This is a genomic window from Bacteroidota bacterium, from assembly GCA_016706255.1.
Classification (GTDB): Bacteria; Bacteroidota; Bacteroidia; order Chitinophagales; family BACL12; genus UBA7236.
Map to the genome: position 1 here is coordinate 1 of JADJJZ010000029.1, position 230,686 is coordinate 230,686.

At 37.0% G+C, this 230,686-nt stretch carries 204 protein-coding genes and 4 pseudogenes (1 of these 208 cut by a window edge); 119 read left to right on the top strand and 89 right to left on the bottom strand.

Annotated elements, in window-relative coordinates:
• The first annotated feature begins 1,484 nt into the window (after positions 1–1,484).
• The 12 genes and pseudogenes from IPI65_17870 to IPI65_17925 all read left to right on the top strand — a co-directional run bounded on the left by IPI65_17870 (position 1,485) and on the right by IPI65_17925 (position 4,611).
• On the top strand, positions 1,485–1,706 hold the full coding sequence (locus tag IPI65_17870) for an FG-GAP repeat protein (GenBank protein ID MBK7443294.1): 222 nt from the start codon (positions 1,485–1,487) through the stop codon (positions 1,704–1,706).
• Positions 1,703–1,945, top strand: coding sequence for an FG-GAP repeat protein (locus tag IPI65_17875; GenBank protein ID MBK7443295.1), 243 nt, complete (start codon positions 1,703–1,705; stop codon positions 1,943–1,945). The genes IPI65_17870 and IPI65_17875 overlap by 4 nt, the downstream gene beginning before the upstream one ends.
• Complete coding sequence (locus IPI65_17880; GenBank protein ID MBK7443296.1) at positions 1,890–2,318, top strand: FG-GAP repeat protein; 429 nt, start codon at positions 1,890–1,892, stop codon at positions 2,316–2,318. The genes IPI65_17875 and IPI65_17880 overlap by 56 nt, the downstream gene beginning before the upstream one ends.
• Positions 2,266–2,502, top strand: coding sequence for an FG-GAP repeat protein (locus IPI65_17885; protein ID MBK7443297.1), 237 nt, complete (start codon positions 2,266–2,268; stop codon positions 2,500–2,502). The genes IPI65_17880 and IPI65_17885 overlap by 53 nt, the downstream gene beginning before the upstream one ends.
• Positions 2,436–2,660 (top strand): FG-GAP repeat protein, encoded by a 225-nt coding sequence (locus IPI65_17890; protein MBK7443298.1) that lies wholly within the window; start codon positions 2,436–2,438, stop codon positions 2,658–2,660. The genes IPI65_17885 and IPI65_17890 overlap by 67 nt, the downstream gene beginning before the upstream one ends.
• A gap of 45 nt (positions 2,661–2,705) precedes the next feature.
• Positions 2,706–2,852: a hypothetical protein gene (locus tag IPI65_17895; protein MBK7443299.1), complete on the top strand. Its 147-nt coding sequence runs from the start codon at positions 2,706–2,708 to the stop codon at positions 2,850–2,852.
• Complete coding sequence (locus tag IPI65_17900; GenBank protein ID MBK7443300.1) at positions 2,825–3,166, top strand: FG-GAP repeat protein; 342 nt, start codon at positions 2,825–2,827, stop codon at positions 3,164–3,166. Before IPI65_17895 ends, IPI65_17900 begins: the two co-directional genes overlap by 28 nt.
• A gap of 33 nt (positions 3,167–3,199) precedes the next feature.
• Positions 3,200–3,328 (top strand): annotated as a pseudogene (locus tag IPI65_17905) (FG-GAP repeat protein).
• Positions 3,306–3,716: an FG-GAP repeat protein gene (locus IPI65_17910; protein ID MBK7443301.1), complete on the top strand. Its 411-nt coding sequence runs from the start codon at positions 3,306–3,308 to the stop codon at positions 3,714–3,716. Before IPI65_17905 ends, IPI65_17910 begins: the two are co-directional and overlap by 23 nt.
• 60 nt (positions 3,717–3,776) lie before the next feature.
• Positions 3,777–3,935, top strand: coding sequence for an FG-GAP repeat protein (locus IPI65_17915; protein MBK7443302.1), 159 nt, complete (start codon positions 3,777–3,779; stop codon positions 3,933–3,935).
• Positions 3,914–4,243, top strand: coding sequence for an FG-GAP repeat protein (locus tag IPI65_17920; GenBank protein MBK7443303.1), 330 nt, complete (start codon positions 3,914–3,916; stop codon positions 4,241–4,243). Before IPI65_17915 ends, IPI65_17920 begins: the two co-directional genes overlap by 22 nt.
• Positions 4,244–4,290: 47 nt before the next feature.
• Entirely contained in the window at positions 4,291–4,611 is a 321-nt protein-coding gene (locus tag IPI65_17925) for a putative metal-binding motif-containing protein (GenBank protein MBK7443304.1), read from the top strand.
• A gap of 914 nt (positions 4,612–5,525) precedes the next feature.
• Here IPI65_17925 and IPI65_17930 read toward each other — a convergent pair.
• A complete protein-coding gene (locus IPI65_17930; GenBank protein ID MBK7443305.1) occupies positions 5,526–5,795 on the bottom strand; it encodes a hypothetical protein in 270 nt (89 codons plus the stop codon).
• Between the two features lie 568 nt (positions 5,796–6,363).
• Between IPI65_17930 and IPI65_17935 the strand changes: the two genes are divergently transcribed.
• From IPI65_17935 to IPI65_17970, 8 genes are all read left to right on the top strand, one after another.
• Entirely contained in the window at positions 6,364–6,732 is a 369-nt protein-coding gene (locus IPI65_17935) for a hypothetical protein (protein MBK7443306.1), read from the top strand.
• 40 nt (positions 6,733–6,772) lie between these two features.
• Complete coding sequence (locus IPI65_17940) at positions 6,773–6,955, top strand: hypothetical protein (protein MBK7443307.1); 183 nt, start codon at positions 6,773–6,775, stop codon at positions 6,953–6,955.
• A gap of 6 nt (positions 6,956–6,961) precedes the next feature.
• Positions 6,962–7,693 (top strand): hypothetical protein, encoded by a 732-nt coding sequence (locus tag IPI65_17945; protein ID MBK7443308.1) that lies wholly within the window; start codon positions 6,962–6,964, stop codon positions 7,691–7,693.
• A 65-nt stretch (positions 7,694–7,758) separates the two neighbouring features.
• Positions 7,759–8,313 carry an immunoglobulin domain-containing protein gene (locus tag IPI65_17950; protein MBK7443309.1) on the top strand — a complete coding sequence of 185 codons (555 nt, stop codon included), beginning with the start codon at positions 7,759–7,761 and terminating at the stop codon, positions 8,311–8,313.
• A gap of 51 nt (positions 8,314–8,364) precedes the next feature.
• A complete protein-coding gene (locus tag IPI65_17955) occupies positions 8,365–8,514 on the top strand; it encodes a T9SS type A sorting domain-containing protein (protein ID MBK7443310.1) in 150 nt (49 codons plus the stop codon).
• A 2-nt stretch (positions 8,515–8,516) separates the two neighbouring features.
• The gene (locus tag IPI65_17960) at positions 8,517–10,697 is read left to right on the top strand and encodes a T9SS type A sorting domain-containing protein (GenBank protein ID MBK7443311.1); all 2,181 of its coding nucleotides are present in this window, start codon (positions 8,517–8,519) and stop codon (positions 10,695–10,697) included.
• 19 nt (positions 10,698–10,716) lie between these two features.
• The gene (locus IPI65_17965) at positions 10,717–12,879 is read left to right on the top strand and encodes a T9SS type A sorting domain-containing protein (GenBank protein MBK7443312.1); all 2,163 of its coding nucleotides are present in this window, start codon (positions 10,717–10,719) and stop codon (positions 12,877–12,879) included.
• Between the two features lie 239 nt (positions 12,880–13,118).
• Positions 13,119–15,758, top strand: coding sequence for a hypothetical protein (locus IPI65_17970; protein ID MBK7443313.1), 2,640 nt, complete (start codon positions 13,119–13,121; stop codon positions 15,756–15,758).
• Between the two features lie 131 nt (positions 15,759–15,889).
• Here the strand turns inward: IPI65_17970 and IPI65_17975 are convergent, their stop codons facing one another.
• From IPI65_17975 to IPI65_17990, 4 genes are all read right to left on the bottom strand, one after another.
• Positions 15,890–16,378 (bottom strand): hypothetical protein, encoded by a 489-nt coding sequence (locus IPI65_17975; protein ID MBK7443314.1) that lies wholly within the window; start codon positions 16,376–16,378, stop codon positions 15,890–15,892.
• A 277-nt stretch (positions 16,379–16,655) separates the two neighbouring features.
• Positions 16,656–17,192, bottom strand: a complete 537-nt coding sequence (locus IPI65_17980; GenBank protein MBK7443315.1) for a dCTP deaminase — start codon at positions 17,190–17,192, stop codon at positions 16,656–16,658.
• A gap of 53 nt (positions 17,193–17,245) precedes the next feature.
• On the bottom strand, positions 17,246–18,220 hold the full coding sequence (locus IPI65_17985; protein ID MBK7443316.1) for a WD40 repeat domain-containing protein: 975 nt from the start codon (positions 18,218–18,220) through the stop codon (positions 17,246–17,248).
• Between the two features lie 56 nt (positions 18,221–18,276).
• Positions 18,277–18,498: a hypothetical protein gene (locus IPI65_17990; protein MBK7443317.1), complete on the bottom strand. Its 222-nt coding sequence runs from the start codon at positions 18,496–18,498 to the stop codon at positions 18,277–18,279.
• 108 nt (positions 18,499–18,606) lie between these two features.
• On the opposite strand from IPI65_17990, the gene IPI65_17995 reads away from it, so the two are divergent.
• Positions 18,607–19,275, top strand: a complete 669-nt coding sequence (locus IPI65_17995; GenBank protein MBK7443318.1) for a 4'-phosphopantetheinyl transferase superfamily protein — start codon at positions 18,607–18,609, stop codon at positions 19,273–19,275.
• A gap of 66 nt (positions 19,276–19,341) precedes the next feature.
• On the opposite strand, the gene IPI65_18000 is transcribed toward IPI65_17995, so the two are convergent.
• Positions 19,342–21,456, bottom strand: coding sequence for a choice-of-anchor J domain-containing protein (locus IPI65_18000; GenBank protein MBK7443319.1), 2,115 nt, complete (start codon positions 21,454–21,456; stop codon positions 19,342–19,344).
• A gap of 313 nt (positions 21,457–21,769) precedes the next feature.
• On the opposite strand from IPI65_18000, the gene IPI65_18005 reads away from it, so the two are divergent.
• Together IPI65_18005 and glgP are read left to right on the top strand one after the other, a co-directional pair.
• Positions 21,770–23,446 carry a DEAD/DEAH box helicase gene (locus IPI65_18005; protein MBK7443320.1) on the top strand — a complete coding sequence of 559 codons (1,677 nt, stop codon included), beginning with the start codon at positions 21,770–21,772 and terminating at the stop codon, positions 23,444–23,446.
• Between the two features lie 419 nt (positions 23,447–23,865).
• On the top strand, positions 23,866–25,575 hold the full coding sequence (gene glgP / locus IPI65_18010) for an alpha-glucan family phosphorylase (GenBank protein ID MBK7443321.1): 1,710 nt from the start codon (positions 23,866–23,868) through the stop codon (positions 25,573–25,575).
• A 46-nt stretch (positions 25,576–25,621) separates the two neighbouring features.
• Here the strand turns inward: glgP and IPI65_18015 are convergent, their stop codons facing one another.
• Genes IPI65_18015 through IPI65_18025 form a run of 3 tightly spaced genes read right to left on the bottom strand, consistent with a single transcriptional unit; the run spans position 25,622 to position 26,756 of the window.
• A complete protein-coding gene (locus tag IPI65_18015; protein ID MBK7443322.1) occupies positions 25,622–25,882 on the bottom strand; it encodes a hypothetical protein in 261 nt (86 codons plus the stop codon).
• On the bottom strand, positions 25,879–26,364 hold the full coding sequence (locus IPI65_18020) for a YkgJ family cysteine cluster protein (GenBank protein MBK7443323.1): 486 nt from the start codon (positions 26,362–26,364) through the stop codon (positions 25,879–25,881). Before IPI65_18020 ends, IPI65_18015 begins: the two co-directional genes overlap by 4 nt.
• Positions 26,365–26,372: 8 nt before the next feature.
• On the bottom strand, positions 26,373–26,756 hold the full coding sequence (locus IPI65_18025; GenBank protein ID MBK7443324.1) for a DUF3127 domain-containing protein: 384 nt from the start codon (positions 26,754–26,756) through the stop codon (positions 26,373–26,375).
• A gap of 164 nt (positions 26,757–26,920) precedes the next feature.
• Between IPI65_18025 and IPI65_18030 the strand changes: the two genes are divergently transcribed.
• The 3 genes from IPI65_18030 (at position 26,921) to IPI65_18040 (ending at position 28,841) form a co-directional block, all read left to right on the top strand.
• Positions 26,921–27,298 (top strand): hypothetical protein, encoded by a 378-nt coding sequence (locus IPI65_18030; GenBank protein ID MBK7443325.1) that lies wholly within the window; start codon positions 26,921–26,923, stop codon positions 27,296–27,298.
• Positions 27,299–27,392: 94 nt separating this feature from the next.
• A complete protein-coding gene (locus IPI65_18035) occupies positions 27,393–28,265 on the top strand; it encodes a PD40 domain-containing protein (GenBank protein MBK7443326.1) in 873 nt (290 codons plus the stop codon).
• A 12-nt stretch (positions 28,266–28,277) separates the two neighbouring features.
• Positions 28,278–28,841 (top strand): hypothetical protein, encoded by a 564-nt coding sequence (locus IPI65_18040; GenBank protein MBK7443327.1) that lies wholly within the window; start codon positions 28,278–28,280, stop codon positions 28,839–28,841.
• A gap of 57 nt (positions 28,842–28,898) precedes the next feature.
• On the opposite strand, the gene IPI65_18045 is transcribed toward IPI65_18040, so the two are convergent.
• Positions 28,899–30,140 carry a T9SS type A sorting domain-containing protein gene (locus IPI65_18045; protein MBK7443328.1) on the bottom strand — a complete coding sequence of 414 codons (1,242 nt, stop codon included), beginning with the start codon at positions 30,138–30,140 and terminating at the stop codon, positions 28,899–28,901.
• Between the two features lie 278 nt (positions 30,141–30,418).
• Between IPI65_18045 and IPI65_18050 the strand changes: the two genes are divergently transcribed.
• The 7 genes and pseudogenes from IPI65_18050 (at position 30,419) to IPI65_18080 (ending at position 38,376) form a co-directional block, all read left to right on the top strand.
• Positions 30,419–31,843, top strand: coding sequence for a hypothetical protein (locus IPI65_18050; protein ID MBK7443329.1), 1,425 nt, complete (start codon positions 30,419–30,421; stop codon positions 31,841–31,843).
• Between the two features lie 91 nt (positions 31,844–31,934).
• Positions 31,935–32,633: pseudogene (locus tag IPI65_18055) on the top strand ((Fe-S)-binding protein).
• 42 nt (positions 32,634–32,675) lie between these two features.
• Positions 32,676–33,347 (top strand): phosphoadenylyl-sulfate reductase, encoded by a 672-nt coding sequence (locus tag IPI65_18060; protein MBK7443330.1) that lies wholly within the window; start codon positions 32,676–32,678, stop codon positions 33,345–33,347.
• The gene (locus IPI65_18065; GenBank protein MBK7443331.1) at positions 33,344–34,270 is read left to right on the top strand and encodes an SDR family oxidoreductase; all 927 of its coding nucleotides are present in this window, start codon (positions 33,344–33,346) and stop codon (positions 34,268–34,270) included. The genes IPI65_18060 and IPI65_18065 overlap by 4 nt, the downstream gene beginning before the upstream one ends.
• Before the next feature lie 8 nt (positions 34,271–34,278).
• Positions 34,279–36,189, top strand: a complete 1,911-nt coding sequence (locus tag IPI65_18070; protein ID MBK7443332.1) for a RecQ family ATP-dependent DNA helicase — start codon at positions 34,279–34,281, stop codon at positions 36,187–36,189.
• Complete coding sequence (locus tag IPI65_18075) at positions 36,186–37,271, top strand: glycosyltransferase (GenBank protein ID MBK7443333.1); 1,086 nt, start codon at positions 36,186–36,188, stop codon at positions 37,269–37,271. The genes IPI65_18070 and IPI65_18075 overlap by 4 nt, the downstream gene beginning before the upstream one ends.
• Positions 37,264–38,376, top strand: a complete 1,113-nt coding sequence (locus IPI65_18080) for a glycosyltransferase (protein MBK7443334.1) — start codon at positions 37,264–37,266, stop codon at positions 38,374–38,376. The genes IPI65_18075 and IPI65_18080 overlap by 8 nt, the downstream gene beginning before the upstream one ends.
• Here IPI65_18080 and IPI65_18085 read toward each other — a convergent pair.
• Positions 38,360–39,049: an ATP-binding cassette domain-containing protein gene (locus IPI65_18085; protein MBK7443335.1), complete on the bottom strand. Its 690-nt coding sequence runs from the start codon at positions 39,047–39,049 to the stop codon at positions 38,360–38,362. The two genes, IPI65_18080 and IPI65_18085, sit on opposite strands and share 17 nt — an antisense overlap.
• Before the next feature lie 99 nt (positions 39,050–39,148).
• On the opposite strand from IPI65_18085, the gene hemE reads away from it, so the two are divergent.
• The 4 genes from hemE (at position 39,149) to pgi (ending at position 44,042) form a co-directional block, all read left to right on the top strand.
• Positions 39,149–40,171: a uroporphyrinogen decarboxylase gene (gene hemE, locus IPI65_18090; GenBank protein MBK7443336.1), complete on the top strand. Its 1,023-nt coding sequence runs from the start codon at positions 39,149–39,151 to the stop codon at positions 40,169–40,171.
• 82 nt (positions 40,172–40,253) lie between these two features.
• On the top strand, positions 40,254–41,540 hold the full coding sequence (locus tag IPI65_18095) for an HlyC/CorC family transporter (protein ID MBK7443337.1): 1,287 nt from the start codon (positions 40,254–40,256) through the stop codon (positions 41,538–41,540).
• 10 nt (positions 41,541–41,550) lie between these two features.
• Complete coding sequence (locus IPI65_18100) at positions 41,551–42,384, top strand: hypothetical protein (GenBank protein ID MBK7443338.1); 834 nt, start codon at positions 41,551–41,553, stop codon at positions 42,382–42,384.
• A 5-nt stretch (positions 42,385–42,389) separates the two neighbouring features.
• Positions 42,390–44,042 carry a glucose-6-phosphate isomerase gene (gene pgi, locus IPI65_18105; protein MBK7443339.1) on the top strand — a complete coding sequence of 551 codons (1,653 nt, stop codon included), beginning with the start codon at positions 42,390–42,392 and terminating at the stop codon, positions 44,040–44,042.
• Here the strand turns inward: pgi and IPI65_18110 are convergent.
• A complete protein-coding gene (locus IPI65_18110; GenBank protein ID MBK7443340.1) occupies positions 44,039–45,028 on the bottom strand; it encodes an acyl transferase in 990 nt (329 codons plus the stop codon). The genes pgi and IPI65_18110 overlap by 4 nt on opposite strands.
• A 42-nt stretch (positions 45,029–45,070) precedes the next feature.
• On the opposite strand from IPI65_18110, the gene IPI65_18115 reads away from it, so the two are divergent.
• Positions 45,071–45,517 carry a hypothetical protein gene (locus IPI65_18115; GenBank protein ID MBK7443341.1) on the top strand — a complete coding sequence of 149 codons (447 nt, stop codon included), beginning with the start codon at positions 45,071–45,073 and terminating at the stop codon, positions 45,515–45,517.
• Positions 45,518–45,519: 2 nt separating this feature from the next.
• Here IPI65_18115 and hemF read toward each other — a convergent pair whose 3' ends face one another.
• The 7 genes from hemF to IPI65_18150 form a co-directional block, all read right to left on the bottom strand.
• A complete protein-coding gene (hemF, locus tag IPI65_18120; protein MBK7443342.1) occupies positions 45,520–46,434 on the bottom strand; it encodes an oxygen-dependent coproporphyrinogen oxidase in 915 nt (304 codons plus the stop codon).
• 113 nt (positions 46,435–46,547) lie between these two features.
• Complete coding sequence (locus IPI65_18125; GenBank protein ID MBK7443343.1) at positions 46,548–46,892, bottom strand: hypothetical protein; 345 nt, start codon at positions 46,890–46,892, stop codon at positions 46,548–46,550.
• Positions 46,892–47,290, bottom strand: coding sequence for a DUF2490 domain-containing protein (locus IPI65_18130; protein ID MBK7443344.1), 399 nt, complete (start codon positions 47,288–47,290; stop codon positions 46,892–46,894). The genes IPI65_18125 and IPI65_18130 overlap by 1 nt, the downstream gene beginning before the upstream one ends.
• Positions 47,212–47,535 (bottom strand): hypothetical protein, encoded by a 324-nt coding sequence (locus tag IPI65_18135; protein MBK7443345.1) that lies wholly within the window; start codon positions 47,533–47,535, stop codon positions 47,212–47,214. Before IPI65_18135 ends, IPI65_18130 begins: the two co-directional genes overlap by 79 nt.
• The gene (locus IPI65_18140; protein ID MBK7443346.1) at positions 47,522–48,208 is read right to left on the bottom strand and encodes a DUF4956 domain-containing protein; all 687 of its coding nucleotides are present in this window, start codon (positions 48,206–48,208) and stop codon (positions 47,522–47,524) included. The genes IPI65_18135 and IPI65_18140 overlap by 14 nt, the downstream gene beginning before the upstream one ends.
• A complete protein-coding gene (locus IPI65_18145) occupies positions 48,201–48,953 on the bottom strand; it encodes a polyphosphate polymerase domain-containing protein (GenBank protein ID MBK7443347.1) in 753 nt (250 codons plus the stop codon). The genes IPI65_18140 and IPI65_18145 overlap by 8 nt, the downstream gene beginning before the upstream one ends.
• Positions 48,954–49,382 (bottom strand): hypothetical protein, encoded by a 429-nt coding sequence (locus IPI65_18150; protein ID MBK7443348.1) that lies wholly within the window; start codon positions 49,380–49,382, stop codon positions 48,954–48,956. It lies immediately after the preceding gene.
• Positions 49,383–49,721: 339 nt separating this feature from the next.
• Here IPI65_18150 and IPI65_18155 point away from each other — a divergent pair, with 339 nt between their 5' ends.
• Together IPI65_18155 and IPI65_18160 are read left to right on the top strand one after the other, a co-directional pair.
• Complete coding sequence (locus tag IPI65_18155; protein ID MBK7443349.1) at positions 49,722–51,392, top strand: M1 family metallopeptidase; 1,671 nt, start codon at positions 49,722–49,724, stop codon at positions 51,390–51,392.
• Between the two features lie 102 nt (positions 51,393–51,494).
• Positions 51,495–51,986 (top strand): hypothetical protein, encoded by a 492-nt coding sequence (locus tag IPI65_18160; GenBank protein MBK7443350.1) that lies wholly within the window; start codon positions 51,495–51,497, stop codon positions 51,984–51,986.
• Between the two features lie 50 nt (positions 51,987–52,036).
• Here the strand turns inward: IPI65_18160 and IPI65_18165 are convergent, their stop codons facing one another.
• The 6 genes from IPI65_18165 to IPI65_18190 form a co-directional block, all read right to left on the bottom strand.
• The gene (locus tag IPI65_18165; GenBank protein MBK7443351.1) at positions 52,037–53,053 is read right to left on the bottom strand and encodes an aminotransferase class I/II-fold pyridoxal phosphate-dependent enzyme; all 1,017 of its coding nucleotides are present in this window, start codon (positions 53,051–53,053) and stop codon (positions 52,037–52,039) included.
• Positions 53,050–53,688, bottom strand: coding sequence for a rhomboid family intramembrane serine protease (locus IPI65_18170; protein ID MBK7443352.1), 639 nt, complete (start codon positions 53,686–53,688; stop codon positions 53,050–53,052). The genes IPI65_18165 and IPI65_18170 overlap by 4 nt, the downstream gene beginning before the upstream one ends.
• Positions 53,689–54,150 (bottom strand): 23S rRNA (pseudouridine(1915)-N(3))-methyltransferase RlmH, encoded by a 462-nt coding sequence (locus tag IPI65_18175; GenBank protein ID MBK7443353.1) that lies wholly within the window; start codon positions 54,148–54,150, stop codon positions 53,689–53,691. It abuts the gene before it with no gap.
• Between the two features lie 44 nt (positions 54,151–54,194).
• Complete coding sequence (locus IPI65_18180; protein MBK7443354.1) at positions 54,195–54,782, bottom strand: hypothetical protein; 588 nt, start codon at positions 54,780–54,782, stop codon at positions 54,195–54,197.
• 5 nt (positions 54,783–54,787) lie between these two features.
• Positions 54,788–56,401 (bottom strand): S26 family signal peptidase, encoded by a 1,614-nt coding sequence (locus tag IPI65_18185; protein ID MBK7443355.1) that lies wholly within the window; start codon positions 56,399–56,401, stop codon positions 54,788–54,790.
• Between the two features lie 100 nt (positions 56,402–56,501).
• Positions 56,502–57,977: a hypothetical protein gene (locus tag IPI65_18190; GenBank protein ID MBK7443356.1), complete on the bottom strand. Its 1,476-nt coding sequence runs from the start codon at positions 57,975–57,977 to the stop codon at positions 56,502–56,504.
• 66 nt (positions 57,978–58,043) lie between these two features.
• On the opposite strand from IPI65_18190, the gene miaB reads away from it, so the two are divergent.
• The 7 genes from miaB (at position 58,044) to IPI65_18225 (ending at position 64,232) form a co-directional block, all read left to right on the top strand.
• A complete protein-coding gene (gene miaB / locus IPI65_18195; protein ID MBK7443357.1) occupies positions 58,044–59,477 on the top strand; it encodes a tRNA (N6-isopentenyl adenosine(37)-C2)-methylthiotransferase MiaB in 1,434 nt (477 codons plus the stop codon).
• Between the two features lie 20 nt (positions 59,478–59,497).
• On the top strand, positions 59,498–60,727 hold the full coding sequence (locus IPI65_18200; protein ID MBK7443358.1) for a sigma-54-dependent Fis family transcriptional regulator: 1,230 nt from the start codon (positions 59,498–59,500) through the stop codon (positions 60,725–60,727).
• Entirely contained in the window at positions 60,720–61,232 is a 513-nt protein-coding gene (locus tag IPI65_18205) for an LptE family protein (protein MBK7443359.1), read from the top strand. Before IPI65_18200 ends, IPI65_18205 begins: the two co-directional genes overlap by 8 nt.
• A complete protein-coding gene (locus IPI65_18210) occupies positions 61,232–62,050 on the top strand; it encodes a hypothetical protein (GenBank protein ID MBK7443360.1) in 819 nt (272 codons plus the stop codon). Before IPI65_18205 ends, IPI65_18210 begins: the two co-directional genes overlap by 1 nt.
• Positions 62,051–62,156: 106 nt before the next feature.
• Positions 62,157–62,453, top strand: a complete 297-nt coding sequence (locus IPI65_18215) for a hypothetical protein (protein MBK7443361.1) — start codon at positions 62,157–62,159, stop codon at positions 62,451–62,453.
• 1 nt (position 62,454) lies between these two features.
• A complete protein-coding gene (gene secG, locus IPI65_18220; protein MBK7443362.1) occupies positions 62,455–62,841 on the top strand; it encodes a preprotein translocase subunit SecG in 387 nt (128 codons plus the stop codon).
• Positions 62,842–62,966: 125 nt separating this feature from the next.
• A complete protein-coding gene (locus IPI65_18225) occupies positions 62,967–64,232 on the top strand; it encodes a PKD domain-containing protein (GenBank protein ID MBK7443363.1) in 1,266 nt (421 codons plus the stop codon).
• Positions 64,233–64,238: 6 nt separating this feature from the next.
• Here IPI65_18225 and IPI65_18230 read toward each other — a convergent pair whose 3' ends face one another.
• From IPI65_18230 to IPI65_18255, 6 genes are all read right to left on the bottom strand, one after another.
• On the bottom strand, positions 64,239–64,787 hold the full coding sequence (locus IPI65_18230) for a DUF4294 domain-containing protein (protein MBK7443364.1): 549 nt from the start codon (positions 64,785–64,787) through the stop codon (positions 64,239–64,241).
• Between the two features lie 28 nt (positions 64,788–64,815).
• A complete protein-coding gene (locus IPI65_18235; protein MBK7443365.1) occupies positions 64,816–65,985 on the bottom strand; it encodes a CapA family protein in 1,170 nt (389 codons plus the stop codon).
• A 32-nt stretch (positions 65,986–66,017) separates the two neighbouring features.
• Positions 66,018–66,218, bottom strand: a complete 201-nt coding sequence (locus IPI65_18240; GenBank protein ID MBK7443366.1) for a hypothetical protein — start codon at positions 66,216–66,218, stop codon at positions 66,018–66,020.
• A gap of 151 nt (positions 66,219–66,369) precedes the next feature.
• A complete protein-coding gene (locus IPI65_18245; protein MBK7443367.1) occupies positions 66,370–67,893 on the bottom strand; it encodes a multicopper oxidase family protein in 1,524 nt (507 codons plus the stop codon).
• 181 nt (positions 67,894–68,074) lie between these two features.
• Entirely contained in the window at positions 68,075–69,007 is a 933-nt protein-coding gene (locus IPI65_18250) for a hypothetical protein (GenBank protein ID MBK7443368.1), read from the bottom strand.
• A 68-nt stretch (positions 69,008–69,075) separates the two neighbouring features.
• Positions 69,076–71,307, bottom strand: a complete 2,232-nt coding sequence (locus IPI65_18255) for an MMPL family transporter (GenBank protein MBK7443369.1) — start codon at positions 71,305–71,307, stop codon at positions 69,076–69,078.
• A 526-nt stretch (positions 71,308–71,833) separates the two neighbouring features.
• Between IPI65_18255 and IPI65_18260 the strand changes: the two genes are divergently transcribed.
• The 4 genes and pseudogenes from IPI65_18260 to IPI65_18275 all read left to right on the top strand — a co-directional run bounded on the left by IPI65_18260 (position 71,834) and on the right by IPI65_18275 (position 76,455).
• Entirely contained in the window at positions 71,834–72,223 is a 390-nt protein-coding gene (locus IPI65_18260; protein MBK7443370.1) for a hypothetical protein, read from the top strand.
• A gap of 126 nt (positions 72,224–72,349) precedes the next feature.
• Positions 72,350–74,419, top strand: coding sequence for a gliding motility-associated C-terminal domain-containing protein (locus IPI65_18265; protein ID MBK7443371.1), 2,070 nt, complete (start codon positions 72,350–72,352; stop codon positions 74,417–74,419).
• 117 nt (positions 74,420–74,536) lie between these two features.
• Positions 74,537–74,968 carry a hypothetical protein gene (locus IPI65_18270; protein MBK7443372.1) on the top strand — a complete coding sequence of 144 codons (432 nt, stop codon included), beginning with the start codon at positions 74,537–74,539 and terminating at the stop codon, positions 74,966–74,968.
• Between the two features lie 225 nt (positions 74,969–75,193).
• Positions 75,194–76,455, top strand: a pseudogene (locus tag IPI65_18275) (gliding motility-associated C-terminal domain-containing protein).
• An 81-nt stretch (positions 76,456–76,536) separates the two neighbouring features.
• Here IPI65_18275 and IPI65_18280 read toward each other — a convergent pair.
• The 5 genes from IPI65_18280 to IPI65_18300 all read right to left on the bottom strand — a co-directional run bounded on the left by IPI65_18280 (position 76,537) and on the right by IPI65_18300 (position 80,831).
• The gene (locus IPI65_18280; GenBank protein ID MBK7443373.1) at positions 76,537–77,451 is read right to left on the bottom strand and encodes a ChaN family lipoprotein; all 915 of its coding nucleotides are present in this window, start codon (positions 77,449–77,451) and stop codon (positions 76,537–76,539) included.
• 20 nt (positions 77,452–77,471) lie between these two features.
• Positions 77,472–78,224 carry a hypothetical protein gene (locus IPI65_18285; GenBank protein ID MBK7443374.1) on the bottom strand — a complete coding sequence of 251 codons (753 nt, stop codon included), beginning with the start codon at positions 78,222–78,224 and terminating at the stop codon, positions 77,472–77,474.
• Between the two features lie 95 nt (positions 78,225–78,319).
• Positions 78,320–78,892, bottom strand: a complete 573-nt coding sequence (locus IPI65_18290) for a pentapeptide repeat-containing protein (GenBank protein ID MBK7443375.1) — start codon at positions 78,890–78,892, stop codon at positions 78,320–78,322.
• Positions 78,893–78,982: 90 nt separating this feature from the next.
• Positions 78,983–79,306 carry a T9SS type A sorting domain-containing protein gene (locus IPI65_18295; protein ID MBK7443376.1) on the bottom strand — a complete coding sequence of 108 codons (324 nt, stop codon included), beginning with the start codon at positions 79,304–79,306 and terminating at the stop codon, positions 78,983–78,985.
• Positions 79,269–80,831: a putative metal-binding motif-containing protein gene (locus IPI65_18300; GenBank protein ID MBK7443377.1), complete on the bottom strand. Its 1,563-nt coding sequence runs from the start codon at positions 80,829–80,831 to the stop codon at positions 79,269–79,271. The genes IPI65_18295 and IPI65_18300 overlap by 38 nt, the downstream gene beginning before the upstream one ends.
• Before the next feature lie 433 nt (positions 80,832–81,264).
• Here IPI65_18300 and IPI65_18305 point away from each other — a divergent pair, with 433 nt between their 5' ends.
• The gene (locus tag IPI65_18305; GenBank protein ID MBK7443378.1) at positions 81,265–83,355 is read left to right on the top strand and encodes a T9SS type A sorting domain-containing protein; all 2,091 of its coding nucleotides are present in this window, start codon (positions 81,265–81,267) and stop codon (positions 83,353–83,355) included.
• A 58-nt stretch (positions 83,356–83,413) separates the two neighbouring features.
• Here IPI65_18305 and IPI65_18310 read toward each other — a convergent pair whose 3' ends face one another.
• The 3 genes from IPI65_18310 to mdh form a co-directional block, all read right to left on the bottom strand.
• Positions 83,414–84,796 carry a hypothetical protein gene (locus tag IPI65_18310; protein MBK7443379.1) on the bottom strand — a complete coding sequence of 461 codons (1,383 nt, stop codon included), beginning with the start codon at positions 84,794–84,796 and terminating at the stop codon, positions 83,414–83,416.
• Positions 84,797–84,839: 43 nt separating this feature from the next.
• Positions 84,840–85,271, bottom strand: a complete 432-nt coding sequence (locus tag IPI65_18315; protein ID MBK7443380.1) for a clan AA aspartic protease — start codon at positions 85,269–85,271, stop codon at positions 84,840–84,842.
• Positions 85,272–85,337: 66 nt separating this feature from the next.
• Positions 85,338–86,282, bottom strand: a complete 945-nt coding sequence (mdh, locus tag IPI65_18320) for a malate dehydrogenase (GenBank protein MBK7443381.1) — start codon at positions 86,280–86,282, stop codon at positions 85,338–85,340.
• Between the two features lie 139 nt (positions 86,283–86,421).
• Here mdh and IPI65_18325 point away from each other — a divergent pair, with 139 nt between their 5' ends.
• Positions 86,422–87,852: a T9SS type A sorting domain-containing protein gene (locus IPI65_18325; protein ID MBK7443382.1), complete on the top strand. Its 1,431-nt coding sequence runs from the start codon at positions 86,422–86,424 to the stop codon at positions 87,850–87,852.
• 19 nt (positions 87,853–87,871) lie between these two features.
• Here IPI65_18325 and tilS read toward each other — a convergent pair whose 3' ends face one another.
• Positions 87,872–89,239: a tRNA lysidine(34) synthetase TilS gene (tilS, locus tag IPI65_18330; GenBank protein MBK7443383.1), complete on the bottom strand. Its 1,368-nt coding sequence runs from the start codon at positions 89,237–89,239 to the stop codon at positions 87,872–87,874.
• A 17-nt stretch (positions 89,240–89,256) separates the two neighbouring features.
• Positions 89,257–89,586, bottom strand: a complete 330-nt coding sequence (locus IPI65_18335) for a tetratricopeptide repeat protein (protein ID MBK7443384.1) — start codon at positions 89,584–89,586, stop codon at positions 89,257–89,259.
• Positions 89,587–89,749: 163 nt separating this feature from the next.
• Between IPI65_18335 and IPI65_18340 the strand changes: the two genes are divergently transcribed.
• The 6 genes from IPI65_18340 (at position 89,750) to IPI65_18365 (ending at position 94,235) form a co-directional block, all read left to right on the top strand.
• The gene (locus tag IPI65_18340) at positions 89,750–90,490 is read left to right on the top strand and encodes an electron transfer flavoprotein subunit beta/FixA family protein (GenBank protein ID MBK7443385.1); all 741 of its coding nucleotides are present in this window, start codon (positions 89,750–89,752) and stop codon (positions 90,488–90,490) included.
• A 39-nt stretch (positions 90,491–90,529) separates the two neighbouring features.
• Positions 90,530–91,477, top strand: a complete 948-nt coding sequence (locus IPI65_18345) for an electron transfer flavoprotein subunit alpha/FixB family protein (protein ID MBK7443386.1) — start codon at positions 90,530–90,532, stop codon at positions 91,475–91,477.
• Between the two features lie 87 nt (positions 91,478–91,564).
• Positions 91,565–92,185 (top strand): bifunctional nuclease family protein, encoded by a 621-nt coding sequence (locus tag IPI65_18350; protein ID MBK7443387.1) that lies wholly within the window; start codon positions 91,565–91,567, stop codon positions 92,183–92,185.
• 9 nt (positions 92,186–92,194) lie between these two features.
• Positions 92,195–92,569: a fluoride efflux transporter CrcB gene (gene crcB / locus IPI65_18355; GenBank protein ID MBK7443388.1), complete on the top strand. Its 375-nt coding sequence runs from the start codon at positions 92,195–92,197 to the stop codon at positions 92,567–92,569.
• A 52-nt stretch (positions 92,570–92,621) separates the two neighbouring features.
• Positions 92,622–93,971, top strand: coding sequence for a Na+ dependent nucleoside transporter (locus IPI65_18360; protein MBK7443389.1), 1,350 nt, complete (start codon positions 92,622–92,624; stop codon positions 93,969–93,971).
• A gap of 6 nt (positions 93,972–93,977) precedes the next feature.
• Positions 93,978–94,235: a hypothetical protein gene (locus IPI65_18365; protein MBK7443390.1), complete on the top strand. Its 258-nt coding sequence runs from the start codon at positions 93,978–93,980 to the stop codon at positions 94,233–94,235.
• On the opposite strand, the gene IPI65_18370 is transcribed toward IPI65_18365, so the two are convergent.
• The 6 genes from IPI65_18370 to IPI65_18395 are packed head-to-tail and all read right to left on the bottom strand — an operon-like array spanning position 94,232 to position 100,651.
• Positions 94,232–95,179: a hypothetical protein gene (locus IPI65_18370; protein ID MBK7443391.1), complete on the bottom strand. Its 948-nt coding sequence runs from the start codon at positions 95,177–95,179 to the stop codon at positions 94,232–94,234. The two genes, IPI65_18365 and IPI65_18370, sit on opposite strands and share 4 nt — an antisense overlap.
• Before the next feature lies 1 nt (position 95,180).
• Positions 95,181–97,640 carry a carboxypeptidase-like regulatory domain-containing protein gene (locus IPI65_18375; protein ID MBK7443392.1) on the bottom strand — a complete coding sequence of 820 codons (2,460 nt, stop codon included), beginning with the start codon at positions 97,638–97,640 and terminating at the stop codon, positions 95,181–95,183.
• 51 nt (positions 97,641–97,691) lie between these two features.
• Complete coding sequence (locus IPI65_18380) at positions 97,692–98,915, bottom strand: outer membrane beta-barrel protein (protein ID MBK7443393.1); 1,224 nt, start codon at positions 98,913–98,915, stop codon at positions 97,692–97,694.
• Positions 98,905–99,483, bottom strand: a complete 579-nt coding sequence (locus tag IPI65_18385) for an RNA polymerase sigma factor (protein ID MBK7443394.1) — start codon at positions 99,481–99,483, stop codon at positions 98,905–98,907. The genes IPI65_18380 and IPI65_18385 overlap by 11 nt, the downstream gene beginning before the upstream one ends.
• Positions 99,484–99,539: 56 nt before the next feature.
• Positions 99,540–100,124 carry an RdgB/HAM1 family non-canonical purine NTP pyrophosphatase gene (gene rdgB, locus IPI65_18390; protein ID MBK7443395.1) on the bottom strand — a complete coding sequence of 195 codons (585 nt, stop codon included), beginning with the start codon at positions 100,122–100,124 and terminating at the stop codon, positions 99,540–99,542.
• Positions 100,121–100,651, bottom strand: a complete 531-nt coding sequence (locus tag IPI65_18395) for a hypothetical protein (GenBank protein ID MBK7443396.1) — start codon at positions 100,649–100,651, stop codon at positions 100,121–100,123. The genes rdgB and IPI65_18395 overlap by 4 nt, the downstream gene beginning before the upstream one ends.
• 20 nt (positions 100,652–100,671) lie before the next feature.
• On the opposite strand from IPI65_18395, the gene IPI65_18400 reads away from it, so the two are divergent.
• The gene (locus tag IPI65_18400; GenBank protein ID MBK7443397.1) at positions 100,672–101,751 is read left to right on the top strand and encodes a branched-chain amino acid aminotransferase; all 1,080 of its coding nucleotides are present in this window, start codon (positions 100,672–100,674) and stop codon (positions 101,749–101,751) included.
• A gap of 6 nt (positions 101,752–101,757) precedes the next feature.
• Here the strand turns inward: IPI65_18400 and IPI65_18405 are convergent, their stop codons facing one another.
• Together IPI65_18405 and IPI65_18410 are read right to left on the bottom strand one after the other, a co-directional pair.
• On the bottom strand, positions 101,758–103,842 hold the full coding sequence (locus IPI65_18405; protein MBK7443398.1) for a PD40 domain-containing protein: 2,085 nt from the start codon (positions 103,840–103,842) through the stop codon (positions 101,758–101,760).
• The gene (locus IPI65_18410; GenBank protein ID MBK7443399.1) at positions 103,778–105,934 is read right to left on the bottom strand and encodes an OmpA family protein; all 2,157 of its coding nucleotides are present in this window, start codon (positions 105,932–105,934) and stop codon (positions 103,778–103,780) included. The genes IPI65_18405 and IPI65_18410 overlap by 65 nt, the downstream gene beginning before the upstream one ends.
• 128 nt (positions 105,935–106,062) lie before the next feature.
• Here IPI65_18410 and nth point away from each other — a divergent pair, with 128 nt between their 5' ends.
• Positions 106,063–106,692: an endonuclease III gene (nth, locus tag IPI65_18415; GenBank protein MBK7443400.1), complete on the top strand. Its 630-nt coding sequence runs from the start codon at positions 106,063–106,065 to the stop codon at positions 106,690–106,692.
• A 50-nt stretch (positions 106,693–106,742) separates the two neighbouring features.
• Here nth and IPI65_18420 read toward each other — a convergent pair whose 3' ends face one another.
• The 4 genes from IPI65_18420 to IPI65_18435 form a co-directional block, all read right to left on the bottom strand.
• Positions 106,743–110,819 carry a PKD domain-containing protein gene (locus tag IPI65_18420; protein ID MBK7443401.1) on the bottom strand — a complete coding sequence of 1,359 codons (4,077 nt, stop codon included), beginning with the start codon at positions 110,817–110,819 and terminating at the stop codon, positions 106,743–106,745.
• Entirely contained in the window at positions 110,729–112,246 is a 1,518-nt protein-coding gene (locus IPI65_18425; protein ID MBK7443402.1) for a hypothetical protein, read from the bottom strand. The genes IPI65_18420 and IPI65_18425 overlap by 91 nt, the downstream gene beginning before the upstream one ends.
• A gap of 270 nt (positions 112,247–112,516) precedes the next feature.
• Positions 112,517–114,604, bottom strand: a complete 2,088-nt coding sequence (locus tag IPI65_18430) for a PKD domain-containing protein (protein ID MBK7443403.1) — start codon at positions 114,602–114,604, stop codon at positions 112,517–112,519.
• Positions 114,601–117,822: a hypothetical protein gene (locus IPI65_18435; protein MBK7443404.1), complete on the bottom strand. Its 3,222-nt coding sequence runs from the start codon at positions 117,820–117,822 to the stop codon at positions 114,601–114,603. Before IPI65_18435 ends, IPI65_18430 begins: the two co-directional genes overlap by 4 nt.
• 158 nt (positions 117,823–117,980) lie before the next feature.
• On the opposite strand from IPI65_18435, the gene IPI65_18440 reads away from it, so the two are divergent.
• Entirely contained in the window at positions 117,981–119,435 is a 1,455-nt protein-coding gene (locus tag IPI65_18440) for a sigma-54-dependent Fis family transcriptional regulator (protein ID MBK7443405.1), read from the top strand.
• A 2-nt stretch (positions 119,436–119,437) separates the two neighbouring features.
• On the opposite strand, the gene IPI65_18445 is transcribed toward IPI65_18440, so the two are convergent.
• Complete coding sequence (locus IPI65_18445) at positions 119,438–122,059, bottom strand: response regulator (protein ID MBK7443406.1); 2,622 nt, start codon at positions 122,057–122,059, stop codon at positions 119,438–119,440.
• A 144-nt stretch (positions 122,060–122,203) separates the two neighbouring features.
• On the opposite strand from IPI65_18445, the gene IPI65_18450 reads away from it, so the two are divergent.
• From IPI65_18450 to IPI65_18460, 3 genes are read left to right on the top strand one after another with little or no spacing between them, the layout of a single operon-like run.
• Positions 122,204–122,887: a response regulator transcription factor gene (locus IPI65_18450; GenBank protein ID MBK7443407.1), complete on the top strand. Its 684-nt coding sequence runs from the start codon at positions 122,204–122,206 to the stop codon at positions 122,885–122,887.
• 3 nt (positions 122,888–122,890) lie between these two features.
• Complete coding sequence (locus IPI65_18455; protein ID MBK7443408.1) at positions 122,891–123,157, top strand: hypothetical protein; 267 nt, start codon at positions 122,891–122,893, stop codon at positions 123,155–123,157.
• On the top strand, positions 123,154–123,939 hold the full coding sequence (locus tag IPI65_18460; protein MBK7443409.1) for a sensor histidine kinase: 786 nt from the start codon (positions 123,154–123,156) through the stop codon (positions 123,937–123,939). The genes IPI65_18455 and IPI65_18460 overlap by 4 nt, the downstream gene beginning before the upstream one ends.
• Before the next feature lie 6 nt (positions 123,940–123,945).
• Here the strand turns inward: IPI65_18460 and msrB are convergent, their stop codons facing one another.
• From msrB to IPI65_18480, 4 genes are all read right to left on the bottom strand, one after another.
• A complete protein-coding gene (msrB, locus tag IPI65_18465; protein ID MBK7443410.1) occupies positions 123,946–124,350 on the bottom strand; it encodes a peptide-methionine (R)-S-oxide reductase MsrB in 405 nt (134 codons plus the stop codon).
• Between the two features lie 209 nt (positions 124,351–124,559).
• On the bottom strand, positions 124,560–125,987 hold the full coding sequence (locus tag IPI65_18470) for a DUF5106 domain-containing protein (GenBank protein MBK7443411.1): 1,428 nt from the start codon (positions 125,985–125,987) through the stop codon (positions 124,560–124,562).
• 13 nt (positions 125,988–126,000) lie between these two features.
• Complete coding sequence (locus IPI65_18475; protein ID MBK7443412.1) at positions 126,001–127,311, bottom strand: bifunctional folylpolyglutamate synthase/dihydrofolate synthase; 1,311 nt, start codon at positions 127,309–127,311, stop codon at positions 126,001–126,003.
• Positions 127,312–127,447: 136 nt separating this feature from the next.
• The gene (locus tag IPI65_18480; GenBank protein ID MBK7443413.1) at positions 127,448–128,233 is read right to left on the bottom strand and encodes a hypothetical protein; all 786 of its coding nucleotides are present in this window, start codon (positions 128,231–128,233) and stop codon (positions 127,448–127,450) included.
• A 358-nt stretch (positions 128,234–128,591) separates the two neighbouring features.
• Between IPI65_18480 and IPI65_18485 the strand changes: the two genes are divergently transcribed.
• The 4 genes from IPI65_18485 (at position 128,592) to IPI65_18500 (ending at position 133,769) form a co-directional block, all read left to right on the top strand.
• Entirely contained in the window at positions 128,592–129,860 is a 1,269-nt protein-coding gene (locus IPI65_18485; protein ID MBK7443414.1) for an MFS transporter, read from the top strand.
• Between the two features lie 36 nt (positions 129,861–129,896).
• On the top strand, positions 129,897–130,238 hold the full coding sequence (locus IPI65_18490; protein MBK7443415.1) for a cytochrome c: 342 nt from the start codon (positions 129,897–129,899) through the stop codon (positions 130,236–130,238).
• 78 nt (positions 130,239–130,316) lie between these two features.
• Positions 130,317–131,876 (top strand): SulP family inorganic anion transporter, encoded by a 1,560-nt coding sequence (locus IPI65_18495; protein ID MBK7443416.1) that lies wholly within the window; start codon positions 130,317–130,319, stop codon positions 131,874–131,876.
• 96 nt (positions 131,877–131,972) lie between these two features.
• Positions 131,973–133,769: an ABC transporter ATP-binding protein gene (locus IPI65_18500; GenBank protein ID MBK7443417.1), complete on the top strand. Its 1,797-nt coding sequence runs from the start codon at positions 131,973–131,975 to the stop codon at positions 133,767–133,769.
• 249 nt (positions 133,770–134,018) lie between these two features.
• On the opposite strand, the gene IPI65_18505 is transcribed toward IPI65_18500, so the two are convergent.
• Positions 134,019–134,393 carry a GxxExxY protein gene (locus tag IPI65_18505; protein ID MBK7443418.1) on the bottom strand — a complete coding sequence of 125 codons (375 nt, stop codon included), beginning with the start codon at positions 134,391–134,393 and terminating at the stop codon, positions 134,019–134,021.
• 407 nt (positions 134,394–134,800) lie between these two features.
• On the bottom strand, positions 134,801–135,346 hold the full coding sequence (locus IPI65_18510) for a hypothetical protein (GenBank protein ID MBK7443419.1): 546 nt from the start codon (positions 135,344–135,346) through the stop codon (positions 134,801–134,803).
• Positions 135,347–135,513: 167 nt separating this feature from the next.
• Here IPI65_18510 and IPI65_18515 point away from each other — a divergent pair, with 167 nt between their 5' ends.
• Positions 135,514–137,031, top strand: a complete 1,518-nt coding sequence (locus tag IPI65_18515; protein MBK7443420.1) for a hypothetical protein — start codon at positions 135,514–135,516, stop codon at positions 137,029–137,031.
• A 55-nt stretch (positions 137,032–137,086) separates the two neighbouring features.
• Here the strand turns inward: IPI65_18515 and IPI65_18520 are convergent, their stop codons facing one another.
• Together IPI65_18520 and IPI65_18525 are read right to left on the bottom strand one after the other, a co-directional pair.
• Complete coding sequence (locus IPI65_18520) at positions 137,087–139,285, bottom strand: hypothetical protein (protein MBK7443421.1); 2,199 nt, start codon at positions 139,283–139,285, stop codon at positions 137,087–137,089.
• Positions 139,286–139,544: 259 nt separating this feature from the next.
• Entirely contained in the window at positions 139,545–140,495 is a 951-nt protein-coding gene (locus IPI65_18525) for a hypothetical protein (protein MBK7443422.1), read from the bottom strand.
• Between the two features lie 485 nt (positions 140,496–140,980).
• Between IPI65_18525 and gyrA the strand changes: the two genes are divergently transcribed.
• From gyrA to IPI65_18540, 3 genes are all read left to right on the top strand, one after another.
• On the top strand, positions 140,981–143,542 hold the full coding sequence (gene gyrA / locus IPI65_18530; protein ID MBK7443423.1) for a DNA gyrase subunit A: 2,562 nt from the start codon (positions 140,981–140,983) through the stop codon (positions 143,540–143,542).
• Between the two features lie 42 nt (positions 143,543–143,584).
• The gene (locus tag IPI65_18535) at positions 143,585–144,769 is read left to right on the top strand and encodes a tetratricopeptide repeat protein (protein ID MBK7443424.1); all 1,185 of its coding nucleotides are present in this window, start codon (positions 143,585–143,587) and stop codon (positions 144,767–144,769) included.
• 1,790 nt (positions 144,770–146,559) lie between these two features.
• Positions 146,560–146,745: a hypothetical protein gene (locus IPI65_18540; GenBank protein MBK7443425.1), complete on the top strand. Its 186-nt coding sequence runs from the start codon at positions 146,560–146,562 to the stop codon at positions 146,743–146,745.
• Between the two features lie 1,055 nt (positions 146,746–147,800).
• On the opposite strand, the gene IPI65_18545 is transcribed toward IPI65_18540, so the two are convergent.
• Entirely contained in the window at positions 147,801–149,546 is a 1,746-nt protein-coding gene (locus IPI65_18545; GenBank protein MBK7443426.1) for a peptidoglycan DD-metalloendopeptidase family protein, read from the bottom strand.
• 332 nt (positions 149,547–149,878) lie between these two features.
• On the opposite strand from IPI65_18545, the gene IPI65_18550 reads away from it, so the two are divergent.
• Positions 149,879–151,402 carry a hypothetical protein gene (locus IPI65_18550; protein MBK7443427.1) on the top strand — a complete coding sequence of 508 codons (1,524 nt, stop codon included), beginning with the start codon at positions 149,879–149,881 and terminating at the stop codon, positions 151,400–151,402.
• Here IPI65_18550 and IPI65_18555 read toward each other — a convergent pair.
• Both IPI65_18555 and IPI65_18560 read right to left on the bottom strand, forming a co-directional pair.
• Entirely contained in the window at positions 151,375–153,426 is a 2,052-nt protein-coding gene (locus IPI65_18555; protein MBK7443428.1) for a S9 family peptidase, read from the bottom strand. The two genes, IPI65_18550 and IPI65_18555, sit on opposite strands and share 28 nt — an antisense overlap.
• A gap of 68 nt (positions 153,427–153,494) precedes the next feature.
• On the bottom strand, positions 153,495–153,860 hold the full coding sequence (locus IPI65_18560; protein ID MBK7443429.1) for a hypothetical protein: 366 nt from the start codon (positions 153,858–153,860) through the stop codon (positions 153,495–153,497).
• Between the two features lie 72 nt (positions 153,861–153,932).
• Here IPI65_18560 and IPI65_18565 point away from each other — a divergent pair, with 72 nt between their 5' ends.
• Positions 153,933–154,532, top strand: a complete 600-nt coding sequence (locus IPI65_18565) for a DNA-3-methyladenine glycosylase 2 family protein (protein MBK7443430.1) — start codon at positions 153,933–153,935, stop codon at positions 154,530–154,532.
• Between the two features lie 213 nt (positions 154,533–154,745).
• Here IPI65_18565 and IPI65_18570 read toward each other — a convergent pair whose 3' ends face one another.
• On the bottom strand, positions 154,746–155,051 hold the full coding sequence (locus tag IPI65_18570) for a hypothetical protein (protein MBK7443431.1): 306 nt from the start codon (positions 155,049–155,051) through the stop codon (positions 154,746–154,748).
• Between the two features lie 196 nt (positions 155,052–155,247).
• Between IPI65_18570 and IPI65_18575 the strand changes: the two genes are divergently transcribed.
• Positions 155,248–157,269: a dihydrofolate reductase gene (locus IPI65_18575; protein ID MBK7443432.1), complete on the top strand. Its 2,022-nt coding sequence runs from the start codon at positions 155,248–155,250 to the stop codon at positions 157,267–157,269.
• A gap of 136 nt (positions 157,270–157,405) precedes the next feature.
• Positions 157,406–157,834: a CBS domain-containing protein gene (locus IPI65_18580; protein MBK7443433.1), complete on the top strand. Its 429-nt coding sequence runs from the start codon at positions 157,406–157,408 to the stop codon at positions 157,832–157,834.
• 166 nt (positions 157,835–158,000) lie between these two features.
• On the opposite strand, the gene nhaA is transcribed toward IPI65_18580, so the two are convergent.
• The 6 genes from nhaA to IPI65_18610 all read right to left on the bottom strand — a co-directional run bounded on the left by nhaA (position 158,001) and on the right by IPI65_18610 (position 164,318).
• On the bottom strand, positions 158,001–159,152 hold the full coding sequence (gene nhaA, locus IPI65_18585) for a Na+/H+ antiporter NhaA (protein MBK7443434.1): 1,152 nt from the start codon (positions 159,150–159,152) through the stop codon (positions 158,001–158,003).
• A 64-nt stretch (positions 159,153–159,216) separates the two neighbouring features.
• A complete protein-coding gene (locus tag IPI65_18590) occupies positions 159,217–159,837 on the bottom strand; it encodes an ABC transporter ATP-binding protein (protein ID MBK7443435.1) in 621 nt (206 codons plus the stop codon).
• Positions 159,834–160,622: an acyl-ACP--UDP-N-acetylglucosamine O-acyltransferase gene (gene lpxA, locus IPI65_18595; protein ID MBK7443436.1), complete on the bottom strand. Its 789-nt coding sequence runs from the start codon at positions 160,620–160,622 to the stop codon at positions 159,834–159,836. Before lpxA ends, IPI65_18590 begins: the two co-directional genes overlap by 4 nt.
• Complete coding sequence (locus tag IPI65_18600) at positions 160,619–162,025, bottom strand: bifunctional UDP-3-O-[3-hydroxymyristoyl] N-acetylglucosamine deacetylase/3-hydroxyacyl-ACP dehydratase (GenBank protein ID MBK7443437.1); 1,407 nt, start codon at positions 162,023–162,025, stop codon at positions 160,619–160,621. Before IPI65_18600 ends, lpxA begins: the two co-directional genes overlap by 4 nt.
• A 15-nt stretch (positions 162,026–162,040) precedes the next feature.
• Positions 162,041–163,087 (bottom strand): UDP-3-O-(3-hydroxymyristoyl)glucosamine N-acyltransferase, encoded by a 1,047-nt coding sequence (lpxD, locus tag IPI65_18605; GenBank protein ID MBK7443438.1) that lies wholly within the window; start codon positions 163,085–163,087, stop codon positions 162,041–162,043.
• 4 nt (positions 163,088–163,091) lie between these two features.
• Complete coding sequence (locus IPI65_18610) at positions 163,092–164,318, bottom strand: HD domain-containing protein (GenBank protein ID MBK7443439.1); 1,227 nt, start codon at positions 164,316–164,318, stop codon at positions 163,092–163,094.
• A 102-nt stretch (positions 164,319–164,420) separates the two neighbouring features.
• Here IPI65_18610 and IPI65_18615 point away from each other — a divergent pair, with 102 nt between their 5' ends.
• The 6 genes and pseudogenes from IPI65_18615 to IPI65_18640 all read left to right on the top strand — a co-directional run bounded on the left by IPI65_18615 (position 164,421) and on the right by IPI65_18640 (position 173,369).
• The gene (locus tag IPI65_18615) at positions 164,421–165,974 is read left to right on the top strand and encodes a PglZ domain-containing protein (protein ID MBK7443440.1); all 1,554 of its coding nucleotides are present in this window, start codon (positions 164,421–164,423) and stop codon (positions 165,972–165,974) included.
• A 99-nt stretch (positions 165,975–166,073) separates the two neighbouring features.
• Complete coding sequence (gene tsaE, locus IPI65_18620; protein ID MBK7443441.1) at positions 166,074–166,478, top strand: tRNA (adenosine(37)-N6)-threonylcarbamoyltransferase complex ATPase subunit type 1 TsaE; 405 nt, start codon at positions 166,074–166,076, stop codon at positions 166,476–166,478.
• Positions 166,479–166,491: 13 nt separating this feature from the next.
• Positions 166,492–166,980, top strand: coding sequence for a hypothetical protein (locus IPI65_18625; protein ID MBK7443442.1), 489 nt, complete (start codon positions 166,492–166,494; stop codon positions 166,978–166,980).
• Between the two features lie 20 nt (positions 166,981–167,000).
• Complete coding sequence (locus IPI65_18630) at positions 167,001–168,230, top strand: alanine dehydrogenase (GenBank protein MBK7443443.1); 1,230 nt, start codon at positions 167,001–167,003, stop codon at positions 168,228–168,230.
• Between the two features lie 191 nt (positions 168,231–168,421).
• Positions 168,422–169,561 (top strand): DNA polymerase IV, encoded by a 1,140-nt coding sequence (gene dinB, locus IPI65_18635; GenBank protein MBK7443444.1) that lies wholly within the window; start codon positions 168,422–168,424, stop codon positions 169,559–169,561.
• Between the two features lie 845 nt (positions 169,562–170,406).
• Positions 170,407–173,369: pseudogene (locus IPI65_18640) on the top strand (DNA polymerase III subunit alpha).
• Here IPI65_18640 and IPI65_18645 read toward each other — a convergent pair.
• Complete coding sequence (locus IPI65_18645; GenBank protein ID MBK7443445.1) at positions 173,366–174,055, bottom strand: SOS response-associated peptidase; 690 nt, start codon at positions 174,053–174,055, stop codon at positions 173,366–173,368. The pseudogene IPI65_18640 and the gene IPI65_18645 sit on opposite strands and share 4 nt — an antisense overlap.
• A gap of 10 nt (positions 174,056–174,065) precedes the next feature.
• The gene (locus IPI65_18650) at positions 174,066–174,572 is read right to left on the bottom strand and encodes a hypothetical protein (GenBank protein MBK7443446.1); all 507 of its coding nucleotides are present in this window, start codon (positions 174,570–174,572) and stop codon (positions 174,066–174,068) included.
• A gap of 172 nt (positions 174,573–174,744) precedes the next feature.
• Here IPI65_18650 and IPI65_18655 point away from each other — a divergent pair, with 172 nt between their 5' ends.
• From IPI65_18655 to IPI65_18685, 7 genes are all read left to right on the top strand, one after another.
• Positions 174,745–177,249 carry a carbohydrate binding family 9 domain-containing protein gene (locus tag IPI65_18655; protein MBK7443447.1) on the top strand — a complete coding sequence of 835 codons (2,505 nt, stop codon included), beginning with the start codon at positions 174,745–174,747 and terminating at the stop codon, positions 177,247–177,249.
• Positions 177,250–177,355: 106 nt separating this feature from the next.
• Positions 177,356–177,757, top strand: a complete 402-nt coding sequence (locus tag IPI65_18660) for a hypothetical protein (GenBank protein ID MBK7443448.1) — start codon at positions 177,356–177,358, stop codon at positions 177,755–177,757.
• 58 nt (positions 177,758–177,815) lie between these two features.
• Positions 177,816–179,150 (top strand): chromate efflux transporter, encoded by a 1,335-nt coding sequence (chrA, locus tag IPI65_18665; protein MBK7443449.1) that lies wholly within the window; start codon positions 177,816–177,818, stop codon positions 179,148–179,150.
• 36 nt (positions 179,151–179,186) lie between these two features.
• Entirely contained in the window at positions 179,187–181,655 is a 2,469-nt protein-coding gene (locus IPI65_18670; GenBank protein ID MBK7443450.1) for a penicillin acylase family protein, read from the top strand.
• A gap of 1 nt (position 181,656) precedes the next feature.
• Positions 181,657–182,001 (top strand): hypothetical protein, encoded by a 345-nt coding sequence (locus IPI65_18675; GenBank protein MBK7443451.1) that lies wholly within the window; start codon positions 181,657–181,659, stop codon positions 181,999–182,001.
• Between the two features lie 5 nt (positions 182,002–182,006).
• Complete coding sequence (locus tag IPI65_18680; GenBank protein ID MBK7443452.1) at positions 182,007–182,912, top strand: hypothetical protein; 906 nt, start codon at positions 182,007–182,009, stop codon at positions 182,910–182,912.
• Positions 182,909–184,849 carry a T9SS type A sorting domain-containing protein gene (locus IPI65_18685; GenBank protein MBK7443453.1) on the top strand — a complete coding sequence of 647 codons (1,941 nt, stop codon included), beginning with the start codon at positions 182,909–182,911 and terminating at the stop codon, positions 184,847–184,849. Before IPI65_18680 ends, IPI65_18685 begins: the two co-directional genes overlap by 4 nt.
• Positions 184,850–184,851: 2 nt before the next feature.
• Here the strand turns inward: IPI65_18685 and IPI65_18690 are convergent, their stop codons facing one another.
• Entirely contained in the window at positions 184,852–185,724 is an 873-nt protein-coding gene (locus tag IPI65_18690) for a pirin family protein (GenBank protein ID MBK7443454.1), read from the bottom strand.
• 65 nt (positions 185,725–185,789) lie between these two features.
• Here IPI65_18690 and IPI65_18695 point away from each other — a divergent pair, with 65 nt between their 5' ends.
• Complete coding sequence (locus tag IPI65_18695; protein ID MBK7443455.1) at positions 185,790–186,701, top strand: lysophospholipid acyltransferase family protein; 912 nt, start codon at positions 185,790–185,792, stop codon at positions 186,699–186,701.
• Here the strand turns inward: IPI65_18695 and IPI65_18700 are convergent.
• Positions 186,694–187,314 (bottom strand): outer membrane beta-barrel protein, encoded by a 621-nt coding sequence (locus IPI65_18700; protein MBK7443456.1) that lies wholly within the window; start codon positions 187,312–187,314, stop codon positions 186,694–186,696. The genes IPI65_18695 and IPI65_18700 overlap by 8 nt on opposite strands.
• A gap of 100 nt (positions 187,315–187,414) precedes the next feature.
• Between IPI65_18700 and IPI65_18705 the strand changes: the two genes are divergently transcribed.
• From IPI65_18705 to IPI65_18730, 6 genes are all read left to right on the top strand, one after another.
• Complete coding sequence (locus IPI65_18705; GenBank protein ID MBK7443457.1) at positions 187,415–188,158, top strand: TIGR00730 family Rossman fold protein; 744 nt, start codon at positions 187,415–187,417, stop codon at positions 188,156–188,158.
• A gap of 247 nt (positions 188,159–188,405) precedes the next feature.
• A complete protein-coding gene (locus tag IPI65_18710; GenBank protein MBK7443458.1) occupies positions 188,406–190,790 on the top strand; it encodes a TonB-dependent receptor in 2,385 nt (794 codons plus the stop codon).
• Positions 190,790–191,866, top strand: coding sequence for a histidine kinase (locus IPI65_18715; GenBank protein MBK7443459.1), 1,077 nt, complete (start codon positions 190,790–190,792; stop codon positions 191,864–191,866). Before IPI65_18710 ends, IPI65_18715 begins: the two co-directional genes overlap by 1 nt.
• The gene (locus IPI65_18720; GenBank protein MBK7443460.1) at positions 191,866–192,615 is read left to right on the top strand and encodes a response regulator transcription factor; all 750 of its coding nucleotides are present in this window, start codon (positions 191,866–191,868) and stop codon (positions 192,613–192,615) included. Before IPI65_18715 ends, IPI65_18720 begins: the two co-directional genes overlap by 1 nt.
• Positions 192,616–192,700: 85 nt before the next feature.
• Positions 192,701–194,623: a hypothetical protein gene (locus tag IPI65_18725; GenBank protein ID MBK7443461.1), complete on the top strand. Its 1,923-nt coding sequence runs from the start codon at positions 192,701–192,703 to the stop codon at positions 194,621–194,623.
• A complete protein-coding gene (locus IPI65_18730; GenBank protein MBK7443462.1) occupies positions 194,587–194,991 on the top strand; it encodes a hypothetical protein in 405 nt (134 codons plus the stop codon). The genes IPI65_18725 and IPI65_18730 overlap by 37 nt, the downstream gene beginning before the upstream one ends.
• Here IPI65_18730 and IPI65_18735 read toward each other — a convergent pair whose 3' ends face one another.
• Positions 194,992–195,609: a hypothetical protein gene (locus tag IPI65_18735; protein ID MBK7443463.1), complete on the bottom strand. Its 618-nt coding sequence runs from the start codon at positions 195,607–195,609 to the stop codon at positions 194,992–194,994.
• Complete coding sequence (locus IPI65_18740; GenBank protein MBK7443464.1) at positions 195,606–196,250, bottom strand: hypothetical protein; 645 nt, start codon at positions 196,248–196,250, stop codon at positions 195,606–195,608. The genes IPI65_18735 and IPI65_18740 overlap by 4 nt, the downstream gene beginning before the upstream one ends.
• Positions 196,251–196,284: 34 nt before the next feature.
• On the opposite strand from IPI65_18740, the gene IPI65_18745 reads away from it, so the two are divergent.
• From IPI65_18745 to IPI65_18760, 4 genes are read left to right on the top strand one after another with little or no spacing between them, the layout of a single operon-like run.
• Entirely contained in the window at positions 196,285–197,148 is an 864-nt protein-coding gene (locus IPI65_18745) for a hypothetical protein (protein MBK7443465.1), read from the top strand.
• A 32-nt stretch (positions 197,149–197,180) separates the two neighbouring features.
• On the top strand, positions 197,181–197,687 hold the full coding sequence (locus tag IPI65_18750; GenBank protein MBK7443466.1) for a hypothetical protein: 507 nt from the start codon (positions 197,181–197,183) through the stop codon (positions 197,685–197,687).
• 41 nt (positions 197,688–197,728) lie between these two features.
• A complete protein-coding gene (locus IPI65_18755) occupies positions 197,729–198,466 on the top strand; it encodes a hypothetical protein (protein MBK7443467.1) in 738 nt (245 codons plus the stop codon).
• Entirely contained in the window at positions 198,463–199,473 is a 1,011-nt protein-coding gene (locus tag IPI65_18760; protein MBK7443468.1) for a hypothetical protein, read from the top strand. The genes IPI65_18755 and IPI65_18760 overlap by 4 nt, the downstream gene beginning before the upstream one ends.
• On the opposite strand, the gene IPI65_18765 is transcribed toward IPI65_18760, so the two are convergent.
• Both IPI65_18765 and IPI65_18770 read right to left on the bottom strand, forming a co-directional pair.
• On the bottom strand, positions 199,474–199,764 hold the full coding sequence (locus IPI65_18765; protein ID MBK7443469.1) for a hypothetical protein: 291 nt from the start codon (positions 199,762–199,764) through the stop codon (positions 199,474–199,476).
• A gap of 6 nt (positions 199,765–199,770) precedes the next feature.
• Entirely contained in the window at positions 199,771–202,029 is a 2,259-nt protein-coding gene (locus IPI65_18770) for a TonB-dependent receptor (GenBank protein ID MBK7443470.1), read from the bottom strand.
• A gap of 158 nt (positions 202,030–202,187) precedes the next feature.
• Between IPI65_18770 and IPI65_18775 the strand changes: the two genes are divergently transcribed.
• The 4 genes from IPI65_18775 (at position 202,188) to IPI65_18790 (ending at position 205,320) form a co-directional block, all read left to right on the top strand.
• On the top strand, positions 202,188–202,982 hold the full coding sequence (locus IPI65_18775; protein ID MBK7443471.1) for a M48 family metallopeptidase: 795 nt from the start codon (positions 202,188–202,190) through the stop codon (positions 202,980–202,982).
• A 19-nt stretch (positions 202,983–203,001) separates the two neighbouring features.
• Positions 203,002–203,679: a methyltransferase domain-containing protein gene (locus IPI65_18780; protein MBK7443472.1), complete on the top strand. Its 678-nt coding sequence runs from the start codon at positions 203,002–203,004 to the stop codon at positions 203,677–203,679.
• Positions 203,676–204,626: a threonylcarbamoyl-AMP synthase gene (locus IPI65_18785; GenBank protein ID MBK7443473.1), complete on the top strand. Its 951-nt coding sequence runs from the start codon at positions 203,676–203,678 to the stop codon at positions 204,624–204,626. The genes IPI65_18780 and IPI65_18785 overlap by 4 nt, the downstream gene beginning before the upstream one ends.
• A gap of 115 nt (positions 204,627–204,741) precedes the next feature.
• On the top strand, positions 204,742–205,320 hold the full coding sequence (locus tag IPI65_18790) for a hypothetical protein (protein MBK7443474.1): 579 nt from the start codon (positions 204,742–204,744) through the stop codon (positions 205,318–205,320).
• A gap of 205 nt (positions 205,321–205,525) precedes the next feature.
• On the opposite strand, the gene IPI65_18795 is transcribed toward IPI65_18790, so the two are convergent.
• From IPI65_18795 to IPI65_18810, 4 genes are all read right to left on the bottom strand, one after another.
• Complete coding sequence (locus IPI65_18795) at positions 205,526–206,563, bottom strand: hypothetical protein (protein MBK7443475.1); 1,038 nt, start codon at positions 206,561–206,563, stop codon at positions 205,526–205,528.
• 50 nt (positions 206,564–206,613) lie between these two features.
• On the bottom strand, positions 206,614–208,242 hold the full coding sequence (locus IPI65_18800; protein ID MBK7443476.1) for a TonB-dependent receptor: 1,629 nt from the start codon (positions 208,240–208,242) through the stop codon (positions 206,614–206,616).
• Between the two features lie 11 nt (positions 208,243–208,253).
• On the bottom strand, positions 208,254–211,346 hold the full coding sequence (locus tag IPI65_18805; GenBank protein MBK7443477.1) for a tetratricopeptide repeat protein: 3,093 nt from the start codon (positions 211,344–211,346) through the stop codon (positions 208,254–208,256).
• 235 nt (positions 211,347–211,581) lie between these two features.
• Positions 211,582–212,055, bottom strand: coding sequence for a hypothetical protein (locus tag IPI65_18810; GenBank protein MBK7443478.1), 474 nt, complete (start codon positions 212,053–212,055; stop codon positions 211,582–211,584).
• A 97-nt stretch (positions 212,056–212,152) separates the two neighbouring features.
• Between IPI65_18810 and rnhA the strand changes: the two genes are divergently transcribed.
• A complete protein-coding gene (gene rnhA, locus IPI65_18815; GenBank protein ID MBK7443479.1) occupies positions 212,153–212,608 on the top strand; it encodes a ribonuclease HI in 456 nt (151 codons plus the stop codon).
• 52 nt (positions 212,609–212,660) lie between these two features.
• On the opposite strand, the gene fbp is transcribed toward rnhA, so the two are convergent.
• A complete protein-coding gene (gene fbp / locus IPI65_18820; protein ID MBK7443480.1) occupies positions 212,661–213,671 on the bottom strand; it encodes a class 1 fructose-bisphosphatase in 1,011 nt (336 codons plus the stop codon).
• 80 nt (positions 213,672–213,751) lie between these two features.
• On the opposite strand from fbp, the gene IPI65_18825 reads away from it, so the two are divergent.
• Positions 213,752–214,195 carry a GNAT family N-acetyltransferase gene (locus IPI65_18825; protein ID MBK7443481.1) on the top strand — a complete coding sequence of 148 codons (444 nt, stop codon included), beginning with the start codon at positions 213,752–213,754 and terminating at the stop codon, positions 214,193–214,195.
• Between the two features lie 116 nt (positions 214,196–214,311).
• Positions 214,312–215,559 carry an aspartate kinase gene (locus IPI65_18830; GenBank protein MBK7443482.1) on the top strand — a complete coding sequence of 416 codons (1,248 nt, stop codon included), beginning with the start codon at positions 214,312–214,314 and terminating at the stop codon, positions 215,557–215,559.
• On the opposite strand, the gene IPI65_18835 is transcribed toward IPI65_18830, so the two are convergent.
• Complete coding sequence (locus tag IPI65_18835; protein ID MBK7443483.1) at positions 215,550–216,116, bottom strand: hypothetical protein; 567 nt, start codon at positions 216,114–216,116, stop codon at positions 215,550–215,552. The genes IPI65_18830 and IPI65_18835 overlap by 10 nt on opposite strands.
• A gap of 230 nt (positions 216,117–216,346) precedes the next feature.
• Between IPI65_18835 and smc the strand changes: the two genes are divergently transcribed.
• Genes smc through IPI65_18865 form a run of 6 tightly spaced genes read left to right on the top strand, consistent with a single transcriptional unit; the run spans position 216,347 to position 223,715 of the window.
• The gene (gene smc, locus IPI65_18840) at positions 216,347–219,892 is read left to right on the top strand and encodes a chromosome segregation protein SMC (protein MBK7443484.1); all 3,546 of its coding nucleotides are present in this window, start codon (positions 216,347–216,349) and stop codon (positions 219,890–219,892) included.
• 40 nt (positions 219,893–219,932) lie between these two features.
• Positions 219,933–220,892 carry an energy transducer TonB gene (locus IPI65_18845; GenBank protein MBK7443485.1) on the top strand — a complete coding sequence of 320 codons (960 nt, stop codon included), beginning with the start codon at positions 219,933–219,935 and terminating at the stop codon, positions 220,890–220,892.
• A 13-nt stretch (positions 220,893–220,905) separates the two neighbouring features.
• Complete coding sequence (locus IPI65_18850) at positions 220,906–221,274, top strand: DMT family protein (protein MBK7443486.1); 369 nt, start codon at positions 220,906–220,908, stop codon at positions 221,272–221,274.
• 3 nt (positions 221,275–221,277) lie between these two features.
• A complete protein-coding gene (locus tag IPI65_18855) occupies positions 221,278–221,754 on the top strand; it encodes a hypothetical protein (protein MBK7443487.1) in 477 nt (158 codons plus the stop codon).
• An 8-nt stretch (positions 221,755–221,762) separates the two neighbouring features.
• Positions 221,763–222,155, top strand: coding sequence for a DUF1801 domain-containing protein (locus tag IPI65_18860; GenBank protein ID MBK7443488.1), 393 nt, complete (start codon positions 221,763–221,765; stop codon positions 222,153–222,155).
• A gap of 24 nt (positions 222,156–222,179) precedes the next feature.
• The gene (locus IPI65_18865) at positions 222,180–223,715 is read left to right on the top strand and encodes a T9SS type A sorting domain-containing protein (GenBank protein MBK7443489.1); all 1,536 of its coding nucleotides are present in this window, start codon (positions 222,180–222,182) and stop codon (positions 223,713–223,715) included.
• Positions 223,716–223,719: 4 nt separating this feature from the next.
• On the opposite strand, the gene IPI65_18870 is transcribed toward IPI65_18865, so the two are convergent.
• The 3 genes from IPI65_18870 to IPI65_18880 all read right to left on the bottom strand — a co-directional run bounded on the left by IPI65_18870 (position 223,720) and on the right by IPI65_18880 (position 226,412).
• Positions 223,720–224,175, bottom strand: coding sequence for a RecX family transcriptional regulator (locus tag IPI65_18870; protein ID MBK7443490.1), 456 nt, complete (start codon positions 224,173–224,175; stop codon positions 223,720–223,722).
• Between the two features lie 64 nt (positions 224,176–224,239).
• On the bottom strand, positions 224,240–224,866 hold the full coding sequence (locus tag IPI65_18875; GenBank protein ID MBK7443491.1) for a DUF4389 domain-containing protein: 627 nt from the start codon (positions 224,864–224,866) through the stop codon (positions 224,240–224,242).
• A 97-nt stretch (positions 224,867–224,963) separates the two neighbouring features.
• Positions 224,964–226,412 carry a hypothetical protein gene (locus tag IPI65_18880; GenBank protein MBK7443492.1) on the bottom strand — a complete coding sequence of 483 codons (1,449 nt, stop codon included), beginning with the start codon at positions 226,410–226,412 and terminating at the stop codon, positions 224,964–224,966.
• 145 nt (positions 226,413–226,557) lie between these two features.
• On the opposite strand from IPI65_18880, the gene IPI65_18885 reads away from it, so the two are divergent.
• The 5 genes from IPI65_18885 to IPI65_18905 form a co-directional block, all read left to right on the top strand.
• Positions 226,558–227,361, top strand: coding sequence for an alpha/beta hydrolase (locus IPI65_18885; GenBank protein MBK7443493.1), 804 nt, complete (start codon positions 226,558–226,560; stop codon positions 227,359–227,361).
• 242 nt (positions 227,362–227,603) lie between these two features.
• A complete protein-coding gene (locus IPI65_18890; GenBank protein ID MBK7443494.1) occupies positions 227,604–228,170 on the top strand; it encodes an RNA polymerase sigma factor in 567 nt (188 codons plus the stop codon).
• A gap of 11 nt (positions 228,171–228,181) precedes the next feature.
• Positions 228,182–228,580: a hypothetical protein gene (locus IPI65_18895; protein MBK7443495.1), complete on the top strand. Its 399-nt coding sequence runs from the start codon at positions 228,182–228,184 to the stop codon at positions 228,578–228,580.
• A 163-nt stretch (positions 228,581–228,743) separates the two neighbouring features.
• Entirely contained in the window at positions 228,744–229,208 is a 465-nt protein-coding gene (locus IPI65_18900) for a YbjN domain-containing protein (GenBank protein ID MBK7443496.1), read from the top strand.
• A gap of 76 nt (positions 229,209–229,284) precedes the next feature.
• Positions 229,285–230,686: the 5' portion of a hypothetical protein gene (locus tag IPI65_18905; GenBank protein ID MBK7443497.1), read on the top strand. Its footprint extends 116 nt past the window's final position; 1,402 of the gene's 1,518 nt are visible here — the first part of the coding sequence; its start codon is at positions 229,285–229,287; its stop codon lies off the right edge, out of view.

Here is a 230,686-nt window from a genome sequence, read left to right on the forward strand (position 1 = left end):
AAAATCCTGATGGTAGCTTTATACTTGAGGTTCATCCGCTTCTGAATAATTTCTCTGTTGATAAATCTGAAAATTCACGTGGAGGATTAGATTATTGGATTGTAAAAATTGACAATCCAGGGGCGGGCTATCTTATATGGCAAAAACGATTGGAGGTTCTGAGGACGATGTTTTGTATGGTATAAGTCCTACACTCACTAATGGAATAATTTAAAAGAGCATTTCAGCTTCAGATATTTCCTCGTGAAAAATCTGAGGGGACAGCTAATCCACCAGGTTCGTATGACCTTCGGGGCTGTTAAATCCGAACCTGAAATTTGCAGCTCCAATCCCTGAACTCTGCAACACCCTCGACGATAACTTCGCAATGGTTTAATAGATGATGATTCAATAGTTTTACTTGCACGATCACAGCAGTTGGTGCAAATAGAATTTTGCCAGGGTGGAAGTGTAATATTAAATGCAACTTATTCAGGCACATCTGCTCAATGGGTGAAAATAAGTTGATATTCCTGGCGCGATAACCTCTTTATACACTGCTACAAACAAAGGGTAATTATTCTTAAAAAACAACAAGCGATTGCAATTCAAAGCAACATTCGGAAATCCAATATTTGTAAAATGTGTTTAAAAACCCAAAGCAATAATTGTTTTTTGCAGGTCCAACTAAGATTAAAGTTAGTGGAAGCTTAATCTCAACGTAGCTCCTTTAACAGGTTCCAGCTACCAATGGTATAAAAATGCATAACAACCCCTGGCGCTACTCGCTACAATTATCTTGCAACATCTGCCGGTATTTATAACCGCAAGCGTTTCTAAAATTGTTACGGGGGTGTTATAAAAAATTCTTCAGGAATTACCGTGACAGTTCCTTGTAAAGAAGGGCGCATTCATTTCATCTGAATCAACAGTTACCATCTCCCCAAACCTAAAGCGCAGGCTTATTTACAGTCTCCGCTTTCCCCATGCTCCACTTGAAAACAATTCATCAGCTCAACGGGAAATTTATAATGCAATCGGACAAGTCATTTATACACACTAATGGAGATCACTGATGGACAATTAGACCAGTTATTAATTTACAGTATAATCCGTGCTGCATTTACTTTATCTGTTTAAATGCTGGTGGATTATGTTCAGAAAAATTTGAATCACTATTCAGCAGTAAATAAACAATTATTTATTAAATATAATGAATTTCACTATGCAACCTAAACCGTTTCAAAATTCAATTTGTCTGTTTTATACACTATTTTTTATCTATTTTTCATAAGTTCATATGTTGGTTTTGCGCAAACTCCTGCAATCGGACCTATTAATTGAAAGTAATATTTCATTGGCACATTACGGAACCGCAGTTGCATCAGCAGGAGATATTAACGGTGATGGTTGGCGGGAGATGTAATTGTCGGCAATTAAAAATTATACAACATAGAAACTAATGAAGGTAAAATAGAAATTTACTCAGGTTCAGCCGTAGCGGAATAAATCCTTTACCTTCAACAGTCACTGAAAGCAATTTACCAAATACTTATTACGGCAACTCGGCAGCTCCTGCAGGAGATATTAATAATGATGGATATGATGATGTTATTGTTGTGGCTTATTTATATGATAATGGTCAAACAAACGAAGGTGCAGTATATATTTATCATGGCTCTGCAGTAGGTTTAATTACCAATAAATGTATCCGCAATAATTCTTGAAAGCAATCAAGCAAAGCGCACAATTTGGCAGATCTGTTGGGTCTGCAGGCGATATCAATAGTGACGGATTTGATGATGTATTAATTGGTTCAGATGCTTACACAAATGGACAATCGTTGGAAGGTAGAACTTTTGTTTATCATGGCTCTGCTGCTGGTAATAGAATATGCCCAAGCGGCAACAGTGGAAAGCAATCTTGCAAACGCTGCTTTTGGCCGTTCTGTTGCCGGATTACGTGATGTTAATGGGGACGGTTTTGATGATATTATTGTCGGCTCACCAAACTACCCGAATGGTCAAAGTCAAGAAGGTGGAGTATACATTTATCACGGAACTGCCACGGGAATAAAACACAGTTCCGACTTACACCAGGAAAATAACAAAGCCATTTCTTATTTGGGGCTTTCTGTTTCCGCCGCAGGGATGTTAATAGTGATGGGCGGGTTTGATGTTATCATAGGCGCTTATAATGCCGATAATCTTCAAGATGGTGAGGGATTCCATTACGCGCATTGGCGGTTCGTAGCGTCAGGTATAAGTGCAACACCGAATATTGTTTTTGAATCAAATCAAGAGGCAGTTTTTTTGGTACTCGGTTGCTTGCGCCGGTGATAGGAATGCAGATGGATTTGATGATATTATTATCGGAGCAAATGACTTTTTACCAATGATGATGAACAAGAAGGCAAAGCATTTATTTATTATGGTTCCGCGTCAGGAATTACAGATATGCCGAACGCCACTTTTGAGAGCGATAAACCGTATTCGAATTTTGGTGCTACCGTTTCCGGAGTAGGGGATGTAAATAATGATGGTTTTGATGATTTAATTATTGGTGCTACTGACTATTCAAATACACCGTCCAATGAAGGTGCTATTTATTTTTATTTTGGCGACAATTGTCCCACCACAATTACCATGCAGATAGCGACCTTGATGGTTTTGGCAGCATGATTTCAATTAGTAGTTGCCTGTGAAATGCCGATAGGTTATATTTAGATGGAAGTGATTGCAACGACACCGATTCTTCAAAATCCAAATACGATTTGGTATTTAGATGATGATTATGATAATTATTATGCCGAACAGGCACACCATACACTCAATGAGCGACCCGATTGGAGTTATTTTTTACTGGAATTTTAGGTGGAGACGATTGCAATGATTCAAGCGAAGTCGTTTTTCCGGGTGGATTTGAATATTTAGATAGTATAGATAATGATTGCGATGGATTAATTGAAACGGATTATGACTGGACTTATGATGCCTTGCTGAAATATAATGGCATTGCGGGAAGATTTGCGCATGCTGTTTCTGAAGCCGGAGATGTGAATGGTGACGGATTTGCCGATATAATTGTTGGCGGATTTACTACGATAATATTGAAATTGACGAGGGTGCAGCATTTGTTTTTCTTGGTTCGGCAACAGGCATATCAAATACACCTGCAAATATTTTAGAAAAAATCAGGCCTCAGCCTATTTTGATATTCAGTTTCTACTGCCGGAGATGTAAACAATGATGGCTATGATGATATATTGTTGGTGCAACATTATATGATAATGGCTGAAACAGACGAAGGTCGTGTTTATATTTACTATGGTTCTCCAACGGTATTATAGGCACACCGCAAAAATATTAGAATCTAATCAAACAACTGCACAGTTCGGCGGTGCTGTATCAAATGCGGGCGACATAAACAACGATGGATATGATGATATTATAGTAGGTGCACAATTATATGATAATGGTCAAACCGATGAGGTGTTGCGTTCGTTTATTACGGCTCACCGGGTTGGTATAAAATCTGCACCATTTACAATGATAGAAAGTAATCAAACGCTTTCACGTTTTGGATGTGCTGTTTCAACAGCAGGTGATGTTAATAACGATGGGACGAGCGACGACGTGGTTGTGGTGCATATCTCGCTGATTATGGGCAAGATGAAGAGGGTGCTGCATTTGTATATCATGGTGGCCCATCAGGAATTAATACTGTGTATGCAGTAAAAATGGAAAGTAATCAAGCATATTGCAGATTTTGGTAATAGTGTATCAAACGCAGGCGATTTGAATAATGATGGTTATTCAGATTTAATTATCGGAGCAATTCAATATAATGGCATAGCAACTAATGTAGGAGCTGCATTTATTTATCATGGTTCACCAACAGGAATTCGAGCAGTCCAACAACAATTTTGTCTGGCATGCAAGGATCTGCTTATTTAGGTTCATCAGTAAATACGCTTGGCGATGCCAATGGTGATGGTTATTCCGATGTAATTGTTGGCGCATATCAATATACTAATGGTCAATATGATGAAGGGGCTACTTATTTTATTACGGAACATCAGCAGCTAAACCCGATTCCTGTGTTGAATTGGAATCCAACAAGGTTCAGCATGGTTTGGTTATGCCGTTTCCGTACCGGTGATATTAATAATGATGGTTTCGACGATGCTGTTGTTGGTGCATATTTCTATGACAACGAGCAGGTGGAGCAGCCTTTGTATATTTATCTAACCCTTGCGATTTAATTTTTTATGCAGATGCAGATGGTGATGGTTTCGGTAATAACGATGTAATGGTGGAAGCATGTGCAGCACCTCCGGGTTACGTTGACAATAATCTCGATTGTAATGATGCTAACAATGCAATCAATCCAACACAAATAGAAATTTGCAATGCAATAGATGATAATTGCAATGGAACAAACGATGAAGGTGTTATTGAAACAATTAGTATTGCAGCTGCCGGTCCAACCGAATTTTGCCAAGGTGGAAGCGTAATTTTAAATGCTACCTATTCAGGAACATCTGTCCAATGGCAAAAAAACGGCAGTAATATTCCGGGAGCAATAGGAGCGTCATATACTGCTACCACAAAGGTAATTATGCTTGCATAACAACAAGCGATTGCAATTCAGCAACATCTAGAACCAATATTTGTAAATGTATTTAAAAACCCAAAGCTATAATTTCAGCAGCAGGTCCAACTACATTTTGTGTTGGTGGAAGTGTAACCCTGAATGTAGCTCCTGTTGCAGGCTCTAGCTACCAATGGTATAAAGATGCATTGCCAATTCCTGGGAATAGCTACCAATTATCTTGCAACAACTGCAGGTATTTATAAATGTAAGGTTACTAAAAATTGTTACGGGATGTTATAAAAATTCTTCAGGTATTTCTGTTACTATACCTTGTAAAGAAGGAGAAATAACGTCAATGGAAAACAGCTTTACCATCTATCCAAACCCAAACAACGGAACTTTACGATTGCAGATTTTACATTTGGTAACCTGACCGCACAAATTGAAATTTATAATTCCATTGGTCAACAAATTTTCAAACAGGAAATAACTCAGCACATAACACTATTGAAGTTCAACTTTCAAATATTGCTTCCGGTATGTATATCATTAAACTGTCAGACGGAACCAAAATAACAGAACAAAATTAATTATCGAATAGGAATTATTAACGGTATACATTACGGGTAATTGTAAATGAATGAACGTTCATTCATATTGTATTTTCTTTATTTATAGCAATCTGTTTTGGTTTACCGCTGCAATCATAATCGGAAGCATATTCCTAAATCAACAACTCCCCCTTTACAACCCCCAACCCACCAACACCCTGGGGCCCACCCCGGGCAACACGCCCCCGGACAACCCCGGGGCCCAACCAGGGGCCGCCGGGCGACCCCCCCCCCCCCCGCCCCGCCGCGCCACCCCCCCAGCGGCGGGCCCGCCCCCCCCGCCCACCCCCCGGGGGGCGGGCCCGGGCCCCCCCCCCGGATACTTTGAATACTGTTAAATTAAAGTTTTTGTATCGAAATAATCGTAATCGGTGTTCCCGCTAATTTAACACCATCGGGAATAGGATCAAGTGTAGCTTCTAATGATACACGTAAACCATCTACCTTAAACATTCTTGTTAAATTGCTCGGATAAAAATCCATTACTTCAGTTGAATTTCCTGCTGTTCCATGAATAATATATTCATCTCCTTTCAACATTACCGTTCCAACAATATTTACCTTTTCCTGATCATTTATTGTAAAATTATCCGAGCTTAATATCCGCAATTTCTTCAACTACCCACGACTGGCCGAATGCAGTAATTGTAACTTTGCAAACAAGCGATTGAAAATAATTTTTTCATAATTTTATGTTTAATTGCGTTAACTTTTATAAACTATACCTAACCTTAAACAAAATCTGCCTGATTACACATTGTTTTATGTCTTAAACTTAATAACTTGACCTTTAACATTTTATAAGCTTAATTTTTTTATTCTGAAAGGGTTTGAGCGGGTTATCTATACCGTGACTGGAAGTTATTTTCCTCACTTTGGGTATTGTTAACACAACTTTAAGCGCTGATTTTAATACATAGTGCATATCATTAGCCAGGAGTTTCTAGAAATATTTATTTATTTTTAATATAAGGTTTCGGATTTTATTAATTTATGATGATACCGTTTATTGCACTTATTGTTCATTTAACTGCACTTGTTTAATATTTGAAAAGTTCTTCCATTTTATGTTAAAAAAATTACGCGTGCCATTAGCAATTTTGTAGTTTTAATTTTAAACACGGTATTATGTTCCCAACACCACTTCAACCGAAAGCGGCCAATCAAAAGATATAACATGACGGTTTATATTTTTTTTACAATAGTATTTGGCTTTCCAGGGGCGATTATTGCTCAAACTGTTAATATTGATTGGCAAAAAGCAATGGGCGGCACATTAAGCGAAGGGGCTTACAACCTTGATGCCACTAGTGATGGCGGACTTATTGCAGCAGGATATACCTATTCAGGGGTTTCCGGTATTAAAACTGATGGTGAATATGGGGCTGGTGATTATTGGGTTGTAAAAACCGATGCTGCAGGAAATATTGAATGGCAAAAAACTTATGGAGGTTCCGGTTACGATCAACTTGAAACTGTTGCTCAAACTGCTGATGGTGGCTATATTATTGGTGGATACTCCATCCTCAAACATTTCGGGAATTAAAACTGAAAATAATAATGCAAGTTCAATTGACATCTGGATATTGAAATTAGATGCGACCAGTAATATCATCTGGCAAAATACTATTGGTGGCAGTGCAAGTGATTATTTAGGTTCTGTTGATATCACTGCAGATGGGGGATATATAGTCGGTGCATACTCATATAGTGATATTTCGGTGACAAAACTGAAAATCATATTGGTGATGCCGACTATTGGATTCTAAAATTAAATGCTGCAGGAAATATTGTCTGGCAGAATACTATTGGTGGCACAGCAGCTGATTATTGTTTTAGAGCCCGGGAATTATCCGCAGGCGGGTTTATTGTTTCAGGAAGCTCTGCTTCACAGATTTCAGGTGATAAATCGGAAGGGAACAGTTGGCCCTGGTAGTGTAACAGATATTTGGGTACTAAAATTAGATAACATCGGAAATATTGTCTGGCAAAATACCATTGGTGGTAATGGTGTGGAAACTGCTTTCGAGCTGGAAGTTACTGCTGACGGTGGTGCAATTATAGGAACTTACACACTATCTATGGCTTCAGGAGATAAAAGTGAAAATAATATCTCAGGCGCCCCAACAACTTATGATTATTGGGTTGTGAAGGTAAATAGTTCCGGAATTGTAGAATGGGAAAATACGATCGGTGGTACTGGTGATGATTATTGTCACGGATTAACACAAACTAACGATGGAGGATTTGCTGTCAGCGGTTACTCCACCTCTCCGGCCTCCGGTGATAAAACGGAAAATATGTTTGGTGTGGCAGATTATTGGGTGGTGAAATTAGATAGTTTAGGAAATATACTTTGGGATAAAAACATTGGTGGTAATTTGTCAGATTATTCTTATGATATCATTCAATTAAATGATGGCAGATTAGCATCGGTGGAACATCCACTTCTGGAATTACCGGTGATAAAACTGTTGGAAGCTATGGCAATGGTGACTTCTGGTTAGTTAATTTAAATGAATGTATTCCGGTTGACGAAATATGTAATGCAATTGATGATGATTGTGATGGTTTGATTGATGAAAGCATCACTACTGCAATAACAATTTCGGCTGGTGGTGCGACTACTTTTTGTCAGGGGAATTCCGTTGTGCTCACTGCAACACACAATGGCGCAACGTTGCAATGGAAAAGAATGGGGCAAAATATTCCGGGCGCTACAGGCATAACGTATACGGTTACACAAAAAGGCACCTATGCATGCGTAACCAACAGCGAATGCGGAACTGCAACTTCATCAAATATTATAATTACCGTAAATAAAAACCCGAGTGCAACTATTGCTGCTGGCGGACCAACTTCATTTTGTGCAGGTGGAAGTGTTACCTTAACCGAAACACCTACCGGCGGGTGCACCTATCAATGGTATAAAGGAGCATCACCAATTGCAGGTGCTACTAGCTTAAGTTATGTGGCAACCACAGCGGGAAATTATAAATGTCGTGTTACAAAAACCGCTACCGGATGTTTTAAAAATTCAAACAGTATTGCAGTTTTTATAACTTGTAAGGAAGGAGAGGAGATGTTTAATGCCGATTTGCAAATATTTCCAAACCCTGCAAAATGATATTATTCAACTTAAATTAAATAGCATAGAAGATGAAACTCGCAGGTAAGTATTTTTGATGCTACAGGTAAAATAGTTTTTGTTCAGACATGCTCAAATAATGAAATTACAATTGATATTTCAAAACTAGCCGATGGGGTCTATTTTATTCAAACCGCATCATCAAACCAACTCAATAATTGCACATTTATCAAACAATAAATATGAAACCATTACGCACACTTAAAGTTGTAATTACAGCTTTAATAATTATGTATTATCCTTTAAGCATTTCAGCACAAACCATCACCTGGCAAAACACAGTTGGAGGCACCAACGATGATAAACTATGGCGTGCAGGTCCAACATTGGATGGTGGCACTTTTTGTGTCGGTTTTTCTAAATCAGGCATTGGTGGCGATAAAACTGAAAATGTTATCGGTGCAGGATTTATGGATTTTTGGGTAATGAAATTAGATGCTTCCGGAAATATGGTTTGGCAAAATACTATTGGCGGAAGTAAAGATGATTTTTGTTTAGATGGTCATGCTACTGCCGATGGTGGTTACATTTTGGCCGGTCATTCAAAATCAAATATTTCCGGCGACAAAACAGAAAATACCTTAGGTTTTTTTGAAAATAATGACATGTGGATTATAAAACTAAATAGTTCCGGAGCAATAGAATGGCAAAATACAATTGGCGGATTACATATCGATTATGCAGAAATAATTCGTGAATTACCGGATGGTAGTTTCATCGTAGCAGGTAACTCTTCGTCAGGTATTAGTTATGATAAAACTGTTGATTTACATGGCACTGCCGGATTAACCTATGATATTTGGGTGTTGAAATTAACTTCAACCGGAAGTATTGTTTGGCAAAAAAATATAGGAGGTGGTTCAGATGATTATTTTTCTGATCTCATTTTAACAGCTGACGGAGGATTTTTAATAGGAGCAGAATCTTATTCAGGAATTGGATTTGAAAAAACAGCACCACTAATTGGTGTGTTCGACAATTGGATAATTAAATTGGATGCTGACGGCAATATTGAATGGGATAAAACTATTGGTGGCGATAATTTGGATAATATTGGCGGGTTAGCGCAAACTACTGATGGTAATTATGTGGTAGGCGCATATTCAATGTCGGGGATTTCCGGTAATAAAACAGAAATAAGTAACGGTACAGATTACTGGGTTTACAAATTGGATACATTGGGAAATATCATTTGGCAAAATACAATTGGTGGATTGAGCACTGATTTTTTATACGCTATTGCTGCAACAGATGATAATGGTGTAATTGTAGTTGGAGAATCTAATTCAGGTGCAAATATTGATAAAGATGAGGTGTCAGTGGGTGGATCAGCAACTGATTATTGGATAATAAAAATAAATCAAACCGGTGGCATTTGCTGGCAGGAAACGATTGGTGGAAATAATCAGGATGTTGGCAGGGCAATTTATCAAAAATCGCCGGGTGCATTTGTTGTTGGAGGATATTCCTATTCGAATGCAACAGGTGATAAAACTGAAAATAATGCAAGCGGTACAACATATCCTGATTATTGGATATTGGAAATTGATGATGATTTTATTCCGGGTTTGGAATTATGTAATGGTTATGATGATGATTGCGATGGATTAATTGATGAGGATATCAATGAAACCGTTTCAATTTCAGCAGGTGGTGCTACAACATTTTGTCAGGGTAGTAATGTTGTGTTGTCTGCAACCTATACAGGCACTGCATTACAATGGAAGAAAAACGGATTAATTATTCCCGGTGCGACTGCTGCAAATTACACGGCTAATGCAACAGGGAACTATGCTTGTGCAACATATAGCGAATGTGATACAACAACATCTTCAGAAATAGTTGTTACTGTAAATAAAAATCCTAAAGCAAGTATTTATGCCGGAGGACCAACATCATTCTGTGCTGGTGGCAGTGTTACATTAAATGTTAATCCTGTTGGTGGATCAACTTATCAGTGGTATAAAGGCGCATCATTAATTGCCGGAGCAACATCTACATCTTATGTGGCCACAACCTCAGGAAATTATAAATGCCGTGTAACCAAAACTGCTACCGGCTGTTTTAAAAATTCGAATGTTATTGCTGTATTGGTTACTTGTAAAGAGGGTGAAATAATGGCTAATAATAATTGGACTGTTTACCCAAATCCGGCAACTGATAATTTAGTGATTCAATCAATTGAAGCTTTGCAAACGAATACAACATTTATAATTTTTGACGCAACCGGTAAAATGGTGCAAACAATTACAATAAATGCTGATGAAACTATAGTTGATATTTCAACCCTTCCGAATGGACTATATTTAATTCAATCGGTTGATGAAAACTTCGTGTTCTCGAAAGCCTTTGTCAAACAATAATAGTATATTTGGTTTTAATATGAAGTCACACTACTTATTATTAAATACACTGGGCATTCTTTTGCTACAGTTAACGTTTAGCAGTCTGTACGCGCAACCATTTAGCTGGCAGAACACGATAGGCGGGAGTCAGAATGAATTCGTTAAATCGACTGTAAGCACTTCAGATGGCGGATATATTTTTGCCGGGTTTTCAAGTTCAACAAGTTCCCCTGATAAATCGGAAAATAATATTGGTGGCTATGATATGTGGATTGTTAAAACTGATTCAGTTGGCAATATTGAATGGGAAAATACAATTGGCGGTTTAGCAGATGATGCGGCAAATTCAATTGTTCAAACTTTTGATGGCGGTTATGTTGTAGCCGGATATTCAGGTTCGGGAATTTCAGGCGATAAAACTGAAGCATCAAAAGGGGAATATGATTTTTGGATAGTAAAATTAAGTGCTACAGGTTCCATCGAATGGCAAAATACAATTGGAGGCAATGATAATGATCAGGCAACAGCTATCAAACAAACCTTCGACTTGGGTTATATTGTTGTTGGATTTTCATTATCAGGTATAAGTGGCGATAAATCAGAAGCCAATAAAGGACCATCTTACACATCCGATTATTGGGTGATGAAACTCGATAATTCAGGTAATTTATTATGGCAAAACACCATCGGCGGCGATAATTACGATTATATCTATACTGTTGAAACAACCTGGGATGGTGGATATATTATAGGAGGATATTCCCAATCCGGAATTTCCGGCGACAAAACTGAAGCGTTAATAGGTAGTGCAGATTATTGGGTAATAAAATTAAATCACCTCGGTAATATTCAATGGCAAAATACAATCGGCGGCATGGGCTCTGATATCGTCAGGAAAATAATTCTCGATACTGATGGTGGTTATGTGGTTGGCGGATATTCATCTTCAGATATAGATGGCGATAAAACTGAAATTGCTTATGGAATGAGCACAGATTATTGGGTTGTGAAATTAAATACAAGTGGCAATATTGTTTGGCAAAATAATATTGGAGGTAACGACACCGAAATATTATACGATATGGTAAAATTGTCTGATGGCGGATTCGGATTATTCGGACTTAGCTACTCAGGTGTTTCAGGTGATAAAACTGAAGCAAATAAAGGTGGAAGCGATTATTGGTATGTTGAACTGTCATCCACCGGTGATTTAGTGGAACAAAATACAATTGGAAGCACATCGGAAGACCAGTCTGCAAGCATTACTCAGGGCGCTAACCTGGAAATTGTATTGGCAGGTTCATCAAAATCTCCTGCAGGTATCGACAAAGCGGAAAACAATTTAGGTGGCCCTGAGACATATGATTTTTGGATTGTAACAATGCATGCTGAATGTATTCCGTTCATAGAAATTTGTAATACCGTTGATGATGATTGCAACGGATTAATTGATGAAGGTATCACCGATTCTATAACAATAACAGCAACAGGTGCAACAACAATTTGTCAGGGCGAATCAGTAACGCTTAACGCCACATATTCAGGCACAACTGTGCAATGGAAACGGAATGGCGCTGCGATAGCAGGAGCTACATCTGCTACATATATAACAACACAAAAAGGACTTTATACTTGTTATACCGAAAGTGATTGCGCTTCAGCAGAGTCGGCCGGAATTAATGTTGTAGTTAATAAAAAACCTTCCGCTGCTATAACACCTGCAGGACCAACTTCATTTTGTGCGGGTGGAAATGTTACTCTAAATGTAACTCCTGTTGGCGGTTGCAGCTACCAATGGTATAAAGGTGCCAGTTTAATTGCAGGAGCTACCGGTTTAAGTTACATCGCATCAACACCGGGTAATTATAAATGTCAGGTTACAAAAATTGCTACCGGCTGCTTTAAAAATTCAAATACAATTGCAGTTTTTGTCCCTTGTAAAGAAGGAGAGGAGCTGTTCACTTCAAACTGGACCATTGCGCCAAATCCTGCAACAAACCAAATTATAATTAATAATTTAAGTGATATATCAAACGAAATTAATACCATAAATATACTTAACTCACTTGGCGAAATTGTAATTACAGAAACTGTGGAAAATAATCAGCAGATGATTATCGACATCAGTAAATTGCCCAAAGGATTATATTTTGTAAAATTGAATGGTGAAAAAACATTACAATCTTTTATTAAGCAATAATACACTAATAAATTTTCGCAATACATCGATAGGGACAAGGGTTGCAACTACTTTATAGAAAATTTTCATCATTTTGTTCAGTAACTGCTTGCGGCATTATTTTGGGGAAGGGCCTTTGATGACCTTAATCAAATAATAAGTTTTGGCTTCAAAAGGGGATGTTAATCCCCAGTTACTTGTTTTGAAAATTTTATTAATTTTGTTGAAGGTTTCCCCCAAACCTCATCAAACTAAACACCATGAACACGAATTTACAAAACGACCGCATTGTCAACCGCATTGCGCAATCTGCTACCATCAACCGGAAAATATTTTTAATCAATTTGCTACTTATTGTAACATTTACAATAAGTGCCCAGGCACCTGAAATCGAGTGGTCGAAAAGTTATGGAGGAACCTCTGATGATGCTGGGAGATCCATTGAACTTACATCGGAAGGCAATTTTGTAGTTGCCGGTGGAGCAAAATCAATAAATGTTGATGTGGTTGGACATCATGGTACAACCGAGTTTGAGGATTACTGGCTGTTAAACTTAAGTAATGTAGGCGACATCATCTGGAAAAAAAGTTATGGCGGTACCAATCTTGAATTTTGTCAGGATATACATCAGAACCAGGATGGCAGTTATATTGTTGCTGGAGGTTCTGCTTCTGTTGATGGTAATGTAGATGACCCAAAAGGTTACTATGATTTTTGGGTGCTCAAATTAAACCCTTCCGGCACTATTAATTGGAAAACAAATCTTGGCGGATCATTGGGCGATATTCTTTTTGATATTATCGAAACACCAGATGGTGGATATATCGGAGTAGGTTTTACACCTTCAACCGATGGCGATATTACAACACCTCATGGTCTTGAAGATGTTTGGGTAGTTCGTTTGGATGCTGAAGGAAATTTATTATGGGAAAAGTCATACGGAGGTTCAAATGAAGATTATGGGTATGGAATTGTTGTAGCTGCAGATGGCGGTTTTATTATTTCAGGGCACACAATTTCAACTGATGGCGACATTACGTTTAATCATGGACATACCGATGTGTGGGTTTTAAAAATTGATGACGATGGCAACATTGAATGGCAAAAAACATTTGGTGGTAATAACATCGAAACCAATGCCGCTATTATTCAGGATGGTGACGGGAATTATTTGTTATGTAATTCTACTTTGTCAAATAATGAAGATGTATCAGGTAACCACGCTCCAGGATCTTTTTATGATTATTGGATTTTTAAAATGAGCCCCACCGGTGAGCTGCTCTGGCAAAAATGTTATGGTGGTGCAAGAGGTGATTACAGCACAAACGCAGTTGCAACAAATGATAAAGGGTTTTTAATAATTGGTTATTCAGCTTCACTTGAAGGTGATGTTACCGGACACCACGGAGTTCTATATAGTAACGACTATTGGATAGTTAAAATTGATATGAATGGTGAAATTCAATGGGAAAAAAGTTTAGGCGGTTCAACATGGGATAGCGGAATGGATATCGCCCTCACACCCGACGGTGGCATAATTACCATTGGTATTGCCGAATCCTCTGATTATGATGTAACAACTGCTATCGGTGGAACAGATTATTGGGTAGTTAAATTGCAATGCTCAGGAAATTATTTTTATGCTGACGCAGATGGAGATGGTTATGGTGATAGCGAAGCAAGTGTCGAAGCTTGTTTCGTACCAGAAGGTTATGTTACAGACTCGCTCGATTGTGATGATACAAATGTTTTGTTAAATCCGGCAATTGTTGAATTATGTAACGACATCGATGATAATTGTAATGGCTTGGCTGATGAAGGCATTATTTTTATTACTGCTTATGCAGATACTGATGAAGATGGGTTTGGAAATATTTTAGCTGACACTTCATCATGTTCATTTGTGGAAGGTTATGTTTTAGATAATACCGATTGTAATGATGCAGATGTTACCATTTATCCCGGTGCGATTGAATTGTGTAATGGTATCGATGAAAATTGTAATTTATTAATTGATGATGGAGTTGATTTTTATACTTTTTATGCTGATTTGGATGATGATGGTTACGGTAATATTTTGCAGGATACATTTTCATGCAATTTAGTGGAAGGTTATATAGCTGATTTTTCTGATTGTGATGATGAAGATGCTTTAATTCATCCTTTTGCCACTGAGTTGTGTAATTTTATTGATGACAATTGTAATGCACTTATTGATGATGGTGTAATATTTATTACCTATTACCTTGATAACGACAACGATGGATACGGTGATAATTTACAGGATTCAACCAGCTGTATTATACCGCCCGGTTATGTTTTAGATAGTACTGATTGTGATGATCTTGAAAATACCATTCACCCTTCAGCTACAGAATACTGTAACCACATGGATGATGACTGCAACCTCGTAATTGATGACGATTTGGTTATTCTTACTTATTATCAGGATTTAGATACTGATACCTATGGAAATGATGCAGTTGATTCAATGGACTGTGCATTTGTTTTTGGATATGTTTTGGACAATACCGATTGTGATGATTTGAATGCAGCTGTTTATCCGGGTGCAACCGAAATATTAAATGGTTTGGACGATAATTGTAATCAGATGATAGATGAGGGTTTAGATGGAATTGATGATGTAAATCAATTAACACTTCAAATCATGCCGAATCCCAACAAGGGTGTTTTCGAACTTACTGTAGATACATATTTAAAAAATATTACAGTTATTATAACCAACAACTTAGGTCAGCAAATGGATGTTCATTATTACGATTTTGTTGAGCGGCAAAATCTTAAATTTAATTTAGCATCTGAGGCAAGTGGCTTGTATTATTTGATGATTTATAATGAAGGTAAACTCTTAGGTAATACCGTTTTTATTAAGGAATAATATTAACTTTTTCCAGGGATGTAATTCAGCACCATGTATGCTTTATGTATTTGCAAATTAGCTAAGCCTATGGGTCGGAGACCCGGATTTGGCTGCGCAGTCGGAGACTGCGCAGAGCGTGGGTTGCTTTATTAATTTTCCATACGAACGTATTCATCAGCATCCCTATCAAAAAGGAAACTGGTATTTTGGTGTTTTTGAAGAAACGCTTTTAATTCAGCACTAGTTGTAAAGGTTTCGTCTATATTTTCTGTTACAGGTTCCAGCATAAAACGGTAATTGCCTTTTTTTGTTAATCGATAAAAATAATAGATGTTTTCAGTAGCTCCATCTTCATAAATACTGAGATAACTTACCCCGTCAATTTTACTTTCATATGCCAGGTAAATGGTTTCATCTCCTGTAGAAATTGACTTCTTTGTAATCTTATACTTGTTATCACCGTTGTCTCCAACTACATAATAATAATCAGATGAGCTTGTCGGCTCCCATTTACCAATAAAAGTTTGATCTACAGGAATACTTGCTGTCATATCAATTGGCACCTCAGAACTATAAGGGCAACCTGCAAATACTAATCCTAAGCCGATAAAAAGAATAATGGTGCGTAACTTTTTCATGATTTTTTTTCAAAAATAAATAAAAAAAATAGAAATCCGTCGGTAATGGTTTTGTTTGTCAGGCTATGGGTCGGAAACCCTGATTTTACTGCGCAGTCGGAGACTGCGCAGAGCGGGGGCATTGTTTTTTAATTGTCTGTTGATTTTTAAAAATAATAAAATAACAATACTAAAAATTATTAAAAGTTAAGGAATAATTCGATTGTTCTAATTTAATCGATTTCGCTAAAAAAAAGCGGCATCCTTTCCGAATGCCGCTCCAATATTTTATTAATCATTAAAACTTATTCATAAACATCATACTCTCCACAGGGCGAATCGTTCTGTTTACATATTTGGCACCTGATTTTTTATTGTAGTAATTCGAAATATCTCCTTTTACTTCAAAATAAATTAACTGACCAATCGGCATACCTGCATAAATGCGTACCGGTTGCGCACATGAAATTTCTAAAGTCCAGGTATTACAAAATCCTACATCTCCTTTGCCGGCAGTAGCATGTATATCAATACCTAAACGGCCAACACTGGATTTACCTTCTAAAAAAGGCACATGCGCATGTGTTTCAGTATACTCTTCGGTAACACCCAAATATAAAATGCCAGGATGTATCACAAATCCTTCATCAGGAATAATTATTTCCTCAATCTCGTTATGTTTTTTGGCATCGAGAATATGGTTTTTGTAAACCGCAAGATAACGGCCTAAATGAACATCATATGAATTGGTTCCTAAACAATCAGGACGATAAGGTTCAATCAAAATAGTACCTTCTGCAATCGATTTTTCAATTTCTTTATCTGTTAAAATCATGTTGTTATTTGTAAAATAAATGAGTGATTGTTGAATTGTACAATGTTTAAGGTTTAATCGGAAGGTTTATCCTGTATTTTGATATCCCAAACCAACACAGCCCTGTCATCGCCGCACGAAATTAGGCAGTTATTCCAGTTACTCCAAAATAATTTATTCACCGAGTTGATATGTCCCCCAAACTTTTCAAAATCAATAACCTTGAGCAGATTAAAATTTTCCGCGTCCCATATTTTTATATGCTTATCCCGCCCCGCAGTAGCCATCAGGCGACCGTCAGGACTAAATACAATATCATTTATGGTATACATGTGTGCTGGAATAACCATCAGCTGTTTATAGCCATTTTCAACATCCCAAACCCGCAAACCGGCATCCCGAGAACCACTCACCAGTCTTGTTCCATTGTTGTTCAATGCAATAGCAAAAACCGAATTATCATGTCCGTTCAAAACATGCTTTAAGGTAAAATTAGTAGCATCGTATACGTAAATATTAAAATCGCTGCAGGCAAATAACAATTCATTACTTGCCTCAATATACAGTAAACTTCGTATCGCCTTATCGCTTACTTCCAGGCTTCGCACTTCTGTTAACGTGTCGATATCTATAAATTGTGCATTCCCGTTTCCACAACCGGCTACTATAATGTTTGCATTAAATCGTTGCAGACAATAAACTGCTCCGTCAACATAGGTAAATTGTTTTAATTCCTGCTTTGAAACAAGGTCGGTAATATGCAAAACACCGTTTAAATCACCGGCACATAACATCTTTTTATCTTCCAAAAACAATAGCGAAAAAATGTTACCGTTTACACGTGCTAAACCCTTTGCAGGTGCATGTTCATCTAACCGCCATTCTGCAACCACGCCATCACCACCACCACTTAATACGGTATTTGGCAACTGACCACATTCCAAAGCAAAAACCGCAGCTGTATGGCCCGTAAAATGTTGTAATTTATCAATTTGAATAAGCGATGGTAAAAGCATGTAAAAAGCGAAACCTGTTTTCTTTCGCGGCACAAAAATGCGAAATCCGTGCGGGTTTTAGCAATGCGTAGTTAACAATAAACCGGAAATCAGATATCCCAGACGTTGAGCTGGTTGCGGACTTTATCCAGCATTTGCAGTTCTGCCTCTTTCAACGCCATTTTTTCTTCATCATTTTTATCCAGATGTGTATCCGGATCAGGTGCTTTTTCCTGAATAATGATTTCTACCAGTTTGCCTTTCAAATCCTTAGGCACTTCAATGTGAAGTATATCCTGTTCGGCTTTTATGAATTGAAAGATTTTAAACATGGTGTGTAAGTTTCGTTTGTGAAATTATAACCTTTCATCCAAATGTGCAAATATTTTTTAACCCGACAACGGAAATAAACCTATTTTCGTTGCCGAAATTTTGGTTGTATGGCCCTGGTGCTTAAAGAAAACTTATTAAACTACGCAGAATATGCTGTTTGGAAGATAGAGGAGGAGCCGGAATTTTATCGCTCAGGCCTTATTTTGAGCGATTGGGAAACCAACTATCTCAACAACATTACGCATCCCAAACGTAAACTAACCTGGCTCGCCAGCCGTTACCTGCTCAAGCAACTTATTGATACTGATGTGTTTGTGGAATTATTGTTCGATGAACATGGTAAGCCGTATGTAACTAATTTCGACATATTTGTAAGCTTGTCGCATAGCAATGAACACGCTGCAGCAATAGTATCGAAGAAATATGAAGTTGGCATCGATGTCGAAGAACCACACCGCAAAATTGAAATCATCAAAAACAAATTTTTATCACCCGTTGAGCTGCAAAACATCGGTAATACTAAGGTTCAGGAGCAACTGCTCATTTACTGGAGTGCGAAAGAGGTGATTTATAAAATTTATGGCAAACGTAAGCTGGAGTTTAAAGATGACATGTATATCAAGCCGTTTATGATGCGCGAACGTGGCGATATTGACGGCATGTTGATGAAAAACGGACTAGTTGCTGAGTATCACCTGCATTATCTGTTAAATAACGACTTTACGCTGGTTGTAGGCGCCGAAAAAGAGGTGCAGATTATGACCAACCCTGCCTGATAATCTACCCATAAAAAAAAACGACCAACCCCGAAAGATTGGCCGTTTAAATAGGTTTCAATGTTATTATTCTTTAACTAAACTTTCGCTGGACTGTAAACCATTGCTACGAATGGTTATCTGGTAAAAACCGGATGCCAGAGCTGCTGTATTAACGTGGATGAGATTGGTTCCTGCTGCAATATTCAGGTTTTCACTGTAAACAACCTGTCCAAGAATATCGGTAATCACCAACATGCCATCTCCACCTACAGGCAGGTTATATCTTACTTGAACATTATCGGTAGTTGGGTTAGGGTAGAGGTCAATCGCGAAATCGTGGGCCTGATTGCTGATGCTTTGAATAGTGCCGTCATTAATATTGATATTGTCCACATACAGGTTGTTTTCATAATCTGTAATCGTTCTGAATTTCACAAAAAACTGCTCTGAACCGAGATATGCACTCAAATCAATACTTTCATTTCTCCATTCATCATCTTCTGGTTTAAAGCTAATGGCATGCACCGGAGCAGTCTGAAGGTCAGGATTAGCCTTTTTATACACAGAAGTCCAAGTCGTACCACAATCATCGCTTACAAGCACTTCCAATGTATCTGAATAAATTCCACTCGCAGTATATAAGGCATAGGCAACATCGAATGTAAACACGATTTCGGTCATGCCGCTGAGGTTATATGCCGGCAATACAAACTCATCAATCGCACCCGGATTATTGTTGTTGAAATGCTGACAATAGATAGAATAAGTGCCTAAAGCAGCAGCAGTATTAGTGCGTTCCCAGGTTTCGCCACCATCAGGGTTCGAAAGGGTATAACCATCATAAGGAAATCCACTGGCTTCAAATCCTTGAGACACAGGGAGTGGTAAAGTGCCCAAATTCACGAGGAATTCAGATTCAACCGTGTTATCACTCATATCAGCATCTATAAAACCATTTGGATTGTCAACAGTTGCTTCAAGTGTATGTTCGCCTTCAGCAACGGCAATAGCAGGTAAGCTAACTTCTTCAGTTGCACCGGATGTCAATGAACCGGTCCAGTTGTAAGTTAATGTTGAACCACCATCAATAGCATAATTAATATCCAATGAGGTTAAAAGTTCAACTCCATGGTTTTTTATTGTTACTTTAGGTGTTACCGAAAGGTCACAAACTGTGCCTCCGGGTAATGTCATAACTGCTTGTGCATCATATGGTTGGAGGCCGCAACCTTCACTAGCTGTTAAGCTGTGACGAGAGCCTCCTTCTTCAAATAAAGCAGCTATTCGGTTTGCCTGACCCTGGGTAAATAGGTTCATACAAGCATCATCACTATAGTCCATATAGTTTTGGAACATGATACCGGGTGATACTGCTGAGCAGGCATCTGTTTTTGGATATCCCGGACAACCATAAGTTTCAACCTTTTGGTTAGGTGTATCGTCAACTAAGTCGCTGCCGCCACAATTCGTATCATCTCCCCAAATATGGCGTAAGTTAAGCCAGTGGCCAACTTCATGTGTTGCAGTTCTACCTAGATGGTAAGGATATCCGGCATCCTCATAACCCACATGTTCAAAGTGAATTACCACGCCATCAGTAGCGTCAGGACCGCCGGGAAATTGAGCATAGCCTAATAATAATGCACCCAAGTTACAAGACCAGAAATTCAGGTAGCTATCGGCAGGCCACGCATCTGCGCCGCCGCTTGCATCAAATTTCACATCATCGTTATCGTTAAAAGAGTTCGTAGTTGTTTCTGTGCGAATGATACCTGTGGTTGGATTACCATTAGGGTCGATTTGCGCCAGACAAAATTTTATGCCACAATCAGCAGCTACAAGTGCAAATGGAGCCGGAGTATCCGTTGTGTCGGCATTGAGTCTACCAAAATCCTCATTTAAAATTTCCAATTGCTCTAAAATGCGCGCATCTGCTATATTCTGAGCTGCTGTTTTATATACAATATGAAACACCACCGGAATCGTTACAATGGTTTCCGTTGCAGTTTTAGCGGCAGGATCCATTTTTTGGACTGCTTTTGCCGTAAAATTTTCAATTGCTGCGCGTTTTTGGTCATAATCAGGGTATTTTGCCCTTAATACAGCCTCGTGTTCATTGGTGGAACAACGATTAACCTGCGCAATTACCGAACCGGAAAAAAACAGGGATAAAACAAGAATTGTAAGTAGCTTTTGCATGATGTGAGTACGAATTTTACTCAAAGGTAATATTTGTTAACAGGCATTCAAATTCAATGAATGGTAATTGCCAGTCACTTTGTTGGAAAACTTACAAACGTTCCGCTGAAGGGCATTTACAAGGCTTTAAACATGACCTGAAATGCCTAAATACACATCCTGACTTACTTTATCAACATTTTTCACTACCTTTGCACATTCAAAGCAGCTCCTTCCTGACATTACGAATAATCATCATACGGTTAATGGACGTGTAAATATGTGAGGCGGTAGATGATGTAATGTATTATAACTAATTGATATTTAAGACGTAATGAAAAACTTTTCAGAGTTAGGACTCTCGGAAGCAGTAGCGCTTGCTATTACCGAGCTGGGTTTCGAAAAACCAACACCCATTCAGGCACAAGTTATTCCGGCAATGCTGGAATCTGCCAAAGATTTAATTGCCCTTGCCCAAACCGGCACAGGCAAAACAGCAGCATTTGGTATCCCACTCGTGGAACTGATTGATACAAGTGCCAAAAAGCCACAGGCGCTTATTCTGGCTCCAACCCGCGAGCTTTGCGTGCAAATAGAAAATGACCTTAAAGGCTTTTCGCTGCATACCAAACATTTTTACACAGTAGCCGTATATGGTGGTGCTAACATTAGAACCCAAATCGACCAGTTGCGCAAAGGCGTTCAGGTTGTTGTGGCAACACCCGGTCGTTTAATCGACTTACTTGGCCGTAAAGCCGTGGATCTCAGCCAAATCAAATATCTCGTTTTAGATGAGGCAGATGAGATGCTGAACATGGGTTTTCAGGAAGATATTGATGAAATTCTGGCAACTACACCAAAAGAAAAAGTAACCTGGTTGTTTTCGGCTACTATGCCTACGGAGATTAAAACCATCTCCAAAAAATACATGAAAACACCGATGGAAATTTCTGCCGGTAATGTAAATCAAACCAACGCAAACATCGAACACCAGTATTATCTGGTGCAACCTAAAAATAAGTATCCCGCTTTAAAACGTATCCTCGATTATAACCCGGATATCTATGGTATCATTTTTTGTCGTACAAAAGCCGAAACGCAGGAAATAGCTGAAAAACTGATAAAAGACGGTTATAACGCTGATAGTCTTCATGGCGATTTAAGTCAAATGCAACGTGATAAAGTAATGCTTGCATTCAGAGAAAGAACCTTGCAAATGCTTATTGCTACCGATGTTGCAGCTAGAGGTATCGATATTGATAATCTGACCCACATCATCAACTTACATTTACCTGATGATATGGACTTTTATACCCACCGAAGCGGCAGAACTGCCCGTGCGGGTAAAACCGGTATTTCTCTGGTATTGATATCTGAAAAAGACCTTTACAAAATCAAACATCTGGAACGCAAACTGCAAATGCAGTTCAAAAAAATGACCGTTCCTACAGGAATTGAAGTTTGCGAAAAACAACTCCTCAATATGATTCACCGCGTTCACGAAGTTGAAGTAAACGAAGCTGAAATTGAAAAATATCTTCCGGTTATAGAAAAGGAATTTGCTGATATGTCGAAGGAAGATGTATTAAAAAAATTCGCTTCTTTGGAATTTAACCGGTTCTTAGAATACTACCGTTTTGCTGAAGACCTGAATATCGGTGAACGCCGCGAAGTGCGCGAATATGCTACTCGCAAAGGCAATAACGACCTCATGTTCATCAACCTTGGTAAAATGGATAATGTTGGCGCCAAAGACCTGGTGGAGATGATCAAACAGGTTGGAAATGTGCGTTCACACGACATTGGAGATATCCGTTTAAAAGGTGCTTACTCGTTTTTCGAAGTACCGGCAAATGTGAGTCAGCGTGTAGTGCAGGCCTTTAACGGCTTCGTTTACCGCGGCAGAAGGGTAAGAGTTGAAATTCAAAACGAACGTCAGGAATTCCCTAAAAAGAAAGCACATAAAGGCGGAAGCCGCGAAATGAAACCTTACAAAGGAAAACGCAAGTAATTCCTTCAAAGTATAAAAACGAAAGGCAGTTCAGTAATTGAGCTGCCTTTTTGTATTTATTACAAAAAGATTATCCACAGCAAATACCGTGTTGTTATAGTCACCCGCAATCGGTCAAAGCGAAGCCGAATAACCGGGGATTATCCTAAAAATCGCTACATATTTTGATAGCAGCTATCCGTTTTTTGATTATATCTAATTCATTATCAAATTATTAGGTATAATTTTCCTTTTTGGTTGGGGCAAGATGTACATGAAGTTAGGCATGTTAATCAGGTGCTCTTTATTGGACCACTCACCTTTAAGTTCAATACCTTGCCGACCAGCCATTTCCCGCTTTTTTCCACAGTTAAACCTTACCAAAATGACTGATGTTTCTGAGAGTTCAATATATTCGCATCTTAACTACTTAAAAGAAAATGATACATCACAGCAATTGGCAACTGCCTTATGAAGTAAATGCTGCTTATAAACAGCGCACTGCTTACTTCTGTATGGAGTTTGGCGTACATCAGGCACTTAAAATATATAGTGGAGGTTTGGGTTACCTTGCGGGCAGTCACATGCGCTCGGCTTATGAGTTAAAACAAAATCTTTTTGGAATCGGCATGTTATGGCGCTACGGTTACTACGATCAGGTTCGTGACGACCATAACTATATGGCTGTTCAGTTTCAGAAAAAACTCTATACTTTCCTGCAACAAACCGATATTCAGTTTACCATGCAAATTGATGGTAAAGATGTGATTGTAAAAGTGTTTTACCTCGCTCCGGAAGTGTTTGGCAGTGCACCGTTGTTTTTATTAAGCACCGATTTCCCGGAAAACGAGGAATACGCAAGAGAATACACCCATCGACTTTACGACAGAAGTCATGAAATACGAATTGCCCAAAACATGATCTTGGGTATTGGCGGAGCTAAGGTTGTGGAAATGCTTGGCGGGGCTGATAATTATCATATGAATGAAGGCCATGCATTGGCTATGACGTTTTACCTCTTCAGCAAATTAAAAGATGTTGATGAAGTGCGTAAACGTGTGGTTTTTACAACCCATACACCTGAAAAAGCAGGAAACGAAGAGCATGATATCAATGAAATGAACCGCATGGGATTTTTCTCAGGTGTGCCACTCGATTTGATTCGTCATATCACTAAAACGGAAGGCGATATGTTGGGTTATACGCCATCTGCGCTCTACATGAGTAAAATTGCCAATGGGGTAAGTAAATTGCATGGCGAAGTGAGTAAAGAGATGTGGAAAGATTACCAGGGCACCTGCAATATCACCAGCATCACGAATGCGCAACAGAAGAAGTTTTGGGCAGATAAAGAATTGAATCAGGCCTATATCAACCGCGATGAAAGCAGTCTGATTACCGTTAAAAAAGAACTCAAACGTGAATTGTTCGAAATTGTGGCTAACCAAACGGGTAAAATGTTTAATCCCAATACGCTCACAATTGTCTGGTCACGCCGGTTTGCCGAATACAAAAGAGCAAATCTGATTTTCCGCAATAAGGAACGTTTTTTCAACTTGGTTAACAATCCGAAATATCCTGTTCAGGTAATCTGGGCCGGTAAACCGTATCCATTTGACCATGGTGCAATCAATACTTTTAACGATATCGTTTCCTTTACCATGGATCGCCCTAATTTGGCGGTTTTAACGGGTTATGAAATCGAACTGAGTTATTGTTTGAAACGTGGCGCCGACGTTTGGCTAAACACACCTCGTCGCCCGCGTGAAGCTTCCGGTACATCAGGTATGACTGCAGCTATGAACGGCGCAGTAAATGTGAGCGTATTGGATGGATGGATTCCTGAGTTTGCAGTTCACGGTGAAAACAGTTTCATCATTCCGCCTGCCGACCATAATACGATGGACAATGTGAGTATCGACAACTTCGACTTTGAAAACTTAATGAATGTGCTTGAAAACGAAGTGGTTCCGGCTTATTACGAAAACCGTGCAAAATGGCAGCAGATTGTTCGCCGCAGTATGCATGATGTTTATCCGTATTTCGACAGCGACAGAATGGCACATGAATATTATCAGAAATTATACAGTTTTCAATACAATCCGGTAGATCAGTTATTGGATTCAGTATTGAATCACGACACTAATTAAGTGTTTATAACATAGGTGCAGCAAGCATTTCAGAAAAATGCATATACTATTTTTCTAAATTGTTTTGCTGCATTCTTTTTGCTGCCTGCATGGCTTGTTCAGCCATTTGTTTAAAGGTGATAAGCACCTGTTGCATCATCTCGGCATCAAAAAAAAGGGCAAGTTGTTCCCAGGAAGAAAAATCGGCTTCTTTAAACTTGTAGGTTTGCTCAAAATGGCCGGCTTCAATTTTTACGATATATTTTTCACTCCAGCTAAATACGCTTATTTTGAATTGCGGATGTGGTATACTGCCTAAAATTCTCATTGTATTGGAAGTTTTGCCATCATTGCATCCAGAATAGGCGCAACGGCAGGGCAAATTTCTGCATTTTTAAGGGTGATATCAGCTATTTGATACAGCTTTTTCTGATTAGTATGTGGATAGGCCTTACAAGCGCCTGGTCGTACTGCATAAATGCTACAGGCGTTATCCGGCATTAAAAAGGGACATGGAACGGTATGCATCACCCAATCGCCATCTTCATCAATAACCGCATATTGGGCCACAAATTGTGCTGCGGTAATTTTTAAATGATTGGCAATACGCATAATGTCCTTCTCCTTTAACAAGGGAGGATAAGTTTTGCAGCAATTGGCACAGGTGAGACAGTTGGTATTTTCAAACACCAAATCGTGACATTCCTGAGCTAGTACATCGTCAGACGACGATTTACGTTTGCGCAAAAAAGCAAATAAATTCCCGTAACGCTGCTTTTGTTTGTTGGTTAGTTGTGCAGGTGCCGCCATTACACTACTTAAAACGGAAGGTCGTCCTCTGCTTCAGGAAGTGGAGCCGGTTCAACATACGTGTTACTGCTGTTGTTGTTTTCCACCTGACCTGAGCCGGCAGCAACTTTTTCCATGCGCCAAACATCGAGGTTAACAAAATAGTTGGTGCGACCTTCTTTTTCCCATTTAGAGCCTTTGATATTAAAGGTAACTTTCACCTCATCACCGAGTTTGTAGTTATCGAGCAAAGGACAACGGTCCTGAGTAAGCTGAAACTTAATCACATCCGTAAAAACTCTGTCGCTAACGTTTTCACTCTTTTCAATAACAAATTCCCTTTTTTTGAAAGATGCTGAGAATTCCTGTGTTGGGAAAATCTCCAGCAATTTACCTGATAATTCGTAAGCCATTTCTCAATTTTTTTCAAAGATAAATTTTTTCCTGTAAAACCCCGAAATATATCCAATGTTAACTCAGTGTAAAGTCGAAATAGCTCTAATGTAAATTTAATATGAACAAAATGCGAATTGTAAGTTAATTCCGTCTTAAATTTGTGTAAACAAAAACAAAGGCTATGAAAAACTTACTCTTCATAATTTTTATCGCAACATCGCTGTGTGCTACCGCTAATCCTGGTAAAAACCTGTCATCTGCTCAATTTGTGCAGTTACCCGGATCGCTTACTGAAGTGCGTTACTTTTACCCTGAAGGCAGTTTGATGCAGATAGGTTATATGGATAATGGTGTTAAAACAGGAGAGTGGATAACTTATAATCGCGAAGGTAATATCACAGCTAAGGCATATTATGATCATGGTAAAAAAGTAGGTAAATGGAAAATATACAATGATGCCGGTGAAGTGGTTTATAAAATCCAATACCGCGACGATAAAAAAATATGGGCACAACAATATGATGCTGATGGCAATACCATTGCATTCAACTATAATTAAGCTATTGATGATTTTGACTTAAATTCATTTAAGTTGATTGCAGAATCCGCCTTTGGGCGGATTTTTTATTTACATTTGTTGCAAATATTTTAACATGCGTTTTATAATAACAACCGGTTTTATTTGTATTGTCAGCTTACTTTCGGCGCAATTACCTTCTGTAGATATTTATTACGGCAAATTAGGTCAGGCAAATGGCATATGGTCGCTGAGTGATATGAAAAATATTACTGCACGTGTTGGTTATGATAATCAGCCTTCGTTTTCAACTGATGGCGGAACAATTTATTATACATCTATTCAGGACTCTTTTCAGGCAGATATTTATACTTATGTGCTATCAACAGGTGTAACCACGCAACTTACCAATACATTGGAAAGTGAATATTCGCCGGTAGTATTACTTAATGGTAAAGGCTTTTCTGTTGTACGTGTTGAAAAAGATTCTACGCAGCGCATGTGGGCTTTTAAAAATGATGGCAGTAAACCAAAGGTGATGATGGATGAAATTGATAGCATTGGTTATTATTGTTCCATTGCCGATAAACAGTATGCATTTTTTATGGTTACAGATACACCAACATTGGTGTTGGCAGATGCTAAAAAACAAACAACTAAAGTAATCGACAATAATATTGGTCGTTGTATTAAAGTAATTCCGGGCGAGCAGGCAATTAGTTATATCGTAAAAAATTCGGATAAGGAATATATGCTTAAACGATTTGATTTAACTACTCAAACCAGTTCGTTAATTACCATGTTACCCGGAGTAAGTGAAGATTTTATCTGGACAGCAAATGGTGATATTTTAATGGCCCGCGATAATCAAATCTGGATGTTTTCTTATAAAGCAGAAAAAAAACAATGGAGCCGTATTATTACTATTAAAGAATTAAAAGGTAAAAAAATATACCGACTGGCACTTGCCGCTGATGGTATTGGATTTGCATTTGTTGCTGACGAATAAAATGTATTGCTCTTGCTGCCTTTCGATTTTAATTTAACAGCCAACACACCTGCTACTGCAGCGCTTAAAACTGCCGGTTGCAAAACGTTTGAAGATGTTTGTCTGTATGTGGCAAAATTGCCCTATCAGCGTAATATGGATAAAGCAAATTCCCTTTGTGTTGTAAACGAACAATGTGGAACCTGCAGCACCAAACATGTATTGTTAAAAACAATTGCAGAAGAACATCATAGAAATGATATTCATCTGGTAATCGGAATTTTTCTGATGACCCGCAACAATACACCTAAAATAACGCCGGTATTAAATTCCTTTAATTTACGTTATATACCAGAAGCACATTGTTATCTTACTTATGAAGGTAAAATATATGATTTTACATTTCATAACACCAATTTAGATTTTGACCAGGATTTGCTGGAAGAACATATTGTAAATGCTGCTGATGTTGCGCGTGAGAAAATAAATTTACATCAGCAATATATCAGAAAATGGTCGCGACGCGAAGAAATTCCCTATGCTCTGGAAGAAATATGGCAAATTAGAGAGTTATGTATTTCTGCTTTAAGCAAATAAAAAAACCGGATAACGATTTTTTAAATCCCGCTATCCGGTTTTGTATAATTTATTAAATTATTCTATTACAATTTGTTTTACAACAATACCATAATTAGTTAATAATTTAACGGTATAAATTCCGGATGCAATTGCACTTGTTTGCAGTGTAACGATATTTGAATTTACATTCGTAATAGTTTGTATTTGCTGACCATTCACCGAATATAATGTAATGGTTTCTACCTGTAAATTATTGCTGATTGCGATATGTAATTCATCATTAACCGGGTTTGGATAACAGGTTACAAAACGATTGTAATAATTATCTGTTATACCTTGCACAACAACAATCATTTCTTCGGTAGTTACAGTACATCCTGCTGCACTGGTAACAACAACATAATAATAACCGGTAGTTTCAGCAACTAATGTTTCATTTATAGCACCCGGTATTGGGTCGCCATTAAAATACCACTGATAAGTTCCGCCACCGGTTGCAATTAAATTGCCATCACCCATATCTGTTACTGTTACAACAGGATATGGGTTAACTGTTATTGTAACCGTATCTATTCCAACACAACCTTCTGCATCAGTTCCTGTTAAAATATAAGTTGTAGTAATATCTGGTCCGGCATATGGATTATAAATATCGCCATCACTTAAACCGGTTAAAGGAAACCAGGTATAATTTGTTGCGCCTGAACCTGATAATTGAATACTGTCGCCTGCGCAAATTTCTGCATTTTGACCGGCATCAATTGCAATTGTACATGATTCATCTGCACCTAAACAACAGTTACCACCATCGCTCATATTCCATGTACCTGAAAATGCGCCGTATTGATATTCAGAGTATCGAAACATACCATCAAGATTTGTGGAAAAATAATCCACTGCCTGATCAACTGTATTACATCCACCGGGAACATAATCGGTATCACATTCATAAGCACAAATCATGTATCCATACCCATCAGCATCAAAAAGTGTAACCGGTGGATAATTTAATATGGAAACAATACCTGCATCAACACCGCTTACACTGGTTGAACCGCCACTGTTATATCCGGCATACAAAACTTCTACAACATTGCCTGCGTAAGTGCCCGAAATGGTTACATGTAAATCCTCATAGGAGCATAAACCAATTCTAATATTTGGAATATTTTCATCGATGTTAATAGTAAATGTTCCACCATCATAATTAGAGTAAACCAAAATATTACCTGAGGGATTACAAATGCCTTGAGCACTTAAATTGCTTACTGCAATTATTGAAAACAAAAAGGAAAAGAGGAGTAGGTGTTTTTTCATTGTTATGGTTTTTAGTTGTATGAAATTTATCAAAAATTAACCATACGAAAGTAAGTGATAAAGTCGGGAAAACGAATATTCAAGGTTAATTAATTATCAATTCCTCATTACCGGTTAAAAAAATTGATTTTCAACCGGGAACTTTATGCTGAGTTCATGTAATTTATGTCACAAAAGGCCTTAAAAAGCATTTCATTTACATTTCTTTTACAATTTAAACCCATTCTGCCTGCTTCCACTATTTACATTTGCACATAGCGGCTGTCATGAAGGAGTTTATGAAAATCAACACACACATTTTTTTTAAGATTCTGCTAACCCTGTCGTTTTCAGCTATCTTTTTTATACCGGAAGCAGAAGCTCACGTCAAATGGTTTACCGATGGGAGTTATGCTGACAGGCCGTTGCGACTTGGCGAAGTAATGGAGGGGCGATTTTTTTATACCCTCTTTACTATTTGCCTTGTTACCGTAGTATTTGGTGTTTGGCTGGATAGTAAAATATCCAACGCTCGCTGGTATCATCGAATTGATGACTGGCTGGATAACCGTAAAAGTTATGCAACTATTGTGTTGCGCGTTGCCACAGCTATGGTTTTGATTTTAAGTTGGCAAAGTAACGCGATGATTGTGCCTACAATCCCCGTTCCTGCTAAGTTTGAATGGATTGGCTGGTTTCAGTTTGTGCTGGCCTTTTGTCTCCTGATTCCCAAATTAGTGCCATTAGGCGGTTTAGGTATCATCGTAATCTGGATTGTAGGTAATTTAACCCTGCATCCGTTTCACATGCTCGATTACATGATGTTTGCCGGCGTAGGCTTTTACCTAACCTTTGCGACATTGAAAAATGGCAAATTCAAAGATACCGGATTGGTAGTTTTGTATGTTACCGTTGGTTTTTCGCTTTGCTGGGTTGCCCTCGAAAAATTCATTTATCCGAACTGGAGTTTGTTTTTAATCAAAGAACATCCGGACCTTGCAATGGGCTTAAACTTCGATTTCTTCCTGAAATCGGTTGGTTTTGTTGAGTTTGGACTCGGATTTTTGCTGCTGATTTGTTTATTACAGCGGCCTTTAGCCATTATTATAACAATCGTGTTTTTTATCACAAGCTCCGTTTTCGGTAAAATCGAAATCATCGGACATACTATGATTCACGGCGCCTTGGTTGTATTCTTATTGGAAGGCCCCGGAAAACATTACCTCAGGTTGCGTGCCTGGTTCCGTAATATCTTTACCAGAATGACATTTACCGCGGTAACATTCATTTTGTTATTTGTTCTATTATCTGTGAGTTACTCTTCACTGGCCGACAATAAATATCATAAAAAGCAGGAATTCCTATCTAAAAAACCTGAAAGCCAGGTAAGTGAAGTAGAAATGGCCGGGTATCCAAAAGATGAAATTCCGGGTGTATGGATGGATATTAATCCTGATTTGAAGGACGGTTACAACATTCATTTTGTAACTACCAATTTCCGTTTCGCGCCTGAAAAGGTAAGCACCATGCATGTTATGGGCGAAGGCAGTATCAATTTATATGTGAATGGCGAAAAAGTAGCCCGCATTTACAGCGAATGGTATCATTTGAACCTGGAGCCCGGTAAATATGAAATAATGGCAACACTGAACTCTAACGTGTTATCAGAGTATACCATCCGTGGTAAACCAATATCAGCTACCGAAAACCTTACTGTTGAGTGATATCCAATAGTTACGTGTTAACAAGCTACCTTATCATTTAACCGCAGTTTGCTACTTTTGCCAATATGACTGAAGTTGACATTTTTATTCCTGCTTTATCGACCAATTATTTCCTGAAACCGGATTCAATATGGTGAAAGTTTTGGAAAAAGCCGGATGTAAGGTGCATTACAATCCGAACCAAACTTGTTGTGGGCAACCGGCCTTTAATGCAGGATATTGGAAAGAAATGGAAGACGTTGGCAAAAAGTTTTTGGCAGATTTTGCAAATTCCGATCGCTACGTTGTTGGGCCTTCAGGTTCATGTGTTGGTTTTGTAAGGAACTTTTACGGCACTTTATACGCTAATACTCCCGTACACAATTATTATAAAGGGCTTAGAAAAAACCTTTTTGAATTCAGCGAATTTATGGTTGATGTTTTAAAGGTTGATAATATTGGTGGAAAATTAAATGCAAAAATCACGTATCACGATGCATGTGGTGCTTTGCGTGAATGTAAAGTAAAAGAGGCACCACGTAAATTGTTGAGCAATATTGAAGGAATTGAAATTGTTGAAATGACAGATGCAGAAACCTGTTGCGGATTTGGTGGAACCTTTGCAGTTAAATTTGAACCGATTTCAACCGGTATGGCTGATTCAAAAGTAAATAACGCAATTGCTACCGGAGCAGAATATATTGTTTCAACCGATTATTCCTGCCTCATGCATTTGCAAGCCTATATTGAAAAACAGCAAAAGCCGATAAAAGTGCTGCACATTGCCGATTTACTCGCTATGAGTTTATAATGGATTTTTGTGCGTTGTATTTTATCTTGTGAAATTAAATTGATGATTATGGCAGGGTTTGATGAAATTGCAACACAAATAAAAAATTACAGGGAAAAGGGTTTACGATTATTTACTTCTTCATCTTTTCAAACGCATAGCACCGTTTTACTGCATATTATTTCCAGAATAGATAAATCTATTCCCGTTTATTTTCTCAATACAGGTTTTCATTTTCCGGAAACCATGATGTATAAAAATCAAATTACTGAATTATTCGGACTAAATACCATTGCAGTTAAATCTGCAACGCCTAAGCTTATGCAGGTAGATGAAAATGGTCGTTTCTTGTTTACTTCCGATCCTGATTATTGTTGTTATATCAATAAAATTCAGCCGCTGGAACCTGCATTAAATTCATTTGATGTTTGGATAAATGGAGTACGTGCCGATCAAAATGCAAATCGCGCAACGTTTCATCTTGAAGAAAAAACCAATCACCGTGCATTTCGCTACCACCCAATGTTACAATGGACGAATCAGATGATTTATGCTTATATCCGTGAACACAATATTCCAAAACATCCGCTTGATGAAAAAGGGTATATGAGCATTGGATGCGAACCCTGCACGAGAAAAATAAGTCTCGAAATGTTGGCTGATGAGCGACAAGCCAGATGGTATGGTATGAATAAAACAGAATGTGGTTTACATACAGAATTAATTAAACAATGAAAATTTTAATTACCGGTGGAGCCGGATATATTGGTTTTGAACTTGCAAATGTTTTAGCAGCAAACAATGCTGTTGAACAAATTATTTTATACGATAATTTAAGTCGGCATAACGAAAACATTTTTTTTGGAGAACCGAAAGGCCATGGCAAATTCAAACTGGTAAAAGCAGATATTCTGGATGCCAGAAAATTAAATGCCGCAATGAAGGGTGTAGATATTGTATTCCATCTTGCTGCAAAAGTATTAACACCATTTGCCAATCAGGACCCGCACTTTTTTGAACAAATAAATCACTGGGGCACAAGTGAAATAGTTGAAGCTGCAGAAAAAAATAATATCAAACATCTTATTTATCTGAGTAGTGCATCTGTTTACGACCGAATAACCGAGCCGGCAACGGAAACAACTATTCCCAATCCGAATACCTATTATGGAATTTCTAAGTTAAGGGGAGAAGAACATATTCAGCGACTGGAAAGTATGGTTAAAACGCAAATTATTCGTTGCGGCAACGTTTATGGCTATAGTATTTCGATGCGCTTTGATGCGGTTATAAATAATTTTATGTTACAGGCCAATTTTGAAAATAAAATTTCAATTCATGGCACCGGTGTGCAAACCAGAGCATTTATTCATATTGATAATGCCGTTGAAGCATTGGCTCAATTGCCGTTTAGTAATATTCCTACCGGAACATATAATCTGGTTACAAAAAATCTTGCGGTAAATGATATTGCGGAAGCAATAACAACGTTGTATCCGCAATGCGACCGCTTATTTATTAATCAACACTTACAGCTTGGCAGTATCCGGGTAAGCACATCTTCAAAACTTTGGGATTATATTAAAATTGAAGAAAAACCGTTATTGGATGAACTGACTGCATTCAAAAATAAATTTGCATTCTCCGGAAAAAAGTAAACCTTGTTATGCCCCATTTAGATATACATACCGTATTAAAACAACATTGGGGATACGATGTTTTCAGACCTTTACAGGAAGATATCATTAATTCAATTTTAAGTGGTCAGGACACGCTGGCCCTATTGCCAACCGGTGGTGGTAAATCACTATGCTTTCAGGTGCCTGCTATGGCTATGGAAGGTATTTGTGTGGTGGTTTCACCATTAATTGCACTCATGAAAGATCAGGTGCAAAATTTAATGAAACGTGATATTCCGGCAGTGGCTTTATTTACCGGTATGTCGAAACGAGAAATTGATATTGCTTTAGATAATTGTATTTATGGCAAGATAAAATTTTTATACGTTTCGCCTGAGCGGTTACTCACAGACATTTTTCGCGAGCGATTTAAAAAAATGAAAGTCAACCTCATTGCTATTGATGAAGCACACTGTATTTCACAATGGGGATATGATTTTAGGCCACCATATTTGCAAATTGCAGAATTGCGTCCCTTTTTTCCCAATGTGCCTATTGCCGCATTAACTGCATCTGCCACAAAAAAAGTGTGTGATGATATTCAGGAAAAATTACAATTCAAAAAAATCAATTTATTTCGTGCCAGTTTTGCGCGACCGAATATTGGATTTATTGTAAGAGAAACAGATAATAAAGAAGATAAATTACTCGAAATTTTACAAAATGTAAAAGGGACAGGTGTAGTTTATGTTCGTAACAGAAAAAAAACACAAGACACAGCAGCTTTTTTATTGCGACATAAAGTAAATGCCGGATTTTATCATGCCGGTTTAGATAATGATACCAGAAACAATAAACAGGAAAATTGGATCAGCGGAAAAACACGAATAATTGTTTGCACCAATGCATTCGGAATGGGTATTGATAAGCCTGATGTGCGCAGTGTTGTGCATATCGACATTCCTGAAAGTCTCGAAGCTTACTACCAGGAAGCAGGCAGGGCAGGGCGCGATGGACATAAATCGTATGCGGGATTATTATATGATGAACATGATTTTAATACGCTGGAAGAAAATTTTGAAAAACAATTTCCGCCAATAGAATTTATTAAAAAGGTGTATCATCATCTGGGTAACTATTGTCAAATTGCCATTGGTGCAGGCTTAGGAGAAAGTTTCGATTTCGATTTAATTGTGTTCTGTAAACAATATCAAATTAAGCCGGTTGAAACACGTAATGCATTAAAAATTCTTGAACAACACGGATATATTTATATCAGCGAAGCGTTTAATAAATTATCGACTGTAAATATTCCGGTAGACAGAGAAACATTATATGCTTATCAAATTGCAAATAAGCAGTTTGAACCGGTAATTAAATTAATATTGCGCACAACACCCGGCGTGTTTGATGAAGTGGTGCAAATTCATGAGTCCGACATTGCCTATCATTTATCGGCACAGGTTCATGAGGTAAAAGATATTCTTGAAATATTACATAAGCAGGGTATACTGGTATATTCACCCTTAAAAACAAAACCACAGGTTGATTTCGTAAAAGAGCGCATCAGTGCAGAACATTTGTTGTTCGACCACAAAATGCTCAATCAGTTAAAAACCGCAGCCGAATTGCGTTTACATGCTGTTTTAGGCTATGTGAAAAACAAATCGGAATGCCGTGTGAAAAACCTGCTGCGCTATTTTGACGAAAATGCCGAAAATTGCAACAGTTGTGATATTTGTGTGGAAAGAAATAAACTCGAACTCACCGAAAAAGAGTTTTCTTTGATTTTTGAATGGCTAAAAACACAATTGGTAAATAAACCGATGATGCCGGAAGCATTGTTGAAATTGAAGTTGCCGTTCAGAAAAGAAAAAATTGTTGAAACCCTGACATTTTTAACCGACAACAAACAAATAACACATACAGCAGATAATTTGCTGATTTGGAAAACATGAAACGAATAGTATTTACCGTAACCAACGACCTGACCTATGATCAGCGCATGAATCGCATTTGCAGTACACTGCAGGCTGCCGGTTATGATATTACACTTATTGGTTTCATGAAAAAACGTTCCGTTAAACTGGAGCAAAAACCCTATAAACAAATTCGCCTCAATTTATTTTTTGTCAAAGGAAAATTGTTTTATCTCGAATATAATTTCCGGTTGTTCTGGTATCTATTATTTAAAAAATATGATATCTATACAGGAATTGACTTAGATACATTATTACCGGTATTTTTTAATGCCAAATTAAAAGGGAAACCCTGCGTGTATGATGCACACGAGTATTTTACAGAGCTGCCGGAAATAGTTGCCCGGCCTTTGATTAAAAAAATGTGGATCAAACTGGAACGTTTTCTGTTGCCTAAAATAAAATACAATTATACAGTAGGTAATGCAATTGCTGAAGAACTGACTAAAAAATATAAAACAACTTTTGAAGTGATCAGAAACGTGCCTATACTTTCGGAGGATGTGGCGGAGGTTAGTGTTGGAAATTATATTTTATATCAGGGGGCATTAAATATGGGTAGAGGGCTGGAAGCATTAATGGAAGGGATGGCATATGTAAATGCTGATTTATATATTGCAGGAGAGGGGGATTTATCGGCTGAATTACGTGCATTTGCCGCTGAGTTACCTCATAAAGAAAAAATACGTTTTTTAGGATACGTTCGTCCTGCTGATTTAAAAAAATATACTAACGAGGCTAAAATTGGAATTAACCTAGTTGAACACCTTGGGCTGAGTTATTATTATTCGCTTTCCAATAAGTTTTTTGACTATATTCATGCCGGTAAACCACAGGTAACAATGAATTTTCCGGAATACAAAAAATTAAATGACCAATATGACGTAGCAGTTTTAATTGATGAACCGGAAAAAAAATTAATTGCTTCCGCTATCAATAAATTGCTAACTGATGTGAAATTATATGTTGAATTAGAACACAATACCATTGAAGCAAAAAAAGATTTAAACTGGCAAAAAGAGTCTGTCAAATTAATCCAATTTTATAAACAGATTGAGTAATACCGCAATAAATATCGTTTCATTTAATGTGCCATATCCTCCTGATTATGGTGGGATTATAGACGTGTATTATAAAGTTAAGGCACTGTTTGAAGCCGGTATTCAGGTGCATTTACATTGTTTCGAATATGGGCGTAAAAAAAATGAAGCATTAAATGCGATTTGTGCTTCTGTAACATATTATCCCAGAGCTGCAATGTGGAAAGGGTTTTTGTCGGATAAACCTTTTATTGTACAATCACGTAACGCGCCAAAATTATTAAGCAATCTTAAAAAAAATACTTACCCAATTTTATTTGAAGGATTACACTGTTGTTATTACCTGACCCATTCAGCACTTGAAAGTCGCGTTAAATGGGTTAGGATGCATAATAATGAACCTGAATATTATTTACATCTTGGCAAAAACGAAAAAAGCTTTTTTAAAAAGGTTTACTTCTTTGCTGAATATCGTCGTTTAATTAAATATGAATGGGTGTTAACCTATGCGCAAAAAATATTTTGTATTTCACAACCGGAAACCGAATTTTTTAGCAAACGATTTGATAATGCAGCTTATTTACCTGCATTTAATGGCAATACGCAGGTAACATCAAAATCCGGAATAGGTCAATATATTTTATACCATGGCAATCTGGAAGTAAATGAAAATGTGGAGGCTGCATTATATTTAATCAGAGAAGTTTTTGCTAAATGTAATTTCCCTTGTGTTATAGCAGGTGCAAATCCATCTCCGGAAATTCTAAGTGCAACTAAAATGTTTGATCATATCCGCATACATGCAAATCCTGATGCCAATGAAATGTTACAGTTAATTCAGGATGCACACATCCATTATTTACCTGCTTTTCAATCTACCGGTATTAAACTCAAATTATTAAATGCATTATTTAATGGTCGTTTTTGTCTGGTAAATGATAATATGCTAACAGGCACCGGATTAGATGAAATTACCATTCAGGTAAATGAGGTTACAGCTGCGCTTGAAAAAATAAACGAGTTGATGAATCAACCTTTTACAGAAGCATTAATTGAAAAACGAAAATTGGTATTACAACCTTTTTCTGATGCTGAAAATGTCAAAAAAGTTATAAACTGTTTATAGTTTCAACGTTCGACATTAATTTACCATTTGTAGTTTTAATGATACGCGCCGGAAAACGTTCCAGTAAATTGTAATTATGCGTTGCCATTAAAATGGTAGTTTGATATTCTTTATTTAAAAAGCGCAATAATTGCATAATATCATCAGATGTTTCCGGGTCTAAATTACCGGTAGGTTCATCAGCTATAATGGCAACCGGGTCGTTAATAATAGCACGTGCAATTACCACCCTTTGTTGTTCGCCACCTGATAATTCATGTGGCATCTTAAATCCTTTTGACTGCAATCCAACCCGTTTTAATGCTTCATCACTTTTCAGTTTAATCAGCGATTTGTCATTTGTTCCTGTTGCACGCAATACAAATTCCAGATTATCATCCACCGAACGATCCATTAACAACTGAAAATCCTGAAAAATGATACCGAGTTTTCTGCGCAAAAAAGGAACTGTTTTCCAGGTAACTTTCTCTAAATCAAAACCAGCAACCTGTGCATGTCCGGAGTGCATCGGCAGGTCGCCATAAATTGTTTTCAGCAAACTACTTTTTCCGGTTCCGGTTTTGCCAATCAGATAAACAAATTCACCATGTGCGATGTTAAATGTCACATCTGTAAGAATCAGCGATTTACCCTGATAAATACTTACACCTGAAAAATTGATATCGTTATCCATGCCAAAACAATTTGCAGCGAAGTTAATTTCAAAAAATATAACAAAACAAAAACTTATTCACACCGGAAATTCGGGTTTACGAATGTAATTTTGCGCCTTATGATTAAAAATGATTTGCTGCTGCGTGTAGCAAAAAAAGAAAAAGTGGAACGTCCGCCGGTTTGGTTAATGCGTCAGGCGGGAAGAATATTACCCGAATACCGTGCTTTACGTGAAAAAGTAAATGGTTTTAAAAACCTGGTTGAAAATCCTGAACTCGTTTGTGAGGTTACTATTCAGCCGGTTCGGGCATTACATGTGGATGCGGCAATTTTATTTTCCGATATTTTAGTGATTCCCGAAGCCATGGGTTTACCGTATCAAATGGTTGAGTCAAAAGGCCCCTGGTTCGAAAAAACAATTGATACGCCCGCTGATATTCAACAATTGCGTATCGCGAACCCTGAACAAGATTTAAAATTTGTAACAGATGGCATTACCCTCATAAAACGTGAGCTGAATGATACAATTCCGCTCATCGGATTTGCCGGAGCGCCATGGACTATTTTTTCATACATGATTGAAGGAAAAGGCTCCAAAACCTTTTCGAAAGCCAGAACCTTTTTATACCAACACCCCGAAGCATCGCATCAATTACTGCAAATGATTACCGACAGCACTATTGTCTACCTGAAAGCTCAGGTGGCTGCCGGTGTGAATCTGGTGCAGTTGTTTGACAGCTGGGCCGGAATTTTATCTCCCCAACAATATAACACCTTTTCAATGCCCTATATCCGTCAGATTTGCGATGCAATAACCGAAGTGCCTAAAACCGTCTTCCCGAAAGGCGCTTTTTTCGCCAGAGCCGCTTTAGCTGACCTCAGTTGCGATGTTATCGGGCTTGACTGGAATATGGATATTGGGGAGTCGAAGGCCTTGGTGGGCGGAAAAAAGGCCTTACAGGGCAATTTAGACCCTTGTGTCCTCTTCGCCGGGAAGGAAACAGTGCAGAAAGCCACAATTGAGATGCTCCAGGCATTTGGTGGCAACCACATCGCAAATCTTGGCCACGGTGTGTATCCGGATACGCCTTTGGATAATGTTAAATTATTTGTCGACACCGTGCAGAATTACCGTTATTAATATTCGCCGAAAACCCTTATTTTATTGATATTCAAAGGAGCGAACAGCTAAATCTTTGAATCTTCGTAACTTTAGCCTGACTATGATAAGTGAATTACTGTTGATTTTACTCCTGATTGTGTTTAACGGGGTGCTGGCGATGAGTGAAATTGCGATGGTGAGCGTACGTAAAGCCAGATTAGACGGGGCTGCAAAAAAAGGTGATTTAAGAGCAAAACGCGCACTCGAATTAGCCAACGAACCCGCGAAATTTTTAAGCACAGTTCAAATAGGTATAACCCTCATCAGTATTTTAACGGGTATTTTTTCAGGCGCAACCATAAAAACTACGGTAGAATCCTGGTTACTGCAAATTGGCGTTATTGCAAATTATTCTGATACACTCGCTTTGGTTTTGGTTGTAATTTGCATTACCGCCGTTTCCCTTATTGTTGGTGAACTGGTTCCGAAACGAATTGGAATGCGTTTCCCGGAACCGATAGCCAAAGCAATGGCAGGCCCAATGATTGTGCTTTCAATGATTACAAAACCTTTTGTCTGGTTTCTCACTAAAGCAAGCGATTTATTAATAAAGGTTTTAGGCATCAAAGCCTCTTCCGACGATCAGGTTACCGAAGAAGAAATTAAAGCGATAATTCAGGAAGGAACACAAACCGGTGCAATTGATGAAATTGAACAGGATATTGTTGAACGTGTTTTTCATTTAGGTGATAGAAAAATTGGCTCCTTAATGACACATCGCAACGAAATTATTTGGCTCGATGCGAATGAACCACTGGAAAAAATTCTTGCAGATATTGAAAGTGAAGTGCATAGTATTTATCCGGTTTGTGATGGTGAATTTGATAAAATGTTGGGTATCGTTTATATCAAAGAATTATTTATCGCCGGAGCAGGAAAAAGTTTACACAATTTACGTGATCTGATTAAACCGGTTTTGTTTCTGCCGGAAAACAATTCAGCATATGCTGTGCTCGCGAAATTCAAAGAATCAAAAATTCATTATGCCATGGTGGTTGATGAATACGGCAGCACACAGGGATTGGTTACCATTAATGATATTTTGGAAGCATTGGTAGGAGAGTTCGATGAATTAAATATGCCTGATTATTCCATTATTGAACGTCAGGACGGTTCTTATCTTGTAGATGCAGGATTACCATTTTACGATTTTCTCAAATATTTTGAAATGGAAGAAGAGTTTGAGCGTTTAGATGAAGTTGAATTTAATACTTTGGCAGGATTTATTTTACATCAGCTTGAACGTATACCAGCCGAAGGTGACAGACTCGATTGGAAACAATATGAATTCGAAATTATTGATATGGATTCTTCCAGAATTGATAAGGTGTTATTTATGAAGAAATAATTGCTATCTGATGAAATTAATTGCAGACAGTGGTTCAACAAAAACAGATTGGGTATTAATTGACGCTGAACCGATTTTTTTTACCTCACCCGGACTTAATCCTAATATTTTAGAAGACCAGGTAATTGTTCAGGAGTTACAGAAAATTACTGCACTTACTGAAAATAAATCTGCTATAACCGAAATTTATTTTTATGGGGCAGGATGTGCATCTCCGGAAAATTGCACACGGTTAGCTTCGATTTTTAAGGAAATGTTTCCCGATACAGTTGTTGTAATTAAATCGGATATAGACGGTGCTGCATATGCTGCAAACAATGGTAAGCCGGGTATTGTAGCCATTTTGGGAACCGGCTCAAATTCCTGCTTTTTTGATGGAGAAAAGATTTTTGGTGGGGATTTTAGTATGGGTTATATTTTAGGTGATGAAGGCAGCGGTTCCTATTTCGGCAAACGTTTATTACGTGATTATTTTTATCGTTTATTGCCGGAAGAATTATATGAGGCATTTAAAGATAAATACCATATCGTTAGAAATGATGTAATTGAAAAAGTGTATCGCAACAATGCACCAAATGAATTTATTGCCTCATTTTTACCGTTTTATAAAGAACATATTCAACACCCGTATTGCACTTATTTTATTAATTTCGGACTGGAAGAATTTATCAAAATTTATATCTGGCGTTTTAGCAATTACAAAGCAGTCGACGTTAATTTTGTCGGCTCCGTTGCGTTTCATTTTGAAGAACAGTTAAGAGCTGTTTGCGCTAAACTCACTATTAAACCCGGGCGTATCATCGCTTCACCCATTCAGGGTTTATTGCAATATCATAATCAATAATATACATGACAACTAATCATTCATTTTATAATACTTCGGCTTATCAGCAACTAAAAACTGCTTTTGAAAAAATTCAAAACATCCATATGCGTGATATGTTTGCAGATAATGGTAAACGTTTTGAGGAGATGCATATTCAGTTAGATTCGATGTTGTTCGATTATTCTAAAAACAGAATTGATAAAAATGTAATGGACCACTTAATTGCATTAGCTAACGAAATGCAATTAAAGGAGTGGATAGAAAATATGTTTACCGGTGTGCCAATTAATGCTACCGAAAATCGCCCTGTATTACACACAGCACTCCGCAATTTTTCCGATGAACCGGTATTTGTTAATGGAAAAAACGTAATGCCGGGTATTCAAGCAGTTTTAACTAAAATGAAAACCTTTTCTGATGCAATCATTGATGGTAGCAAAAAAGGTTATACCGGCAAATATTTTACCGATGTAGTAAATATTGGTATTGGTGGTTCCGATTTAGGTCCGGTGATGGTGTGTGAGGCATTAAAACATTATAAAATTCCACATTTAAATGTGCATTTTGTATCGAATGTGGATGGTACTCATATCACTGAAACACTCAATCGTTTAAATCCTGAAACAACTCTATTTTTAATTGCCTCAAAAACGTTCACAACCCAGGAAACCATGGCAAATGCACATACTGCACGTGAATGGTTTTTATCAGGAAATGCAGATGAATCAGATATTGCATTACATTTTGTTGCATTGTCTACCGCTGAAAAAGAAGTATTAAAATTTGGCATCGCGAAAGAGAATATGTTCGAATTCTGGGACTGGGTGGGTGGTCGTTATTCGCTTTGGAGCGCAATCGGTTTATCCATTTGTCTTGCTGTTGGTTATGATAATTTCGAACAATTATTACAAGGTGCACATAAAATGGATAAACATTTTAGAACAACCGCATTCGAAAATAATATTCCGGTTATAATGGCTTTAATTGGATTTTGGTATGTAGAGTTTTTTAAATTTAATACTCACGCCATCATACCTTACGATCAATATTTACATCGTTTTGCAGCGTATTTGCAACAGGCCGATATGGAGAGTAACGGAAAATACATCGACCGCAATGGTAATAAAGTAAATTATCAAACCGGACCAATTATTTGGGGCGAACCCGGCACAAACGGGCAACATGCATTTTTTCAACTCATGCATCAGGGCACTTCAATTATTCCTGCTGATTTTATTGCACCTGCAACATCGTTAAATAAAACCGGTAATCATCATCAGCTTTTACTCAGCAACTTCTTCGCACAAACTGAAGCATTTATGAAAGGTAAATCGGCAGCAGAAGTAGAAGCAGAATTAAAACAGCGTGGATTTACTGCTGAAGAAATTGAATTCCATACTGCTTTCCGTGTATTTGAAGGAAACCGGCCAACAAATTCCATAATGTTTGATGCCATTACACCTTCCAATCTAGGTATGCTGATTGCTGCATATGAGCACAAAATTTTCACCCAAGGCATATTATGGAATATTTTCAGCTTTGATCAATGGGGTGTAGAACTGGGTAAAAAATTAGCAACTGTTATTTTACCTGAATTAACGCAAAACAGTACTGTTAATACACACGATTCCAGCACAAATGGATTGATAAACTGGGTGAAAACACGCAACAATTAATCCACCAATAAATTACAGCCGCGAATATCACTGTTGTCGAAACGGCCTAACACTTCAAAAGTGCCATCCTGATGTATTTTACCTAAATCTTGCGTAGCAATAAAACTGCAGGTATAAATATTAGCAAGATCAATTACATTGATACATCCTGTTTTTCCTGTTGGTAATAAGGTTAAAGGATCTTCAGTATCACGAATAAATATTTTCATCCATGCAGGTGTTTTAAAAATACCATCACCTTTGGAGTATGCTTGTGATAATAATTCCGTCATTCCATATTCAGAATGAATCGATTTAATTTGAAATGCCTGTTTTAAAATTGTATGCAATTCAGCTCTTGTGATTTCTTCCCGTTTGCCTTTCATACCACCGGTTTCCATGATGATGGTATGTTTTAAAGGAAAATTAAATTGTTCAGCTAAATCTAATAAAGCAAAAGAAACACCAATTAATAATGTTTTTATTTCTGCTGCTTCATTTTTTATAATTAACGATTTTAATTGATCGAGATCATGTAAAAAAAATCCGCTGTCTACATGTTTACTTTGTTTGATAAGTGCATTACACATGTATACCAGCGACGCATTTTTTCGTTCGAGATAGGAGGGTAGGAGGGCGGCAATACAAACGTTTTCAACCTGCCCGTAAAATTGACTGAATGCGGTCAAAAAGCTCTTTTCATACAAAGTTAAATCAGGAACATAGTGTTTACTGCGCTCCATATTTCCGGTTCCGCTGCTTTCAAAATAGAAGTCGTTTTTGCAACCAACATTTAAAATTTGTTGTTGTTTGAATAACGATATCGGCAAAAAGGGAATTTCTTCAATGGTTTTTATTGAGGATACACTTTTGTCTAAATAATGTAAAAAATTGCGGTAAACGGGATTGTTTTCTGCCTGATACTGAAATATGGCGAGGGTTTTGGATGTAAACGTTTGTTCATCCACATCAAACAAGTCTTGTATGAACCCGGCAATATTTTGCATTGTTTAGCAGTTAATATTTGTGTAATTTTGAAATGTAAAAATATGATGCATCGATACAGCTTCCTAATTCTGCTCCTCATTTTATTGGTGGCCTCCTGTGTTAAACCACCGGATTACCCAATAGAACCACGTATTGAGTTTGTGAGCATGAATCAACAAACATTTGATGAACTGGATGAAGATAGTTTAAGTGTAGTTATTTATTTTGAAGATGGTGATGGCGATTTGGGTAGCGAAGACAGTGTAAATATGTTTTGGGAAGACAGCAGGGTGCCTGGTTATCAGGTGCCGTTTAAAATACCGTTTATTGAGGTGCAAGGCAATAGCAAGGCCATTTCTGGAACAATTACTACGTTTTATCCCATCTCATTTTGTATTAATGATGATGACCCGATAGATACTTTTTATTATAAAATTTACATTGTTGACCGGGCAGGTCATGAAAGTAATGTGGATTCAACCAACCTGATATTCTTAAATTGTAATTAATACTAGGTTGTTTCCATTTCAATCCAGTTGATTCCTTTTTTCAGCATGCTAAGTGTATAAGCTTCCGGACTGTTTTCAGGAGCTGTATAATTGTAAATCCAGTTGGCTTCAGGCGGCATACTCATTAATATTGACTCTGTTCGGCCATCTGTATCTAACCCGAATTTGGTTCCTTTGTCGTAAACCAGGTTAAATTCTACATACCGGCCTCTGCGCATTAACTGAAATTGTTTTTCATTTTTACCGTAATAAATGGCTTTGTTTTCGTCCATAAACTTAGTGTAAACAGGAGCGAAGGTATTGCCTATATCTTTCACAAATTCAAATTGCTGTGCTAAACTCATTTGCTCAGTTCCGGCTAATTTATCGAAAAAAATACCGCCAACACCTCTGGTTTCATCCCGGTGTTTTATAAAAAAGTAATCATCTGCCCATTGTTTAAACTTGTTGTAATATTCAGGCTGGTGCAAATCACAAATATGTTTTAATTGCTGATGGAAATATTGTGCCTGAACCGGATTTACATATATTGGTGTTAAATCGATTCCGCCACCAAACCATTTTTCGCCTGAGCTCACTTCAAAATAGCGCACATTCATATGAATAATGGGCACCATCGGACTAAAAGGGTGTAATACGATAGATACACCGGTCGCGAAAAAATCATGTCCCTTTACCTGCAAAGCTTGGAGTATTTTCTCAGGCAAAATACCATGCACCTGCGAAAAATTAACACCACCTTTCTCAATAATATTGGCATTTTGCATTATTCGGGTTCTGCCACCGCCACCGCCGGGTCTTTGCCAAAGTTCTTCTTCAAAAACACCCTTCCCGTCTGTTTTTTCAAGCGAAGTGCAAATGCGATCCTGCAAATGTTTAAACCATTCGGTAATCGTAAATCGGTCCAATTCTTTCATGGTTGTCGGTTTTGATTTTATTGTTGAATAAACGACAATTAAGTCGCCAAATAGTTAGTTTAAACAAAATTACAATTAAGCAGATAAATGCTGAATGATAATAGTCACTAAATTCATCTTAAACTGAAGTCGATACGCAATTTCCTATTCCGGTTGATTCGATCCTCAAAATCACAAAACTTACCTTGTGTATATTCAGGAACTTTGCACACAACAGCAACCGGTGCCGGTATAAAATGCGCTTCAGTGGTATAGGCAATATACGAATGTGGTGCAATTAGGAAGGGGAGTTTTGTAACATCAAGCGATACATATTCAAGTGTTATTTTCGGAGCAATATTATTACTTGATGAGGCAATACTCAAATCAATATCTCTTTCGAACTTGGCAATATTACTTTGTCCGGCGCTATTTACAGTAAATAATAAGGTTATTAGTCCAAAAAGTAACAATTTCATTAAAAGGAATATTTATATCCTAATGTTAAAACATGCATTGTTTCAGGATTGTTCACATTAAATTCATGATCAAACAACCACGACAAAGAAAAATCATTGTGTTTATTTGGTCCGTAGTTTAAGCCGGCTTCTAAACGGTAGTTATCCAATTGATCAATTTCATTTGACATACTGTAAAATAATTCACCTGAAACAAACGGTGAAAAATCCTTGTTTATTTCATAAGAAAGAGCGGCTTTATTTCTCCATGCAGTGCCTTCTTTACCATCAGGAACAGGACTATATTGAAATTTAGTTCTCAAACTTAATTCAAAATCATTTAATCCTTCTTTATATCCCAAACCCCAGCCAAAACGATTGGTATTGCGGCCGTCTCGTATAGAATAACGGTATTCGATTCCGGTTTTAAATTTTTACTGAGTTTATAATCCAGCGAAAAATTGGAATTAATCTGATATAAATCGGCAACACTTACATTATATCTTAATTCTTCATTGAAATCGAAAGTGAAATTATTTACCGGCTCAAAACTAAATCCCACACCGGTCCACACACCACCATCGGTATGTTGCGCAAAAGTGATAAAACTAGTGCAACAGAATAATATGAGGATGATATGTTTTATCCGATTAATCATCATCATCGTCGAAAGCAGTAGTATCTTCTGAAGAAGTTTGAGCGGCAGCTTTATAATAAACTCTTACACGTGCCATGTCGCGTAAAAAATCTGTTGTGAGTATTTCGGCAGAACGTATATCCAAACCGGTTCTTTCTTTCAAATCCGCTATTAAAATGGCGCGACGTTCAGGTTTGATATTTTCAATTTTTTCGTATTCAATGGTTTGTTCACTAAGACCTTCTTTATACCACAAACGTTCAAGGAAGAAGGAAGCGGCCATTAAAGATACATTCGTAAATAATAATTCAACAAAACTTACTTTTTTGGTTGTTAATGCATTAATTACTGCAATTGCTATCACCATAAATAAATACGTCATCTCCTTCATCGGTATACTAATGGTCCTGTAACGTAAGATGGAAAATATGGCAAACAAACCAAATGCAAATCCCATCTCCAGTTTAATGCCCGATAATAAGTAACATAAAAAGAAAATGATCATACTGAATAAATAAAAGCTAAATGCATAATTTTTATTCTTTTTGTCACTCCTGTAAATAAATTTGATAAGAATAAATACTATAATAAAATTAAACAGAGAACGAATTACCAAATCGGTAAAATCTTCTGTATCAAATAATTTTAAGTCGAGAAATCTAACAGATTCTTCTGCATCCTGGAGTAAAAAATTAAGCATTTTCGATTCGGTTTATTTGTAGTTTTTTAAATTTGAAATTGTTCTGTTTAAGTTCTTCATACATGAATGCCGCACCTACACTGTATTTGCTGATACGCACTTCCGGACATAAATTGTCGCGCATTACCACTTTGAATTTTGAACCTGATGATGAACCGTCAATTTTAAGCTCTGCAATACATAAGCTACTGAATTGTCTTTTATTACCCGGAACTTCTAATTCTAAATCGGTATCAATGGTTGCTCTTTCATTTAAAGATTTACTAACAAGCGTAAATCTTTTAAAATCGTTGCGTAAAGTTGGAATTAAGTCGTCCGGATTAAATGGTGTATGTAAAGTGATAAATTCTTTGGATTTTTCATCAAATACTTCTGTAAACTCAGGAATCTTAATGCGCGATTTGATGGTGCGTTTTGTATTCGTTTTGAATTTTATCTCTAAAAAATTTAAGTTGCTTTCTACGTATTGTCTGATTCGTATTTTATACCGGTTTACGCGTTTGTTATGGTGTTGAGTGTAAAAGAAAAAATCTTTGGTATCAAAATAAATGTTGCGGTATGAAAATAATCTTGTTCCATTAATATCCAACACTTTATAATCTTCCGCCATCTGAGCAAGAATTTCAGGTAGTTTTGCCCTGTCGAAAAAATACTTCATGTCTTTTCGATTCATCAATTCCACCTTTTCCATCTCACCTAAAGTAATAGGAGCAAAGTGTGTTAGTATTTCGGGAAGATTTTGCACTTATCTGTTTTCGATTATGATATCATCAATTTCTACTACCGAATTATTATCAGTAATTTCTACTTCCACAATTTTTGCCTCAGTTGAACCATTACAGGTTAAGCAATCGGAATAGGCGTAAATCGTGTATTTACCTTTTCTTAAATATTCAAATTTATAAGTGCCATCGTAAGCAGTTCGAACTTCATCGTCGTAAGCGGTATTGTCACCATAAATAATGTAAACTTTTTCATCTCCACCATAATATTCCTGGTATAAAGTGCCTGAAGCATTGTAGCGTTCAACATAAATTTTTCCGGTAATGGTTGATGTGCCGCCGTCGCCCGGTAAAGTAGAGCAACCTGAAAATGTAAATAGAGATAATAGTATAAGGCCTGTAATGCTGAATCGGAGGAGCTTAAAATACATAGTTAAGGTATTTGGATACATTAAATTCAAGTTAACCAAATGTTAGGTTTTTATTAACAGGGTAAATTTAAATGTTTTTCTGCCATTTCAATACTTTGGAGTAAGTAATTACAATCAGTAAACTGCTCCGTAGTCAAATGTATGGTCAAATTTAACTGCTTTGGATTGTTGATACATGCTATAACAAGCCGGTAAATGTTGAATACCCCGTTTATGACTAAAAAATTGCACTTTGGTTTAAGATTTGTATTGATAATCAATGGCTAAGAACAATTTTGACAACTTTTAACGTTAAAACGGGTTAACAAACCATACATGCGGATAAAAACCTGCTATTATTGCAATTAAGATTTGACCAACATGAATAAAAATCACTTAATTACTTTACTTATTACCCTGATACTTACGCAGGTATCATCTGCCCAATTATTTGATAAAACAGAAGTTTTTACAAAAAAAGACTCCCTCCGCGGAACACTTTTACCTGAACGGACCTGTTTTGACGTTACCTATTATAACCTAACTGTTGATTTAGATATTACCGGAAAAACGTTAATTGGTTCAAACGATATTTATTTTACGGCAGTCACCGATTTCGATAAATTACAAATCGATTTGTTCGACAATCTGAAAATTGATGGTATCATATGGAAAGGCAAAAAACTTGATTTCACACGCGAATTCAACGCTGTATTTGTGAAATTCCCACAAAAAATTAAAAAAGGTGATAAACAAATGTTTACCGTTAACTATTCAGGTGCGCCTCAAATTGCTAAAAATGCGCCCTGGGATGGCGGATTTTCGTTTGCTACCGATAAAAATGGTAACCCATGGGTTGGTGTTTCGTGCGAAGGACTAGGGGCCAGCGTTTGGTGGCCAAATAAAGATCACCTCAGCGATGAGCCGGATAGTATGATGATTAATGCAATTGTGCCGGCAGATTTAATGTGTGTTGCCAATGGAAACCTTATAGAAAAAAAGGAAATGCCGAAAAGTCGCACCAAATATTCATGGAAAGTGAGTTATCCGATAAACAATTACAATGTAACGCTCAATATTGGCAAATACGCCCATTTTGGTGATACTTATACCAATGCTGATGGCTCTGTTTTAGCATTGGATTACTATGTTTTGGATTATAATCTCGAAACGGCTAAAAAACAATTTGAACAGGTTAAACCCATGATGGCTTGTTATGAAAAATATCTTGGGAAATACCCTTTTATAAAAGATGGTTATGCAATGGTTGAAACACCCTATTTAGGTATGGAACATCAAAGTGCAGTTGCTTATGGCAATCAGTATAAAACGGGTTATTTAGGTTACGACTTTTCCGGAATTAATTTGGATTTTGATTATATCATCATCCACGAAACAGGCCATGAATGGTGGGGAAATAATGTAAGTGCTAAAGATATTGCCGATTTATGGATACATGAAGGGTTCTGTACTTATACAGAAAGCATTTATGTTGAATGTTTGTTCGGTTACGATGTGGCTATGAAATACATTGAAGCCATGAAAAATAATGTCGTAAACGGCGGACCAATTATCGGAAAATATGATGTTAATAATGAGGGAAGCGCCGATATGTATAACAAAAGTGCCATTTTCCTCAATACTTTGCGTTCGCAGGTTGATAATGATGCACTTTGGTGGAGTATAATTTCCGGTATACAGAAAGATTTTGGTAAACAAACTGTTACTACCGCACAAATTGAAAATTACATAAGCCGTAAGGCAGGTAAAGATTTTAGCAAGTTGTTCGACCAGTATTTACGAAACGCTGCATTACCGGTGCTTGAATATAAAATAGTGCCCAAAGCCGAAGGAATAGAACTTACCTACCGTTGGGTGGCAAATGTAGCCGGATTTAATATGCCAATTAAGTATATCAACCAGTTGGGTAAGGCACTCTGGCTGAATCCAACAACCGAATGGCAAACTATTACCTTAAACGGAACTGACGAAAAAAGCTTTAAATTGGATACCACCCATTTTTATTTCACTGAAAAACAAGTAAAGAGCTAAACCTTCATTTTTTAAGGTTTTATCGAATAAAACACTGTAATTGAGCCTGATAAACTGTTGATATTCAGTTTTTTTATATAGATTTACGAAAAACAAACAGGTATGCTCAATCAGTTATTCAATCTGGCCCAGGAACACTTAGGAGGAATTTCAAGGGATATTCCCGAACTTACTGATCTTGACAGCAAACAAGTTTCATCAATAACCTCCCAAACGGTTGTAAATACAATTTTACAACAGGCAAAAAAGGGAAACATGGGTTCATTGAAAGAAATGTTGTCCGGCGACAATACCGACCAAAATAATCAAGTTGTGCAGCAATTGCAGGGCCCAATTATGAATCAACTCCAAAGTAAACTGAATATTTCGGGTCAAAGTGCCCAACAACTGGCCGTTTTAGCGTTACCAATCATAATGAATATGCTTAATGGTAAGGTGAAAAATGCTCAATCGTCAGGTTTTGATGTAAATAATGCTTTAAATACAATTGTTTCCAATAAAGGCGGCATGCTGAATGGATTATTAGGACTTTTTGGTGGAAATAACAAAAACAGCAAAATGATTAACAATATCATCTCGCAATTGATAAAATAATATTCACCTGATTTAATTAATCCGGTTGCTGAAAGGTAACCGGATTTTTTTTATTGGTAATTTTTCAGTGCGGCATTCACTTGCTCAATTTGTTCGGCATTTACATCCAGATGTGTAACAAACCGCACCCAATTATCACCAATTGCAAATGCATGAATATCGTTTTTTGCCAGATATTGAATAAAATTGGTGTCATTTACGGTTTCTCCTAATCGGAAAATCACAATATTGGTTTCAACAGATAAAATGGCGTTGACATAATTTAATTGTAATAAAGTATTTTCAATTTGTTTTGCATGTGCATGATCTTCTGCTAATTGCTCCACATGATTATCTAAACCATAAATACAGGCTGCAGCCATAATACCTGCTTGTCGCATACCGCCACCAAACACTTTGCGAACACGACGGGCTTTGTCCATATATACCTTCTTACCCGTTAATACCGAACCCATCGGGCAACCTAAACCTTTACTGAAACAGATAGTAATTGTATCAAATAATTTACCATACTCCGCAGCATTATCACCACTGGCAACCAATGCATTCATTACCCTTGAACCATCTAAATGTAATTTTAAATTATTTGATTTACAAACCTCATGAATGGATTGCATTGTATGCAAAGGAAATATTTTCCCGCCACCACGATTTGCTGTATTTTCGAGACAAACTAAGCTGGTAATTGGTTTATGTACATCTTCAGGATTAATATTATTTAAAATGTCATTTGCTGTAAGTATGCCGCGTTCGCCATTGATATACCGAATGGAACATCCCGAATGAAATGCATATCCACCAACTTCATAACTGTAAATATGTGCAGTTCTGTCGCAAATAATTTCATCTAATGGTTGCGTTAAAATTTTAATCGCAATTTGGTTCGACATTGTTGCCGTTGGCGTAAATAATGCAGCTTCGGTTCCAAATAATTTGCAAATTTTTGCTTCTAATGCATTAATGCTAGGGTCTTCTCCAAAAACATCATCACCAACTGCTGCGTGCATCATGTAATTGCGCATAGCTGCTGTAGGCTTGGTTACGGTATCACTGCGTAAATCTATCATCCGAGTTGTGCTTTAATTTGTTCTAATAAAAGTATAAATAATTCCGGTTTTAATATTCCGGGAAAAATAAATCCAAACACAGCCCCGTAAAAATGGGCATCGTGGTTAACATTGTCGCGACCTAAACGACCCATATAAACCGAATAAGCTAAATATAAAATACCAAAAATAAGGGGAGAAATAGTTAATCCCGGAATAAATAATAATCCGATTCCACCATTAAACGGTCCGATTAAAATACAGGAAAATAACACTGCAGAAACGGCACCGGATGCTCCCAAGCCACGATAAGTAGCGTCGCGGCGATGTTTGTAATAGGAGGGAACATCAGAAATAATCATCCCTAAAAAATAAATGCCAATATAAACTAACAAGGCAAAATCCTGAAAAATAATGGGGAGATATACTTTCTCTAAAACCGTTCCGAATGAATATAACACATACATGTTTACGGCAAGATGTAAAAAATCGGCATGAATAAATCCACTGGTTAAATAACGATGCCATTCACCACGATTATGCATTGCGAAGGGATAAAACAACGCTGCACCTCGCAATACGGGATTGTTAAATGCCATAAAAGAAGTAATGCAGGTTAAAACAATAATTAATAATGTTATAGAAAAATGTTCCATTTAATGGTGATAAGGTTCGTTATTAATAATGGTGAAAGCGCGATACAATTGCTCTAAAAAAATAAGCCGCACCATTTGATGCGGAAAGGTAAGTTTTGAAAGACTCAGTTTTTCATTTGCAAGCGCATAAATTTCATCGCTAAATCCATGCGCGCCACCTAATACAAATACAATATGTTTGATATTAGCAAGTTGTTTTTTAGATATTTCGTTTGCAAATTCTTTCGAAGTGAAGGTTTTTCCTGTTTCATCCAACAGAATAATATAATCACCCTTTTCAAGGAGTTTTTTCAATAATTCGCCTTCTTTAATTTTTGCTTCAGCAGGAGGAAGGGATTTTATATCTGCGGTTTCCTTCCAGGTAAATGAAGTGTATTTCACAATCCTTTTACAATAAACCGCACACTGGTCAGCAATTAATTTATCTGTAGTTTTTCCAATGCTGATAAATGTAATATGCATAAGGTAAATGCAATGATTTTTATTAAATTAGATTGGAAAATAAACTAAAATCCCTGTTCGCCAACAACCAGACTTTTTGCAATACCATCAATAATTTTGTCGTTGCGTTCCATCCAGATTTTTGGAGCATGCACATAAAATATTACCCTGGTATTTGGTGTGTCGTAATAATAATATTTATCACCACTTTGAAAACATAAAGTTCCGGGATAACCATTTCCAAACCGGTATGACTCTGTGCGTTCACAGGTGCTTAATTCCATTTCTGCTGCCAGTTCATTGCCTTTTAAATTGCTGCCGTAAATTCTTAAATCTGTTCCAGCATCGCCGTTCGTAATAAAATAACCATCTCCATTATTACTTTTATCAGTTGCAGTAAATCCCTCAGGTAATTCAAAACTAAATCCAAAACGATCGTTGTGAATACTTTTTTTACCATCCGGTTTTTCCGTGTAATGGGCCGGCGTGGATTCCGATTCAATTATGTTTTCCAAATCGGTATTCGTATCAGTTGCACTACCTAAAGTATCGGTAGTTGTATTGGTATCCGCTTCATCACCCGCATCACTTTTGCAACCGATTAATACAGTTAATAAAAATAATGCGGGCAATAAAATGGTTATTTTTTTCATGTGCTTTAAATAAATTTAAACATCCGGTCTGTTCGAATCGAACCAATTCGTTTCAGCAACGGTAAATTTTTATCCCAGCTAAACCAAACTAATAATGGTTTGCCTACAATATGGTCTTCAGGTACATAACCCCAATAACGTGAATCATATGAACGATGGCGGTTATCACCCATCATCCAGTAATAGTTTTGTTTAAAGGTATAAGATGTAATTTTTTTGCCATCTATGTAAACAAATCCTTTTTTATCACGCGAAACATTATTGTGCTCATACACTTCAATAATACGTTTGTAAGCATAATAACTTTCCGGGGTTATTTCTACAGTTGCTCCCTTTTTAGGAATCCAGATTGCTGAAAAATCATCAACAGAATTTGGCATACCTTTCGGATTATGTGGAAATAACGCAAAATCACCATAACGTAGTCTGTCGTAATGATTTAATGATACACTTTCCACAGCTTTGTTTTTACCCAGTGCTGCTGCATCGGCAATACTCATATTTGCTGTCAGCACTAAATTTTTTCCCATCATCACCGTATCCTGAAAATCCATTGGATTGAGTTTCATATCGGTTAAAATATTACCCGCTGATAAAACATTAATATTTTCTTTGAATTTAATATCATACGATTTTTGTTGATGTTCAGCAATAAATGCCTTCTTGCCATTTACATATAACACACCATCACTAACCTGAATAGAATCACCCGGTAAACCCACACAACGTTTAATATAGTTATCGCGTTTATCAACCGGACGATAAGCTAAATCGCCACTTTGCTGATATTGTGTGCGCATATAATTAAAATAATATCCGTATGGTTTCTCAACATTATTATTCGCTTTATCATAAGCCTGCATTCTTCTCGCATCATTCATTAATAACGAATAATAACTGTTGGTTTGGTTGGGGAGATAAACGGTATCGCCTTCAGGGAAATTAAATACCACAGGGCTGTTGCGATGTATTTTTTCAATGCCCGGAAAACGCATATAGGGTAATTGCACTTTATCAGAAAATGCTTTTGTCCCCGTAATCGGCATTGTGTGATGAGCAAATGGAAATGCTAATGGCGTGATTGGAAATCTTGCACCGTAATGAAACTTACTCACAAATAAAAAGTCACCCGCTTTTAGCGTGCTCTCCATTGATGTGGTAGGAATAGTATATGCTTCAAAAAAGAAGGTGCGAATTAATGTAGCAGCAACAACAGCAAATGCAATTGCATCGCCCCATTCACGTGCTGCACTTTTTTTAGCAGATTCATGCGGACCGATATATTTTACATCTTTATCAAAACCAAGTTTTAAGAAATAGATATAAGGAATCATCATCGATCCAACATATCCCCAAAATGAATCTTTACCGAATACTTTTGAAATTTCATTTGCCATTAATAACCAAACAACCACATTTAAAACCGGTATCATTAACATGATAAACCAGCTCATTTTTTTTCCGGTTATTTTAACACAGATATATGCATTATAAAATGGAACAAGTGCTTTCCATCCTGCCTCGCCGGCTTTTTCAAATAATTTATACAAACCAACCAGGGTTCCTACTATCGAAAAAATAAAGAAAATCCAATACCCAATAGGAATAATACTTTCCATCTATAATTTTTTATGTAAAGAAATTGAACTAAGTGGCACAAAACTATATGTTTTCGATGAATAGTAGCTTTTATTCGATTAACAGCAATTTTGTGAACTGTCATTTACAAACCGCATCATTGTATTTGGTGTGCAAGCTTGTATTTTCATATAAAACATACTCAATAGGGTAGCGCGACCATCGGCGGACTTCTTTTGCCTGGGTGCGAATTTGCTCCTTTTCCCAATAAGGAATACCATTCATTACATTACTCAGTATAATATACCTGCTGCAGTTTAAATCGCTGCCGGAGTATGCAATCGTATCATTAACAAGGTCTGTGTATGCAAACGGTTTGTAATCAGGAAATCCTGCATATATGCTGTCATCCGGAATATTATTGGCTACAACGTAGTCGTGACAAGCAGTTCGGAATGTAAAATAGGAGAGATGCGCCAATGATCCATCTCCCCAATTATAAGCCCATGCACTGTGCTTCGATTCGGGATATACCACGAAATGTTGTGCAATCATCATGATGAGGGTCACGCCAATAGCTATTTTGCGAAGCATCCGATTTTTGAAATACATGACAATTTCGCTGAATAACAACAGCACAAGCAATTGCATGGGTAGCAGATATCGAATCAAAACCGGATTTTGAAACGGCAGGATAAACAAAGCAAAAACGCCAAGACCGATTAGTATGAGCACAGCCTTGTGGTTCAAACGATACGTTTGATAATTTTTAAATCCATTGTAAACCAATACCACCATCGGTATCAGCATCCCAAATTCTATAAACCGGAACCCAAATTCAAAAATTTTGGGGAAGATGGTCGTTTTATCCAAAAATTGGCGACCTGCACTCCAATTCCCATCTGTAGGCACCAGCCACCATCCGGTATGTTTATATTGCAAGATGAAATATATGGCTACCGGTAAACCCGCAAGTAGATAATATAAACTATTGATTATCAGTAACTTAAGTGTATATTTGTGATAATACCAATCATAAAAAAACAAAATTGCCACCAACATAAATCCACGTAAACTGCTGATAGTCAACAAAATGCAAACAACAACGAGGTGAGCTTTTTTCCTGCTGTGAATCACATTTATTCCCCATAAAAACACAGCTGTCAAAAACACATCAATGCTCATGGCAGCCATTTGGGCAAGAAAAACAGGGTTGGCCAACAATAAAATGAGGGCTAATGAACGCATACGCGGCTCTGCCATCTGCTTAGTTAAACGGGCATATTGTGCCACTAAAACCAATGAAAAAACCAGCGTAAGCAAGTGTGAAATCAACAAACTTTTACCAAAAACAGTCCAGCATAGAGCAGTTAACATTGCGTAAAAAGGCGGGTGACCGGTTGCATGCCCTTCAGGAAGCCATATTGAATGAAAACCACTGCTGTAATAGTCGCTGGCAGGAATACTTATAAGCGTAACATGATCTCCAAAAAACGGCAAACCCAGTAAACTTGCGTTGAACATACACACGAACAAAATAGTGGCCCGAATTACTGTTTCCGGAGAGGTAAGTAATCGCTGTAAAGATAACCGGTCCTTTTGCTCGTTAATTTTCAAGTTGTAGGGTAAAATTGTGACAAGTTGACAGTATATTGAGTAAATTTGCACCAAACTTAAGGAGAAATGTACGATAATAATCCAACACTGGAAGGATTAGAGTTAAATAAGCCATTGGAAGAGTTTCGTCAGGGTGAAGCTCTAGGTAGTGAGGAGATGGAAAAAGCCGCTTCTGCCAAGAAATTCTATATAGAAAGTTATGGCTGTCAGATGAATTTTAGCGATAGTGAAATTGTTGCTTCTATATTATTTGAACATGGGTTTGGGCTGACAAAAAACCATGAAGAGGCGGATTTGATTTTGTTGAATACCTGCGCCATTCGCGATAATGCTGAACAACGTGTGCGCAACCGACTCAAAGAACTTAAATCGGTGAAAAAAAATAAACCGGATGCGCTTATTGGCATGCTGGGTTGTATGGCTGAACGTTTAAAGGCTGATTTATTAGAAGAAGAAAAATTAGTAGATATTGTTTGTGGCCCTGATGCTTATCGCGATTTACCGGCTTTGGTTAGCAGCGCCGATGATGGTCAAAAAGCTGTAAACGTATTATTAAGTCGGGAAGAAACTTATAGTGATATTAGTCCCTTACGCCTCGATTCAAATGGGGTAACTGCTTTTATTTCCATTATGCGTGGTTGCGACAATATGTGTTCATTTTGTGTGGTGCCATTTACTCGAGGTCGCGAACGCAGCAGAAATGCATTTTCAATTGAAGCAGAAGCACGCGAATTATTTGAACGTGGTTATAAAGAGGTTACACTTTTAGGTCAAAATGTAGATTCATACAAATGGGAAAACCCTGAAACGGGTAATACCATCAATTTTGCACAATTATTAACCATGGTTGCAGAGGTTGCACCTGAACTACGCGTTCGTTTTTCAACTTCACATCCAAAAGATATTACCGATGAAGTATTATATGCCATGGCTAAATACGATAACATCTGTAATTATATTCACTTACCTGTTCAATCAGGAAATTCAAGAGTGTTAGAATTAATGAATCGCACTTATGACCGCGAATGGTATCTAAACCGTATTGATGCAATTCGTCGTATTGTTCCGGATTGTGGTTTGTCAACCGATGTTATTACCGGATTTTGCTCTGAAACTGAAGAAGAACATCAGGACACTTTAAGTTTGATGGAAATGGTGCAGTATGATATGGCATATATGTTTTTTTACAGCGAACGTCCCGGCACTTTAGCTGCAAGAAAATATGCTGATGATATTCCGCATGAAGTAAAAATTCGTCGTTTAAACGAAATCATTCAATTACAAACAAAACATTCTGCAGCCCGCAATCAGGCTGATATCGGTAAAACATTCCGAATATTAGTTGAGAAACGATCAAAACGTTCCGAAAAAGATATGTGTGGCAGAAACGACCAGAATAAAATGGTTGTATTCCCTGCAGAAAATATTAAATCAGGCGATTACGTCAATGTGAAAATAACCAGCGCTACTTCTGCAACATTAATTGGAGTAATGGTTTAAAGTGAAAAAGCACAAATAGAATGGCAGACGAAATTCAATCGATAAAACAACGATTTGGCATTATAGGCAATGCACCTGAACTTAATTATGCATTAAGTATCGCATCGCGTGTTGCACCAACAAATCTTACCGTTTTAATTACAGGTGAAAGTGGGGTAGGGAAGGAAATTTTTTCTCAGATTATTCATCAATATTCAACACGTAAACATGGTCCTTTTATTGCCGTAAACTGCGGTGCAATTCCGGAAGGAACCATTGATTCAGAATTATTCGGTCACGTGAAAGGTTCATTTACCAATGCGTTGGACGATAGAAAAGGATATTTTGAAACCGTTACCGGTGGAACAATATTTTTAGATGAAGTTGGTGAATTGCCAATAGGCACGCAAGCCAGGTTGTTAAGGGTTTTAGAAAGCGGAGAATTTATTCGTGTCGGTTCATCTAAAACACAAAAAACAGATGTGCGTGTTGTTGCAGCAACGAATGTTGATTTGCATAAATTAATCAGCGAAGGAAAATTCCGTGAAGATTTATTTTATCGGTTAAACACCGTGCCAATTACTGTCCCTGCTTTGCGTGAACGTAAAGAAGATATCTTTTTATTATTCCGAAAATTCACCAGCGATTTTTCAGAAAAATACCGAACACCATCAATCATTCTCGATACGGATGCAGTTGAATTATTAAAAAATTATCCATGGCCCGGTAATATCCGCGAATTAAAAAATATTGCCGAACAGGTTTCCGTTTTAAGTTCAGATAAACAGGTAACGGCTGCCGATTTATTACATTTTATTCCGCATAACAGGCAAGCATCACTACCGATGATAACCTCCGGAAAAAATGGTAATGAATTAAGTGAACGCGAATTGTTATACAAGGTACTTTTTGATATGAAAAAAGACCTGAACGATTTAAAACAATTTGTGCTGCACATGGCTGAAGCGAATCAGTTAAAAACCGACGGGCAGGTAAATGCAGATTTTTTTGAACAACAAAATGATTTGCAAACCTTAGTTCCGCAAATGCCAACTGAAATTATTAATAAACAACCTGTTCTAATTAACCACAATAATACCCAGTCGCACGAAATTGTTGAAGAATCATTATCGTTAATCGACAAAGAAAAAGAACTGATAATGAAGGCATTGAATAAACACAAAGGAAAAAGAAAAGATGCTGCACTCGATTTGGGTATTTCGGAACGAACATTGTATAGAAAAATAAAAGAATATAATATCGATGAATAAAACCACCATTACATACGGTTTCCTTTTAATGTGTTGTTTATCATTGATATCCGCAACGTGTAATGTTTCATTAAGTGGCGCAAAAATTCCACTTGATGTAAAAACATTAACGATCAATTATTTCCCTAATCAGGCAGCTTTGGTGGCGCCGGCTTTAAGCCAAACCTTTACGGAAGCTTTAAAAGATAAATTTTTACGGGAATCTGATTTAACTTTAGCCGATAATGGAGGCGATTGGGAATTGAGTGGCGCTATTGTGAAGTATGAAAGTACGCCAATAGCCCCGACAGGAACCGAAACAACAGCGCTTAACCGCTTAAGTATCACCATAAAAGTAGATTTTATCAGCCGTAAAAATGAAACGGAAAACTGGAATCAAACGTTTATGCGATATGAAGATTTTGAAAGCACAAAAACGCTTTCACAGGTAGAAGGTGATTTGTTGCCAAAATTGTCAGAACAACTGGCAGATGATATTTATCAAAAACTAACGCAAAACTGGTAATGTTTCAGGAAGAGTTCAATAGCATAATTAACGACCATGCCAATATCATGGATATTCCTGTTGCCGACGTAAAAGGCATCAGCGAACGATATCCGTATTGTCAGGTTGCCCAGGTGCTTTATGCTAAAAAATTGCGTGAAATGCAGGCGCCTTCCTTTGAACAACAACTCAAAAAGGCTGCAGTTGCTATTTACGATAGAAATGTGTTGTATCAGTTTATCGAAAAAGTAATTACTCCTGTTGCAATTCCGGCAGGTATGGATGAACCGGAAAGCGTTGTTACAATGGTTCAAGAACATGTAAGTGCAGAAGCACCAATTGTTGAGCAAGAAATATTCATACCACAAGAGGATCATAATGAGCCTGTTATGGAAATTAACGATATTATTGAATCAGTTGAACTATTACAAGATGTTCAGGAACAGCCATTTGAGGAACCTGTTGAAGAAAAAGCATTGGAAATACCCGTTTTAATAACTGATATTGAACCGGAACCGGAGCAAATTGCGGAAGTTCAAACAGAAGCAGAAGCTGTTTTGGAAGAAATGATTGAAAGTATACCGGAAATGGAACCTGTAACACAGGAATTGGTTGAAGAACTACCGGTTGAAACGGAAGATGAAATGTTACTAGAAGAAGAAACCCGCAAAACTGACGAACTAGTAGAAAATCTGATCAACGAAACTGAAGGTGAAATATATCTTGAAGCTGAAGAACAAATGGAAATGATGGATGATGAGCCCATTTTTGAGATGCCGGGTTACGATATAGAAACGGAATTGGGGAACCCTCGCAGAGGAAGAAAAAATCAAAATTAACATTCTCAAACCGGTAGAAGAACAGGTAAATGACACAGTTTTTGAAGATTCTTTTATTGGTTGGTTAAATAGATTGGGCAGCCCAACAAAGGGGAAAATGGTGGAAATGAAGGCGGCAAATATGCCTGTCCGAAAATATTTGCAGGCATCGCCCATAGCTGGTATGCCCCTCGAAGAAGCCCGCCAGGAGAAGGTTATAGACGAAATAGTTGCAGGAGAACTCGCACGTAAAAGCTTGCAGGCAGATGAACATCTCGTTACAGAAACGTATGCCAGAATACTCACTATGCAGGGTAAATACCATAAGGCAGTGGACATGTATATGAAATTAAGTTTGCTAAAACCCCAAAAAAGCGATTATTTTGCAGCCTTAATTGATCAGATAAAAAAACGAATCAAATAATATGTTATTTACAATCATTATAATTATTGCAATCATTGCAGCTGTGTTGCTTGGTCTTGTAGTGTTAATTCAAAACCCTAAAGGTGGTGGATTAAGTGGTTCATTTGGTGGAACTGCCAATCAGATTTTTGGTTACAAAAGAACAACCGACGATATCGAAAAAATTACATGGGCACTGGTAATCATTGTGTTTACACTATGTTTATCTGCTGTTGCCGTAAAACCTACACAAAGTGCTGAAAATCAGGGTGGTGGAATTGGAACTGAAGCTGATCGTTCAGCAGCTACTCAAGGTGTAATCCAAAACACAGAAGATCCTAATGCTCAACCTATTGAAACTCAGCCTGAAGGTGGCGAACAACCGGTTGCTGATCCTCAAAGTAATTAATAAAAAGTTATTCAAAAAGCTGATACTCAACCGGTATCAGCTTTTTTTTTGCCCTTTTTTTGTCATTTTCTGCCCCCACTATTCAAATTCAACCTTAAAATTGACCGATATCGTTAATTTTAATCATGATTCGAACCGTTTTTACCCTCGCATTTTGCTTTATAACGCTTTTCGTTGCCGCTCAATCTGTTACTAAACGAGTGCTTTTTATAGGCAACAGCTATGTTTATACTAATAATCTGCCTCAGGAATTAGCTAACGTGGCTGCATCTATGGGCGACGAAGTGATTTTTGACAGTAATGCTCCGGGTGGATATACATTCGAACTCCATTCAACCAATACTACTACTTTATCAAAAATAGCAACCGGAACATGGGATTATGTGGTGCTGCAGGAACAAAGCCAAATTCCATCTTTCCCTATCGATCAGGTAGAAACGGAATGTTTTCCATTTGCGACAATTCTGAACGATTCAATTATTGCAGCGAATGCATGCACAGAAACGGTGTTTTTTATGACCTGGGGAAGAAAAGAAGGAGATGCCGGCAATTGCCCTTTCTGGCCACCGGTTTGCACGTATTCGGGTATGGATAGTCTGCTGAACCTCCGTTATAGGATGATGGCTGAGGATAATGATGCACTTTTATCTCCCGTTGGACAGGTTTGGCATTATATACGCGACAATCATCCTGAAATCGAACTATATAATGCTGATATGAGCCATCCATCATCTGCAGGTACCTATGCAGCAGCAATAACATTTTACAGTCTACTGTTTCAGAAAGACCCAAATTCAATAATTTATAATGGCACTTTATCTTCAACAGATGCTACTGCTATAAAAAATGCAGCACAAGCAGTTGTTTTCGATAGCCTTGAAGTTTGGCACGTTTACGATTATTTACCGAAGTCTGAATTCGACTTTTACAACAGTGGAGTCTATGCTGAATTTTCAAATTACTCCACGAATGCTGACAGCTATTTATGGAAATTTGGCGATGGCACTGAATCTGTTGAAGTTAATCCGACACACACTTATCCTGCTCCCGGCTCATACAATATTGGATTATATGCGATGCGTTGCGGGTTGATTGATTCTTCCTATAAAACAATAACAACTGCAACACTTGCAATTGCAGATAATAATCCTGAATTCAAAGTTAATTTAGTAGCTAACCCTGTTCATTCAATTTTATCGTTTCAGGTAGATAATTACTTTAAAATTCAATGTGAAATTTACAACTACACCGGGACTAAAATATTAGATTTTCCACTGCAGGCAAATTCGGTATCATACCCATTGGAAGGATGGCAATCGGGTAGCTATTTATTAGTATTTAGAGATGAACAAGGAATAGTGGTAAATACAACAGGATTTATAAAATTATAAATTCAGTTATTTTTTGTGTTTTTTCTCGTAAGCCTGAATAATGCCTTCTAAAGTCGGATTATTATCCGGATTGTATTTATCTTTTAAATCATAACCATAAGCTTTACTTAAACTATTCCACCAAAATGCAGAACTGCCACTTTTATATTCTTTTAAAATATCATACATCGAACGATTGGTATTGCGTTCAATAATATCAATTAAAACTTCTCCCTGCGAGCGCGTCAAATTTTTTAATTTGTCTTCAAATGTTGCACGCAATTTATCTTCCAGCTCTTTTTTATATTCCTTTTCATCTTTCCTTTTTTCAAATTTCAACTGCTCTAATTGCCTGATATATTGTACTGCTGAATCAGCATAGGGATAAACTTTTATGACAATATTTTCATATTTGGAATAATTGTAGTTTTTTAAAGGACGGGCCGTAACGGTAAATGAATCGAGCTGCATATAATAAACAGTATCTGCCTCTTCTCCTTTAAAGGGGTTGCCAATTTGTGCAGATACCATCTGAACAGAAAATAGGAATAACAAGCTTGAAATAATCGATTTCATAATGTGTGTTATACAAATAGTATGCTAATCATTTAATTACAACAGGTTTAATCTTATCGGTATAGGTGCTCATTGTAGCTGCAGTATGGGTTATAGCCTTCAAAACTTCATCTGCATAATACTTATTTACAAATTCCGGTAAACTGCTATCCTGTGCATTAAAAACCGGAAATACGACATGCAGTTTTTTCGCGTCGTTTTTACCTTTATATACCCACGTTGGAACATAATCTACTGATACTATTTTGATAGAATTCGTGTTGAGGTTTTTTTCCAGATGGATATTAAAAACCACACCCTCATCTGTATACTCATCCTGTTGATTGCTGATAAAATTACCCATCGAATAAGCAACAAATCCGGTATCTAAAGTACTGTTTACCCCTTTGAAAAAATCGGCAGGCTGCAAAACATGCGGGTGACTTCCTAAAATTAAATCTGCCCCACATGCTACTGCATAATTTACGAAATTTTGCTGATAAGCATTTGGTAAACGCTGATATTCTTCTCCAAAATGATAAAATACAATAACCAGTTCAGCTCCTGCTTTTCTGCTAGCGGCAATATCTTTTGCAATTAATGCAGAGTCGCATAAATTAACCAGATATGGTTTTCCTTCAGCAAGCGGATTGCCGTTAGTAGAGTAGGAGAAGGCAACTATACCAACTTTTACACCTTTAACATCCATGATCCTGATTGAATCACGGTCTTTTGCTGATTTAAAGGTTCCTGTAGTTGGCAGATTTAAATCATGCAATACATCAAGTGTTCTGAGTATTGCCTTTTCACCATTATCATTACTGTGATTATTAGCCGTTATGATAAAATCAAATCCAATGTTTTTTAATGCAATTACATAATCATCAGGCGTATTAAAATAAGGGTAGCCTGAATAAGGTTTCGAGTTACCTGCCAGTGTAGTCTCGAGATTGCCTAGCAATAAATCCGGCTTTTGTAACCAGGGCAATATATATTCAAAACATGGTTCAAAGTGAAAGGTATCCTCACCAACGCGGGCATAATTAAATTGGGTACTGTGACACATCAAATCGCCAACAGAGGATATGGTAAATTGCACAAGTGAATCTGACTTGGGAATTGTGTCAGTATTAGCAATTACAACAGAACCGGAGCTTCCGCAAGTGGATTGCATACCAAAACAAGGTATCACCAGCAGAAGAAATAAGAAACGCATCATATTTTTATTTGAGGACAAAAATAGGATGAACTTCAATCTCTTTTCTTTTTATTGGTAACAAAAAATGAAAGCACTCCTCCAACTATCAAAACAACAAAAACAATGGAAACAATATAAAATTGAGTCATGTCTCCATCACCATGTGATTGCGATTTTAATGTCAAATTTGCAACAAACATCATGCATAATAACATGGTGTATTTTAATGGGCGTACGATTTGTTTTGACAGCATAAAAGAGGTTTTTGGTGTTTCTAAGGTAATAAATTATACCACAAAACGCAATTTGCAAGTGTTTATATTGTGATTCTGTGTAATTTATACGTCATAACAATAAAAAAACCCGCACAAGGCGGGTTTCCTGATAATCATATAATCATGACAATTATACGACTTCAATAGTATGCATCAATCCTGAATCTGAATTTTCGAGGTTAGTACAAACAACGTTGTATTTACCCGGAGCAACAGTGAAAGGAACAAGACAGGTAACGGTTTCACCAGGTAACATCAACACGGTGTCTTTCCATGAACGTTCCCAAATTTTGGTAGTTCCACGGCCACCTTCGCGTGATAAAATCTGGAATTGAACACCCTGAATATGCATTGCACGAGGTTCTTTACCATCTGTATTGTTAAATACCCATTTTTCGGTTGTTCCGGCAGTAACTGTATAATTTACTGTTCCGGCATCATATGTTTCACCGCTGATAACATGCATGCTTGCAGTGTTTTGTTCAGCTTCATCCTGTGTGATATTGCCATTGCTGATATTTAAATTGCGGGTTTCGCCCGTTACATCACCTTCAGTTAAGGTAGTAACATCTGAAAGGCTGTCCGGAATAGAATATGTTTCAGTTTCAGCAAGTGTGATTACAAATTTCATGATATCAAACCCAAGCGTTCCCTGGTAGTCTCCACCACCTGTAAACGAACGGCTGTTCAACATAATCTCAGTGCCTTCTGCCATAGCAGATAAGTCAACTAATGTATCTACACGTTCACCCGGAGCCAATAAAATGGTTGTAATATCACCACCGGTAGTTTTTAATAAACCACAATCACCACCTATAATGCGGAATGGAACATCTGCATTTGTTGCAATATCAGTTAAACCAAAGTTGAATATTCTTGCATTACTGCCATTGGCAATACGTAAACGATGAATTCTTGTAGAAACATTTTTAAATGGTCCCTGAACACCGTTAACTAATATCGTTCCACCAAAGAAACCGGCCATTTGTTCGCCCGGATTTGGTCCGTAATACATCTGATTCTGATCGTTGAAACGTTTATCAGAAACAATAATTGTAGTAGATTTTAATTCGCCTTCCGGTAAGTTTAATGATGATTCTTCGCTATCCTCAACAAGGAAAAATCCACCCAAACCAAGATTTGTCTGGTAACCTGCAGATTTTTGATAGTGCGGCTGATACATATACAAACCGGCACGATTATTCACCGTAAAGTTGTATGTTTTTGAACCGCCGTTTTCTAATCCTGTTTCAACGCTGTCAGATACACTTGCATCTAACGTTAATCCGCGGAAATTCAGGTTAGTAGTTTCGTTAATATTATTGGTTAAAGTAATGTTTGCAGTATTACCCTTTGTAATTTTTAATGTTGGTCCCCAAATACTGTCAGCATTATATCCAAAACAGAACGTTTCTGTAATACCAATCAGTGTCAATAGATTTTTAGAGGCTGTTATCGTTGCGCTTGATGCCGAATTTACGTTTAAAGTTCTAAACTCATTGGTAAATGGCGGGGCTGGAACTTCAAGTCCGCCAACCGCAAATACTGTAGCAGGGGGAACAATTTCACCACAACTTGCTAAAAAGGCAGCCGGAGTTACAGCAACCGCAGCCGTTCCTGCAAGGGTGTTTCTTAAAAATGATCTTCTGTTCATCTTCTTTCGTTATTTTTTTGGTTAAACTTATCAGATAATGTTTTGTGTTGTGCAATAATGGGAAAACATTTTAAAAATAAACTTACAAGTTGGCTGTTGTTAGTTTGGTCACAAAACGTGGGGCTAAGATAATATTTTATTTGAATGTTAAAAGTTTTTAACTCTTGTTGATAATTATTTCTTACTTCCATTCCCAATTTGGAATTAATCCACGTAATCCCATATCAGTTACCTGTTCTGTATTTTCGGCATTTGCTGCATCTATATCCCATGCTCCATTTCCATTAGTATCAACCCACTCAAAACTTTCATTTATGGAAAACGAAAATGTAATATATAATTCACCGGTTTCATCACCATTAATCACAAGTGGTTCAGCAAACCTGCCGGTTATTACACAAGAGCCTGCAGGAACGGGTGAGGTTGCATCAATAGGATTAACAACTGTAGTTGCACCTGCCGGGGACTGACCGGTATAGATGGCATTATAATCGGCCAAATCGCCTGTAAATAGTGTTTCAAAGCCCCAAAAGCCCTGACTCTTATTTGCATAGATCGGTGTTGTAAGATTTTCTATGTTAAGGTCGCGGATATAAGTTCTGTAGCCGATAAAAGAAGCTATCGTTCCTGACTGATCAGGCAGGTTTCCAATTATTGGAATATTATTTACATTGTAATTTACAGTATACTGCTGATAAGCAACGGATACTCTAACATATTCATAAGTACCGGGTACCAATCGCTCGAGATTTATTTTTAAGAAATCAGCACCGGCTTCAGCTACAAGTGATGAATCAAAATCAATTGCACCATCACCACCTGCCTCGGTTTCAGGTGCGAGATATAATACAGTGCCATCCTTAAATGGTGTGAATTCATCCGCTGAAAGTTCGATATAATGAACGCTCAATAATTTGAAATCCGGTGTTTGTGTAGCATGACCTGCCGGAACAGTTGATGGGTTGCCTAAATTATCCAAGCGCTCCTGTGTTGCATCAAATTCGAAACTGAAGTGGATATCATTAAATGTACGCACATCTTTATTGCAGGCACTTAATGTTAATATCACAATAAGTGTTCCCGTGTAAGCAAAAAGCCTTGTTTTGTTTTTCATCGCTTATTGGGTAAAGATAGCTGATGAAATTGAAAATGTAATTACATATTAAGCTACTTTGTTACTAATTATTTCATCCATTTTCTCAACATTATTGGCAATAAATATACATCAGGCCATACTGCAGAAAACAGTGTAATCCCCGTCAATAACCCAATATTAAAGGTTGCCGCAGTGGGAGAGAGCATCAAAATCATAAAACCAAAAAACAATATCACCGACATAATAAACACAGCCTTTCCCGTTTCTTCAAAAGTATTGCGAATAGCCGTTTCTACATCGTAACCTTTTTGTCGCTCGATTTTGAATTTCGATAGAAAATGTATGGTGTCATCTACAGCAATACCATAAGAAATACCAAATATTATTGAGGTTGGCGCATCGAGTTCTATCTTGAGTAATCCCATTATTCCGGCACATACGGCAAGTGGAATTACATTCGGAATGATACTGATTACAACCATTTTCCAGTCTCTAAACATAAACGCCATTACAATGCCGATACATAAAAATGCAAGCAATACCCCACTGATAATATTACTGCGCAAATATTGGGTGTTTTTATCGAAAATGATTCCGGTTCCGGTTATCGTAAACTGCACCTTATTTTTATCTGTTTTTGTATCAATAAAATTGCGAATCGATTCCTGAACAACTCTTATACTGTCAGTACCTGCATCACTTAAAAATGAACTTAACCGACCATATTTTTTATCTTCAGAAATCAATAAATTCATTTCTGTTAATTTCACTTTCGACAAATCCCTGGTATATCGGTTAATGGTATTGGTATCTTCCGGCAAAACATATTCGGCAGGATTATCACCATTATAAGCACGATTCATACTTTTGTAAATCATGGTTACACTTTGTAAGCCGTTAACAATATCAAATTGTTTTACATAATTTTCAACCTTATTAATTTCCTGCAAAACGGTAGCATCAGTAATTTGATATCCGGGTTGAGCAACTGCTGCAATTTCCATTGGGCGAAATCCGTTAAAATTAGCTTCAAAGAAATGAAAATCACGGGTCACGGTTTGGTTTTCCGGCATACCTGCTTCCAAATGTATATCGGTGCTAATTTGTGTAATGCCATATGTAAAAATTAACAAGACTACGCTGCTGATAAATAATATACGTCGCGGATAATTTTTACCCGATTGATAAATAAATTCCAGAAACTGATTCCAGTTTTTTGTTTCCTTTACTTTATTACTGTCTAATTGCTCAAGTGAAAATAATTTTAATAAAGGGCTGATAAAAAATAAAACAACTACGTATACAATTAATACACCAAGGCCGGATAAAATTCCGAAAAATTGTATTGGCGGCACATTAGATGTTAACATCGTGGCAAACCCGATTGCTGAGGTAACTGCAGTTAAAAATGTGGCAAACCCAATGTCTGATAACGTGCGATATAATGCAATGTTTTTATTACTGTTTTTTCTTAATTCTACGATGTATTTTCCAATAAAATGTACTGCATCCGATATGCCGACAATAATGATTACTATTGGAAATAATGTGCTCATAACATTCTGTTCAATGCCAGATGCACCTAAGATTCCGGTGAATACAATCAAGGCTACACCAACAGTTAACATGGCCACAAAAACACACCAGAATTTCCTGAACATCAAGTATGTGACTAACCCGACAAGCAAAAAACTAAGTAATGCATATAAGGTAAATTCTTTTTGTTGTATTTTAATTAATTCTACCTGGAAATTTGATTTACCCAATAAATGATAATCTTTTAAATTTTCGGTTCGCATGATATCATGCACGGCATTAACAAGATGTTCAGATTCGGCTTGCGAAAGTGTATCATTTGTTTTTACCATAATGACTGTTGTGGTAAAATCTTCCGAAATTAATTTACCGGTAATACGTTCATCTAATGTTAACCGCGAACTGTCATTTTCATAACGTTCAGGTTCATTAATGTGTAAAGCAGGATAATCAACAAAACCAAAAGGCGATTTAATTACATAATTAAAATTAGTTATCGAATACACCCTTTCCGCCTCATTAATCCGATTTATTTTTTTTGTAGCACTGTCTAAACGAACCAAAAAATCTTGATTAAAAATACCGGTTTCGGGTTTAAATCCTACCAATAAAAAATTGTCATCATGTTCAAATTTTTCTCTGAATAAATAATAAAAGTCCAGGTCTTTATCTCCCTTTGGAAAAAAATCTTCATAATCATATGAAAACTTAAGTTGGAAAGTAAAATAAACCGATAAACCCACCAAAATTGCAAATATGCCTAATGCATATTTTGGTTTCATAGCCGCTACAAGTTTCCAGATATTCATACTACTTTATAAAAATGTTTGGGTTAAAGCATATACTGGCATTACCAGTAACATGTAAATTGTTAACTAAAATCGGCTCTTTGAGAAATGATTGCATGATAAGCTTCAAATTTGGTATGCGTTTACTTAATATTTTGTTTTTAGATGTGCATAAGTGCAAACAATTTGGGTTGCCGACCGTATTATCAGCAGCACAGTAAAATGGACAGTTATGAGCAGATAAAAAATGGAGATGTTCCCGGCGGAAGCGGACAACACATTTTGTATGGGCGGAAGCTCGAATGTCAGACTATTGTAAATTAAAAATCGTTGCTTTACAGGCATAAAATTGATGATTATATTCGCCCTATATACGTTAAAAGGTTTGGAACTGTCTTTAACTAATGTCAATATTTGTGACATTGTTCATAACTGCACACTAAAAATTTGTATAATTTGTAACCAATACATACCTTTATAAGGAATTAATTTTTGCAAACAATAAAAACGAAACATGCTTATGAAGCAATTATTACAAAAGCTTGCGTTTTCTCTCCTCCTTGTTTCGGCTGTAACCTTTACCACATGGGCTCAAGCCCCTGCCAAAGGTAGTGCCGCCATAAACGGAGAAAATGTTATTACCCTTGACATTACCGAACCTTTAGTAGCAGAATACACCTTCTCAATTGCTACCATGGGTTTCAAAGATGACGCAGCCGCAGAACGATTTTTCCTCCTCTGCAGAGACAATCTCATTACTTTTTCAGTAGATGTTGCCAAAAAAGAAGCTACTGTTCAATTACGATTAGAATCTACCGATCCGCGTGGTTGGGGTGTTGCTGAATACAATGCCTACTTTATCAAAGTTGCTGACCGCTATCGCCAGATTCAGTCTGTCGTGAACCAATAACCAATTATTTACAAATAAATTTTACTTGAAATGCAAAGCAAAAGCTACTTTGTTTCGATTCTAATAGCGATTATCTTTTTGAGTTCTTATACAGTCACGGCCCAAATTGTAGGTCCAAACTGCTTTTTGAAGGGTTTATATGTTGAAGTCGGCATTAACACATGTGGAGCATTTGGTTCTAGTGTCGCTCCTCCTGCAGGATACCATCCCACTGAAGGTGGTTTAGGGTTTGTTGCTGATTGGGAATCTGACGGATGGGCAACAGGAACACCAATTTATTGTGGTGACTACTTTGTTCCCGGAACTCCTGTTGAAGGCTGGCAAATTCAAATTGGTGCCAACGTTTGGACCAATACTGATCAAGGCTGTTCACCTTCTGATATACCGGGAGATGTAACTGATTATTCATTTGCAGGCGGTATTTATACCGGAACCTGGACAGGAAATATTACAACACCTACTGTTGATTTAGACGTTACACAAATTACAACTTTACCTGAAGATAAGCTGTATTTTGTGACACGCATACTTTTATGTAACAATGGTGATGAGCCATTGGAGGATGTTTACTACAAACGTAACGTTGACCCGGATAATGACCAGCCTTGGAGCGGTGATTATACTACGAGTAACGTAATTGTATACCAACCACCTGCGGACCCTGAAGCTTTAGTTACTTCAGAAGGTTTAACCTACGGATGTTTCCTTGGTATTGGAGCACGTGATGAAAATGCTCGTGTTTCTTACGGTCTGTTTGCAACCAACGATGGTGACCCTAAAGATGTTTGGGATGCAACAGGCGGTTATACCGGAACCGGCTCAAATACAGATGATGAAGCTAACTCAATCGCATTTTATATACCTGTAATTAATCCTGGTGAGTGTAAATGCGTGGCTTTTGCTTATATCTTAAATGTTGATGACCTTGATGAAGCATTAGAAGCTACTGTTACCTATAACTTAACTGCTGATGATGTTACCGTTTCTTCGGGAGATACTGCTACAGTATGTAATCCGGGTGAAACAGTTGATTTATCAATATTAGGTGCTGATGATTATACCTGGACATGGACACCATCTACAGGCTTAAGTGCAGACACAGGAATTAACGTAACCGCAACAGTAACTGAAACTACTACTTATACTATTACCGGTGTTGGCGGTTTTTGTGGAGATGCAACATTGACAATCACTGTTCAGGTTGATGAAAATGAATTTGCTGACGCAGGCGATGATGTTGAACTTTGTTTAGGCGAAACTACAGTACTTAGTGGCGATGGCGGTGAGTTTGACAACCTTTATTCATGGTCGCCGGCTACATACCTTTCTTGTACAGATTGTCCTAACCCAACTGCAGATATTACAGTTGCCGGAACCTATACCTATACTTTAACAACTTATGATATATATAATTGTCCGGCTACCGATGAAATTACGGTGATCGTACATCCACTACCTGTAGTTGATGCAGGTGAAGACGTTGACTTATGTCCGGAAGGTTCTATTCAACTTGAAGCAACAGGTGCTGTAGACTACGAATGGTCTCCTTCAACCGGTTTGAGTTGCTCTGATTGTCCTGATCCGGTTTGTACCGTAAACGATAATACAACTTATACTGTAACAGGAACCGATGAATTTGGTTGTGTTAATACTGACCAAATAGATGTAAGTGTATTCTCTACATTAGACATCCTGGTTACAGCTGATCCATCTACTATTGACTCATATCTTGGTGAAACTTCTCAACTGGAAGCTACAGGTGCTGAATCATATACATGGACTCCTGCTTTCGGATTAAGTGGAACAGATATACCAAATCCAATTGCTGCTCCAAAAGATACGACTACCTATATTGTTACAGGTGTTGATGCTAATGGATGTACAGATATAGATACGATTACCATTAATGTTATCGGTGAATTAACAGTTGGAATTCCTACTGCGTTTTCTCCAAATGGTGATGGCCATAACGATACATGGGCTCCTCAATATTCCGGAAGCGGATTTATTCAGAGCTATTTGATATACAACCGTTATGGTGAATTGGTTTATTCAGGTGACGGCACATCACCGGGATGGAATGGCGAATTTAATGGTAAAGCGCAGGGAATTGGAACATTTGTGGTAGTGATTAAGGCATATACCAGTTTAAATGAAGAACGATTCTCCAATGGAAACTTTACATTGGTGCGTTAAAATTTTGATTTTGAATAGACAAACCAAAATATATTAAACATAAACAGGAATAAGTGGTTTATCATCAAAACGATAAACTACTTATTCCCGTTTATATAAAGTAACACTGAATTAATAATGAGACACCTACACAAACTCCTCCTGTTGATACTGATAGCAATATCGGTAACGGCAAATGCCCAAATTGTAGGGGCAAATGCTTTTATGAAGGGTAACTTCGTGGAAGTTGGCGTGAACACCTGCGGGGCTTATGGCTCAAACGCATCACCACCGGCCGGCTACCATCCGAATGTTTTCTCCGGATTAGGTTTCGTTGCAGATTCTGACATGGATGGCTGGGCTGTTGGCTCACCTTTCGCCTATTGCGGCGATTACTTCGTTCCCGGTGCTCCGGTTGAAGGATGGCAAATCCAAGTTGGTGCAAGCGTTTATACCAATACCGACCAATATTGCTCCCCAACAAATATTCCCGGTGGCGTAACTTCTTATGACTACACGGGTGGTACATATACCGTTGTTTGGGAAGGTAACTTGGCCGCTGAAGATTAATCTGTAACACAAACTACCACTTTACCTGAAGACAAACGTTATTTTGTTACCCGCATTTTAATTTGTAACGATGGTCCAACCGACCTTACTGATGTTTACTATAAAAGAAATGTTGACCCTGATAATGAAGCTGCATGGGATTGGGCAGGATATACTACCGATAATGATATCGTATTTAACCCGCCAACTGACCCGGATGCTTTAGTTACCGCTGTGGGTTCATCAATGGGTTGTTACCTCGGTATGGGCGCTCGTGATGAAAATGCACGTGTGTCTTGGGGTTGTTTCGGAACAATGGATGGTACACCTGAACAAGCCTGGACCGGCGCATCAGTTTGCCCTTGGTCAGGTGGTTATTCACTTACAGGTTCTTCAACAGGTGACTTTGGAACACAAGTAACATTTAAAATTCCTTTAATTGCAGCAGGCGAATGTCAATGTATTGCCTTTGCTTATATCCTCGACGCTGATGATTTAGACGAAGCATTGGATGCAACTTCTGCAATTGGTGTTGCTGCCGATGGTATCGATATTTCAGCTGAAGGCGTTACGTTAATTTGTCCCGGTGATTCTGTTGACCTCAATATTATTGATGGCGGCGGTTACGACTGGACATGGTCACCATCTGATGGCTTAAGTGCTACAGTTGGAGATACTGTTTCTGCATCACCTTCAGTTACTACTACTTACCTTGCCGTTGGTGTTGGTATTTGCGGTACAATTGAACGTGAAGTAACCGTGCAAGTTCCACCTTCTCCGGTTGCAAATGCAGGTCCTGATAAAGATGTTTGTCCTGGCGACACTGTACACCTCGAAGGTAGCGGTGGCGTTTCATACTTATGGTCACCTCCGGTTTATTTAGATGATGATACTATCGCAAATCCTGCTGTTCAGGGTCCGCTTACAAATATGTTTTATCAGTTAACCGTATTTGATTCAAACGGCTGTCCTGATGTGGATGATGTAAATGTATTTTTACGCGTATTACCTGATGTATATGCAGGTGAAGATCAATATATGGTGGATGGCGGTTTTGCACAATTAAATGCATCCGGTGCATTAACCTATACATGGACACCTGAAGATTTCTTATCTAATCCAATAATTCCGGATCCTACAGCTTATCCTGAGGATACCACTATTTATTATGTTACCGGTGTTGATCAATATGGTTGTGAGAATACAGACTCAGTTACAGTATTTGTATTACCTCAAACCATAATTGCATCACCTACTGCATTTACACCAAACGGTGATGGATTAAATGATACAAACCGATTTTAATTGGTATTGGTGAAATTACTTACTTCTCAATTTACAATCGTTGGGGTGAATTAGTTTATGAAACAGCTGACCCTACAGTTGGTTGGGATGGAACTGAATCTTCAAACGAACAGGAAGTTGGTAACTATGTTGTATTAATCAGAGGTTTAGATGCCTTCGGTGTTGAAATTACGAAGTCATCGATGGTCTTATTAATGAGATAATTTCAATTTTAAAATAAATTAAAAGGCGCATGAGTTTGTTCATGCGCCTTTTTTATTGCTATCATCAATTAAATTTTTTAATTAATCAAATGACTTCGGGATATTCGGATCAGTGATAATAATATAATCACCTTGCTGTAAAAATTTACTCCAGTCAACATTTGGAAATGAAGCATCAGGACCGGATGAGATTACGAGTGTTCTAATTTTCGGATTATAATTTTTTAATTGTGCTACAACGGCAAATCGTTCATCACTGTGAAAACGACCATTAACTTGTAATACTTTATTGCCCTTGTGTTTTTTGTAATATTTTGCAATTGAATAAGCCATTGTTGCATCCCATAACGACTGGCTTTGAATAAAATTAAATCCGCCCATAGCAGCAGCAGTTTTTTTACCTGTTGCAGAATCTACTGATACTTCCATCATAAATAATTCAGTCAATTTATCATAATAAGCACCGCTTGCAGTATCATAGGGCAGGGGAGCCATAAAATCTTTAGAGGCATCAGGTAATGCCATTAATGCAGCCTGACCTTTTCTTCCAACCAAATTGGTATATCTCCCTGCAGCATTCGCACAAATAACATTCAGTTTTTTTGATTTTGCAAACTCAACCATTGGTCGATAGTCATCATAATTACTCCAAACACGCGCTTCTTTCACAAAGTTTTTCTCACGGATATCACTTGTCAAATATTCATCCATAATCGGTTGTACATCGCGCTCAAACATTTCTAGTGATAGCGTAGTTTTATTGCCATAAACCTGATACATCGATTCAAGGAATTTATTTTCTAAATAATGTGCAACTGAGTCATCATGTTCTTCTCCAAAAAATAATACATCATAATTTTTCATGGCCGCAACAACATCTTCAACTGTAACCTCACGCGTTTGTTTTACATCATAAATCCTGTAATTTCCGGGACCAACTTGAGCATAACTTATAAAACTAACTGATACTAAAAACGAAATAAATAATAGTCGCATAATAAATATTGATTAAAGGGTTATCGGGTTTTTCTTAATAAATCTTTGGTTTGTGTATCAAAAATTTCGGTAGCTTTTTCAGGAGCATCCAATTTCATTTGCAAAAAGTTTGTTTCATCAGCAGGGGTAAATAACTTATCCTGATTATTATCTACAATTGTTTTTATCAAGATGGTATTTACCGATTTGTAATAAAAGTAATCGATAAATTTTTCATCCGGTGGTGTAATCTTATGCAGGTTTTGACCATGCAAGTCAGATACATACAACATTACAGGGTCATCATCGGTATACAGACTGTCCTGATTATAGTCCTGCGCAACAACTCTATAAAAAATTAAAGGATTGGCAAATTCTTTATGTAATGCAAACGATAAAATATGCAGTGTGTCTTTTAATAAAGGATAACTTTCTCCCGTTAGCAGATTATAAAATAGGATGTTATTGATATCGAATGTTTGAATATCATTATTTATATATTCAACAGATGCATACTTATCGTTGAAAGCACTTACATTCAAGTCAAAGGCAAGCATGTTCTTTTTATTCATCTCCAAATCATTTTCAAATTCTTCAGGGTTTTCGTAAACAATAGGGTTGTAATTGCTACCAATTGGAAACAACAAAATATTTTCAACACCATAATCAAAAGGGTCGCCTATAATTAGTGATGAAGATGATGACTTAGCTGTTTTTTTTAGTGTTGGATTTTTGTCTTTACATCCGGCAGTAATAAAGAATAACGCCGACAGGCAGAATAAAAGATTTTTCATGGTTAGCTGTTTGATGGCGAATATAGTCGTAAACATGCAATTTAACAAGAACTAAACCATGTATTAACGCAGTTGATGCGGGTGACTACTGCTTTTTATAAAATTTCCAACTGATATTTATCCAGCAGGTTCAATACTGCGGGGTAAGCAAATTTGGCCTTATAAATATGGTTGTTATCAGGATTAATGGAATAATTAACGGCACTGCTCAAATCAGCCTTTTCTAATATGGTATTATCAAACAGGGCTAAATGTAAATCACAGTTTCGAAAAATTGCACCTGTAAGGTCTGCTTCAGTAAAATCTACTTCTGTGAGGTTACAATCTACAAATGGCATTTTTTTTATTTTCAACCTATAAAAAGAACTCAGATTTAATGAGCATCCTTCAAAAGTAGCCTCAAATAAAAACGTATTACACTGATCGAAACGAATGCCCAGCATCTTACAATTTTTAAAGGCTACGGTTTTAATAGCAGTTTTGTTGAGGTTAGCCAAACTCAAATTACAATCTTCAAAAACACAATCGGTAAAACTGCTTCCGGAAATATCACAACCTGAAAAATTACATCCGTTGAAGGTGCAGGTATCATAATTACCTGATTCAAATATTTCACCGGTATAATCCTTTTTATCAAAACCAATTGAATCAAAAAATGCTGTTGCCATTAGTTTTTATTTTATGGTAAAAATAAACCATTTCAAAAGGGCAAAAAAAACCTTCCGGTAAAAGGAAGGTTTTTGTTAAAATGGAACTAATTATTTTACTACAACAAATTGTTGATTCATAGTTGAACCATTCATTTCAATGGTTACAAAATATAAACCTGCACTGATGTTTTTACCAAGTGCGATTGTTTTAGTTGCACTACCGTTAGTAGTTGCAGCCGTAGTAGTATAGATTACTTTACCTGTAATATCGGTAATATTAATTGTTGCTGTTGCATCATTTTCCAATGTGTTAAATGTGATTGTTAATTCGTCTTTAACAGGGTTAGGATAAACTTGCATGCTTGCAGCACCAACAATTTCGCCTTCACGACATTCAGTTACAACTGTTACAGTTGCTGTTGTGCAAGGCATAATTGTTTTCGTTGGTGATTACACAATAGTAATCGCCATTCGCTGTAGCTTCATAATTTGCACTTGTAGCACCAATTATTTCATTGCCATCAAGATACCATACATAAGTATATAAGGCATCGTAACTAGCTTTTAATAATAATGGATTAACAACACAAAGATTTAAACCATCAGGATAGGTGATATTGGCATTAGGGCTTTCATAAACAGCAACTGCCTGAACTTCAGATAAACCTGAAGAACATGCACCTACAAAACCTTCAACCTGATAATAAGCAGGTTTGTTGGTTGTATATGTTGCACCTGTTTCACCGGCTAAAGCAGTACCATTTTTATACCATTGATAAGAATCAAAAGTACCAACTGCTTCTAACGTAACATCATCAGGTTTGCATAATGCAATTACACCTGTTGGTGTGATGCTGATTGATAAATCAATTCCTTCATCAATATTGCCATCACAGTTATTATCTACACCGTCACATACTTCTGTTGCAGCAGGGTTAACCGCAGCATCACCGTCGTTGCAATCAGTGCTGTTTTCTACATAACCTACAGGAGCGCCATCGCATGTTGTTGCAGACATAGCAGCATCACCATAAGTGTCACCATCAGCATCAGCATAATAAGTTGCGAAAGTTAATCCTTCGTCAATATTGCCATCGCAGTTGTTGTCGATACCGTCGCAAACTTCTGTTGCTGCAGGATTAATTGCTGCATCACCATCGTTACAATCAGTATTATCAGCAACATAACCATCAGGCATATCGCAAGACACTGTTGTTGAACCTGCATCACCGTAAGAATCACCATCTGCATCAGCATACCATGTAGCTCCACCGGCTTCATCAATATTGCCATCGCAGTTGTTATCTATACCGTCGCAAATTTCAGTAGCACCCGGATTAATTGCCGCATCAGCATCATTACAATCAACATCAGAATCATATCCGTCACCATCTGCATCAGCATAGGAAACAGTACCCTGAACATCGATGTTTTTTAATGTTGATACACCGTTTAATGAACTGTAAGCAGTATGACCAATTACACGCACCCACAAAGTAGATGTTGTAGAAAAATCATCTACATCCCAGGTTAAATTAGTGTTGGTAAAACAACCACTGCTTGCAACTGCAAAGTCAGTTCCGCTGTTTGTCCATGTAGCACCACCATCTGTTGAATAAGCCAGTCTCCAACTTGCAGGACCTTTAGGGTTTCTGCGAATATCAACTGAAATACTTGTCACATCCAATTGAAATCCTGCATCCGGTGTCACTGAAAATTGAACGCTTGGACGGCCATTGGAGTAGCCTGAGGTAGTATGTTTGTTGGAACTGTACCCTGATCCGCATGCCGGGTCTTCCAATAAACCATTTTCTCTTGATAAATTTGTTCCTGTTGCATTGGTTGCAACGCCTGCGTATGCACCTGTTGGATCATCCAGGTATTCATACAGTTGTGCTTTCGATACAGAAAACACACACGCTAACGCCATGGTTAGTAATAAGTAGCTTTTTTTCATAATTCAAAACATTTAGTAATAGTAATAGTGCGGGTGGATTTTCATTATAGACGTCGAAAGATAGGCAGAAGTCATGTTCCGTAAGTAGAAAATAAATAACTGCAAATGTCCCAATTAGGTTATTTTAGAAATATGTAATTAATTGATTTTCAACTGTTAAACAATGAATTATCAGTATCCACATACCATTTATCATGTCACATAAATAACAGTTTTGAAAATTATTCGTTAAATATTTGCTAAAAGAAACGGTCTAATTGTGACATAATAGTTAAGATTATGTCCAAATACTGCTGATTTGAGAATGTCATTTTGTGATTATGCGTAAATTATAGGATAAATAGTTGTCATTCCGAACGGCATTATTTAATTCAGATTGCAAAAGGTATTTTTACCATTCCATTTTACCCTTCAAATTAAAATACATAACAGCATGCATTTTGGAATAACCCGTTTTACTTTTATTGCGAGCTTAATCTCCATGCCTTTCATTTCGTTTACGCAAACCACCGATATGTGTGGAACAGATTTGGAACGTGAAAAATTACTTCAAACGCATCCCGATATTTTGCAAAGGGAAGCCGAATTTGATAAACGCGCAATGGAAAAATTAACCAGTATTATGCGCATTGAAGATGAAACTATTGTGATTCCGGTAGTATTTCATATCATTCATGATTACGGCCCGGAAAATATTAGTGATGCGCAGGTGTATGATGCAATAGCAAAAATTAATGCAGATTTTAGTGCTACGAATACCGATTTTCTCGCGACAATTCCTGAATATGCCGGTATTGCTGCTAATTGTAATATAGAATTTCGTCTTGCACAAAAAGAATTAAGCGGTGGATGTACAAATGGTATTGACCGCATTGCATCGTTGCGAACCTATGAAGGTAGCGATGCTGCTAAATACGGTGGTTGGCAAAGTGGTAAATATTTAAATATCTGGGTTACTAAGGATTTAACAAATGGTGCAGCAGCTTATGCGTATTATCCAACAAGTATTGCGGGATTGATGTATACTGTGGATGGAATTATCGCACGATACGATTATGTAGGAACAATTGGCGCTGCCGGCCCATATGCCATTCATGTTTTATCACATGAAATTGGCCACTATTTAAATCTGCAACATGTTTGGGGAAATAGTAATGCACCCGGTATTGCCTGTGGTGATGACCAGGTGCCGGATACGCCAATGACCGAAGGTTGGACATCTTGCAATATTTACGGAAACACCTGTGGCGGTGCGGTTGATAATGTGCAAAATCACATGGAATATTCTTATTGCTCAACCATGTTTACAGAAGGGCAGAAGGCACGCATTATGGCTGCATTAGAAAGTGAAGATGCGATGCGTAATAATTTATATACGCAGGAAAATTTATTACTTACCGGAACCAATGATGGATATATTGCAAGCGGTTGTGTTCCCAAAGCCGATTTTTATGCCAGCGACAGAATATTGTGTACCGGCAATTCAACTACTTTTCATGATGTTAGTTTTAATGCAGTTGTTACCGAAAGATATTGGGAATTTGAAGGTGGCATTCCGGCAACATCAACTGAAATAAACCCAATCGTACAATATAATGATGAAGGTTGGCATACAGTTACGTTAACAGTTACCAATGCAAATGGCAGCAGCACCAAAACATTTGAAAAATATTTAAATGTTGCCAAAATGGATGCCAATTATGATGCAACTTATTTTGCTGATTTTAATGATGAAGCAACAGTAAATAACGACTGGGTTTTATATAATAAATATCCTGATGACCGCGAGTGGCAATGGCGTGGTAATAATGGATACTGGAATTCAGGATGCGTTTGGCTCAATAGCCGCTTCGGTCCTGATTTGGAAACTGATGTAATGATTTCACCACCATTTGATTTATCGTTGGGGTTAACGGATAATTTATTTTTTAAATATGCAACTACTTCTTTTGGTGTTGATGCAAGCGATTATACCATGTCGCTAAAACTATATTACAGCGTTAATTGCGGCGATTCATGGATTTATTTTAATAAATTAACTGGGCAAGATTTAATTTCCAGTTATGGTGGCAGTGCCGATTTTTATCCGCAATACCCCGATCAATGGGGTAGCGCAATGTTTAACTTACCTGAAGGCGCAAAAGAAAATCATGTGCAGTTTAAATTTGAATTTGTATACAATCCATATGTAAATAATCTTTTTATTGATGATTTTAATTTCACCACAGGGGTGTTAAGTACAGCAAATCAAAATGCGCGTATAGCAGTTAAGTTATCACCAAATCCGGTTGCGGTTAACGGACAAACAATATTACATTACAATACCATTGATGCTGTTAATTTAACCTTTTTAATAACGGATATTTATGGTAAAATAGTTTATAAATCCGGATTAGGAAATACTACCGCCGGCAGTCATCAATTAATTATTTCTCCTCAGCAACTTGGGTTAGCTGTAGGTTGTTATTTTTTGCAATTAACTGATGGAAAAGAAACTGCCAATTCAAAATTGGTTGTAGATTAACCAATTACTTAAAACCTCATGTAATCCGCAGCATTAGCGTATTATGTGAGGTTATTATTTATCTGATATTCGACAAATAATCGGAGCAAAATTCTGAATACTTAGATTTACCGAGGGCATTTGCACCAAGCAGAAAATATTTTCGTGCATTTACATTGTCACCCTTCATATAATAATACTTTCCTAAAAAGTAATTAGCTCCACTCATAATAAATGGTATTGTTGAGGTGCTGGCGGCTTCCCAATGCAAATTGGCTACTTCAAATTGTCCTGTATTATATAAAGCCCATGCGTAATAAAAATTATATTCTTCCAAATTATTTTTATCGGCAGCAGCGGTGTTAATTTTTTCATAAACTTTTAATGCATCTGCATATCGTTTATTGTAAGTTAAACTTTCGGCATAATTATAAGCAGGAGAGAAGGCTTCAGGGAATTTGGTATAAAAATAATGGTTAACAATAATACTGAAAGCATCAGTTAAACCAAAGTTGTAAATGGTATCATAATTATCCGGGTCAATACGAAGGTCAACTGACAATAAATATTTAGCAAAATCTTTTTCGGGTGAGTCGCTTTTTTCCATGTCAACATATTCGGTTATTTTGGATTTTGCATTTGATTTGCCTGCAAGCATACTTACCAATCCTTCGTATAAAATATTTGTTTTATTATTATTTAAAGCAGCCCATTTATTAATACAAAATTGTGCCTGTTCATATTGCTCTGCTACACTAAAAAGGAAAAAAGCATTATTATAACTCACGGTATCTAATCCCTCCATCAAATAACTTTTATTCGCAAATTTAATTGCATTGTTTATATCGCCAATAATATAATATTCAACAGCAATATCGCTAATTAAATTGCCATTAGCAGGGTACAATTCGCCAATTTTTTCATACACCTTCATGCCTTCCTGATATGCACCGCGGTCTAAAAGATTGTAGGCATAGTCGCGAATATTAAATTCATCTATTGTTGGAACTTGCGCAATTGCCGGTAGAATTTCTTTCAATTTGTTTCCTTGTAAACTCACCGAATATAAATAACCCAATGCCAATAAGATGTCGTCGCGTTTACGGTCCATGCGTAACGCATTTTTAAAATAAAAAGCACAGGTATCAGCAATTTTAATTGGAACGATCTCTTTATACTGACCAATATAATTATAATCGGAGGTGTAAACTGATTCTTCAGGTGCGCCGGTGCTGCTCAATGCATCAGCAAAACTTGCATATTTATAATATTGAATATTTCCTTTATAAAACAAGGCATCAACATTTCCCGGATTAATCATTAAAACAGAATCCACTTTTCCCTCAGCAGTAGATAACATACCCTGCTCAATTAATGCATCTAATTTTGAAGTGAATTCAATTTGTGCATGAACAGCAGCAGTAATAAAAAGTAAACAAATAAATAAGAAAAAATTACGCATGATATTTTTGTTTTGGGAATTGCCTGATTATTGTTCGTTTTGCTTAAGTATGTAAAAGTAAAATTCTGTTGGCATAATCAATAACTGCGCCATATTTTTTTAAAATATCACCACCAATAATCGCTAAAACAGGCTCCAGTCCGGCTGATGCATAAGCATCATTAACAATACTTAAATCCAGCAAAGCAAATTTAGTTGAAGCTATTTTATGTTTCCCGATTCTTATTCGGTTTAATCGGATAAAACTACTGTTTGGAATATTTGCACCTAATCCTGTGGTGAGATGATCGGTTTTAGTAACCTGTTCATCCGGAAAAAACTGTTTGGCAAATTCCTGATCTATCACACTTTTGCTGGCTCCGGTATCAATCAGAAAATTAATTCGCTTGCGTCCGATTTTGCCATCTACAAAAATATGGTATCCCTTGGGCGGAATAGTTAAAACCTGTATGGGTATGGTTACCTGGTTGTTCATGCAATAAAAAACCGCAAAACCGGTAAATAGATTCGGGTTTGCGGTTTTATTTTAAAAAGTAGTTAATTATGCGCTTGCAGCATTCATTTTATCTAACACTTCCATTACTTCTTTTACAGCAGTAGCAGATGCATTTAATAATGCTTTTTCAGCCTCATTTAATTGTAATTCAATTATTTGTTCAATACCGTTTTTGCCTAATTTAACCGGAACGCCTAAATAAATATCTTTTAAGCCGTATTCTCCGTTTAATAAAGCACAAACCGGGAATATCCTGTTTTCATTTTTCACAATTGCTTCAACCATTTGAGCTGCAGCAGCACCTGGTGCATACCATGCTGATGTGCCTAATAAGTTTACAATTTCACCACCACCCACTTTAGTGCGCTGAACAATAGCATTCAGTTTTTCCTCACTAATCAATTCAGTAACAGGAATACCACTCACAGTAGTATAACGTGGCAGCGGAACCATAGTATCACCATGACCACCCATTAAAATTGCCTGAATATCTTTTGGTGAACAGTTTAATTCAGTTGCTAAAAATGCACGGTAACGCGCAGTATCTAAAATACCGGCCATTCCAAATACACGGCTGCTGTCAACCTTAGCATTTAAATATGCGCAATATGTCATAACGTCCAATGGATTGGATACAACAATAATGATCGCATTTGGAGAATATTTGATTACTTGTTCAGTAACTGATTTCACTATACCGGCATTCACACTAATTAAATCGTCGCGGCTCATACCCGGTTTACGTGGTAAACCTGAAGTGATTACCACCACATCAGAATCAGCAGTTCTGGCATAGTCGTTCGTACAACCTACAACACGTGTGCTATAGCTGTCGATTGGCGCTTGTTGCCAGGTATCAAGGCTTTTACCTTCTGCTGTACCTTCTTTGATATCCAATACCACAATTTCGTTCAAAAAGTCGCGGTGAGCGAGCACATTGGCAACAGTTGAACCCACGTTGCCGGCTCCGATTACAGTTACTTTACTCATAGTTTTGTCATTTTTCCTGCCATAATAACCTAAGGCGCTGCAAAGTTATGCCTTTTCGTAATAAAGTAAGCATTGTGCATAAAGTTTGATGGTATTTTTAATAACGAGTTTTTAACTTTACACAAATATTGAACATTTCATGAAGAAATTATTATTTGTTATCCCTCTTCTGGCCGGTATAATGGCAGGAAATGCGCAAACACAATATTGCGGAACTACTCAAACTGAGGAAGATTTGCAATGGTTGCGCAATTTCCAGCAAAACTATGTGCCTGATGAGGACAATCGCGGTGGCACCACCTATTACATTCCAATGAAGGTGCATATTGTAGGTAATGACGAAGGTACCGGTTATTACAATTTAACCCACCTGTATACTCAAATTTGCGAATTGAACGAACATTACGCTCCAACAGGCTTTGTGTTCTACATTTACGGCGATTTGGATTATATCGATAATACCGATTATTACGAACACGATTGGTTTGATGGCAGTAATATGATGGATGAAAATAATGTGAACGACCTGCTCAATGTTTACTTTGTAGCAGATCCTGCCGGAAACTGCGGTTATTTTAGCCCATCAGACAATGGTGTAGCAGTTGCCAAATCTTGCGCTATGCCAGGTGGAACAACCGTTGCCCACGAATTTGGTCACTTTTTCTCACTCCCGCATACTTTTTATGGTTGGGAATGGGGAACACCGGATGATAACGACCAGGAATGGGTAAATGGCGCTAACTGTAACTCGGCTGCTGACGGATTTTGCGATACGCCACCGGATTATTTACCTTATCGTTGGAATTGTCCCGGACCGCTGCAAACCGACCCGCATGGTGATACATTTTTCAGCGATGGCACATTTTATATGTCGTATTCCAATGATGCCTGCACAGATAAATTTTCTGCAGAACAACAGGCAGCTATGATTGCGAATTTGTTGGGGCCGCGTAACAATATGCTCGATTTTCCAACACCTACATACGTTGACTTAACAACTACTGCAGACCCGATTGTTCCTGCAAATAATGCCATCGGCATGTATCCGAATTATACCTATATTGAGTGGACACCGGTAGCTGGTGCAACACAATATCATTTACAATTGGCTTTTAGCGCAGGTTTTAGTGCAATTGCCTTAGATATTGTTACTTCCGATAGTTTTTATGAAGCACGCGAACTGCTTGGTGATAAAAAATATTACTGGAGAGTTAAACCATTAGCACCATTGAATACATGTGAGCCTACCAGTCTGGCTTACTCATTTACAACCGGAAATACATTCAGTACAATTGCTGAAACAGAAATGTTTGATCATTTATCTATTTTCCCAAATCCGGTAACTTCTGGTAATGAGGTTAATATCAGCTATCGTTCTGCTGAAAGTTTTTCAGGAACGTTGGAGGTTTTAGATATTACCGGAAAACAATTAGTTGCTCAGGAATTAAACGTTATCGCGGGTTCTGCAACTATTGCAGTTGACATGCCAGTTGTTGCGCAAGGTGTTTACTTCATTAAAATTTCGAATAACAGTAAATCAGAATTGGTGCAGTTTATTGTTGCTGATTAATTTGAATTTATAATCATATTTAGGAATGCTCCCGACTAGGGAGCATTTTTATTTTAAGTAACCTTTTGGTATTTCTGGTAACCTTAAATCGCTCATCCTGACGGTGTCCTGCTAACCAAATTATTTTATCTCCGCATAAAACCACATAGGTGTTTTCTTTGGCAAGATGGTCAATTTTAGCATTCGTTAAAATATCGCTTACCTTTTTCTTGCCGGGTTTATCAGATTTCTTTTTGGTTAAACCCAATGGATATAAGTAATCGCCGGCCTGCCACTTTCTTACTTGCAAAGGATAGGAAATTAGTGCTGCATCGAAATAGGCGATTAATCCACTTGAATTAAATTGTATACCATCATGATAATTGCTTTCTTCCAACTCAAAAATGAAATAGCCAACAGATAATTTACAATTTGCTTTTTCAATATTTTGTAAGGCAAATTGTTCAGATTTTTTTTCGGTTAAAATCAAAAACTTTCTGTCTATCAAAACACGATGTGATTCACTGTAAAATATTTTCCCCGTGTTACCAAAAGCATCGTAAAGCTGAGTGATTTGTGCATTATTAAACCCATTTGGTGATAATAATTCATGTAATAACGTAAGTGCTGTAACCCTATCTCCAAGTGCTGCTATTGGGATATATCTATCAGCACCTTTATGTTGAATTAATTTAAACAATCGCTTCTTAACTGCATCAGCATAAATACGATATGCACCTTCAAAATTTAAAATGTTTTGCTGCATGGTTGCAACAAAAGCAGGATTAATTTCTTCCAGTTTCGGCACTATTTCATTTCGAATTAAATTGCGCTGATAAATTGATTCAGCGTTTGATTCATCAATACGAAATGAGATATTGTAATTTTTACAATAAGTATCAATTTCAGCTTTATTACAAAATAAAAGTGGTCGGATAATATTTTTGTTTATCAACGGAATTCCACGTAATCCGTGCAATCCGGTTCCTTTAGTTAATCGGAGTAAAAGTGTTTCGGCGTTATCGTTTGCGTGATGGGCCGTTACAATTTTAGTATAACCAAATTGTTCAACTATTAATTGAAAATATTGATAACGTAAATTTCTTGCTGCCTCTTCAATGGACAATTTATTTTCAACTGCATAAGTGCTGGTATCAAAGCGGGAGCAGTGTAGTGGAATTTTTTGTGTTATGGCAAATTTTTCAACAAATGTTTCATCTCCCAAACTATTTGCTCCACGTAAGTTAAAATTACAATGTGCAATACCAAACGTAAATCCACTTTTAACTACTAAATCACAAAGCACCATACTATCTGCACCGCCACTTACTGCCAGCAACAATTTATCCTGCTTCGTACAGAGATTATTTTGTAAAATAAAATTAGAAAATTGGTCGAGGGTAAGCATAATTAAATCATTACTATTTATTCATCATCTTCAATACCCATACTAAAATTCATCGCAGCATTTTGTAATTCGGCAAGGCTATGTTGGTCGTTGAGTTTTTTTGCAATAGCCATTCCATCGGCATAACATTTTTCTGCTGCGGCCTTATTGCCAAGTTTAATATAAAGTTTTGCCAGGTGATAATAAGTGCCAACATAATCAGGATCACGCTGCACCAAATTCTCAAAATATTGTAATCCGGTTTCAGGTTCACCACTTTTGATATATTCTAATGCAAGGGCAAAACATACAAATGAATCATTGGGATTTTCTTCATAAAATTTTAATAATTGTGTAATTCTGCTCATTGCCTTCTAATAATATCTGCAAATATAACCATCTGTAAATGATTGCGATTAGGATGCAGCCCCTTGTGTTAGGAACATGTGAACCAAATATCACGATAAAAAACACAAAATCTCACCTCAAAAACCCTATCTTTGCAGTCCGAAATTCGAAAAAATAAACGTTATGAAATTATTGGTTTGTATCAGCAAAGTTCCGGATACTACGGCTAAAATTGGATTTATTGAGAATAACACCAAATTTAATGAAGCCGGTGTGCAGTTTATAATTAATCCATACGATGAATGGTATGCTTTAGTGCGCGCATTGGAGCTCAAAGAAACATTGGGTGGCACGGTTACGGTTATAAATGTTGGTAAAGCAGATAACGAACAAATTATCAGAAAAGCGCTTGCTTTAGGTGCTGATGATGCTGTGCGTATCGATATTGACCCTGCTGATGCTTACCAGGTGGCTTCAAACATTGCAGGATATGCAAAATCTCAAAACTTTGATATTGTTTTAACCGGCAAAGAAACTATCGACTACAACGGTGGTGTTGTTGGCGGCATGTTGGCTGAATTACTTGATTTACCATACATTTCACTGGCCAGTAAATTAGATGTTGATGGCAGTTCACTTAAAATTGAACGTGAACTTGAGGGCCTTAAAGAAACAGTAACTGCAAAAATGCCATGTGTAATCAGCGCTCAAAAAGGAATGGCTGAGGCGCGTATTCCAAATATGCGTGGTATTCTGGCTTCTAAAACCAAACCAGTTACAGTAATTGCTGCAGACGGATCTCCGGTAAAAGCAGGCGTTAAATCATTTGCCATGCCGGCAGAAAAAACCGGTTGTAAAATGATTAGTCCTGACGATGCAGCTCAACTGGTAGGTTTGTTGCACAACGAAGCCAAAGTAATTTAATTAGAATCTATTTAACTCAAAGCATTTAAATATACAGATATGACGAATCTGGTTTTTACAGAATTATCGAACGGTAAATTAAGAAAAACATCACATGAAGTAGCGGCTTACGCGGCAAAACTCGGCAATACCACTGCAATTGCAATTGGTAAGGCAGATGCCGGTGAGTTAGAAAAACTTGGCGGATATGGTATTACCACTGTATTGCATGTTGCGGATGAACGTTTAAACAACGTGATGTCAAAAGCATATACCAAAATAATTACCGCTGCCGCAGCGCAAGTAGGAGCGGATACAGTAATTATGTCGCATAACACCGCAGGAAAAACCATTGCACCACGTGTTGCAGTTCGCATGCAAGCTGCGTTATATCCCGGTGTTAACAGTCTGCCTGAAAATAATATCGTACGCAAAGCAGTATTCTCTGGAAAAGCTTTTGCCGATTTAGCTATGGATTCAGGAGCTAAAGTAATTACCGTAAATCCAAATTCATTTAAAGCTGAATCAGGAGCCGGAAGTGCTGCTGTTACTGCATTTGAAGCGAATGTAAGCGATGCTGACTTTGATAATGTTGTTGTAAATATAGAAGATGAAGCAGGTGGACATGTGCCACTTCCTGATGCTGAAATAGTAGTTTCAGGTGGTCGCGGATTAAAAGGCCCCGAAAATTGGGGAATTATTGAAGATTTGGCTAACGCATTAGGCGCTGCAACTGCTTGCTCACGTCCGGTTGCCGATATCGGATGGCGACCTCACCATGAACACGTTGGTCAAACAGGTATAACCATTAAACCTACGTTATATATAGCTGTTGGTATCTCTGGTGCCATTCAACATCTTGCAGGTGTTAATCAAAGCAAGGTAATTGTAGTAATTAATAAAGACCCGGAAGCACCTTTCTTTAAAGCAGCCGATTATGGTATTGTTGGCGATGCATTCGAGGTATTACCTAAAATAACTGAGGCCGTTAAAAAGCTAAAAGCATAAGCATAATTCTGAATAAAAATTATCTTATCCTTTTGACTATAAATCATTCTTTTACTTTTTAACTTAGTAGTATCTTAGCGACACCGAATGCAAAAAATTGAACTGGAAATATCAGGATTGTCACATACTATAACACAATCTCAAAGTTATGCGGTATTGTTAAGTGAAGTAGGCGGGGTGCGGAAATTACCTATCGTAATTGGCGCATTTGAAGCGCAGGCTATTGCAGTTGCTATTGAAAAGGTAGTTATTAACCGACCGCTTTCTCACGATCTGATTAAAAACCTCTTTACCATTTTTAATATAAACTTGCGGGAAGTGCTTATCGATAATCTGCAGGATGGCATATTTTATTCCAAACTGATTTGCGAAAAAGACGGCCAGGAAATAGAAGTAGATTCAAGAACCAGCGATGCACTGGCGCTCGCTGTGCGATTCAATTGCCCGATTTTTACTTATGAATTTATTCTGGAAACGGCAGGGGCAATTATCAATGAACAAGATAACAAGGACGAGGACGATGATGATGAGGAAGAAGATGAGGATGCTTCTGAAATTGTAGGAGCCGCGCTTTCAGCAGAAACTGACGACATTAGTGGAATGAGCCTGAAAGAACTCAACGATAAACTTAAAGAATTTCTCGATAAAGAAGATTACGAATCTGCAGCCCGCATTCGCGATGAAATTGAACATCGCAAACACAAATAAAATTACTACATGCAATTAGTACTGCTTATCGGTCTCGGTGGATTTTTAGGTACTATTGCCCGATATTTAACCGGTCAACTTATATTACGTCAAGTTACACCAAGCTTTCCCTACAGCACGTTAATTGTTAACCTGTTTGGGTGTTTCTTAATCGGATTAATTTACGGCTGGTTCGAAAAACAACATCTTGCCACAAACGACTGGAAATTGATGCTTACCGCAGGTTTTTGCGGAGGTTTTACCACATTTTCAGCATTTTCTATTGAAAATATTCAATTGTTACGCGACGGACATTTCGGGATGTCAATTTTATATATCTTTAGCAGCATTTTGCTCGGATTACTGCTTACAATTGGTGGTATTACGCTGGTAAAATCGATTTAACCATTCCCGCAAAAAACATTTTTTCAGATTTTAACACACAAAAAAACCTGTTATGGTTGAAAGCGTTTTGAGAGGATTACTCGGTGTTGCATTTCTAGTTGGAATATGCTGGTTGTTTAGTAAAAATCGCCGAGCTATCGATTGGAAATTAGTGGGCACCGGATTGCTTATCCAATTTGTTTTTGCATTTTTAATTATTGCTCTTCCTGACCTTACAGAAAATTATTTAGGATATCGTTTCGACTGGATTGAACGAATATTTAGTGCAATGGCAAACTTTTTTGTTATTGTTATTGGATATACCAATGCAGGAGCAACTTTTGTGCTGGGGGACTGGCCTTCAGTTACTCAGGTAAATGATGGTTTAACAGGTGAATTAGTTACGGTAGGCTATATTTTTGCGTTTAAGGTTTTACCTACAGTTATCTTTTTCTCAGCATTAACTTCATTGTTATACTTTCTCGGAATTTTACAAAAAATAGTATATGGTTTTGCCTGGATAATGAGTAAAACTATGCGATTAAGCGGAGCAGAAAGTTTGAATGCTGCAGGTAATATTTTTCTTGGACAAACAGAAGCACCATTATTAATTCGTCCATATCTTGAAAAAATGACCAAATCGGAAATTTTATGTGTGATGGTTGGTGGTATGGCAACTATTGCCGGTGGTGTAATGGCTGCTTATATCGGATTTCTTGGTGGTGATAGTATAGAAAAACAACAGTTATTTGCCATGCATTTATTAAGTGCATCTATCATGAGTGCGCCTGCTGCAATTGTTGCATCAAAAATGTTGTTCCCACAAACAGAACCTGTTGACAGCGATTTAAAAGTAAATAAAGAACGTATCGGTTCAAATGCGATTGAAGCAATTGCTAACGGCACAACCGATGGTTTAAAATTGGCGGTGAATGTAGGTGCAATGTTATTGGCATTTACTGCATTTATGGCCATGTTTAATTCAATTTTTCTTGGTTTGGGTGGTATGATTGGCGTGAATGATGATATTGCCAGAGCAACAGGCGGAACCTATTCCGGTTTATCACTCGATTATATTTTTGGTATTGTTATGGCACCGGTCGCGTGGTTATTGGGAACACCTTCTGCAGATATTGTTGCAGTAGGTCAATTACTCGGCGAAAAAACAATTATCAACGAATTTGTTGCTTACGCCAGCTTAGGAGAAATGAAATCAGGACTCGATGAAAAATCTATCATTATTGCAACCTATGCATTATGTGGTTTTTCAAATTTCGCATCAATAGGTATTCAAATTGGTGGGATAGGGGCTTTGGCACCAAATCAAAAAACAAATTTATCACAATTGGGTTTACGCGCTTTATTAGGAGGCACAGTAGCTTGCTTTTTTACAGCAGCTATTGCCGGAATGATTATTAATTAATTAGCCATGAATGAATTTTATCAATGGGCGATTTTTTTGGGATTTATTGCATTAATAGTAATTATCCTTTATGCATTTGCTTCAGGTTATATTCATACCGCGCGAACGCGCACCGATAGTTTTAAAGAATGGCAAAAATTAAATGGTCGTGTTGTTCGAATGATGTGTTTATTAATGCTGGTAGTTTGCGTAAGTATTGCAATTTATAAATATTACCAGGTGAATGAAACTTTAAACGCACCACCTTCACTTGAATCGGATTAATTAAATATACTTTTTAAATAAGGATGCTGTTTAAAATATAAATACACCATCGCCGCTTCTTTCATCCGGCCTTTGGAAGATGGATGTATTCCACCTTTACCTGCATCATCACATTCCCATTTGTAACCCTGCTTATTTCCGGTTGTTCCATCTGTCCACAAATAAGGCCCCCAATCTAGAAAAGGTAAATCTGGATAATTATAACCTATTGAATCCTGAATTTGTTTTTCAATTAACCATTTAATGGTCCAGCCATTATAATAAGCGGTAGGCTCTTTTAATTCTTTTGGACCTTCGCCGTTTATTCCAATATAGCCGGCATATGTCCTGTCTGAAAGAAATACAATTTTGCAATTAGGGTAATATTTTTTGATATTGCGTAAGGCCGTTTGATATTTTGGTAGCTGCGTATAACACTGTTGTGGAAATGCTTCTGAAAAAGTATATATATCACCGGAACTCATCCAGATAACCTGAACTTGATTGCGATTCATTTGCTGAGCCTTTAAAGTTGAATCTATATTAGTCCAGTAGGTTGAATTACTATCAGTCATCGAATTAATATCACGACCACCCTGAGCACCGATAATAATTTCGAGATACGGATTTTTTTGAAGCTCAACAATATCACGCACAAACCGTCCTGTCATCGCAGCAGTACTATAACCAAGTACCATCATACCAATTTTTCCATGCAGCGAATCAACTTCACCCGCTTTATTTAACGGTTTAATTGTATTTGCCAGAAGCATACCCTTATTATAATGATCGACCGGGATTTCATTTTTCCCATTCGGGTATTTGCCTCCAGTGAAGCCATTAAATTGTTGAATTCCGAGGTCAGGTATCGGAATATTGCCTGTTGCATTTGGGTTGCAGGGTTGCGCATATGCTGCCTGGAGGCAAAGTATACAGAATATGATTAAGATACAGTTATTTTTCATATCAGAATCCGAAACCAATTAATACTTTAATGTTTTCTGCTGGATAATTATTTTCAAATGTATAAGGCGTATAAGCGATATCAACACGTATAATTTTAAATAAATGTTCAACACCGGCAGCAATTTCAACATAATGATTTAGTTCATCGGTATACAAATAGTTGGCGGAAAAAACAGGCTCTAATTTCAATTGTTTAAACAGCGGCAGTTGTCTAAATAAAAAACCCTCAGTATGCCATTGTATATGCGCTGCTGCAAAATATTTTTCGGTAGCAGCATAATAATAAGGCAACAAAAAATAACCTTCCGGTGAAATCCGTTGAATAATCGTTTCGTTTCCGGCAAAATTTAACTGGTCAGCAATATTTAATTGTGTGTTTGAAATTAAAATCCCTGCTTCAGCATTAAAGGTTAAGTTTCCTGCTAAAGCAAGTTTGTAATTATCGTCCAAACCGAATTTGATAATATCATAAGCAACATTGCTGTTGAAAATCCCCGGGATTGCTTTTTCCCATGTTAGATTTAAAATCGGATATTTAACAGCGGTCACAAATTTTTCACCGGGCTGCATATAATATTGCTGACCAATAGCGTATTTTAAACCTAATTGGAAGTAAAACTTATCTGGTAGTGCTATTGAAGTGCTGTCGGTATAAAATGGATAATTATTTGCATCAAACTGTTGATTTTCTGAGTCTATCCATGCTTTAACATCCGTTAAATTATCCAAAGTGTTTCGTTGGTAATAATACACCTGTGCGTTGCCGTATAAACCATTAATTAATTCCCTGTCCGTTTTAATTCCAGAATAATATTGCTCATACAATTTTAGAAAATTTTCTTCGAGCAATAAACTATAAAACGAATTTACAATTGGAGCTATTCCGTTTTTATTATACTGCTGAACACCTGAGCCACCGGTAATCGTAATGCTTGCAGATTTTATCTTGTCATAATCATAACTCAATGATGCATTAGCATATAATTGCTTTGAACCAAAACCATAACGCAACCCGGGAGAAAAATTTATTTCATCGTTATTTTCAAACCATTTGGTAAGTCGCATTTTAGGATTAATAACGTATCCTTCAACGGTATTAAATTGCAGTAAATCGGGCAGGGGATTGGTGCTTAAAAAAATTTTATCATTACTATTGCGGTAAGTATAACCGCTGATTAAATCGGTTGGATTAAATCGATTAAATATGCGGTCGACAGAATCTTTATATGCCGGGTTTTCTTTTATTATTGCTAATGAATCCTTTTCGATATAATCTCGCGTTTCCTCATCAGTTAATTGAATAGGCCGGGCTGTATTCCAATAGAGTGAATCTTTTTTATTGGCCTGTTCTTCAATTTTCATCACTTCACCATTAAAAAAGTTTTTAGGAAAGATGAGATTAACGGTATAATTATTATAAATCGCATGAAAATATCCGTTGCCTTGAATGCCAAAAAAATTGTAATTGAAATCAAACTTATTCGACTTTAAAACCAAATGTTCATCATCCGCATAGTAATAAGATTGCGAAACGGTAAAGGTGTCAATAAAATCGATCCCATTATCTTTGGTTAAATGCAATTGCAATCCGCTTAAGCGATAATCATCATCGGTTATATAAATAATGCCCGAATAGGCGGGGTCTGACTTTCGTTTTGGATTTACTGCAATTTTGTAAATGGTGTGATTATGATCCTGCGATTGACCTAAAAGTGAATATTCATAAAAAAACATGGCATTATCTGCAACAGGTGAAACAAATCCCCGCTGCGAAAAACCTTCCAGTGTTTCAAGATTGGTATAAAAATTCATATGCATACTTGCTGCATCGTTCCAACTAAATTGACTGTCATCACCACTTACAATACTGGCATGCATTACTTCTTTCGTTTTATCAGGATATTTATAATTAAATGTGGAAGATGATTCTGATAAATAAATTACGCCGGTATTATTAGAATCCACATCTAAAATTGTATTCAATTGTATTCCCAAAACTTTATCTGGAGCCGAAGTTAATTTTTGTAACCCTTTGATATATACTTCACAGGAATAAGTATTTATTTCCTGCAAATGTTCAGGACGCAATTCAATTGCTTTGCGCATAATAGCATAAGCTGGATCTTCCTGGTCCGATTTAATTACAACTTCATTTAATTGGGCATATTCCAACTCCATTATTACATTACAAACTACGTTTGCAGTGGCATCTAAATTTATTTCTTGTTTTTTATAACCAATAAATTGAAATGTAACAGCATAATTACCTGGAGTAACTTGCAGGGTGTAATACCCTAACTCATTACTTGCACATGCAAATCCGGTATTCTGAATAAAAATATTGCAAAAGGGTAGTGGTTGATTGTCAGCGTCAGTAACACGACCAGAAATGGTGGTGGCATTTAAGCCTGCATTTAGAAACAGTGTTAAATAAATTGCAAAATAAATCTGCCTGACCATCAGCGTAAAGATAATGCAGTGAAACGCCTAAAATAACAAGAATGGTATAATTTAATTGAATGTATAACTTAATGCAGCTCTGGCTCCAAAAACAAAGTTGCGTTTGGCATAGCCGTTAAAAGGTGCATTATGTGTAGAAACATCTGTAGAAATTGAACCTCTGGTGCCTAAAGTTAACATGAGATTATCCTGAACAAAAATGTCGTATTCTAAACCTAACACCACCGACAAATCATTTTCTTTAAACAATTCTTCATCGGTTTCTTCATAACGTTTATCCTGAGGTAATCTGGCTTCTCTTAATTGACCATATTGAATACCGGCAGTATAATTTAAAATTACCGGAAGGTTGGTTACACTTGAAATTCGACCAACTTTAATTTTAGCTACGATAGGGATTAAATCGTAAGAAAGTGATAATGATTTTTCCACTATTTCTTCATCTTCCGACATCACATAATTTTGACCTAATGTTGCATTGTAAATAAACTCACCTTCAATACCGAATTTATTGCTGAAGTTATAACCGAATAATAATCCCTTAGAAGTTCCGAATTTAAGTGAGGGTTGAATAGGGCGTTCACCTTTAAATACATTTTCATATTCGAGAAGTGAAGTTTGATTATAACTTCCTGAAATACCGAAATAAACCCCTTTCAACGTATAATCTTTATAAGCGGCTACAGCATCTAAATCAGCAAGCAAACCGGAAGGAGCATTACCAAAACCATCGGTGGATAAGCTGGTGTAGCCCATCATATCAATAGCATCATCTGTATTATAAATGCGTTCAAAAATGTCGCGGTTGGCAGCAAACAAAGCCGGATCAGTAACGTCCTGCGGGTAAAAAATAAAATCTGAAGCTGAATTATTTTCAGGAAGTGTCGCACTTGCAAACACATTTACCTTGTCTGTTTCAAATGGCGTATTGGTTGTATTAGTTTTTGGGGTAGAAATACTTGTTGAATTATCCTGACCATTAATCACGTTGTTAGCTAATGCAACCGCATTTTCAACCACGGTGTTAGAATTATTGCCGGTAAAACCTGCTAATTGAGGCTGAATGGTATTTTTGGAGGTAGGAACACTAAATAACACTACGCTGATAAAAACCAATAACAAAGCTGCATAGCGCATAAAGTGTGCGTATGTGTGTGTCGTTTTGGTTTGATCTAATTCTTCTTCGATACGGTTCCAGATATCGGAAGAAGGTTTTAATTCGTAATGCTCAACAACACTTTTAAATAACTGGTCAATATTGTGCTTATTGTCCACTTGCTTTTCTTTTTAGACCGGTGCGCTGTTCTACCATTTCAATTAAAATGTATCTAGCACGAGCCAATTGACTCTTAGACGTTCCTTCACTGATGTTTAGTTGCTCGGCTATCTCTTTATGTGAAAATCCTTCTATCGCATAAAGGCTGAAAACGGTCCGATAACCCGGAGATAAACTTGCTATCATTTGCAGCAAATCGTCTGCAGCAAGCTTTTCCAGCGCATTCTCATCAAAAAGTTCAACGTCATTATTGTCGACATCGACAATTGGATATAATAAATTTTTTCTTCTGTGTACCTCGATGGCGGTGTTCACCATGATTTTTCTCAACCAACCTTCAAAACTGCCTTCAAAGCGGAATCTTTCCAGGTTTTTAAAGGCTTTCACAAACCCTTCCTGCAAAATATCTTCTGCAATTTGGTAATCCGGAGCATAACGCAAACAAACACCAAACATTTTGGAGGCAAATCGCTCATATAAAAATTTCTGCGCAACCCGGTCACCTTTTACCGATTGTCGGATGAGTTGCTCATCGCTGAAAGTTGCTGCAGGGTTAATTCGTTTCATATTTTGATTGATTAGAGGTATTGCAAACTATTTTGCGGTAAGTTAAAAAGTTAAATTCAAATCTCAAAATTGGCACCCAAAAACGCTGTCATTAAATTGAAGGCTTTTGCTCGGTGACTGTACAGTTTTTTATCCACGGCTTCCATCTCTCCAAATGTAGTGTTAACGCCATCCGGAACAAAAACAGGGTCGTACCCGAAACCTTTTGAGCCTATTGGTTTTTCGGCAATTTTGCCTGTCACAATTCCGGTAAATTGGTTTACTTTTCCATTTACAATCAGGGTAAACACTGTTTTGAAGCGGGCCGAACGGTCATCTGCACCGCGCATGTTGAGTAATAACAAGGCCATATTGGCATCCGCATCTCTGCTTCCGGAATAATGCGCTGTATCTACACCGGGTTCACCATTCAGGCAATTTACTTCCAGTCCGGTATCTTCAGCAAAACAATCGACACCGTATTTCTCAAAAACATATTCTGCTTTCTGCCTTGAATTACCTTCAATGGTACCGGATGTTTCAGGTAATTCCTCAAAACAGCCGATATCACCTAAGCCTGAAATGACAAATCCCTCAGGAAGTAACAATTGAACCTCCTTAACCTTATTGGTATTGGCTGTGGCAAAAACGAGTGGCTTCATTTGAGATTAAACATGATTTGCAATTTCGCCCAAAGTATCTTTTTATGGTCGGCAGAAATACCTTCCATATTATGCGATATAAGTATATCTAAGTTATTGAATTTAAATTGTTTATAAAAACTAAAATCAACCCACAAACCTATAGATTCCGGATCAACGCCAAGGCAAATTAATCGACTAACAGTTGCACTTGAGGTTAAATGATGAAATTTTAAACCCGGATAATCCGCAATATTTATCATGGCATATGATTCCGGAGTTAGTTGTAATGCCTGTGCCATTTTTTGCATTGCAGTAATTGTCGCTTCACTTACTGCTGTGCCATTTACAGGTTGATAAAGTAAAATTGTGGAAACATTATTTAGATTAATAACAGGTTTATCATTGGCATTATTTGCCGATATTGTTAGTTTTGCGACATCAGGCAGAAGAAATGCGGTTTCTTCGAGTATTGCGTCTGTAAAGTGAATTTTTTGTAACGACATTGTTGTTATAATAACGGTAAAATTATCAATCATTTCATTCATCTAAACAAGGTTTTCAACAAATGAAAGTAGCAGTAAACCCTTCATACGAAATAGACATCCACGTTTCACCGGTTTCAACCATTGATACAGTGGATTTTGAAAACCTGCAGTTTGGTAAGGTTTTTACCGACCATATGTTTGAAGCAGATTATCTTGATGGAAAATGGACAAATTGCGCCATCAAACCATTAACAAATCTGCAATTACATCCTGCAACATCAGCTTTACATTACGGACAGGCCATTTTTGAAGGAATGAAAGCCTTTAAAAATCAGGAAGGAAAAGCGCGTTTATTCCGCCCGGATGCCAATTTACACCGTTTAAACGAATCTTGCCGCCGTATGGCAATACCTGAGGTGCCGGAAGAATTATTCATGAATGCGCTGTTTAATCTCGTGCGTATTGAACAAAACTGGATTCCGGATACAGAAGATGGCTCGATGTATATCAGGCCGTTTATATTCGCTACTGACGATTTTGTAGGGATTAAACCTTCAGATACCTTTAAATTAGTGATATTTTGTTGCCCAGTTGCCCGTTACTATCAAAAACCGGTTCGCGTTTACATGCAGGAAGAATATGTACGTGCTTTCCCTGGAGGAACCGGTGCAGTTAAAGCAGCAGGTAACTACGCAGCTACCATGATGCCTTTGCAACAAATTCGTCAAATGGGTTATGACCAGATGTTGTGGATAGATGGCGTTACACACAATCGCTTGCAGGAAATTGGCACTATGAACGTATTTGTGCAAATTGATGATACGATAATTACCATCCCAACTGAAGAAGGTACCATTTTAAAAGGAATCACCCGCGACTCATGCCTAGAACTGCTTAAAGCTGAAGGATATAAAGTTGAAATCCGCGATGTTACTATACAGGAATTGCTCGATGCACATAAAACCGGTCGTTTACTCGACGCTTTCGGAACCGGCACTGCAGCAACTATTGCACCTATTGGTGTGATAGGTTATAAAGAGGTTGCTTATGAATTGCCTCCAGTAGAAGGCAGAAAGGCTTCTAACTGGCTCAAACACGAAATGTGGAGCATCCGCAAAGGAATCAGCGAAGATCGTTTTGGATGGATGTGGGAGGTTTAATTCCGACTATTCTGTTCTGGTTATCATAAACTCAACCCTTTGATTGGCCTGACGGCCCGCTGCCGTATTATTATCCGCCACGGGTATTGTTTTACCTAATCCTTTAAACGACAAGCGATCTGCAGCTATACCTTTCTTTATAAGGTAATCAACAACTGCTTTAGCACGTTTTGCAGAAAGGCTATTGCAAAAATCATCATCACATAAACCGTTTGTATGGCCTCTAATTTCGATGGCTACCCCGGGATTGTCGAGCATAAACTTTGCAACCTTATCTATCTCAGCAAAAGAGGTATCTTCCAAAACGCTGCTGTTCACCTTAAACAGGATATTTTTCATCTCAATAACAACACCTGCCTTTTTAGGAATAAGGCTGAAGTTTCTGATTACTTCATTGAAACTGCTTAATCCGGCAATGGTAATTACCGTATCACTCACATAATATCCGGTAGCGCTGATATGAATGGAGTAACTACCAAACTGTTGTAATATAAGCGCATAACCATCTGAAATAGAAGAAGTTGTAAATCCTGAAAGAATGGTGTCGTTTTCTGTTTTAAGACTGATATTGGCATTTATCGGCAGGGAAGTGGTACGGTCATACACATTCCCTTTCAGCCACATTACATCTAATGGTTTTGCCTGCGGGGGAAGTTTAATTCTGAAAATATCAAGATTAGTTCCCGTTGTTTTGCTAGAACTGAAATAGGCATATTCTCCTTTGGCATCTATACTGTAGTAAACATCCCATTCAGGTGTATTTACCTCATTTCCAAGGTTTTGTGGTTCCGACCAATTTTGCCAGGTATTGTCTAATCTTCTGCTTAAAAAAATGTCTTGATTACCATAGCCCGGGAAGCCATTTGATGAAAAATACAATGTTTTTCCATCGGCAGCCAAAAAAGGTGTCATTTCATTGCCTGCAGTGTTTAGTTGATTGCCTAAAGAAAGCGGTTCACTATAGCTGCCATCCGCCAGTAAAAAACTCACATACAAATCGAGTAACCCTTTCCCTGAAGGCGTTTCAAGCGACATGATTAATACAGCTCCATCGGGTGACAAACAAAATTCGTTATACTGATTCAGGTTGTTGAAATTTTTAATTTTTACGGGAGTTGGCATGCTCCAGCCTCCTGCACTTTTATGTGTTATAGATACACCGGGACCCGCGCTGCTGGCCGGTTGATATACATTTCCTACTAATGCAGTATTACCATCCGGCGAAATGGAGCACATAAAATTGAAATTCTCGTTATTCAAGGGTGCACCGATGTTTTCGGCGGTGGTCCAAACACCGTCGACATTTCGGCTTAACCAGATATCATCATTTTTTTGGGCGCCTATGTTTTGAGGATGTACTTTCCTGTCAAAATACAAAGCATTACCATCAGGTGTAATTATTGGATAAACTTCATCAAAAGGAGAATTAACGGCTGTTCCGAGCGATTCTGCTTTATTGTTAAGTGGGTCAGGGATAGTATTGACAGTGAGATTTACGGTTCCGGTTTCGGTGGTAATGCCAATTGCATCGATCTGATATGTATTCATCATTTCGGGTTGGTCGAATATAACTTTAACTGACGAAACTGCTTCGGTATTATCTTTTAACCCAGCCACAAATAACCTTCCGGCGCCACCAACTGCCGGTGTTCCTCTTTGATAAATCATTTTTCCGGCTGTTTTTGTAGCGGTATAAATCCAAATTTCTCTGATATGACCGGAATTATTATTTTCTACAATAATTATCTGGCGGGCAACAATAGGTTGAGAAAAACCAACCTGCAAGTATTCTGATTTTCTGGCTTCATTGTATTCAGGCGACCATGCGCAGGTGCTGAATGATGGGTTAGGATAACGATTAGGTTTACCTAAAACCTGAGTCGCAGCAAACGCTTTTGGGCTTTTTTCGGAAGAGAAGCTGATAACATGATCGGCCCATGAAATAGTTTGGCTCCAAACAAGTATGGGTAAAAATAAAAGGACCGGAATAAGCAGTAAATGTTTATTCCGGTTCATTTTATAAATATTATTTAAAAGTAATCTCCACACGCTGATTTCGTTTTCTTCCTTCAGGTGTGTTATTGCTGTCAATTGGCTGGGTTGAGCCGTATCCGAATGTAGATATTCTGATGGCATCAATTCCTTTATTAATGAGGTATTCTCTGACTGCATTTGCTCTGTTTAAACTCAATTTTTCGCAATATGATTCACTGCATAATCCGTTGGTATGTCCACCAATCTCAATAGTTGTACCAGGATTAGCTTTCAGGAATTCATATAAACGATTTAATTCTTCAAATGATTCAGGTTTGATGATAGATTTATTGGCATCAAAATATAAATTGTCGAGAATGATTTTTTCGCCTTTGCGCAATGGTGTTAAATGGAAATCTACACGTTTAACTTTTTGTGTTCTGAAATCTTCAATATTGATGGTGGTTTCCAATGGGAGATAGCCCTCACGAATAATGGAAACCCTGTAGTTCACACTATCAGTTACTTTAATTCTATAGGTATTATTGAGGGTTGCAAGTTCTATTGGATCTGATTCATAATCGTTCAGTATAAAATTCATGTTTGCGTTAATCGGAATGTTGGTAGTGGCATCGTAAATGGTTCCCCAAAGCAGGATTTCATTTGTGAGCACCACATTTAATTCTTCCTTGGTTGGCACATAAACTTCCTCTTCAAACAACACAACATCGGGCTCCGTGACTACAACTACATTACCCATTGAATCAATTGTGGTTACAGGGTCCAACTTTGCTTCAAGTAAATCTGCAACAACTGAATCTTCAATTTCTTTTATTTCCTTAAGTGGAATTCGGTATAAATCTGCGTTTAATAAATTATTTCCGGTTGAAGAGAAATAAGCGTAATCGGCTGTGTCAGGGATGGTAAAATAAGCATCAAACCCCTTTGAATTAACCATTGAACCAACATTTTCGGGCTTGGTCCAGTTTTGCCAGGTGCTGTCGAGGCGCACAGCTACATAAACATCCTGATCACCGTATCCCGGTAATCCGTTGGATGAAAAGAAAATGGTTTTGCCGTCTGAAGCAAGAAAAGGAGCCATTTCATTAGAAGCGGTATTAATGTCTTTCCCCACATTAATCGGGTCGCTCCATTCAATTTGGTTGGTGCTAAAGCTTACATAAATATCCTTCATACCATATGAATCAGCACGTTCAAGTGCCAACAATAATACGGTGCGATCGGAGTTCATAAAGTATTCGGCATACAGGTTATGGGTCAAGACACCCGGCGTAATCAGGTTTTTAGGAAATACCCAACTGCCGTAGCTACTTTTCCAGGTTTGGGCAATACCGATTCTGGATTCTTCAATAGGGTGGTAGGTATTAGCCAAGGTAAGCATTTCGCCCTCCAGTGATATACCAACAACGTAGTTATTTGCATCGTTGTTAATTGGCCCGCCTGCGTTAACAGCAGTTGACCAGTTTGTGCCATTAAAATTGGAAATCCAAACATCATCATTCATGATGGTTCCGGTGTTTCCAACGTGGTTTTTACGAGTAAAATACAAGGTTTTGCCATCAGGAGTCACCAATGGAGCGATTTCACTACCAAATGAGTTAATTGCTTCACCCATGTTCTGACTTTTGCCTTTGAACACCACTTTATCCGTTGAAACTATTGCGCCGCTAGGGACTGTGGCAGGAGATTCAGCTATACCAATGGCATCAATTTGATTAAATCCATCTATACTTTCTGTATCCAATACCAGTTTAAGGTCGTTTGTAGCAAAGTCTGTAGGGGTAATATTTAGCGATAAAACGCGGCCAAGCGTCCATTTGCCGTTTTCTTCGGTTCTTTCGTAAACCAAATGGGGAATATTATACTGGTCGAAGAGGTAAATTGCCTTAATTGCACCGGCATTAAAACTTTCATTTATTACGATCTGTGTGACATGGATCTTTTTTTCGAAGCCAACGCGGATATATTCCTCAAAATAGTTCTCGGAAAGTGCTGGAGACCAAGCGCAGCCGCAATCTCCGAAGTTTGGTAAGCGCGATGGTGGGCCAAGCACCTGTTTTGCACTGTATGAATTCAGGTCCAATTGTGACGAATAAGAAATCACTTTTGTAGCCCAAAAAATATCACCGGCCCGGGCAAAGCCGATAATGCCCAATAGGAATACAGGTAATAGTAGTATGCGTTTCATATTATTTCTCACAGATGTCGATTGGTAAAATTATGTTTTACAGTTGATGAAAAAAAATACATTTTTTGTGATTTTGTAACATACAAACGAAGGTATTTTATTTTTCTATACAGATATTTGAACAAAATATGACGAAAACTCAAAAAGTGCAGTTTGTTTTGGATACCCTCAACCGTTTGTATCCAAATCCCCCTATTCCGTTAAACCACAAAGATGCATATACTTTATTGGTTGCTGTGGTTTTATCTGCTCAATGTACAGATGAAAGGGTAAATAAGGTTACTCCGGGGTTATTTGCCCTGGCCGACAACCCTTATGATATGGTAAAACTGAGTCCGGAGCGGATTAAGTCGATTATTCAGCCCTGTGGGTTATCTCCAATGAAATCGAAGGGTATTTACGGGTTATCTGAAATAATCATTAATAAACATGGCGGCAAGGTGCCATCAACCTTTGAAGCTTTAGAAGCCTTACCGGCAGTAGGGCATAAAACAGCCAGTGTTGTTATGACACAAGCATTTGGTGTTCCGGCATTTCCGGTAGATACCCATATTCATCGCCTTGCCTGGCGGTGGGGATTGAGTAATGGTAAATCGGTAGAGCAAACAGAAAGGGATCTTAAGCGCTTATTCCCCGAAAAATCATGGAATTTATTACATCTTCAAATTATATACTTCGGCCGAGCATATTGCCCAGCACGCGGCCACATTAAAGAAAACTGCCCGATTTGCAGCGTTATCGGGAGAAAATCAATGTAAAAAAAAAGGAGCTCAAATGAGCTCCTTTTTTAATAGTATTCTATTGATGCTTATTTCACTAAAACAATTGATTTAGTAGCCATCGCATCATTACCTATGATATTCAGTTGGTAAACACCTTCCGCAAAACCAGTCATATCAATTACATAAGTATTTGATAATGTGGTAGTTGGTTTGGTTGACCAAACTAACTGTCCGAGGTTATTAACTAATTCTAATTTGATTTCCTGTGCGGTTGCAAGGTCTATAGAAACATTTGCAAAATCAGCAGTAGGGTTAGGTTGAACAGTTACAGCATTTGCTAAACTGATATCACCAATTGCATCACCTACAGAAATTACAATACTATAGAAGTCAGTTCCGCAACCGTTTGTTACAGTTAATGTAACGGTATAAGAACCTTCTACTGCGTATGTGTGTGAAGGGTTAGCAGTGGTAGAAGTTCCGCCATCGCCGAAGCTCCAGTTATAAGAAGCGCCGTCGGTAGAGGTATTAGTAAATGTTACTGTTAAACCTGTAGCTGTATAAGTAAATCCTGCAACTGGAGTGTAGTTAACTGTTACAGTAATTGCATCAGTTACAGAACATCCTGTAGTTGGATTAGTTACAGTTACAGAATATGTTCCTGTTTCAGTTACGGTGATTGTTTGAGTAGTTGCACCAGTGCTCCAGAGGTAAGTGCTACCTGTGTTACCTGCATCAAGTACTTTTTCATCACAAACTGTTATTGCAGAACCTAATTCCAATGAAGGTGTTTCATATGATTCTATTGTGAAACATAACATGTCATTTGTAGGATCAGAATCACCTGAGAAATCAGTCCAAACACATAATTCATAAGTGCCAGGAGTTGAGAAATCAAATGGAGCATCTACGAATGTAAATGTACCTGTTCCACCTGCATCGATAATAACCGCTGCAAAGTCAGAAACAATTGCACCACCATCTACCTGATATTTGATTGGGAAAGTGCTAACACCACTTGGACCGAAGTTTTCAACGGTAACAGTAATGTCTTCAACACCTAAACCGCAACCACCTTCTGGTGAAATAAGGGCAGTTACGCCTAAGTCAACCGGAGCACAAAGTTTAATGTACTCATAGATGTTTTTAAGCAAGTTATTTGCTTCATCAAGCGGACCATGGAAGTAAGGAGGTGTCATACCACCAACTACTAATGAACCATCGCCCCAGCCTTTTTCAGCAAGCACATAACGAGTTGCATCATATGTATCAAGAATGATAGGACTAATATCACCACCTTCTACACTAGCGTGGCCAAAGCTTGAACCAGTGAAATCGGTTGTAATTGGAGTCCAAGGACCTGCGAAAACAGGGTGACCTGCATCAGCAGCAGTTACGGCACTGGTATACCAGCTATAATTCAAGTGAATACCGCCAAAACCGAAGTCCATACCATCACCTTCGTTAGGTGCAGAATTCAGTAATAAATTACCACCTGAAGCAACCCAGTTTTCAACCATTGAGCCATTTGCAGCCAGGAAGTTTTCAAGTTCATTTGCCTGAGCATCAGAACCTTCAAGATAAACGAAACAAGTGTTTTCGTCGAATACTTCTAATGGATCTAAAGTTTCAACATATTCTAAGAACCAGCCATCGTCGCCAAATACAGCGTCCATAGCATCAGAATTTGAAGTAACATACCAAGGTTCAGAACCACCGTAAACATTAGAATAGATGTAATAAGCATCAGTTCCTGAAACAGGAGTGAGGTTAACTACATTAGTATTTAATGTATCGTTAGTTAAGTCTTCGTCAGTTGCTAATTCAGTCCATGCTTTGAAATCATAAATTCCATCAGCTGCAAAATCTTCAGTAGCTGCGAAAGTCATAATTCCGGTTGCACCGCCATCAATAGTTCCGATATAAGGTTCTGTATGGATAGTACCGCCGTTTACCTGATAAGCTACATCAAAGCCACTTTGAGGTAATACACCCAAGTTTTCAACTAATACACTAACTATTTCAGAACCTGTTAAGGTAACTGCAGATTCAGGCGTAATTAATTCAACAACACCTAAGTCATTATCAAACGGATCTTGAATTCTTACGTTATCGAAAGCGAAACCGTCGTTATAGTTCCAGTAGGTATCAGCTGCAAATACAAAACGTAATCTTACAGATGGTTCACCTGCAAGGAAGCTTAAGTCGTAGTAAGCATGTTTCCAGCCACCACCTGTAGCCTGCCATCCGCGATAATCAGTTTCGTAGAATGTTGGATACATGCTATAGCAAGTGTAGCTATCGTACCAGTTTTCACCTTCACCAACGTTACCGAGTTGAGTCCAGGTAGTACCGCCATCTACTGAGTATTGCATTTTGGCACCATCAGAATATAATTGAATATCATAATTCAAATCAAATTCTAAATAAGGGAATAATAAAGAAGAGAAATCCAAACAAGGTGATGTAACATACGATTTCTCATTATTGTTATAATAACCTGTAAGGTTGGTAACCCAAGTGTTTTGACTTGTTGGAGTTGCCGGAGGTGCTGTATTGATAACAAATCCTGCAGGTGTTCCTAAATCCCATGTAGAAGATGCACCGCCGGAAATCCAGCCTTCTGCACCAGCTTCAAAATCCTGATAATAAGGATAAGATGTGATAGTAGGAATGTTATTTACAACCCAATCCATTGAGTCATTAGTAGTTATAGTATCTAATGCAAGTGAAGTCCATGCATATATTTCATACTCACCAACTGCAGCCATATCAACTGTAGTAGAGAAGGTATAAGTTACTGTAGCACCAACATCTAATGTGCCCGGAACAACTTCATTAATAATAGTACCACCGTTTACCTGATAGTGAACCGGAATATCAGATTGAGGTAAGAAACCGTAGTTTTTCACATCAATAGTAATATTTTCAGTACCACCTAAACCGCAAGAAGATTCTGGAGATGAGTGAGCGTTAACTCCAACATCATAATCAGAAATCGTACAAGTAGCAAGATAAGAAATCAGGTTTTTACGGAAATTATCTGCATCAGGAGCAGGAGAGTGGAAGAAGGTAGTAGTCATACCACCAAAAATTACTGTTCCGGCGCCCCATGATTTTTCGGCACAAACGATATTTGTAGGTCCGAATAAATCATGTAAAATTTCAGTCCATCCGGTTCCATCTACTCTTGCATGGCCGTAAGAACCGCCGCTCATAGAGGTAGAAGTAGGAGTGAAAGGACCATCAAATACAGGGTGAAGTGGCACAGCAGCTTCAGCAGTTCCTGTAAAATAAGGGTAGAATAAATGTGTTCCGTCAAATCCGAAATCCATTCCATCACCTTCGTTAGGTGCAGCATTTAATAATAAATGTCCACCTGAAGCTACCCAGTTTTCAATTGTTGTAATATTAGCTGATAAGAATGTTTCTAATTCAGCAGCATGTGAATCTGAACCTTCTAAGAAAACGAAACAAGTTCCTGTTCCAAATACAACGGCAGGATCCAGTGTTTCAAAATAATCTAAAGTCCATTCACCAACACCAAATACTGCATCCATATCGGCAGAGTTTGTTGTTGTATACCAAGGTTCACCACCTGTAGTATTACTATAGATATAGTAAGCACTAGTTCCTGTGATAGGAAGTAAATTACTTACTGTTTCGGTAATCATATCATTGGTAACATCTTCATCAGTAGCGAGTGAAGTCCAAGCTTCAAAAATGTAATCGCCGTCAACACTTAAGTCTTCTGTTGAAGCAAAATAATGTATTGCAGTTCCACCCGGAGCAACTGTTCCAACAAAGGTTTCAGTTGTAGTTGGACCACCATCCATTTTATAAGAAACAGGGAAACCTGACTGAGGTTCTGTTCCGTAATTTTTGATAACAACTGAAATTGGTTCAGCAGCACCTAAAGATGGACCATCGTTAGGTTCGTAAACTGATTCAACCCCAACATCGTTAGCATATAAGTCAGCAATTTTAAAGTTATCGAAAGCAAATCCGTCGTTAAAATTCCAATAGGTATCTGATGCAAATACGATACGGATTTTAACATTTGAAAGGCCACCTAAGAAAGAAAGATCATGGTAAGCGTGTTTCCAACCTGAGTAATAACCGTTCCAACCTCTGTAATCAGATATATAATAAGTTGGATACATGCCGTATAGCTGTTAAACCAGTTTTCACCTTCACCAACGTTACCTAAATCGTTCCATGAAGCACCGCCGTCAGTTGAATACATAACTTTGGCACCATCAGAATATTCCTGAATATCCCAGTTTACATCCATTTCAAGGTAAGGGAATACCAAAGAAGAGAAATCGAGACAAGGTGATTCAACATAAGATTTTTCACTATTATTATAATAACCGGTTAAGCTGGTTGTCCAGCTTTTTAAACTACCCGGAGTTGCCGGTGGAGCGCCAAAAATTGCGGCACCTGCAGGTTCACCAAGTTCCCAAGAACTTGAAGCACCACCTGCAATCCAACCTGCTGCACCATCTTCAAATGCTTCAACATATGGATAAGTAACAATAGTCGGAACATTATTAACAATACTTGTCTGGCTATTATTCAGTGGATCTTCATCAGTTGCTAAATCGCAATTGGCAACAATTGTATGTGCACCAATAGCAGTTAAATCGGCTGCAACAGCAAATGTTACTGAAACAGAGGCACCGGGAGCTACCGGACCTGCAATGATATCAGAAACGATTGCACCACCATCAAGCTGGTAACTAACAGGAATGTTAGATTCTTCGCTCAACCCATAGTTTTTGTAAGTAACAGTAACTGTTTCCAAACCTAAACCGCAAGCACTTGTCGGGTTATCAATTGACAAGGTTGCAAAATCGTGGTCAGGGATTTCGTAAAAAGCTAAATAATAAATGATGTTTTGAAGTAAATTCGTTGCTTCCAAAATAGGAGAGTGGAAGTTAGCTGTGGTCATACCACCAAAACCAACTATACCATCCGTTCCATAACGACCTTCAGAAAAAGCTACAGTTGTAGGTGAAAAGGAATCAGCAATTAAAGGTGTTATTTCAGCACCTGATACACTTGCGTGTGAAAATGATGAACCCGTCCAATTTAATCCAACTGGCGTGTAAGGCGTATTGAAAATAGGATGTGAAGCATCCTGAGCTGTAACATCGCCGGAACCGCCCCAATAGGTAAGATAAACATCTCCAAAACCAAAACTCATACCATCACCTTCGTTAGGTGCGGCGTTGAGAAATAGTCTACCGCCCGAATTCACCCAATCTTCGATTGTGGTCATATTCGTCGTGAGAAAAAGTTCAAGTTCGTCGGCAAAACCATCCGAACCATCTAAATACACGAAATTTGTATTTGCAGAAAAGACCACTGCCGGATCACAGGTTTCGAAAAATTCCTGCGTCCATGATCCAAATCCAAATACAACATTCATAGCATCCGAGTTAGCCGTAGTATACCACGGTTCTGCTCCGCCATAGACATTTGAGTAAATGTAATAACTGTCGTCCTGAGCCGACAACTCCCGTGCTGACAAAAATGCCATAATTATCAATGCACGACTGAGGAGCTTAAGTAGGTGTTTCTTCATAAAAACTGTTTAGTGTTTAATGTATTCAACCAATTCTGTGTCGAAAATAAATAACCTGTGTCGGTTTTTCATATTAATTGTGTTAAAAAAGATACAAAATTTAAAAATTGTTAATACCGCTGAATGCAACCATATTGCTAATGCCCGAAATTATTGGGTTTCAGGGGAATTTATACGAAATAAAGCAGATGTGTACAAAGTGCATAACTTAAAAAAAAATGAGGCTCATTTGGAGCCTCATTTTTTTTAAGCGTAATATTTTGTATGCTTTTACTTAGTCACAATTATTTGTTTTGTGGCTTGCGCATTTTTACTGTTGATATTTAACTGGTAAACCCCTGCTGCAAATCCTGTCATATCAATTGAAATTGCTTTTGAAGCAATAACACCGGGTTGTGCAGACCATACGGTTTGTCCCAGCGTATTTACTAGTTCAAGGCTAATTTCAGTTGCTTCAGACATATTAAAGGTAACTACAGTAAAATCTGAAGTAGGATTTGGGTAAACTGCCACAGCGTTATCTAAGGCAATATCTTCAACTCCTAATGTAACTTCAATTACCATGCTGTAAAAGTCTGATCCACAGCCATTTGTAACAGTAACGGTTACTGTATAAGTTCCGGTTGTTGCATAAGTATGTGAAGGATCTTCAGATGTAGAAGTTCCGCCATCACCAAAACTCCAGTTATACGATGCACCATCAGTAGAACCGTTAGTAAATGTTATGGTTAATCCGGATGCCGTATAAGTAAAGCTGGCTTCCGGTGTATAATTTACCGTTACGGTAACGGCATCAGTTACTGAACATCCGGTTGTAGGGTTTGTAACTGTTACGGTATATTCACCGGTTTCAGTAACGTTGATTGTTTGTGTTGTAGCACCTGTATTCCATAAATAGGTGCTGCCGATGTTGCCTGCATCAAGCGTGGTGATGTCACAAATCGTTTTGTTTGGACCTAATTCTAAACTTGGTGTGGCTAAAGAGGTTAATGTTAAAAATAACTCATCATTTGTTTCATCTTCATCACCACTAAAGTCAGTCCAAACAAGCAAATCATGATCACCCGGAGCCGATAAATCAGCAGTTGCATCGAATGTAAATATGTATGTTCCGCCGGTTGGGATTGGACCAGGAGCAATTTCAAAAATCGGTAATGCACCATCAAGTTGATATTTAACCGGTGTATTGGTAACTGTTGTAGGACCGAAGTTGGTAATTTCAATAGTTACTTCTTCGCCGGAAGTCATACCACATCCACCTTCCGGTGATATTAATGTTGTAACACCGATATCAACAGGCGAACATAATTTGATATAATCAATAATATTTTGACGCAGGTTTTGACCATCAGGTGATGGTGAATAATATTCAGGAACATTCATCGAGCCGAACATTACGCGGCCTTCGCCCCATTCTTTTTCACCTAAAAGATAACAGTCATCACAAGATATATCACTGATTATCGGTGTAAAATCACCTATTACGCGAGCATATCCAACATAATAACCATAGAGGTCAGAAGTAACCGGAATAAATGGTCCGTTTAATACAGGGTGTAAAGGATCCACCGCTGCAGTTTCGTAAGTATAATAAGGATAAGAAATTTCAACTCCGCCAAAACCTACTTCACCACCGCTGCCTTCCCAAGGAGAAGCATTAATGAACAGATTTCCTCCGGATGCTACCCATCCCTCAATGATGTCTTTATTCGCATTAAAGAAGGTTGAGAATTCACTCCAGTGGCTTTCACTTCCTTCTAGGAAAATGAAACAATTATCTTCTCCAAAAACGTCAAATAAATCAAGCGATTCGTAATAATCTAAAGTCCATGCATCAGCTCCAAATACGGCATCCATTGCAGTTGTGTTGGAATTCATATAACCCGGTTCGTAACCCACAGTGCTACTATAAATATAATAAGCGCCTGTTCCTGACACTGGAGGGAAGTTGTAAATTGTCGCACAACCAAATATTGAATCATTAGTAATGTCTTCATCTCCCGGAAGACTAGTCCATGAGCAAATATCGTGGAATCCGTCAGTACTTAAATCTGCAGTAGTAGCAAATGTAAATGGTGCCATAGTTCCTGCTGCAAGTGTGCCTGTAAATATCTCTGTTATTACAGGTCCACCATCAGCTTTATAACTAACGTTGAAACCCGACTGAGGTAATGTTCCGTAATTTCTAACATTAACTGTAATTGCTTCAGACGCTGTTAAATCTGGTCCTGAAACAGGGCTTAATAATTCATAAACGCCTAAATCGTTTGGAAAAGGATCCTGTAAGCGGAAATTGTCTAAACCAATTCCATCAAAATTGTAAATGCCATCCGCAACAAATTTGAATCTGAATTTCACATAAGGTGCACCGCCAGGAAAGCAATATCATGATGTGATGTAACCCAACCCAGGCCATTACCAACCCAACCGTTTTCGCCATCTAATGCTGCGGCATAATTGGTATACCAGTTTTCACCGGTTCCAATATCACCCAAAACATTCCAGGTAACACCATCGGTAGTATATTCTAATTGCATACCATCCCAGGTATCTTCAGTAACCCACCAAAGGTCAACTTCTACATATGGTAACAATAATGAACTTAAATCAAAACAAGGACTGGCAAGGTAACTCTCTTCATCGTCATTGTAATTAGCTGTAAGCGAAGTTGCCCATGAATTCTGGCTTTCAGGAGTTGCAACGGGTGGTGTATTAATCACCGGCCCGTCAAGGAATCCTAATTCCCAGGTTGAGCTTGTTCCACTTGCATACCATCCATTACCATCACCAGTTTCCCAATCTTCAAAATATGGGTAACTGCTAATATATGGCACATTTAAAATTGTGCGCAACGTTGTGTCATTTTCGTAAATAGTATCTGTAACCAGAGCAGTCCATGCTGTAATATCATGGTCGCCTAATGCTGAAAGGTCAACTGTAGTTGTAAATGTATACAATAAATCCTCTCCCGGATTTAATGGACCGGCAATTATTTCTGTGACAATTACACCACCATCAGCCTGATATTTAACAGGGATATTGGTTTGAGACATAAAACCGAAGTTTTTCACTTTTACCGTAACGGTTTCAGCATCACTCAGTGAACATCCGCTAACAGGTGCAGTGATTGATTGTACACCAACATCATTATCTGAAATAGTACAAGATGCGAGATAAGAAATTATGTTTTTGCGGAAATTACCGGCTTCAGTAAATGGAGCATGGAAATCGGTAACTGTCATACCACCAAAAACTACCATTCCTGCGCCCCATGATTTTTCTGCGGCTATAATTTTATCAGGATTAAATTCATCGTAAATAATTGGGGTCCAATCACTTCCGTTAACTGCTGCATGGCCATAATTAAAGCCATTCATCGAGGTTGATGTTGGTGTAAACGGACCATCCCAAATTGGATGTAATGGGTCAAATGCAGTAACATCGCTTGCATACCAAGGGTAAGACAGGGTAGTTCCTCCAAATCCGAGATTCATACCGTCACCTTCGTTTGGTGCAGCATTAATAAACAAGTGACCACCTGCAGCTACCCAGTTTTCAACGAGTAGCATATTGGTATTAAGGAATGATTCCAGTTCTTCAGCATGAGCATCGGAACCTTCCATAAATATAAAACAATTATCAACGCTGAAAAGCGCTACCGGATCAACGGTTTCGTAATAATCTGTAGTCCATTCGCCTGCTCCAAATACATCATCCATGTGCGCATCGTTAGAAACGGTAAACCATGGTTCGCCACCGGGAACATTACTGTAAATATAGTTTGCGCCGGTGCCACTAATCGGCAACATATGTGTAATTGAAACACTTAGTGTATCATTGCTTTCATCTTCATCTGTAGCCAGATTTGTCCATGCCACCAGAGCATAGGTATCTAATGCCAGTAAATCTACTGTTGGGCCAAATGTGTAATTGGCAGAAGCACCGGGAGCAAGCGTTGCAGCAAATGTTTCTGTAACCACCGTTCCACCATCAAATTGATACGATACCGGGAAACCGGATTGCGACAATGTGCCATAATTAGTAACCTCTACAGTAACATTTTCGCTTGCAGTAAGAAAAGGACCTGATTCAGGGTCTATTACGGCAGAAACCCCAATATCGTTAGGATATGGGTCACCAATCCACATATTATCGAATGCAAACCCATCATTAAAGTTCCAGTATGAGCTGGAAGCAAACACAAAACGGAATTTGACATCTGTTTCACCGGCTAAAAAGCTCAAATCATGGTAAGCATGTAGCCAACCGCCTGAGTTACCACTCCATCCGTAATAATTATCAATATAAAACGTCGGATACATGGCATAACAGGCATCATGCTGATACCAGTTTTCACCTGTTCCGAGGCTTCCTAAATCGCTCCAAGAGTCACCGCCATCAGTTGAATATTGAACTTTAGCGCCATCATCATATAATTGAATATCATAATTTAAATCAAATTCCATGAAAGGAAAACTAAGTGAGCTAAAGTCATAACAAGGTGATTCAACCCATGATTTTTCATTTAAATTATAATAGTCATCCAATTCAGTAGTCCATGATTTTAAACTTCCCGGAGTTGCCGGAGGTGCGCCGATAATAGCAAAACCTGCAGGGTCTCCCAATTCCCATGTACTTAAGGATCCACCTGCCATCCAGCCTGCTTCACCTTCTTCAAAATTTTGGTAATAAGGATAAGTAGTTATTGTTGGAATTGACGTAAAATCAATATCAGTTGCATCATTTAAAGGTTCTGTATCTACACCATATATGGTATAAGCATTTACATTGTAATCACCGATGTTTGTAAAGTTAGCCGGAGCGGAAAAAGTATAACTTACCGTTGTTAAAGATGGAATTGCAGGTCCTGGATAAGTTTCTACAACTGCAGGCAATAAACCGGCTGTTGGATCTGTTACCTGATAGGCAATCTGAAACGAACCTGTTGGTTCTGTTCCAAAATTGGTGATATTAATGGTAACTGGTGTAACACCTAATCCACAACCTGAAGAAATACCGGTAATAGTTGTTGCACCTATATCATAAGGTCCGGCAGCGGGAATATTTATTGTATAATCTTCGGCTTCTCCGTAATTGTATAATAAATCCGGACATGGAATTATCGCCTCAGTAGGGAAATAAACACACATTACACGCATTCTTGTTGAACCCGGAAATGCAGTAAAAGGTACTGTAAATGAAATTGTACCGATTCCGCCTGCAGTCACAACAAGGTCGGTGGCATTTAATCGTTCATCATCAGAAAATGTTTCATCCTGATTCCAGTCAATCCAAGCTGCGTATGTTTCGTCCCAAAATGGTGTGCTATAAACTACAAGGTCGTAAGAAAGCCCTGGAGTAAGCGTTGTAGACAAATCAGTATAATCATTCCAGTCATCTCCGGCACCGGTGAAATTTGAAATATCACCCAATTCTACGCCATCAATGTAATCGTCATCTCCTGTGCCTGTAATGTAGTCGGGGGTGCAATATTGCGCATTTCCAATACTGCTGATAAGAAGAACAACTCCTAAGAGAGTAATTCCCTTTATCCGGTTGAATAAAGATTTTAACATAGTCGCTTTTTAGTATGAAAAGAAAGAGATTGTAAAAGTAGGGAAGTACGCTTAATTATGAAAAAAATATTTATGCACCGACAATCTGGAAATTTTGTAATGAGCGTTTGGGCATTCCTGACTATATTTGAGCCGTCCTTTAAATGACAGATACCAAAATGCGCCCGTCAGTACTGATAATTGATGATGACCCTACTTTTTGCCTGATGCTGAAAAGCTTTCTGAGCAAAAAAGATTTTACCACCGAAACTGCTTTTTCCGGCACTGAAGCTTTGACTCAGGTGCGGAATAATAATTTCGATGTGGTATTAAGCGATTTTCGTTTGCCTGACACTGATGGGTTAGAATTACTCGAAAATATTCGTGAAATAAAACCGGGCACACCGGTAATTATCATGACTTCTTATGCAGATATTCGCATTGCTGTTAAAGCAATGAAAATTGGTGCGTATGAATATGTTACCAAGCCGGTAAATCCTGATGAAATACTATTAACCATTAAAAATGCACTCAACCGCGATAAAGACAAAATGGTGGTTAGTGCACCGCAACCGGTTTCCCAAAATAATACCAATAAAAACGAACAACCTTCAGGAAAAAAAAGCACGTTAAAAAACGGATTTGAATATGTTGAAGGCAATAGTGATACTGCAAACCGTATCATGCAATATATTGATGTTGTAGCACCAACTAATTTATCAGTGATAATAAATGGTGAAAGTGGTACAGGTAAAGAATATGTTGCTAAAATGATTCACCAAAAAAGTAATCGTTCACATAAACCGTTTGTTTCAATTGATTGCGGCGCTTTGAGTCGTGAATTAGCTGCGAGCGAATTATTCGGCCATATTAAAGGTTCATTTACAGGTGCTATTGCGGATAAAACAGGCCAGTTTGTTTATGCTGATGGCGGTACTTTGTTTTTAGATGAAATTGGTAATTTATCCTACGAAATACAAGTGCAATTATTACGCGCAATTCAGGAACGCAGAATTCGGAAAATAGGCAGCAATCAAGACGTTGAAGTTGATGTTCGTATTATAGTTGCAACCAACGAAGATTTACAGGAAGCTGTTAAAAAAGGTAATTTCAGAGAAGATTTATATCATCGTTTAAATGAATTTACGGTAATTGTTCCATCGCTGCGCGATCGTGGTAGTGATATTGATATTTTTGCGCAACATTTTCTTCAATTGGCTAATACCGAATTAAATAAAGATGTTGAAGATTTTGATGATGAAGTGAAAGCAATTTTCAGGAAATATTCATGGCCGGGCAACCTTCGTGAAATGCGCAATGTAGTACGTCGTGCAGTATTACTGGCAAGTGGTGGCCTTGTAAAAAAAGAAACCCTGCCTCATGAAATTATTTTTGAGAAACAAGATGACGTTCAATCGAATTACAATAATAACACACAGCAAAAACAATTTACCGAAGCGCCAAGTGATTTAAAATCGTTGGCTGAAAAAACAGAACGTGAATTAATTTTAAGCACCCTAATAAAAGTAAACTACAATAAAAGTAAGGCAGCAACCTTATTGAAAATTGACCGGAAAACCTTATACAACAAAATGAAGTTGTATAAAATTTTAACAGGTAACGAAGAGGAATAAATTTAATTTAGCGCGAGTGTTCTTGATTCAGCTTCCAAGGCTGCAAATACATCTTTACTAACCTCTTCTATTTTATAGTAATGTTGCAATAAAACATTGTTTTGCGCTTCTTGCACAATTTCCATTTCCTTTAATTCAGGTATTATTGACATTACATGAAAGTGATTATAAGATGGCAGCATTTTATGCGCGGTATTTCGAATAACATGCAAATCGTGTTTTTCAACCGCATCCTTTAGTGTAAATAAATTTAGTGAATTATTTTGAATAAACGAGTCAATGATGGCAACCAGTATAGCATTATCATTGTCTGCAAATTTTCTAATTTCATTTAAATTATACGATGACGATTCCATTTGCGTGTTATTTATATTTTCTGTTACCGTAACGGCATCGGTTTTGTTGTTTTTATCACCAATTACAACCGGTGAATGCTTTGAAATCATCTCTAATAATGATTTCTCTTTATATGGTTTTAACAGGATATCGTTAAATCCGCTTTGTTTAATTTTAATTACATCATTTTGCATCACGTTTGCAGTCAGCGCAATAAGTGGCACCTGCAAATAACGCTCGCGTATTTTATTGGCCAGCATATAACCATCAACCTCCGGCATGTGCAAATCGGCAAGCACCAGATCGAAATTTTGTAAATCGATTTTTTCCAAGGCAACTCTTCCGTTTTCAGCAACAGTAATAACTGCACCATATTTCTTCAAAATCACTTCTGCAAGCATCAGGTTGAATGGTTCGTCATCAACTACAAGTATTTCCAAACCGTGCAAATTGACATTGAGTTGGCTATCCTGAATAATGCTTTTAATTGATTTTTCATCTGCAATTGGCAACGGCAGGTGAATGGTAAAAATACTACCTTTATTCACTTCACTTTTAACTGCAATATCTCCGCCAAGTAATTGCGCTAACTTTTTAGAAATACTTAAACCCAATCCGGTGCCACCATATTTTTTTGTAATGGTATTTTCACCCTGTTCAAAACTTTCAAATATTTTATCCAGTTTATCCTGCGCAATACCAATTCCTGTGTCAGCAACGGCGAGATAGTAGTGAATAATATTTTTTTGCTTTTTACCGATGCATGTAATTTCAATTTTACCCGATTCGGTAAATTTTATAGCATTACCGGCAATATTGTATAAAATCTGTTTTATCCGAAACGGATCGCCAATTATGTATTCATCTGTAAAATCACCGCATTTGATACTAAATTCCAGACTTTTTTCTTTTGCTTTTATTTCTAATATCGACGATACTTCATCAATTGCCTCTTTAATTTTAAAAGGTTGTTCATCCACTGCCAATTTCCCTGCTTCTATTTTTGACAAATCCAAAATATCATTTACTGTATTTAATAAATGTGCCCCGGCGTTACTAACTGCTTTGATATATTTTTTTTGAGAAGGCTGAAGGGGAGTGCTTTCCATTTGTTCGGAAAATCCAATAATGGCATTTAATGGCGTTCTTATTTCGTGGCTCATATTTGCCAGAAATTCTTCTTTGGCTTTTGCCAGATATTCTGCTCTGTTGCGAGCTACAATTAATGCTTGTTTGTATCGGTTACTTCTGTTTATATCTACTAAAATCACCCCCATAAAAATTAAACCGGTAAGGAGGGCAACTGAGGCAATTCCCAACATCGTTTGAGATGACTTTTTTGCATTATTATTTGCAGCAATTAATTGGGCTTGATTTTTTGTAACCTGTTCCTGTTTGATACGGTCAATTAATTCGTTAATTTTTTTAATAATGATTTTATCACTGGCTAAAATTTCAAGTTCTTTAATCGTTAATGTTGTGTTGTATTGTTTTTGTTCGCGTTCAATCTCTTTTAAAGCCTCACGAACATCTTCAACATTTACTGAAGGATTATTTGCAATTTCAAACTGCAACGAAGAGGTAGAGCCTTTTTGTTGCGTAGTGTCCGACAATTCTACAATAGTAGCAGATGTTGTTGTGGTTTGCTGATTTTTATTTTTCCCAGAAAACAAATTTTTTAAAAAACCTTCATCTTTAGCCTTGGTTTTATCTTTATCTTTTTTTGAAGATTCTGTTGTAACAGATTGCTGTTTAAGTGCGGGTTGTTTTAAATCGTCCGGTTTCGTTTCTATTTTATTTGAAATCGTAATTTGACCTGTTTCGTTTGAGATATTGGATGATATTTTTTTTAAAGCTTTGCTGTTTAATCGTTCATACTCACTGGACTGTTTAAAAATGACCAGTGAATACATAAGATCAGCCTTGTCCTGAAAATAATCGCCAAGTGTGTCCAAAGCCTCCTCGCTGGATACAAAATTGCCATCCTGTTTAAGGTCTTCCAGTTCCACACTAATGTTTTCCATCATTTCAAGGTAACTCTGCAGCGATCCATTATCATTTGTCATGATGAAGTTCCGCATATTGCCATCGGCCTCATGCATGCTGTTTATCAAATCTTGTAACTCTTCCGTGGAATTATTTGGTGAGGATAATGTTTCAACCGAGCCTAGTAGTTTATTGAAATTTTGATAAGCAAACCAGGCCGCAAACCCAATAAGTGCGCTGGATAGGATAAACCCTACAATCAATTTCCACGCTAAACCTGTAGATGGCGCCTTTTCACTCATATTCTTGCGTTTAAAGTTACGTTTTTTTAGTAAAAACAGTAGTTTTGGAACTTATAGGTAAATAAAATGTTTCTATAACATTAAATTAACATTGACTTACTATTCAATTAATACCCTGTATTTAGCTTTACATCAAAATTGAGTATGAACAACGATAAAATTAAGATATTGATTGTGGATGACGAGCCGGATATCCTTGAGGTGATAGAATACAACCTTTTAAAAGAAGATTATCAGGTGGTGCGGGCTGCTAATGGTAAAATTGCCATTGAAAAAGCAATTGCTGAAAAACCGAACCTCGTGTTGCTGGACATCATGATGCCCGAACTGGATGGCATTGAAGTTTGCCGGGAATTGCGCAGTATGCGGGAGTTTGACAACACGCTGATAGCATTTTTAACCGCCAGAAACGAAGATTTTACTCAAGTGCAGGGTTTTGATGTTGGGGCAGATGATTATATCACTAAACCTATTAAACCACGTATCTTATTATCAAGAATAAAAGCTTTATTACGTCGCACTGCTGTTTCTGAACCACAAAGTGAAGCAGTTACCTATGGCGATTTAAGTATTGATGAAGAAAAATTCCTGGTTTATGTTAAGGGAGAACCTATTTCATTAGCCAAAAAAGAATTTGAATTAATTCAACTACTGGCATCTAAACCCGGTAAGGTGTTTACCCGTCAGGAAATTTTTAATAAAATTTGGGGTATGGATGTAATTGTCGGAGATAGAACCATTGACGTACATATTCGCAAAATAAGAGAAAAAATTGGTGAAGATTTTATTAAAACAATAAAAGGAATTGGTTATAAATTTGACCATTAATTAATGAAGAATGCTTCACCAAGCAGAATTGTTTTAGCCGCCTCCGGAATTATTTTATGTATTCTGCTGGTGCTGGAACTGGCATGGTATGTTTTCCCTGCTTTACAGTTCAAAGCATATCAATTGGTAATTATACCACTTATTGCCTTTCTCGCCATATTTATTACATTTTATTTAGCGGTAGAAAAATTTATTTACCGCAAAATAAAACTCATCTACAAAACAATTCACGCTTTAAAATCTACCAAAGAAATTGCCGACGAAAAATGAAAATGTCTTCAGATGTAATTTCTGAAGTAAACAAAGAAGTTATCGAATGGGCAAAGGAAAGAAGCAGTGAAATTGATTTACTCATAAAACAGGCTGATTATCGTAAAGAATTTTTAGGCAATGTAAGTCATGAACTCAAAACACCCATCATGAGCATACAGGGATATCTTGAAACTCTTTCTGATGGCGGAATTGAGGACCCGACAATTAATAGCATCTACATTGAAAAAGCATTAAAAAATGTAGAACGAATGACCATGATTATTGATGATCTGGTAAATATTTCTATGTTGGAAAGTGGCGAGCTGGAATTAAATTACAAACGTTTTGATATAAATGAACTTGTTCAGGAAGTGTATGAATCGCTCGAAATGCAAGCAGCACAATCCAATACAACTTTATCGATAAAAGAAGGATGTGATCATGCTTTTTATGTGTATGCAGATGAAAAATTAATCAGGGAAGTATTAGTAAATCTTATCACCAATGCCATTAAATATGGCAGAGCAAATGGCTTTGTGCACACCGGCTATTACAACATGGGTGATAATATATTAATTGAGGTAGCAGACAATGGATTGGGTATTGGTAAAGAACATCTCAACCGTGTTTTCGAACGTTTTTTCCGCATTGAAAAAAGCCGTTCTCGCGACATGGGTGGCACAGGGTTAGGTCTTGCCATCGTAAAACATATCGTTGAAGCACACCATCAGAATGTAAACGTACGCAGTACAGCAGGTGAGGGTTCTACATTTGGATTTACCTTAAAAAGGGCTAAATAAACTTAATTATTTTTCGAATTTCAGAGAAGCAGAATTCACACAGAAACGGTTTCCTGTTTCGGTTGGGCCATCATCAAAAACATGGCCTAAATGACCACCACAGTTACTGCATAAAATTTCTGTTCTACGCATGCCAAATGCATAATCTTCTTCATATTCAACCGTTCCTTTTTCAATTTCACGGTCAAACGCCGGCCAACCACAACCACTGTCGAATTTAGATTCGGAAGTAAACAACTTTTGGCCGCAACCAGCGCATAAATAATAACCCTTATCGAAAAAGTGGTCATATTCGCCTGTAAATGGGCGTTCTGTGCCTTTTTTGCGTAAAATCCTGTATTGTTCCGCACTGAGTTCTTCCTGCCAATCCTGGTCAGATTTCACTATCTTATATTGTTTAGCGTTTCCCATCGTTCAATTTTAACAAAATTAGTATACGAATGGTTTCAAAACACAGTTTTGAACAAATTTTAAGTTGCCTTGTTTTACCGAAAAATATCTACAATGAGCAAACTACCCGGTTACAGTAAAATTGTATTGGCGTTGATACTTTTTATTGGTTTAATCAGCTTACTCACATTGGTATCGCTGCTTGTGCATCATGAAATAATTACGTTCGGTTAATGTCCTTGTGACGCCTCATAAGCCATGCGGTCCTTTATGATGGCCGGAACCTGATCGATATTGATTTTTTTACCAAAAATCACTTTGTCGTGATCCAGTAAAAAAATTAGTGGTGTCATGTCTACATTGTATTTTAACTGGAAAGCTTCGTTGCCTTTTAAGTTGGCAACATTAATCCATGGATAAGGATGTTCAGTTAACCATTTTTTCCATTTATCGAATTCTTCTTCTGAATAAACAGCATAAACTTCTGCACCAAGTGATTTCAATTCAGGATAAGTTGCTTCAACCTTTGGAATTTCTTTTTTACAATGTCCGCAATCAGGACTCCAGAAAATAATTACGGTAAATCGACTGTTTACACTGTATAACGGAATATCATTCCCATTTACATCTTGTAAAACTAATGGCTGTCCTTTTTTACCTAATAGGGTTGGACGTACTTTATCTGCTTGCGCCTGAATGCGATATAAACCAACATCATCTAACCAAAATGCCTTACCACCGGAATAATATTTATCTACAATATGCACATAAACAGCATCAAAACCCATAATTTTAGATGTTGCATATTCATTTAATAACATAACTGTAATATATTGAAATGCCTTACTGTTTGCCATCGATTTATCTATGATAAAGTCAACACCTTTCATTAATGAATCAGGCATTTTAGTTACATAAATTTTTAGATAGTTTTTTACTTTCGTATCGTACAAATTAGTTCTGAGCATGCGCTCATCCTTAAAATCAACATTATCGAAATAATGTAATTTCCCATATCGCCATGCAAATGTTGAATCCTTTGTGCCGTCAGGGTTTAAAGGCGATTCAGGTATTTTAATATCAGTAGCAGCTTTTAAAAATTTAGCATAAAATAAATTCGGATTATCAGTAATAATTTTATCACGATAGGTTTCAACCTCCGTATTTAATTGCTTCATTTCCTCCTTTATTTTTTTACCCTCAGGCGTTGTTTCACCGGCTGCATCCATTTTAGTTTTAAGCACATTCATTTCTTCTCTTTTTTGGGATATGAAATTTAAATCTTCATAAAAAATTTTGTTTTCAATTGAACCGCTTACTTTCATATTTTTAACAAAATCAGTAGTATCAGTTTCCATTGAAAATCCGGATTCAAATCCACTGACAATCATTTCAAAATAGCGATTTTTTAAAGATGGTGCTACAACAAGATAAATTCCACCTTGCAACGTATCAATACTTTTTAAAATGGCTTCACCTTTCGAATTAATTGGCACGGTATCAATTACATACTGAGCAGCCCCGTAATGATGTCCAAACATTATAGTAGTATCAGCCAAGCCATGAATTTTTATTTTGAATTCATAACCTTTTAAAGATTGCGCTTGCGTAAACTGAATAAATGCAAATAAAAAGGAAAGGAGTAGAAATTTTTTCATGTACTGTTTTCGTTTAAACTTTTAATGCTTCAAATGCCGGCAAAGCCTCAGCTACCACAAAAATACTGCCGCAGATTACAATCAGGTCATTTTTTAACGCATTTTGAAGTGATGCGGCTAAGGCAGCCTTTACGGATGTGTAACTTTCGCCCTCCAATGCAAATTTTAAAGCCAGTTGTTGTAACGATTCGGCCGCTAAACCCCTTGGTATATCTGGCTTACAAAAATAATAAGTGGCTTTTTTGGGAAATAATGCTAATCCTGCATTTAAATCCTTGTCGTTAACAGCTCCTGTAACAATATGGAGTTGATTATATACAAGTGTGTTTACCTGTTTAAACAGTTGCTCCAATCCGCCGGGATTATGCGCGCAATCGGCAATTGTGAGCGGATTTTCCTGCAATATCTGCCACCTTCCTGCAAATCCTGTGCGTTTTTGCACCTCTTTTAACGCTTCATAAATGGCCTCTTCGGGTATTTCAATCCCTTGAATGCGCATTACTTCCAGGGTTTGAACAACAGTAGCAATATTTTGTAATTGATAATCGCCTGCAAGATCAAGCATGAGATTAGGGTAAGCTAATTGATTCAAATAACTCACATTTAATTCCATGCCGTGGGTATTCCGCTCTAATAATTCAACCTGCACGTTTTCCGGAGCAGGATAAACGGGGGCATTGGCCATTGCTGCAATCTGTTCAAAAACGGGCAGTGTTTCCGGGTGTATTTCTCCTAAAACTACAGGCACATTCCGTTTTATGATACCTGCTTTTTCTGTTGCTATTTTGGGCAAGGTATCACCTAACATTGCCATATGATCGAAACTGATATTGGTAATTACAGAAACAATAGGCAGAATTACGTTAGTAGAATCCAATCTTCCCCCCAAACCAACCTCAACAATGGCAATTTGAACAGATTTATATCTGAAATATTCAAATGCCATGGCAACAGTTATTTCAAAAAAAGAGGGTTGAATAGTTGCAATATGCGGTTTAATTTTTTCTACAAATGTTATCACAAAATCAGCTTCACACATTTTGCCGTTTACACGAATACGTTCTCTGAAATCGACAAGGTGCGGACTAGTATATAAACCTGTGGTGTAGCCGGATTCAGCGCATACTGCAGCCAGCATATTACTTACAGAACCTTTGCCATTTGTGCCTGCAATATGGATTGAAGTAAATTCACGTTGCGGATTACCTAAAATATCCAGTAATTGTAATGTATTAGTTAAATCTTTTTTATACGCAGCAGCACCAACCCGTTGATACATGGGTAAATGTGTATACAGATAATCCAGCGCTTCCTGATAAGTCATCATAAATTACGGAAGCAAATAGACTAAATAATAGTGGTATTTGAAAATGGAACAATTGTGTATAATAAAACAGCGCCTTCGTTTTACTGAAGACGCTGCTCTTTTCATATAATACTTCCGGTCGTGGCGGGAAATATTATTGTAACTTAAAGTGGAATGTAATATATCCGATTTGAGTTTCCTGCGCTTTTGGATCTGCGTTAAAAACCCATTTCATAGCTGCTTCTTTTGATTTATTAATTAAGTTGCTATCAGTTATGGTTGAACCACTTCGCTCATAGTCAGCTTTAATTACTCGACCATTTTTGTCCACATAAATTTTTATGCGGATATCACCAATTTCGTGGTGATCAACAGAAAGTTGACCTTTTGTTTTTGCACTTCTGCCTGACAATGACCAACCAACAGTACCATCATCACCAATTCCTGAACCTACACCCTGATATCCATTTGGGTCACCAGTTTCAACACCCTGGTTACCACCATAGGTTGAAGTTCCTTCACTTGCACCTGTTTGACCGGTGTTTTTACCGGGTCCGGTATATAATTGATCTTTATCAATCGTATTGCTTGGTTTAGTGCTGGTACCGGTTGTAGGTTTAGTTGAGGTATTTTGCGGTTTGGTATTGGTATTATTGTCTTTTACCTTAACCGATTCCTCAGTGTTTTGTGTAATTACTTCACTTTTAACCGGTTGAGAAGCCTGTTGAGCTGCCGGAGCACTGGAACCTGTAGTTTCATTAACACCAAGCCCTGTCATATCCGTACCAAAATCTACCAATAAACCTTCACCTTCCAAAGGCGGATCAGGAGGCATGAAACTGAATAAAAACAGCGTTGCCGTAATAAAACATAAAATTGCCGTAGTTATTAAAAAACTATTCCTTTTCGCAGCGACGTCTTTTTTGATTTCCTGGTTCATAATAAACTTTTTATATGAGATGATTAAACAAATAATATTCCATAATCGAAAGGGTCTTAATTTAGCAATAACCCCATCTTTAAATCCATAAAAGACAGATTATGAAACGCAATTGATAATCAAATAAGTATAAACTGCTCAAATTTACCGGTTTACCTGCCTTTACCGGTAGCATAGGTTTTCACCAAAAAAATGCAATTGTATGCTTAAATAGACGAATTACCGATGTATTTAATCAGTTTACCTTAATTCCTGTTAAAGAAGTCGAAATATCATAGTACCATTGCAGTCCAATTCAAATTACAGGCAGGGAACTAATTTACGTTATTACCGTTTTAGGGAAATTACTCAGGCATTTATGACATCAGCAAAACAACCAATTTTTACCGGTTACCAATGGTTTGTAATCGCAGTTCTGGCATTTTTACAATTTACAATAGTACTCGATTTCATGGTACTTTCACCTTTAGGCGCCATTTTAATGCCTGAGTTAGATATTACTCCGGTCCAGTTTAGTCACTTAGTTTCCGCATACGCTTATTCCGCCTGTATCAGTGGCATTTTAGCCTCTGGTTTTGCAGATAAATTCGACCGAAAAAAAATGTTGCTCTTTTTTTATGCCGGATTTTTAGTTGGAACGGTATTTTGCGGTCTTGCACCTGATTATCATTCCTTATTAATTGCCCGTATTATTACCGGTTTATTTGGTGGTGTAATGGGTGCCGTTGTTTTTGCAATAACTACCGATTTATTTGTTATGCAAGTGCGTGGTCGCGTTATGGGTTTTGTTCAAATGGCATTTGCAGCTAGTCAGGTATTGGGTTTGCCTATCGGCTTGCAATTAGCAAATACCTTAAACTGGCATGCTCCATTTGTTTTAATTGCAGGAATTGGCGCTGTCGTGTTTTTTATAATTCTGATAAAATTAAAACCGATTACCGACCATTTATTAATTCAAAGAAAAGTTTCTCCATTTAAACATTTATGGATGACGATTTCCAGAAAAAGATATCTAACGGGATTTGGCGCAACCGTTTTATTGGCAACAGGTGGTTTTATGCTCATGCCTTTTGGGAGTGCATTTACCGTAAATAATTTGGGAATCGATTTAGAACATATTCCACTGATTTATATGTTTACAGGTGGTGCTACATTATTAGCAGGACCAATAATCGGAAGATTAAGCGACCGAATCGGTAAATACAACATGTTTATTTTTGGAACATTACTATCCATTTTATTGGTATTAATTTATTGTAATTTAGGTATCACACCTTTATGGATGGCCATTGTAATTAATATCATTTTATTTATCGGAATTACTTCTCGAATTATTTCAGCTCAAGCGCTAATGTCTGCCGTTCCTGACCCGCAAGACAGAGGTGCATTTATGGGTCTTAATTCAAGTATACAGCAACTTGCAGGCGGTTTAGCAGCTTCTCTTGCGGGTTTAATTGTTGTAGAAGAAGATTCCGGAAAATTAAGTCATTATCCAATTTTAGGGTATGTAGTTACATTGGCAATGGTAATAACATTAATTATGATGTTTATTATTAACCGCATGGTGAATGCTGATAAAAAAGAACAGCCTCCAATGCCTGCAAACAATCCGGAACTCGCGCAATAAGCAGGATATTTTTATATTTACCAAAACTTTTGGCGCATGAAATTAATTGCAATTTGTTCTTTAGTAATTACTACAATGGTTGTAGCTGTATCTTGTTCAGCAAGTAAATCAGCTGCAAAACCGCTCACTTATACTGAAAATGTAAAACCAATTATTGACGCAAATTGTGCCTCAACCTGTCACAACGCAGGTCGCCCGGCCGGTGGAATTGATTTAACTACTTATGCTAAAGTGAAAGAACACAGCACAACAGGTAAACTTATTCCGGCTATTCAGCATGCCGATGGCGCTAAAGCCATGCCTAAAAAAGCCGATAAACTGAGTGATGCCAATATTGCGGTTATTGTAAATTGGGCTGCTTCCGGTGCGGCAGAATAACTTCTAAACAATGCACACTTCATGTTGCATAAGTAAATATGCGGACTGCAGATATTATCCTCAACTTTGGATTTTATCATGCAAATTACTTCCCACAGGTTTAATACCTACCTGTTATCATTTTTAAAACACGATGTTAAATCCAGTGTTACGGTATTTTTTGTCGCTTTACCACTTTGTCTCGGTATCTCCCTCGGTTGTGGCGCGCCTTTGTATGCGGGACTGATAGCCGGTGTAGTAGGAGGGATATTTGTACCATTGATTAGTCGCTCACAACTCAGTGTCAGCGGGCCTGCAGCGGGATTAACCAGTATTTGTGCTGCAATTATTTTGAGTGCCGGAAATATCGATTTGTTTTTTCTCGCAGTAATGCTGGCAGGTGTTTTCCAAATTTTACTGGGTGTTTTCAAATTGGGCGGATTTACACAATTTATTCCTTCGGCAGTAATTAAAGGCATGCTGAGCGCAATCGGTATCATGCTCATCGCTAAACAAATTCCTTTTATGCTGGGGTACGACCAGCCTGATTTCTGGACGAACCAATTATTTAATATTTTCACCTTTAATCATGGATTTGAACATATTGGAAGTGTGTATCAACATTCATCCGGGGGTGCAATTTTAATTGCCTGTTTATCATTAATACTCTTGATTTTCTGGAAGCGAAATCTTTCTAAAAAAATACCATATCTGCCTTCATCATTTGTTATCGTTTTTTTTGGGGCAGGAAGTGCATTTCTATTAAACAATTTTATCCCTGCACTTGCTTTAAATGATGCGCAGTTTGTTAATATTCCGGAAAATGTTTTTAAAGATGTTCATTTTCCCGATTTTAATTTAATTACTACAGATTCTACAATCTGGAAAAATGCAGTCGTAATATGTTTTGTTGCTTCTCTCGAAACGTTGTTAAGTATAGCAGCAATAGATAAATTAGATCCGTTTAATCGCATCACACCACAAAACCGTGAACTCGTAGCACAAGGTGCCGCCAATTGCGTTAGTGGATTTATCGGAGGCTTACCAATAACTGCTGTAATTGTCCGCAGCTCGGCAAATGCAGAGGCAGGTGCTAAAACAAAATGGTCCGCAATTCTACATGGTGTTTGGTTATTACTGGCAATTATTTTTCTTGCAAATATTTTAAATACCATACCTTATTGTGTTTTAGCCGTTTTATTAATCAGCACCGGTTATAACCTCGCAAAACCAAAAATGATTAAGGCAGTTTACCAACAGGGAAGAGAACAATTTTTACCATTTATTGTAACGTTAGGTGCAATACTTATTTCCGATTTATTAATTGGTGTCCTAATTGGTGTTGTATATGCCATTTATTTTTTAATTAAACATACTTACGAGGCAGGATTTACCATTAAAGAAAGAACGGAAGGCCATACCAAACATTTTACCATCGAGTTGGCTTTAAATGTCAGTTTTCTGAACAAAAAACGTATTCAGGTTATGTTGGATAAACTACCAGTTTATGCGATTGTAGAAATTATCGGAACGGACAGCATTTATATTGACCGTGATGTATTGGAAATTTTCCAGGAATTTAAAACCAAGGCGCATAACAGACATATTCAGCTAATCATGAAGGATATACCCGAAGTGCCGATTATCGAATTACATTAACTAAAACAGGGCAATTAATCACTTACGAACAATAAAAATTTCTTTTTCCGAACCCGACGGGCTACATTTGAGTTGTAAGTTTTCTGGCATTACATTATGAAAATATTAATATCTTATTTAAAACCACACAAGCTGCTGGTTTTCTTTGTTCTGGCACTGGCCGCAATCAATACAGGGTTTTCTTTAATGGACCCTATCATTTTAGGTAAATTGGTAAATCTTGCTGCAGATTTCAAACAACACGAAGCTTCATACGACTGGAAACGCTATTTCAACTCATTTTCATGGAATAGTCCGGGTGTAATTATGTTGCTGTTGGGTTCAGTAACAGTTGCCATGGTAAGCCGTATTGCCAAAAATTTTCAGGACTATTTCCTCAATGTGATTATTCAAAAATTTGGGGCTAAGGTGTTTACCGATGGTTTACAACATGCCATGAAATTACCTTATCAGGATTTTGAAGATCAAAGAAGTGGCGAAACCTTATCCATTTTAACGAAAGTTCGTACCGACGTTGAAAGATTTATGAACATGTTTATCAATGTGCTTTTAGGTATACTAGTTGGTGTTGTTTTTGTTTTCGTTTATGCGGCTTTATTTATTCACTGGTATATTCCGGCAGTATATTTTATTGGTATTATTTTGTTAACAGTGATATCAAATGTGCTGAGTAAAAAGGTGAAAATCATTCAAAAAAATATTGTTGGCAAAACTACTGCCTTAGCTGGTGCTACTACTGAATCGCTGCGCAACATTGAATTGGTAAAAAGTTTAGGTTTAACACATCAGGAAGTGGAGCGGTTAAATCAAAATACCTATAAAATATTGGGCTTAGAATTAACAAAAGTAAAACGTATCAGAAGTATCAGCTTTATACAGGGAACATTTGTGAACACATTGAGACAAATTATCTTATTTATTTTAATGTGGCTGATATTTAAAGATTCAATGGATGCAGGGCAATTAGTTACCATGCAGGTATTTTCATTTTTTGTATTTGGACCATTACAGGATATCGGAAATATTATTTTATCCTATCGGGAAGCTGAAGCATCGCTGAACAATTTTAGTACGTTGATGAATAAAGTACCGGAGGCTCATCCTGAAAATCCTGAACAACTTGGAGATATTAAATCACTTCAGTTTGATGATGTACGTTTTCAACATAAAACTGCAAATAATCCTGCTATCGATGGAATTAGTTTTGATGTAAAGCAAGGTGAAACTATTGCATTTGTTGGTCCTTCAGGCTCGGGAAAAAGTACGCTGATGAAATTGTTGGTGGGCTTGTATCGTCCGCAGGAAGGCAAAATATTATATAATAATATCGACGAAAATTCAATTGATTTTAATGATTTAAGAAATCAGATAGGATTTGTTACACAAGACACGCAATTATTTGCAGGAACCATTAAAGAGAATTTATTATTTGTAAATCCACAGGCAACTGAAGCTGATTTATTGGATGTAATGCAGAAGGCTAGTTGTAATAATTTGCTTGCACGCGCAGAAAAGGGAATTGAAACGGTTATTGGTGAGGGCGGCTTAAAATTATCAGGAGGGGAGAAGCAGCGATTAAGTATAGCGCGGGCGTTGTTGCGCAGGCCGCGTTTATTAATTTTTGATGAAGCTACTTCTGCTTTGGATTCTTTAACGGAAGAGGAAATTTCGAATACCATCAGAGATATTTCAATTCATGGTGAGCAGATTACCATATTAATTGCACACCGATTAAGTACAATCATGCATGCAGATAGAATTTATGTGCTCGAGCAAGGTGAAATGGCCGAAACCGGAACCCACGATAAATTATTGGAATTAAAAGGTCTCTACTACGCCATGTGGCGCCAACAAGTAGGCGAACGCAAAAAATTCACACCTACGATTGTTTAATTACACTTATAATTTCGCTGCCTCAAAATTAATTTGAAGTATGGATTTTTAATTTGTAAAATAAACAACCGAAACGTCGGAGAACACGGGGAAAGGCACGCAAAGTTCATAGAGATTATTGTGTTAAATTCGAAATAATAATTTCAGCAGTGTTTAAAATATGATTGCTAAAAAAAAGTTACAAATAATTTCTCTATGATTTCTGTGTGAATTTCCTCTGTGCACATTATGGTTTAAAAAACTATCTTATTATGAATTAATAACTCTTCTAATACCATCCTTTAAAAAAAGTGTATTAAAATTTATTAATAATCCTAATTTAAAACCGCCTAATTTTACATAGGTTAAGGCTTGTGCTAAATGAACATCATTTAAAACATCGACACTTTTGATTTCAATTACAAGGCATCTTTCAACAACTAAATCTGCACGATAACCACATTCCAATTTTACATCTTCAAAAACAACCGGAATTGCTTTTTCGCATTCAACATGAAAACCTGCCTGTTTAAGTTTATGTGCCAAACAGGCTTTGTAAGTGCTTTCCAATAATCCAGGACCTAATTGTTTATGGACTTCTATAGCAATTCCAATAACTTTAGTTGCAATATCATTTTCTTTCATACATTTTTTTTTAGGGTAAACAAAGATTTGAAAGTCCCTAAAAGAAATTGATTTGAAATCTGTGTTATAAACCTTAAGCGCTTACATCCTTTCCGAAGTTGAATTTGAAGTGTTGATTTTATTTTGTAAAAACAGCCGAAACCGCAAAGAACACAGAGAAAATACACGCAAAGTTCACGGAGAATATTGGTTTAAATTAAAATTACTACCCACAATTTTATTTGAAATTTGATTAATTAGCAGATTACGAATAATTCCTCTGTGACCTCTGCGTGTATTTTCTCTGTGGACTCCGTGGTTAAAAAAGCAATGTGATTAAGGCACAAAAAAAACCACAATAAATACGCTAAATATTTTTGTATTTTTTTTGTGGGTTCTTTTGTGCCTTTTGTTTAACAAAAAAACATTTACCTCGCTTTCGTATAAATACAAATCTGGTCGCCTTCGTGTTTGATGAAAACGATGTTTGCGGTGGCGTCGTAGCGGGTGATGGAGCCATCGGAGTTGCGAACATTTACAAAACCATGGGCAACTAAAATGTTAACAGTTAATGGATAACATTCTTTTTTTACAACTCCACCCGGCAACGCAGAAAACGTTTCCATTAAACCTGTCGTGTTATTGTAGGTAAATGCCAAAATCATATTATCTGCCAATACAACTGTTCCGCCCATATCCGATATATCAGTAGTACCAATTATAATTGATCCCGTATCTGAAATATCTGTGGTGCCAATAGCAACAGCACCTGTATCTGAAATATCGGTAGTGCCAATCGTTTTAGATTGCTGGCCGGTTTTACCAATCTGTATTACATAGTTGTCGCCCGAATGGGTAACCTGAAACGCCTCTGCCGAAATTTTTACCGGTTGTGTTTCAGTTGGTTCGCATGAAGAAAGCCACCATCCCAGCGCCAAAGCCGACAGCAAGGATAAAATTTTAAAATTTTTCATAATGATTTTTTGGGTTGTTATTTGAACTGCTAAGATACTTATCTCAAGTATAAAGCGGCAAACCTAAAATCCTATTATTATTAAACGTCAAGACACCGTATTTATTAACTTTTTGCCCTTGTAACTCAATAAATATAGTATATTTGTAGAAATCATTATTAAACGTCATGATAGCTACAGACGACCTGCTTTCCCTTATTCAAAGTTTGAATCAGACGGAAAAACGATATTTTAAAATTTTCGCCCAACGCCATGTAATCGGTAAATCAAATGCCTATATCAACTTATTTGATGCGGTTGATGCTGCTGGAAAAAAGGGCAATTATGATGAAACTGAAATCAGGAAGCAACTGCACAAAATTATTCCGACCACTTCCTTTGCAGTCGTAAAAAATTATCTCTACAATCTTATTTTAAAAAGTATGCGCGCCTATCATGAGGATGATAACGAAACGCATGCCATAAGCTTACGTTTATTGGATATCGAATTTTTAATGCAGAAGGGCTTGTACGACAAAGCATTAAAATTATTAAAAACGATAAAACAATCAGCACACGCGCTCAACAGAAATTTTATGCTGATTGAAATTCTTTCGTTGCAACGACGTTTAATGCGTCATACCCTCGAAAAAAGCAGCGAAAATACATTGCAAAAATCGTCGGAAGAAGAAATGGCCTGTTTGCAAAATATTACCCTTGAGTTGAAATATCATCACTTATACGACCAGCTATTTGTGATGTTGCAACAGTATTATCAGTTTAGAGATGAACGACTATTAAATAAGGTTCAAAAAATAATGAAAAATCCTCTCCTTGCAAATAGCGAACAGGCAACTACTTTTGAAGCCACCATCATGTACCATCTAATTCATTCAGATCATGCACATTTAATTGGTGATGCTTTTAAATCTAAATATCACCGTCATCAAATAATGGTTGCTTACGAAGCGTATCCTAAAATGCAGCAGGATGAATCATTGCGTTATCTCAATTCCCTCAATAATTATCTGACCAGTTGTTTTCAGATTAACGATTTAGAACAAATAGCCGCTACCCTCGAAAAAATTAAATCTATTTTTCCAACTAACCTCGAAGAGGAATCTCAAATATTTAAAAACAGTACTTATTTAGAGTTACTATTTTATATCCAGACGAATCGTTTCACTGATGCTCAGCAATTAGTACCGGTAATTGAATCCGGATTAAAAAAATTCGGTAGTAAGTTACCTAAAGGCAGAATCCTCACCATATATTACAATGTAGCGGTGTTATTTTTTGTTACCGAAGCATTTGACGAGTGTCTCACTTGGATTAATAAAATAATTTTTGGCGATTGGGAAAATATTCGTCAGGATATACAAGATTCTGCAAAAATTATTCAGATAATTGTCCACTTTGAACTTGGAAATATTGAATTATTAGAAAGTTTAATGCGCTCTACACGTCGCCATTTAAAAGAAACTAACCGTTTATATGAAGTGGAATCATTGCTGCTGCAATTAATGAAAAAATTATTACGCAGTCCCGGTAAAAAGGAGAGAGGCAATGCATTACAAGCCGCCCAATTAAAATTACAACAACTCATTTCCCAATCGGAATCAGCCGTAACGGGAACAGATGAAGTGCAGCTTTGGTTAGACAGCCGAATAAAAAATAAAAAGATTTCTGAAATCATGATTAAATAAAAAAACATCTGCCAGCAAACGCCGACAGATGTTGTAACAGTAGTAAATAAAATACTTAAGGTAAAATAGAAAAACCTGCATATTTATACCCCTGGTGATTGGTTAAACCGTAGGCATAAGTTCCATCATAAAAGAAACTTCGGTATCCAACCAAAGCACGGTCATGTGCATATACGCGAACTGTATATCCGCAAGGATCTAATTTTGTGAGGTCAATACTAAATGCATGTGCAGTATCACCATAGTCGCTTTCACTTGTGCAATTTCTACCTGTTGGTGAAACAATTGTACCTAAAGTAGCTGGTGCAATAAAATGTGACGATGGTTGCAAATCTAAACTCCAGCTATGGAAGTAATCATCGCGCACTTTAACTGAACCGGTAAGTAATGTATTGGTTCCTGACTGATAAAAATTACATTCACCGCCATCAATAATAATATCTACATCATGTAAAGCACTGAGTGGATCACCGGCAACATGTGGATCCGGATTTACTAAAAATCCATCATTATCCAAATGAATGGTTACCACATTGCTGTAAGAAATTATTATCGGATTAAATGGATTGGTAAATGGTTCATCAGTAAATGCTACACGCAATTTATGTTTACCGTTTTTACTTCCTGAACTCCACACAGCAAGTGCATTAAATCGAATAATTTGTAAAGGTGCAGTACTGCCTTTATAACTTAACCATCCACCTGTTAAAGAAGGGTCCTGATCATTTAATACCGGCGATGGAAATCCTTCAATTATAAAACGTTGTTTATCTAAAACCGGATTCCATGATGCACCATCATTATCACTATATTCAACGCGATAATGAATATTATCCGGAGCACCACTGTTGGTGAAATAACCACTCAACATAATTTCACCACCAAATGGTCGTTTTGCATTTGGAAATGGCGCTAAAGGTTCAGCAAGTCCGTCAGCATTAATATCACTAATGCTAATTTCATTTACGGTTGTAATTACAATATCCAAATCACCATCGTTTGTTTTACCCGGACGTAATTGAACTAAAGCATCCATTCTGTTTCCCCAATGGTTTAATACGTTCGGATTTGTTGTTGATGGTAAAGATGCCCATGATAATACCGCACGAATACGAACTACATTTGGCTTGCTGCATGAACGCAAATGTTGTGTAACATCAATCGGTAATGCAACATTGTAATACAATCCTTCAGCAGGCATATTATCTAAATCGTGCACGCGTACTTCAACAGTTCCGAGATGATTATCAAAAGTTCCGTTATTATCCCAATCGGCCCAGAATGCAACATATTCGGATGAGCCGGTGCTGCATAAATCACCACTGTATCCTGAATTCTTTTTAATATGCACAACTGCACCTAATGTATCGGTTGCCGTATTTAAACCAACACAAACCAATTCCTCAAAATTCACATCGGCTTTGTCGTCATTACCAACAATTAATTCAATTAATTTATCATAGTCAACACCAATTTGTGCAATTTCATTTGGCTGATATTTTAATGTGCTTGCCGCAAATGGTTTATCCATTACAAAAGGTGCGATAGAAGTATACAACATGCGGTGCTCAGGTACTTTTGCAGCTTTGTATGTTTTATACAAATGTTCAATTGGCGGAAGGGGAGGTGTTGGTGTTACAAAATCTACTAATTTAGGGATATCAGTAAATTTTGGTTTCGGATAAAATACCAGATCACCGGGATTAAACGGTTTAAAAATGAGTAATGGTTTTAATTGAATATTACGTTCAATTACATTACCATAATTCGGGTGATAGTCAGGGTTGTTGGGGATAGCAAGGTTCCATGATAAAATTGCACGAACGGTAGGAATTACTGCTTTGTTGCAGCCTAAATATTTTTTGTGCGCAGCAGTATCCGGATAAATATATGCCATATACTGAATGGGATGTGCTGTTGGTGTTCCATCAGCAATATTCGCTGCTTTAAAATTGGTCATTCCGGCATCAACAAATCCGGCGCCATCATGGTAATCAATAAAAAAGCGAACATATTCTTTCGAACCGGTTGAACATAAACTGGTGCTGTAACCTGTCGACTGCTTCACACTAACTACAGCTTCCAGTCTGTTGGTTTCAGGATTATAACCCACACAGGTTAATTCTTCCCAGTAAGTAATATAGTTTGCTTTTATTGGAGATGTAAAAACATTTTTAAACAGCAACTGATGCCGTTCATTTAAATACATGCCGATTTCTTTTTCATTCAGCATTAAATTTTTAGAGATACTCATTGTAATTAATTTATTGAGGTTAAAAAACGTAACCCTGAAATTTTTCCGATTGTGCCGGCCACAATGAAAATAATTTCATTCGACAAGGCAAGATTAGCGCAGGATAAATCGGGCGGGTAACTAAAAATATTGATTCAATAAAAAATCAAACAAATGAATATTCTATATAACAAACTGATAATGAGCAGATTAAGCTATAGCATTATTAAAAGTCAAGTTGCAGAAAAGCGGACTGTAAATTATATTTAAAACGAAACGCTTAATAAGTCTGTAAGTCGATTATTTTTCCATTTTTCCAGGTTGTTTTCGAAATAATTTTTCCGGTTTCATCGTATTTCAACCATTCGCCATTTCGATATCCTAAATTAAAATTACCTGATTCATAAATTGAATCATTTGGCCAATAGGATATATAAGGACCATCTGCATAAAATAATTCATATCCTATAGCAATTATTTTTTCTTCCATCGCATTTCCATCAAAAATATGCATAAAATCTGAGCCCCGTTTTATGAACAAATGAGTTGTATATTTTTTTCGTATTCTATCACCGGAATATTGAATAATCAAAGTATCTGTTCCAAGTTCATAAACATACATCGATTTATCAAAATTCTGCAAGGTATCATTGCTTTCATTTTGCATCATAAAAGTAGCTTCTAATAAATCTTGTGTAATGCTGAAAACATTTGAATTAATACGATTATTTAAATCAACATATTGGTTTTTAAACAATTTGTTTTTAATGGCTCCATTTTCCCACAACTCAGTGCAGGCAATCACTCCAGCCTCATCATAATATTCCCACAAACCATTTTTTGCGCAATTGGAAAAATTCCCACTCATGTATTTTTGATTGTTTTCATGCCATGAGTCAAAAGGTCCATCTGCAAGTAAAACATAATATTGCTTTATTGCTGTATTTTCCTCATAAGTTTCTTCATCTAATATCCAAGTGGTATCTGATCGAAAGTGCAACTTAGCCATCATTTGAAATTCGACATTACCAGATGGATAAAAATGTGTAACGGAATAGTTTATACTATCAATTTTTATTAATAAAAAATTGCTGTCAATTGTGTGCTCAAAATGATTCTCTGCAAAACAAATACGGATTGGAATATTTTCTGTATTTGTTGAATTGTTTTGAGCGGATAAACTTAAATAGCAGCTAAAAACAATGGTAAATAAAACTACATATGCTTTCATTTTTTATATGTGTTATTTTGAGGAATTGTAGCTAGTTTTTAGCTAAATAAGTTTTTATCAAAAATAACAACACTTGCTTGTTATTCATAAAGCACATTTTCAATAGGATTCGGGTTTCACATTTCTCCATAGTTTGTTAACGACATTTAACACTCAAAGTGAAACTTTTTGACCTCAAAACGGTTATACTATTGTGTGTTTTCATGGGGATCAGGGGTCGTTCCACGTCAGTGGGCACCCCTGTTTTTATTCGGTTTAATTCTACTTCTAACCCATAGCTTTTCCTGCTTTGTCGCATCAAAAATGTAATATCAGGGTCAAAATAATTTGCATTAATTGAAAATGCAGATAAAATGTTGAAAACTTGACCATTCAAAACCCTTAATTACTATGGTTTAGGGACTAAAATCACTACCTTTGTACTCTCAAAAAATAACCAGTTTTTACACGAGAAAATAAACCAAGCGTAAAAGGAGAAAAAAGACATGTTTGAAGGCGAAAAAATAATTCCGATAAATATTGAGGAAGAAATGAAAACAGCCTACATCGATTATTCGATGTCGGTAATTGTTGCCCGTGCGATACCTGATGTGCGTGACGGTCTGAAACCCGTTCACCGTCGCGTGTTGTATGGTATGAAGGAATTGGGTGTTAACTATGCCAAACCTTATAAAAAATCTGCCCGTATTGTTGGGGAGGTATTAGGTAAATATCACCCGCATGGTGATACATCAGTTTATGATGCCATGGTGCGTATGGCGCAGGAGTGGAGCATGCGTTATCCGTTAGTGGATGGACAAGGTAACTTTGGTTCGGTTGATGGTGACAGTCCTGCAGCAATGCGTTATACCGAAGCACGTTTTTCCAGAATTGCCGAAGAAATGATGGCCGATTTGGATAAAGAAACTGTTGATTTCAGTAATAACTTCGACGATACACTTGAGGAGCCAACCGTATTGCCATCTAAAATACCAAACCTGTTAATCAACGGTTCTTCCGGGATTGCAGTTGGTATGGCAACTAATATCCTCCCGCATAACTTATCTGAAATTTGTGATGGCATTGTTGAATACATTCGCAACAGGGAAATTACCATTCCTGAATTGATGAAGTATATCAAAGGCCCGGATTTCCCGACAGGCGCAACCATTTACGGTATTGAAGGTATTGCAGAAAGTTTTGAAACTGGTCGCGGCAGAATTGTTGTACGCGGAGTTGCCAATATTGAAACTACAGCAAACGGTCGCGAACATATCGTGATTACCGAATTGCCATATCAGGTAAATAAAGCCTTATTCATTACTAAAATTTCTGAGCTTGTTCACGAGAAAAAAATTGAAGGTATTTCTGATGCCAACGATTATTCTGACCGTGAAGGTATGCGCGTGGTAATCGATTTGAAAAAGGATGCCGTTGCTACCGTTGTATTGAATCAGTTATACAAATACACACCGTTACAAAGTTCTTATGGTGTAAATAATATCTGCTTGCATCAGGGCCGTCCAAAATTGCTCAATCTGAAACAGATGATTGCGTATTTTGTCGATTTCCGCCATGAAGTGGTAGTGCGCAGAACACAGTATGATTTGCGTAAGGCTGAAGAACGTGCACATATACTCGAAGGTTTGTTAATTGCCCTCGACCATTTGGATGAAGTAATTGCCCTCATAAGAGGATCAAAAACGCCTGATGAGGCAAAAGAAGGTTTAATGAGTGGTTTCGGATTAAGCGATTTGCAGTCCAAAGCCATTCTCGAAATGCGTTTACAGCGTTTAACCGGCCTCGAGCGCGATAAAATTCGTGAAGAATACAATGAAGTAATGGCGCATATTGCACGTTTAAAAGAAATTTTAGCGAATGAGCCAATGAGAATGCAAATCATTGTAGATGAAACTTTAGAAATCAAAGCGAAATACGGTGATGAACGCCGCACAAATATTGTTGCTGCTGAAGGTGAAATGCGTATTGAAGATTTGATTGAGGAAGAAGATGTTGCGATTACTATTTCGCACATGGGATATATCAAACGCACCTCGCTGACAGAATATCGTGTTCAGGGTCGCGGAGGGAAAGGTGCAAAAGGTGGCGCTACGCGAGATGAGGACTTTATTGAACACATTTTTATTGCCAGCACGCATGATACCATGTTGTTCTTTACACAACAGGGAAAATGTTTCTGGCTGCCGGTTTATCAAATTCCGGAAGGAACCAGAACCTCAAAAGGACGTGCTATCCAAAATATGATTAGCTTACCTCCGGATGATAAAGTAATGGCGTATATCGACATTCATGACCTTGAGGATGAGCAGTTTATAAATAATCATTATCTTGTATTCTGTACTAAAAAAGGTACCATCAAAAAAACAACGGTAGAGGCTTTCAGTCGCCCGCGTGCAAATGGTATTGTGGCCATAAACATTGCTGAAGGTGATGAATTACTCGAAGTGCGTTTGACCAATGGCAACTGTGAAATTATGCTTGCGGTTAAGAGCGGAAGAGCGATTCGTTTCCCTGAGGAAAAGGTTAGACCAATGGGCAGAACAGCAACCGGTGTTATTGGTATAGAATTAGCAGATGAACAGGATGAGGTAGTTGGCATGATTACTGTTGAGAAGGGCGATAAAGAAAAATCTGTTTTGGTTGTGAGTGAAAACGGATACGGAAAACGCAGTCAGCTCGTCGATTTAGAAACCGGTGAACAAGAATACCGAATTACAAATCGCGGGGGAAAAGGTGTTACCACAATTAAAATCACACCAAAAACCGGTGCTTTAATAACCATTAAGGATGTGACAGATAATGATGATTTGATGATTATTTGTGAATCGGGACTGGCTATTCGAATTGGGGTTGAAAATTTAAGGGTGATGGGACGCGCTACACAAGGTGTTCGATTAATCAACTTACGTGACGGAGACCGCATTGCATCTGTTACCAGAACAGAAAAAGATGAAGAAGAAGATGCTCAAATAATTGACGGGGAAATCACCGGAAACGAGGAACAAACAGGAGAGGAGCCTACCGAAACTAACAATATAGAAGAATAACATAAAGAATTGAATATCAATAAATTAAAAATCAAAAAACAAATGAAAATCATATCAGCAATCGTTCTGTCTTTCATGGTATTTACATCTGTTGTAAACGCTCAAAACAGTAAGGTTACTACAGCGGCAAACGCACGTTATGCAGGTGAATACGACAAAGCAAAACAGGCCATTGACGAGGCTATTTTGAATGAAAAAACTTCCGTTCAGGCTAAAACCTGGGTTATTAGGGGAGATATTCATAATGATATAGCAAAAGACACTACCGGCAAATATTCTAATATCGCAAATCCTTTGGATGCTGCTTTTGAATCGTTCAAAACGGCATTAACAATGGAAGACTCTAAAAACTACAAGGTTAAGGTGGCAGAAGGGTTATTTACTACATACAACCTGTTTTTCATGAAGGGTTTAGATGCCTACAATGCCGGAAATATTGAAGATGCGTATAAGAACTTCTACATGGCTAATCAGGCCAATATGATTCAAATGGATGCCAATCCGCTTGCAATCCTTGATACCGGTGTATTTTACAACATGGGTTTAATGGCTGAACGTTTAGGCAAAAATGCTGAAGCTATTGCTGTTTATCAGAAGTTGCTCGATATCAAATACGAGGACAAAGATTTGTATACAAAGCTTTCAAACCTTTACACAGAAGGTGGTAGAGCAGATGAAGCACTCAAAATTCTTGAAGCGGGCCGCGCTGCAATGCCTAATGATAAAGATATTATGATTGCCGAGTTGAACTATTACATCAACGCAAACAAACTTGATATCCTGGTTACAAAGCTGGAAAGCGCGATAGCACTGGATCCTAAGAATACCGATTTGTATTTTGTATTGGGAACTACCCATGGTGAATTAATCAAATTGGATTCAACAAATGGTAAAATGCACTTTGATGCTGCAATAGTTGCTTACGATAAAGCTTTAGCACTTGATCCAAATCGTTTTGACATTAACCTGAACGCAGGCGCTTTGTTTTATAACACGGCAATTGAAATGAACAAGGTGATGAACGCGTTACCACTGGAAAAAGAAAAAGAATACGAATCGCTAAAAGTTGAACGCAATAAACTTTACAGTCGCGCTTTACCGTATTTCGAAAACGCTTACAAAATTGACCCAACAAATACAGATTGTATGTTAGCCTTAAAAGAAATTTATGTTCGTTTAGACATGAAAGAAAAGGCTGATGAAATGAAAGCAAAATTGGGTAACTGATTACAACAATATAATTTGTTTCAATATCATTTGAATAAGGGAGAGCTGATTGGTTCTCCCTTATTTCGTGATATTCTACTTAACATAATGTTTAGTTATGTGGAGAGGCTGTTTTTTCGGGGTTGGGGTATGATTTTTTTAACTACCTTTTTCGAGTAGTTACTTTTAAAAAAATCATACCTACCCGAAAAACAAAGCGCAAAAAATTATCATGTCGCTTTGAGCCGAATGCACATCAACTTCTATTATGTTAATGTAGAAAATCCTAATGAAACTGAACTACAAAATTTAGGAGAGGGGAAGTTAGTAAAATAAGAAATAGCTATACGTTTAATCTTTTAGGAAATTTCACAGGGGAATAGCTGTTATCGGTTTACTAATTGCGCTTTTTGATTATATCTACTAAAAGTGATACAATAAGCAATGTCGCGTAAACGCAAAACATTATTTTTAAAGAAAATATAAAGTGAGTATCGTATCTAAAGGATAGCGCAATTATTGCCGCCATTAAAAATGTGTTTAAATACCCTACTATTACCAAAACTTCAGATATAGATTCTTTTAGATTTTTTGGTCTAAAAAAATAAATATGTGAAGAAACTGCTGCATGTAGAGCAAAAAGAAAGTGATATTGAAATTATTGTTGAATATACTAAATCTATATCATCGTGCCTTGTTACATATAATAAGCACATCCAAAAGAAAGTGTTGTAAGCAAACAGCGTTGCGGCAAGTTTACCATGTTTATTTAAAATTTGTAACCCCTCTAACATTCACCAAACATACAAACTTTTAGGAGCGTGGCAAATTTTGTAGTTCAGTTTCCTTCCTTTTAATTATTTTCTATTTAACATAATGTTTAGTTATGTGGAGAGGCTGTTTTTTCGGGGTTGGGGTATGATTTTTTTAACTACCTTTTTCGAGTAGTTACTTTTAAAAAAATCATACCCCAACCCCGAAAAACAAAGCGCAAAAATTATCATGTCGCTTTGAGCCGAATGCACATCAACTTCTATTATGTTAATGTAGAAAATCCTAATGAAACTGAACTACAAAATTTAGGAGAGGGGGAAGTTAGTAAAATAAGAAATAGCTATACGTTTAATCTTTTAGGAAATTTCACAAGGGGAATAGCTGTTATCGGTTTACTAATTGCGCTTTTTGATTATATCTACTAAAAGTGATACAATAAGCAATGTCGCGTAAACGCAAAACATTATTTTTAAAGAAAATATAAAGTGAGTATCGTATCTAAAGGATAGCGCAATTATTGCCGCCATTAAAAATGTGTTTAAATACCCTACTATTACCAAAACTTCAGATATAGATTCTTTTAGATTTTTTGGTCTAAAAAATAAATATGTGAAGAAACTGCTGCATGTAGAGCAAAAAGAAAGTGATATTGAAATTATTGTTGAATATACTAAATCTATATCATCGTGCCTTGTTACATATAATAAGCACATCCAAAAGAAAGTGTTGTAAGCAAACAGCGTTGCGGCAAGTTTACCATGTTTATTTAAAATTTGTAACCCCTCTAACATTCACCAAACATACAAACTTTTAGGAGCGTGGCAAATTTTGTAGTTCAGTTTCCTTCCTTTTAATTATTTTCTATTTAACATAATGTTTAGTTATGTGGAGAGGCTGTTTTTTCGGGGTTGGGGTATGATTTTTTTAACTACCTTTTTCGAGTAGTTACTTTTAAAAAAATCATACCCCAACCCCGAAAAATCAAACGCTTAAATAAAATTATGTCGTTTGAAAGCCGAATGCACATAACTTCTATTATGTGTAACGTAGAAAATGCACAATCAAAAACAAAAAATAAATTAGGGGATGATGATTATATAGATATTGATAAAACAAGGCAAAACCCTGCTTTTATATTTATATCTAATATGTATTTTTTAGGGGCTTTGGGTTTAATTATTTATGCCGCTTCTGAATACATCTCTTACCTTAGCAGAAGCTAACGCCATAACATAAACAACTATACATATTTTCAATGAGAATATAAAATTTGTATGGAATCTAAATGATAAAAATGCTATTATAGACATTACAAATGTATTTGCATATGCAACAATCATCATTATTTCATAAGGCTCTTTTTTAATTTCGTGGTTTTTTGGTAAAACATATAAGTAGGTAATGTAACTACATGCTGACGCACATGATGATAGTGCAATAGAAATTATTATGCTTTCAATCAAGTCTAACTCATTGTGATTTGTAACATAAAGTAAGCAAAACCAAATGAGGGAATTATAAAGTATAAAAGAGGCAACTTGTTTGCCCATTTTATTTAATATCTGAAATGCGTCCATTCTACAAACATAAACCAATCCACACGCATAACACAGAAGCGTTGGCAATTTATTTTTTGTTTTATTCCTTTTTCCTATTTTCTACTTAACATAATGTTAATTATAGGCAAATAGCTAAATAATTGAATATTAATTTCAAAGAGCAATTATTTTTTCGGTTGAAGCTGCTGCGAATTAAAGGGAAAATCCTTAAATTTATGCTTTAATTCGCAGCAGCTTCAACCGAAACCGCTATTTGCCTATAATTAGACGCTATGTTAAGTAGCATTTTTAAAGGAAGGAATTAAAACAAAAAACCCCGCCACTCTAAATGACAGGGTTTGCATTCAAAATATCCGGCACGAGCTTGATGCACTCTTGCAATACCTTTTCTAACATTTTAAACTTTAAAAGATGAGCCAAAGAAGAACCGACTTCTATCGGTGGCTAAAAGTATTGCTGCCGTTTATTATTCTGTTAACAATTATGATTACAAAGCCCCCGCAAGGGGGTATTTTTATTTTAATTCAATGCGATAGCTACTCAACATAACGCAATACATTATAGGCAAATATAAGTTACCTCGAAACAGGCCGAAAGTCAATGAATTCAATGTGTTTAGACAGATATGCATCGTTGGCCATAATCACATTATGAAACATCTGTAAACAAAAAATCCCGGCTGTTACACCGGGACTTCACTTGTATGCAGAGGGATAATTTTAGGATTTTACAAACTTGAAACTTTGTGTTTGATTGTTAATTTGTGTCGTCAATAAATACATTCCGGGTGGTAACATTTCGATATCAATTTGTAATAAGTTATCCAGTTCGAAGGTTGTATTTAAGCTTTCAATTGACTTACCGGTGATGTCGCTTATTGTATACATTACCGATGTTCCTGAGGCACCGTTTAAAACAACCATCAGTTCATTATTGGCAGGAACCGGATAAACAAATTCATTGAATTGAGTTTCAGCCTGAGTAGATTTTACCGTAAGCCAATCGCCATAAATTACCTGCTCATTATTGAAATGAGATACAATACGATAATAAACAGGGTCTGAAGCTGTATAATCATCAAACCATTCATACATGGATTGTTCAGCTGCATTTACAGCGGGAATTGCTGCTATCACTTTGGAATCGAGTTTGTTGGTACTGCGTTCTACCGTAAAATCGGCACCTTCAAAAGCAGCATCGTTGAGCCAGTAAATACGATTAGCATTGTCATTACGCTCTACATCACCATCTCCATCCAAAGGATTAACTACGTTAAAATAGTAGGTAAGCAGCTTGCCTTTAAATTTCACTTTAAACGTCCAGATACCGGTGTTTCCAGCAGGTAATACAAAAGACCAATACCAATAGCTCGCCATATACGATAGCGGAAAAGTATAATTCCATTGCGTCCACAAACTGCCGTCAGGTTTGTAAATCTGGTAAAAAGCGTGTTGTCCGGCCAGGGTTTCAGTGAAATAGCTGAAAAAGTAAACCAGACTGCCTGGGTAATACGTATCACAAATATTGGTGATATCCATATTCGGGCAGGCCATAAATGTTGGTGGTGCGCAATGGGTATAGACTGCATTTATTTTAGAATTATAATAAGGTGTAGGATCTTTCCACCAGTTGGTTCCACCTAAAGCGTTGCAGGGACCGGCATTTGGGTCGATGAGGTTGCCGGCTGCATCATACACTTCAAAATGTAAATGCGGACCGGTTGACTGGCCAGAACTGGCAACAACACCTAAATATTCGCCTTTATTCACCCAGGCACCAACCGGTTTTGCAGTCAGCGAGCTATTTTTCATGTGTCCGTACCAGGTTACAGAGCCATCGTTATGCTGGAGATAAACTGCATTCCAGTCGCCACCACCAAATCCGCAATTCATATCGAAATTGCCATCTTGTTTAAATGTAATCCAACCGCCTTGAGCAGCTACAACCTGAGCGTAATTTCCGGCAACCAGATTCCAGCTAAATGGCCAAATGGCAATATCCTGACCCTGGTGATTATAACCGGGAATATCATAAGTTCTGGATCCGCAAGCATAGTCCAAAACCGCACCCGCAGCGGGGTTTTCGTCCACAAAATTGCTGTTCCAGTAAAAGGCATTCCAGTTGTAAACGAAATCACCAACCGACAGTTTTAAAGGATAACGGAAACCTTCACCGGGAACAATTCCGGCCACCGGCGCTTCAGGAATGATTCCGAGCGCTTTTAATTTGGCGGTGTTTTTATGAATCTGGTCCCAGATTGCCGTGCGCTGCATTTCCGTTAATTCATCGTGAATTCCGCCATCATTAAATCCGTCGTATCCGTCAGGAGGGAGCTCCTCTCCCATTTCCAGACTTACTTCCATTTGCGCTGCTTCGTCAGTCTGAGCAGCTTCAAACATGGTCTGGGCTTTAGTTTGCAGTATTCCAACTGCAATTGCAACAAACAGTAAAAATCGTTTTTTCATAAGTTTAAGGTTTAAATCGGCCTCTCAGCCAATGGTGAATGAATGCAGCAAAAAAACGGTGGATTTTAGCTCCGGAAAAACCATTTTTAGGTAGTTTAAGGAGGTTTGAGGCAGCTCTTTCATAGATATTTGTATTCAGATAAAGCTTTTACCGAATATTAAATTTTAATCTACCCTAAAATATGCAATCTTTTATAATTTATAAATACTTGTATTTCAATGTAATATAATACATTATCTACACTAATAAATGGTTGCATTGTGTTTTGCCATTTTTCAGGTTAATCATTGGACTCCGACAACGAAATTGGGATACTAATCGTCTAAGGTGTATGGCTCAAACCATTAAAGCGGATTCCACATTCCAGTTGGTTAAATCTTTAACCCGGAATGAAAAACGGTATTTCAAACTGTATTCCGGCATTACAAAAGGCAGTAAAAATTATATGCGGATTTTTGACCTGATGGAGCGGCAAAAGGAATATGATGAAGCGTTGCTAAAACGTAAACTTTCAGGTGCTGCTTTTGCTGAGCAACTCACCTATGAAAAGTATTATTTGCGCAAGATGATACTAAAGGCTTTGCGCGCATATCACGCTGCTAACGATAACCGGTTCGGTAACACCATCAGCGATTTAGAAATACTCACTGAAAAAGCAATCCCGGAATTATTTCTTCCCATGGTAAAAAAGGCTAAACTGGAAGCTTTATCAAAAGATACACTTGCCGAGTATATTTTATTGAGTAGATATGAATTGCGTTTTGCCGGAAATATGCAAATGACAGACTGGTTTATCAGCCATATGGATGATGGATTTACAGCTGAAATGCAGTTAATCGATAATTACAAACACGCATTGTTTATCCTCGCCAAATACAATGAACTGAATTTAATTGAAGCCAAGTATCGATTTACTGATAAACGAGCATTTCAGGAACGTATCCGGAAAATTACGGATGATGTCTTGTTTGAAGGATTATTGGATAAATTACCACTAAAGGCACAAATTACGTATTTCAACTTTTTCAGTCAATATTATGCTGTGCAATATCGGTTTGAGGAATCTTATGCTGTAACGCGTGAACAGATGACATTTATCGAATCAAAACAGCTTACGCCAAAACAAATCGGCTTATTTAATTATCCGGTTATGATTATGCGCAATATTGAATCTTCACGCAGACTTGAAAAATATGATGAGTCGTTAACCTGGTGTGTTAAATTGTTAGAAGTAATTAATGGAACGGAATATCATCAGGCCAAAGCCCTAAAAGACCAGTTTATGGTAGTATATCTGGATGCAATGATGAATAACTATAGTTTAGCTGCTGAATATCATAAATGCCTTCAGTTTTATGATGACCATCTCGAAGCCTTTAAACAACTTGATTCAATAGGGGGTGTAAATCTTCAAATTGCCATTCACTTTTATAAAGCGTGTAGTTATTTTGGATTGAAGGAATATCGTTTGGTTTTAGATGAATTGTATTTATTATTTGCATTAGAAAAAGCCACACCATTTGCCTATCAGATTTATCCGGCCCGTGTAATTTATTTGCTTACGCATTTAGAGTTGGGGGATATTACTTATTGTGTAAATTATTTACGTTCCTTTAAACGCTATTTCGATAAAATTCAAACCGATCATAACACGATAAATTTCATCACTAAACTGGTAAAAACCTATATCAAAATCAGTTACAGTAAAAAGTTATTCGCAAAAAAATATCCTGACTGGATAGCGCAGATTGCACAAATCAGTCAGGATAATTTTGAAAAAGAATTTTTATTAAATTGTCAGCTCGAAAAATGGCTGCATCAAAAATATCATAATGTTTCGCCTAACCATTTATAAAATTCACGTTGCCAGGCCAATGCATTCTGACATTTTAATACCCAGTGGTTTTCATCAGGAAGATATACAAACCGCGATTTAATACCACGCAGTTGTGCAGCTTGAAATGCTTGAAACGCCTGATCTTCGGTTGTACGATAATCTTTACCACCCTGATAAATTAAAATTGGTGTATTCCATTTATCTACATAATTCATTGGATTAAATGTAGAATATGATTTATCCTGTTCACCGGAAGTCCAGTAAGGGCCGCCCATATCCCAATTTGCAAACCACATTTCATCTGTAGTTCCGTAAAATGATTTCAAGTTAAATAATCCGTCGTGTGCTATAAATGTTTTAAAACGGCCATTATGTGTTCCGGCCATCATATATACGCTATATCCGCCATAACTTGCGCCAACTGCTCCACATCTGTTTGCATCAACATAAGGTAAAGTTTTAGCATAATCAATTGCACTGTAATAATCATTAATTGCCTGACCGCCCCAGTCGCCACTAATTTGTTCATTCCATTCAGTTCCATGTCCCGGCATACCGCGACGATTTGGTGCAACAACAATATAACCTTGTGATGCCATTAACTGGAAATTCCATCTAAACGAATAAAATTGTGTAAGTGCACTTTGCGGTCCGCCCTGACAATATAACAAGGTTGGATATTTTTTATTTGGATCAAAATTCGGTGGATAAATAAACCAAACCAGCATATCTTTTCCATCAGTTGTTTTTACCATTTTTCGTTCTGTTTTACACATACCGATTTGGTCGTATTTAGCCTGATTGGTTGTTGTGATTGCAGTAATATCACCTTTAGCAATATCCACTTTAAAAATTTCTGCTGCATGATTCATGTCGGTGCGGGTAACAATTAATAATCCGTTTGACTCACCAACAACACCGGTAATATCAAAATCACCGCTGGTAATCTGACGAATTGGATTACGTTTTTTTCCACCTTCATCCACTTTCATCATACTATTTGTAACATCAAGTTCAAATAGTTGTAAGGTACCGTTTATTGCACTAGTGAAATAAATATATTTACCATCATTACTCCAGCGAATTGATTCAACCGATTCGTCATAAGATGCAGTTACATCAATTTTCAGATCAGATTTTCTATCCAAAATAAAAATGCGGTTTTTATCTGCTTCATATCCATCGCGTTCCATACTCAACCAGGCAACTTTGCTACCGTCAGGTGAAATGTTCGGACTCATATCATAGCCTTGCATACCTTCAGTAATATTTTTTGTTTTTCCTGTTTCAATATCGTATACAAAAATGTCGGTATTTGTACTTGTTGTATAGGCAGTACCTGTTTTTTGTTTAGTAACATATATAATATGTTTACTATCCGGATGCCAAACCATATCTTCAATTCCGCCAAAAGGCATTTGCGGGCAATCATATAATTGACCGGCCATAATATCTTTTTCGTTTATAATTTTTCCTGATTCCATGGTTGCAATAAACAGGTGGCTATATGCACCATCTTCCCATGTATCCCAGTGACGATAATTTAAATCGTTGTACACTTTAACCGATGCATTTGGCAGGTCTTTATACATATCGCTGGAAGCAATTTTTTGCAACTGCACATCTTTAGAAAATAAGATATGTTTACCATCGGGTGAAAAGCGGATATTGCTGATTCCACCATCATAATCGGTAAACTGAATCGGATTTGAGCCATCCCATTCAGCCTGCCAAACCTGGCCTTTATATAAATAGCCCATTTTGCCATTGGGCAATGTAAATACGCCTGACTCACCACCTTTAGTTTTAGTGATTTGCATCGGCGATTTGCCTGTAAAATCAACACTGAACAAGTCGCGTTCACTTGTACCTGTTGCAATATCGTAATTGGTAACCCCGTAAATAACTTTTGCGCCATCAGGAGTAAGGGTTTCTGCTCCTACCCTGCTGAGGCTCCAAAGTAATTCAGGCGTTAAGGGTTGTTGCGCCTGCACTGTGTAACCACAAACTGCCAACAGCATTGCGAAAAAACTTTTTCTCATGTAATTGTATTTTACGCGAAGATAACCTGCTCCGGCGAATTTTAGCGGAAATAGCCTGTTACATATTGTTAAAACACGAAATTAATCAGTGGTTTATAATGTAGCCCCAGCTGCAGGGCGAGTGTAAAAATGGCAAGACAAACATAAAGCCATTTTCTTACGAATATTTTCACATTTTTACGATTCCAATGTATACCCACGGATTCAAGTAAACTGGCATAAAACGTCATGTTTTCATCTTCCGATAAATCGTGTTTTACGTTCATGAGGCAGCGGTTAAATACCAAAAATTGCAGTAATACAATCGCATAAGCGGTTATCATTAAATACCATGGAAATATAAACGGGCCGACCCATGCAGTTAGTGTAATGATAAAATGTAATACAAACCAGATATAAGACGGTAATGATCTTGGGGCAGATGAATTTTCCATATTAGCTAATAAGTAACACCATTATTGTTGATTTCCGATTAAAATTAGGATTTTTAATTTACTTTGCAACAGATGCACTACTTCGAACATTTAAATCAGGATGCCAAATTAGCAACGTTGATTTCCGGACATGCGGGATTTAATCTCTCCCCAAAAAAAGACATTTGTTTCTATTTATGTAATTCGATTATGAGTCAGCAACTCAGTGTAAAAGTTGCCGATGTTTTTCATAAACGATTTTTAGCATTGTATGGAAATAAAAAACCATCTGCCCAACAAATTGTTGACACACCATTTGAAACCTTGCGCAATATCGGATTGTCGAATGCTAAAGCAAACTACATTAAAAACGTTGCTGAATTTGAACTGGCGTTTGGCATGAATGTTAAAAAATTAAATAAAATGAGCGATGATGAGATAATTGATTATCTCACCCAAATAAAAGGTGTCGGCCGTTGGACAGTTGAAATGTTATTGATGTTTGCTTTAGGTCGTGAAGATGTATTTCCTGCTGATGATTTAGGCATTCAACAAGCAATGCAAAAAGTGTATGGAATAAAAAATAGCGATAAAAAGCTGATGCTAAAAAAAATGAAAAAAATAGCTGCAAACTGGGCACCTTACAGAACGTATGCGTGTTTGCATTTATGGCATCATAAAGACAGTAAATAAAACTGCCGGTGGTTGTCCGGCAGCTTATTCAAAACCCATGAAAATCACGGTTTATTTTATTCCGGATTTTGCTGCTAAACTAGTTAGCTGATAATTACTTTAAAGTGATATCTGTTTATATAGTAACTGATAAATATTCTAATTCACAACATCTATAAAAAATAAAAAAGCCGCAATAATATTTATTGCAGCTTTAAAATGATTTGATAAAATTTATAAGGTTGCTTTATCCGATTTCGCTGTGCTTGAACATTTTGAAGGTGGACAGTCTGAAGTTGCCGGGCAATTTGCAGACGCTTCCTGAGTTGCATTTGTTTTGCTGTAAGGACAGGTTGCTGCTTTTTCAGTGCTGCAATCTGCAGGTGCACAATGTTCAGGGTTTGTTGCAGTTGTTGAAACCTGCTCAACAGGAACAGTATTTACTTTTGCATTACTATTATTGCTGAACGACATGGCAAATAAACCTACCATTAAACCGGTAAGCACTACAAATGAACCAATCAGAATTTTCTTTTTCATGTTTCGTTATTTTGATTAAAGATACGGTTTTTATCAATAACGCTAAACACCTGTAATAAATTTTAATAACAGGTTTAGTTTAAAAGGCGTCCGATTAGCAAATTCAGCACGATTTATGGAGATTTGCAGTATAATAAACAGTGATATGATTAAAAAGACCATACTTACCGTTGTTACCGGATTGCTTGCTACGACTATGTTTGCGCAGCAATCGGAGGGTGACAACCTTTACGGAGTAACCACAATTGGCAGCTCCGAAACTGCAGGTGCAGGTGTTAAAGATGAAGATTTCAAGTGGATGATAGACCAGTTTGCCGATATTGGCGTATTGCGTTATCAGATTCCGGGATGGGAAAAGCTTACTTTGAACCAAAAATTGCTGGTATACTATCTTTCTCAAGCCGGTTACGCAGGTCGTGACATTATTTGGGACCAGAATTACCGCTACAATCTGGAAATTCGTCACGCTTTGGAAAACATTGTAAAAAATTACCAGGGCGACAAATCAGGAGCTGACTGGAATAATTTTATGGAGTACACCAAACGTGTGTGGTTCAGTAATGGTATTCACCATCATTATTCATCTGATAAAATAATGCCGGAATTTTCAATAGAATATTTCAATACTTTATTAACTGCAACAAAAACTAAACTGGATGAAACAATAGTTAAAATTATGTTTGATCCGAACGTTGATAATAAAAAAGTAAATCTTGACCCAACAGGTGATTTATTATTAACCTCAGCAACAAATTTTTATGCACCGGATGTTTCACAATTGGAAGCAGAAGCATTTTATGCTAAAATGATTGACCCTAAAGATTTAACTGCAATATCACACGGTTTAAACAGTAAGTTGGTGAAAACACCGGCAGGTTTAGAAGAACGTGTATATAAAGTTGGCGGGCAGTACAACGATGCTATTGTTGAAATTGTTGGTTGGTTGAAAAAAGCATTACCTGTTTGTGAAAACGACTTACAGGCTTATGCATTAAAATTATTAATTGAATATTATGAAACGGGTGATTTAAGAAAATGGGATGAATATAATATTGCCTGGGTAAATGCAACACAAGGTGATATTGATTATATCAATTCATTTATTGAAACATATAATGATCCTTTAGGTTACAGAGGTACATTTGAATCGATAGTTGAAATAAAAGATTTTGATGCATCTGAACGCATGAGTGTAATGGCAAAGCACGCTCAATATTTTGAGGATAACTCACCGATAATGGATGCGCACAAAAAGAAAAATGTTGTTGGTATATCTTATAAAGTTGTGAATGCAGCATCTGAAGCAGGCGATGCTTCTCCGGCAACACCAATAGGTGTTAATTTACCAAATGCTGATTGGATAAGAGATTCAATTGGTTCAAAAAGTGTGAGCTTGGGTAATATTGTTTATGCTTATGAAAATGCTGGCAGTTCAGGTATTTTAGATGAGTTTTGTTATTCTGCGGCAGAAAAAGAACGTGCTATGAAATACGGTGCGCTTGCAGGAAAAATGCATACTGCAATGCACGAAGTAATTGGTCACGCCAGCGGGCAAATTAATGACGGTGTTGGTTCAACAAAAGAAACTTTAAAAAATTATGCCAGTGCTTTGGAAGAAGCCCGCGCCGATTTAGTTGGATTATATTACATCATGGATCCTAAATTAATTGAGTGGGGATTAATTCCGAATTTAGATGTTGCGAAAGCACAATACGACGGTTATATCCGCAATGGTTTATTAACTCAGTTAAGAAGAATTGAACCGGGTAAAACTGTTGAAGAATCACATATGCGCAACCGACAAATGATTGCTGCATGGGCTTTTGAACGTGGTAAAGCAAACAATGTAATTGAACGCAAATTCGAAAACGGCAAAACTTATTTTGTTATTAATGATTATGAAGCGTTGAGAAAAATATTCGGTGAATTATTGCGGGAAGTACAACGAATTAAAAGTGAAGGTGACTATGAAGCAGGTAAAGCATTAATTGAAGGTTATGGTGTGCAGGTTGATGAAGAAATGCACAAGGAAGTATTAAGACGCACTTCGAATTTAAATATTCCACCTTATTTTGGATTTGTAAATCCGCTTTTAACTTTAGTAAAAGATGCTGAAGGAACCATAACAGATGTAACAGTAAGTTATCCTGATAATTTCGTGCAACAAATGTTGTATTACGGTGAAACTTATGATTTTCTGGTTCCCGGAAAACAATAACATTCGATAAATCATTTTAAAGCCTGTTTTTGTAATGAAAACAGGCTTTTTTGTTGTTAAAATTCAGGATTGGTGACTAATGTCATATTTATAAACGATGACCTGTAATAGGTTTGCAGTATAAAAAATAAGAAATATGATATATAAACGTAACGCTTCAGATTTTATGACCCCGAATGTGATTGTTGCCGGAGAAAACAATTCGTTTGATCAGGTAATGACCTTTTTTACCACGCATAAAATTCAACACTTGCCGGTGGCAGAAAATAATAAAATAATAGGCATCATCAGTATCAAAGATATGCTGTCATTTATGGCTACCCAATTAAAGGAAAATCCGAGTGTTGATAATGCTATGCTAAACACCAATTTTACGGTTAAGTCGGTAATGACTGCAAACCCGGTAACGGTTGAACCGGAATCATCACAAAAAGAAATCCTTGAAATACTTGCTGCCGGTAAGTTTCAGGCAGTTCCTGTGGTTAGAAACGGTGAGATAAAGGGTATCATAACCAATAAGGATATTACCCGCATTTACCATTATGATGCTACCCACTTAATCTGATAGCAAAAAAGGGGTCTCCCCTTGTCAAAAAAATGTAAAAAAATTTCTCTAAAAATTGGGAAAATTCAAAAAGGCAGTTATATTTGTACTGTTTTTAAGGGATAAACAAGCAGCAAGCGACCCGAAAGGGTCAATTGCTGTTTTTCTTTTATAGCTATTCCCACTCCTATTTTTCCAATTTAACTTTATTGTTTGTAACAGCTAAAAGCCACGCCATTCCTGCGATTGCGGCTAGTGACGATGCGATAAGTACAGCAAGCTTAGAGCTGGCAATCAGTGTTTCATCGGTATACGCCAGCATGCTGATAAAAATGCTCATGGTGAACCCAATTCCACCCAAAATAGCGGCACCCGTTATCAACTTCCAATTTACCCCTTCCGGCAGTTTTACCCATTTGAAATATACAGCTACCGCAGAGCAAAAAATAATGCCAATCGGCTTTCCCAATACCAATCCTACAATGATTCCAAGAGAATGATTTTCAGTGATATGTGACAATAAACCGGGATTAATAACTATAGCGGTGTTTGCAAGTGCGAACAATGGCAAAATAAAATAAGCAACAGGTTTATGTAAAAAATGCTGCATTTTATAGGAGGGCGATGATGATGAACCATCTCTGAAAGGAATGGCAAAAGCCAATAATACACCGGATAACGTTGCATGAATACCACTTTGCAGCATACAATACCACATGATTAATCCAAGTATAATATATGGCGGGAGTTTTTTTACATTTTTTTTGTTGAGTATTAATAACACACAATAAATCACACCCACCAGTAAAAGATAATTCCAGTTAAGTGATTCCGTATAAAAAATGGCAATTACGATAATTGCACCAAGGTCATCGATAATTGCTAATGCGGTTAAAAATATTTTTAAACCAAGGGGAATACGTTTTCCTAAAAGTGATAACATTCCCAATGCAAACGCAATATCAGTTGCCATAGGAATTCCAAATCCGGATTGATCGGGTTCATAAATATTTACAGCTATGTATAAAAACGCAGGAACCAACATCCCTCCTGCTGCGGCAACAACAGGCAACAACGCTTTACCGGGTGATTTTAATTCACCAACATATATTTCGCGTTCTATTTCTAATCCAACCAATAAAAAAAATACGGTCATTAATAAATCGTTTATCCAATGCGATAAACTCATATTGGCAATTTCATAATGCCAGAAATGTTCGTATGATTTTCCGATTGCGCTATTCGTAAGCAGTAAAGAAATAATTGCGCAAGCTAATAATATCAACCCACCGGCACTTTCACTCTTAAAAAAATCACTGAATAATTTTGAAATTCGCATTCACTAAAATACAAAAAATATTCAGAAATAAAATACGGTAGTAAATTAATTGTGTTAGCAGATGTTAAAATTTTTTATAATCTGCAATATTAATTACATGATTACAATAACTATATTCGCGTTCCATGTTAGAACCGGTAATAATAATTTTATTTGCTTTTGCAGATTCCACTAATTGTAAATACCAGTCTACACCGGCTTGATCGAGATTTGTAGTTGGCTCATCCAGAATTACAATTTTATTGTTACTCATTATTGTGGTTAATAATTTAACCCGTTGTTTCATGCCGGATGAAAACGATTTTATTGCTTTATTTTTTTGTTTTTCTAAACCGGATAATTGTAATAATGCTTGTGTTGTATGTTGATGTATAGGTTGTTTGAAAGCAAAATGGAATTCCAGTAATTCCATCAAAGTAAATTCATCAATCAGGTCGATATAAGGAGCGGTAAATGTGATTTCGCGATAAATATTTTCTACAGGAATTATGGTGTTATCTTCATAAACAATTGTACCTTGAGAAGGAGAAAGTTGACCGGATAACACTTTTAGTAAAGTAGATTTTCCTGAACCATTCGGACCTGTTAATGCGTAGGCATTGCCTGATTCAAATGTATATTGCATATCACGAAATATCCATTCGTAATTAAATCTCTTGGATAAATTGGATACAATTATTTTCATTCGTTAATATGGCGGAAGCCTTTCATAACACCCTCTTTCGAGTTGCGGATAAAGGTAACAATCATATCGCGTTCGGCAGATGCAGGAACTTCTGCTTCAATAATATATAATGCCTTAGTTACATTGTATCCTCTTACAAAAAGCAAACGATAAATATCCTGAATATGCTGAATGGATTCTGCACTAAAACCTCTTCTTCTTAAACCAACAGAATTTACACCAACATAACTTAATGGTTCACGACCTGCTTTTACGAAAGGCGGAACATCTTTACGCACTAATGAACCACCTGCAATAAATGCATGTGCTCCAATTTTAATAAATTGCTGAACGGCAACCAATCCTTCTAAAATAGCCCAATCACCAACTTCAATATGACCTGCAAGGTTAACTGAGTTTGCAAGAATTACATTATTACCAATAATACAATCGTGTGCAACGTGCGAATACGCCATTAATAAACAATTGCTGCCAACAACAGTTCTGAATGCGTATTTTGTTCCGCGGTTAATGGTAACACATTCACGAATTGTTGTATTATCACCAATAACCACTTCAGTATCTTCACCTTTATATTTTAAATCCTGAGGCACCGCAGAAATAACAGCGCCGGGAAAAATTCGGCAATTTTTTCCGATGCGCGCACCGGGCATGATATTTACGTTTGGTCCTATCCAGGTACCTTCACCGATAACTACATTTTTTGAAATTGAAGCAAATGGTTCAATAACCACATTGTCGGCTATTTGAGCTTGGGGATGTACGTAGGCTAATGGTTGATTCATTGATTTATATGACGCTTTACAACTTGTGCAGTTAATTCACCTTCAGTTACAATATTATTGCCGACATAAGCAGTAGCTTTCATTTCGCAAATACCGCGGCGTATCGGATTAATTAATTCCATTTTTAATAATAAACTATCGCCTGGTAATACCTTGCGTTTAAATTTAACTTTATCTATTTTAAGGAAATAAGTATCATAATTTTCAGGATCAGGCACTTTGCTCAACACGAATATTCCACCGGTTTGAGCTAAAGCCTCAACTTGTAAAACACCGGGAAATACAGGATTGTTCGGAAAATGTCCCTGAAAAAATGATTCGTTGAAGGTGATATTTTTAACGCCTACAATATGATTTTCTCCCATCTCAATAATTTTATCCACCAATAAAAACGGATAACGGTGCGGGAGCATTTTTGAAATTTTATTGATATCGTATAACGGTTCTGCTTTTAAATCATAAACCGGTACGTCTACTACATTTTTGCGTTGTTTGTAATAAGCTTTTATTTTTTTTGCAAATTCAACGTTACTTGGGTGGCCGGGGCGACTGGCAATTATTTTACCTCTGATTGGTTTACCTGCCAATGCAAGATCACCAACAACATCTAATAATTTATGTCGCGCGGGTTCGTTGTTCCAGTGTAATTCGAGATTATTGAGAATACCTTCCTTTTTTACGCTAACAGAATCTTTGTTGAACATACGTTTCAACTTTTCCATTTCTTCGGAGGTAACTTCTTTATCTACAATTACAATTGCATTATTTAAATCGCCACCTTTAATCAAATTGTTTTCATACAACATTTCAAGTTCATGTAAAAAACAAAATGTACGACTATTGGCAATTTGACCTGAGAATTCAGAAATATGATCCAGTGTAGCATGTTGTTTACCAAGTACTTTTGAATCAAAATCGATCATAACCGTAACCTGATAATCATCAGAAGGCATAACCGTTATTTCAGTTTTACGCAGTGGGTCTTTGAAGGTAATATTTTCGTTTATAACAATATATTCTCGTTCAGCATCTTGCATTTCCATTCCAACGCTCGATAAAGCGCGAATAAATTCTTTTGAAGAGCCGTCCATGATTGGTGTTTCTGGGCCATTGAGGTCAATCATCACATTGTCGATTCCCAAACCAACCAATGCGGCTAAAGTATGTTCAATTGTTGAAACGCTGGCGTTATTTTTAGTTATGGTGGTACCTCTTCCGGTATCAGTTACCAAATCGGCATCTGCTTCAATTACCGGCTGGCCTTCCAAATCAATTCTTCTAAATTTATAACCATGATTTGCCGATGCCGGATGAAACGTCATATCCACCTGAGTTCCGGTATGTAAACCAACACCGGAAACGGTTATGGAACTTTTTATGGTATGCTGATATTCTTTATTCATTTTTTTAGTTACTGCTTACTTATTGTCCAGTTCTTTGATTTTCGATTCTAATTGTTCAATTTTTTCCATCAATTCGGGTAATTTTCTAAAAATTACCTGACTTCGCATACTTGCTGCATAGTCGAAAGCCGGGGAGCCCGTTACAGCCTGATTTGTAGCTTTTATCGTTTTAGATACCCCACTTTGTGCATTTATTCTTGTGCCATCAGCGATTGTAAGGTGGCCAACAATGCCTACCTGCCCGCCTACCACACAGTTTTTCCCGATTTTTGTGCTTCCTGAAATGCCCGATTGTGCTGCAATCACCGTGTTTTCACCAATTTCAACATTGTGAGCTATTTGAATCAAATTATCCAGTTTAGCCCCTTTTCTTATTATGGTTGAACCCATTGTAGCGCGGTCGATTGTAGTATTTGCACCAATTTCAACGAGGTCTTCAATTACAACATTTCCGGTTTGTGCTACTTTTTTATAGGTTCCGTCAGCCTGTGGCGCAAATCCAAACCCATCACTGCCAATAACTGTGCCCGAACCAACAATTACATTATTGCCTATCACACAATCGTCTAAAATGATAACACCCGGATAAATAGTCGTGTTTTCACCTATTTTCACTCTTAATCCAATATATACATTAGGATATATAAACACATTATTACCAACAGAGGCCCCATCGCTAACGATACTGAAAGTACCAACATGCACATTTGTGCCCAATTTGGCTCCTGAAGCAATCACCGCATTTTTTTCCACCTGATGACCATTGGCAGCACTTCCATTCATCATTTTATACTGGTCTAATACCTTCGCAATGCTGGTATAAGCGTCTTTTACTCTGATGATAGTAGCATTAACCGGTTGGTCAAATACCTGATCCTCGTTCACAATTAAAACAGATGCCCCAGTAGTGTAGGCATAGGATACATATTTGGGATTGGCAAGAAAACAAACATCGCCCTCAATTCCTTCCTCGATTTTAGCGGGTTTGTGCACTTTTACCAACGGATTGCCCTCCAGTGTACCTTGTAAAAAGTCGCAAAGCTCGCGTGCAGTAAACTCCATTCGGTCAATTTTCTTTCGGGTAGCAAATATAATGCTTTACAACGGTATCAGCCAAAGCAGCAAGGTTGAGATGGTCGCTGGCATGGGTCACATCTGTAACCTTCCCTGACCGCAACTTGATATTGATATTATTGGCCTCCAAATTATAAGCACTGTTGGTGGTTACATCATTAAATACATAATACTGCAAATCGAATTCATCCTCAATATTATAGGCTGCTTTTACAGAAGTGGTAATTTTATTGATTTTCTGGGCAGAAATAGGCTCATTTTCAAGCTCAATTCTGAATAATTTTCTGTTTATAATGCCATAACTCAAAAACGAAAGCACCTTATCATCACAAAATTGCCACTCTTTTAATGAGGCATAAATGTCCATATCATCAAGACGTGCATATCTGTCCAACATGTCACGATCGCTGTTGAAATCTTTTAATTCGACATCGTGATAAAGAAAAAAATGCAAAGCAGGGGTCGCAAAAAGTGAAGTTCCACTCTTTGCAAGATATTTTGCCCGTTTCAGGGTTTTAATGAGCATTTGCTCCGCACAAATCACGGTTTTGTGTAAATAAACCTGCCAGTACATCACCCTTCTGGCAATTATAAATTTTTCTACCGAATAAATGCCTTTATGTTCAATAACTAGTTCATCATCTTCAACATCCATCATCTCTATTAACCGGTCATAACCGATTACACCCTCATGAACACCGGTAAAGTAGCTGTCCCGCGTTAAATAATCAAGTCGGTCGACGTCCAGCTGACTGGAGACCAATTGATGTAAAAATCGTTTGTGATAGGTATTGGTGAAAATGTCAATAGCGAGACTTAAACGGTTGTTGAGTTCAATATTCAGTTGTTTCATGAACAAAATAGACATCTCTTCATGGTGCACATTGGTGAGGATGGTTTTTTCAAGGGCATGTGAGAACGGACCATGACCGATATCGTGCAATAAAATTGCGATCGTAACTGCTTCTGCTTCCTTTTCAGTAATTTCTTTACCCTTTGAACGCAACACATGAATAGCTTTACCCATTAAATGCATAGCACCGAGGGCATGGTGAAAACGTGTATGCATAGCACCCGGGTATACCAAATGACTAAGCCCCAACTGCTGTATACGACGGAGACGCTGAAACCAGGGATGTTCAACAATATCGAATATTATTTCGTAGGGAATGGTAATAAAACCGTAAACCGGATCGTTTATAATTTTTCTTTTATTCAAAACCTTTTGTTTATTGTCAGTTTTTACTTACCTTAAAGTGTAGCAAAGCAGATATACATCTATCTTTGTTTTTTATTTGAACGTTGCAAAATTACTTTATTTATGAAGAATGATATAACCATTTTATGGGCTGATGATGAGATTGATTTATTAAAACCGCAAATCCTGTTTTTAGAAGAAAAGGGTTATGATGTAGTTGCGGTAAGTAATGGGCAGGATGCCATTGACAAATGTATTGATCCAAAGCTGGATTTAATATTTCTTGATGAAGGGATGCCGGGACTATCGGGATTGGAGACACTTCAACTGATTAAGGAAAAACGCCCTGCCATACCGATTGTTATGATTACCAAAAACGAAACTGAGGGTTTAATGGAAGAGGCAATTGGTTCACAAATCAGTGATTATTTAATTAAACCGGTTAAATCGCAGCAGATATTGCTTACGGTTAAAAAAATTATTGATAATAAACGTTTGGTTTCAGAAAAAACAGACAGTAATTATCAGAAAGAATTTCAGAAAATATTTTTCACTTTACAGGATACACTTGATTCGGAACAGTGGTTTGATATATATAAAAAACTGATTCACTGGGAAATACAACTGGATAAAACCGGTGCCACAAACATGAAGGATGTTTTAACTTCCCAGAAGGCAGAAGCGAATGTTGAGTTTGGAAAATTTATTGATAAAAATTATTTGAACTGGGTAAATGGAAAAACCAAAGGCCCGGTAATGTCGCATAATTTATTACAGGAAAAAGTATTTCCATTAATGACAGATAAAGTGCCGACATTTTTTGTATTAATTGATAATTTGCGGTTCGACCAATGGAAAATAATTGAACCGATGATTACCGAGTTATTTAAATTAAAATCAGAAGATTATTTCTACAGCATTTTACCTACTGCCACACAATATGCACGTAACGCCATTTTCGCCGGCATGATGCCGAGTGAAATCGAAAAACGTTTACCCTCATTATGGTTGAACGATGAAGATGAAGGCGGAAAAAATATGCAGGAACCTGAATTTTTAAAAGATCAGATTATCAGAAATCGGTTAAACTTTAAATACACATATCACAAAATATTAAATCACGCTGAAGGGAAACAATTAGAAGAAAACATTCTCAATTTAATGACGAGTGATTTTAATGCAATTGTTTACAATTTTGTCGATATGCTATCGCACGCGCGAACAGAAATGGAAGTGTTGAAAGAGTTGGCGAGTGATGAAACGGCTTATCGTTCGTTAACACGTTCGTGGTTTGATCATTCACCTTTGCATAATGCTTTGCGCAAACTTGCAACTAAAAAAGTGCGCGTAATTATTACAACCGATCACGGAACTATTCGTGTAAATACACCAAGTAAAGTTGTGGCGGACAGAAATGCAACAACTAACCTTCGTTATAAAAGCGGTAAAAATTTACAGTATAACAAAAAGGATGTTTTTGAGGTTAAAAATCCGGGTGAAGCAGGGTTACCAAAACAACATATCAGCAGCACCTTTATTTTTGCAAAAGAAGATTGTTTTTTTGCATATCCAAACAATTATAATTACTACGTAAATTATTTTAAAAATACGTTTCAGCACGGTGGTGTCAGTTTAGAAGAGATGATAGTACCGTTTGCTGTTTTTGAGAACTTTTAACGTAACTGCGGCATCCATCTGGATGATTTACAGACAAATTGAAATAATCATGGTAAAACGCCATGATTATTTTATTTTTGCAGGGTGGAACAAACATGGATTATAGATAATGTTGATGGCTTACCCGAAATTGCGCAGGCTATTTTACATGCCATCTCCCCCAAAAAAAATATTGCTTTTTATGGACAAATGGGTGCAGGTAAAACCACTACTGTTAAAGCATTGTGTTCGGCATTGGGTGTAACGGAAACCACCTCCTCTCCCACTTTTGCAATTGTAAATACCTATATCGGAAATTCTACCATTTATCATTTTGACTTATTTCGTATTCAGAAAACGGAAGAACTGGAAGGTATTGGATTTCTTGAATATCTTGAAACCAATAATTATGTATTTATTGAATGGCCGGAGCTGGTGGAAGAAATTTTAGATGAATATGAATTTGCAAGAATAAAAATTACAACATTAGATGCAAATTCCCGGAAATTACATCTTACCTGGTAATAAAAAAATATTTATGCAATCGAAAATATTACTCCGGCAAATCAGAATACTTATTTTATTTTTTATGTTCGGTTTATTATTTGCGGGCATTACTGCAATTCCGTTGTTAGCCGAATTAAAATGGCTAATGGCACATGAACAATATTTTCCGGGTTGGTTAAATGGATGGATAAAAAATGTGTATTCGGGTTTATCTGCAACTAATGCTGCGTATCCGTATATTATTTATGGTATCGACTGGTTGGCGTATGCACATGTAATTATTGCAATTTTATTTATTGGTGTATATCGCAATCCGATAAAAAATATCTGGATTATAGAATGGGCAATGTGGAGTTGTGCAATTATTTTTCCGGTTGCATTTATTTTCGGTCCGGTTCGGGGCATTCCTTTTTACCATCAGATAATAGATTGCAGTTTTGGTGTAATTGGCATTTTGGTTTTATACTTCACACGTAAAAAAATATTACGACTACAGGCACTAACAAATGCAGAAAAATAAAATTATTGTATCTTTAAAACATGAGTGAGCAGACGCCTAAATCTATCATATCAGAACTGGCTGCGGCTGCCGGTTTGCAAACGTTGGAAAAATACGCAGAGGTTGACAATAAAAAACAGCGATTATTTATTGGCATTCCGCGAGAAATTGCATTTCAGGAAAACCGTGTGCCATTAACGCCGGATAGTGTTGAAACCCTTGTAGCGCAGGGGCACCGTATTGTAATTGAATCGAAAGCTGGTGATGGCGCAAGGTTCAGCGATAAAGATTACAGTGAAGCCGGCGCACAAATTTATTACGACCGCAAGCAGGTTTTTGAGGCGGATATTATTTTAAAAGTAACTCCCCCTACTGAAGATGAAATGGCCTTATTTAAACATGGTCAGGTTTTAATTTCACCACTGCATTTACCTACTTTAAAAAAGGAAATTATACATGAGTTATCTAAAAAACAGGTAACGGCATTGGCATTTGAATATATTAAAGATGAAAGTAATACTTATGCATTTGTTCGTTGCATGAGTGAAATTGCGGGCAGCAGTGCCATATTAATAGCCAGTGAATTGTTGGCAGATGCTGTTCATGGTCGCGGCTATTTGTTGGGCGGATTATCGGGTATTCCGCCAACACAGGTGCTTATTTTAGGAGCAGGTGTAGTTGGTGAGTTTGCCACCCGCGCTGCATTAGGTTTAGGTGCTACCGTAAAAATTTACGACAACAACGTATATAAATTATCGCGTTTACAAAATAATATCGGTGAACGGTTTTACACTTCAGTTATTAATAACCGACGTTTGTTAAATGATATTCGTACTGCAGATGTTGTGGTTGGTGCCATTCATTCAGAAAATGGCCGGTCGCCGGTAATTGTTACGGAGGCTATGGTTCAGGAGATGAAAGCCGGCAGTGTGATTATAGATGTGAGTATCGACCAGGGTGGATGTATTGAAACCAGTGAAGTTACCACGCATGATCAGCCTACCTTTATTAAACATGATGTAATTCACTATTGTGTGCCCAATATCGCTTCGCGGGTTGCGAGAACAGCGAGTTATGCGATTAGTAATATAACGGCGAGCACGTTAATGCAGTTTAATGAGTATGGGGGATTAGAAAACCTGATTCGCATTTTACCCGGCGTTCGCCATGGTGTTTATATCTACAAAGGCCATTTGACCAATCAGTATTTGGGTCAAAAAATGGGCTTAAAATTTACCGATATCAATTTACTGATTACGAGTTCGATGTAATTGATTTCCCGGTTTTCAAATCTGGTATGAGATTTGGATTAATCCCTGAGCTTTTTCTGCATTTCCGGGCGTGTCAGTTATACTGACTATAACTTTCCTTATTTTATTGATGTTTATAACTTTTTTTGACAATTTTATTGAAAATGTCAACAAGATGTCATTATATTTGACTTTCAAAGTTGGAGGTCATTATGGGAGTTGAGCGTGTGGTGGTGCATATGGATTTGGACACCTTTTTTGTTTCGGTGGAGCGATTAAAAGATTCGCGTTTGATGCATAAGCCGGTGTTGGTTGGAGGAACGGGTGATCGTGCGGTGGTGGCGTCGTGCAGTTATGAAGCGCGGGCGTTTGGGGTCCATTCAGCGATGCCGATGCGTCAGGCGAAGATGTTATGTCCCGAAGCCATAATAGTTCGTGGTGATTATGAGCATTATTCGAAGTATTCGAACATGGTTACGGATATTATTCAGGAGAAGGTGCCCTTGTATGAGAAGTCGTCGATAGATGAATTTTATATTGACATGAGTGGGATGGATAAATTTTTCGGGACGTATGGTTACATGCAGGAGGTTCGGAATAAGGTGATACGGGAGACGGGCCTGCCGCTGTCGTTTGGGTTATCGGAAAACAAGACGGTATCGAAGGTAGCCACGGGGGAAGCGAAGCCGAATAATCACCTGAAGATAGAATATGGGATTGAAAAAACGTTTTTAGCGCCATTGTCGGTGAGGAAGATTCCGATGGTTGGGGAGGTTACAGCGCAGTTGTTGCGTAAAATGGGCATAGTAAAAATCAAGACGGTTCAGGAGATGCCTCTGGAAATTATGGATAATATTCTGGGGGAGAATGGGAAAACGATATGGAAAAAGGCAAACGGGATTGATAATTCGCCGGTAACACCTTACACGGAGCGCAAATCTATTTCAAGTGAAGAAACATTTGAAACGGATACGATAGATGTGAAGCGGATGAAAACAATTTTGGCGGGGATGACGGAGCGCCTGGCTTATCAGTTGCGGCGGGAGAATAAGCTCACCTCAAATGTATCTGTGAAAATAAGATATTCCGATTTTGAAACGCATACGAAACAGTTGCGAATTCCATACACTTCTGCTGATCACACTTTAATAAAAATTGTAAAAGACCTTTTTGAAAAACTATACGACCGTCGTGTGTTAATCCGGTTAATAGGTGTACGTTTTTCAGGTTTGGTAAGTGGTGGATATCAAATTAATTTATTAGAAGATTCAGAACATATCATTAAACTTTATCAAGAAATGGATTTATTAAGAAAAAGGTATGGGGAAGGGGCTATTAAACGGGTTGGGTGATAATGTGCTGATGTGTCGCCGCGGCGGATGTTGATGCTAATTAACACGGAGATTAATGTGCTGATGTGCTAATGTGTTGATGTGCTAATTGAACAGCCGGTTTTGAGATAGCAGTTTATTCGGAGCAGATTAATGTACCAATGTACCGATGTGCAAATGTACCAATTGAACAGCCGGTTTTGAGATAGCTGTTCATTCGAGCAGATTACCCCGATGTGCATGTACCAATGAACACCGGTTTTGAGATAGCAGTTTATTCGGAGCAGATTACCCGTACCGATGAACAGCCGGTTTTGAGATAGCAGTTTATTCGGAGCAGATTAATGTACCAATGTACCGATGTGCAAATGTACCAATTGAACAGCCGGTTTTGAGATAGCTGTTCATTCGGAGCAGATTAATGTACCAATGTACCGATGTGCAAATCTACCAATTGAACAGCCGGTTTTGAGTTGTGTTTTCACTCGGAGAATGAAGCACATTTGCGAATTACTATTGCTAATGTGCTAATGCGTCCGCCGCGGCGGATGCTGATGTGCTAATTAACAGCCGGTTTTGAGATAGCTATTCATTCGAAGAATTAAAGCACAGTTGCTAATTCGCTAATTTAAGTACCGGTTTTGAGCATAATGTTCAATTGGACGATGAATCCCATCTGCTAATTTGCTAATTAACTCCGCAAGTTCAATCGGACGACGTACCCATTTGCTAATTTGCTAGAACTAATGTGCTTATGTGCTGATGTGTTAATGTGCTAATTAAACAGCCGGTTTGGAGTATACTGTTCAATTGGTCGATGAACCCATTTGCTAATCAGCTAATTAACCAATTTGCTAATTAAAAAAATGTATCTAAACACCCACTCTGCATACAGTCTTCGTTTCGGGATTATGACGCCGGAAAAATTGCTTCAGGAAGCGAGTGCAAGAGGTGTGCATAGTTTTGTGCTGAGTGATATTAATAATACTTCGGGATGGTTTGAGATATTGGCTGATGCGAAAAAATTTAATATTGATGTAAAATGTGGAATTGAATTTAAAAATGGAAATACAACTTTATTTATCGGCATCGCAAAAAATCCGCATGGGTTTGCAGAATTGAATAGGTATTTGTCCGGGTTCCTGAAATTGAAATTGCCCATCCCTCCCATGGCGCCTGAGTTTGAGCATGTTTATATTATTTATCCTTATCAGTCGGGAATTATTTTTCATTTGCGTGATAATGAATATGTAGGCATCAGAAAAAAAGATTTAAGTCGCTTCCGATACGAAAAACAACATCTCCCCAAAGAAAAACTTGTGGCATTAAATACCGTAACCTTTGCTGCAAAAAAAGATTTTAATGCGCATCGTATTCTAAGAGCAATTGATGGCAATACGATAATCACTAAACTTACTCCTGAAGATATTGATAATCCGCTGCATCAATTTGAAACTTACGACCAGTTGACAGCGGATTTCATGGATGAAAAATATTTATTGGAACAGGCGCAACAGCTTATAGACAATTGCGATTTTCCGTTTGAATATCATACCAACAAAAACATTCGCATATTTACCGGTAGCGAAAAAGATGATATCGATAAATTATTGCAACTCACTTATGAAGGGGTAATTACGCGATATGGGAAAATAAATAAAACGGTACAGGACAGGATAAATAAAGAACTGGATATTGTAATACAAAAAGGGTTCGTCTCCTATTTTTTAATTAACTGGGATATTATTCGCTATGCAAAAAGTAAAAATTATTTTACCATCGGCAGAGGCAGCGGGGCAAACAGTCTGATCGCCTATTGTATTGGTGTAACCGATGTTGACCCTATTGAACTCGATTTATATTTCGAACGGTTTATCAATTTATTCAGAGCAACACCGCCGGATTTTGATTTAGATTTTTCGTGGAAAGACCGTGAAGATGTTACCGATTATATTTTCAAAAAACATGGCGACGATCATACTGCCCTGCTGACTACTTACACAACGTTTAAAAGTCGCTCGTTTATTCGCGAAGTTGCCAAAACTTTTGGTTTGCCGAAATATGAAATAGATGCCATGGTAAAAAATTATGGCGAAAGTATTTTTGGTGATGCCATAAAAATTCCGGATAAAATTGCACGCAGTATTTATTCGTACGGCAATTATCTGCACGGCAACCCGAACTACCTGAGTATACATGCCGGCGGGATATTACTTTCGGAGCAACCCATTTATTATTATACCGCAACACATCTTCCCCCAAAGGGTTTGCCACCACACAATTTGACATGCATGTTGCAGAGGATATTGGTTTGTATAAATTCGATATTTTGAGTCAGCGCGGGCTCGGCCACATTAAAGAAGCCGTTGAAATTGTACAGGCGAATAAGGGTATTTCGATAGATATTACACCTGTTGCAAAATTCAAACAAGATCCTTTGTTAAATCAAAATTTGGTGAAAGGAAATACCATCGGTTGTTTTTATATTGAATCGCCCGCCATGCGCAGTTTGTTGAACAAATTATTGTGTGATAATTATTTAACGCTGGTGGCGGCAAGTTCGATTATTCGCCCGGGTGTTGCGCAATCGGGTATGATGGATGAATATATTCGACGCCACCGGTTTCCGGAACAGCGCAACAGAATACATCCTGTAATGGGTGATATTATGCCTGATACTTATGGGGTGATGGTATACCAGGAAGATGTGATTAAAGTGGCACACTATTTTGCCAAACTCACCTTAAGTGAAGCCGATGTTTTGAGAAGAGGCATGAGCGGGAAAAGCCGCAGCAAAGATGAATTTCAACGCATCAAACAAAAGTATTTCGAAAATTGTAATGCATTAAATTACAGCAAAGCATTAATTGATGATGTGTGGCATCAGATTGAAAGTTTTGCAGGTTACTCCTTTGCGAAAGGACATTCTGCTTCGTATGCGGTGGAAAGTTATCAGAGTTTATATCTCAAAACATATTTTCCGCTTGAATTTATGGTTGCCGTTGTAAATAATTTCGGGGGATTTTATACAGCAGAATTATACTTACACGAAGCGCGAAAAGCCGGTGCCCATTTAGAAGCGCCATGCGTTAATAAAAGTAATTATACGACATGCATTTACGGAGAAACAATTTATGTTGGCTTTATTCATTTAAGCGGTTTAGAAAGTAAGGTCGCTGAACGGTTACTCGCTGAACGTGCTGTCAATGGGCCGTTTCACGATTTTGATGATTTTATGACGCGTGTGGCCATTAATCTGGAACAACTGGAAATTTTAATTACCATTAACGCATTTCGTTTTACCGGAATTGCTAAACGCGAGTTGTTAATTGAGGCATACCGGCGATTAAATAAATCGAAAAAAACAATTCCTGCAAGTACACTTTTTAATACCGGAGCACCTACCCCATATCAGTTTCCGGAATTACACCTCGACAAACGTGAAGATGCATGGGATGAAATTAAATTGTTAGGGTTTCCGCTTACTTCGCCTTTTGGTTTAATTGATGATCCACAAATAAATAACCGAAGGTTAATTCGCGTTAAAGATTTTCCAAAACATGTAGGTGCAACAGTTGAAATTATCGGCTACCTGATTATCACAAAACATACCGCTACAAAAAAAGGTGAACACATGTATTTGGGTACTTTTTTAGATGAAGATGGCAACTGGCTTGACACAGCACATTTTCCTGCTTCAGCGAAAAAATATCGATTTAAAGGCAAAGCGTGTTATTTGCTAAAAGGCACTATTCAGGAGAGTTTCAGCGCTTACACACTTATTGTAAATGAGATGTATCACTTAAAAATGTGGCTGCCAAAAGATTAAAATAAACTGCCTTGTTTTTCAGTTTTTGGCGCATCGTCGGCATAATCCATTACCATAAATGATGGATTTAATGGGTGACTATATTGCATTAAAATATGTTGCGGACTAGCACCGGAATCTATCCATGCAGCAGCATTGTTTTTTTGAATCATAACAGGCATGCGGCTGTGAATTTCTGCTATTAAACTATTTGAAGCCGTTGTAACAACAGCCATTGTTTTAATTATTTCACCGGATTGTTTGTTGACATAATTATTAAATATTCCGCCGAAATAAAAAAATTCTTCATCTTTTAGATGAATAAACATTTTGCGTTTTTCGCGTTTATTGTGCTCAAAAAATCCGTTTGTGCAAACTAAACAGCGCTGACCATTTTTCCACGCATCGCGCCAGGTGGCGAGTTGAGTTATGGTTTCGATTCTGGCATTAAATGTTGCTCTTTGTTCATTTAGTTTATCGGGAGATAACCAGTGTGGGATAAATCCGAATTGATATGCCTGAATTACATCCGGTTTTTCAATAGTAATAACAGGCATTGGTGAACCGGGATAACCAATAGCATCCTCTCCACTAGCATCATGATATTTTTCTTCAACAGCTAAATCATCGGTAAGCCAGGGTTTACCGTAATTTTTTTCATACACTTCCTTATTCGTTTTCGATTTAGTAGTATAACTTGAACACATAAATTAAAGGTTAGTAATCTTCTTCTTCATCAGTTGTGAGCGTAAAATTATGTGATTTCGCAAAATTTTCCTGCGCTAATGTAAATACGGTATCTAACTCTGATTCCCAGTTTGCAAGAAATTCTATACGTTGATTCATTTCTTCAGTTTCTGATTCTAATGGGTCATCTTCTAAAAAGAATGTGATAAATTCCGGGTAATCATTGATAAAGGTTTTTTCATAGTACGCAAATAACTCAATTGCTGCTGTAATAAAAGTGCTGTCACCTTCAAAAGGTTTAAGTGATTTAATATTTGCATTTGCTTGTTTCACGATGACTAACGACAGGTCGTATGTTGCCCAAATTAATGCACTGTCTGGTAAATCAAAATCAAAAATTGCCTCAATGGCTTCACCAACAACAAGCTGTTGCTCAATAATATAATCATTATAAGCTATTGGGTCAGTAAAAGTTGTTTGAGCTTTAAGTGAAATACCGGCACCAAAAAGTATAAACAGCAAAATTATTTTACGCATAGTAGTAGTAAAGATACTAAAATTGGTTTATTGAATACATAGTTACAACACACTAGCAATCAATGGTTTAATTTCATTAACATCATTTAACCATCAATTAACGCATTACAATATCACCTTAACTGATTTAAACAAATAAAAATATGTTCTTTGCATCACAACCAATATCCAAATGCGTTTTTCGCTTCAATTCACACTACTGACTGCCGGACTGCTTTCGTTCGGTATCGACTTATCTGCGCAACAAGACACTATTCCAAAACCAAAACTGGCATCGCTCAAAGTAGCAACCCCGCCAAAAATTGATGGGAAATTAGATGATGCGGCATGGACAAGTGCACCAATTGCAACATTAGATATGACCTTTTTACCGGAGTATGGAAAAACGCCATCAAAACGGACTGAAGTAAAGGTTATTTATGATAATGATGCTATCTATATTGGAGCAATGATGTATGATTCGATACCAGCTTCAATTAACAGACAATTAGCTGAACGCGATGGTTATTCGAATGCCGACCATTTTGCAGTTGGTTTTGATACTTATAATGATGATTTAAATGGATATCGGTTTACCGTTTCTGCATCAGGGGTTCAGTCTGATCAACGAATTTCTCTGAATAGCAATGGAGATATGAGTTGGGATGCTGTGTGGCAGAGCGATGTTTCGGTGAATGCTGAAGGTTGGGTTTGTGAAATAAAAATACCTTATTCAGCAGTTCGCTTCCCAAGTAAAGAGGTTCAGGACTGGGGATTGCAGTTGATCAGAAGCATAAACAGCACAGGAGAATATATTATCTGGAGTCCGGTGGATCCCAAAATAATGGGTGTTGTAAATCAGTGGGGAACCTATACCGGTTTAGAAAAAATTGTTCCTCCTCTCCGACTTTCTTTTTCACCTTATTTAAATGCAGGTGTTCAATGGACACCTGAAGATGTGGATGCGGAAAATGTTACGTATGAACAAAATAATATTTTGAATGGTGGTTTAGATGTAAAATATGGTATCAATGAAAGTTTTACGATTGATGCAACATTAATTCCGAATTTTGGAGAAGTACAAAGTGATAATGTGATTTTAAATTTATCACCATTTGAACAACAGTTTAATGAACGTCGCCCGTTTTTTACAGAAGGAACGGAAATTTTTAATCAGACATTTAATTTTTTAAGCGACCGATTATTTTACTCCCGCAGAATTGGTGGCGTACCATTTATGTATTACGATGCTTATGATCAAACTCAACGACATGAAATTGTTACAGAAAATCCATTTGAAACCGGTTTAATCAATGCAACCAAATTTTCAGGAAGAACAGATAAAAATCTTGGAATCGGTGTTTTTAATGCAATAGCAACTGAAGAATATGCAACAATAACTGACACACTAACCGGTGAAAAACGTACGGTATTAACTAATCCACTTACCAATTACAATATGTTTGTATTTGAACAAGCATTAAAAAACAATTCGAAAGTAAGTATCACAAATACCAATACACTGCGCGACGGAATCTACCGCGATGCCAATGTTACACAAGGTTTATACGATATAACCAATGCCAAACACACCTGGAATTTTTGGGGATTTGGAAATTATAGTCAGGTGTTTGAACCTTATTATGACGAAAACAATGAAATAGTTGAAGAACCGAAAAACGGATATAGTTATATTTTAGGTGTTTCTCAATTTTATAAAAAATGGAATTTTAATTTTAGTCACGCATTAATCAGTCCTGATTACGATCATAGCGATATGGGTATTCAGTATGGTGACAATTTTATTAATAATTACATTGGATTTAATTACAACAATCAGGAACCTAAAAAAGGGGTATTTTATAATTACGGCAGCTGGGGTGGATTTACTTATAACTTACAAGCCGAACCATTAGCATATCAGGAAATAAATTACAATTTTGGTTTTAATGGTCAGTTTAAAAACTTTTGGAATGTAGGTGGTAATTTATATTCAAAACCGATGTGGTGGTATGATTTTTATGAACCACGATATGAAGGAAGAAAATATTATCATGCGCCATTTACTTTTATCAACCTTTGGGGTGGCTCTGATTATAGAAAAGATTTATCCTTTAACTGGAACATCAGTTTTGGTGAATCACCTTTAGCAAATGACCCTTATTATGGGGGTGGGCAATATATCACCTGGAATGTAAACGATAAATTTTCACTTTCGCATGGTATTAATTTGAGTAAAGACCATAATAACTTCGGTTTTGTGGATTTTGATGCTGCGGACAACAGTATTTTTGGTCGCAGACATGTTACTACTATTGACCAGGAAATATCGTTTAAATACATTTTTGGTCCTAAGATGAATATTCTTGCCAGAGCGCGACAGTATTGGGGAAAAGTAGTTTACCATGAGTTTTATTTGCTTCAGGAAGATGGAAACCTTGGTGCAACTGACTTTAGCGGTAATTACGATATCAATTTCAATATTTTTAATGTGGACTTTGTTTATGCATGGGAGTTTGCCCCGGGTAGTTACCTGAACCTGATCTGGAAAAACAACATATTTCAATATGATGACATTCGTTTCGACGATTATTTCGATAATTTGCGGAAAACCTTTGAAACTCCACAGTCAAATGGCTTAAGTGTAAAATTGATATATTACCTTGATTATCAATACTTACAGCGCAATAAGTCATAAAATATGGGAGATGGTGATATGGCTTAAAAAGTCATGAAATAGTGACATCAGGGTAAAAGCCGGTTTTTGGTTTTTTGGAACAAAGGTTATACTTTTAGCGAACCATATGAGAAATAGTATAACCCTGACATTGTTTGCTGCAATATGTATCATTTTTGCAGCTTGTAACCCTTATACCACTTGGGAAAAGACCCTGATTAACGATAGTTCAAAAAATGTAATCCTATATGCTTCTGATTCCGGAGGGGGATTTACGTTTACCGATTCGGTAATTATTGCACCTAATACCAGTATGGTTATTTACAGTTTTGGCGATGTTACCAAATCGGATGTAGCGGAATGTGATTTATATATTTCAAGACTCACTTTAGATACTGATACCGGATTTGTGATCACAAAAAATATCCAGGATGCTGCAAACTGGGAATCTTCAACTAAAGAAGCAGACCAGGGTTTTGATAATACTTGCACATTTACAGTAACTGAAGCTGATATTTCAATTGAATAATTAACTTGATTAAAATATTTAAGCCGGGATTTCATGCCCGGTTTTTTTTTGACAATTCGTGAACGAGATTCAAAAACCGACCTTTAAAGAAGCACTCCGATTTTGGATAAAATTAGGGTGGATTAGTTTTGGCGGCCCGGCCGGTCAGGTTGCCATTATGCATGAGTTTTTAGTCGACCAGAAAAAGTGGATTAGTGAGAAGAAATTTCTGCATGCTTTAAATTATTGCATGTTACTGCCGGGGCCTGAAGCACAACAACTGGCAACCTATACAGGATGGCTATTACACGGTAGAAAAGGCGGTTTAGCAGCTGGTTTATTTTTTATACTTCCTTCCATATTTATTTTATTGGCATTAAGTATTATTTATGTAACTTTTGGTTCCCTTCCTGCCGTAAATGCCATTTTTGAAGGATTAAAACCGGCAGTTGTGGCAATAGTAATTGTTGCCATGATTAAAATTGGTAAAAAATCTTTAATCAGCATTATGCATATTGCTGTCGCCATTTTCAGTTTTATTGCCATCTATTTTTTACATATAGCATTCCCAATAATAATAGTAGCTACGATTTTATTGGGGTTTTTAATTTACAAATTCGCTCCCCACTTCCTTTCAAAATCCGGTAATAATAAATCAGAAAAAGCTGATGATGAAAGCGGATATTACCTGACAACAGAACGTGTAATTCCTCATGCCGCTTTTAAAGTTAAAAATTTGATAATTCAACTCAGTTGGTTTGTGGTATTATGGGTGGCTCCATTTATTTTATTTTTTGTTTTTTCGGGAGATTTTGTTTTTTGGCGACAATTAAACTTGTTTTTTACACAAGCCGCTTTTGTAACCTTTGGAGGAGCCTATGCAGTATTACCTTATGTTGCCCAACAAGCTGTTGAACATTTTCACTGGCTGAGCAGTCCGCAAATGATTGATGGACTAGCATTGGGCGAAACAACACCGGGACCACTAATTATGGTTTTGGCTTTCGTTGGCTTTATGGGTGCTTATGGTAATGCCGGAGGGAGTTTATTAGCAGGCTCAATCGGACTGCTTACCACAACCTATTATACATTTTTACCCTGCTTTTTATTCATATTTGCAGGTGCACCCTTAATTGAAAAAACGCAACAAAATAAGGGTGTTAAAGCCGTTTTGAGCTTTGTGACAGCTGCGGTAACAGGGGTCATACTCAATTTAACCATCTATTTTGCGGAAGCCGTGTTATTTGGTAAACACCATGATCGTTTTAGTGCTATAAGATTTGATGAACTCAACTGGCTCAATTTGATTTGGATTGTTATTAGTTTTTTAGCCCTTTACCGTTTTAAGGTAAACATGTTGTATTGGTTGGGAGCCAGTGCACTTTTCGGGTTAATAACCTTTCTGGTAAAATAAATAAGTATCCTTAAATTTATCCCATATTTACAGCTTATGCGTTACTTAAAAATTGCTGTCTGCCTGGTAATTCCTGCAATTGTAATTTATTTTTTGAATGAAGGATTCGCCTCACTTCCGCCTTTAGGAAAATTAATGGATCCGGTGCATGGCTACATGGCGAATGCCGAAACCGATAAAAATTTGAAATCGGTCAACATAAAATTAGATGACCCGTCGATTAAGGGCAATGTGGTTATGGATGAACGATTGGTTCCCCACATTTTTGCCCAAGATGAACGCTCCTTATATTATTTACAGGGATATATTACTGCAAAATATCGCTTATGGCAAATGGATATTCAAACCAGAGCTGCAGCAGGTAGATTAAGTGAAATATTCGGTGCGAAATTTATTCCTTACGATAAAGAGCAACGCAGAAAAGGAATGGTGTATGGAGCTGAACAGGCATTAGCAGAAATTAAAAACAATTCTAAACTAGAATCCTGTATTCAGGCTTACACTGATGGTGTAAATGCATTTATGCAACTTAATTCAAAAGGATTAAAATATGCTGAATATCCCATTGAATTTAAATTACTGGATTATAAACCCGAGGCATGGACACCATTAAAAACAGCATTGTTGCTCAAATATATGGCCAGCACGCTTACCGGATTCGACGATGATGCAGAAATGTCTAATCTCAAAAAAATGTTATCCGAAGCAGATTTTAATGCCTTATATCCTGATTATTCTGAAGGTATTGATCCGATAATTCCTGTAGAAAAAAAATATGATTTTGACTCCATTTTAAAACCGGGTACTTCCGGCAATACTGAGCTTGGTTATTATAAAAAAGTAGTTGATTTATTTGAAGCAGAACATCAAAAAAATCAGGTTGGCAGTAATAACTGGGCTGTTGGTCCGGGAAAAACAAAAAATGGTTTTCCGATTTTATGTAATGACCCGCATTTACAATTGAATTTGCCATCGTTATGGTATGAAATTCAGTTACAATTACCTGATATGAATTGTTATGGTGTTTCGCTACCGGGAGCCCCGGCAATTGTAATTGGTTTTAACGATTATATTGCCTGGGGCGTAACAAATGCGCAGGTTGATGTTAGAGATTGGTATACTATTAAGTTTCAAGATAAAAATAAAGATGCTTATCAATATGGCGATACCTGGAGAAAAACAACTAAACGTATTGAAACAATCATGGTGAAAGGTGGTGAAACTATTGTTGATACTGTTGTTTATACCCATTATGGCCCTATCGTTTATGAAGATGTCGCATTAGTTGAAGGCAAAAAGGCTGTAGAACAAACTTCGCGTGAAGGTATGGCAATGCGTTGGATGGCATTAGAACGTTCAGAAGAAGTAAATACTTTTTATTTATTAAATCGAGCGAAAAATTATGATGATTATCGCAATGCAATTTCTTACTTTAGTTGCCCCGCACAAAATTTTATTTTCGCCTCAAACACAGGCGATATTGCTATTACGCAACAGGGCCGTTTTCCGTTAAAATATAAGGAGCAGGGGAAATTCATTATGGATGGAAGTAATCCTGCAGATGATTATAAAGGATACATTCCATTTGAACAAAATCCGACAATAAAAAATCCTGAACGTCAATTTTGTGCTTCCGCAAATCAGCACCCCACAGATTCAACGTATCCATATTATTATACCAGTTTCGATTTTGAATTTTACCGCAATCGGGTAATTAATTCAACGCTGACTAAAACTACACAAGCAACTGTAGCTGATATGCAAAATTTACAACAAAATAATTATAATCTGATGGCATCTGAAGCATTACCTGTAATGTTGCCTTTATTAAATGATGTTTGCAAAACCGGTAAAGCCAATTGTGAAATTTATACTGCATTAAAAGATTGGGATTATAACAATGATGCAACTTCCCTCCCTCCTACCTATTTCCAGATTTGGTGGGATACTTTGTATAATATGTTATGGGATGAAATGTACAGTGATACAATTGCACTAGTAAAACCAAACAAGTATTATACTGTAAATGCAATGCGTACGTTTCAAAACGATCACCTATTATTTGATTTCAAAAAAACCACTGATAAAAAAGAAACTTTGAGCGATTTAGTAAATACCACGTTCAATTTACTTTGCAAATCTGTTGATTCACTTAAAAAACAGGATGTTGATTTATTGCAATGGTATCAGCATAAACAAACACATATTATGCATATCAGCCAGATACCTGCATTTAGCAGAATGGAAGTGAAAAATGGCGGATTCAGTAATATCGTAAATGCCACAAGTGCCACACATGGACCAAGTTGGCGCATGGTGGTTGAGTTAAGTAAACCTGTTAACGCCTATGGTGTTTATCCCGGCGGGCAGTCAGGAAATCCGGGTAGTAAATATTATTCCAATTTTATTGATGATTGGGCCGCAGGTAAATATTATAAATTGGCCTTTTACTCGAATGAAGAGGAAGCCTTAAAATCAGCATTATTCACCATAACTTTTAATTAAAATGCGTATAGCCGTTATTTTGTGTTTAGGGATTGCAATTTGTTATTTCCTTCAAAGTTATTTACCTATCTGGTGGATATTTGCACCGGTTACTTTTATTATTTCACTGGCCGTTCGTTTTTCAACAGGTTGGCGTAGTTTTTTTTATGGACTGCTCATTGTATTTGTAACATGGATGTTATTGTATCTCATGAAAGATATTCCAAATGATCAGGTTATGAGTTCAAAAATGGCTAACCTATTTAATTTCAAAAATGCCTATAGTTTATTTATTGTAATTTCATTAATTATGGGTATCGTTGGCGGGCTTGCGTCCACTGCGGCTTATTATATCAGAAAACGATAAATAAAATGCAAAATTGGGATATTGTTTTATTAACTGAAGATCGTTACTACGAGCCGGTTTCTATTACCCCATATATTCAAAACATTCTTGATGATGATCGTTTGTTAATGGCAGCATTAGCGGCTGAAAATTTTAAGGTGGTTCGTAAATCATGGAGTGATCCTGATTTTGATTGGTCCACAACAAAATTTTGCATTTTCAGAACCACCTGGGATTATTTTGACCGATTTGAAACATTTTTTAATTGGTTTAACGCTACAGCAAAAAAAACACATTTCATAAATTCAGAATTGCTGATTCGCTGGAATTTGGATAAACATTATCTCGCTGATTTAAAAGCTAAAAATATTAATATTGTTGAAACCTTATTTATAGAAGCAGGATATGATGATTCATTAAATTCATTATTTATAAATTCAGGTTTCGATGTTGCCATTTTAAAGCCGGCCATTTCAGGGGCAGCCAGACATACCTATAAATTAAATGCAGAAAATATAGGTCAGCACGAAAAAATATTTCAATCTTTAATTGCAAATGAGGCGATGTTACTGCAACCTTTTCAACAAGAAATTATTACAACCGGTGAAGTTGCATTTATGCTGATGGGCGGAAAATTTACGCATGCTGTTTTGAAAAAAGCCAAACCCGGCGATTTCAGGGTGCAGGATGATTTCGGAGGCACATTACACGATTATCACCCAACACCTGAAGAAATACAATTTTCAGAACAGGCTATTGCTGCTTGTCCGGAACAACCATTGTATGCTCGGGTTGATATGATTCGCGATAATTATGGCAATTTGGCAATTATGGAACTTGAAATTATTGAACCGGAACTGTGGTTGCGACGCGCGCCGGAATCGGCAATTGCATTAACTAAATCGATTAAAAATTACATAAACACAATATGAAAAAACCCTTACTAACGCTTTTTGTATTATTGAATACATTAATTTCAATAGCTCAGGTATCTTCTGATTATGCCGTGTTGGTATCTGCTACAAACTCGACAACACCTCCATCAATTCAATTATATTGGCCTTTGTATGCGAATGCAACAGATTACACCATTTATAAAAAAGAATTATCGACAACATCATGGGGCACATCTATCGCAACATTAAGTGGAACAGCAACAACTTATACTGATAATGATGTAATAATTGATTCTGCTTATGAATATAAAATTGTGCGTAATTCAACAACAGGTATTATTGGAGAAGGATATTTAATTGGTGGAATTGAATTAAGTGTTGTTGATTACAGAGGTACTTGCCTTCTAGTGTTAGACACAACAATCACTACTGATTTAACAAACGAAATTTATCAATTAAAAAAAGATATTTCCGGTGATGGTTGGGCAGTTGAAGAATTACATGTAGCAAGAGATATGAGTCCGACCTTTGTTCGTGATTTAATAATTGGCAGAGCGAATGCAAATACCGCCATTACTGCCTTGTTTTTATTTGGAAGAGTTCCGGTACTATATTCAGGTAATTTATATCCGGATGGTCACCCTGATCATCAGGGTGCATGGCCGGCTGATGGTATTTATGGCGATATTGATGTGGAATACACCGATGCAACAGTTGATAATATAGTGGCAGCAAGAATTGAAAATCAAAATGTACCCGGCGATGGGAAATATGATCAGTCGGTTTTTAAATCTAAACTCGAACTTGAAGTTGGACGTGTAGATTTATATAATATGCCTACTTTTATTTTAGATGAGGCGAGTTTATTAAAAAGATATTTGCAAGCCGATCATGAATTTAGAACGGGTGTGCATATTTATGCTCGTCGTGCATTAATTGATGATAATTTTGGTGCATTTGCAGGTGAAGCATTTGCTTCTAGTGGCTGGAGAAATTTTGCACCAATGTTTGGCAGCAGCGAAATTTATGAAGCCGATTATTTTACAACAATGTATACCAATGATTACCTCTGGAGTTACGGATGCGGCGGCGGCTGGTTTCAGGGGGCAGGCGGTGTTGGAACAACTAATGATTTTGCATTGGATACTGTTAAATCGGCATTCACGATGTTATTCGGCAGTTATTTTGGCGACTGGGATGCAAACGATGATTTTTTACGTGCTCCTTTAGCATCGGGTAAAACATTAACCAATTGTTGGGCAGGCCGCCCACACTGGCATTTTCACAATATGGCTATGGGTGCAAATATTGGTTATAGTGCACGATTAACACAAAATAATCAATCCACCTATGTATCTAATATCTTTCCAAAATGGGTGCATATTGCTTTAATGGGTGATCCCACATTAAGAATGCATATTGTTCAACCACCTGCAACAATTTCACTGGCCATACCAACCGGCGAAACAAGTGTAATTGGAATTGATTACACGAATTCACCTGACCCTGATGTTATTGGGTATTATGTTTACCGCAGTGCAACCGAATTTGGTGTATATGAACGTATTACTGAAGAATTAATTAATTACAGTCCGTTTATTGATGAAGAACCAATTCATGGCACTAATTATTATATGGTAAAAGCCGTAAAACTTGAAACCTCATCAAGTGGAAGTTATTATAATACCAGCACCGGTATTAGTGATTCCATTTTTATAGAATATGTTTCCATTGAAAATAATTTGGCTGCTACAATTTCAATTGCGCCGAATCCTGCATCCGATCACATATCAATAAATTTCACAGCAAATCCATTACAAACTAATTATACAATCACCAATTTAGAAGGCAAAATATATTTACAGGGATTAATAAATGTTTCATCAAATAAAATAAATATTCAAATGCTTCCTGAAGGAATGTATTTATTTAATTTGGGTGATTATCACAAAAAATTTATGGTAATGAATTAAAATTACTCCCACTCCTCTACCAGCATGCCCATTTTCCCTATTTGATAATCGCGAATGGCTTGCATAATTTCGGTTTGGGAAGTCATTACAAAAGGACCATAACTTTCAACCTTTTCGTTTATTGGCACACCGGCTAATACCAATAACTGTGTTTTTTGTGTTGCCGCTATGCGAATGGTATCTCCATCATTATTAAAATGCACCAAATGTAGTGCATTCACCTGTCCGTAATTATCTATCTCGATACTTCCATTCAACACATAAATAATTACGTTATACTGTTCAGGTATTTGAAAATTGTGATGCGAACCGGCAACAAAATCTCCCCTTAAAATAATAACGTCCAATTTAGCCTGTGCAGGGCCTTTAGTATTGAGATAATTTCCTGCAATCACCGACAACGTTCCACCATGTTCAACCGGAATTTGAGGTATCATTTCCTGGTCCAAAGCCTGGTAATGTGGTTGATCCAATTTGTGTATACGCGGGGTATTAATCCATAATTGAACAATTTCCTGCTGTCCGCCTTTTTTTGCAAACGCCACCGAAGGTCGCTCACTGTGAATCAATCCCATACCTGCATCCATCCATTGAACGCCACCGGCTTTAACAATGGCAGAATTACCACGTGAATCACGATGGTGAATATCCCCTTTAAAAACAAAGGTAACCGGCGAAAAACCACGATGTGGATGCGGCGATACTCCTGTTTCCCGAGGATGCGAATCGTTAGCAATATATCCGGTATGGTGATGTAACAATAAAAAGGGGTCTACCCTATCCACGTTTTTTGCAGGCATTGGCTGACGAACAGGGAATCCACCCATATCCATCATTTCAGCAAATTGCACTTCTTTTACACTTCTGTTAGACATATGTATTAAAATTCAAATTTGTTGCGTAAAGTTCATTAAACGATTGGGCTTATTGTTAATAAAGCATGAACATGCAAGCAGAAATTTACCTAATTTTGTTGCGCATGCAGGCATTAGGGTATTATTTGGCGTTGCCGTTAATTTATTTCTTCTCAATTCTTCCGATGGCAGTTTTACGCCAGGTAAGTAACCTGGGATATTTTTTAATGTTTCATGTTTTCAAGTATCGTAAAGAAGTTGTTTACCGCAATTTACACAATTCATTTCCTGAAAAATCAGAAGAAGAAATACATAAAATTGCTAAACGATTTTATATGGTTTTGTCGGATACCCTTTTTGAAACGATAAAAGCACTTACCATTACACATAAACAATTAAAGAAAAAATGCAGCATCAACAATTATGAAGTAGTGGATGCTTCATTAAAAAAAGGGAGAAATGTATTATTAATTTTGGGCCATTACGGCAACTGGGAATGGGCAGGAGGTTCAATGGCAGTGCATGCTGATTTACCACTCAAAGCTGCTTATAAACCTTTGTCGAATAAATATTTTAATCGTTTAGCAGTTCGCACCAGAACGCGGTTAAAAATTATGCTGATACCAAAACGCCAGTTGTTAAAACATTTAACCGATACCATTGGCGATCAAACGTTGTTGGTATTAATTGCAGATCAATCACCAAATCCGAAGGATCATTACTGGACAAAATTTCTAAATCAGGATACAGCAGTAGTTACAGGAATGGAGCGTATTGCACGACAGTACGATTATGATGTTTTTTATTCCACTATCCATCATGTGAATCGCGGTAAATACGAAATCACCTTTAAATTACTTACCGATAATCCAAACAGTCTGCCACCAGAAAAACTCACTGCCATGTTTATGCATGAATTAGAGCAGGATATTATTAAAGACCCCGGCCCATACTTATGGTCGCATAGAAGATGGAAATTAAAAAAGCCGGTTAATTAAATAATTTATATCCGACAGTAAACTGGAAAATATTTTTTCTGGCATCAACGGTAATTACACCATTATCAGTTTCAATATATTCCTTGAATTTGCTCAGATTACCTTCATATCTTGCATCGAAAGTAAGTTTATTTACATCGAATCCAAACCCAGCCTGGTAACCTAATGTCATGTTACTGATAGAAAATAAAGGATCGCCTTGCTGATAATCTACATAACTAAAAACCGGTCCTGCAGTTAAATGAAATAAGTTAAATGCTTTGTATCCAATTATAACCGGAATATCAACTTTATCTACATTGATGCTTAAAAAATCGCCTAATGTCATGCCGTCTGCATTAGCATCATCTAATGTAACAAGCGCTTTATTTTCAGAGAATAATAATTCCGGTTGTATCATCCATTTACCGGCTCCGGCACGTGCAAAAACACCAAAAACCAAAGCTGTTCCTTTTTGAGCTTCCAAATCACCCATGTCAACACCATCGCCGCTCACAACATTTAATAAAACGGATTCTGAATAGTTAACTCCACCTTTAACACCAAGTGCATAACTCTGAGCATTTACATTGAATGCTGCGAGGGCTAAAATTATTACGATATAGTTTTTCATACCTGCTTGTTTTGTAAGAACTAAACGAAAACTGTGCCATTAACATATTTCGCAATTAAAGAACAGGAAAACGTTTTATTTTTGAAGGAAATACTCAACTATGTCGAAAGGAATAGAATGGAACGTGGCGCTTCAACCACGGGAGGGAAAATACCTGGTTGGCCCACGTGCAAGATGGAAAGAATTATTTTTTGGGTTTTCAGTATTAAAAGAATTTATAAAAGGATTCAGAGCTTTACATTTTGTTGGTCCTTGTATCACCGTTTTTGGGTCTGCCCGTTTTGGCGAAAACCATGAATATTATAAACAAGCCCGTGAATTAGGGAAAAAAATAAGTGCAAACGGATTAACCATTATCACCGGTGGCGGACCCGGAATTATGGAAGCCGCCAATCGTGGTGCATATGAAAATGGCGGCCGGTCAGTTGGTTGTAATATTGTATTACCATCTGAACAAAAACATAACCCATATATGCATAAATGGGTTACCATAAAATACTTTTTTGTCCGTAAAGTGCTTCTGGTAAAGTATTCCTACGGATTCGTTGTAATGCCCGGCGGTGTTGGCACAATGGATGAATTTTTTGAAACCCTTACACTTATTCAGACTGCAAGCATCAAGAATTTCCCGATTGTAATGATTGGCAAACATTATTATAAAGATATCTGGGAGATGTTACAAAAAATGGTGACCGCAAAAACCATATCAGAATCAGAACACGATTTAATAAAGTTCACAGATGATGTAGATGAAGCCGTAAATCACATCATGTTTTACATTGGTAAACACTATAAATTAAGAAAAATTTTACCGGCAAAAATTCTTTGGGAACGATTTGTTTAAATCTTAACTTTGCACTTTCAGGCATGAAAATTCCGGATAAAACAAGGCTGTGGTTTAAGCGTATTGGTTGGATAGGATTCCTATTTTTCCTCATAAAAGGTATCCTGTGGCTTGTTGCGGGAGCCGCCATCATCGAATGGTTCAATCGGGTGTTTTAACCTGTTCATCACCATTTTCTTCCGACTCATCACGCTTGACAAGGCGATACTTTTAACATTTTGTTGCTTTGTGTTGAAATACCAAACATATGAAACTTTTTATAACAACATTTACCATCCTGATTTGCACAATAACCGGGATACAGGCGCAAAACCTGACACAAACTATTCGGGGACAGGTTACAGACAAAGAATCGAAGGCTACGCTCCCGGGGGTTAATATTATCGTTTTAAACACCAGCCCTACTATCGGAACAACGACCGATTTGGATGGCTATTTTGTAATCGAAAATGTGCCTATCGGGCGAATATCATTACAGGCAAGTTTTATTGGTTATGAGCCATTTATAATTAACAATATTGATTTAACATCAGGTAAAGAATTGATTTTAAACTTCGGCATGCAGGAACAATTGGTTGCTTTGCAGGAAGTTGTGATATCAGGTGAAAATGAAAAGATGGAATCGGTTAATGATATGACTACAGTTAGTGCCCGTCAATTTTCTATAGAAGAAAGTCAGCGATTTGCAGGAGCCCGAAATGATGTGAGCAGAATGGCCCAAAACTTTGCCGGTGTTCGCGGAGCAAATGATGCGGTTAATGATATTATTATCAGAGGTAACTCTCCTGTTGGCGTATTATTCAGATTAGAAGGAATTGACATCCCTAACCCAAACCATTTTGGTGATTTTGGTTCAAGTGGTGGTCCGGTTTCAATGTTAAACAATAACGTTTTAGCTAACAGCGATTTTTTAACAGGCGCTTTTCCTGCAGAATACGGCAATGCGATTAGTGGTGTATTTGATTTAAAAATGCGCAATGGGAATTATGAAAATCATGAAATAATCGGACAAGTTGGATTAAACGGATTTGAATTAGGTGTTGAAGGACCTATCAGCAAAACGAATAAATCATCTTACATGGTGAATTATCGATATTCTACTTTAGGAGTTATGTCTGCACTCGGAATTAATTTTGGAACAGGAACCGCAATACCTTATTATCAGGATATTACTGCCAGATTTAATGTCCCAACAAAAAAGGCCGGAACCTTTTCTGCTTTTGCAGTTGGCGGTATCAGTCAAATCGATTTAATTTCCAGCAATCCTGAAGATACCGTTGATAATTTATACAATAATGATCTCGACATTTATGACCGTTCAAAAATTGGCGTTGCCGGAATCAGTCATCAATATCTCATCAATAATTCTTCTTATACACGATTAACTGTCGCGATATCAACTATTATTAATCAGGATGTTGTAGATTCAATTTCTTCTGAAACATTTCAGGCGGTACCTTTTTACACACAAAATTTTACTCAAAATAAAATTTCAGGAAACTTCTTTTATAAAAAGAAAATAAATGCAAAACACAATTTCCAAATAGGCGTTCGTTGGGATGAATATTTAGTTGATATTGTAGATAGTATTTATCGTTCTACTTTAGATCAATATGTTACCTTAACAGAATATGATGGTAACACATTTTTATTACAACCTTATGCGCAATATCAATATCGTATAACCGAACACGTAACACTTAATACCGGATTGCACTTTCAATATTTAAGTTTAAACGGCAGTAACTCTTTAGAGCCACGTGTTGGTTTAAAATATCAGGCAAATGATAAAAATGCATTTTCAGTTGCCTATGGATTACATAGTATAATGGCACCTATTGCCACTTATTTTAAAACTGTTGAAGTTAGTTCGGGTAATTATATTACACCAAACGACTCAGTGGATTTTGTAAAAGCACACCATTTTGTTGTTGGTTACGACCGCGAATTATCATCAACCATTCGATTAAAAGCAGAAGTTTATTATCAGCATTTATATGATGTTTTAATTGATAAAGACAGCTCTTCATTTTCAGTATTAAATACAGGTAGCTTTACCTTTGGTTCACCTGACTATCTAGTGAACAACGGAACAGGAAGAAACTATGGTGCCGAGTTAACTTTAGAGAAATTTATGGACAAGGGTATGTATTTTTTAGTAACCGGTTCATTATATAAATCACAATACCTTGGTAGCGATAATGTTGAACGTGAATCTGCATTTTCAGGAAATTATGTCGCTAATTTTGTTGGAGGGAAAGAATTTTATTTATTTCCTGAACGCACAGGCCAAAAAACTAAAAAATCGGTTGTGCTAGATACTAAGTTTACTTTAGCCGGCGGCCAACGCTATACGCCAATCGATTTGGAAGCGTCAATACTAAGTGGAGAAACCGAATACGACTGGAGCCGCGCATTTGAAGAACAGTTTGCTGATTACATGCGTTGGGATGTTCGTCTCGCTTTCAAAATGGATGGTAAATTTGCAACTCAGGAATGGGCTATAGATATTCAGAATGTTACCAACAGAAAAAATTCGTTGTATCAGCGATATAACCCTGCAGACCAGGAAATTAATACTGTTTATCAATTAGGCATTTTCCCGGTTCCACAATACAGAATTACATTTTAATGAAATTATCCAAAAATAGTAAAGTACTTAAAACCATTTTGTGGGGAACACTGATCGTATCAGTGATTCCCCCAACTTTTACACTAATTCAACAATGGTTTTATGGTTCTATTAACCAAACCTTTTATTGCACAGCAGTTGATTATGTGCAATCCACGGTTTTTTCACTGGTAGTAACTTTCACTTTATTTATTACCAATATATACATTATTGGCACCTTAACGGATAAACTGGAAGGAAAAATTAATTCCTACAAACGTATTGCGCTTTGTCTTTTTCTGGGCATTGTAAGTTCAAATATTATTATTTACCTGGAGTGGAAATTATTTAATAATTTATTTTTTCATATTGAGCCGCCACTGGAAAATACGCGTATCTTCAGCAATCAGGTTATTGCAACCATACTTGTAGTAATTGTAAGTCTGGTTCTTGAAATTCGACATTATGTAAAACAATTAAAATTATCAATCGCTGAAAAGGAAAAATTGGAACGTGCATTTTTACGTGCGCAACTTGAAGGATTAAAAACTCAAATCAGTCCCCACTTTTTATTCAACAGCTTTAATGCGTTACAATCGTTGATTGAAGATAACCCTGAAAAAGCAAAAGCATTTGTTCAGGAATTGGCACGTGTTTATCGATATGTTTTAGATAAAAGAGATAACCTGGTAGTGAAACTAAGTGACGAAATTTTATTTATTCACTCCTATGTTTATCTGAATAAAATCCGGTTTGGAGAAAATCTGAAAATTGAAATCAATATCGAATCTAATCTGCTTCAACATTTTCTTCCACCGCTAACGTTACAATTATTAATCGAAAATGCCATAAAACACAATATTATATCTGCAAGCAAACCCTTGCATATTGTGATTAACACGGCAGATGATATGTTAGTGGTAACCAACAATTATCAGCCACGCGCCGAAACAGTTCTTTCAACACAAATTGGACACAGCAATTTAACAGACCGCTATAAATTAATTTGTGATAAAGTACCGATATTTGGGATTGTTGGAGCAAATTATATTGCAAAAGTGCCTTTAGTTGATGAATCACAAGCTGACGAATTATGATACGTGTTGTTATAATAGAAGATGAACAAATTGCCTCAGATTATCTTGAAAAGATGATTCGCTCCTATTCTGATGAATTTGAGGTTATTGCTAAACTTGATTCTGTTGAAGCTTCTATAAAATTTTTAAGTGACCAACAAGCCGATTTATTGTTTTGTGATATACATTTAGCTGATGATATCAGTTTTAATATTTTTAATCAGATAACTGTTACAGCGCCTGTAATTTTCACCACTGCTTACGACCAATATGCCATTCGTGCATTTAAACTAAACAGTATCGATTATTTATTAAAACCAATTAATAAAGATGAGTTGTTTGCAGCCATAACTAAATTTAAACAATCATTAAAATACAGTCAGCCTGACCTAAGTAATTTACTTGCAGCATTCCGGTCGCAAAGTCAGGCATACCAGCAACGTTTTTTGGTGAGCAATGGTGCAAAGCTCAAATCAGTCGCTATTCATGAAATAGCCTATTTTTATGCCGACCAAAAACTGAATTTTCTGGTTGAAAAAAGTGGCAAACAATTTATTGTAGACCATTCACTGGATAAACTGGAGCCGCAGTTGGACCCGGAACTGTTTTTCAGGATTAACAGGCAATTTATCATTAGTTTTGAAAGTATCAGTTCAATGGTTAGTTATTCCAAATCGCGCATAAAGGTTGAGTTGCAGCCTCCTGCTTCACGCGAAAGTATTGTGAGCGTGGAACGCAGTCCGGAGTTTAAAATCTGGCTCAACCGTTAAGAATTACTAAAACGCCTGATTTATAATCAAAATCCAGGCATTAAGCAGCAGATATCCCAATTTTTCCGATAATTTTGCGCTACTTATGCGTTACTGGTATTTTTATCTTGCATTTCTGATGATTTCTTGTGGAGCTGTTACATCAGAACAAACAAATATTCCTAATTCCTGGCCAACTAAAAGAAATTTGATGGAAACGTTTCGGGATGCCGATACGGTATATATCATATATGCTAAGGAAGATTATGCCGTTACCGATGTTATAGTAAATGGCGTTGCTGCTATGAATATACCGGATGATCGTTTTAAAGTAATGGCTGTTCGTGATGATAAAGTTACAGAACAACAAATCAAAAATCATCCTATTTATGTTGTTGGAACAAAGGCCAATTTGGTGCTTAACCGAATAAACGACAATTTACCGATTCGTTTTATTGAAAACGGATTTGTATTCGACAATAAAACCTACAAGAATAAAACCGATATATTTAAAATATCCTTTTACCCTAATCTATACAATCCTAAAATGCCGTTAACAGTTATTTCAGGAAATAATGAAGATGAGTTGGTGAAATTTATTCAAAAACAATTTGATGAATCATGGGGTTATTTTTATTGGGATAATTGGGGTTATCAGATTTATGACGAAGGGCAAAGAGCAGTGTTGGGTAATTTTTCAAACGACAGCACAACATTGTGGACAATAGATAAAAAATTACATTGGGATTTTGATTATTCAGGTAAAGAAATAAAATCAACCACACATTTAAAATATATCAATCACGGTGCAGCTGATGTGGATGGTATTATAAATACATTTGACGCAACTGCACAACAAACCATCAGCAGTCTTGAAAACTTTACGGGTAAAACATTAAATACCAATATCACTTATCATATTTATAAAAGTGCTGAATTGAAAGCCCTCATGTTAAATGAAGCATCACAAAGTAACATTGATTTCACTGTGAATGCTATTCATAGTGTTATCAATAATGAGTTCAATGGGAAATATGATGAAACATTAGCGATGCTGGTTGCAAGAAATTTGCTAGGCGAACCATCAATTATGGCGCTGGAAGAAGGACTGGCAGTGGTTTCCACAGCAAACTGGCAAAATACAAATTATCATTATCTGGCAGGAAATCTTGCTGGCGGTGATGCATTACCATCTTTAAAAAATTTATTGAGCAACGAAGCTTTTGAAGGCGAATCAGATTATCTTGCACACATTGCAGCTGCAAGTTTTGTAGATTTTCTTATTCAACAAAAAGGGAAAGATAATTTTTTAATGAATTACCTTAAATGGCAGCAAAACGACAGCTATTTATTGGGATTGGAAAATGAATGGCATCAATATGTAATTAAAACTGCTGCTGCTTCACCCATAGCATCAATTAAATCGACAGCAAAAAAACAAAACTTTTTAAAAGGATTTAATTATGCCCATGAAGGTTACCAGATTTATAATGGATACATGGGTTCAGAGTCAGATAACTCAATAGCTAAATTAAAAACACTCGGTGTAAATTCATTAACACTTATTCCCTATAGCGGCTTTCAATCGTTGACCAAGCCCTACCCTTTCCACTATACAACAGGCGCCGGTGGCGAAAATGATATTAGTATAATTCATGCTGCCTACACGGCACATCAAAATGGTATGTCCATTATGCTGAAACCACAATTATGGTCGTGGTTGGGATGGACGGGTGATATCACGATGCAAAATGAGGCAGACTGGAATTTATTTTTCGAATATTACGAAGAGTGGATTATGCATTATGCGATTATGGCTGAAATTTATCGTTTTGATATGTTTTGTATTGGTGTTGAATTTCAAAATGCATCATTATCTGAACATAATAAATGGGATGAATTGTTTGATAAAGTACGTAAGGTATACTCCGGACAAATTACCTATGCAGCCAACTGGGGTACCGAATTTGAGTCCGTTTCTTTTGGGATAAATTGGATTTTATTTCTGTTAATTGTTATTACCCTTTAAGTACTTCAAATAATCCAACCGATGCTGAATTGTTAACTGCATTCGAAAAAAATCTGGATATCATAGAAAAAGTGCATGCCAAATATCAGTTACCTGTGGTATTCACTGAAATTGGATTTAAGAGCATTGCCGCACCATGGATTCAGCCGCATAAGGATGCTGATGAGCAGGAATATAATGAAACAAGTCAGCGCAGATGTTATGAGGCTATGATAAAAGCTATGGATGATGAAAAATGGATAAATGGTATTTACATCTGGAAATGGCCTAGCTACATGGATTTCAGCGCCGATTATGCCAAAGATTTTAATCCTTGCAATAAAGAGGCAGAAAAAACAATCAGTAAATGGTTTTTAAATAAACCCTGATTAGTAATAACAATCAGCTTTGTAAAGTATCATGTAATCAACCACACTCTGGATAGCGGCTGTTTTCATATCACGCTTTAACGTTTTATTGTTGAGCACATCTGCAGTTAATGTCCATCCTTTACAACAATCTGTATCCATTGTTTTTGTGCTTTTGGTTACGTTCAAAATTAATTGAATGGTGAAACTGGTTTTATTTTTTGCAGCAGCTTTTTCCAGTATGTTAATAGCTTCATCTAATTCAAAATAATTATCCATTGCCTGTAAATAACCAAGGCAAAATAATTGATGTGCCGTCAAATTATCTAAATTTATTTGTGCAGTTGTAATGCCTTTTGCTTTAGCAAGATATTCTTTAAACTTATCAGCATTTTTAGTGCCATCATACGACCAACCAATGGCATTAATAACTGCGGCCTTAGCGTCAATCGGATTTTTTTCATCTAACAAAAAAGCAGCAACAGCATCATTTACTTGTCTGGAAAGTTCTGCCTCAGCCACAATCGGATAGTTGTAATAGCTGGTTGCAAAATAGGTAGAAGTTAATGGTGAATCAGCTTTTACAGTTGAAGCAATAGATAAAAACAGCACTAAGCCGGCAATTGCAATGTTTTTCATTTGGTTGTTGTAGGTGTTGTAGGTAATTGAAATAATTCGGGATGTAAATATGCGTAATAGGCAATTGGAATAATTAATGCCAAGGTTATTACAAGTGGAATAACAAAACTTCTTCGCTCATAATTTACGGTTTTGCCAATAAATCGGTTCCAGAGTAATTGTGAAATTATAAATGCTGCAGCACCAAGTAAAAAAACTGCAAAAACGCTTCCCGGCGGTATAAAAAAATAATTAACCACACCCACCAGCATCGATATAGCCAGTGAAATTGCCGCTACCAGCCAGGCACCTGATTTTTTTATTTTAGCAATATTTATTGCCAATAAAATACCTCCGCTCAAAGGCGAAAAAAATATAGAAAATGCGAAAATGGTAGATTGTGAAAATAAAACCGGTAATGGTTCTTCAGGTTTTATCTCTTGGGTTTCAAATACATCGTTCACAACTTCAACTTTTGCCAGACGCTCTTCAACCATCGTTCTCAGTCTGTCAACACCCTGCAAAGGCAATTTTCGTCGCTCACATTCGTTAATCAACTCAATCAGCATGTCATCTACATACTTGTCGTAGTTGCGAAGGGCATCCAAAATTTCATCATCTGCCAATCTTGCTACATTCATTTTGTAGATGTTATCAGGCATAATTTAAATTTATATTTTTGTGTAATAATCGATTATGAAAGCAAAACTACCGCTTATTATCTGCTTTTTCTATTCTGTAACAGCATTTTCGCAGTCACAGTTCCTTACAAACGGGCTTTTCAGCTATGTTGATACCCTTAAAATTCCCAACACTTATGAAATAGGCCCCGGACAATTAACGAAAAGTGGTGACCATTTTATTTTAGGGTTGCTGGATGGTGAGCTGGAAGATTATGTGAATTTGATGTCAGATATATACGCAATAGACCTAAATCCTACTGCTAACGACAAAAAAATTCAACCTTTCAACCTCCCAAATGCACCCGATTCTGTCCGTTATTTTCAATGCAGCGCCTCCAATAAGGAAGAAGTTGTAGTGTATGTATCCAATTTATTTGCAGGTTGGAACGATAATGATTTAGCAATAGCCGTAAAACAGGCTGATGGCAGTTACGGAAAAACCCGCATGCTAACCGAATTAAACGACCCGCTTGAAAGTGATGCTTACCCTTGGTTATCGCCCGATGGGTTGCATATTTATTACAATCGCAATTTTAAAATATTATATGCTGAACGTAATTCTATTCAGGATTCATTTTCTGCACCCGTAGAAATAAAATTTGATGGTCAGGTTAATTTGGAAATTGTGAGTAGCTGGCTTAGCGAAGATGAAAAAAATATGTTTATCATCGCTAATAACCGTATTTATTATGCATCACGTAAATCAACTAGTGAACCATTCAGTTTCCCTGCCTTGTTTACCGATGAATTTAAAAGCTTTTATTTTATTTCAGGATTAAGTTTTGCACCCGATCGTAAAACAATGGTATTGTATTATTCAACTGAAGATAAACAAACCATTGTGCGCTATCAACTTAAAAAAGGAAAAGCCTGGTAAAAGTAAAACACATATTTCCACTATTTATAATTGTGTTTTTAATAGCACAATGCAAACCTGCTGACACCGGTTTCGATTACAGCAATTTTAATAAAATTACAAAACGTGGCGCATTTGAACTCTACATTCCCAAATATTTACAGCAGGATAAAAAATTAAATCCCAAGGCCGCCATCGCTTTTTCAGATAGCTTAAATAATACATTTTTTATGGTAATGCGGGAAGAAATTCCGGATACAGAAGATGATTCGATTATTATTACACCCGAAAATTACCACCAATTTGCCTGCGAAGGTATTGCTACCCAACTCAAAAATCCGGATATCAGTGATGCTGAGCAGGATACCATTAATTTGTTTCCTGTTATGAATAGTATTATCGACGGGAAATTTGATACGCACAAAATCTATTATACCGTTACAACCATAAAAACTGAGCTCTATTTTTATCAAGTAATCGGTTGGACGCTTTATGAAAATAAATCAACTATTGGAAACGATTTATTGTATGCAGCCAAATCCTTTATTCCGGCACAATAAGGTAAGCTGCTAATTTGAGTATCTTTGCAAAAAATAACTTTATGTCGATTCGATTATACTTTTTTACATTACTGTTTTCAACGGTTTTAATTGCTTGTAATAACACCAAGGAAGAACCTGTAAAAGAGGAAGTTATTACTGCCACGAATAAAAATATTTTTTGGGGGGAGATTATTTTTTCTTCTACCATTATTACCGACGACTCCGTATTGGCAGCCTCGCTAAACACTTTTAGTCCTGGTCGGGTAGATATTTATCTGGATTCCATTCATTTCAGAATGATTGAATACGGTGGCACTTCGCATGGTAATGTTATTATAAATAAACAAACGAAAGAAGTTTGGCAATTAGACACCACTAAAAAAATTGCGCATTTAGGTGAATATTCCGATTTAGGTGACCCAAGCGGTGTTTTAAAATCAACTATGCCCGATCATTATGCACCAACTGTGGAATTATTAAATGAAACAGCAACCATTGCAGGCCATATTTGTGATAAATATCGAATTGTACGTTCAGGATTTATTCCCGAAAATGATAAAGCCTTTATTTGGGTTGCCAGAGATATTAAATTCCCTTCCAGTCGTTACGATATTCAAACAGAAGTTAACAGATCTGCAGTACCTATTCCTTTATATCTCGGTTATGAAGACGGAGCAGTTTTAAAATTAATGGTTCAAAGTAAAAATTATTCCAGAACCTTCGAAGTAACTGAATTAAAAGAAAATTATTTCCCAATTGGTATTTTTGAAATACCGGAAAATTATCAGCGCAAATGATTGTAAAATTAAGAAACCTGCTAATTTGCGTATTTTTTACGCAAATTGCTTACGGACAACAATATACCATTGAATTAATTCAAACAGGTGTAAACACCAGCATCAGAGGATTAAGTGCGCTCAACGATTCTACCATTTGGGCCAGCGGCAGTAATGGTTATGTTGGCAAATCGGAGAATGGCGGCAAAACATGGCAATTCAAACAAATTCCGGGTTACGACAGCGCTGAATTTCGTGATATTGAAGTGTTGAGCGAAAAAACAATTTTGGTAATGAGCAGTGTTCAGCCGGCATGCATTTTAAAATCTACTGATGGTGGTGAAAAATGGAAAGTGGTATTTAAAGATGACAGACCGGAAGTGTTTTTAGATGCAATTGATTTTGCCGGAAAAAAAGGTGTTTGTATTGGCGACCCGATAAATAATAAATTTTTTATTTTACATAGTAACAATAAAGGTGATACGTGGACAGCAATTAATTCTTGCATAGCACCGGATAGTGTTGCTGCTTTTGCCGCAAGCGGAAGTACGATTCAGTATTTCAAAAAAGGTCAGGTATTTTTTGCCACCGGAGGCAGTAAAACTTTGTTGTATTATTCTGATGATCACGGTGCAACATGGTTATCACAAGCTATTCCATTACAAACCGGAGCACCTTCAAAAGGCATATTTTCTATCGATTTTTTAGACCCGACTATAGGCTGTGCAGTTGGTGGCGATTATTTAACACCAAACGATTATACCGGTAATTTTACGATGCTGGTAAAAAATGATACCGCATGGAAAGCGCCATTAAGTTTAAATCCAAATGGTTATCGCTCCTGCATAAAATTTATTGAACCAACCTTATTAATTACCTGCGGCAGTACCGGAGTAGATATTGCTGATAAATTAAACTGGTTCAATATTTCTTTGGAAAGCTTTAATGTTATTGCTGTAACACCAAAAAGTAAAAATGTAATATTAGCAGGTGGAACAGGGAAAATTGGTTTATTAAAAATCAATTAATTATTTTCTAAACCAGTTTCGTTCGCCAAGTTTGTAGGCAAGGTTGCGATATAAATCAATAATATCGTCCCAGTCTGTTCCTTCCAGTTTATGAATAATATTCCAACTTTCATTAAACCAATGCTCCTCCTCTATTGCTATTGGCCGTCCCTTATCCAAAGCAAATTCAGTTAAAGCAAGCGCAATTTCAATTGTATTGAGTGGCGAATTTATTTTTGATTGCATACGGTTATCATGCCGGTATTCGGTAATACGTTTTCTAAGTTTATCTGTTAATGCAGCGAGGGTCATGAAAAATTATTTACCATTAATATTAACCGTATATTTTAATGTAAAGTTTCTTGGCGCTTCCATCATGGCAGGTCGCTGACTGTATTCGCGGTTTAATACATTATTACACAATAATGCCACTTCATTTTTTTCATTTACATTGTATGCTAATCTGATATCTAAAACATAATCTCCTGTATTATGTGCATCACGATAATCCTGTAAACCATCAATGATATATAAATTAATTGCAGGAATTATCGGGTCAACAAATGCAGCATCAACAGCTTCCATAAAACTATTGTAATTGCAGGTAACACCAATTCTAAATTGTTTAATTGTGCTTTCAGCATCAAATTTTATTGTATGTCGGAAACGATATTTTAATACATTATAATCTGCACTGGATAACACATTTTGTAATGAATCGAAATCCTGGAATTTAGGGTCGATATAGGTATAACCTACAATTAAAGTGGTTGGTATTGTTCCGATTTTGCCTTCACCAATAAATGAAATTTCAGCACCTGAAATTCTGGTGTCACCGATGTTCAGCGACATAAATCCCGGGAAAGGGTAATAACCGAAAGTAAATTCCATCATGTTATTGTATTCAGAAATGAATCCTGAAACATCAAGCATACCTTGCCAATTACTGATTTTTACGCCTTGCTTAATGCCGAGTTCTGCACTCCATCCCGTTTCTGATGTAAGATCAGGATTTGGGAAAATACTTAATCCGGTAACGGTTGTCGAAATATACTTTTCTGCAATTGTCGGAAACCGATAACCCTGCCCCCATGACGCACGCAGAAAGGTGTATTTAGCCAACTGATAATTTGCACCTACTCTGAATACCGGTCGCGATTCATTTAATCCTGAAATCTGATTAAACTCATAACGCAATCCTGCACTTAAATTTAATTTATCAAACAATTTTTTATCTGCCTGCAAATACATTGCTTCGTTTGAAGAGTGATAAGTGGAATCACCATATAATTCAGCACTCACCTGTGTGTAACTAGCTAAAACACCTGCACTTAACACAAATGCATATTCATCAAAATGTTTTTGGTATTGATATTCACCATAAAATAAATCATTAAAATTACTTTGTTCGGTGGTCACTGTTTTATTGTGATTACCGTAATATCGGGTTAATATTTTATGACGATTTCCTTTTGCATCATAAAAATTAAGAAACGGATCAATGGTAATTTTAAATCCCTGATTAAAGGCTGTAGTACCCGGTGCTGCCGCATATAAACCGGAATCAATACCATCCCAAAAAAAGAAACTCGACGAACGGTTTACCTGCGTATTCACATTTAATCCGACAGCTAAATTTTCATTGATACGATAACGCGTATTTACATTAAACCGGCCTCTGCGCTGATAAATTTCTTTTAAATAACTATCCTGTGTGTACACATAGGCTCCGGTTACTAAATCGAAGCGACCAAATTTTTGGCGATGTGCGAAGTTGGCTCCGGCAAAAAACGGAAAATTGTCATCCCACCATTTTTGAGCTGTATCAGAAGGTGCATTATATACCCCATTAAAAAATCCAAATTTTGTTTCAGGTTCCGATGTAGGATAGGCAGTACGCACATTAATAATTCCATTTAATGCACTTGAACCATATAACGCACTTGCTGCACCTTTAATAATTTCGACCTGCTGAATATTTTCCATCGGAATAAAATCCCAGCTTGGAAAACCGGCATCACCTGTTAATATGGGCAAATCATCCATCAACAATAAAACCCTGCTGCCTGCACCATAACTATATCCTGAACCACCACGAATATTTGCCTGACCATCAATAACACTCACACCCGGAATGCGCTGAATACTCTGGTCTAATTTTACATCATTGGTATGCGCAATTAAATCAGCCTTAATAACATCTATGGTAACTGTTTCTTCACCAATCTTTTTTTCGAATTTACTGCCTGTAACAACAATGGTATTTAAGATACTTTCATCCTGAGATAATTTTAATTCGATAGTATATTTTTGACCGGCATATAATATTACTTCCCCTTTCAACTTTTCGTATCCGATGTAACTAACTGTAAACTGATACGTTCCTGCCTCAGTGCTAATAATAAATTTGCCTTCAAAATCGGTTGAAGCCCCTTGTTGGTTGTTGAGTAAGATAGTTGCACCAATCAGCGGCTCAGCTGTTTTGGCATCAATAATTTTTCCGGAAAATTCTGCTGTTTGGGCAAAAGTAAATTGTAATAACAAGGCTGCAAATAAAAACAAAACACTTCGCTTCATAATCATGTGTGGTTGTGTTGGGTAAAGATAGGCATTGTTGATTTACGACAAAATGTAAAAACCGATGTTATGCACATCTAAAACCCTTATCAGGCATGGTTTATAAATTTGAGTACGATATTTGATTTGAGTACCTTTGTATAAACAAATCAATTGTTATGAAAAAATTTATGTTTCCCTTAGCATTAGTCCTTCTGATTGCCGCCTGTTCACGGGTGCCGATTACGGGGCGTAAACAAGTGCATTTATTACCTGAAAGTCAGATGATATCGATGAGTTTGACTGCTTATAACGACTTTTTAAAAGAAAATGATGTTGTAGAAAAAGGTAAGGATTACAGTGCGGTTAAACGTGTTTCCGATAAACTGATACCTGCAGTAGTAAACGTTTTAAAACAAGAAGGTTATGGCGAGATGGTAGAAGGATATAACTGGGAAGTAAATCTGGTTGAAAGCGACGAGCCGAATGCCTGGTGTATGCCGGGAGGTAAAATTGTGGTTTACACCGGAATTCTTGGGTATACCAAAGATGACGCAGGACTTGCGGTGGTTTTAGGCCATGAAATTGCTCACGCTATTGCACAACACGGCAACGAACGTATGAGTCAGGGTTTATTAGCTGAAACCGGATTTGTAGCCTTAGACATCGCTTTAGCCAATAAACCGACTGAAACACGCAATTTGCTTATGACTGCTGTTGGTGTTGGAACACAGGTTGGGGTTTTGTTACCGTTTTCAAGAACGCAGGAATCAGAAGCTGACCGGTTAGGACTGATTTTCATGGCTGCTGCCGGTTATGATCCGCATAATGCCATTTCATTTTGGGAACGTATGAGTGCAAATAGCACTTCTGTACCTGAATTTTTAAGCACCCATCCGAGTGATGCAACTCGTATTAGCAATATTAAAGATACTTACATGGTAGAAGCGATGAAATATTATAAAACAAATTGATTAATCGTAGCTTTGTGCAGTGCCAGCTGCTAAACGAAATATTTTCAGGTATTTACTCAGTTATTTAAAACAAATACCTGTAGAAACAACTTCCGGTGAATATAGTGGTTCACTGGAAGTTATTTTTTTTGAGGGTCGCTACATGCTCAACACCACAAATGCGACGTATTCATTTGAAGATAAATATACTTCGTATAAAACTGCATTAAAATATATCGAGCAAGAAATACCCGGCATGCAATCTGCTCTGGTATTGGGTTTGGGGCTGGGCAGTGTACCGTATATGTTGCAAACACAATTTCATTATAAAGGTATTGTAGATTGTGTTGATATCGATAGCACAATTATTCATCTCGCAAAAAAATATTATCCATCAGCAACTTTATTTGATAAATTAAACATTCATCAGGCAGATGCGTATACCTGGATGCAATTAAATGAAAAACAGTTCGACCTGATTGCAGTTGATTTATTTATTGACCGTTTTATTCCACAACAATTTCATTCCATTCCTTTTTTAGAAAATATTAAACGCTCATTATCTGCAAATGGCATTTTATTATTTAGTCGCCTTGAAGAAAATGGAAAACTCGAAGCACAATTAGTAAAAAATGTAATGCAGGTTTTTCCGGAGGCCATTGAAATTGTTGCAGGTGGCAATTTAATTTTGTGTTATCGCAATCGGAGTAAATCATGATTGGAAACGACATACATATTGCCGCATCGTTGCTCAAGTCGGGAAAAAACATTGCCATTCCTACCGAAACTGTTTATGGTTTAGCGGGTAATGCTTTTGATACAGATGCGGTGATTGGTATTTATGAAATTAAAAAACGGCCGCTATTTAACCCTTTAATAGCGCATATCGGGCATTGGGATATGGCTGAGCTTCTCAGTTCAGGCATTCCGAATGTTCTACGCCAACTCGCCATCAAATTCTGGCCGGGACCACTAACCATATTGGTACCTAAATCGGATTTAGTGCATGATATCGTAACGGCAGGCAGCCCTGACGTAGCTATCAGAATGCCAAATCATCCACTTACCCTGCAATTGTTGCAATTACTGGATTTCCCGTTGGCAGCCCCAAGCGCAAATACCTTTGGGGGAATCAGTCCAACAACAGCCTTACATGTTGACCAACAGCTTGGAGCCGCCATTCCGTATATACTCGACGGCGGTGCATGCACAATTGGGGTAGAAAGCACGATAATACGTGCAAATGCTCAAAACAAGATAGAAATATTGCGTCCGGGAGGAATAAGTGCCGAGTTACTTGCTGCAGAATTGGGGTATATGCCTGAGTTGTTAACCCATGCTGCCATTCCGTTAGCGCCCGGCATGTTAAAAAGCCATTATGCGCCTGAAATACCTTTAATACTTGGTAATATTTTACAATTGGTTAATGAACATCCGGGTAAAAAAATTGGGGTACTCTCCTACAATAAAAAGATTGAACATCCTTCCATTATTTACAGTGAACAATTAACAATGCATAACGATCTGCACGAGGCGGCAAGAAATTTATTTGCTGCTATGCGCAAGCTTGAAGGTTCGGGTGCAGAAATTATTCTAGCTGAAAAAGTTCCGAATCACGACATCGGAATTGCTATAAACGACCGATTATCAAGGGCTTCAGCATAATGATGTAGTGATGTATAATTCAAAAGATATTTATACCTTTACACCTGTAATGCTGTGTTGATGAGATTGGCACGGTTTTTACAAATATACCTATCATAAAAAATCAATAAACAAAATGAAAAAAGCAACTTTACTCCTGGTTATGGTAACCGCCTTTCTGTTAAATAACAGTTATGCCCAGGTGACTACAAAAGGAGGAACTTCTAAAACTGAAACTGAACCTACAAAATCTGACAAATCAGATAAATCTGATAAAAAAGATAAAGTTCAGGATGAAATGTCGAAAGATGCTGCTACAACAGCTAAAGATTGGACTACAAAAATGAAGGAAATTTGCAACCTTGACCCTACACAGGAAAAAAAGGTAATGGAAATCAACCTTCGTTATGCCAACAAATTGGAAGAATTAAAAACCAAATACAAAGGCATGGAAAATCCAAATGCTGATGCTGCAAAAGCTGAAAAAGATGAATTGACAAAACAACGTTTCAAAGAATATTCTAACGTTCTTTCAAAAGAACAAATGCAGAAATTCAAAGATTATCGTCAATCTAAAAAAGGTGAAGAAGCAGAAGGTGACAAAGCAGGTAAAAAAGATGATGTAAAAGAAAAATACAAAAATGCTACACCTGAAGAAAAAGAAAAGATGAAAGAAGAAATGAAAGAGAAAAAAGATAAAAAAAGTAACAATTAATTCTTTTTCAATCTGAATAAAATTTAGCCTCGCATTCGTGCGGGGCTTTTTTTATGCTATAAATTGTTACCGGTAACATAACTACCCTTTACCATTGTGATTAAATTGTGTTGCACAGATAATCTCGATAGGTGTAATACTATTAAATCATACAAGCATACAGCATTGAATACTGATTTAATGTTGCAATAAAACGAAGTGGAAATTAGTTTTTAGAAATCCATGCATCCTTTATCCCGGTAGTGGTTACAAAGGTTTCATGGAATTCGGAAATCGTTGTGCCGTCAGGAATATTTACAGCAGCAAGTTTATATTTGCCCCAAGGTTTGATATAACCATCATACCCTTTTTCTTTCAGTTTGGCAATTACCACCTGCGCTTCTGCATCACTGTAAAATGAGCCTGCGGAAATAAAAAATCCGGTTGATTTAGGTGCGGTTACAACAGGTTTTTCAATCGGTTGAATTGTTTCCTGCTGAACAGCTATATCCGGTTCAGGAATAGTTGCGGAAATGGTATCGGGATTAGTACTTCTGAAATAAACGATAGAAGGATTTTTATCAAATTTTACCGGCTCATATTTTTCGAGCAAGTAATTATTTTTTGTAAACACCTGATTTAATCCGAAAATCTGCGCATAATTATAACCATTCATACTACTCTGAATAAAAATCTGCATTGTAAGCATAGTTAATAATAATACAGCGGCAATTGGTAATAATGCATCCGTTGCTTTTCTCTTTTTAACCGGTTTTTGAACTACAATTGCTTCCATTGTTTTGGTAACAGTTGTTTGTTCTCTAACAATCGGCTGAGCGGTGAAGGAATAAAGGCCGTATGATTGCATCAGGAAATTCTGTGCATTATCAGCCAGAAACTGAATGTTATTTTCAACATCCATTATCAATCGACCGATACCGGCGAGTTTTACCGGCTTATGTTCAGCTAAAGCGGTGTTTATCTGGCCAACAAACTCTTTAATCAGCAATTCAGCCTGATATTTAGAGATGTTTTCCCCTCTGGAAATGGCATCAACCAGCAAACCATCGTTGTTTACGAGTTTAACGTTGAAAGCCACACTTTTGGAAGGGCTGTTGAAGATAAATGAGGTGGGATGCACCTTTGCTGGCTGATAATTCGTCACAAAACCACCAAAACCGGGCACAATCACACAATTGTGATCGTATAGGAGTTTGCTGATATGTTGCGCGATTTTATACACCTGAACCGTATTTATTTGCAAATATCATACGGTTCGGGTGTTAAAAAAATGTGAAGAAATCCACCGAGTGTTTAAAACGTGAAGGAGAGCCCGCCTAACACCTGGATTCCGTAGGATGGATAGTTGTAATAACGCTGATATTTGAACGAAGCCATATTATTTACATTCAGGAAAATGTTGAAATACTTGGAATACATGTAGTTTGCACTAATATTCATATCTACAGCCCCTTTAATTTCAGCATCAGTTCCGTCTGATAACAACGCGTACGACTTATTAACCCCAAAAATATCGGCAGTCATGTTCAGTTTGTGGTTGAATTTATATAAACCACTGATAGTCCATTCCATGTTTGGGCGATGATAAGGCTGAGCTAACTCGGCAACCTCTGAAAACGAAAACAGGTTTAAGGAACCGGTTATTCTGAAGCGGTCGGCATCAAAGTAGCTTAATTCGAGATTTCCTCCCCAAATAGTAGCGTCAGAATAAACAATGTTGAATCGTTTCATATCCAGTGAATCGTTGATATAAAAAGGCATGTCTTTAGCCAGTTTCTGATATCCTTTCACTGCAAAACTGAAGTTACCATTAGTTGAACCTCTCAAACCTGCATGAATTTCGTTGATTGGTGTATTTTTAAAAATCAGGGTATCGTTTACAAATGGATTTTCTTTTACAATATTGGCAAAACTGTTTACCTGTAAATGTCCTTCCCATCCTGCAACAAAAACAAATTTATCGCCTGCTAAATCGTAACTGAAAACCGCATCGGGCAATACATAAGCATTGCTCGATTTATCCACTTTAGTTTCAATTCCGGCATTTAATGACCATTGGTCGGTAATCATTTTATAATAAGGTTTTACCCCAACAAGTGAATTATCATGTTCTGTTGCGCCTGAATAGCTGAAATATTCATACGAAACTTCTGCACCGGCAATACTATTGTTTTCCAGTTCTTTCTCGCCCCAGGCAGATAAAAACGGATGTATTTCTTTGTATTTATTAATATCCATAATACCATCAAAACCTGCTTTCAATCCAAAATCCATATTCAGCGGATTGTCGCCGATATTGTGAAATCCTAAACTGGCACCGTAATTATTATAAATCTGACGCACGTCTTTTTCATCAAAAGAAATGCTGTCGCTGTCGTAACCATAATAATGAAACGTATTTCTCGAATAAAAAGCATTGATAGGCAACGCATATTTATCATCAAAATAAAATTTAGTGGTTCCTCCTACCCTAAGGTCATTATAATTTTGATTTTCGATTTTGCTGTTGGAAGAAATATATTTTGCAAACAAACCGTAATTATATTTTTTATTGCGGTCAGAGTTCAGATATACTTCTGCAAGCGGAGTGAGTTGTGTTCCAAAACCGGCTTTTACAAAAACATTTTCAATGGCTTCCGGTTTAGCGTCGGGCATACGTATTGGTTTAACCTTAACCGGCTGATAAGGAATCTGATAAAACTCAATTGGAATATCATATTCCTGTGATTCCGGTTTGCTTTTATTTTCAGGTAATGCTGCAGAAAAATTTTCTTTAACTGCATCTGCTAATACCGGATTATAACCGCTAACTACGTCTACATCTTCATCACCAACATTTGTTTGCGCAAAACTGTTTGTTGCTGCCAAACAAATTCCGGCTGTAATCAGGGTTATTTTTATATGATTGATATATTTAAACATGGTCGCTTTTATTAGTTGTTATCAAAATTTAATTCCAGTTCATCATTGCTATCATCAGGGTTAGATTTACGTTTTCCTGATTTTTCCATTTCTTCTATCTGATCCAGTTTTTGTTTTGCTAATTCAACTAGCGCAGGATCTCCTTTATAATTTTCAATGATACTGTTTAATGTTGCTTTTGCCTGAGCGAAGTCACCTTTTGCTGCACTGATATCTGCCATTAGAATATAACTTCTTACAATCCACTCTTCATAAGCAGGCATGTCGTTAATAATTTGCTGACATTTTACTTTTGATTCATCCAACTTACCTTTCTGGAATAAGATATCTGCCATATGGAAGCGCGACTCCACGCCTATTTCGTTGGTAGTTAACGCTGCAGCTTTTGAAAATGCATCGTAAGCTTTATCAATATTGTTATTGCCTAAATGTGCCTGGCCTGAATAATAATAAGCTTCGATTTTTTCATCGTTGCTAACTAAATCGTTGGCCAAAATGCGATTTGCATTTACAATTACTTCATCAAAATCGTTGAGGAAATAAGAAGTGCGCAACATACCAACCATTGCCACAAAAGTATTTTCTTTATAATCAGCTACTTCATACAATCTGTTATAATAAGTATATGCAGTTTTGTAATCTTTATTTTGATAATATTCAATCCATCCTGCTCTAACTAAAGCATATTCGAGGAATTTACCTTTATTACTTTTAATTATGGATTCATAATCCGGTAAGGCTTTCGCATATTGGGTTACTTTAAAATACGCTTCACCACGATAAAATTCTGCTTCGGTTTTATACTGACCTTTTGGATATTCACGTAAATAATCGCTGAATGCAATTGCTGCACCGGAATATTCGCCTAAGTCATATTTATTTTTAGCGTAATTATATTTTTCACCTTCAATTGCGGTGGTTGGTGCAACTCCATCAGCAGCGCCAGTATCACCTGTTACGGTTACGATATCGAGTAAGCCTTCTTTTGCTTCATTTCCTTCCGGTGAATTAGGAGAAATTTCATACGCCATTTTGTAATATTTTTCAGAGTTGGCGTAATCTTTTTCGTTGTAATAAATTAATCCTAATTTCAAATATGCTTTTACGGTATAACTACTGTTTGGTTTAGATGCTACCAAGTCTTTAAACGCAGTAATGGCACTGCTGTTTTGCTTCATGATGAAATAGGTATTGGCAATTTCATACATCGCATCATCCACATACAGTGAATTTGGGTATTTAGATTTCAGTTGTTGTAAGGTGGTAATTTTTCCACTATTATTGTTTTGTAAACCCTGCAACATCCCTTTTTGATACATCGCATAGTCAACACCCTTACTATTGTTGTCTATTATTTTCGTGTAATTGGTTTCCGCTTTTTTATAATCTTTTGTCATAAAATAACAATCGCCCAATCGCAACACCGCGTCGATGTAAACATTATTCTGAGTATTATCCGTTTTACTGGTTTTCAGACTGGTTGTTACTTTCGTAAAATAATTACTTGCATTGCTATATGATTTCTGTTTGAAATAGCTGTAACCAATGGTATAATTAGAATACGGAACTGTTGTTTCTTCAGGTAAATCTTTAGCAACTTTTGATAAATCCTGGAATTTAACATGATTATTAATGGCTAAAGCATATTTCGATTCATTAAAACGAATTTCACCTATCCAGAAATAACATGCAGCCTGTAAGTCAGCGTTGATAGGGTTTTCGAGCGACTGATTAAACATTTTATCAGCCTCTGTATAATTTTTCTGATTAAATAACTGCACACCGCTGTAATAAGAAACTTTTTGATAAGCTTCTTTCAGCTTAGGTGTTTTTTGTGGAATTTTATCAATCACTTCCATTGCTGCAACATAATCGTTGGTGTTGAGCAATGAACTGGCGAGTAATTCTTGTGCTTCTAATTTGTTTGAACCTTTAGGATATTGTTTTAAATAATCCTGTAAAGCTGTTACTGCAGCTGTATAATATTCCGATTCATAACTCAGCTTGCCATAATTAAATAATGCATTTTCATGAATAGCTTCATCAATACCAATTCTTGATGCCTCCATAAATGCGTTTCTGGCTTCGTCTTTTTTATTGAGTTTAATATAACAGTTACCATACAAAAACTGAATATGCTGATACAAAGTATCATTATCATCAGATGTTTCCTTAAGCACTGTTAATGCAGCGTTGTAGTCAGATGTTTTGTAATGCGTATAAGCTAACTGGTAATAATCTTCATCCCTGATGTTTTTTGCTTTCTCAATATAATAACTCAGGTATGGTAAAGCTTTACGATAATTGTTTTTATAAAAATGCGCCTGTCCCAATAAGCTGTTAATTTCGGCGTAATACACCAATTTGGTATCAGCCATAAGCGGTTCAGCATAACTCACCACCTTATCAAATTTCTTTTGCTGAAAATAAATATTGGTAATGTAATACGGAACAACTGATGAATAAGGCGTTATTTCTTTTACTATTTCAAAACAAGCCAGTGCATTTTCGTAGTTACCTTCTTCCTGCTGAATAAATCCGTAGTAATAATTTGAGCCATAGTAGTACGGACTGTTTGGTTTATCTTTTAATTGCGCGAACATCACCTTAGCTTCGGTGAAACGTTTTTTATTGAAGAGACTGTAGCCGTATTGAAATTTATATAAATCCCGTTCTTCCAGTGAAAGGTCTTTTACATCCACTTTTTCGTACCAGGTAACGGCATTGGTGTATTCCTTTTTATTGTAGTAAATCTTACCTAACTGATTGTAAGCTGAACCCAATAATACATGGCCTGGATTATTATGCACAAAGTCCAACATCAACTTTTCAGCATCCGGATTTTGTAATTCGATAGCACAAATGGCCGCATAATATTGACTATTAGCGATATAAGCTATTATTTCGCCATCTGTTCCTTCGGGTTTTATTGCGCCAACCTCATTAAATAATTCCTGGGCAGTGGAATACATTTTATTATCAAACAATTCCATCCCCTTTTTGTAATCTTTATACACATCGGTATAAATCATTGACTGTTGTGCCTGTAATCCGGCATATAACAGTAACAATGTACATGTAACAACAATTTTATTTCTTAACATAGTTAAATTTCAGTAAAGTATGCCTACACGACAGGCAAAATAGTAATATGAAAAAATCAAGCCGAAAATTACGGCTATTAACGAGTAGTAACAGTTAAATCATATCAAAATGAATAAACACGGGTTTGTTGATAATGAACGGACTGGACAATCTTTTTATTATAAAAATTGCCGGTTTATTGGAGCAGCCTAAAATAAGTAATTATGGAAAAGTGGAAATGTTTAATGCATTTATCTAGTTAACAGGAGCTTTTTCAACCCATTTTGCATCACCGTAATAAAACCATCTGTTATTAAATTTAATAGCGGTGAATTCAAATTTTGCCGGAATGCCATTGTTGTCAAATTTCACCACAACCGCTGATACAGCCAGTTTTCCCATCTTTGAATCGCTGGTAATTGAGCGTTCATATTTACATTTTTCCCAATTATCAGTTTTTGATTTTAATGTATTAAAGTTGTTTTCGGCATTGCTGATAAATGCATCATAGGCTTTATTTATATCGGCATATTCATGATTATTATCCGCTTCAATTTTGCGGTATGTTCCTTTATCAGGTAATAAAAATGCAGATTTTTGCATATCATTGTCCCTAAACGTATCGAATAATTTTTTTGACAGTATTTCCAGGTCCGTGGTTCCATACTCAGGCTTATCACATGAAAATATGGTGCAGGTTACCGTTAAAAATAAAATGAGCTTTTTCATTGAGTGCGTGGTTTGGAGATGTAAAATTTAGATATTTTTTTAATACTAACAAATAGAACACCCTTATTATAAGAAAATTTACGCTGGAGACGAGATTATGGTTAAAATTTATACAGATGGTGCGGCAAAAGGAAATCCCGGTCCGGGTGGGTTTGGAACCATTTTGCGGTTTGGGAAGCATGAAAAGGAACTATCGGGCGGTTACCGCAAAACAACCAACAACCGAATGGAACTGATGGCCGTAATTGCGGGATTGGAGGCACTCACTAAAGAGGGACTCGAAATAACCATCTATTCTGATTCAAAATATGTAATTGATGCCATTGATAAAGGCTGGATTTATGGCTGGATGAAAACGGGTTTTGCCAAAAAGAAAAATCAGGATTTGTGGACCCGACTGATGCGCAGCTATGCAAAACATAAGGTAAAGTTGGTGTGGGTAAAAGGACATGCCGGTCACCCGGAAAATGAACGATGCGATCAATTGGCTGTTCAGGCAGCAAAAGGTTCAAAATTGCAAACAGACACCTATTATGAGCAATTACAGGATTAGAATTTATCTAATACGTTACAGTAGGTAATTGAAGATAATTGGCTGAAAATCATTAACTTAAATGAATTTCTCTTTCTAAAAATTCCTCAATTTTTTCAACCATAGCTGAAGAACCGATATACAAAGGTGTTTTTTGATGCAGTTCTTTCGGTTCAATATCCAAAATACGTTTTTTACCGTTAGATGCTACTCCCCCGGCCTGTTCAGCGATAAATGCCAGTGGATTACATTCGTACAATAAACGTAATTTTCCTTTAGGGTTTTTTGCCGTTTCCGGATACAAATAAACCCCGCCTTTGAGCATATTTCTATGAAAATCGGCAACTAAGGAGCCGATATATCTGCTGGTATACGGACGTTGCGTTTTGAAATCTTCTTCCTGTGTGTATTTGATGTAACGTTTAACCCCTTCAGGAAAATGCACATAGTTTCCTTCGTTTATAGAGTAGATAATGCCTTTGTTAGGGATTTTGATATCGGGGTGTGACAAACAAAATTCTCCGATTGATGGGTCGAGGGTAAATCCGTTTACGCCATTACCTGTAGTATACACCATCATAGTAGATGAACCATAAATGATATAACCGGCAGCAGCTTGTTCGGTACCTTTTTGTAAAAAATCCTCCAAAGTAGCTCCTCCACTAAGGCTGAGGCGACGATAGATGGAAAAAATGGTTCCTATGGATACGTTTACATCGATATTACTAGAACCGTCTAACGGATCAATTAAAACAACATACTTACCTGATTTTGAAATGGCGCCGTTAAAACTGATAAAGTTATCCTCCTCTTCACTTGCAAATCCGCAAACCTCACCACCTGCCATAAGGGCACTCATAAACTGGTTATTTGCATAAACATCAAGCTTTTGCTGGGCTTCACCGCTCATGTTTTCGCTGCCTTGGGCACCTAAAATATCCACCAAACCAGCCTTATTCACCTCGCGGTTTACAATTTTTGCTGCTATACTGATATCGGATAATAAGCGGGTAAGTTCTCCTGTTGCGAAAGGGAAATCGCTCTGACGTTCAATTACAAATTCACCTAGTGTTGTTACCTTCATAAGTAGTTGTTGTTGAGGCAAAGTTAACACAAAAACCTCCGCTTGTAAGTTTATTTAGGTTACCGACGTATTTTTAGGGCATGGAAATCATCATCAGAAAGGCTGAAATTGCCGATATGCAAGCCATTCACGGCCTGGTTCAAAAACTTGCCGAATACGAAAAATCTCCACAGGAAGTTACCACTACTCCGGACACATACCGTGCTGATTTTGAGCTAGATAGATTTGATGCAATAGTGGCAGTTTCCGCTGAAAACGATACTATTTTGGGTGTGGCCCTGTATTATGCTGCTTATTCTACCTGGAAAGGGCATTATTACTGGCTGGAGGATTTCGTTGTGGATGATGCATTTAGAGGTAAGGGTATCGGCAAATTATTGTTTGATAAGATGCTGGAAATAACCAAAGCTGAAGGCACATTCTTAAAATGGCAGGTGCTCGACTGGAATGAACCGGCTATAAATTTTTACGATAAATACGGAGCTGAATATTTAAAGGAATGGATAACCTGCAGATTGAGATAATTTAACCCATTTATGACCTGTTGTAATCTGTAGTAAAATCTTGACCATAACAATACACATTTTAAACAGCAATAATTTACAAGCTAAATATAATTTGCAGCATCTATCTTTGAGCTATGAAAGTGTTTAAATTCGGTGGAGCATCGGTTAAGGATGCAGAAGGCGTAAAAAATGTAGCTACAATTATAAATCGTTTTCCCGGCGAACAACTGGTTATTGTTGTTTCGGCTATGGGTAAAAGTACAAATGCATTAGAGGTAATTGTTCAAAATGCATTTGAAGATAAGGCGTATCAGGATGAATTAAATCAATTGTATGAGTATCACAAAAACATTGTTGATGCATTACAAATTCATGTTGAATTAAATTATTTTATCGATTTAATTATTCAACAACTGGAAGGCAATCGTAAAATGGCTTTCCCAAAATATTATGATCAGGTGGTAAGTGTTGGAGAATTAATTTCTTCCAGTATTTTAAGTGCCTATTTAAACAGCGTGGGTATTAACAATGAATGGACCGATGCACGTGAATTAATTTTAACGGATGATACCTGGAGAGCAGGAATTGTTGATACCACAACTACTGTTGAACAAATTGATACTAAAATTATTCCTATACTAGCTAATAAACATATCGTTACGCAAGGTTTTATTGGCCGTACGATTAATGGATATACAACTACTTTAGGTCGTGAAGGTTCCGATTATACCGGAGCTATTTTTGCCAGTGCTTTAGATGCAGAAGGTTTATGGATATGGAAAGATGTTCCCGGCGTTTTAAATGCAGATCCGAAATTATTTAATGATGCCGTTAAACTTCCGGAGTTAACGTATTATGAAGCGATAGAAATGACGTATTACGGTGCATCAGTAATCCATCCAAAAACCATACAACCCTTACAGTTAAAGCTTATCCCGTTATATGTGAAATCATTTTTACATCCTGATGCACCGGGTACTGTTATACGCACCAACGAAAAATTTATTGCGTATCCACCCATCATCATGCATAAAAAAAGTCAGACCTTAATTTCTATTATTCCTTCACGCACTACTTTTGTCGGCGAAATGCAAATGGCGAATATTTATGCCATCTTTTTAAAACACAAACTGAGAATTAACGTAATACAAATAGCTGCACAATCGGTTTCGGTTGTTGTAGATTTTAATAAATATTTAATTGAACCTGTTATTCAGGAATTACGTGATGTATATAGTGAAGTTGCGTTAAAAGAAAATAATAACTTGGAATTACTTACGGTAAGACATTATAATGCACATATTTTGTTGCGCTTAACTGAAGGCAAAACAATTTATCTCGAGCAACAAACCAGAAACACAGTGCAGTTTCTTTATGAATAAGGACGTTCTAAAATAATACTGCCGATAATGGCATTGCGCAGGTCAAGTTCGAATGGTACACCCTGTTGTTCTTCTTCGTGAATACCATAAATCTTTTTATCTAACTGGCTGGATTCAGCGTCGTGTTCTTTTTTGCGTTCGGTACGAACAAATTGTTCAAATTCAGAGCTTTTCTTTTTTTCTTTATCGGAGATAACTTCTTTAGAAACATAAACCTGTTGGAGATTAACAGCTTCCTTTTTTTGTTGCTGTTGTTTTTGCACAACAGGTTGTTTCGGACGTATATTTTTTTCTGAGTAATCAGGCAGTTTTTTTCCTGTCTGATTTTCTTCCATCTGTTTCTGTAATTCTTTAAATATTTCCTGGAAGGTTTGTTGTGGTTTTTTTTGTGTTGTAGTCGTATTCGGCCTTGCTTGTTGGGTTGTACCATCTCCCACCAATTTACCTTTTATAAATTTGATAATCCTGTTCCCGATAAACAGCCAGAATAATATGATCAAAATTGAACCAATTCCTTCCATGCCACTAAGATAAGGTATAATGCCCTGAATTGACAAATTGACTATCCACCCACAAAAAAACTGCGTAAAATGCTGCATTAAAATATGCAAGTTATACATAGGTTTATACACAGAAATTTGCAGAAATCGCCCTATTTTATTGCTATTACAGCGTTTTCAACGGGGGGTGCAAGTTAAAGTTATCCACGATTGTTGATTTTAATTTGAGCGCATTTTTGATGTTGGTTAAGCAGTACATTTACTTTGTAGCCTGAGGAAAAGAGACTATGAAACTAAGTACATTAGAAATCAAGGGATTTAAAAGTTTTGCAGATAAAACGGTACTCCATTTTAACGAGAACATTACGGGAGTTGTGGGGCCGAACGGTTGCGGTAAATCGAATGTTGTGGATGCCATTCGCTGGGTGTTGGGGGAACAAAAGCCTACAGCACTAAGGACAGAGAAAATGGAAAACCTGATTTTTAATGGTACCAAAGCCCGAAAGTCGTCAGGTATGGCTGAGGTGAGTTTAACTTTCGAAAATACCAGAAATCTGTTGGCATCGGAGTTTTCAACCGTTACCGTTTCCCGCCATTATTTCAAAACCGGTGAAAGTGAATACCGCATTAACGGTGTTACCTGCCGTTTGAAGGACATTCATAACTTGTTTTTAGATACCGGTATCAGCACCGACTCCTACTCTATTATCGAGTTGGGTATGTTGGATGATATTTTACATGATAAGGATAACTCGCGCCGTAAATTATTTGAACAGGCTGCAGGGATTTCAAAATACAAATCGCGCAAAAAGGAAACACTGAACAAACTGAGCGCTACTCAAGTGGATCTTGACCGCGTTGAAGATTTATTGTTTGAGATTGAAAATAACCTGAAAGAACTAGAAAAGCAGGCAAAACGTGCTCAGCGTTATCAAAAATTAAAAGGTGATTATAAGGATAACAGTATTGACCTGGCCGTTTTAACACTGCAGTCGCAAAAAGATATTTACAAGGAGCTCAACGAACAGCAAACATCAGAAAGTGATGTAAAACTGAAAATTGAGACCGAGATCAATGCATTGGAAGCTAGCATTGCCGATAAAAAAACGGCATTGGTTGATAAAGAACAATCGCTGAGTAAATTGCAAAAAGACTTAAATGCAGTTACCAACGATATTCATACAAAAGAAAACGACAGTAATTTAAGTAAAGAACGTATCCGTTTTCTTGAAGAAAAGCAGGTTAGTTTAAATAAGAATATCAGTGAGGCGGAAACGTATATTCAATCAACTGAAGGTGATATTGCAGGGTTAGAACAACGTGTTGCAGAAGAAATTGAACATTTGAGCGGAATTAAACAATCGTTGCAAAAGTTTTTGGAAGATTTGGAAAAAGCCAAAAACGACCACGATGTATTCCGCGAAAAATTGGAAACTACACAAAACATTTTTAAATCGGCAGAACGTGAATTGTATGATGTAGATAAAAAAATTGCCATCAACAAAGTACGCCTCGAAAATTACCATCGCGAATTAGGCAATATTGAATCAGATAAAGGCAGTCATGGCGATAAGCTGGACCCTTTACGCGCCGAATTGGTTGTGTTTGAATCATCGAAAGCTGAAGCACAAACAAAGGTTGATGATTTAGTAAAAGCTGAAAATGAGCTGAAAAATACCATCTCAGCCCTACAAAAAGACATCGAAAAAACACGCACCGAATTAGGAAATGCGAGAAGAAGTTTAGATGCGAAGAAAAACGAATTCAATCTCACCAAAAACATGTTCGAAAGTTTTGAAGGATTTCCTGAATCCATCAAATACTTAAAGAAAAATGTACCGAGTATGAAGGAATCGCCTTTATTATCGGATGTGGTGAGTTGTAGTGATGATTATAAAACGGCAATTGAAAGTTTCCTCGATCCTTGGTTAAATTATTATATCGTTCAAAATATGGCACATGCCATTGAAGCGGTAAATGAACTGGCCAACAAGGAAAAAGGACGCGCGAATTTCTTTTTATTATCAGAATTTAAAAACGGCAACGGCGGACAGAAAATTGACGGCGTTACTTCTGCACTGGATGTTGTAAGTGTAAATGATAAATACAGCGCATTAGTTAAACATTTATTAGGTAATGTATATATAGTTGCGGGAGATGAAGATTTTGCAACGGTAAGTGAAAAAATTAGTGCTCAACATCCTGATGTGCATTTATTACATAAATCGGGAAAAATTGCGAAATCGGGAAAAACAATTACCGGTGGTTCAGTAGGTTTATTTAAAGGCAAACGTATTGGTCGCGAAAAAACATTAGAAACGCTGGAAGCGGCAATTAAACAGTTCCAGGAAGAAGAAAATGTAATTAATACTGCCTTAAAAGAAAAACAAACACAGTTACAGGAATTACAGCAATCGAGCCACGACAAGGCGATACAGCAGGCGCGTGAGGAGTTGAATAAAACCGTTCAGCAATTAATATCTACCAAAGCAAGAATTGAATCGATAGAACAATTGTTGCAGCAAATGGAAGATAAAAAAGCTGCATTTACGCGTCAGATTCAGGAAACGGATGAAGAAAGTATTCGTTTAAACGAAGCACATGAAAAACAATTAGCTGCTAAAGAAGAACGTCAGCGTGAATTGCTTGATATGGAAGTTGCTTACCGCGAAGTAGCTGAGAAATTAAATTTCCATAGCAATCAGTATAATCAGGAAAATATTAAATACCATCAGCAACTCAATAAATTCCAGAGTGTTGAGCAGGATTTAAATTACAAACGTTCGAGAAGAGATGAAGCAATTGCTACTGTAAATAATAGTAAAAAACAACTTGAAGAAGTAACGGAGGAAATAGCCGATACCAATAAAAAGCTGGAAGAGATTCGCGAGATATTACTGAAAATGTATGATGAAAAAACAGTAATGGAGCAAATGCTCAGTCGCGAGGAAGAAACTTATTACGGCAGTCGTGGTGAAGTTTCGGAAACCGAAGATAAAATAAAGGCATTACAGAAAAAGAAAGACAGCAGCGAACATGCATTAGGTTCAATTAAAGACAGGTTGAACGACATGAAGGTGCAGTTAGCCGGTATCAAAGAAAGATTATGGGTTGAATTCCAGGTTGAGCTTGATAGTATTATTGATAATGCCCCGCCTCAGGATATTACCATTGAAGAATTGCAGGAAAAAGTAGATGCTGCTAAAAAGCGTATCGAAAATTACGGTGAAGTAAACCCGATGGCGATTCAGGCATTTGAGGAAATGAAAACGCGTTACGATTTTATTAAAACACAACGCGAAGATTTGTTGAATGCTAAAACCTCGTTGCTTACCACTATTCAGGAAATTGATGAAACGGCCCGCAAAAAATTTGATGAGGCGTTTGTGCAAATCAGAGATAATTTTAAAATGGTATTCCGCTCCTTGTTTAATGAGGAAGACGATTGCGATTTAATTTTAAAAGATGATTACGATCCGCTGGAAGCACAAATTGAAATTATCGCAAAACCAAAGGGTAAAAAGCCACAGGTAATTGACCAGTTGAGTGGTGGGGAGAAAACATTAACCGGTATGAGCTTATTATTTGCGTTGTATTTGATTAAGCCGGCTCCATTCTGTATTCTGGATGAGGTAGATGCACCTTTGGATGATAATAATATCATGAAATTTAATAATACCATCAGAAAGTTTGCAGATAAATCACAATTTATTATTGTGACACACAACAAACGCACCATGGCTGAAGTAGACGTTATTTACGGGGTTACTATGCCTGAACAGGGTATTAGTAAGGTTGTTCCGGTTGACTTCAGGGGATTGAGTGCAAACTGATTTGGTTTTTAAAAATAATTTCGCAACTTTATACAATTATATGCGGTTGTATTTAGTTGCGATATTATTTTTTAGTGCAGGTGCACTCAGAGCACAGTATACGGCAACGTATTATTTCAACAGTGCTTACCGACAAGTTACCAATACAAAAAATGCCACTTACCGCGCCGAGGTAACCACCAAAACAAAAACACTGGAAGGCGCAGCCGATATTCGAGTTTATACTATCGCTGATACGCTGGTTCAACGATATAGTTATGCTGATATAAAAACAGGTTTACGTTCAGGCAATCTCGTTTTATTTTACGAAACCGGAGAGCCGAAACGTATGATTGTATATGATGCAGAAGGCAAACCTACGCAGGATGAACAGTATCTGCAGAACGGTAAAACAGAAGTAATAACTAAATATCAGGGTAAAATCATCATTGAATATTTACACTTTTATTATCCGGGCGGCCAGTTGCATAATGTTACAAAATTTGTAAGTGGGGGATTAATTGATTCATCCATAACCTATTACCAAACGGGAACTAAACGTTCAATAGTAACTTACTTTCCAAATAAAACGGTTAAAACTAAAATATTATACAACGAAGACGCTTCGGTTTTAAGTCAGGTGGTGTATAATGAAAAGGGTGTTGTTACTTCTGAATTAAACAGTAATCTCGCCAATGTGCATCCTGATGATTTTGATATCTTGAAACAAACAATTGAATTTAAAGGTGGCAGCGCAGCATTGTATCAATATATTGGCGGAGAAATTCAATATCCGATGGTTGCGCGCGATAATGGAATTACGGGAACGACTTATATTAAATTTTTTGTTTCACCAACGGGAGAAATTTCTGATGCTTCTATTTTTTTACCGGTATTTCCTTTATTGGATTTTGAAGCCTTGCGTGTGGTGCATGGTATGCCTGCATGGGTTATTGGCAAACAAGAAGGAAATACAGGAGGCAGCTGGTATCGACTACCCGTAAAATTTGCAATCCAATAATTGCCTGTATATGATGAAACCGTTATATACAATACTACTCCTGATTGTTTCCAATATATTTATGACACTGGCTTGGTACGGACATTTACAATTCAAAAAAATGGGTTGGTTTAATGGTTCGGGATTATGGATAATTATTTTAATAAGCTGGGGATTGGCATTTTTTGAATATTGTTTTCAGGTTCCAGCAAATCGAATTGGAAGTAATGAATATGGTGGACCTTACAATTTATTTCAATTAAAAATTATTCAGGAAATAATTACGCTTGTAGTGTTTACTTTGATGGCAGTTTTTGTTTTTAAAACCGAGACATTGAGATGGAATTATTTGGCAGGTTTTTTTTGTATGCTATTAGCAGTATATTTTATTTTTAAAAAATGATATATGAAAAAATGGTACGTAAATACTGAATATGTATTTGTTTTATTAATAATTGTTGGATTAGCATTGCGACTGTTGCATGCAGGGCCGTCAGATTTACTTATTATGATTGGTTTTTTAGGCCTTGCATTTTGGTATTTATTTTTTGGCATTTCAGCTTCACAAGGAATGTTTGCTGCCCTTGTGCCGTTTCAACAGGATTCACCTTTTTCAAAAATTGAATCTTTTGCTATGCTTAGTATTGGCAATTCATTAAGCGTTTCACTTATTGGCATATTGTTTAAGGTTTCAAAATGGGAAGGTGGTGATTTTATGATAATGGTAGGTGGAATTAGTGCTGTTATTGGCCTGTTGATGAGCTATTTTATTTTGCGCAAAAACAGACCCGAAATTTATAATTTTATATTTTTCCGACAATTGCCTGTCACCGTTATGACAACTGTCATGCTATCGTTGGGTGATTCTTATAATTTAATCTAACTAAAGTTATGACATCTAAAATAGTAAATGAAGTAGATGCATATATTCAATCCGCACCGGAATTTGCACTGCCGCATCTAAAAGCAATACGACAATTAATTCAAGCAACAGTTCCTAAGGCTGAAGAATATGTTTCGTATGGTATACCATCTTACAAATTAAATGGCCCGTTAATTGGATTTGGCGCATTTAAAGGGCATATCAGTTTATTCATGTTGAATGGTAGTTTTTTATCTAACCCTACCTTCGATTTAAGTAAATACCCGCAAACAAAATCTGCTATACATTTTTCCTATAAAGAGAAATTGCCGGCAACAATTATTAAAAAAATTATTAAAGCACGCCTCGAAGAAAACATTGCCAACGAAAAGATTAAAGCAGAAAAAAAAGCAAAAAAATAAATTTTCATTTTAAATTCTACAATTATGCGCAATTGGTTGCTTGGATTAACAATTATAATTATCGGACAAGCTTTTGCACAAGCACCTGCTTTTCCATTTCCTCAACACACCACTTATACAGCAGGAAGTATAAAGCCTACTGTAACAACACAGGCCGGTTTAGATAAAACGGTAAAACAATTTTACAGCAAATGGAAATCCAGATATTTAGTTCCGGGTTGTGATGCAGGTCAATATTATGTGTTTTATAATTATGAAGGTTTTGCGGATCCTGCGAATGCAATTTGTGTAAGCGAGGGGCAAGGATATGGTATGCTGATAACAGCAATGATGGCCGGTTATGATCCAAATGCTAAAATATATTTCGATGGATTGTATCTATATTATAAAGCACATCCCAGTATTATAAATCCGACATTGATGGCCTGGCAGCAAGTTGCCGGTTGTGAAGATGTGCCAGGCGCAGATGCTGCAACCGATGGTGATTTGGATATTGCTTATGCGTTATTGTTAGCACATGCACAATGGGGAAGCGCAGGTGCAATTAATTATTTAAGTGAAGCAATAAATTTAATTGATGCGATTTACGATTCGGAAATCAACCATAATAATCAGACAATTAAATTAGGTGATTGGGTGAGCGGTAGTGTTTCACCAATGTCGTATAGCACACGTTCAAGTGATTTTATGCCTGACCATTTTCGCAGTTTTTTTGATGCAACCGGAGACGTAGTTTGGAACCAGACTATTGACCGTTGTTATACCATAGCAGATGCGATACAAACTAATTATTCATCAGCCACCGGATTAATGCCAGATTTTATTCGACACACAAATACGGCTCCTGATCCTGCAGCTCCTAATTTTTTAGAATCAAATTTTGATGGCGATTATTATTATAATGCCTGCCGTTTTCCATGGCGCATTGCTACCGATTATTTAATTTATGGAGATATGCGTGCTTTGGAAACACTAACACCATTAAATGCATGGATTAAAACAAAAACAAGCTCAACGCCTGCTAATATTAAAAGTGGTTATGACTTGGATTTAGGAACAGTTTTAGCCGGAAGTAATTATAATGATTTAGCATTTCAGGCACCATTTGCAGTGAGCGCAATGGTTGCATCTACAAACCAAACATGGTTGAATAACTTATGGAATTACATGAAAACCGTAAACATTAATCGCGATGGATATTATGGTAATTCTATTAAATTATTGTCGCTAATTGTAATCAGTGGAAACTGGTGGGCGCCCGATCCAGATTTATTTAAAAATGGAACAACGCAACTGACAAGTGAAAACACTATTACCATTTATCCGAACCCTGTTTCAGATGCGGGAATTACAGTTGGATTAAATTTAATGAAAGCAGAAACTGTAAAGTATAAAATTTATTCACTGACAGGTGTTGAAATGCCCATTGGCGGTAGTTTTGAAGGCAATAACGGAATTAACAATTTTGAATTACCAACAGCAGCATTACCTGCAGGAAACTACCTTATTGTAATGAATACAATAAGTAAACATCTTGTTCAACAATTTACAAAAATTTGATTGATTAAGCTTTGGTGAAGCGGTTGATGTATTCCCAGATTAATTCATTTTCGTAACCTCTGGAAAGCAGATAAGTTGCAGTTTTACTTTTTGTTTCGAAAGGATTTTTTGCATCGTATTTTTTTAATGCTGCTTTTACCAGTGCGGCGAGTGTTTTTTGGTAATCAGCTTCATCAATTTCGAGCATGGCTTTTTTTATGCAGTAGTCTGAAATTTTACGCAATTTAAGTCCCTGCACAATTTTACCTCTCCCCCACTTTTTCATTCTGAATTTACCACCGGCATAAGCTTTGGCAAATCGTTCTTCATTTAAAAAATCGTCTTCAATTAATTTATTGATGATTTCTTCCAGTCCTTCGCCATAAATTTTAAGGGAAAGCAGTTTTGTGCGCACTTCTTCATGACAACGTTCCTGATAAGCACAATAGTGGCGCAATTTATTTAAAGCAGCATCATTCATTTCGGGTATAAAAATAAAAAACCGGCAATTGTTCTTTGCCGGTTTTAAAAAATATAATTAGCGATTAAGCAATTTGGTCAATTGGTTGTTCAGCTTCATCTAACTCTTCAGGTGCACCATTAAATGGTGGGTATTTTTCGAGTAACCAACCGTAGTATAAACTTACGCGTGTAGCCCAACGAAATGTTCCCACATTAAACTTATGCCAGTTTTCAGGATATTTTCCCGTGAATAAAACAGCAAACCAGGCAAATATTACGAGGAACAATGTACCAATACCACGAACGTATAAACAAATACCATGCGGTATTATAATGTAAAACATGCCGAAAAATGACCGCAACAATAATTGTCCTCTGCCTATATGTACTAAATCGAAATGTATTGAAGTTTTATCATCGGCACCATTAGGGCCAAAACTTGGGTAACCATCGCTCAGATTGTATAACCTGGCCATAAGACGCAACGACCATTTATTGTAGCCTAATACGGCTGTGTAATAAAATTCCGGGGTTTTACCGGTAAATAGGATAATCCACCAGGCAACAAATGTTGCTATGAGCACCCAGATGGAGTAAAACCATAATCCGATCATGTGTGGAATTACGATGTAAATGATACCTAAAAAGCTTCGGAGCAGCAGTTCCCCTCTGGAATACGACTCCTGATGCGTAATGTTAAATTTGAGCATGATAAAGGTTTTGGGTTAAGAAATGTAATCAAATATACCCAAAATCCTTAAAATGTATAATCCGGTTAATAACTGCGGTAAATTACTATGTAAGTGCTTACTCTGCCTCGGTTTCGTAGCAGCCAATATCAGGAAGTGTTGCAGCAAAAGGCCTTACATTGCCCAGAATATCGATTAATACCGGGTCAGAAGGAATTGTGATACCTGAGTTTAAAGCAGGTGAACCGGTAGTGGGACAATAGTTTCGTTCAGAAATATTGGCAAAAATCGGGTCCTGATTAAAAAAGCAGCCGGTATCGTTCAGGAGATCCTGATTTATTGCAGAACGTAGCACACAATGGTCGAAATTAAAATTGAACAAGGTAACCTCGGCAAGTGTATCTAAAACCACTTCATTACCTTCAGCAATAGAACCGTAAACAATACAGTTCGTAAAATCTGCTGCCGTAATTCCGTTTTGGAGATTAGTGCCATCAGGAAAGGGATAATAATCCAGCAAAACTAACGCAGGTGCCTGGTGATTGAGGTATTTAGAACTGTAACCGGCTAATGTGCAGTGGCGGAAGTTGTAATCTCCCCCCAAAGAAAGAAAAGTATTTGACTGGCCAACATTGTAAATTAATACGTTGGTTGCCTTGATACGACTATTGAGGGATTCAATACCGTAATTCTGGATGTCGAATATTTTGGTGTTTTCGAGTGTAAGTGTTGGCTGGTTAATAAAAAACGCATCAAAACCTTCTGCTGTGGAATAACCCAGAGAAATACCCGTATTTGCATTTTTAATTTCAGCATAACGAATCACATTATTGAGGCTGCCACGGAGCAGGTAAATACCTTCCCACTGACCGGGAACCTCTTTATAAAAATCTTCTAAACGATCGCCCTGAAATGTAACGAGACTATCTTTTGTGCCCAATACATTTAATGTTCCAAGCACATAAAATGAACTACCGCCGTGTAAATAAATATCGGTGCCTTCGGTAATGGTGAGCGAACAAAGAGAATCGACCAAAACGGAGCCGATAATTACATGCGGTAAATCATCGTTCCAGGTGGTATCGCATAAAATCTGGCCATAATGGAAATGTGCGTTTTGTCCGTATGCAATTAATTTAACTTCCTGGAAATTTCCATTTGTGGTAAAGGAAATAGAATCTTCAATTACATAAGGTAAGGCATCGTTATTCGGGTCAACGGTAACTTCAATAAACACATATAAACTATCGTAAGGTGGAATTTCGATATCGGTGAAAACAGTGCCTGATTCGCCATCAACATTCATACGAAACTGAGAAGCTTCTCCACCTGCGAGTTGAATATTACTGATGAGTAGGTTATCATTATAGTTGTTATATAATTTTAAGGGCAGGGTGACAGAACCAACTGTAGTAAAAACGGTATCAAAATGCACAGTATCTTCACTAAAACCCAATTCGGCATCTGGGGAGGTAAAAATATTGTCTTTGCGGCAACTTTGAGCAAAAAAGAAAACAGCCAGGAGCAGGAAACTATAAGCAATAGTTTTTTTACGGATGGAATTCATTGGAACTTTCAACACTTTAGCGCATTAACGATATCAAACATCACATTAGTGTGCCAAAATTAGCAAAACTTTTACTGGTGACCGGCTTATGATATGGGTAAGTGCAGGTTGGATAAATTATTTTTGCAAAAAAGATAACCATACTATGAAACAATTAAAATTAGCCGTTTACACGCTCGCACTTGCAGGCATACTAGCTGCAGGCTGTAAGGGCGGGAAAAAGGAAAAAGAAGCAATAACAGATTTGCCGGAAATGGAAGCGCCGGTAGTAGCAGGATTACATGTGGACACTGTGCAATTTGCATCAACCGACGGGTTGGAGATGAATGCCGTTGTGTATACCATCGACAGCTCGAAACCGGTTATTGTATTATGTCACCAGGCGCGCATGAGCAATTATGAATACGCCGAAATAGCACCAAAACTGGCTGCAATGGGTTACAATTGTGTAGCACTTGACCAGAGAGCAGGTGGCGCAATGGAATCGCATGAAAATATGACCAATAAAAATGCGCTGGCAAAAAATTTAAGCACGAAATACACCGATGCATTGCCTGATATTGAAGCAGGTGTAAATTATGCGGCTGCGCGATTTAATCAGCCGGTTACCCTTTGGGGCAGCAGTTATTCAGCGAGTTTAACTTTGAAAGTTGCAATGGATAATGCTAATGTAAAACAGGTTGTAACTTTTAGTCCGATTTTAAAATTTGACGATGGCTCAACTGCTGAAGACTATTTTAAAAACTACAAAACGAAGCCGATTTTTATGACTTCAACTGAAAAAGAAGCAGGCCCGTTAACGAAAGCTATGGCGCATTTGGGTGATGATGTATTGTATCAGTATTACCCTGATATGAAAGGCACACATGGCTCAAAAGCATTGTGGAGCAGTGATGAGGCGAGTGAAGATTATTGGGCAGAGATTACTAAATGGTTGGCCGCACATTAAAACCGATTCTTACAGACATGCAGTTCCGGCTTTATACTTTTGATAAATATAAAGCCGGAATTTTTTATTTACGGATTATGAACATCTTGCCCCCAAAAAGCTTTACAATATTGACTTATAGCGGATTATGTTAATATAATAGCGTAGAAATCAGCAGCAATTCCAGTTAAAATTAAAATATCTTCGCACCTGCTTTCGTCAATTATTCAAGTATGGACGAGAGTTTACATTTAGGCACTTTCATGACTCAACAACAAAACGAGATTATTGAGCAGGCGGTAAAAAATGAACGCAAAAAGCTATTGAAGTTCATTAAAACCCGTGTGGGCAATGAGGAAGATGCCAGCGACATTCTGCAGGATGTATTTTATCAACTGGCATCAAACCATGGAATGGTAGAAACCATTGAAAACATGGCATCGTGGTTGTACAGGGTAACACGTAATAAAATTATTGATTGGTACCGCAAAAGGAAAACCGAGTCGATAGATACCATGACAGCTTTTGATGATGAAGATGAGGATGGTTATTTTTCGAATCTTGCGGCGCTTTCATCGGCCAATTCGGACAATCCGGATGAGGTGTATGAGCGACAATTGGTTTGGGATACCATGTATGAAGCGCTAAATGAATTACCGGAAGAGCAACGTGAGGTTTTTGTTTTGCATGAGCTCGAAAACAAAAGTTTTAATGAAATTGCTGAACAAACCGGTGTTTCGGTGAATACATTACTATCGCGGAAACGTTACGCAGTATTGTATTTGCGGGAAAAACTCAAGGATTTATACGACGAATTAATTAACAAATAAATTATTTTAATATGCAACGAAAAAATTGGATCAAATATGGCATCGGGTTTTTATTTGCCGGTGCAGCAATGATCACTTTAATGGGATTTGCCACCATGTGGTTATGGAACTGGCTGATACCTGAGTTGTTTAACGGCAGCACTGTTACATTTTGGCAAGCTATAGGATTAATTGCTTTAGGTAAATTATTAACCGGATTTATGGGAATGGGCCGTCATGGATGGAGCAAACATAAACACGGCGGCTGGAATCACGAAAAAGCCAAATACTGGAAGCAACGTATGGACGAAAAAATGTCGAGTATGTCGGAAGAAGAACGCGAAAAATTTAAACGCTATTATTACGACCGTTGTGGCTGGAAAACAAAAGCTAATGAAGCTGAAAACAAATCGGCAGAAGCACAACAATAAAAAAAACCAAAACTTTACAGAACCGCTATTCAGTATATCTGCATAGCGGTTTTGTTTTTTTGGGGAGATGGTCGTTCACGGTTTTCCGTTAATTTATTGTGAAAATTTTTTGCATTTAAGGAAAACGCCTACATTAGTGCCTTAAACTTTAAAACCACTAATTATGAGTACTCCACAACAAATTCTGGACCATGTAAAACAGTTTATTCAGAGTGTAGGTGTTGACCCTGCCACTTGCTGGAATGAACAAAATAAAGCCTATTACGTGTATAAAGGCTCAGCAAAACTTGAAATATTTGTTTCCAGCCATCCACAAAACGATGGTACCACAAGAAATTATTTACGCATTTTCAGCGGATTAATGAAAGTTCCTGCAACGGATAAAGAACGTTTTTATCGTCGTTGTATGGAAATAAGCGATCAGAGTTTAGGTGTTAAATTAACCGTAGTGCCAAATGCAACACCTGAAAATGACTGGGTTTATGCTACTTATGAACGCGATATTAATGGCATGGATTACAATGAAACCATTACCTGTGTAAATGATATGGGTTTATGGGCCGATTGGTTAGATGATCAGTTAAAAACTGAATTTGGCGGTGCAGGTCCTGCTGGTCCGGCGCAATAAGAAATTAAATTATTCGTTAAAAAATCTCTGCAAGTTTTGCGGAGATTTTTTATTTTTGGGTACCCAATTATTCAAAATGAAACACATTTTTATCGGATTACTTTTATGGTATGCCAACAATTTATGCGCGCAAATAAATGCCGGCGCACTTGACTTCACCTTTTCAAATGATGGATACGACACACAGAATTTTAGTGCTAACGAAGAGATAACCGGTTTAATTCAATTAAGTAACAGCAAAATTTTGGCCACAGGTTTTACATATTTAAATGATACCATGCGCGGGTTCATTGCAAGATACAATTCAGATGGTACATTAGATGCAACATTTGGAGATAGCGGTTTTCAGATAATGGATTTCGGTGATTTCACATTATCACCAAAAGATATAACCATTACAACATCAGATAAAATTGTTATTACTGGCTATGTTTTAGAATCAGGGATTAATGACGGTTTTATTGCCCGATTTTTACCTGACGGACAACCTGATAATTCATTTAATGAGGATGGTTTATTGCGCGTGGATGTAGCTTCAGTTTATGAATTATTAAATGATATTGAAATTCAGCCGGATGGAAAATTAATTGCAGTAGGTATCGCAGATATTGAGATAAATACTTATACTGTTGTAATTCGTGTTACTGAAGATGGTTTGCTTGATACTACTTTTGCCAACGACGGAATATATATTTCTACGATAGCTGATACTTATGGAAATTCGTTAGACCTGCTAGCTGACGGGAAAATAATTGTAGGTGGAAGATTGTATAGTGGTCTGGATAATAAGTCGATGTGTTTTCGTTTAACTGCCGATGGGATTTTAGACCTAACATTTAATGATGATGGATATTTTATCGTTTATTTTGGAGACGAGGATGAATCCTGTGTAAAAGTTATTGGATTGGCTTCCAATAAAATTATTTTATGTATTTATACCGTGTATGAAGGTGCTTATCACACAAAGTTATTATCTGTTACTGATGAAGGCTTGATAGACAACAGTTTTGGTTACTATGGTACAGCGTCAATTGATAGTATTAAATGTGTAGACGTAGCAGTTGACCTTAATGGAGATTACATTATTGCAGGTAACTATAGCCATTTTTCTACTGATAATTTTAGAATTGCCAAAATATCAACGGCGGGAATTATTGATTCAACATTTGGAAATGATGGATTAATTTCAACTCATTTTGAAGCATCTAGTTGGGTTAATCGAATAGCAATTCAAAATGATGGGAAATTTTTATTAGGCGGTTTAATTGGTGATTTTGCAAGTGATATTGCAATATCCAGACATTTATCTGAGGATGCAGTGGGTATAAGTGATGCTCAAAATAATGCAATTATATCGATATTCCCGAATCCGGTTTTCGATTATTGCATATTTACTGCACCAATATTATTTGATAAAATATATTTATTTGACCTTGCCGGTAAACTAATAGCAACCTTACCGTTTACCATTGCACAAG

Coding starts and splice junctions, on each gene's coding strand:
- IPI65_17890 (MBK7443298.1), top strand. CDS start 2,436: ATGCCGAACGCCACTTTTGAGAGCGATAAACCGTATTCGAATTTTGGT.
- IPI65_17895 (MBK7443299.1), top strand. CDS start 2,706: ATGGAAGTGATTGCAACGACACCGATTCTTCAAAATCCAAATACGATT.
- IPI65_17910 (MBK7443301.1), top strand. CDS start 3,306: ATGGTTCTCCAACGGTATTATAGGCACACCGCAAAAATATTAGAATCT.
- IPI65_17920 (MBK7443303.1), top strand. CDS start 3,914: ATGCAAGGATCTGCTTATTTAGGTTCATCAGTAAATACGCTTGGCGAT.
- IPI65_17925 (MBK7443304.1), top strand. CDS start 4,291: ATGGTGGAAGCATGTGCAGCACCTCCGGGTTACGTTGACAATAATCTC.
- IPI65_17935 (MBK7443306.1), top strand. CDS start 6,364: ATGACGGTTTATATTTTTTTTACAATAGTATTTGGCTTTCCAGGGGCG.
- IPI65_17945 (MBK7443308.1), top strand. CDS start 6,962: ATGCTGCAGGAAATATTGTCTGGCAGAATACTATTGGTGGCACAGCAG.
- IPI65_17960 (MBK7443311.1), top strand. CDS start 8,517: ATGAAACCATTACGCACACTTAAAGTTGTAATTACAGCTTTAATAATT.
- IPI65_17965 (MBK7443312.1), top strand. CDS start 10,717: ATGAAGTCACACTACTTATTATTAAATACACTGGGCATTCTTTTGCTA.
- IPI65_17970 (MBK7443313.1), top strand. CDS start 13,119: ATGAACACGAATTTACAAAACGACCGCATTGTCAACCGCATTGCGCAA.
- IPI65_17975 (MBK7443314.1), bottom strand. CDS start 16,378: ATGAAAAAGTTACGCACCATTATTCTTTTTATCGGCTTAGGATTAGTA.
- IPI65_17980 (MBK7443315.1), bottom strand. CDS start 17,192: ATGATTTTAACAGATAAAGAAATTGAAAAATCGATTGCAGAAGGTACT.
- IPI65_17990 (MBK7443317.1), bottom strand. CDS start 18,498: ATGTTTAAAATCTTTCAATTCATAAAAGCCGAACAGGATATACTTCAC.
- IPI65_17995 (MBK7443318.1), top strand. CDS start 18,607: ATGGCCCTGGTGCTTAAAGAAAACTTATTAAACTACGCAGAATATGCT.
- IPI65_18000 (MBK7443319.1), bottom strand. CDS start 21,456: ATGCAAAAGCTACTTACAATTCTTGTTTTATCCCTGTTTTTTTCCGGT.
- IPI65_18005 (MBK7443320.1), top strand. CDS start 21,770: ATGAAAAACTTTTCAGAGTTAGGACTCTCGGAAGCAGTAGCGCTTGCT.
- glgP (MBK7443321.1), top strand. CDS start 23,866: ATGATACATCACAGCAATTGGCAACTGCCTTATGAAGTAAATGCTGCT.
- IPI65_18015 (MBK7443322.1), bottom strand. CDS start 25,882: ATGAGAATTTTAGGCAGTATACCACATCCGCAATTCAAAATAAGCGTA.
- IPI65_18020 (MBK7443323.1), bottom strand. CDS start 26,364: ATGGCGGCACCTGCACAACTAACCAACAAACAAAAGCAGCGTTACGGG.
- IPI65_18025 (MBK7443324.1), bottom strand. CDS start 26,756: ATGGCTTACGAATTATCAGGTAAATTGCTGGAGATTTTCCCAACACAG.
- IPI65_18030 (MBK7443325.1), top strand. CDS start 26,921: ATGAAAAACTTACTCTTCATAATTTTTATCGCAACATCGCTGTGTGCT.
- IPI65_18035 (MBK7443326.1), top strand. CDS start 27,393: ATGCGTTTTATAATAACAACCGGTTTTATTTGTATTGTCAGCTTACTT.
- IPI65_18045 (MBK7443328.1), bottom strand. CDS start 30,140: ATGAAAAAACACCTACTCCTCTTTTCCTTTTTGTTTTCAATAATTGCA.
- IPI65_18050 (MBK7443329.1), top strand. CDS start 30,419: ATGAAAATCAACACACACATTTTTTTTAAGATTCTGCTAACCCTGTCG.
- IPI65_18060 (MBK7443330.1), top strand. CDS start 32,676: ATGATTATGGCAGGGTTTGATGAAATTGCAACACAAATAAAAAATTAC.
- IPI65_18065 (MBK7443331.1), top strand. CDS start 33,344: ATGAAAATTTTAATTACCGGTGGAGCCGGATATATTGGTTTTGAACTT.
- IPI65_18070 (MBK7443332.1), top strand. CDS start 34,279: ATGCCCCATTTAGATATACATACCGTATTAAAACAACATTGGGGATAC.
- IPI65_18075 (MBK7443333.1), top strand. CDS start 36,186: ATGAAACGAATAGTATTTACCGTAACCAACGACCTGACCTATGATCAG.
- IPI65_18085 (MBK7443335.1), bottom strand. CDS start 39,049: ATGGATAACGATATCAATTTTTCAGGTGTAAGTATTTATCAGGGTAAA.
- hemE (MBK7443336.1), top strand. CDS start 39,149: ATGATTAAAAATGATTTGCTGCTGCGTGTAGCAAAAAAAGAAAAAGTG.
- IPI65_18095 (MBK7443337.1), top strand. CDS start 40,254: ATGATAAGTGAATTACTGTTGATTTTACTCCTGATTGTGTTTAACGGG.
- IPI65_18100 (MBK7443338.1), top strand. CDS start 41,551: ATGAAATTAATTGCAGACAGTGGTTCAACAAAAACAGATTGGGTATTA.
- pgi (MBK7443339.1), top strand. CDS start 42,390: ATGACAACTAATCATTCATTTTATAATACTTCGGCTTATCAGCAACTA.
- IPI65_18110 (MBK7443340.1), bottom strand. CDS start 45,028: ATGCAAAATATTGCCGGGTTCATACAAGACTTGTTTGATGTGGATGAA.
- IPI65_18115 (MBK7443341.1), top strand. CDS start 45,071: ATGATGCATCGATACAGCTTCCTAATTCTGCTCCTCATTTTATTGGTG.
- hemF (MBK7443342.1), bottom strand. CDS start 46,434: ATGAAAGAATTGGACCGATTTACGATTACCGAATGGTTTAAACATTTG.
- IPI65_18125 (MBK7443343.1), bottom strand. CDS start 46,892: ATGAAATTGTTACTTTTTGGACTAATAACCTTATTATTTACTGTAAAT.
- IPI65_18135 (MBK7443345.1), bottom strand. CDS start 47,535: ATGATGATGATTAATCGGATAAAACATATCATCCTCATATTATTCTGT.
- IPI65_18140 (MBK7443346.1), bottom strand. CDS start 48,208: ATGCTTAATTTTTTACTCCAGGATGCAGAAGAATCTGTTAGATTTCTC.
- IPI65_18150 (MBK7443348.1), bottom strand. CDS start 49,382: ATGTATCCAAATACCTTAACTATGTATTTTAAGCTCCTCCGATTCAGC.
- IPI65_18155 (MBK7443349.1), top strand. CDS start 49,722: ATGAATAAAAATCACTTAATTACTTTACTTATTACCCTGATACTTACG.
- IPI65_18160 (MBK7443350.1), top strand. CDS start 51,495: ATGCTCAATCAGTTATTCAATCTGGCCCAGGAACACTTAGGAGGAATT.
- IPI65_18165 (MBK7443351.1), bottom strand. CDS start 53,053: ATGATAGATTTACGCAGTGATACCGTAACCAAGCCTACAGCAGCTATG.
- IPI65_18170 (MBK7443352.1), bottom strand. CDS start 53,688: ATGGAACATTTTTCTATAACATTATTAATTATTGTTTTAACCTGCATT.
- IPI65_18175 (MBK7443353.1), bottom strand. CDS start 54,150: ATGCATATTACATTTATCAGCATTGGAAAAACTACAGATAAATTAATT.
- IPI65_18180 (MBK7443354.1), bottom strand. CDS start 54,782: ATGAAAAAAATAACCATTTTATTGCCCGCATTATTTTTATTAACTGTA.
- IPI65_18185 (MBK7443355.1), bottom strand. CDS start 56,401: ATGGAAAGTATTATTCCTATTGGGTATTGGATTTTCTTTATTTTTTCG.
- miaB (MBK7443357.1), top strand. CDS start 58,044: ATGTACGATAATAATCCAACACTGGAAGGATTAGAGTTAAATAAGCCA.
- IPI65_18200 (MBK7443358.1), top strand. CDS start 59,498: ATGGCAGACGAAATTCAATCGATAAAACAACGATTTGGCATTATAGGC.
- IPI65_18205 (MBK7443359.1), top strand. CDS start 60,720: ATGAATAAAACCACCATTACATACGGTTTCCTTTTAATGTGTTGTTTA.
- IPI65_18210 (MBK7443360.1), top strand. CDS start 61,232: ATGTTTCAGGAAGAGTTCAATAGCATAATTAACGACCATGCCAATATC.
- IPI65_18215 (MBK7443361.1), top strand. CDS start 62,157: ATGAAGGCGGCAAATATGCCTGTCCGAAAATATTTGCAGGCATCGCCC.
- secG (MBK7443362.1), top strand. CDS start 62,455: ATGTTATTTACAATCATTATAATTATTGCAATCATTGCAGCTGTGTTG.
- IPI65_18225 (MBK7443363.1), top strand. CDS start 62,967: ATGATTCGAACCGTTTTTACCCTCGCATTTTGCTTTATAACGCTTTTC.
- IPI65_18230 (MBK7443364.1), bottom strand. CDS start 64,787: ATGAAATCGATTATTTCAAGCTTGTTATTCCTATTTTCTGTTCAGATG.
- IPI65_18235 (MBK7443365.1), bottom strand. CDS start 65,985: ATGATGCGTTTCTTATTTCTTCTGCTGGTGATACCTTGTTTTGGTATG.
- IPI65_18240 (MBK7443366.1), bottom strand. CDS start 66,218: ATGCTGTCAAAACAAATCGTACGCCCATTAAAATACACCATGTTATTA.
- IPI65_18245 (MBK7443367.1), bottom strand. CDS start 67,893: ATGAACAGAAGATCATTTTTAAGAAACACCCTTGCAGGAACGGCTGCG.
- IPI65_18250 (MBK7443368.1), bottom strand. CDS start 69,007: ATGAAAAACAAAACAAGGCTTTTTGCTTACACGGGAACACTTATTGTG.
- IPI65_18255 (MBK7443369.1), bottom strand. CDS start 71,307: ATGAAACCAAAATATGCATTAGGCATATTTGCAATTTTGGTGGGTTTA.
- IPI65_18260 (MBK7443370.1), top strand. CDS start 71,834: ATGAAGCAATTATTACAAAAGCTTGCGTTTTCTCTCCTCCTTGTTTCG.
- IPI65_18270 (MBK7443372.1), top strand. CDS start 74,537: ATGAGACACCTACACAAACTCCTCCTGTTGATACTGATAGCAATATCG.
- IPI65_18280 (MBK7443373.1), bottom strand. CDS start 77,451: ATGCGACTATTATTTATTTCGTTTTTAGTATCAGTTAGTTTTATAAGT.
- IPI65_18285 (MBK7443374.1), bottom strand. CDS start 78,224: ATGAAAAATCTTTTATTCTGCCTGTCGGCGTTATTCTTTATTACTGCC.
- IPI65_18290 (MBK7443375.1), bottom strand. CDS start 78,892: ATGGCAACAGCATTTTTTGATTCAATTGGTTTTGATAAAAAGGATTAT.
- IPI65_18295 (MBK7443376.1), bottom strand. CDS start 79,306: ATGCCTTGCACAACAGCAACTGTAACAGTTGTAACTGAATGTCGTGAA.
- IPI65_18300 (MBK7443377.1), bottom strand. CDS start 80,831: ATGAAAAAAAGCTACTTATTACTAACCATGGCGTTAGCGTGTGTGTTT.
- IPI65_18305 (MBK7443378.1), top strand. CDS start 81,265: ATGCATTTTGGAATAACCCGTTTTACTTTTATTGCGAGCTTAATCTCC.
- IPI65_18310 (MBK7443379.1), bottom strand. CDS start 84,796: ATGCGTAATTTTTTCTTATTTATTTGTTTACTTTTTATTACTGCTGCT.
- IPI65_18315 (MBK7443380.1), bottom strand. CDS start 85,271: ATGAACAACCAGGTAACCATACCCATACAGGTTTTAACTATTCCGCCC.
- mdh (MBK7443381.1), bottom strand. CDS start 86,282: ATGAGTAAAGTAACTGTAATCGGAGCCGGCAACGTGGGTTCAACTGTT.
- IPI65_18325 (MBK7443382.1), top strand. CDS start 86,422: ATGAAGAAATTATTATTTGTTATCCCTCTTCTGGCCGGTATAATGGCA.
- tilS (MBK7443383.1), bottom strand. CDS start 89,239: ATGCTTACCCTCGACCAATTTTCTAATTTTATTTTACAAAATAATCTC.
- IPI65_18335 (MBK7443384.1), bottom strand. CDS start 89,586: ATGAGCAGAATTACACAATTATTAAAATTTTATGAAGAAAATCCCAAT.
- IPI65_18340 (MBK7443385.1), top strand. CDS start 89,750: ATGAAATTATTGGTTTGTATCAGCAAAGTTCCGGATACTACGGCTAAA.
- IPI65_18345 (MBK7443386.1), top strand. CDS start 90,530: ATGACGAATCTGGTTTTTACAGAATTATCGAACGGTAAATTAAGAAAA.
- IPI65_18350 (MBK7443387.1), top strand. CDS start 91,565: ATGCAAAAAATTGAACTGGAAATATCAGGATTGTCACATACTATAACA.
- crcB (MBK7443388.1), top strand. CDS start 92,195: ATGCAATTAGTACTGCTTATCGGTCTCGGTGGATTTTTAGGTACTATT.
- IPI65_18360 (MBK7443389.1), top strand. CDS start 92,622: ATGGTTGAAAGCGTTTTGAGAGGATTACTCGGTGTTGCATTTCTAGTT.
- IPI65_18365 (MBK7443390.1), top strand. CDS start 93,978: ATGAATGAATTTTATCAATGGGCGATTTTTTTGGGATTTATTGCATTA.
- IPI65_18370 (MBK7443391.1), bottom strand. CDS start 95,179: ATGAAAAATAACTGTATCTTAATCATATTCTGTATACTTTGCCTCCAG.
- IPI65_18375 (MBK7443392.1), bottom strand. CDS start 97,640: ATGGTCAGGCAGATTTATTTTGCAATTTATTTAACACTGTTTCTAAAT.
- IPI65_18385 (MBK7443394.1), bottom strand. CDS start 99,483: ATGAAACGAATTAACCCTGCAGCAACTTTCAGCGATGAGCAACTCATC.
- rdgB (MBK7443395.1), bottom strand. CDS start 100,124: ATGAAGCCACTCGTTTTTGCCACAGCCAATACCAATAAGGTTAAGGAG.
- IPI65_18395 (MBK7443396.1), bottom strand. CDS start 100,651: ATGAATGAAATGATTGATAATTTTACCGTTATTATAACAACAATGTCG.
- IPI65_18400 (MBK7443397.1), top strand. CDS start 100,672: ATGAAAGTAGCAGTAAACCCTTCATACGAAATAGACATCCACGTTTCA.
- IPI65_18410 (MBK7443399.1), bottom strand. CDS start 105,934: ATGAAACGCATACTACTATTACCTGTATTCCTATTGGGCATTATCGGC.
- nth (MBK7443400.1), top strand. CDS start 106,063: ATGACGAAAACTCAAAAAGTGCAGTTTGTTTTGGATACCCTCAACCGT.
- IPI65_18420 (MBK7443401.1), bottom strand. CDS start 110,819: ATGTATCCAACTTATTATATATCTGATTACAGAGGTTGGAACGGTTAT.
- IPI65_18425 (MBK7443402.1), bottom strand. CDS start 112,246: ATGAAGAAACACCTACTTAAGCTCCTCAGTCGTGCATTGATAATTATG.
- IPI65_18435 (MBK7443404.1), bottom strand. CDS start 117,822: ATGTTAAAATCTTTATTCAACCGGATAAAGGGAATTACTCTCTTAGGA.
- IPI65_18440 (MBK7443405.1), top strand. CDS start 117,981: ATGCGCCCGTCAGTACTGATAATTGATGATGACCCTACTTTTTGCCTG.
- IPI65_18445 (MBK7443406.1), bottom strand. CDS start 122,059: ATGAGTGAAAAGGCGCCATCTACAGGTTTAGCGTGGAAATTGATTGTA.
- IPI65_18450 (MBK7443407.1), top strand. CDS start 122,204: ATGAACAACGATAAAATTAAGATATTGATTGTGGATGACGAGCCGGAT.
- IPI65_18455 (MBK7443408.1), top strand. CDS start 122,891: ATGAAGAATGCTTCACCAAGCAGAATTGTTTTAGCCGCCTCCGGAATT.
- IPI65_18460 (MBK7443409.1), top strand. CDS start 123,154: ATGAAAATGTCTTCAGATGTAATTTCTGAAGTAAACAAAGAAGTTATC.
- msrB (MBK7443410.1), bottom strand. CDS start 124,350: ATGGGAAACGCTAAACAATATAAGATAGTGAAATCTGACCAGGATTGG.
- IPI65_18470 (MBK7443411.1), bottom strand. CDS start 125,987: ATGAAAAAATTTCTACTCCTTTCCTTTTTATTTGCATTTATTCAGTTT.
- IPI65_18475 (MBK7443412.1), bottom strand. CDS start 127,311: ATGACTTATCAGGAAGCGCTGGATTATCTGTATACACATTTACCCATG.
- IPI65_18480 (MBK7443413.1), bottom strand. CDS start 128,233: ATGAACCAGGAAATCAAAAAAGACGTCGCTGCGAAAAGGAATAGTTTT.
- IPI65_18485 (MBK7443414.1), top strand. CDS start 128,592: ATGACATCAGCAAAACAACCAATTTTTACCGGTTACCAATGGTTTGTA.
- IPI65_18490 (MBK7443415.1), top strand. CDS start 129,897: ATGAAATTAATTGCAATTTGTTCTTTAGTAATTACTACAATGGTTGTA.
- IPI65_18495 (MBK7443416.1), top strand. CDS start 130,317: ATGCAAATTACTTCCCACAGGTTTAATACCTACCTGTTATCATTTTTA.
- IPI65_18500 (MBK7443417.1), top strand. CDS start 131,973: ATGAAAATATTAATATCTTATTTAAAACCACACAAGCTGCTGGTTTTC.
- IPI65_18505 (MBK7443418.1), bottom strand. CDS start 134,393: ATGAAAGAAAATGATATTGCAACTAAAGTTATTGGAATTGCTATAGAA.
- IPI65_18510 (MBK7443419.1), bottom strand. CDS start 135,346: ATGAAAAATTTTAAAATTTTATCCTTGCTGTCGGCTTTGGCGCTGGGA.
- IPI65_18515 (MBK7443420.1), top strand. CDS start 135,514: ATGATAGCTACAGACGACCTGCTTTCCCTTATTCAAAGTTTGAATCAG.
- IPI65_18520 (MBK7443421.1), bottom strand. CDS start 139,285: ATGAGTATCTCTAAAAATTTAATGCTGAATGAAAAAGAAATCGGCATG.
- IPI65_18525 (MBK7443422.1), bottom strand. CDS start 140,495: ATGAAAGCATATGTAGTTTTATTTACCATTGTTTTTAGCTGCTATTTA.
- gyrA (MBK7443423.1), top strand. CDS start 140,981: ATGTTTGAAGGCGAAAAAATAATTCCGATAAATATTGAGGAAGAAATG.
- IPI65_18535 (MBK7443424.1), top strand. CDS start 143,585: ATGAAAATCATATCAGCAATCGTTCTGTCTTTCATGGTATTTACATCT.
- IPI65_18540 (MBK7443425.1), top strand. CDS start 146,560: ATGTGTAACGTAGAAAATGCACAATCAAAAACAAAAAATAAATTAGGG.
- IPI65_18545 (MBK7443426.1), bottom strand. CDS start 149,546: ATGAAAAAACGATTTTTACTGTTTGTTGCAATTGCAGTTGGAATACTG.
- IPI65_18550 (MBK7443427.1), top strand. CDS start 149,879: ATGGCTCAAACCATTAAAGCGGATTCCACATTCCAGTTGGTTAAATCT.
- IPI65_18555 (MBK7443428.1), bottom strand. CDS start 153,426: ATGAGAAAAAGTTTTTTCGCAATGCTGTTGGCAGTTTGTGGTTACACA.
- IPI65_18560 (MBK7443429.1), bottom strand. CDS start 153,860: ATGGAAAATTCATCTGCCCCAAGATCATTACCGTCTTATATCTGGTTT.
- IPI65_18565 (MBK7443430.1), top strand. CDS start 153,933: ATGCACTACTTCGAACATTTAAATCAGGATGCCAAATTAGCAACGTTG.
- IPI65_18570 (MBK7443431.1), bottom strand. CDS start 155,051: ATGAAAAAGAAAATTCTGATTGGTTCATTTGTAGTGCTTACCGGTTTA.
- IPI65_18575 (MBK7443432.1), top strand. CDS start 155,248: ATGTTTGCGCAGCAATCGGAGGGTGACAACCTTTACGGAGTAACCACA.
- IPI65_18580 (MBK7443433.1), top strand. CDS start 157,406: ATGATATATAAACGTAACGCTTCAGATTTTATGACCCCGAATGTGATT.
- nhaA (MBK7443434.1), bottom strand. CDS start 159,152: ATGCGAATTTCAAAATTATTCAGTGATTTTTTTAAGAGTGAAAGTGCC.
- IPI65_18590 (MBK7443435.1), bottom strand. CDS start 159,837: ATGAAAATAATTGTATCCAATTTATCCAAGAGATTTAATTACGAATGG.
- lpxA (MBK7443436.1), bottom strand. CDS start 160,622: ATGAATCAACCATTAGCCTACGTACATCCCCAAGCTCAAATAGCCGAC.
- IPI65_18600 (MBK7443437.1), bottom strand. CDS start 162,025: ATGAATAAAGAATATCAGCATACCATAAAAAGTTCCATAACCGTTTCC.
- lpxD (MBK7443438.1), bottom strand. CDS start 163,087: ATGGAGTTTACTGCACGCGAGCTTTGCGACTTTTTACAAGGTACACTG.
- IPI65_18615 (MBK7443440.1), top strand. CDS start 164,421: ATGAAGAATGATATAACCATTTTATGGGCTGATGATGAGATTGATTTA.
- IPI65_18625 (MBK7443442.1), top strand. CDS start 166,492: ATGCAATCGAAAATATTACTCCGGCAAATCAGAATACTTATTTTATTT.
- IPI65_18630 (MBK7443443.1), top strand. CDS start 167,001: ATGAGTGAGCAGACGCCTAAATCTATCATATCAGAACTGGCTGCGGCT.
- dinB (MBK7443444.1), top strand. CDS start 168,422: ATGGGAGTTGAGCGTGTGGTGGTGCATATGGATTTGGACACCTTTTTT.
- IPI65_18645 (MBK7443445.1), bottom strand. CDS start 174,055: ATGTGTTCAAGTTATACTACTAAATCGAAAACGAATAAGGAAGTGTAT.
- IPI65_18650 (MBK7443446.1), bottom strand. CDS start 174,572: ATGCGTAAAATAATTTTGCTGTTTATACTTTTTGGTGCCGGTATTTCA.
- IPI65_18655 (MBK7443447.1), top strand. CDS start 174,745: ATGCGTTTTTCGCTTCAATTCACACTACTGACTGCCGGACTGCTTTCG.
- IPI65_18660 (MBK7443448.1), top strand. CDS start 177,356: ATGAGAAATAGTATAACCCTGACATTGTTTGCTGCAATATGTATCATT.
- IPI65_18670 (MBK7443450.1), top strand. CDS start 179,187: ATGCGTTACTTAAAAATTGCTGTCTGCCTGGTAATTCCTGCAATTGTA.
- IPI65_18675 (MBK7443451.1), top strand. CDS start 181,657: ATGCGTATAGCCGTTATTTTGTGTTTAGGGATTGCAATTTGTTATTTC.
- IPI65_18680 (MBK7443452.1), top strand. CDS start 182,007: ATGCAAAATTGGGATATTGTTTTATTAACTGAAGATCGTTACTACGAG.
- IPI65_18685 (MBK7443453.1), top strand. CDS start 182,909: ATGAAAAAACCCTTACTAACGCTTTTTGTATTATTGAATACATTAATT.
- IPI65_18690 (MBK7443454.1), bottom strand. CDS start 185,724: ATGTCTAACAGAAGTGTAAAAGAAGTGCAATTTGCTGAAATGATGGAT.
- IPI65_18695 (MBK7443455.1), top strand. CDS start 185,790: ATGAACATGCAAGCAGAAATTTACCTAATTTTGTTGCGCATGCAGGCA.
- IPI65_18700 (MBK7443456.1), bottom strand. CDS start 187,314: ATGAAAAACTATATCGTAATAATTTTAGCCCTCGCAGCATTCAATGTA.
- IPI65_18705 (MBK7443457.1), top strand. CDS start 187,415: ATGTCGAAAGGAATAGAATGGAACGTGGCGCTTCAACCACGGGAGGGA.
- IPI65_18710 (MBK7443458.1), top strand. CDS start 188,406: ATGAAACTTTTTATAACAACATTTACCATCCTGATTTGCACAATAACC.
- IPI65_18715 (MBK7443459.1), top strand. CDS start 190,790: ATGAAATTATCCAAAAATAGTAAAGTACTTAAAACCATTTTGTGGGGA.
- IPI65_18725 (MBK7443461.1), top strand. CDS start 192,701: ATGCGTTACTGGTATTTTTATCTTGCATTTCTGATGATTTCTTGTGGA.
- IPI65_18735 (MBK7443463.1), bottom strand. CDS start 195,609: ATGAAAAACATTGCAATTGCCGGCTTAGTGCTGTTTTTATCTATTGCT.
- IPI65_18740 (MBK7443464.1), bottom strand. CDS start 196,250: ATGCCTGATAACATCTACAAAATGAATGTAGCAAGATTGGCAGATGAT.
- IPI65_18745 (MBK7443465.1), top strand. CDS start 196,285: ATGAAAGCAAAACTACCGCTTATTATCTGCTTTTTCTATTCTGTAACA.
- IPI65_18755 (MBK7443467.1), top strand. CDS start 197,729: ATGTCGATTCGATTATACTTTTTTACATTACTGTTTTCAACGGTTTTA.
- IPI65_18760 (MBK7443468.1), top strand. CDS start 198,463: ATGATTGTAAAATTAAGAAACCTGCTAATTTGCGTATTTTTTACGCAA.
- IPI65_18765 (MBK7443469.1), bottom strand. CDS start 199,764: ATGACCCTCGCTGCATTAACAGATAAACTTAGAAAACGTATTACCGAA.
- IPI65_18770 (MBK7443470.1), bottom strand. CDS start 202,029: ATGAAGCGAAGTGTTTTGTTTTTATTTGCAGCCTTGTTATTACAATTT.
- IPI65_18775 (MBK7443471.1), top strand. CDS start 202,188: ATGAAAAAATTTATGTTTCCCTTAGCATTAGTCCTTCTGATTGCCGCC.
- IPI65_18785 (MBK7443473.1), top strand. CDS start 203,676: ATGATTGGAAACGACATACATATTGCCGCATCGTTGCTCAAGTCGGGA.
- IPI65_18790 (MBK7443474.1), top strand. CDS start 204,742: ATGAAAAAAGCAACTTTACTCCTGGTTATGGTAACCGCCTTTCTGTTA.
- IPI65_18800 (MBK7443476.1), bottom strand. CDS start 208,242: ATGTTTAAATATATCAATCATATAAAAATAACCCTGATTACAGCCGGA.
- IPI65_18805 (MBK7443477.1), bottom strand. CDS start 211,346: ATGTTAAGAAATAAAATTGTTGTTACATGTACATTGTTACTGTTATAT.
- IPI65_18810 (MBK7443478.1), bottom strand. CDS start 212,055: ATGAAAAAGCTCATTTTATTTTTAACGGTAACCTGCACCATATTTTCA.
- rnhA (MBK7443479.1), top strand. CDS start 212,153: ATGGTTAAAATTTATACAGATGGTGCGGCAAAAGGAAATCCCGGTCCG.
- fbp (MBK7443480.1), bottom strand. CDS start 213,671: ATGAAGGTAACAACACTAGGTGAATTTGTAATTGAACGTCAGAGCGAT.
- IPI65_18825 (MBK7443481.1), top strand. CDS start 213,752: ATGGAAATCATCATCAGAAAGGCTGAAATTGCCGATATGCAAGCCATT.
- IPI65_18830 (MBK7443482.1), top strand. CDS start 214,312: ATGAAAGTGTTTAAATTCGGTGGAGCATCGGTTAAGGATGCAGAAGGC.
- smc (MBK7443484.1), top strand. CDS start 216,347: ATGAAACTAAGTACATTAGAAATCAAGGGATTTAAAAGTTTTGCAGAT.
- IPI65_18845 (MBK7443485.1), top strand. CDS start 219,933: ATGCGGTTGTATTTAGTTGCGATATTATTTTTTAGTGCAGGTGCACTC.
- IPI65_18850 (MBK7443486.1), top strand. CDS start 220,906: ATGAAACCGTTATATACAATACTACTCCTGATTGTTTCCAATATATTT.
- IPI65_18855 (MBK7443487.1), top strand. CDS start 221,278: ATGAAAAAATGGTACGTAAATACTGAATATGTATTTGTTTTATTAATA.
- IPI65_18860 (MBK7443488.1), top strand. CDS start 221,763: ATGACATCTAAAATAGTAAATGAAGTAGATGCATATATTCAATCCGCA.
- IPI65_18865 (MBK7443489.1), top strand. CDS start 222,180: ATGCGCAATTGGTTGCTTGGATTAACAATTATAATTATCGGACAAGCT.
- IPI65_18870 (MBK7443490.1), bottom strand. CDS start 224,175: ATGAATGATGCTGCTTTAAATAAATTGCGCCACTATTGTGCTTATCAG.
- IPI65_18875 (MBK7443491.1), bottom strand. CDS start 224,866: ATGCTCAAATTTAACATTACGCATCAGGAGTCGTATTCCAGAGGGGAA.
- IPI65_18880 (MBK7443492.1), bottom strand. CDS start 226,412: ATGAATTCCATCCGTAAAAAAACTATTGCTTATAGTTTCCTGCTCCTG.
- IPI65_18885 (MBK7443493.1), top strand. CDS start 226,558: ATGAAACAATTAAAATTAGCCGTTTACACGCTCGCACTTGCAGGCATA.
- IPI65_18890 (MBK7443494.1), top strand. CDS start 227,604: ATGACTCAACAACAAAACGAGATTATTGAGCAGGCGGTAAAAAATGAA.
- IPI65_18895 (MBK7443495.1), top strand. CDS start 228,182: ATGCAACGAAAAAATTGGATCAAATATGGCATCGGGTTTTTATTTGCC.
- IPI65_18900 (MBK7443496.1), top strand. CDS start 228,744: ATGAGTACTCCACAACAAATTCTGGACCATGTAAAACAGTTTATTCAG.